The sequence below is a fragment of the Inquilinus limosus DSM 16000 genome, assembly GCF_000423185.1.
Taxonomy (GTDB): Bacteria; Pseudomonadota; Alphaproteobacteria; order DSM-16000; family Inquilinaceae; genus Inquilinus; species Inquilinus limosus.
Window position 1 is genome coordinate 1 of record NZ_AUHM01000013.1, and the last position, 209,490, is coordinate 209,490.

The following is a 209,490-nucleotide window of genomic DNA, read 5'->3' on the forward strand; positions in this document are numbered from 1 at the left end:
GGGCGGTGATCGCGCGCAGCGGCGTCGAGATCTACGACGCCGAGGATCGGTCGGTGGCCCGGCCGGTGAAGCCGATCGCCCAGACCGGCGCCCTGATCGGCAAGGGCGATTTCCGGCACCACATGCTGAAGGAGATCTACGAGCAGCCGGCGGTGGTGGGCGACACCCTGCGCACCATGCTGGACCCGGCCACCCGGGCGATCGTGCTGCCGGCGCTGCCCTTCGACGTCGCCCAGGTGCCGCGCGCCACCATCGTCGCCTGCGGCACCGCCTTCTATGCCGGCATGGTGGCGAAGTACTGGTTCGAGACCGTGGCCCGGCTGCCGGTCGAGATCGACATCGCCTCGGAGTTCCGCTACCGCGAGGCGCCGCTGCCGGCGGGGGGCCTCGCCGTCTTCGTCTCCCAGTCCGGCGAGACCGCGGACACGCTGGCGGCGCTGCGCTACGCCCGCTCCCAGGGCCAGCGCGTGCTGTCGATCGTCAACGTGCCGGACAGCTCGATCGCGCGCGAGAGCGACGCGGTGATCCAGACCCTGGCCGGGCCGGAGATCGGCGTCGCCTCGACCAAGGCCTTCACCACCCAGCTGACCGTGCTGGCCTGCCTGGCCGTGGCCGCGGCGCGGGCGCGCGGCGCCATCGACGGCCGGCGCGAGGCGGAGCTCTCCACCGCCCTGACCGAGCTGCCGAGCCGCCTGGCCGAGGTCTTGAACCACGACGCCACGATCCGCGACCTCGCCCACCAGGTGGCGCTGGCCCGCGACGTGCTGTATCTCGGCCGCGGCCTGTCCTACCCGCTGGCCCTGGAAGGCGCCCTGAAGCTGAAGGAGATCAGCTACATCCATGCCGAGGGCTATGCCGCCGGCGAGATGAAGCACGGGCCGATCGCGCTGATCGACGACAAGGTGCCGGTGATCGTGCTGGCGCCGCGCGACGCGGTGTTCGACAAGACCGTGTCGAACGTGCAGGAGGTGATGGCCCGCGGCGGCAAGGTGATCTTCCTCTCCGACCCGGAGGGGATCGAGAGGCTGGGGCCGGGACCGGTCGCGGCGATCGGCCTGCCCGGCGTCGACCCCTTCGTCGCCCCGATCCTCTACGCCGTGCCGGTCCAGCTCCTGGCCTATCACACCGCCGTGGCCAAGGGCACCGACGTCGACCAGCCCCGCAACCTCGCCAAGAGCGTCACCGTGGAGTAGGGGGCGCAACCGGTCCGCCGATCATGTCCGAAAATCGCGAGCGCGATCGGAACGAACGTGACATGGTCGGGGCATGGACCCGCTCGCGCTCGACCCCGAAGCCTGCTACCGCGCCCTGCTGACCCGCGATCCGCGGTTCGACGGACGCCTCTTCGTCGGCGTCACCTCGACCGGAATCTACTGCCGGCCGGTCTGTCCGGCCCGGCCGGCGAAGTTCGAGCATTGCCGCTTCTTCGCCTCCGCCGCCGCGGCGCAGGAGGCCGGTTTCCGGCCCTGCCTGCGCTGCCGGCCGGAAACGGCGCCGGACCTCGCCTCCTGGCGCGGCACCTCCAACACCGTGTCGCGCGCCCTGGCGCTGATCGCCGACGGCGGCCTGGATGGCGAGGCGGGGGTGGAGGCGCTGGCGGAACGGCTCGGCCTCGGCGGCCGCCAGCTGCGCCGGCTGTTCCGGCAGCATCTCGGCGCCACGCCGGTGGCCGTGGCCCAGACCCGGCGCGTGCTGTTCGCCAAGCAGCTGATCCAGGAGACGAGGATGCCGATGGCCGAGGTGGCGCTGGCCGCCGGCTTCGGCAGCGTCCGCCGCTTCAACGAGACCTTCCACGACCTGTTCCGCCGCCCGCCCAGCGCCCTGCGTCGCCGGGCCTGGGCCGGGCTGCCGGTCGATTCGGTCGCCGCCGGCGGCGTCACGCTGCGGCTGCGCTACCGGCCGCCCTATGACTGGCCGGCGATGCTGGCCTATCTGCGGGCCCGCGCCATCGACGGGGTCGAGCAGGTGGAGGGCGGCGTCTACCGCCGCAGCGTCGCCGAGGGCGACGATCTCGGCACCGTCGAGGTGCGGCACGAGCCGGCGCGCGACAATCTGGCGGTACTGGTCCGCTTCCCCTCGGTGCGCGCGCTGCCGGGCATCCTGGCCCGGGTGCGGCGGGTGTTCGACGTCGGCGCCGACATCGAGGCCATCGGCGCGCACCTGTCGCGGGACCCGTTCCTGGCGCCGCTGGTGGCGCAGCGGCCCGGCCTGCGCGCGCCCGGCGGCTGGGACGGGTTCGAGCTGGCGGTGCGCGCCGTGCTGGGCCAGCAGGTCACCGTTGTCGCGGCGCGGCAGCTCGCCGGCCGGCTGGTGTCGATCTGCGGCGCCGAGGTGCCCGAGGCGGCCCGGCTGCACCCCGCTTTGTCCCGCGCTTTCCCGTCGCCGCAGCGGGTGGCGGCGGCCGATCTCGGCGCGCTCGGCATGCCCGGATCGCGCCGGGCGACGCTGACCGCGCTGGCCGAGGCCGCGATCGCCGACCCGCATCTGTTCCGCCCCTTCGGCACGGTGGAGGAGGCGATCGCCCGGCTGCGCCGCATCCGCGGCATCGGCGACTGGACGGCGCAGTACATCGCGCTGCGCGCCCTGCGCGAGCCGGACGCCTTCCCGGCCAGCGACATCGGCCTGCTGCGCGGCGCCGCGAACGGAACCGGGGTGCGGCCGACGCCGGCCGACCTGCTGCAGCGGGCGGAGCCGTGGCGGCCGTGGCGCGCCTATGCCGCCCAGCATCTCTGGGCCGCCGATGCGGTGCCGGTGCAACGGATGTCGGGAGCGAAGCATGGCTGAAGCTCTGGTCTTCGACCGCATGCCCAGCCCGGTCGGCGAACTGCTGATCGTCGCCGACGCGGCCGGGCGGCTGCGCGCCATCGACTGGGCCGGGGAGGAGGGGCTGCGCGACCGGCTGGCCCGCAGCGTCGGCGGCGACGGCTTCACCCTGGCGCCGCAGCGGAATCCCTTCGGGCTGACCGCGGCGCTGCAGGCCTATTTCGCCGGCGACCTCGCCGCCATCGACGCACTGCCGGTCGAGACCGGCGGCACGCCGTTCCAGCGTGCGGTCTGGACGGCGCTGCGCGGCATCGCCTGCGGCACCACCGTGTCCTATGGCGAGATCGCCCGGCGGATCGGCCAGCCCGGGGCCATGCGGGCCGTCGGCCTCGCCAACAACGCCAACCCGATTCCGATCGTCGTGCCCTGCCATCGCGTCATCGGTGCGAACGGCACGCTCGTCGGCTATGGCGGCGGGCTCGACCGCAAGCGCTGGCTGCTCAACCACGAAGGCGCGGGCAGCCCGCAGCTGTCCCTGGCCATCTGACTCACCTGGGAGAGAAACGAATATGACCGCCACCCGTCAGGCCGAGGCCCTGCAGCAGTTCCGCCGCCTGCACCAGGACGGCATCCTCCTGCTCGCCAATGCCTGGGACGCCGGCAGCGCCCGGCTGATCGAGAGCCTGGGCGCCAGGGCCATCGCCACCACCAGCGCCGGCGTCGCCTGGGCGCACGGTTATCCCGACGGCGATGCGCTGCCGCTCGACCTGCTGGTCGCCACCACGGCCGACATCGCCCGCATCATCCGTGTGCCGCTGACCGTCGATGCCGAGGGCGGCTACGGCGCCGATCCGGCCGCGGTCGGCGAGGCGGTGGCCCGGCTGATCGGCGCCGGCACCGCCGGCATCAACATCGAGGACGGGGCGGGCACGCCGGACCTGCTCTGCGCCAAGATCGAGGCGATCAAGCGCGCCGCCGCCCGCAGCGGCCAGGACGTCTTCGTCAATGCCCGTACCGACGTCTATCTGCGCGGCCTGGCGCCGGAGGGCGGCAGGGTCGCGGAGGCACTGGCGCGGGCCGAGCGCTACCGCGCCGCCGGCGCCGACGGCCTGTTCGTGCCGGGCGTGACGAAGCCCGAGGAGATCCGGGCGATCGCGGCGGGGACGCCGTTGCCGCTGAACGTGATGGCCCGCCCCGGCCTGCCCGGCGCGGCCGAACTCTCTGCCCTCGGCGTCCGCCGCCTCAGCGCCGGCGCCGCCATCGCCCAAGCCGTGCTCGCCCGCACCGCGGCTCTGGCGAAGCCGTTCCTGCAGGACGGCGTCTCAGATCCGGTGGTCGCGGAGGCGATGCCCTATCCGGAGATCAATGCGCTGATGGCGGGGCGGTAAAGGGGCCGGCGTCAGACCCCGGTTTGGCCGCCGCCGAGCCGGGCCACCAGGCTGTCCAGGCTGGGCTCGAACCAGATCTCGTCGCCGCGATTGGCCTCCCGTACCCAGTCGCGCAGGGCGGCGCTGGCGGCGAGATGCTGCGAGATGTCGCCGATGACGGCCAGCTTCAGCCGGTAATTGACGGCCTTCTGGGCGAGCTCGCCGGCGACGCCGGTGCGGAGCTGGAAGAAGGCCGGCCCAAGGCGGGAAACCGGGACGGCGACCACCGAGGCACCGGCAGACAGGGCCTCGCCGATCAGGTCGCCGGCGCGCTGCGGGCTGTCGATCACCGGCCCGCCCGCGTCGCAGGACAGGATCGTCTCGTCGCCGCTGTGAAGCAATTCGGCCATCGGTCTGCCTCCTCGGTTCACCGCGTCGGGAGCATGTGTTCTGACCACAACCTGGGGTCGTTGTCCAGAACATGGACCCGCTCGGCGTCGAGCGCCTGGGCCTCGGTGACCAGTTGCTGCCGCCGCAGAGACTCCAGCACCGGGATCAGCTCCCACATCGGCGCGCCGATCCTGTCCGCGATCGCCAGCAGGTCGTGGTCTCCATCGGCGTAGGCGATCAGGTTCTTCACCATCATGGTGCTCGCCGCGGTCGGATCGCCGGCGAACAGGATCGCGAACGGCCCGCGCTTGCCGAGCTGCGGCTCGCACAGCACCGTGACCCTGGGGGCGGTGTTGCCCTCGATGCACGTCAGGCAGGCCTTCAGCACCTCGTAGGCGCCCTGCAGCCCGGCCGGGGTCACCAGCTCCAGATCGTCGAGCGAGCTGTGGTATTCGGGGTAGCAGCCGTATTTCGACCGCATGATCGAGCATACCGGCAGGTCGACCCCCGGCGCGCAGTATTGCCGCTCGTCGCTGCCGCGGTCGAGGAAGCTGTAGGGGACGTAGTCCGGCGCCAGGTGCTTCAGCACATGCAGCGCCACCCGGTCGGCCAGTGTGCCGCCCAGCCGGCTGGGCAGATAGGAGTAGCCGCGGTCGTCGCCGACGCAGGAGACGTTGAAGCCGGCGATGGTCGCCGCCTTCATCTGCGGCAGGTTGCGGGAGAGATAGGTGATCGACCCGATCGTCTCCGGGATGAAGACGATGCGGTAGGTGTATCGGCGCGGCTGCTCGGACAGCCAGCGCGCCAGCCATGTGGTGACCGCCGGCCCGGACAGCTCGTTGTTGGCCATCGAGGGGTGGCAGACATAGGTCGAGAGCAGGATCTCGCGGCCGCTGGCCCCGGGGAGGATCAGCTCGCCATAGGTCAGGTGGCCGGGGGCCAGGGTGGCGTCGATCACCGCATGGTAGCGGCCCGGCGGCAGGGCTTCGCGCTGCCGGTGCGGCAGGCAGAAGCCCCAGTGGCGCCTGTAGTAGGAAGTGACGTAAGGGATCGCGTCGGGCTGCTCCGGGATCGAGTGGAGATGCGGCTGCAACTCCTCCAGCGACAGCTCGATATCGACCGGCTCGGAGTAGCCGACGACATGCAGGTTGTGGTCGGCGAAATCCACCACCGTCTCGCCCGACGGTCCGGTCAGCCGGCCGCCGCGGATGTTCCACTCGTCCGGGATGGTCCAGTCGAACACCCGGGTGCCGGACGGCACCTCGTGCACCGTCAGTCCGGGCAGCAGGCCCTGGATATGGGCGAGGGTCCGGCGCACGCCGTCGCCGGTCAGGCTGCGGCAGATCGGGAACAGGGTCCGGATGAAGTCGTGCATCGCCCGGCCGCAATCGGCCGCGGCGAGCGGTTCGGCAATCGGGATATCGGGCATCAGCCGGCTCTCTCGCCCAGCCTTCCGAGCGATGCGGCAATCTCCTCGTCTCGAAACGGCATATCGAAATTCTCCCCCGAAATGCCGCGATCGTCGCTGAAGTACCAGGGCAAGTCGAGTCGGTGATGCCGCCTCAAACGAATGGCGACAAAAGACGAAATGGTGTGCGAATACTAATTTCCTGGGCTCCGATCGAAGATGTCGATGCTCTCGGGGCGATCATCCGCCGGACTGCGCCGCCGCCGTTGGCGTCCGATGGCCCGATGGCCGCGAGCCATGGCGGAATGCTCGACATGGAAGCGCAGAAATCGGTCTTTTTCTGAGGCGAGATGGCTGGCTGAGGACGATGAAACGGAGACCTATGTCTGCGCCATAGCCCTCCATCCCTCTCCTAGATAGGCCTACGGTAAGAGGGCTATTCGTCAAACCGACAACGCGGCGGGCAACTTCATTTTCTGAGACACGCTGTTCATACTATCGTGAAGGCCCTGGGCTGGAGGTTTTGCAGCATGGCGAAGCTCGTCTTTGGAATGAATCAATCCCTGGACGGCTACGTCGACCACCTGGAAATCCAGACAGGCCCCGCACTCTTTCGTCACTGGGTAGAGCATGTGCGCGAGCTGACCGGCAGTGTGTACGGTCGCCGCATGTACGAGACCATGCGCTATTGGGACGAAGACCGTCCTGAGTGGAGTGCGGAGCAACACGAGTTCGCGGCGGTGTGGCGGCGCCAACCGAAGTGGGTCGTGTCGCGCTCGTTGAAGTCGGTCGGCCCCAACGCGACTCTTGTCGAGGATGACGTCGAGGCGGTGATACGGAGCCTCAAGGCTCGGCTCGTCGGGGAGATTGCAGTTTCCGGACCAAGCCTGGCGCGGAGCTTAACCGACCTTGGTCTCATCGATGAGTATCGACTCTACTTCCACCCTGTCGTGTTTGGTCGCGGCAAGCCATTCTTTGCCGGCCCACGGCCGCCGCTCCGCCTTGTTTCCACCGATCTCGTTGGCGAGGACACGGTTAGGCTGACATACGTTCCTGCTTAATCGCGCGACTCGTCCGACGGACTGCGCCGGCGGGTCGGATCGCTTTGGATTGTATATCGCGCTATCGCGTGAAGCGCCGGTTCGCTGAGCGCTTGGTGGAATGCGGTGATCGGCGGCGAATGGCGGAAGGGGTGGGATTCGAACCCACGGTGACGTCGCCGCCACGCCGGTTTTCAAGACCGGTGCCTTAAACCGCTCGGCCACCCTTCCGGACCGGCCGCACCATACGGATTTGCGGCGCCGGTTTCAAACCGCTTCGCATCGGTCGCGCCGGCGCTGTCGCGCGCCGGCGGCAACATCCGGCCATTGAAATCGTGAGTTGTCGCTTTTTGCTGCGAACCGAAGCGGTTGCGGCCCTTGCTGTCAAACCGATCTGCACGCCAATACAACCTATGAGGGCATGCAGAAATGCCCAGAAATACTGGGTGCAAACTGGCGCCGCGGACCGGCCCGCCAGCACATGCTCAGATATGCCAGAGCGAGACGGGACGATTATGCTGGACCATTGACCGGATGTTGTGACATACGGGTCGACATGACTGCCGAACCGATCTCGACCCGGTCCGGACGCCGTTCTTTTTGCGTGAATTTTAGCCGCACGAAGTCGGATCGTCGCCCGGGGCTCGCCGTCGTTGCAGCCATCGGCGTGGCGCTGGCCGCCACCGGATGCGCTCCCTCCCAGCCGGGCAAGGGGAGCATCGCCGAACGGCCCATTCTCGCGCCCCCCGTCGATCCGGGTGTCGTCGCCATCAATGGTGTGCGCTACGTGGCTCGCACCGATCGCGAGTCCGTGCAGGTCGGTACCGCCACCTGGTATGGGCCGGGCTTCCATGGCCGCAAGACCGCCAATGGCGAACGCTTCGACAGCGGCCTGGTCACCGCCGCGCATCGCACCCTGCCGATGCCGAGCCTGGTCAAGGTCACCAATCTCGACAATGGCCGGACCCTGATCGTCAGGATCAATGACCGCGGCCCGTTCGTGCGCTCGAAGATCATCGACATGTCCGCCCGCGGCGCGGAGCTGCTGGGCTTCCGCGGCAACGGTTCGGCCCGGGTCAAGATCCAGGTGCTGGAGGAGGAGAAGCGCTTCCAGGCCCTCCAGCAGCAGCGCGAACAGGCACGAAAGAGCCAGGTCGCCTCGGCCGGCAAGGACGACGACCTCGTCGACACGCGCTACATCGCCGTGCCGCCGGCGCCGCCTGTGCCCGACCGCCTGCCCGAGATCGTCGGCAATGTCGAGGACGAGGCGAAGCCGAAGCCGTCCGGCCTGTTCGTCGCCGCCGCCAAGGCCACCCGGCCGCAGCAGGTGGCCACGCTGTCCGAAGCCCTGCGCCGCTTCGGTCCGGTCTCGACCGCCGCCGCTTCCGGCGCGATCGAGCTTCGCATCGGCCCCTTCATCGACCCCAAAGCCGCATCGAGCGCCTTGAAGCAGATTGCCAGCGCGGGCTATTCCGGAGCACGCATCGTCGCCGAGTGACCCTGCCGGTCCGCGGCGCGACGAGGCCGCAACCGAGGACGGATCGCTTGGGCAAACGCGGACGGTTCATCACGTTTGAAGGCGGCGAGGGCTCGGGCAAGAGCACGCAGATCAAGCGCCTTGCCGCCGATCTCGCCAAGCGCGGCCTGGAGGTCGTGGCCACGCGCGAGCCCGGCGGCTCGCCGGGGGCGGAGGCGATCCGCGATCTCCTGGTCAAGGGTGACACCGACCGCTGGGATCCGGTCACCGAGGCGCTGCTGCATTTCGCGGCCCGGCGCGATCATCTGCGCGTCACCGTGCGCCCGGCGCTGGACCGCGGCGCCTGGGTGGTGTCCGACCGCTACGCCGACAGCTCGATGGTCTATCAGGGATGGGGCATGGGCGTGGACCGCGCCAGCCTCGACGCCCTGTTCCGGATCGCCACCGACGGGCTGAAGCCCGACCTGACGCTCGTGCTCGACGTGCCGGTCGAGATCGGCCTCGCCCGTGCCGGGGCCCGCCGCGGCGGCGAGGACCGCTATGAACGGATGGGCGAGGCGCTGCACCAGCGTCTGCGCGAGGGGTTCCTGGCCGTCGCCGCGGCCGAGCCGGAGCGCTGCGTCGTGATCGACGCCGGCGGCACGGTCGACGAGGTCGCGGCCGCGATCCGCGCGGCGGTCGAGGCGAAGTTCGGGCTGGCGCCGTCGTGAGCGCCGATTTTTCCCCGCCGCGCGCCAATCCTCGGCTGCTCGGGCACGAGGCGGCGGAGGCTGCCTTCCTCGACGCGCTGCGCGCCGGCCGTCTCCCGCATGCCTGGCTGATCACCGGTCCGCCCGGCATCGGCAAGGCCACCTTCGCGCATCGGGTCGCCCGATTCCTGCTGTCCGGCGGTCCGCGCACGGCGCACAGCCTGGATCTGCCGGCCGACCACCCGACCTTCCGCCGCACCGCCGCCGGCGGCCATGCCGACCTCCTGACCATCCAGCGCAGCGGCGGCGGCGAGGAGGAGCGCAAGCGCCGCAGCCGCGAGATCCCGGTCGAGGAGATCCGGCGCATCGAGCCGTTCCTGCGCCTGACCGCGGCCGAGGGGGCCTGGCGCGTCGTCATCGTCGACGAGGCGGAGGCGATGAACCGCAACGGCGCCAACGCCCTCCTGAAGATCCTGGAGGAGCCGCCGGCCCATGCGGTCCTGCTGCTGACCTGCGGCAATCCCGGCGCGCTGCTGCCCACCATCCGGTCGCGCTGCCGCCATCTGGCGCTGGAGCCGCTGCCGGACGCGACCGTGGACCGCCTGCTGGCCGAGCATGCGCCCGACCTCGACCCCGCCGAGCGGGCGTCGCTGGTGCGCCTGGCCGAGGGCAGCATCGGCCGGGCCGCCTCGCTGCTCGAGGAGGGCGGGCTCGGCCTCTACCGTGACATGCTGGCGCTGCTGGACGACTTCCCGCGGGTCGATTTCCGCGCCGTGCACAAGATGGGCGACCGGATCGGCCCGGCGCAGGCCGATTCCAGCTGGCGGCTGTTCACCGAGCTCCTGGTCTGGTGGATGGAGCGGCTGGCCCGCGCCGCCGCCCGCGGCACCGCCCCGGCCGAGATCGTGGCCGGGGAGGGGGCGGTGATGCAGCGCGTGGTCGGCGCGCTCGATCGTGCAGCTGGACAGTCGGGGGGCGGCCCGGCTGGCGGCCTTGATCGCTGGGTGGAGCTGTGGGACAACACCCGCCGTTTGTTCGCTCAGGCGGACGGGTCCAACCTCGATCGGAAGCAGGTCCTCCTGCAGGCGTTCATCGGCATCGAGCGCGCCTGCAACACCTGACCGACGCCACGGATCGGGCCACAGCACGGGAAAGAGGCCGCGCGATGTCGGCGCCGAAGTCATTCTACATCACCACCCCGATCTACTACGTCAACGACAAGCCGCATATCGGCCACGCCTACACGACGCTGGCCTGCGACGTGCTGGCCCGGTTCAAGCGGCTGGACGGCTATGACGTGCATTTCCTGACCGGTACCGACGAGCACGGCCAGAAGGTGCAGAAGGCGGCGGAGCTGGCCGGGGTGGACCCGCAGAGCTTCACCGACCGGGTCAGTCGGAACTTCCGCGACCTGGCCGCGGCGATGAACTTCAGCAACGACGACTTCATCCGCACCACCGAGCCGCGGCACATCAAGGCGTCGCAGGCGATCTGGGAGGCGATGAAGGCCAATGGCGACATCTATCTCGGCGGCTATGCCGGCTGGTATTCGGTGCGCGACGAGGCGTTCTATGGCGAGGACGAGCTGACCGTCGTCGAAGGCAAGCGCATCGCCCCGACCGGCGCCGAATGCGAATGGGTGGAGGAGCCGAGCTACTTCTTCCGCCTGTCGGCCTGGGGCGACCGGCTGCTGGCCTTCTACGAGGCCAATCCCGACTTCATCGCGCCGGAATCCCGCCGCAACGAGGTGATCGCCTTCGTCAAGTCGGGGCTGCGCGACCTCTCGATCAGCCGCACCACCTTCAACTGGGGCGTCGAGGTGCCGGGCGACGAGGCGCACATCATGTATGTGTGGGTCGACGCGCTGACCAACTACCTCACGGCCGTCGGCTACCCCGACACGGGGGCCGAGAGCTTCAAGCGCTACTGGCCGGCCGACCTGCACATGGTCGGCAAGGACATCCTGCGCTTCCATGCCCTGTACTGGCCGGCCTTCCTGATGTCGGCCGGGCTGGAGCCGCCGAAGCGGGTCTTCGCCCATGGCTGGTGGACCAACGAGGGCCAGAAGATCTCGAAGTCGCTGGGCAACGTGATCGACCCGCTGGAGCTGGTGGAGACCTACGGGCTCGACCCGGTGCGCTACTTCCTGCTGCGCGAGGTCTCCTTCGGCCAGGACGGCGACTTCTCCCGCCGCGGCATGATCCAGCGCACCAATGGTGAGCTGGCCAACGGCTTCGGCAACCTGGCGCAGCGCGTGCTGTCGATGATCGCCAAGAACTGCGACGGCAAGGTGCCGCAGCCGGGTCCGTTGACCGACGAGGACCGCGCGCTGCTGGCCCAGGCGCCGGATCTCCTGGAGACGCTGCGGCGCGAATTCGACGTCCAGGCTTTCCATCGCGGCCTGGACGCGGTCTGGGCCTTCGTCGGCGAGGCCAACCGCTATGTCGACGAGCAGGCGCCCTGGGCCCTGCGCAAGACCGACCCGGCACGGATGGCGACGGTGCTGTGGGTGCTGGCCGAGACGGTGCGGCGCCTGTCGATCCTGATGCAGCCGGTGATGCCGCAGTCCATGGCCAAGGTGCTGGACCAGCTTGCTGTTGCTGCCGATGCGCGGACCTTCGACCGCGTCGGCGACGACCACGCGCTGGTGCCCGGCACCCCGCTACCGAAGCCGGAGGGCGTGTTCCCGCGCTATGTCGAGCCGGAGGCCGCGTCCTGATGCTCGTCGACAGCCATTGTCACCTTGATTTCCCCGATTTCGCGGCGGAGATCGACGACGTGGTCGGTCGCGCCCGGGCGGCCGGGGTCGGCTGCATGCTGACCATCTGCACCCGCCCGGACCGGCTGCCGGCGACCATCGCCCTGGTCGAGCGCTTCCCGGCGCTGTACGGCGCGGCCGGGGTGCATCCGCATGAGGCCAAGGACTTCACCGACCTGACGGTCGAGGGAATCCTGGAACTCGTGGCGCATCCGAAGATGGTCGGCATCGGCGAGACCGGGCTCGACTACCACTACGGCCTCAGCCCGGCCGAGGCGCAGCAGGAGAGCTTCCGGCGCCACATCCGCGCGGCGCGGATCGCCGACCTGCCGGTGATCGTCCACACCCGCGAAGCCGAGGCGGACACGCTGCGGATCCTCAAGGAGGAGGGGCAGGGCGGCGACCGGCCGCCGCTGCGCGGCATCATCCATTGCTTCAGCGGAACACGGCAACTCGCTGAAGAATCGGTAAAGCTCGGGCTTCACATCTCCCTGTCCGGGATCGTGACCTTCAACAGGTCCGAGGACATCCGCGCCACGGCGAAGGACCTGCCGCTCGACCGCATCCTGGTCGAGACCGACGCGCCCTACCTGGCGCCGGTGCCGAAGCGGGGCAAGCGCAACGAGCCGGCCTTCGTCGCCCACACCGCCCAGCGCGTGGCCGAGCTGCACGGGATGTCGGGTTCGGACTTTGCTCGAAGAACGACGGACAACTTCTTCAGCCTGTTCACGAAAATCCCGAAGCAAGAGGCCTGAACGATGCGCGTGACGGTGCTCGGCTGCGGCGGTTCGATGGGCGTGCCGATGGTCGGCGGCATCTGGGGCAGCTGCGATCCCGCCAACCCGCGCAACCGCCGCCGCCGCCCGTCGATCCTGGTGCAGAGCGACAGCACCACTGTGCTGGTCGACACCTCGCCGGACCTGCGCGACCAGCTGCTGGACCACGAGGTCAAGCGGGTCGACGCGCTGCTCTACACCCACGCCCATGCCGACCACATCCACGGCATCGATGACCTGCGGCCGCTGGCCTTCAAGCAGCCGATCAACGCCTATATGGACGCGGCGGTGCGGCAGGAGCTGGAGGAGCGCTTCGGCTACATCATGACCTCGGTCGAGATGGACCGCGGCTTCTACCACCCGTTCCTGGTGCCGCATCTGCTGGACGGGCCGTTCCGGGTCGGCGATATCGCCATCCTGCCCTTCGAGCAGGATCACGGCCGCGTCGTCTCGATGGGCTACCGCTTCGGCCGCTTCGCCTATTCGACCGATGTCGTCCGCCTCGACGACCACGCCTGGGCGGCGCTGGAGGGGGTGGAGATCTGGATGGTCGATGCGACGCGGGAGGAGCCGCATGTCTCGCACGCGCATCTGGCGCTGACGCTGGAGTGGATCGAGCGGCTGAAGCCGAAGCAGGCCTGGCTGACCCACATGAACCACACGATGGACTACGAGCGCCTCTGCGCCCGCCTGCCGGCCCATGTCCGGCCGGCCCATGACGGGTTGGTGATCGAAATCTGAGAGGGCGGGGCGGCGGTCGGCGCCGCCCCGCGGCAGCATCAGCGGCGCGGCGGCCGGCGCGGCTGGGTCGGGTTGGCGGCCTGGGCCGCGGCGGCGCGCTCGGCCAGCGCCAGCTCGGTCTTCAGCTCCGAGATCTTGCGGTCCATGGCGGCCCGCAGAGTCGGAGAGACATGGGAGCCCATGCGGGCGCGCTGGTGCTCCAGCTCCTGCAGCTGCTTCTGCTTTTCCTCGCGGCTCCGGCGAATCGGGACGCCGTCGGACCGCTGTCCGTCGAAAGAACGCATAACTGACCCTACGCTGGGTTTCGAAGGGATGCCGTGGGCACGGCCCGGGGCCATGCCGCATCCGCGGAAGCGCTGGCCTAACCGATCCGGGGGTGATCGTGCAAGCTGGTATGTCGTCCGCCCGCGCGCTAGGGTCGCTGCTTCACGACCTCGTGTGAACGGAGAGTGCGCCCGTGCAGCCATCGACACGCAGCTCGCGACTCCGGCGCATCGCGGCCGTCGTGCTGGCGACCGGGCTTCTCGGCACGATGCCGGCCGCCGCCGAACCGAAGGAGCACCGCTTCCGCATCGTCGACGAGCTGGGACCCGACCAGATCGAGGAGCTGATCGCGGTCGGCATCGACGGCCGGACCATCGGCGTGCTGCACGTCACCAAGGACGATCCGGTCGCCGAGCTGCAGGTCAAGGTGCCGGCCCGGCGGACCCTGCATTACGAGCTGTGCGGCTTCCTGATCGTCGAGACGCCGGAGGGTGGCCGCCAGCAGCGCCCGATCAACCACACCGGCACGATCGAGAACGCGGACGGACGCGAGCTGAAGGCCTTCAACCAGAACAACGAGGTCTTTTTCCTGCAGGACGGCGCGCCGCAGGACCCCGACGCCGCGAAGACCACGATCCTCGGCACCGGGCAATGCGCCCAGCCCGTGGCGTGAAGCCAGACCGATAGAGATAGGACGGAAACACCCATGCAGACGCCCTGGATCGCCGATACGGCGCGCTACGACACCGCCGGCTTCCGCCGCTCCGGCCGCAGCGGGCTGCAGCTGCCGGAGATCTCGCTCGGCCTGTGGCAGAACTTCGGCGGGGTCGACCATTACGAGACCGGCCGCGCCGTGCTGCGCAGGGCCTTCGACCGCGGCGTCACCCATTTCGACCTAGCCAACAACTACGGCCCGCCCTACGGCTCGGCCGAGGAGAATTTCGGCCGCATCTTCGCCGCCGACTTCCAGCCCTACCGCGACGAGCTGCTGATCTCGACCAAGGCCGGCTACGACATGTGGCCGGGACCCTACGGCAATTTCGGCTCGCGCAAATACCTGGTCGCCAGCCTGGACCAGAGCCTCAAGCGCATGGGGCTGGACTATGTCGACATCTTCTACTCGCATCGGCTCGACCCCGAGACGCCGCTGGAGGAGACGATGGGCGCGCTCGACCACGTCGTGCGCCAGGGCAAGGCGCTCTATGTCGGCATCTCCTCCTACTCACCGGAGGCGACCCGTCAGGCGGCGGCGATCCTGAAGGATCTCGGCACGCCCTGCCTGATCCACCAGCCCTCCTATTCCATGCTCAACCGCTGGATCGAGGACGGGCTGCTCGACGCGCTGCAGGAGCTCGGCATCGGCTGCATCGCCTTCTCGCCGCTGGCCCAGGGCATGCTGACCTCGAAATACCTGGACGGCGTGCCCGAGGATTCGCGGGCCAAGCGCGGCCGGTCGCTGCGGCCGGCGCTGCTGTCCGAGGGCAACATCGCCCGCATCCGGGCCCTGAACGCGATCGCGGAGCGGCGCGGCCAGACCCTGGCGCAGATGGCGCTGACCTGGGTGCTGCGCGACCCGCGCGTGACCTCGGCCCTGATCGGCGCGCGGTCGGTGGCCCAGCTCGACGACAGCCTCGACGCGCTGAAGGGCGCGCCGCTGACCGCCGAGGAGCTGGCCGAGATCGACCAGCACGCCCTCGACGGCGGCATCGACCTCTGGCGGGCCTCCTCGACGGCCAAGGCGAGCTAAGGGGGACGGCGCATAGGCTGGGCCTCCGGCGGCCGGTTGTCGTTTGCCGCGGTCAGGCAGGCGATGTCGCCGCCGCCCGCGGTGGTGAGCTGCGGATTCATCGCCAGCAGCCGCCGCAGCACGCCATTGGTCCAGCCGAAGCCGTCCTGGTTGGGATATTCCCCGCCGCCGGCGCCGCGGGCGGCGGCGGAGACGTCGTATTTCTCGGTCAGCTTGCCGGTCTCGGCATAGACGCCGACCACCCGCTGGGCCCAGCGCCGGGCGACGGTCTCGGCCAGGGCGTCGTGGCCGTGGCGCGCCAGGCCGCGGATCGCCAGCCATTGCAGCGGCGCCCAGCCGTTCGGCGCGTCCCATTGCTCCCCCGACGCGGTCTCGCTGGTCAGCAACCCGCCGGGGGCGAGCAGCCGGCGCTCCAGCGTCTGCGCGACGCGGCGGGCCTGATCCCGGCTGGCCAGGCCGAAGACCAGGGGATAGACGGTCGCCAGGGTGACCGTGCCGGTGCGCCGCCCCTCGCGCCAAAGATAATCAGTGAAGACGCCGGCCTCCGGATCCCACAAGAGGCGCCGGACCGCCTCGGCGCGCAGCCTGGCGCGGGCCTCCAGCTCCGCCGCGCGCTCCGGCCGCTGCGCCGCGGCATAGGCCCGGGCGAGCACGGTCTCCAGCTCGGCCATCAGGCTGTTGAGGTCCGGCGGCACCACCGCCGTGGTGCGGATGGTGGCGAGGCTCTTGCCGTCGGCCAGCCAGCGCGAAGAGAAGTCCCAGCCGCTCTCGGCCGCGGCACGCAGGTCGCGATAGACCTCGGCCGGGGCGCGGTTGGTGGCCCGCGCCGTCTCGACATCCTCGCGATAGGACTCGTCGCGCGGCTGGTCGCTGTCGTCCCAGTAGCGGTTCAGCAGCGTGCCGTCCGGCAGCCGCACCAGGCGGCGATGGGCGCTGCCCGGCGCCAGGCCGTCGGCGCCGTCCATCCAGAACGCGTATTCCCGGGCCAGGCTGGGCAGGAAGGCCTTGTAGGTCGCGGCGGGGTCGTCGCTGCTTTCGGCCACCAGCTCCACCATCGCGGCGAAGAAGGGCGGCTGCGATCGGCTGAGATAATAGCTGCGGTTGCCGTTCGGGATATGGCCGTAGCGGTCGATCAGGCTGGCGAAATTCGCCAGCACGTCCCGCGCCAGATCCGACCGGCCGCTTTGGATCAGGCCGAGCATGGTGAAGTAGGAGTCCCAGTAATAGACCTCGCCGAAGCGCCCGCCCGGGACGACATAGGGGTTGGGCAGCGGCAGCAGGGAGGATTGCGGATCGGGCCGGGCCGGCGGCCGCGTCAGCACCTCCCACAGCGCGTCGATATGGCTGCAGACATCCTGGCCGGGGACCGAGCGGTAGCCGCTGTCATGCGCCGCCGGCGGGGTGAAGTACCGGCGCACGAAGGCAGCCAGGTCGAAGCCGGATTTTCCCTTCTCCTCGGCGTAGCGGCGCAGGATCTCGCGCGGCTCCGCCTTCGGCTCGGAGTCGACGAAGGTCTTGCCGTCGGGGAAGACCCGCTGCAGCTGGACCTCCCGGAACAGCTCGCCATAGATCTGCGACGGGGGCTGCTGGGCCAGTCCGGGCAGGGCGACCAGCCAGAGGCCGAGCAGGAGCAGGATGGGGCGGGCGCGGGAAAGAGCCATAGGACGATTCTCCGGCCTGATGGCAGGAACATAGGGCCCGTCCGCGGCCCGGCCAGATCATCAGGCCGGCACGACCTCCCGCCGCGCCTGGACTGCTGTGATGAAGCCGGCATAGCTCCAGCCGAGATGCCTCGCCGAGGTCTGGGCGCCGGTCGTGCGGTCGAACTGCTCGGACAGGGCGCCGTCGGCCGGGGTGAAGGCCCGCACGGTCTCCAGGAAGGCATCGCCGCGAGCGAGGAAGGCGGCCGCCAGGCGCCGGCTGTCGAGCTCTCCCACCCCCGGCTCTGCTCCCAGCGCCCGGGCGATGAAGCCGCGATTCTCTTCGGTCAGCGTGAAGGCCGCGCCGCCCGTCAGCGCCGCGACCAGGCGGTAATGGAACTCCGCCGCCGCCAGGGTCGCGATGTACCAGGCGCCGCCGCCGTAGTAGCGGTCCTCGCGGTAGCGGCCGAGGGCCGGGGCAGGGCGCCCGGCATTGATCGGGAACAGGCCGGCGAACAGGTCCTCCAGCGCCGCGAGGGTCGCCTGGGCCTTCGGGTCGAGCACGCTGTGCGGCCCGGACGCGAGCCCGGCATGGAGCACGCCGAGGATCACGGCGATGTCGAGATCGCGGCCCGGCGCGCCGGAGGCGGCCGGCAGCAGGCTGGCATAGGCGCCGGCTTCAGGCCGCCAATGGGCGTCCAGCGCTGCGGACAGGACCGCCGAGGCCTCGCGGCACCGTCCGGCAATCTCGGTCTCGCCCTGCGCCTCCAGCCAGCCGGCCCCTTGCCGCAGCGCCGCGCATTGCACGACCCGCGTGTAGTAGTCGTGGCCCAGGCTGTCCTCCCAGATCTCGAAGCTCGGCTCCGGGTGGTGCGCCAGGGTGAAGGCGAGGTCGATGCGCAGCAGCTCGGCCGCCTCGCTTCTCGCGGCCGGGTCCAGGGCGTCGAGCTCCAGGCAACGCAACAGGGTCAGGGCGCGCAGCGCCGGGCCGTCATGCTGGGGGCGAGACCAGTTCAGCGTGTCCAGCGTGCCGTCCGGATTGACCCGGACCTCGCCCCAGATCCGGTCGCCGGCGACGCCGCGCAGATCGGCGTCGGACCGGACATGCTGCACGAAATCCGGATCGACGCCCTGCCGCGGGTCGCCCTTGGCCAGCACCTCGGCGCCGGTCAGGCCGCGCAGGTCCAGGCTGAAGCGGATCAAGTCGTGGATGAGGCCGGCATCGGAGGCCGGGCGGGTGCCGTCGGCCACCAGGATCCTGAGCGCATCCATCACCAGCGCCGAATCCCGGAACCAGTGGAAGAAGTAGTCCGGGTCCGGGTCGTAGGCGCCCATCACCGGCGAGGCCACGACAGATCCCGGCTTCGGCCGGATGCGCTGGCGGAAGGGTGGCCGCTCCTTCAGCAGTTGGGTGGCGGAGACGCCCAGGGTCAGGTTGCGTGCGGCGATCGCGTATTGCCGGTCGACCCAGGCGGAGAAGGCGCGCTCCGTCGCGGAAGGTGTCATGGATAACTGTCCCGGCCATGAGAACCGTCATCGCGAGGAGCGCAGCGCCCCTCGAGTCTAGAAGTGGCGATCCAGCGGCTCCCGCCTGGATGGCCACGCCCCTTCGGGGCTCGCCATCTAGCCGCGGCCCAGATGCGGGCTCTCGAAACCGAGGATGCGCAGGCCGCGCTGCACGTCCGGGTCGCTCATGAACAGCCGCCACAAGAGGCCGCTGCGGTGGTTCTCGATCATCGCCACGATCGGCCCCTGGTCAATGGCGAGGTAGGTGTCGGCCACCCAGCCGGCCTGCTCGGAGAAGGCGTCGACGAAGCCGTACCGGTCCCAGATCCGGTCGCCCAGCTTTTCGTAGAAGTGCCGCAGCGCCCGCATCGAGTGCTCCGGCGTATAGGGCATGCTGGACAGGGCCGCGGTCGGGGTGATGACGCCGAGGTCGTTGTCCGGCGCATGGGCCGAGTAGCCGCCCGGGGTGTCGCTGGCGGTCAGGCCCCAGCAGTCAGGGCCATAGCCCTTGAAGCCGTTCGGGTTGCGGACGCAGTGCTCGTAGTTGATCAGCGTGTGCCGGCGGTTCTGCTCCCAGTAGTCGGCGTACTGGTCCTTCAGGCCGCGCGGGTCGAGGCCGAGGAAGGAGTAGTGGGTGAAGAACAGCGGCCCGCCATAGGGCATGCCCAGCGGCAGCTCGATGCCGTAGTAGCTGCGCTGGCCCAGGAACCAGCGGCCGACGGCCCAGCCCCGGTGATAGACCTCGGCGTCGATGGCGTGGCGGGGCGAAGCCGCGGCCAGCACATAGGCGATCAGGCACTCGTTCCAGCCGCGGATCTCATGGCCCATGCCCCAGCCGTTGTTGGCCCCCCAGTGCCAGTACAGGACGTTCAGGCCGCCGCGCGTGTACCAATTCCACTCGGTCTCGTTCCACAGCCAGCCGATATGGTTGCGCAGCTCGGTCTCGGCGGCGGTGTCGCGGTCGAAGTAGCGGCGGGCGCAGAGCAGCCCCTGGAACAGGAAGGCGGTCTCCACCAGGTCGCCGCCGTCGTCCTTGCGGCTGAACGGCACGGTGGCGCCGGTCCGGCCGTCGAGGAAATGCGGGAACACGCCGTGATGCGAGGTGGTGCGCTCGAGATGGCGCACGATCGTCATCAGCCGCTCGACCGCCGCGCCGCGCTCGATCCAGCCGCGTTCGGCCGCGACGATGATGGCCATGATGCCGAAGCCCGAACCGCCGGTCGTCACCGTGTCGTTCGGCGCCTTGCCCGCACGGTCCGTGCGGTCCGGGATCAGGCCGCTGACCGGGTGCGCCGCCTCCCAGAAGAAGCGGAAGGTCCGGCGCTGCACGAGATCGAGCAGGTCGCCGTCCGACAGCGCCGCGGCCCCCTTCTTCGGAGCGCGGCGGGTCGCAGCAGGCCGTTTCGTCATTCCATCGGGTCTCGGTGGTGGAGCAGGGGGGCGAAGCCGGCGGAGGAGGGGATCGCCCGCCGGGGCGGCCGGCCGATCTGGATCCGGCGCTCGCCCGTGACCTCGTCGGTCAGGTGCAGCCGCAGGACGCGGGTGTAGAAGCCGTTCTTGACCTCGCGCCGGGCGATGGTGATCACCGCTGTCTCCGGCAGCTCCTGCTCGAAGATCGACATCGCGGTCTTCCGCCGCTCCTCGTCCAGCGCGTCGACCATCTCGTCGATGAACACCCATTGCGGCTTGTGCAGCAGCAGCCGGGCGAAGGTCAGGGTCTGCAGCTCGTCGCTGGTCAGCTCCTTGTCCCAGTTCCTGACCTGATCGAGCGAGATCTCGTGATGCCCCATCTCGGTGCGCCTCAGCGCGGCGCAGATCTGCTCGTCGGTGAAGCCGGCGGAGTCCTGCGGATAGGTCAGGGCGTCGCGCAGGCGGCCCGGCGGCAGGTAGGGCCGCTGCGGCAGGAACATCGTCTTCGCCTCCGGCGGCACCAGGATCCGCCCTGTGCCCCAGGGCCACAGCCCGGCGAAGGCGCGGAACAGCGTGCTCTTGCCGCCGCCGGTGCGGCCGACGATCAGGACGCGCTCGCCCGGCCGGATCTCGACCTTCTCGTCGTCCAGCACCGCGAGGCCGCCGGCGGAGAGCACGCCCAGCTTCTCGAAGCCCAGCGTGTCGGCCGGGCCTTCGGCGAACTCGATCTTGCGCGGCTCGCCGTTCAGCGTCTCGAGCCGGATCAGGGCCTCGCGGAAGGTCATCACCCGCAGCAGCGTCGCGCGCCAGTCGGCGATGCTGCTGAAATTGTCGACGAACCAGCGCAGCGCCTGCTGCACCTGGATGAAGGCGCCGACCGCCATCATCAGCTCGCCGAAGGTCAGGTCGCCGCCGAAATAACCGGGCGAGGCGACCAGGATCGGGGCGACGATGGTGAACCAGCCGTAGCCGGCGGTGACCCAGGTCAGGTTGGTGACGGCGCGGACATAGCGCCCCATCACCGCGAGGATGCGGTCGAGATCGAGGTCGAGGCGCCGCCGCTCATCGGCCTCGCCGCCGTCGAGGGTGATGCCGTCGACATGCTCGTTGACCCGGACCAGGGCCGAGCGCAGATCGGCCTCGCGGGCGTAGCGCTCGGCGTTGATGTCGATCAGCGGCCGGCCGACGCGCCAGCTGACCCAGGACGCCGCAGCGGCGTAGAGCAGGGCGCACCACACCATGTAGCCCGGGATCGACAACGCCATCCCGTCCAGCCTGAGGACGATGCCCTCCGACAGGACCCACAGCACGCCGACGAAGCTGATCAGCAGCAGGGTCGACTGCAGCAGGCCGATGCCGAGATCGGTCGACAGCTCGGTCAGGTGGCGCGTGTCCTCATGGATCCGCTGGTCCGGGTTCTCGCCGATCTCGCCCGCGCCTGCCAGGCGGAAGGCACGCTTGGGCTTCAGCCATTCGGTGAACAGGTCGCGGGTCAGGCCCTCCCGCAGCCGGACCTTGAGCGTCTGGTTGAGCCAGGCCTGGGCGACATTGAGCGCCAGCAGCACGCCGGCGATGACGGCGAAGACCATGAGCTGATGGAAGAAGCCCATCAGGCTCTTCTGCGCCAGCGCGTCGTAGAAGGGCTGGTTCCAGGCGTTGAGCCGGATCTGCGATGCCGCGGTCAGGCCGACGACGATGACGATACCGACGACGAGGACCAGGATCCGCTTCCAGCCGGGCGACGCCCGCAGCGTCCGGAACAGAGTCAGGAGCTGAGAAGGAAGAGTCTGGCTGGCGATCGATTGATCGTGTCCAGCCGTCTTGCGCGACGCCTCGGGCGCCTGTGCCATTGAACCTGTCCGTTCCCTACCGCTTCTTGCGCTCCCCTTCGGGATGCTTGCGTCAATCATACCCTTATAGGTGATGTCGGTCGTGCATCGAATCGAGAGGCCAGCATTTGTGCGGGTTTGCGCGCCCATCACGACACGGCTCCCGTGTCCGTGGCGGCGCGGCCGCGCCAGACTCGGCGAGGAAGCCCCCTGATCCCGATCGATGGCCGGCCGGTAGCGCCCCGCATCAAAACGGCAGGAAAAATCGTCCTCCACTCATTCACATCGGCAATCATCCCGCTTTCGATATTCCTTGTCTTCGAAACAAAATGACCGTTGCATTGAACAAATGACTGTAAAATCCACCGAAAGGTGGAGCCTTCAATAAAACGATAACACAGACCTCCAGCTGATCCTCCATCAATATCGGGTGAAGCCGGCGAAACGAAGGCGAGATCGCCACATTGTCGAATATTGCGGGATTCCGGCCATCGCCATGGGCGCTCCGGCGCAAACCGCAGCGCGGTTCGGCCGAGCGATGGCATAGGGATGTGAAGCACGGCATCCATGTTCTGATGGAAGCATGGGCGCCGAGCCCGCGCTGTGACGACCGTAACAGGCCGCCTCGCCGCGCTTCGGTGCCTTTCATTGCCGGCGCGTCCGAATATCGACCCGCCATTGCGGGCGCGCCTCAACCCATGCGCGCGCAGGCGCGTCCCCCGGCAGGGCGGCGGGGAGGGCGGAAGGCTGCGGCGTGGATGAAGGGCGGCAAGCGGCCGGGGCGCCGCGCTCAGCGGCCCTCCGGCGTCAGCTTTCGGACGGGCCGAGCGGCGCCTCCGCGCCGGGGGCGGCCGCCTCCCAGGCCGGCGACGAATAGCCGGGAGGGTAGCGGCGCCGCGGCTGCGGCCCGCCCTCGTCCCAGATCTCGTCCATGGTCTTGAACGGGCCGGACGGGTCGAAGCAGGGCAGGACCAGCTCCGGCCGGATGTTCATCTCGCGGCAGAGGCGGATGACGATCTCCTCGATCGGGTGCTCGGCCAAGTCCAGGGCGGCGTCGATCTCCGGGTCGTAGAGCATCCGGCCGAGGACCGCGGCCGAGACATAGACGACATCGTCGGCCTCCATGTCGCCGTCGGCGGCGGCCATGGACCAAGCGACGAGGCGCTGCACCTGCTGTCGCCTCCGGGACTTGGCTTCGCCGCGGGCGCGGGCTTCGGCGGCGGCCTTGTCGGCGGCCTCGCGGCGCTTCTGGGCGAGATGGGCCTTGATCGCCAGGGTGCGGCGGACGCCGCGGTCGAGGCGGTCGAGGGCGAGCTCGAGGGTCCTGGCGCGGTCGGTGTCGTTGGCCTTGATCGCGGCCAGCGCCTGCAACTGCATGGCCTCGGCGCGCTCCATCGCCATCTCGTCGCCGATCCTGCGCCGGACGCTCACGCCTGTAATGACGATTCTGGCTCTCCGACGTCAGAACCCGACGCGGTCGCCGCCCTTCAGCTCCAGCATCTCGCGGGCTTCGTCCGGCGAGGCGATCTCGAGGCCCAACCCTTCGATGATTTGGCGGGCGAGGCGGACCTGCTGGGCGTTCGATTCCGCCAGCTTGCCGGGGCCGGCCCAGAGCGAATCCTCCAGTCCGACGCGGACATTGCCGCCCATCGCCGCCGCCATCGCCGCGATCGGCAGCTGGTTGCGCCCGGCGCCGAGCACCGACCAGCGGTACTGGTCGCCGAACAGCCGGTCGGCGGTGCGCTTCATGTGCATCACGTCCTCCGGATGCGGGCCGATGCCGCCGAGGATGCCGAACACGGTCTGGACGAAGAGCGGCGGCTTCACCAGGCCGCGCTCCAGGAAGTGGTGCAGGTTGTAGAGATGGGCAGTGTCGTAGCATTCGAACTCGAAGCGGATGCCGTCGTCGCCCAGCGTCCGCAGGATGAACTCGATATCCTTGAAGCTGTTGCGGAACACCAGGTCGCGCGAGGCCTCCAGCGCCTCCGGCTCCCAGGCGTGCCTGAACTCCTTGAACCGGTTGAGCATGGGAAACAGGCCGAAATTCATCGACCCCATGTTCAGCGACGCCACCTCCGGCTTGAAGGTCTGGGCCGGCAGGATGCGCTCCTCCACCCGCATCCAGGGGGCGCCGCCGGTGGTCAGGTTGACCACGCAGCTGGAACGCTGCTTGATCACCTTGAGGAAGGGCTCGAAGGCCTGCGAGGTCTGGTCGGGCTTGCCGGTTTCCGGGTCGCGGGCGTGCAGATGGACGATGGCGGCCCCGGCCTCGGCCGCGCCGATCGCCGCCTCGGCGATCTCCTCGGCGGTCACCGGCAGGTGGGGCGACATCGACGGGGTGTGGATCGCCCCGGTGACGGCGCAGGTGATGACGATCTTGCGGCTCTTGGCCATCGGGCAGTCCTCTGGTTCAGGATTCGGTCGGGGCGCCGGGTTGCGCCGCCTTGTGCGCCTTCAGCGCCGCCAGGCGGCGGTCGCGCCAGGCGCTGCGGGCGGCCAGCCGGGCGGCATCCGGGGTTTCGCCCCAGGCGGCCAGCAGGCGGGCGACGGTGGGGCCGTCCCACACCTCCGGCTTCGCCGGGTCGGCGGCGAGGCGGCGGTAGAAGCCGGTGTAGCGGGCGCAGTAGTCGGGGATGCCACCCGGCGCGTTCAGCTCGATGGTGGCGAAGGGGCCGAGGAAGGACCAGCGCAGGCCCAGCCCGGCCGCGATGGTCTTATCGAGGTCCTGCGGGCTGACCACGCCGTCGCCGACCAGCCGGAAGGCCTCGGCCAGCAACGCGCCCTGCAGGCGGTTCAGCACGAAGCCGTCGACCTCGCGGTTGACCGTCACCGGCTCCTGCCCGACGGCGCTGTAGATCCGCCGCGCCCGCTCGATGGTTTCGGGCGCGGTCCAGGGCGCGCCGCACAGCTCCACCACCGGCACCAGATGCGGCGGGTTCACCGGATGGGCGACCAGGCACCGGTCGCGGCCGGCCAGGCCCTCGGTGAAGCGCGAGGCGACGATGGCCGAGGTGGAGGAGGCGAGAATCGCGTCGCGCGGCGCCAGCCGGTCCAGCTCGGCGAAGGCCGCGCGCTTGATCCCGAGCTCCTCGGGCAGGTTCTCCTGCACCAGATCGACGTCGGCGACCGCCTCGGCGAGGGACCCGGCAATGCGGACCCGCGCCGCGGCGCCGGCCGGATCGCCGACCAGGCCGTGGCCCGCGAGATCCGTCAGCCCTTCGGCGATCAGCCCCGGCGCGGCCTCCAGCGCGGCGGCGCTGGCGTCGGTCAGCCGCACCTGCCAGCCGGCGGCGGCGAAGACAATCGCCCAGGACCGGCCGATCAGCCCGGTGCCGATGATCGCGACGGTCGGCATGCGTTCCTTCCTTTCACAGCCAGAGCACCTTGCGGCGCAGGTCGAGGTCGTCGCGCAGCGCCTGCGACGGGCCGGCATGGATCACCCGGCCGCGCTCCAGCGCCACGGTACGATCGGACAGGGCGAGGGCCAGGTCCAGATTGTGGTCGACGATGACGATCGAGAGGTCGCGGCGCAGCCGGTCGAAGCTCTCGAACAGCTGCTCGACCACCGCCGGGGCCAGCCCCTCGAACGGCTCGTCCAGCAGCAGCACGCGGACGTCGCCGGACAAGGCGCGGGCCACCGCCACCATCTGCTGCTCGCCGCCGGAGAGATAGTCGGCCGGGGTGTGCAGCCGCTCCCGGATCCGCGGGAAATACTCGAAGATCCGGTCGAGGTCCCAATGCGCGCCATGGCCGTTGCGCCGCTGTGACCGGCCGAGGCCGAGATTCTCGGCCACCGTCATGCCGGCGAACAGGCCGCGCCCCTGCGGCACGTAGCCGATGCCCAGCCGCGCGATCGCGGCCGGCGGCAGACCGGCGATCTCGGCGCCGTCGAGCTTGATGCTGCCGGAGGCAGGCGGGGCGATGCCGATCAGGGTCTTCAGCAGGGTCGACTTGCCGGCGCCGTTGCGGCCCAGCAGGGCCACGATCTCGTGCCGGTGCACGGCGAAGGCGACATCGGCCAGGATGTGGCTCTTGCCGTAGAAGGTATTGATGCCCTCCAGGCCCAACAGCGTCTCGGGCTCGGCGGCACTGGGCCGCGGCTTCGCCGCCACCGCGGCGGCGCCCGAGCCGATATAGACCTCCTGCACCCGGGGGTCGCCGCGGGCGTCCTCGACCGTGCCGTCGACCAGCACCCGGCCCTCGTTCATCACCGTGACCGCGTCGGCGATCTGGAAGACGCGGTCGAGGTCGTGCTCGACCAGCAGCACCGGGATGTCGGCCGAGATGTGCTTGACGATGTCGCCGACGCGCTGCCGCTCCGCCGCTGCCAGCCCGGCCAGAGGCTCGTCGAGCAGCAGCAGGCGGGGGCGGGTGGCGAGCGCCAGCCCCATGTCGAGCAGGCGCTGCCCGCCATAGGACAGGGTGCCGGCCTCGGCCCGCTCGATCCCCGCCAGGCCGAGATAGCGCAGCAGCTCCGCGGTCTCGGCCTCGATCTCCGGGATCGCCCGGGCGGCGCGCCAGGGGGCGAAGCGCTGCGGATGCCGCGCCTGGACCGCCAGCCGCAGATTCTCCTCGATGCTCAGCGCCGGGAACAGGTTGGTGATCTGGAACGACCGGCCGATGCCGGCGGCGCAGATCCGCTCCGGCGCCAGGCCGGCGATGTCGCGGCCCTTGAGCGTGACGCCGCCGGCATCGGGCGTGAACATGCCGGAGAGCAGGTTGAACGCCGTGGTCTTGCCGGCGCCGTTCGGTCCGATCAGGGCGTGCAGCGACCGGTCGCGCACGGCGATGTCGACGCCCTCCACCGCGCGGATGCCGCCGAAATGCTTGGCGAGGCCCGAGGCGACGAGGACCGGCCCGTCGCCGTGGTCGGCCGGGCGCAGGAACTCGGGCAGCGCGCCCGCAACTCCCGCCTGCCGGCCCGCCATGGCGGCGGCTTCCGCCGGCGGCGGGCGGAGCGTCGCCAGGATGCGTCCGGCGATGCCGACCAGGCCGGTCGGCGAGAACAGGATGAAGCCGACGAAGAGCAGCCCGAACCACAGCAGCCAGTCCGGCGTCCAGATCGACAGGAACTCGCGGAACAGGATGAAGAACAGCGCCCCCAGTGCCGGCCCCAGGAAGCTGCGCATGCCGCCGATCACGACCATGGCCAGCAGCTCGCCGGAGAAGGCGATCGACAGCGGGTCGGCCGAGGCGAAGCGGTGGTTGAACACCGACATCACCCCGGCGAGGCCGGTGATGCCGGCCGACAGGACGAAGCCCAGCAGCTTGCAGCGGGTGGTCGGATAGCCGATGAAGCGCGCCCGCTGCTCGTTCTCGCGGATCGCGACCAGGACGGTGCCGGCCGGCGAGGCGTGGAAGCGCCGCAGCGCGACGACCACGGCGAAGCCGACCGCGGCGACGGCGGCGTAGTAGGCCCAGGCGTCGTCGAGGCTGAGGCCCAGAAGCGTGCCGCGCTGCAGCCCGCCGAGGCCGTTCTCGCCGCCGGTCAGGGCGGTCCAGCGGAAGGCGACGGCGTAAAGCAGGGCGGTCAGCGCCAGGGTCAGCAGCGAGAAATAGACGCCGCGCCGCCGCAGCACGAGGACGCCGGCTGCGGCCGCGGCGACCAGGACGAAGGCGACGGCGAACACGCCGGGCAGCACGATCCCGCCCGGGAACCAGTGCAGCTGCGCCAGGGCCGCGGCATAGGCGGCGAGGCCGAACCAGGCGCCATGGCCGAAGGAGACGAGGCCGGTCCGTCCCACAAGGATGTTCAGCCCCAGGCAGGCGGTGGCGAAGACCACCACGTCGATCGCCGAGGTCAGGGTGAGGCCGACCGCCAGCAGCAGCCAGGGCAGCAGCACCAGCCCGAGCGCAGCGGTGACGAGGACGAGGCTGTCCTTGCGCTTGCTCATCCCGGTCGTCCTCACTCGAAGCGCAGGATGCGCTCGCCGAACAGGCCGCGCGGGCGCAGCAGCAGGACGAGCGCCATCAGCGCATAGACCGCGGCTTCGGCGGCGGAGGGGTAGACCGTCACCATCACCCCGCGCAGCGCGCCGACGATCAGTGCGGCCAGGACGACGCCCCAGAAGGAGCCGAGCCCGCCGATGACCACGACGACGAAGGCCCCGGTCAGGATCTCGGCGCCCATGGCGGGATGGACGCCGGCGATCGGCGCCAGCATCACCCCGGCCAGGGCCGCCAGGCCGACGCCGAGGAAGACCACGGCGCCCATATAGGGGGCCAGCGAGATGCCCAGCGCCCCGACCATGTCGGGGTTCTGCACCCCGGCGCGCACCACCCGGCCGAAGGCGGTGCGCTGCAGCAGCCACCACAGCGCCGCGACGATCACCACGACGCCGGCCAGGATGGTCAGCCGGTAGCGCGACAGCACGAAATCGCCGAGGAAGAACTGGCCGCGCAGCGCCCGCGGGATGCTGTAGGGCAGGGGCGCTGCGCCGAAGGCCATGCGCAGCAGCTGCTCGATCACCATGGCCAGGCCGAAGGTCAGCAGCAGCGACAGGATCGGGTCGGCCCGGTAGAAGCGGCGGAACAGGAAGCGCTCCAGCAGCAGGCCCAAAAGCCCGACCGCCACCGGGGCCGCGACCAGCGACCCGCCATAGCCGATGCTGGGCGTCAGCGACACCGCCAGATAGGCACCGATGGCATAGAAGGCGCCATGGGCCAGGTTGACGATGCCGCCGAGGCTGAAGATCAGCGACAGGCCCAGCGCGATCAGCAGGGTGATCGCGCCGGTGAAGAGGCCGTTGACGATCTGCTCTGTGAGAAGGGCAACGAACACGGCGCGGCGGACCTTACGCCGGCATCGTGCAAGCGGCTTCTTCTTCCGTCGGCGCGATCGCCTCCAGCGGCTCCTCCGGGCCCGGGACCGGCGGCGAGGAGGTGAAGATGTCCCACTGGTTCTCCACCTCGTCCGGCGGCAGCGCCGTGATGGCGTAGAGCTCGGTCATCAGCTGGTGGTCGCGGGCGCGGAAATAGCCCTCGCGCGTCTTCATCACGTCGAACTTGGCGCCCTTCTCGAGGTATTCCACGATCGCGGGGCTGTCGGCCGACTTGGTCTCGGTAATGGCGCGGGCCAGGATCTTCAGCGCGTTGTAGTCGCCCCAGGCCTGGTTCTCCGGCGGCTTGCCGTACTTCTTGCTGAAAGCCTCGACGAAGGCCTTCGAGGCCGGCGTGTCGACCTTGTGGTGCCAGAGCGACGGCCAGGTGCCGAGGAAATTGCCCTCGCCGGCGCCCCAGGCGACCGCGGTGTCGAAGCCGAAGCCGGCCACCGGGAAGGACAGGCCGTATTCGGCGTATTGCTTGATGAAATTGGTGATCTGGTTGCCGGCCAGGTTGGAGATCACGAGGTCCGGCGCGGCCTGCCGCATCTTCAGGAGATAGGCGGAAAAGTCGGTGGCGTCGGTCGGTACCAGCTCGTCGGCCGCGAACTCCCCGCCGTTCTGCTCCATGAAGCGCTTGGCGACCTTCAGGAGGTCGTGGCCGAAGGCGTAGTCGGCGGTCAGCGAATACCAGCGCTTGCCCTTGACCAGCCCGTTCTGCAGCAGCGCCCGGCCGACCGACTTCACATACATCGAGTTGGCGCCCTCGACATGGAACATGAAGCGCTTGCAGTCGGCGCCGCGCAGCGCGTCGGAGTTGCAGCCGGTGTTGAAGAACAGGGTCCTGCTGCGCTGCGCCACCTGGGAGATGGCGAGGCCGGAGGCGGAGGAGATCTCGCCGATGATCGCCGCCACCTTGTCGCGCTCGACCAGCCGCTCGGCCTTGGCCGAGGCGGTCTGCGGGTTGACCGAATCCTCGATGATCAGCTCGATCGGCCGGCCCAGCACGCCACCGGCGGCGTTGATCTCCTCAGCCGCGAGCTGCACCGCCATCACGGCGTATTCGCCGAGCGGGCCGAGGAAGCCGGTGCGCGGCGTCAGATGGCCGATGCGCAGCGCGTCCGCCTGGGCGCGGACGATGGCCGGCATGCCGATGGCGGCGACGGCGGCGGTGGACGCGGCGCCCCGCAGCAGGGCACGGCGGGTGAAGCGCAAATCTCCAGGCATAGGATCCTCCCTCGTCAGACGCCGGCTTGGCGCGGTCTTCGTCCGTTCGAGCCACGGCCGGACGGGTCTGCGCCCTCCTTGCCGTGATCTGTGATCACAGTTAGGCTGGACGAAATCGGGAGGCTTGTCGAGTCCCGGAAGGAGTTAAGCTGAAGGATGAGCACGGGGCTGGCCGGCATGGCGCGGATCGAGCGGGTGACGCTCGGCGAGCGCGCCTATGAGGCGCTGCGTGAGCTGCTGCTCTCCGGCGCCGTGGCCCCGGGCGAGAAGCTGTCGCTGCGCAGCGTGGCGGCGACGCTCGGCGTCTCGATCATGCCGGTGCGCGAGGCGGTGACCCGGCTGGTGGCCGACGATGCCCTGGCGGTGCTGCCGAACCGGGCGGTCACCGTGCCGGTGATGACCCGCGCCAAGTTCCGCGAGCTGACCACCGTCCGCCTCGCCATCGAGGGCTTCGCCGCCGAGCAGGCGGCGGCCAACCGGTCCGAGGCCGATCTGGCCGGGATCCGCCGGCTGGACGAGGCGTTCCGGCGCGAGGTCAAGGCGCCCGAGGCGGACGCGATCGCAGCGCTGCGGCTGAACAAGGAGCTGCATTTCGCCATCTATGCCGCGACCGGCCTGCCGTCGCTGGTCGCCATCATCGAAGGGCTCTGGCTCAAGGTCGGGCCGGTGATCAACCTGGACCTCAAATCCTCGACCGAGCGACTCGTCGACGGCGGGGCGGAGGGGTTCCACGCCGATTGCGTCGCGGCGATCGCGGCGCGGGACGGGCCGGCGGCCCGGGCGGCGCTGACCGCGGATATCGAGAACGCCGCCCGCTTCATCGCGGCGACGGGAAGGCTGCCGGACTGAAACAACGAGGAGGAGAACGCCATGGATCTCGGCATCAAGGGCCTGCGCGTCCTGGTCACCGCCGGCGCGTCCGGCATCGGGCGGGAGATCACCCGCGCCTTCGTGGAGGAGGGGGCGCGGGTGCATGTGTCGGACGTCGACGCGGCGGCGCTCGACACGCTGGCGGCGGAGCGCCCGGCGATCACCGCGACCGCGGCCGACATGTCCGACCGCGCGGCGGTGGCCCGGCTGTTCGACGAGGCATTGGCGGCCCTGGGCGGGCTGGACTGCCTGGTCAACAATGTCGGCATCGCCGGCCCGACCGGCCGGGTCGACCAGATCGATCCGGAGGAATGGGACCGGACGCTGGCGGTCAACATCACCGGCCAGTTCAACTGCACCCGTCTGGCCGTGCCGCATCTGGCGAAGAGCGGCAACGCCAGCATCATCAACCTGTCGTCCTCGGCCGGGCGGCTGGGCTTCCCGCTGCGCTCACCCTATGCCGCGTCGAAATGGGCGGTGGTCGGCTTCACCAAGTCGCTGTCGATGGAGCTCGGGCCCCTCGGCATCCGGGTCAACGCGATCCAGCCCGGCATCGTCGAAGGCGACCGCATCCGCCGGGTCTTCGCGGCCAAGGCGGCGCAGCGCGGCATCACGCCGGAGGAGATGCAGGCGCAGGCCCTGGCCCAGGCCTCGATCCGGGAGCTGATCCAGCCGCGCCAGCTGGCCGACCAGATCCTGCTGCTGGCCTCGCCACGCGGCCGCACCATCTCCGGCCAGGCGATCAGCATCTGCGGCGACCTGCAGTCGCTGGCCTGACGATCGAAGTGTCTGCCCGGCCCTGATCTTCTGCCGGCAGGGGCTTTTCAGATCTCCCCCGCTCAGTTCTTTATTGATTGCGGACTCGGCCTGATTCTCAACAAATTCGTCCAATATCAGGCGGTGAGTGGGTTCGGAGGGGGAAGATGGTGGGAAGGGGATCGGAACCGTCGAGGCTGGCGCGAGCGGCAGCCGTTGCCTGCATGCTGTTCGGGCTGTTCAGTGCATCGCCCGGATACGGCCAGCATATCGTGCCGGGCCAGCGCTCCGGCGTGATCGCATCCGATCCGGCCACCCTGGAGCGGACACTGAACCTGGACGAGAAGAAGCTGGTCCAGGAGGGGCTGGCCTGGCTCGGCTTCTACAAGGGCTGGTTCGACGGGGCCTTCGGAGAGGGCACGCGCAATGCGCTCTCCAACTGGCAGCGGCAGAACGGCCTGCGCGCCAGCGGCGAGCTCGATGCCGACCAGGCGATCACGCTCGCCGGCACCGCCCTGGCCATGCGGGACAAGACCGGCTGGCAGCCCCTCTCCGACTCGCGGAGCGGGATCACCATCTCCTACCCCTCCAAGGTGCTGACCCGGCGGTCGGAATCGGAGGCGGGCGGCGTCACCCTGGACGACCCCGATGGCGGCGCGTCGCTGATGACGATGCGCTTCACCGACGTGACCGACGGCCAGATCAACGCCTTCTACGACGCCCTTTCGGGCAGCGGGGAATCCGAGATCACCTACGAATTCCGCCGGAACAACCTGTTCATCGTCACCGGCAACCGCAAGGGCGGCAAGTTCTACAGCCGTTTCGAGCAGCGCGGCCGGGAGATCCGCGGCTACGACCTGATCTGGCGGGCCGACCACGATGCGGATCTGCAGGCGCTCTCGGTGCTGATCTCGAACAGCTTCTATCCGTTCGGCTATGACACGCCGCCGGCGGAGCCGAGCTACCCGACCCTGATGGCGCTGGCCGACGCGCGCGGGCCGCAGGGCGGGTCGGCCGGTGCGACGGACACGCCCCAGGACACCGGCAGATCGCAGCAGGCCGGCACGAGCCCCGCCACGGACCGGCCGCCGCCTGCCCGGGAGTCCGCGGAGACGAACGACGCGCCCCCGCCCCATCGGGAGGACCAGGCCGGTCCGAGCGGCGGGGAAGAGGAGGTGGGGCAGTTCGTCTTCGCCTATCTCGAACCGGAGACCCCAGCCCTCAGGAACGCCTATGAGCTGACCCGGGACACCGACCTGCTGCGCCGGAATCCCGAAATCGCCTGGATGAACGGGATGTTCGAGCTGCCGCGCCAGCTGCGCTACGCGGCCGCGGAATGCGGGTCGGTGAACGCGTTCTATTCGCCGAAGAATTCCGCGATCGTCCTGTGCTACGAGCTGGTCGCGTCCCTGGAGCAGCAGGCGTTGAAGCTGGCCGAGAAGGCGGACCCGAAGTCGAACATCCTCGGCGCCTATATCGCCAGCAACATCCGTTTCATCCTGCTGCACGAGACCGGCCATGCCCTGATCGACATGCTCGAGCTGCCCTCGACCGGGCGGGAGGAAGATGCGGTCGACCAGATGGCGGCGATGATGATCCTGCTCAATCCCGGCGGGAAGGAGACGACCGACCAGATCGCCGAGGTGCTGCGGATGGCGGCCATCTGGTTCCAGAACAACGCCTCGGTGGGCGACGACACCAGCCAGAACATGCAGGTCTTCGCCGACGAGCACTCCCTCAGCGAGCAGCGCTTCTTCAACCTGCTGTGCTACATGTACGGCCACAATCCGGACGACTACGACTGGATCGTTCGGGAGAAGTTCCTGCCCGAGGCGCGCGCGGTCCGCTGCCCCGACGAGTCCCGCAAGATGTTCAGGGCCTGGGCCGCGCTGCTGGCACCGCATTTCACCCCGCGCTACAAGGCGATCGCGCGCATGCTGCAATAGCGGCGGCTTCGATCTCACGCGGCCGCGGCCAGGCCGGGCAGGACGTCGCGGACCGACTGCGCCAGGATCGCCGCCAGCCGGGCCGTGACCGGGTCCGGTTCGGCCTCCGCCCGCAGCAGGGTGAGGGGCAGGGCAGGCAGGGGCGGCGCCTCCCCGGCCCCCAGCACCCGCACCCCGGCCGGCAGGCCGACATCCGTGCGCACGGTGACGCCGAGCCCGGCCGCCACCGCCGCCCACAGCCCGGCGAGGCTGGGGCTGACGAAGGCCAGGCGCCAGGAGATGCCGGCGCGGTCCAGCGCCGTGGCGGCGGCGGTGCGCAGCAGGCACGGCGCCTCCAGCGCCGCCAGCGGCAGCGGCTCGTCCGCCCGGCCGTAGGCCGATGCGGGCCTGTCCTCGTCCTCGATGGCCGGGCCGATCCAGCGCATCGGCAGCTCCGCCACCCGCTCGGCATGGGGCAGGGCGCCGCCGTCGCCCCAGGCCAAAGCGAGGTCGAGCTGGCCGGAGCCGACCCGGTCGAGCAGATCGAAGCTGCGCGCGATCCGCGCCTCGATCCGCACCTTGGGATGGGCGCGGGCGAAGCGCCCCAGCACCGCCGGCAGCAGCGTCTCGCCGAAATCCTCGGACAGGCCGAGCCGCACCCACCCCTCGAGATCGATGCCGTGGATGGCGGCCGCCGCCTCGTCGTTCAGGGCCAGCAGCCGCCGGGCATAGGCCAGCATGGTCTCGCCGGCCTCGGTCAGGGCCAAGCCGCGCCCGGCCTTGCGGAAGATCGGCGTGCCCGCCTGCTCCTCCAGCTTGCGCAGCTGGGCGCTGACCGCGGAGGTGGAGCGGCCCAGGCGGTCGGCCGCCCGGGCGAAGCTGCCCTGCTCCATGCCGGTCGCGAAGCTGCGCAGCACGTCGAGGTCGAAGGTGATCCGGCGCATGGGAATCGTCCCAATTTCCTGAATCGATGATCCAGATATTTCCGATTTTCGGGATGAACCTGTATCGCTATCTCCAAGGCGTCAAGGTTGATCCAGGAGGATCCCGTGCCGCTCACCCGCATCTCGCTGACCAAAGGCAAGCCGCCCGAATATCTGCGCACCCTCTCGGACAGCCTGCACCAGGCGCTGGTCGAGGCCTTCGATGTCCCGCCGGACGACCGGTTCCAGATCATCCACCAGCACGAGCCGGGAGAGCTGGTGTTCGACCGGCACTATCTCGGCGGCCCGCGCTCGGACGATTTCGTGCTGTTCCAGATCACCGCCGGCCGTCCGCGCAGCTCCGAGACCAAGGCGGCGTTCTACCGGCGCCTGGTCGAGCGCCTCGCCGAGGCGCCGGGTGTGCGGCCCGAGGACGTCATGGTGGTGATCACGACCACCCAGCTCGACGAATGGTCCTTCGCCGGCGGCGTCGCCTCGATGCTCGGGAACCGATAGGAGCCGGCGATGGGCAGCAATCCGACGGAGATGACCATCTGCCGCGCCGGCAGCGCGATCGCCCGCGCCCCGGACGGCGTCGCCAGCGGCCCGTTCTGGATCGAGCGGCTGCTGGAGGGCAGCAAGGACGGCGAGATGACGGCGATGCGCGCGACGGTCGATCCCGGCATCCGCACCCGCTGGCACAGCCATCCGCTCGGGCAGATCCTCTACGTCCTCTCCGGCGTCGGCCTGGTCCAGCGCGACGGCGGCACGATGGAGGAGGTGAGGGCGGGCGACTGCGTCTGGTTCGCCTCCGGCGAGCGGCACTGGCATGGCGCCGCCGCCGACAGCGTCTTCGCCTATCTCAGCATCCAGCCGGTCCGCGACGGCACGGCGGTGCATTGGATGGAGCCGGCCTGACCCGGAGGAGCCGCCATGTATGCGATGCAGTACGAGATCACCCTGCCGGCCGATTACGACATGCGGATCATCCGCCGGCGGGTCGCGGCCCGGGGGCCGGCGCTCGACGCCTTCCCCGGCCTCGGGCTCAAGGCCTATCTGATCCGCGAGCGCGGGGTTGACGGCGCGCCGGTCAACCAGTATGCGCCGTTCTATCTCTGGGCCTCGATCGAGGGGATGGGCCGCTTCCTGTGGGGCGGTGGCGGCTTCGGCGGCATCGTCGAATCCTTCGGCCGGCCGGCGGTGCGCCACTGGACCGGCATCGCCTGCCTGGCAGGCCCGGCCCGCGGCGACAGCCCGCGCGCCGCCACCCGCCACACGGGGTGGGTTCCGGCCGATGCCGACCCCGCCGCCTTCGTCGCCGAGGCGATGGCGGAGCTCGACCGGCACGCCCGACTGCCCGGCGTCCACACCACGGCCCTGGCGATCGATCCGTCGCGCTGGGAGTGGGGGCGCTTCACCCTGTGGGCCGCGGCTCCGGCGGCAGATGGCGACCTCTACCAGGTCCTCCACCTGTCGGCGCCGGAGCTGGGCGCCATCACCCGGCCGACCTAGTGGACCGGGCGGTCGTCCCCGCGCAGCGCGTTGCGCGCCCGCGCCAGGCGGGAACGGATGGTGCCGATCGGCACATGCAGGCGCTCGGCGGCCTCCTCATAGGAGGCGCCGCCGATGGCCACCAGGCGCAGCACCTCGCGGTGGCTGCGCGACAGGGTGGGCCAGCGCGCCTCCAGCTCCCGCACCTCGATCGCCTCGGGCTGGCTGGCCGGGGCGGGAAGGTCCCAGCCTTCGATCGGGACCATCTCGGTCTGGTTGCGCTTGCCCGAGACGAATTTCGAGAGGTGGAGGCGGCGCATCATGACGATGAGCCAAGCGACGATGTTGCTTCCAGGTCGCCACAGATGAAGCTTGAGGGCTGCCCGCAGCAACGTCTCCTGGATCAGGTCGTCGGCATCGGCGCGGTTGCGGGTCAGGCTGACGGCATAGCGCCGGAGATCGGGAATGCAAGGAGCGACCGTCGCCAGAAACTGTCGCTCGGTCGCGGCTGAGATGGCCGGCATCGGAGAGCGTCCCTGTTGCGACTGACTACTGACGAAACCGACAGGTCCCCCGACTGTTCCGTAAAAAATGCGCTTCCTTCCCGATCAGACGGCAATATAGTTGCATAGAATCTGCAGATATCAGCGAAACGGCTGGCTTTGGATGTCGTTTGCCATCAAATGATAATCGACCTCGGGGATTGTGCTCTGTCCGATAAAGCGGCTGAGAACCAGAATTAACATTCATCGATTTCGATGGGCTCTGGACCAGAGATGGGGCCGGGTGCCGATCGGAGGGCACCCGGACTTTGTTGCGGCGCGGCACGGAACAATCGCTGCGGCTCGACCATTGCCTAATTGTCCTCCGCCACAACGGAGCGGAGGCGTACCCTGCCAGCCTTATGGGGAGTGTCCCGTGAAACTCGTGCTTTTCGCTGCTGCGGCGGTCCTCGCCGCCACTCCAGCCTTCGCCGACTGCCAGACGGACGCCCAGGCCCAGGCCCAGAAGGTCCGCACCGCCCACCAGCTGCTGAGCAATCAGGCGAACGCGCCGATGACGGAACAGTGCCGGACCGGCGCCACCCTGATCGCCGAAGCCAAGCGCCTCAGCGCGATCCAGCACAACTGCCAGGCGCAGCTGCAGCTCACCGCCCAGCAGCTGCAGGATGCGGATCAGAGGATCCAGGCGGCGGATCAGGAGCACGCCACCCGCTGCGGCGGCTGATCCGTCGGGCTTGAAGCCGGAAGATCTGGGGCCGGTCCGGCAGGACCGGCCCCCTCCGTTTCAGCGCTGCGGCAGCGCGTAGGCGATGATCGAATCCCCCGCGCGGGTGCCCAGCGAACCGTGCCCGCCCGCCGCCACCACCACGAACTGCCGCCCGCTCTGCTCCGACCGGTAGGTCATCGGCGTGGCCTGGGCCCCGGCCGGCAGCCGGTCCTCCCAGAGCTGGCGGCCGGTGGTCACGTCATAGGCGCGGATGTACTGGTCGAGGGTCGAGGTCAGGAAGGCGACGCCGCCCGCGGTCATGATCGGCCCGCCGAGGCTCGGCACCCCCATCTTGAAGGGCAGGGGCACCGGCGAGCTGTCGCGGATCGTCCCGTTCTTGTGCCGGTAGACGATCTTGCCGCTGCGCAGGTCGACCCCGGCGACATAGCCCCAGGGCGGCGCCTGGCAGGGCAGGCCGAGCGGCGACAGGAAGGCGTTCAGCGCGACCATGAAGGGGGCGCCGTAATTCGGGTTCACGCCGCCGGTCTCCTGCGTCCCCTCGATGTCCGAGCCGCTGGCCGGCTCCTGTGCGCTCTCCTGCTGGTCTTGCCCCTGCTGCCGCCGGATCAGCCGGTCGACGAAGGCCATGTAGTCCGGATTGGCGAAGGCCACCTGGCGCACCGGGTCGACCGCGATGCCGCCCCAGTCGAAGACGCCGAAATTGCCGGGATAGACCAGCGATCCCTGCTCCGACGGCGGCGTGAAGATGCCCTCGTAGCGCAGCGACCGGAACTGGATCCGGCACAGCAGCTGGTCGAACATCGTCATGCCCCACGCATCGCGCTCCTCGAGCGGGCGGTCTGGCGTGAAGGTGAGGGCGGAGAAGGGTTGCGTCGGCGCCGTTCGGTCGCCCTCGGCCGCGCCCTGCGGCACCGGCCGCTCCTCGACCGGGATGATCGGCTCGCCGGTGCGGCGGTCGAGGACGTAGATGTCGCCGCGCTTGGTCGGCGCTACCAGGGCCGGGACTCTGCCCGTGGGCATGTCGAGGTCGATCACGCTCGGCTGCGACCCGATATCCATGTCCCACAGGTCGTGATGCACGGTCTGGAACACCCAGCGCGGCCTGCCGGTGGCGATCTCCAGCGCCACGATCGCGCTGGAATAGCGCTCGGCCTCCGGCGTGCGCCTGCCGCCCCACTGGTCGGGCGGCTGATTGCCCATCGGGATGTAGATCAGCCCCAAAGCCTCGTCGGCGCTGGAGATGCTCCAGCTGTTCGGCGAGCTGGCGACATAGGTCTCGCCGGGGCCGAGCGGCTCGGTCCGATCCGGCCGGCCCGGATCCCAGGCCCAAACCAGCCGGCCGGTGGTCGCGTCATAGGCGCGGATCACGCCCGACGGCATCTTGACCGAAACGTTGTCGCTGACATTGCCGGCGATGATGACGAGGTCGCGGGTCACCACGGGCGGCGAGGTCGAGTAGTACATGCCGTCCTGCCGCTCCGGCATGCCGTCCCACAGGTCGATCTGCCCGTTCTGGCCGAAGCCGGGGCAGGGCTGGCCGGTACCGGCGTCGAGCGCGATCAGCCGGGCGTCGGCGGTCGGCATGAAGATGCGGCGGCTGCAGTCGCCGGACGCCGTGGCCTGGGCGCCCGCCGCCTCGTGGTAGGAGACGCCGCGGCAGGTCAGGTGCTGCAGGTTCTTCGACTGCGAGATCTTGGGATCGTAGCGCCATTTCTCGCGGCCGGTCTCGGCGTCCAGCGCGATCACGAAATTGTGCGGGGTGCAGACGTAAAGGGTGTCATGGACCTTGATCGGCGTCAGCTCGAAGGTGGTCTCCTGCGGGTCGTTCGGACCGCGGATGTCGCCGGTGCGGTAATGCCAGGCGACCTGGAGACCGGCGACGTTCTCCGGCGTGATCTGGGCCAGGGGCGACCAGCGTTCGCCGTAGGAGGAGCGGCCATAGGCCCGCCAGTCGCCGTCCGGCACGCCGCCGTAGTCCTGCGGCACCGCTCCCTGGGCCGCCGGCAGTTCGCCCGGCATGCTGTGCCGGTCGGTGAGCATGGCGGCGATGCCGATCGCGGCCCCGATCAGCAGCGCGGCGCTCAGCGGCAGCCCGGCCCCGCGCCAGGCCGCCGGCGGCGGATCCGCCGGATCGCGGCGGAAGCCGCGGTTGATCCAGGGCATCAGGAGCCACAGCCCGATCAGGAACACGACGTCGCCGCGGGCCGCCAGGGGCCACCAGTCGAGGCCGATCTCGTCCACCGCCCAGGCGATGGTGCCGAGCACGATCACGGCGTAGACCCACAGCGCCGCGCGGCTGCGGAACAGGAGAAGCAGGCCGGTGAGGACGAAGCCGAAGCCGGCGGCGAGATAGTACCAGGACCCGCCGAGCTGCAGCAGCCACACGCCGCCGGCGCCGAGGGCGAAGCCGAGCAGGATGATGACGAGCCCGGAAATCCACAGCATCGGTCGCAAGCCGCTTCGTTCCGGCATCGATGCCTCCATCCTCTATGGTCTCGGACTGCCGCGATCGGCGTCTTCGGACTAAAATCCTGAGTGGCGGGCCGCAAGCATTGAACTTGCTCGGCCATCGCCGGCGTCAAGGGTTGCCGGGGTGCGGCCGATCATCTCCATCAATGCGCCGCCGCGCCGGCCCGGCCGCGGAGCAGCAGCGCCACCGGCACCATCAGCAGGGCGACGATCGAGAGCGCCTGGAACACGTCGATGTAGGACAGGATCGACGCCTGGCTCGCGACCAGCTGGCCGATCCAGTCGAAGGCCTGCTGCCCGGCCGTGGCCCCAGCCGCGCCCTGGGCCCGGAAATGTGCGGTCGCCTGGTCCAGCCCCAGCTGGTAGGTCAGGACCGACGGCGCGACATGGCCGACGAGATGGGTCTGGTGCATCTGCGCGTTCTGGGCGAGGAGGGTGGTCGACAGCGACACGCCGATCGAGCCGCCGAGATTGCGCGCCACGTTGATCAGCGCCGCGGCCTGGCCGGTCTTCTCCGGCGGCAGGCCGGCATAGGAGGCGGTGGTGATCGGCAGGAACAGGAAGGGCAGGCCGATCATCTGGAACACCCGCGACCAGGCGAACCAGCCGAAATTCGCCTCCGGCGAGAGGGTGGTGAAATGCGCCATCGCCAGCGCCACCACCGTGAGGCCGCCGATGATCAGGTATTTCGGCGGGACCAGGTTGGTGAGGCGGGAGGAGATCGGCATCAGGATGAACATGACCAGGCCGCCGGGCATCAGCGCCAGGCCGGCCCAGGTGGCGGTGTAGCCGTACCGCTCCTGCAGCATCTGCGGCAGGATCTGGGTCGAGCTGTAGAGGATGGCGCCGACCGCCAGCATCACCAGGCAGGTGGTGCCGAACTGCCGGCGCAGCACCAGCCGGATGTCGACGATCGGGTCCTTGCGCGACAGTTCCCACGGCACCAGCAGCAGCAGCGACACCAGCGAGATGCCGGCGAAGGCGGTGATGAAGCCAGATTCGAACCAGTCCTCGCGCTGCCCCTTGTCCAGCATGACCTCGAGACAGCCGAGCCAGAGCGCGACCAGCACCAGCCCGACCCAGTCGACCCTCAGCCCTCCGGCCAGGGCCCGCCGGCGCTCCCGCTTCAGCGTCTCGGGCTCGACCAGCAGCCATTGCACCAGGACCAGCGACACGAGCCCCATCGGCACGTTGATCAGGAAGATCCAGTGCCAGGAGAAGCTGTCGGTGATCCAGCCGCCGATGGTCGGGCCGAAGGTCGGGGCGACGATCACGGCGATCGCATAGATGCCGAAGGCCTGGGCCCGCTTCTCCGGAGGGAAGCTGTCGGCCAGGATCGACTGCTCGCTCGGCGCCAGCCCGCCGCCGCCGAGGCCTTGCAGCACGCGGAAGAACACCAGCATCTCCAGGCTGGTCGCCAGGCCGCACATCAGCGACGCCAGGCTGAACAGGGCGACGCAGATCATGTAGAAGCGCTTGCGCCCGACCACGCCCTGCAGCCAGCCGCTGATCGGCAGCACCACGGCGTTGGCGACGAGATAGCTGGTCAGCACCCAGGTGCTCTCGTCCTGTCCGGCGGCGAGGCCGCCGGCGATGTGGCGCAGCGAGATGTTGGCGATCGAGGTGTCCAGCACCTCCATGAAGGTGGCGATCGAGACGACGCCGGCGATCAGCCAAGGGTTGCGGCCGCCGGCGGCCGAACGGCTGCCGGGGGCCTCCGCCGCCGCGCTCATCGCACGGTCACGGTCGGCACCACCGACATGCCGGGGCCGAGCGGCAGGTCCGGCGGCCGGTCGAACACGATCTTCACCGGCACGCGCTGCACCACCTTGACGTAGTTGCCGGTGGCGTTCTCCGCCGGCAGCAGGGCGAAGGCGGTGCCGCTGCCGAATTGCTGGCTGTCGACATGGCCCGGGAAGTCGCGGTCGGGATAGGCGTCGATCGAGATCGACACCGGCTGGCCCGGCCGCATGCGGTCGAGCTGCGTCTCCTTGAAATTGGCGGTGACCCAGACCTCGCGCGGCACCAGCATCATCAGGCTCCGGCCGGGCGAGGCATAGGCGCCCCTGGCGGCCGACAGCTCGGCCACATGGCCGGCGACCGGGGCGATGATCACGGTGCGGTCCTGGTTCGCCTGGGCCTGCTGCAGCGAGGCCCGGGCCTGCTCCAGCCCGGCCGCGGCGCTCTGCGCCTGGGCCTGCAGCACGCCGAGCTGCTTCTCGGCGGCGGTCAGCGACGCCTGGGCGCCGTCGAAATCGGCCTGCCGCTGCCGCAGGTCCGTCGAGGCCTGATCCGCGCGCTGGCGGGTGCCGGCGGCGGTCCTCGCCAGATCCTGGGCGCGCCGGTTCTCGTCCTGGGCGAACTGCAGCGCGGCCTGGGCCGAGGCCATCTGCAGCCGGGCCTGGTCGACCTTGGCCCTTTGGGCCTCGATCTGCGCCGCGGTGTCGGCGATGTCGGCCTGCGACTGATCAACCCTGGCGCGCGCCTGGGCCAGGGCGGCGGCGTAGTCCCGGTCGTCGATCCGGGCCAGCACAGCGCCGGCCTCGACCGGCTGGTTGTCGGTCACCGGCACGTCGACGATCGCGCCGCTGACCTGTGGGCTGACGGCGACGGTGCGGGCGTCGATGAAGGCGTCGTCCGTGCTCTCGTCGTTGCGGGCGTGCAGCCACCAGCCGATGGCGCCGGCCAGCAGCACCACGGCCGCGATCGTGCCGATCAGGATCGCCCGCCGGTGCCGGGCGAAGACGCGGCGGCGGTCCTCCGGCGGAGCCGAGGTCCGGTCATCGGCCGCCGCGGCATCGGCGGCGCCCTGACGGGTTGCGTCGTCTGGTGCCATTGTCGAGCCCTTGAGGCCTGTCCGACCGATGGTCCGGGCGGCCTGCGGCCGGGCGGCCGCGGGTCCTGCTGGCGACAATGTCGCGGGCGCCGGGAGGGTTCCCCTGCGATGCCGGCCGAAGCGGACGGAACCGGGACCGCCATGCGTGGATTGACCGGCCATGGAGGTCTCGCTGTTCCATAACCCGAAGGCGGGCGACGGAAGCTGGTCGCCGGACCGGCTGGTCCGACTGCTCGAGATGTCCGGCTTCGCCCCGGTGCATTGCTCCGTCCGCGGCAAGGAACTCCAGCGAGCGCTGGAGAATCCGCACAGCCTGGTCGCGGTTGCCGGCGGGGACGGAACCGTCGCCGCGATCGTCCGGGCGCTGCATGGGCGGCCGCACACGATCGCGATCATCCCGACCGGGAGCTCCAACAACATCGCGCGGGCGCTCGGCATCGTGGAGGAGCCGCGCTTCGTCGTCGCCGGCCTGCCCAATGCCAGGCGCACGCCGTTGCGGATCGGAGTCCTGCGCGGACCGGAATGGGAGCGCAACTTCGTCGAGGCGGTCGGCCTCGGCCCGATCGCCACCGCGATCAAGCGGGACGTCGGTGCGAAGGAGCACGGCTCCGATCTGGCCGAGGACAGGCGCCGGGACCTGCGGCGCATCGTCGCCAAATGCAAACCGCTCGACGCCGATATCGTCGTGGACGGGAAGCCGCTGATCGGGTCGATGCTGATGGTCGAGGTCATGAACATCCCGATGATCGGTCCCAACCTGCTGCTGGCGCCGGAGGCCGATGCGCGGCAGGCGAACCTCGTTCTGGCCTGGCTGCCGGAGGCGAAGCGCGAGGCCATGCTCGACTGGCTGGAGGATCCCGAGGCGGCGGAGGCGCCGCTGTGGCGGGTCGAGGCGAAGCAGGTCGAGCTGAATCCGCACGGCAAGGTCATCCATGTCGACGACACCGTGGTCGAGGGCGGCGAGGCCACGCTGACCATCGGCCTCGAGCCCAAGCACGTGACCGTCCTGACTCCGGGAGACCGCGAATGACCAGCGCGACGGCCGAACGCTTCGAACCAGCCGCGGCCCAGCTGCAGCAATGGGAGGAGACCGCGATCGAGTTCGCCCGGCTGGCGGGGGCCGAGATCGTCGCCTCCTTCGGCCGGACGCTCAGCATCCGGTACAAGACGGGGGCGGGGCAGGGGGAGGATCTCGTGTTCCGGGACCCGGTCTCGGAGGTCGACCAGCGGGTCGAATCCCTGATCCGGCTGCGCCTCGCCGAGCTCTACCCCGATCACGGCATCATCGGCGAGGAGATGGAGGACAGGCCGGCGGCCGCGGACAGCCCGGTCTGGGCGATCGACCCGGTCGACGGCACCGCCAATTTCATCAACGGGCTGCCGCTGTTCGCCGCCTCGATCGGCGTGCTTCACCGCGGCCGGCCGGTGATCGGCGCCGTCTGGTGCTCGACCAGCCACGCCCTGCGCTCGGGCGTCTACCACGCCTGCGGCCGCGGCCCGCTGTGCTTCGACGGGGCGGCGCTGGAGGTCGGCCCGAACCCGGCGGTGCGCCGGCGCCTGGCCGGCGAGCCGCGCCTCGACCCCGGGACGGTGCTGCCCTGGGAGACGCGCAAGACCGGCTCGGCCGCGATCGAATGCGCCTTCGTGGCGGCGGGGCTGCTGGAGGTGGCGCGCTTCGAGCGGCCGAATGTCTGGGACGTGGCCGGCGGGCTCTGCCTGGTCACGGCCGCCGGCGGCACGGCCTTCACCTGCTCGGCGCCGGAGCGGGGCTGGGAGCGCTTCACCGGCTTCGGCGCCGATCCCCGCGGCTGGCACGGGCAGCTGGTGATCGGGCCCGAGGCCGCCGCCATGCGCCGCACGGAAATACGGGGCTAGGCGAGCCCGCCGGCGACCGCCGTGGCCCCGGGAACCGATCGGCCGCCGGCCCGATTGCCCAGAGAGATCCCTGACGGAGAACGGCGATGAAGGCAGTGGTGTTTCACGGCATCGGCGACATCCGCCTGGACGACGTCCCCGAGCCGAAGATCCAGGAGCCGACGGACGCGATCGTTCGGCTGACCGCCTCGGCGATTTGCGGCACCGACCTGCATTTCGTCCGCGGCACCGTCGCCGGCATGAAGTCGGGCACGATCCTGGGCCATGAGGGCGTCGGCGTGGTCGAGGCCGTGGGCACGCTGGTGCGCAACATCGAGCCGGGCGACCGGGTGATCATCCCCTCGACCGTCGCCTGCGGCAGCTGCGTCTATTGCCGGGCCGGCTACTACGCCCAGTGCGACGTCGCCAACCCCGGCGGCAACCGCGCCGGCACCGCCTTCTTCGGCGGGCCGGAGGCGAATGGCGCGATCCCGGGCCTGCAGGCCGAGAAGGCGAGGGTGCCCTTCGCCCATGTCGGCCTGGTGAAGATCCCCGACGACGTCAGCGACGACCAGGCGATCCTGATGTCGGACATCTTCCCGACCGGCTGGTTCGGGGCCGAGCTGGCGGAGGTGACCGACGGCGACACCGTCGCGGTGTTCGGCTGCGGCCCGGTCGGCCAGTTCGCGATCGCCAGCGCCAAGCTGATGGGGGCCGGCCGCGTCTTCGCCGTCGACCGGCACGAGGACCGCCTGGCCATGGCCCGGCGGCAGGGCGCCGAGACGATCGATTTCGAGCGCGAGGATCCGGTCCAGATCATCCTCGACCTGACCCGGGGCATCGGGGTCGACCGCGTCATCGACGCGGTCGGGGTCGACGCCGTGCACGCCCATCACGGCCCGGCGGCGCGGCAAGCCGGGGAACAGAAGCAGAAATTCGAGGCGGAGGTCGCCGCGGTGGCGCCCGAGACCCATCCCAAGGGCGGCCAGTGGCAGCCGGGCGACGCGCCGAGCCAGGCGCTGGCCTGGGCAGTGACGGCGCTGGCCAAGGCCGGCACGCTCGGCATCATCGGCGTCTATCCGCCGGCTGCGGAGCATTTCCCGATCGGCGAGGCGATGAACAAGAACCTCACCATCAAGATGGGCAACTGCAACCACCGCAAATACATCCCGCATCTGATCGAGCTGACCCGCGCTGGGGTGATCGACCCCGCCGCGCTGCTGACCCAGGTCGAGCCGATCGGAACCGCGATCGAAGCCTTCGAGGCCTTCGACCGGCGCGAGCCCGGATGGCTCAAGGTGAAGTTGGAACCGCAGTCGTGATACGGTTTAATTTTCAATGAATTGCGTGGCTATCTTAAGGTGATATCATACTTCAGGATTCTGCTTTAATCCTTTTGTTGTCATTAATGGAATTGACCCGGAAATCCAGAAGATGTCGACACCCTCTGGATGCCGCTCTGGGTGGCCCCTGGATCGCCGGGTCAAGCCCGGCGATGACAATAGAGATCGAGTCCGGACTACGCGCGGATATCCGGGCGGCCGCGTCTCGTTTTGTAGCCGCCCAGCTCGGCGTGAGCTACAGCGAGGCAAGAGTGGCTGTCCGTTCGTGATCATCGAGGGCCAGGGCACGTACCGCTATGGGGACGATCAGCATCCGACTGCGCCGGCGACGTGCTCGGCGCGTCAGCCGGGGGTGCGGGACGGCACACCAGATCATCAAACACCGGCAGCGGTCCGTGCGCTATCTGGCGGTGCCGGGAAGGCCTCGGCGGATCGGACGGCGAGCCGGGCGGCCGGACCGGCGATGCTCTGATGTCGTATCTTATTTTCCATAATATATATTATCCGACTTTCAGATGCCCTCAGCCGAAAAGGTCGGCGCAGATCCCTCGGCGACCAACCTGCACCGGCCCCCGGCCTCACGACCAGCTGCGGCTCAGCGGGACAGCAGGTTCCGGACCGCCGCGACCACCTCGTCCGGCGCCTCGCGCGGCAGGAAATGCCCGATGCCGGGCAGCACCGTCCGCTCGTAACCACCGAGGAAGAACTCCTCCTTGCCGGCCGAGGTCTCCGGGAAGCGGCCCAGTCCGGATTGTCCCAGGATGCGGCGCTGGCCTGGAACTCCTCCTCGGTGAAGCGCCAGCCGGGCGACCAACTCTCCCAGAGGTAACGGCACAGGCGGCGCCGGTCCCGGTCCACGGCCTCGCGCCCCGGGCGCATGGCGACCAGCCACTCGTACCAATAGGCCTTCACCAGCTCGTAGCTCATCTCTTCGATGGGCTTGGCGGTGGCATAGCCCGCCGCCATGGCCACCAGGCCGCGCAGCCGCTGCGGCTGCAGCGCGGCGACGGCATAGCCGGCCCGCGCGCCCCAGTCGTAGCCGACGACGAGGACGTTGCGGAGGTCGAGCCCGTCCAGAAAATCCGCCAGGTCCTGGCCCAGCGCCGCGATCGCGCCGCTGCGCATCGTGTCGGCCGACAGGAACCGTGTCGGCCCGCAGCCGCGCAGATAGGGCGCGAAGATCCGGCACCCGGCTTTCGCCAGCTGCGGCGTCACCTCGTCCCAGCAGCGGACATCGTCCGGCCAGCCATGCACCAGCACCACCGGCGGACCGTCGGCCAGGCCGGCCGTCTCATAGGCGATCTCGAGATGCGGCGTCCGCAGGCGCTCGACCGTCATTCTCATGGTCTCTGTGCGGTCTGCGGCTGCGACGGCGTCACGCGCCAGACGGCGTTGCCGACATCGTCCGCCACCAGCAGCGCGCCGCGGCGGTCGATGGCGACGCCCACCGGCCGGCCCTGCGCGCGGCCGTCGGGGCTGACGAAGCCGGTCAGCACGTCGACCGACGGACCCGACGGACGGCCGCCGGAGAACGGCACGAAGATCACCTTGTAGCCGCTCAGCGGCTTGCGGTTCCACGAGCCGTGCTGGCCGACGAAGACGCCGTGGCGGAACCGCTCCGGCAGCAGCGGGCTTTCGGAAAAGGTCAGGCCGAGCGACGCCGTGTGGTTGCCGAGCGCATAGTCCGGGACGATCGCCTTCGCCACCAGATCCGGCTTCTGCGGCGACACGCGGCTGTCGACATGCTGGCCGTAATAGCTGTAGGGCCACCCGTAGAAGCCGCCCTCCTTGACCGCGGTCATGTAGTCCGGCACCAGGTCGCTGCCGAGCTCGTCGCGCTCGTTCACCACGGTCCACAGGGCGCCCGTCTCGGGCTCCCAGGCCATGCCGTTCGGATTGCGGAGGCCGGAGGCGAAAACGCGGGACTGGCCGGTGGCCAGGTCGATCTCCAGGATCGCGGCGCGCCGCTCCTCCTGGTCCAGCCCGTTCTCCCCGACATTGCTGTTCGAGCCGACGGTGGCGTAGAGCCGCCCGCCGTCGCGGCTGGCGATGATGTTCTTGGTCCAGTGGTGGTTGAGCGGTCCGGCGGGCAGGTCGGCGACCTTTGCGCCCGGCGCCGTGATCTCTGTCTCGCCCTCCTTGTACGGGAAGCGCAGCACCGCATCGGTGTTGGCGACGTAGAGGTCCTGGCCCACCAGCGCCATGCCGAAGGGCGAGTTCAGCCCCTGCAGGAACGCGGTCCGCGTCTCCGCCACCCCGTCGCCGTCGGTGTCGCGCAGCAGGGTGATGCGATTGGCGCTGTCGACCCCGGCGCCGGCCCAGCCCTGCACCGTCTGGTAGACCCAGCCCTTGACCCCCTTCCCTTCCTCCGGCCGCTTCGGCGCGTTGCTCTCGGCCACCAGCACGTCGCCGTTCGGCAGCACCAGGAGCCAGCGCGGGTGGTCGAGTCCCTGGGCGAAGGCGGTGACGGAGAGCCCGGCCGCCGGGGTCGGCTTGCCGCCTTCCGGCCAGCCTTCCGCCGGGGCGATGTTGACGGTCGGGACCAGGGATGTGGTGGGCTGAGGCAGGGTCGGGCTCGGCCCGGTCGACGCCTGCTCCGGCAGCCGGGCGTCGTCGCCGGTGGTGGCGAGGAGATAGACACCGCCAACCGCGGCGGCCGCGACCACCACGACCGCCAGGAGCGTCAGGACGACGGCCCTTCCGGTCACTCTCATCGACCTGTCCTCAGTAGCGCAGCGCGGCCGCGGCCGGGACCGAGCGCGGCAGCCGGGCCCGCGGCAGGCTGAACGCGGCGCCGCCGGTCGCCAGCGTCATCACCGCCGCGAGGTTGAGCAGATCCTCCTCGCCGCCCTCCGTGCCGCTCGCCGCGGTGGTGCCGCGCGCCTCGTCGAAGCGGCCCCAGATCGTCTCGTCCTCGGCGATCAGCACGGAATCGACGCGGCCGTCGCGGGCGGCGGTCAGGATCTCCTCGAGCTTGAGCGCGGCGGTCGGCTCGCCCCGGCCGAGGCGGCCGTTGATCCGGTCGAGCACCGGCTCCGCCCTCTCCTCCTCGGTCGGCAGCAGGGCCAGGGCAGCGGCGTGCAGGTCCTCGTCGCGCATCCGCGCCGGATGGCGGTTGACGAAATCCGGCAGCAGCTCCGGCCAGGAGTTCAGGGTCCGGACCTGGCCGGCCAGCTCCGGCTCGGCCACCAGGACGACCGGGGCCGGATCGCCCGCCAAGTGCCGGCGCACCGCCTTGACGGTGTGGCGGATGTAGTCGATCAGCTGGGTCTTGTGCAGCTCCGCCGGGCTTTCATAAGCGTGCCGCGTCGATCCGGCCGCCTCGCCGGCGCTGCCGCGGCCCGGTTGATTGGCCTGGCGCGTGACCTCGGCCTCGGTCTCCGCCACCACTTCGCTCAGCGAATGCGGCAGGCCGGGCGGCGTGATGTCGCGCCAGGCTTCGCGCGTCGCCGCCAGCAGCCGCGTCCCGCCCGCGCTCATCGCCAGGATGTGGAAGCGCTCGCCGGGGCCGAGCCGATCGAGGATCGGGCGCAGCAGGAAACGGTGGCCGATCGCGCTCATATCCTGCGGCGGCGCCTCGCCGAGCGGCAGGGTCAGGGCCCGGTCCTCCGCCACGAACAGCGCGAAGCCGGGGTCGAGCGCGGCGAAATCGGCGTCGGACAGGGACTGCGCGCCGGCCGCCAGCAGCGCCTGCCGGCGCTCCGGCTTCAGGTCGCGGCTCTGCAGCCGTTGCTCCAGCGCCTCTCGCAGATGCTGGGCCTTGGCGCCGCTGCCGCCAATGGCGCGCTTCACCGGCTCGGTGGCGACGTAGAGGGTGACTGCGGGATCATGCGCGGCCAGGAGCCATTCGCGATCCCCGGGGGTGATGGCGGCTGTCATCTGCGGCATGTCGGGCGTCCTCTGAGGATGGGCGTCGGTTCAATCGGAACGGTCGCCCTTCCGTTTCGGGTAGTCCGGGCGCTCCGCCTGGTCGGCCCGTCCGCGCCCCGGCAGGTCGCCCAGGCTCTCCACCGCCTCGATCGGCTCGACCGGCTCGTCGCGGACAGCCTCCTCGCCTTCCGTCGCCACGGGGTTGGGCCGGGTGGCGTCACGCTGGCTGTCCTCGATGGCGATCAGCTCCCGCGCCATCTCCCAATGCGCCTCCTCCCGACCGGAGGGGCAGCCTTCCTCGAGCCAGATGCGGTGGGCGCGTTCGCGGATGCGCCGTTCCAGATCGTCCATGGCGGGTCTCCCGGGCAAAGCCCTTCTGCCAAGGCGAACGGGCGCCGGAGAGAGGAGGTTCCGGCCTCCGGGGTGCGGCGTCACCCGGTCAGGCGATCCAGCGGCAGGTCCATCCGGACGGTCAGACCCTCGCCGCCCCAGCGCCGCGTGATCCGGCCCTGAAGCTGGCCGTCGACGGTGCCGTCGATCAGCCAGGCGCCGAACCCCCCGCCACTGCCGGGAGCGCCGGAGACCGGCGGCCCGCCGCGTTCCGCCCAGGACAGCGACAGCGTGGCGTCCTCGACCGTCCAGTCGACGGCGATGCTGCCCGAGGCGGTGGACAAGGCGCCATATTTGGCCGCATTGGTCGCCAGCTCGTGCAGCAGCAGGGCCAGGCTGGTCACGGCATGGCCGCCGATGGCCACCTCCGGCCCCGCGATCTCGACGCGTCCGTCGCCGTGCTCCTCATAGGGCAGGACGATGGTGCGTATCAGCGCCTCCAGCGTGGTCGGCGTCGCCACCTGTTCCCGCTTCAGGTCCGGCAGGGTCAGCTCATGGGCGCGGGCCAGGGCGCCGAGCCGGTTCCGCACCTGTTCGGCCAGATCCTCCGGCGACCGCGCGTTCCGGGTGCTCAGGGTGATGACGGCGCCGGCCAGGGCGAACAGGTTCTTCACCCTGTGGTTCATCTCCCGCAGCAGCAGGATCTGGCGTTCCTGCGCCCGCTTCCGCTCAGTGATGTCGCGGGCGATCTTCGAGGCGCCGACGATCTGGCCCTTCCGGTTGCGGACCGGCGAGATCGTCAGCGAGATCTCGACCAGGCTGCCGTCCTTGCGGCGGCGGATGGTCTCGAAAGGCTCGATCCGTTCACCCCGCCGGATGCGGGCCAGGATCTCGGTCTCCTCGTCCAGCCGGTCCTCCGGGATCACCATCGTGATCGGCCGGCCGATCGCCTCCCCGGCGGTGTAGCCGAACAGCCGCTCGGCACCCCGGTTCCAGCTCGCGATGACGCCGTTCAGATCCTTCGCCACGATCGCGTCCTCGGAGGATTCCACGATCGCGGCCAGCCGCTGCGCCGCCTGCTCGCCGCGGGTGCGCTCCTCGGCCTCGACCCGCGCCGCCTGCAGCAGCCGCGCATTGTCGATGGCGACGGCGGCGTGGCTGGCGATGGCGGCGACGAGCCCCTCGGCCTCGGCCGTGAAGACGCCCGGCCGGTCATGGCCGAAGAACAGCCCGCCATGCACCGCGCCGGTGCGCGAGACCACGGGCACCGCCAGGTAGCTGACCACCGGCAGGTGGCCCTTCGGTGCGCCGAAGTGAGGGACGTTCCAGCCGTAGCGCGGATCGGTCCGGATATCGTCCGACCGGACGATGCCGGCGCCGCGGAAGGTCGGCTCGAACAGCGCCGTGTTGCGCGGCAGGCCGAGCGTCTCGAACGCCTCCCGCGACGCGCCCGAGAGGGTGTAAAGCTGGTAGCGCTCCCCCTGCTCGTCGGTGACATTGTGGAAGAAGGCGCCGAACCTGGCGCCGCTCAGCTCGGTCGCCGCATCGGTCACGGTCTGGACGATGCGCTCCAGATCGAGATCGCGCGCGATGCTGTGCGCGACGCGGTTCAGGGTCTCGAGACGGCGGGTCTGGGCACGCTGGGCTTCCTGCCGCTCCGAGATGTCGACCAGCATGTTCACCGCACCGACCAGGCGGCCGGACGCGTCGAACAGCGGTGTCGGATACGGAATGAAGGGGACGCGGGTGCCGTCGGGGCGCTCGGCCACCGCTTCCATGCCCCGGATCGCCCGCCCCTGCTGCAGCGCCAGGGCCATCGGGCACTGGTCGTGCGGCAGCGGCGTGCCGTCGGGCCAATAGAGCTTCCAGGAGCCGCAGAACTCGCTCTTGCCCAGCTCCGGGCGGCAGCCCCACAGCTCCGCCGCGGCCTCGTTGTAGAAGGTGATGCGCCCCGCGGCGTCGGTCATGTAGATCGCGGCCGGCAGCGCCTGCAGGATCTCCTGCGCTGTCCTTTCCTCGGGCGAAGGTGGCGGCACGGTCCGCCGTTGTGCCGCAGGCGATCCGCCCCGGATGCTGCCGTTCATCAGGTGCCCCTTCTAAGAATGTTAATCCGCCAGCGCCGGAGCCGAAGGCAGGACAAGGGGCCGCATGAGACCAGCCGGCCGCAGAACCTGAACTCTAGCCGCCTGTTACGGAACCCTCAACATTGAAGCGAGGTGACGTCCGCAGAAAGTCGGCCCGTCCTTTCCCACGAGCTGCCGATGAACTCGATCCAGAAATATCATTTGATTATTTTCCTCGATCGATCTGTCCATTTCGGAATCCGCTGCTCGCCGACGATCTCCGGGAACCACAGACGGCGGGGAACTTGCGTGGCTTGAGCACGTTTTAAAATGGACGACGACAGATCAGAGCGGAGCTGCACGATGCCATTCCGAGTGGCCGCATCCCCTGATCGGCCCGGTTCGTTGCGGCCTTTGGACCTGCGGTCGGGCCGGCGGCAGGACGAGCGCATGTCCGCGCGCCCGCAACTCGATCTTCTCGACCCGGAGATCAAGGGCCGCTTCGCCGGCGCCGAGCAGCGCCGCCTGGCGAAGGGCGACCGGACGGACTGGGGCGAGCGTGATTGCCTTCATCTCGTCAGGTCCGGCTGGCTGGCCCAGTTCCGCACGCTGACCGATGGCCGGCGGCACATCCTCCGTTTCCTGATGCCCGGCGATCTGGTCGGCGTCTCGTCGCAATTCTCCGGATCGGCGCCCGCCCCGGCCGTCGCCCTGACCGACACGCGGGTCGCGACGGCCCCAGTCGCGGATCTGATCGACCAGTCGGATGCCGGCCTTCGCCAGTTCTGCGTCATCCTGGCGCTGGAGAATGCCCAGGCGCACGAGACCCTGCTGTCGTTCGGATGCCTCGACGCCGACGAGCGGCTCGCCTCGATGCTGCTGGGGCTGTTCGAGCGGGCCGCGGCCAGGGATCTCGTCAGCGACCGCGGCCTGCGGCTGCCGCTGACCCAGCAGGATCTGGCCGACGCCCTGGGGATCTCCCCGGTCCACACCAACCGGATGGTGATGAAGCTGCAGCGCGCCGGCCTGATCCGCCTGAAGAACGAATGGCTGCAGATCCTCGACGGCCCGGGGCTGGAGGCGATCGCGAAATGGCCACGGCCGATGGCCTGGACAGGCAGGCCCGACAAGGCGGCCGAACCGCTGTCCCGGGACATCCACCTGCCGGCCCGGCGTGGCGCTGCCCCCAAGCCCGCACGCACGACCAAGCGCATCCTGGTCGTCGAAGACGACCAGTTCCTGGCCCTGCATCTTCAGGCCATCATCCGCTCGCTCGGCTTCGAGGTCATCGGCCCGGCCGACTCTCTCGAGAGGGGCCTGCGGCTGGCCGAGGCCGACGATCTCGACGCCGCCGTCCTGGATGTGCGGCTCGACCGGGGCCAGCGGGTCTTCCCGGTGGTGCGGACCCTGCAGCGGCGCAGCATCCCCTTCTCCTTCGTCACCGGCTACAGCGACCCCGAGGTCGAGCGGTTCCACGCGCCGGTCATCCGCAAGCCGGTCGAGACCGGCAGCGTGGCCGCGGTGATCGAGCGGCTGATCCATTAGCCCGGGCCTGCCGCGCCGCTGCGGCAGGCCCTCTGCGCTCAGCGCAAGCCGGACAGGATGGTCCGCGCCTCGTCGAGATGGCGCTGGACGATCGGCGTCAGCTCCATCGCCACCGCCTTCAGATTGGGGTCGCCGCCGGAGTCGCCATAGCTCTGCTGCAGCTTCAGCGCCTCCTCGTGGCCCTCGACCTGCCCTTCCATGTACAGGCGGTCGAAATCGGCGCGCGACGCCGAGCTCAGGGCGGCCAGCTTCTCCTGATGCTGGGGATCGAGCTCGGTCGGCAGCCGGATCGACAGGTTCGATGCGGCGACGGCGTTGCGGATCTTGCCGGTGGATTCGGTGTGGGCCCGCACCATCATCCGGGCGAAGTCGCGGACCTCGCTGCTGCGGGCCCGCCGGGTCGCGACCTTGCCGGCCTCGACCTCGAACAGGTCGCTCATCCCGGCGGTCTGCACGTAATTGGCCGGATCGATCTGCGGCGTCGGCGCCAGCGACGCGAGCATCTGCGCCGGCTCGCTGTCGCGACTGCAGCCCCCGAGCGCGAGCGAACATGCGATCGCCGCCGCGGAGAACGCAAGGACGGCCCTCATGGCAAATCTCCCTGTCTGGGACGGGAAAGTACGATTGCAACAGGAGGACGGCGTCAGGCGTTCCGAGCGGAACCGGCCGGCGCGGCGGTCCGTTCCCGTTGCAGGCAGCCACAACCGTGGAGGCAGATCATGCCGGCGAAATCGAAGGCGCAGCAGAAGGCGGCCGGCGCGGCCCTGGCCGCCAAGCGCGGCGAGCAGAAGGTCAGTGACCTGAAAGGCCCGGCGAAGTCGATGTACAAGTCGATGAGCGAGAAGCAGCTCGACGACATGGCTTCGACCAAGCGCAAGGGCAAGCCCGAGCACGCCGACAAGAGCTGACGGGCGGCGCCCTACTGATATCGCATCGTCGCGGCGGCGGCGCCGGCGGCCAAGCCGAGCGCCGCGGCGGCGCTGCCGCGATCCGGGTCGCTGCCGAGATCGGCATCGATCCTCAGATCGGCCGCCATCGGCGCGTCGACGAGGGGCGGCGCGGCCGGTCCATCGGCCTGGGCGGGCCTGTCCTCAGCGGTGGGCCACAGGATGAAACCGGGCGAAGCGATCAGGGCGGTTCCCGCAGCGAAGGCTAGCACGGCTGATCTGATCATCACCGGACTCCGTTGCTGACGGATGGCGGACCCATCGTGTCTGAACAACGGCGCCATGCGGCCGGAGTTCCGCTAGACCAGCCGCCCGACCGCGTTCGCCTGATCGGAATTGTCCAGGATCTCCATCAGCTCCGACGGGGCGAGGTCGAGCCCCTCCTCGCTCAGCAGCGCCACCGCCAGGGTGCAGGCCATGGCGCTCTTCTCGTTGTCGGAGAGCGGGTCATGCTTGTGCATCATCAGCTGCCGCAGCCAGATCGCGAACTCGATCGGGGTCATCCGGCCGTCCCGCACCTGGCCGAGCAGCGTCAGCGTCAGATGGGCGGCGCTTTCGAACTCCAGCGCGGCGAAGGGATCGATCGGAGGTTTCATACCCGGCGTGCCGCGTCGTTCATTGTTCTTGCCATCGGTCCGACGGCCATCATTGAAATCCAGTCCAGAGCACGGTCTGCCCAGAATATCGCCGCCGCCCGTAGATGGCCATCCGTTATCGAATGAAATTCGAAAGCTCGAATGCCTTTGGTCGGCTGCAGTTCATTTCAATCAACATCGATCGCCGCGATTATCGACGGGCATCCGACAGAAATACGAAGCGAGGCGAAGAGAGACTTCTTCTTCCTCTTCCGCCAGAGGAAGCGGTGCTGTCGGAAAGTCCTCGCGACAGTGGGTCCACCGCTGCCCGACGGGCTATGGACGGCCGGACGCGGAGGTCGGGCGCCCCGGCTCCGGACCGACGGGCTGCAGTCCCGCCGGCGGGCCCATTCCCGGGCCGGCTGGCAGCGGGATCGTCTCGCCTGCCGGCCTGGCCGGGCCGTCGACGGGTTTGGCGGCCGGCATCCGGCGACCGCGGCGGCGCCAGCTGATGGCATGACGGACCGAAGGCGGCGCCGGCCCCTGATGCAGCCGGCCGACCCGGTCGATCAGCTCGCGGTCGGCCGCGGTCAGCCGGGCCAAGAGCCGCAGATGCTGGTACCAGCTGTCGACGAAATAGACCTCGCTCCATTTCAGCCGGTCGGCGGCGTCGCGGAACAGCGACCAGCGGCTGGCCCCGTTGCGCAGCCGCACCTCGCGCAGCCGGGCGGCGGCGCGGACGAAGTCGCGCTCCTGCTCCGGCCCGACGCGGTACTCGACCACCACCATCACCGTATCGCGGCGCGGGTCGATCGGCAGCGCCGGCAGCTCCAGCTTGCGAGCCGGCGCGGCGCGCAGGTCGACCAGCGCGATGTCCGGGATCTTCAGCCGCAGCGCCCACAGCACGCCGGCCAGCAGGGCGGCGCCGCTGGCCGCCAGCGTGGCGGCGACGCCGAGGCTTTCCGCCACCGCACCCCAGGCGACCGAGCCGAGCGCCAGCCCGCCATACAGCGCCATCTGGTAGATCGCCATCGCGCGGGCCTTGACCCAGTCCGGCACCAGCAGTTGCACCGCGGTGTTGTAGGTCGACACCACGGCGATCCAGGCGACGCCGCCGAGGAACAGCACCGGCACCAGCACGGCGGTGATGTGCACGGTGCCGAGCACCACCAGAACCGCAGCGAAGACGAATGCGGAAGCCGAGATCAGCCGGCTGGTGCCCAGCTTGTCCCGCGCCGGCTGGACGACGAAGCCGCCGCAGACCGCGCCAATGCCGAGCGCGCCGAGCAGGATGCCGTAGCCGACCGCGTCCTCGCCCAGCTGCTCCAGCGCCAGGAGCGGCAGCAGCGCCCAGACCGAGCTGGCGCAGAAGCCGAAGATGAAGGACCGCGTCGCCACCCGCCGGGTCACCAGCGAATGCCGGGCGAAGCGGAGCCCCGCGGTCACCGCCTCGCGCAGCGTCTCCGGCGGCAGGGCGGAGCGCGCCGGCCGCCATTTCCACGACCAGACGGCCGCCATCAGCCCGGCGAAGCTGGCGGTGGCGATCAGGAACACCCAGGAGGCGCCGAGCCAGGCCAGCAGCAGGCCGCCGATCGCCGGCCCCAGGGCGCGGGCGACGTTGTAGTTGATCGAGTTCAGCAGCACGGCGCTGGCCACCGCCGGCTTCGGCACCATGTCGCCGACCGCCGCCTGCCAGGCCGGCCCCTCCAGCGCATAGCCGATGGCGATCAGGAAGGTCAGCCCGATCAGCCCGATCGGCTCCAGCAGGTCGAGGACGCCGAGCAGGGTGAGGCCGAGGCCGCCCAGGACGCAGCACCCCTCCCCCGCCAGGATCATCTTGCGCCGGTCGTGGACGTCGGCGAGCGCCCCCGTCGGCAGCGACAGCAGCACCAGCGGCACCGCCGTCGCCACCTGGATCAGGGCGATCAGCAGCGGGCCGGCCTGGGTCACCGTCAGCACCCAGGCGGCGGCGACCGACTGCGCCCAGTCGCCGAGATTGGCGAACAGGCCGGTGAACCAGACCAGGCGGAAGACCGGATGGGCCAGCGCTTCGACGAAAGGCTGGAGCAGCCGGTAGGGCGCGGGCTCCCCGCCCCGCTCCACCCGCAGATCGTCCTTGGCGCCGACCGCCTGCTGCATCTGGCTCCGCCCCGCTGGCCGAGGTCTCGGCAAGTCTAGGCATGCCGGCCGGATTTGCGCAAAGGCTCGCAACGGCCGCGGAGTGCTCCTGGCCGGACCGCGTTCTCGATTTTTAGAAGATCAAAATACATTTGGCCTTGCGGCGCCCGCGGGCCGTCCTAAGATGCCCGGGCCGGCCGGTCGAGCCGGCGCAGGGGAGGCAGAACAATGCGCGACCGTCCGGGCCATGGCGTGAAGCTGTCCTATTACGATTTCGGCCAGACGCCGTTCTTCGCGCTGCAGACGGACCAGCGCGTCTCCTACTGCCTCTACGTGCCGAAGGACTATGAGGAGGACGGCGACAAGACCTACAGCCTCGCCGTGCTGATGCACGGCACCGGCCGCACCGCCACCGCCTATCGCGACGGCTTCATGGATTTCGCCGAGGCGAACGACTGCATCCTGCTGGCGCCGCTGTTCCCGGCCGGGCTGATCAAGCCGGGCGAGCTCTCGAACTACAAGCGCCTGGCCTTCCACGACATGCGTTTCGACCTGCTGCTGCTGGCCATGGTCGACGAGGTCGCGGCGAAGTACCGGGTCCGGGCCGACCGCTTCCTGATGTTCGGCTTCTCCGGCGGCGGCCATTTCGTCCACCGCTTCCTCTATGTCCACCCCGAGCGGGTGCTGGGCGTGTCGATCGGCGCGCCGGGCTCGGTCACGCTGCTGGACTGGGATCACGACTGGTGGGTGGGCCTGCGCGACTTCGAGATGCGCTTCGGCCGGCCGATCGACCTCGCGGCGATGCGCCGGGTGGCGGTGCAGATGGTGATCGGCGGCGACGACACCGAGACCTGGGAGATCGTCACCAAACCGACCGATCCGGGGTGGATGGAAGGGGCCGACCTGGCCGGCGGCAACCGGCAGGAGCGGATGCTGTCGCTGCGCACCAGCTTCGAGCGCCACGGCATCGCGGTGCGCCACGACATCGTCCCCGGCGTCGGCCATGAAGGCACCCGGGTGCTGGAGCCGGTCAAAGACTTCTTCGCCGATACCCTGGCGAAGCTCCGGGCCGAGGCGGCGTGACGGCCATGAGGCTCCTCGCCATCGCCGCCCTGCTCCTCGCCGCCGCCCCTGCCGCCGCGGCGGAGCCGACGCCGCTGCTGTCGATCGCGCTGAACGCCGACATCCGCAGCAGCAATCCCGGGGTGCAGCGCGATTTCAATTCCGACGTCGTGCTGAGCCATGTGACGGAAGGGCTGGTCGCGCTGCGCGAGGACCAGACCCCAGTGCCGATGCTGGCCGAGGCCATCGAGGTCTCGCCCGACGGCACCGCCTACACCTTCCGCCTGCGCGACGGCGTCACCTTCCACGACGGCCGGCCGCTGACCTCGGCCGAGGTGGCGTGGAGCTGGAAGCGCTATCTCGACCCGGCGACGCAGTGGCAGTGCCTGGAGCGCTTCGACGGCCGCAGCGGTCCGAAGGTGCTGGCGGTGGAGACGCCGGACCCGCGCACCGTCGTCTTCCGGCTCGACCGGCGCAGCGCCCTGTTCCTGGTCAACATGGCGACGATCCAGTGCGGGGCCGTGGTGCTGAGCCCGTCCTCGCTCGGCCCGGACGGCGCCTGGATCAAGCCGGTCGGCACCGGGCCCTATGTCTTCGCCGACTGGCAGAAGAACCGCCATGTCGAGCTGACGCGGTTCGACGGCTACAAGCCCGTGCCGGGTGAGCGCGACGGCTTGGCCGGGGGCAAGCAGGCGCTGGCCGAGAAGCTGCGTTTTGTCGTCATTCCCGACCGCTCGGTGATGAACGCCGCCCTCCTCTCCGGCCAGGTCGACATCGTCCCCGATGTCGGCGCGACCGAGATCGAGACGATGAAGGCGGCCGGCGCCCAGGTCACGGTGACGCCGACCCTGTCCTGGGCGGTGCTGCTGCTGCAGACCCGCGACCCGCTGCTGTCCGACGCCCGGGTGCGCCAGGCGCTGGCCCGGGCGATCGACGGCAAGCAGGTGGCCGAGGCCGCCAGCTTCGGCCTAGCGACGCCGAACCCCTCCGCCATCGCCACCGCCAGCGCCTATCACCGCGACGCCGATGCCGTCTGGCCGGCCTACGACCCGGCCGAAGCGACGAAGCTGCTGCAGGAGGCGGGCCGCGCCGGCGCCTCGATCCGGATCCAGACCAACAACCGCCCGACCGGCCAGCACGAAGCGGCGCTGATGATCCAGGGGCTGCTCGCCGGCGCCGGCCTCGACGCGCAGATCGAGACGCTGGACTGGGCGACGCAGCTGCAGAACTACCGCGAGGGCAAGTTCCAGGCCTCGGTCTTCACCTATTCCGGCCGGCCGGACCCGGCGCTGGCCTTCGACTCGATCATCGGCAGCAAGGACGAGGATCCTACCAGCCAGTGGGAGGACCCTGAAGCGATCGCCTGGCTGGCGGAGGCCAAGACGGTGGAGGACAAGGCGGCGCGGCAGGCGATCTTCGACCGGCTGCACGCCCGCATGGCCGAGCAGGTGCCGGTGATCGGCCTGTTCAACCCGGTGCAGGTGACGGCGGTCGGGCCGAAAGTCCGTGGCTATGCCGACTGGGCGCCGGGCACCGCCCGCCTGTGGGGCGTGTGGAAGGAGCAATAGTCTCCGATGTGCTAGGCTGCGGCGTCCGGTCAGCGGAGGCTGCGATGAGCGACACCGTCGATTCCCTGCTGCTCGACCTGCTGGAATGGATCGCCGAGAAGGACCGGCCTTACGCCGAGGTGATGGACGCCTGGCGCACCTCCTGCCCTCGCCTGCCGGTGTGGGAGGAGGCGAACGACCGCGGCCTGGTCAGCCGGGAGCGCAGCGCCGGTGACGGCCCGGTGGTGCGGCTGACCGCGTCCGGCCGGGCCTTCCTGGAGCAGCGAGGGCGGCTTTAGGTCCCGGCATTCCCCCGGATCACGCTGCGCAGGGCGAAGGCGGACTGGATGCGCAGCACGCCGGGCATGCGCGACAGCTGCTCCTTGTGGATGCGCTCGTAATCGGCGGTGTCGCGGGCGACGACGCGCAGCAGATAGTCCGAGGTCCCGGTCATCAGATAGCACTGGTCGACCTCCGGGCATTTCCGCACCGCGGCCTCGAAACGGGCGAGATACTCCTCGGTCTGGCGCTCCAGCGTGATCTGGACGATGGCGATGGTCGGGTTGGCCACGTCCGGCTCGTCGATCAGCGCGGTGTAGCCGCGGATGATTCCGGCATGCTCCAGCAGCTGGCGCCGGCGCAGGCAGGCCGACGGCGACAGCCCGACGGCCTCGGCCAGGTCGGCGTTGCTGATGCGCCCGTCGGCGCGCAGCGCCTGGATGATCTTGCGGTCGATGGCGTCGAGCGTCGTCATGCGTGGTTTCTGCGAAAACCGGTGAATTTCCTGCGGACACCAGAGCACCGGACCGCAGAAGGATCAACGGAAATCAAGGATCGCCGAAGGCCCGCCGCCTTATTCTGAAGCCGTTGCGATCCCTTGCGGTCCGGCCTGATGACAACCACCCTCCCCGACGCCTCCGGCGCCACGCTGACCGTCGATCTCGGCGCGATCCGAGAGAATTATCGTGCGCTGCGCCGCCGCCTGGGCAGAACGATCTGCGCCGGGGTGGTCAAGGCCGACGCCTACGGGCTGGGCGCCGACCGGGTGGCCCCGGCGCTGGCCGCCGAAGGCTGCCGGCACTTCTTCGTCGCCCATCTCGAGGAGGGCGTCGCCCTGCGGCCGCATGTGCCGGAGGCGGCGGAGGTCTTCGTGCTGCACGGGCCGATGCCCGGCTGCGAGGAGACCGCCCTCGCCCACAACCTGATCCCGGTGCTGAACAGCCTGGAGCAGGTCGAGGGCTGGACCGCCCTGGCGCGCCGCCGCGGGCGGGCGCTGCCGGCGGTGCTGCAGCTCGACACCGCCATGTCGCGCATGGGGCTGTCGCCGGCCGAGCTGGACCGGATCGCGGCCGAGCCGCAGCGGCTGGACGGCATCGAGCTGCGCCTGGTGATGAGCCATCTGGCCTGCGCCGAGCGGCAGGACCATCCCGCCAACGGCACGCAGCGCCTGCGCTTCGACGTCGCCCGCCGCCGCCTGCCGAAAGCCCCGGCGGCGCTGGCCAATTCCTCGGGCATCTTCCTCGGCCCCGACTATCATTACGATCTCGCCCGGCCCGGCGCCGCGCTGTACGGGCTGGCCCCGGTCGCCGGCGCGCCGAACCCGCTGCGCCCGGTGGTGCGGCTGCGGGCCCGGGTGGTGCAGATCCGCGACATCGAAGCCGGCGACGGAGTCGGCTACGGCCTGACCTTCCGCGCCGACGGCCCGCGCCGCATCGCCACCGTCGCGGCCGGCTATGCCGACGGCTTCCCGCGCAGCCTGAGCAATGCCGGGACCGCGCATCTCGGCGACACCGCCCTGCCGATCGTGGGTGCCGTGTCGATGGACTCGCTCGGCATCGATATCTCGGCCCTGCCGGAGGGCGCGCTGCGCCCCGGCGCCGTGGTCGACCTGATCGGCCCGCGCCGCAGCGTCGACGAGGTCGCCGCCGATGCCGGCACGATCGGCTACGAGATCCTGACCCGCCTCGGCCGCCGCTACCGCCGCGAGTACCGCGACGCCCTGCCGGCCGCCCCCCAGCCCAACACCCTGGTCCTCGAAGGAGTCCCGTCGTGAAGGTCATCGTCCTCGGCGCCGGCGTCATCGGCGTGACCACCGCCTATTACCTCGCCCGCGCCGGCCATGAGGTGACCGTGGTCGACCGCCAGGCCGGGCCGGCGAACGAGACCAGCTTCGCCAATGCCGGCCAGGTGTCGCCCGGCTATTCCGCCCCCTGGGCGGCGCCGGGCGTGCCGCTGAAGGCAATCAAGTGGATGCTGATGGAGCACAGCCCCTTCGTGCTGCGCCCGCGGCTCGACACCCGGCAGTGGCTGTGGCTGGCGCAGATGCTGCGCAACTGCACCGCCACCCGCTATGCGGTGAACAAGGAGCGGATGGTCCGCCTGGCCGAATACAGCCGCGACTGCCTGCGTCAGCTGCGCGCGGACACCGGTATCGCCTATGACGACCGGGCCCAGGGCACGCTGCAGCTGTTCCGGACCCAGAAGCAGGTCGACGCCGCGGCCAAGGACATCGCCGTGCTGCAGGAGGCCGGGGTGCCCTACGAGGTGCTGGACCCGGCCGGCTGCGCCGCCGCCGAGCCGGCGCTGGCCACGGTGCGCGAGAAGATCGCGGGCGGGCTGCGCCTGCCGGGAGACGAGACCGGCGACTGCTTCAAGTTCACCAACAACCTGGCGACGCTGGCGGCCGGCCTGGGCGTGACCTTCCGCTGGGGCGCCCGGATCGCCGGCCTCGTGGCCGAGGGCGACCGGATCGGCGGCGTGGCGCTGGAGGGCGGCGAGACCCTGCGCGCCGACGGCTATGTGCTGGCGCTGGGCAGCTGGTCGCCCGTGCTGCTGAAGCCGCTGGGGATCCAGATCCCGGTCTATCCGGTGAAGGGCTATTCGCTGACCATCCCGATCACCGAGGCCGAGGGCGCCCCGGTCTCGACCGTGATGGACGAGACCTACAAGATCGCCATCACCCGGCTGGGCGACCGCATCCGCGTCGGCGGCACGGCCGAACTGGCGGGCTACGACAGCAGGCTGTGGGACGCCCGGCGGCGGACGCTGGAGCATTCGGTCACCGACCTGTTCCCGAACGGGGGCGACGTGGCCCGCGCCAGCTTCTGGACCGGGATGCGGCCGAACACGCCGGACGGCACGCCGGTGGTCGGCCGCACGCCCTACGGCAACCTGTTCCTCAACACCGGCCACGGCACGCTGGGCTGGACCATGGCCTGCGGCTCCGGCCGGGTGATGTCGGATATCATCTCCGGCCGCCGCGCCGAGATCGACCTGGAAGGGCTGGCGATGGATCGCTACCGCTGGGCCGACCTGACCGGCATCCGCGCCGGCAAGGGCCGCCCGGCCGGCGCGCCGGTTCCGCAGGCAGGCTGAACCGCCGGCCGCACGGTCAGAGCACGAAGTCGCCGGCGACCAGCGTGATGTGCCCGGACAGCACGATGTGGAAGTCCGAGGTCCCATTGCCATTGAGGTCGCCGGCCACGATGGTGGTGCCGACGCTGGTCTGGGCGTAGCGCAGCTGCCCCGCGACCCCGGTATAGGCGCCGCTGCCGATGAAGGTGAAGGCCTGGTCGCCGGCGACGGTCGTGTTGGCGTCGATCGCCGAGAGATCGATTTTGTCGCCCTGGGCGTGGCTGAAATCGGTGATCAGATCCGCCCCGGCGCCGACCGGGCTCTGTGCCGTGCTGCCGTAGACGAAGCGATCGGCCCCGAGACCGCCCGTGAGCGTGTCTCTGCCGCCCGCCCCGGTAAGGACGTCGTTGCCGTTCCAGCCCTGCAGCGTGTTGGCGGCGCTGTTCCCGACAAGGTTGTCATTGCCCTGGCTGCCGGAGAGGTTCTCGATCCCGTTCAGGTAATCGCTCTGGGCGTCGCCGCCGCTGCCGGCCCCGGTCTCCAGGCTGACCACAACCCCGACCGAGCTGGTGTAATAGCTGGCGGTGTCGTTGCCGTTGCCGCCGTAGAGGGTGTCCGCGTCGGCGCCACCGCGCAGCACATCGTTGCCGTCATCCCCGGAAAGATAGTCGTTTCCGGCGTCCCCCGACTGGGTGTCGTTGCCGGAGCCGCCAGTGAGAGAATTGCTGCCGGCGTTTCCGGTCAGCGTATCGTTGTGCCGGCTGCCGTAGACATTCTCGAAGTTCGAGAAGGAGTCGCCCTGCGCGTCGCCGCCGCTCGCGGTCCCCGACGCCAGGTTCACCACCACCGCGGCGGTGGAGGAATAGTAGTTCAAGGAATCAGTGCCGGCACCGCCGTCGAGTAGATCGCCGCCGGCGCCGCCGTCCATATAGTCATAGCCCTCGCCGCCGAAGAGGGAGTCGATGCCGGCGCCGCCATAGAGGGAATCGCCGCCGCTGTTGCCGTGAAGCGTGTCGTTCCCCTCGTCGCCGGTCAGGTAGTCGCCGCCGCTGCCCCCGGTCATCAGGTCGTTGCCCAGGCCGCCATAGCCGTTGTCCCGGCCGCTGCCGCCGTTGAAGGTGTCGCTTCCGGCATTGCCGGAGAAGGAATCGTCCCCATTCCCACCGGTCACGACGTCGTCGCCGGAGCCGAGATAGAAGGACAGCCTCTCGAAATTGGTGAACTGCACGCCGGTGGAGGTGGTCGTGGTCCCTCCCGGCGTCGTGTTGGTCGTGACGGTGAACGCCGTCGTGCTGTTATAATAATAGAAATTGAGGACGTCTTGTCCGGCGCCGCCGTTGATGGTGTCGGCACCGGCATAGGTGTAGATGTAATCATCGCCGTCGCCGCCGCTGATGGTGTCTGCCGCGCCGGCCGACGAATCACCGTCAGAGATCGTGTCGTCGCCCCCGGCGCCGGTAATCTGATCGCTGGCGGATGTGCCGTAGAGATTGTCGTCGCCCGCAGTTCCCGGAATGATGGCCATTGTCCTATCCTTTGGAATGGATTGAGAAATAAGTCGCGGAATCCTCGGTCGAGAATGATAGTTACGCGTAAAACTATGGCTTAATTCGGGATATATCGCGCAGGCGAGCCGGCGCCGGACATCTCGCGTCAACTGCACTTACGGAGAGGAGGGCTATGGCCGCTTCTTCGCCCGCAGCGCCCGGACCTGGTCCTGCAGGCAGCGGATCAGGGCCTTCAGCGCCGGGTCGGCGATCGGCTCCGCCAGCTCGAGCGTGCGGCTGCGGCCGTCCTCGTCGATCGTCACGGTGAAGCGGCGGGCATCGGGCACCGGCGCCCCCTCCGGTGCCGCCGGGCGGTCGAGGACATGCGCATCGCGGACCAGCGCCTCGATCCGGGCCGCCTCGGCCGGCGGCAGCGCCGAGAGGTCCAGCACCACCGGCTGTGCCAGCCCCGGCGAATAGAAGATGCCCGTGCTCGACATCGCGAAGGTGATCCGCATCGTCCGCTCCTGCCCGGGCGCCGGCCGCCGCCGGGCCCGGATGTCAGCCGGTCGGGACGCCGACCTGCTTCCAGGCCTCGGTCACGGCCTTGACCTCGGCCTTCTTCGCACCGGGCAGCCGCCCCGCCAGATCCACCGTCACCGCGGCGAAATCGGCGAATTTGGTGGTCTCGGTCACCCGCGGGTCGCGCAGGGCATCGTACCAGATCCGGCCCGCCCGTTCCCAGGCGTGGCCGCCGATGCCGGTGGCGGCGAGATAGAAGGCCCGGTTCGGGATGCCGGAATTGATGTGGACACCGCCATTGTCCTGGATCGTGTCGACATAGTCCCGCATATGGCCGGGCTGCGGGTCCTTCCCGAGCACCGGGTCGTCATAGGCGGTGCCCGGTTCCTTCATCGACCGCAGGCCGACGCCCTGGACCTTGTCGGTGAACAGGCCCTCGCCGACAATCCAGTCCGCCTCCTCCGCGGTCTGCTGCCGCACCCATTGCTTGACCAGCGATCCCCAGACGTCGGAGAGGGATTCGTTCAGCGCCCCCGGCTGCTGCATGTAGACGAGGCCGGCCTCGTCCTCGGTGACGCCGTGGCCGAGCTCGTGGCCGATGACGTCGAGCGAGGCGGTGAAGCGGTTGAACAGGTCGCCGTCGCCATCGCCGAACACCATGCGCTGGCCGTTCCAGAAGGCGTTGCTGTAGTCCTCGCCGTAATGGACCGTGGCCTCCAGCGCCATGCCATCATCGTTGATCGAGTTGCGGCGATAGGTCTCGAAGAAGAAGTCGAAGGTGTGGCCAAGACCGTCATAGGCCTCGTCCACCGCGACATCGCCCGAAGGCCCCTGCCCTTCGGCGCGCACCAGCGTGCCGGGCAGGGCTTCGGTGTTCCCGGCGGTGTAGATGCTGCCCTGCCGCGGCGTCGGCAGGGCCAGCCTGCGCCGCCGGCGTTCGGTCACGGTCTGGGTGACGGCCAGCCGCTGCCGCATCGACCGGAAGGTGGTGTCGATGCCGAGCGCCCGGCCGGCGGCGGCCTTCTGGGCCCTGGTGCCGTTGGCGAGCACGGCGCGCAGCAGATAGGGCGGCAGGATGCAGAAGATCGAATGGCGGTGGTGTCGGGTGCACATGCGGATTTCCTTCCCAGCCGGTCACCGATAGAAACCACGATGCGAATGTTCGTTCCCGTCCGCGCGGATGTGGAGCGATCCCGGTCCGGTATCGGCGCGTCCGCTGGTCGTTCCCGGGCGCGGCGGGCAACGCACATTCGCGTGCAGGCCCCCTCCCCTTGCGGGAGCGCTGGTGGCGGCATTGATCATCCCTGAATCAGAACAAAACAGGAACATTAAATCAAGCGGAACCGTGCCGACGACGGCCTTAGCCGACCAAACCTCCTCTGCCTTCAGGCCTGGAAGCGTTCCGGCCGGAAGGTGGCGAGCATCGGGTGCCGCTCGCCGGTGGCGATCTCGAAGGCCAGAAGCTCGCCGGCGATCAGCCCGAGCGTCGCGCCGCTGTGGCTGAAGGCCACGAAATAGCCCGGGATCGCCTGCAGCTCGCCGAAGACCGGCTCGCCATCGCCGGGGATCGGCTTGCGGCCCACCCCGAAGCCGGCGAGTTCGAGCTTCGGATAGCCTTCGAGGACCTTCGAGGCTTCGGCCAGGAGACCGTCCAGGGTCTCCCTCTTCACCCCGTAGCTGCCGTCCGGGCGGATCTCCACCTCCTCCTCCGACCACGCCGAGTCGAGCGCGAAGGCGCCGCCTGGCGCGGGTCGGATCGCCACGCGCGGCGTGTTCAGCACGGCCTTCAGCCGCGCATCGACCGGTTTGGTCGTGACCAGGAGCGAGACCGGCGTGGCGTCGTCGATCCTCTGCCCGGCCTCGGCGACCATCTTCGGCACCGACGGGCCGGTGGCGACCAGCACGGCGTCGGCCCTGACCTCCTCCCCTTTCGCCGTCGCCGCTCCCACGGCACGGCCGCCCTCGATGACCACGCGCGCCGGTCCGGCATCGGTGACCAGCTTGCCGCCTCGTTCCTCGAACTCGTCCGCCAGGACGCGGATCAGGCTGGGAAGGTCGACCCACCCCTCGCCCGGGTTGAAGATCGCGCCCTGCGGCGTGATCGCGGCAACGGCGACGCCGGGCGTCACCGCGGGCACCTGCGCGGCCGTGAGATGCCGGGCGTCGTAGGCGAGCGACACCTCGTGGCGATAGGCGGCCTCGATCTGGTTGCCGTCGTCGTCGGCGTCCCAGGTCAGCCCCCCGTCGAACCGCAGCCAGCCCGCATCGGGATAGCGATGGGCCAGGGTGCGGTAGCGATCGATGCCGGCCATGCGCAGCCGGTGATAGGCCTCCGAACGCCAGCGGGAGGAGTTGAGCCAGGAGAGCGAGCGGCCGGAGGCGCCGTTCGCCACCGGACCGTCGTTCACCAGCACGGTCTGCACGCCGCGCCGGGCGAGATGGACGGCGGTGGAGACGCCGAAGATGCCGGCGCCGATGACGACGGCTTTCGAGACCTGGTCCTTGATCATGGTTCTTTCGAGATGGCTTGAGGGAGTTCAGAGGACTTCCGCCAGGAAGCGCTTGAGGCGGTCGCTTTGCGGCCGGTCGAAGACCGCGTCGGGCGGGCCGGCTTCGACCACCCGGCCTTCATCCATGAAGACGACCTGGTCGGCCACGCGCCGGGCGAAGCCCATCTCGTGGGTGACGACCACCATGGTCATGCCGCGGCGGCCGAGATCGGCCATCAAAGTGAGGACGCCCTTCACCAGCTCCGGATCGAGGGCGCTGGTGACCTCGTCGAACAGGATGACCTCGGGCTCCATCGCCAGCGCCCGGGCGATCGCGACCCGCTGCTGCTGGCCGCCCGACAGGCGGGACGGACGGTGATGCTGCCGGCCGGCGAGCCCGACCTCGGCCAGGCGCGCCCTGGCGATCCGGTCCGCGGCGGTCCTCGGCATGCGCTTGATCCGGGTCAGCGACAGCGCCACGTTCTCCAGCGCCGTGTGGTCCGGGAACAGGTTGAACTGCTGGAACACCATGCCGATCCGGCGGCGCAGCTTCTCCGGCTTCATGCCGCGGATGCTTTCACCGTCGAGCAGGACGTCCCCGCCCCTGAACTCCACCAGCCGGTTCAGGCACCGCAGCAGGGTCGACTTGCCGGAGCCGGAGGGGCCGATGATGCAGGTGACGGAGCCGGGCTTCACAGTGAGGCTGACGTTCTTCAGCACCTCATGGTCGCCATAGGCCATGCTGAGGTCGCGCACGGCCAGGCTGCCGCCGCTGAAGCGGGCCTCCGTCTCACCGCTCCCGACGGTTGCCCCTTCGAGCTCGCCGACCTCGACCAGACCGCTGGCCCCGGCGCCGGTCGTGCTTCGGCCGACCCGCAGCCGGGTGTCGATCCAGTTGACGAGATGGGTCAGGGGCACGGTGACCAGCAGGTAGAAGACGCCGGCGAGCAGCAGCGGCGACAGGTTGCCGGTGACCACCGCCTGGTCCTGGCCGATGCGGAAGATCTCACGCTCGGACGCCAGCAGGCCCAGGAAGTAGACGAGGCTGGAGTCCTTCACATTGCCGATGAACTGGTTGACGAGGGCGGGAAGCACCCGCCGGATGCCCTGCGGCACGATGATCAGCCGCATCGCCTGGCCATAGCTCATGCTCAGCGCCCGGCAGGCGTCCATCTGGCCGCGGTCGACGCTCTGGATGCCGGAGCGGAAGATCTCGCCGATATAGGCGCCGGCGATCAGCCCGAGGGCCAGGATGCCGAGCGGATAGGGCGACGGCCCGAACAGCTCCCGCCCCGCCCGGGCCAGCCCCTGCCCGATCAGCAGGATCGTGACGATGGCCGGAAGCCCGCGGAAGATGTCGGTGTAGATCCGCGCCGGGATGCGCAGCCAGGGCGACCGCGAGATGCCCATGATGGCGAGCGCCATGCCGATGACGACGCCGAGCACCGTCGAGGCGAAGGCCAGGATCAGCGTGTTCTTCAGCCCGACGGCGATCATGGTGGGCAGCACTTCGCCCATCGCGTCCCAGTCGAGGAAGCTGCGACGCAGGTTCTCGATCCAATCCATGCGGAGCCAACCCTTCCCGGGCGAGGACGGCGGATCGGCCCGGCCACGGCGGCCGGGCCGGATTCGGCTTACTTCTTGGGCAGGTACTCGTCAGGCATCGGCGAGCCCGGGAACCATTTCTGGTAGAGCGCCTTCCAGGTGCCGTCCTGCATCGCCGCGTGCAGCCCCTGGTTCAGCGCCGCGCGCAGCGCATCATTGCCCTTGCGGATGACGAAGCCGGCCGGGGCGTCGAAGCTGGGGATGTTGACGGCGACCCTCAGCGACGGATAGCGGTTCGTGTAGTCCTTGGCCGCCTCGTAATCGAGGAAATGCGCGTCGACCGTGCCGTTGTTGAGCGCCGCGACGGCGGAGTTGTTGTCGGGGAACTTCACCAGATCGGTCGCGGTGAAGGTCTTGGCCGCGTAGATCTCCTGCAGCGTGCCCTGGACCACGCCGAGGCGCTTGCCGCCGAGCTGGCCGGCATCGGTGATCTTCGGGTCGGCGGTGAGGACCGACAGGTAGCCCGCCAGGTAGCCGTCGGAGAAGTCGACCGTCTTCCTGCGCGCGTCGGTGGTGCCGATCGCCGCCACCGCCACGTCGAAACGGCCGTTGGCGACGGATGGCATCAGGGCCGAGAATTCCTGGCCGGTGAAGACGACCTGGTCCTTCTTGAAGCCGATCCGCTGGGCCACGTCGAGGAACAGCTCGATATCGAAGCCGGTGAACTGCCCGTCCGCCGTCATGAAGGTGTAGGGCTTGGCGTCGCCCATGGTGCCGACGCTGATCGTCTTCGGATCGATCAGGCCAAAGGGGTTCGGCTCGGCCAGGGCCGGGCCCGCGATCGAGCCGCCCAAGGCCAGCGCGAGGGCCAGCGCCCGCAGCCCCTTCGCCATCGTCAGCATCGCCGCAATCGTCTTCATCGTCTCCGCTCCGTTGCGTGTTTCCATCAGCCTGCCCGAATGCCCGGCCTCTATGCCGGACGCCTCTGTCGGCAATTGAGACCGATCTCTTTTTATAAGAGACCGATCTCTTTATGATTGAGACCGGTCTCTTTCTGAAATTGATAAAGCCGCATTGACCGTCCGTCAACGCCTCCTGTAGAGCAGCCGCATGGAACAGTCCCCGCCTGTGAAGCCGTCCGTCACCGTCGCCGACGTCGCGCGGGCGGCGGGTGTGTCGAAGGCCACGGCGGCCCGGGTCCTCGGCGGCTACGGCACCGTCAGCGACAAGGTGCGCGAGAAGGTGCTCGCGGTGGCGGAGGCCCTCGACTATCGCCCCAACGAGCTGGCCCGCAGCATGACGACCGGCCGGTCGGGCGCGATCGGCGTGGTGGTCGGCGACATCGAGAACCCGTTCTTCAGCGCCGCCGTCCGCGGCATCACCGATGTGGCGCGCGGCGCCGGCTTCACCGTGATCCTGGCCAATTCCGGCGAGGACATCGCGGCCGAGCGGGACGCCATCCGCACGCTGATCGGCAAGCGGGTCGACGGGCTGATCGTCACGCCCGCGCGGTCGCGCGAGATCGACCATCTGAGGGACGTCCAGCGCTCCGGAAGGCCGCTGGCCCTGCTCGACCGCGCCATCCCGGAGCTCGCCGTCGACACGGTGACGGTCGACGACCGCGAGGCGGCCGAGGCGGCGACCCGCCTGCTGATCGAGCACGGCCACCGCCGTCTGACCTATGTCACCGCCTGCGACACGCCGGAGCACACCTATCGCGACCTCGCCGATATTCCCACCGTCTCCGTCCGGCACCGCATCGAAGGCTTCCTGAGCGCCTGCGAGGCGGCACGGGTCCCCTCGCCCGCACGATCCGTCCGGCTCGGGGCGAATGGCCGCCAGGAGACGCGGCGGCTGGCGATGGAGCTGCTGAGGTCGCCGGAGCCGCCGACCGCCGTCCTGGCCTCGGACAGCCTGATCGCGCTCGAGATCTTCAAGGTGGCCCGCGAGCTCGGCCTCTCGATCCCCGACGACCTGTCGCTGATCACCTTCCACGACGCCGACTGGACCGGCGTGACCAGCCCGCCGGTCACCGTGATCGATCAGCCGGTCCATCAGCTCGGCACGACGGTGGCCGAGCTGCTCGTGTCGCGGCTGAAGGGCTATGACGGACCCGCGCGCCACATGGTCATTCCGACCCGGCTGGTGACACGCGCATCGGTCGCGCCGCATCGTTCGGCAGGGTAGCGGCCGCCGGAAAACGGCCACCGCCGTCCGCTCAGGTCAGTTCACGGCTGACTTCTCGGGGCTTGAGATCAGCGATCGTCCGGCGCCAGCGGCTCGAGCGCGGGTGCGTTGAGCACCTGGCCGTCCGGCGAGAACTGCGAGCCGTGGCAGGGGCAGTCCCAGCATTTCTCGAACCGGTTCCAATGGACGAGGCAGCCCATATGCGTGCAGACGGCGGAGCAGCGGATCACCGTCCCGTCCTCCGCCTTGTAGACCGCGATCTTTCTGAGCCCCTCTCGGATCACCGCGCCTTCGCCCGGGGCGAGCTCGTCCGCCGAACGCACCTCCCCCGGGCGGATGTATTCGGCGAAGTTCTTGACCGCGCCCGCCTGCCCCCTGACGAATTCGGCCAATGCGGCGAGCGCGGCCGGCTTGCGGGCGGGGTCGAGCACCGGCGCGTAGCGGCTGTCCTCCCCGAGGATCAGCGGCAGGATCGTGAGGCTGCCGGCGACGCCGTTGGTGATGCCCTGCCCGGAATCGCCGCTGTGGATGTAGATGTTCGGGTTGCCTGGATTGCGCCCCGAGAAGGGCATGAAATCGACCGGCTCGAGCACCTGGCCCGACCAGCGATAGTCGCTGTCACGAAAGCCGGGGTAGTGCTCGCGCGCCCATGCTTCGAGCCGGGCGAAGCGCTCCTCCATATCGTTCGCCTCGCCCGATCGATGATCCTCTCCGCCGACGATCAGCAGATCCTCCGCATCGCCGAGCGGCTGGATGCGGACATAGTGATAGGGATCGAGCGTGTCCCAGAGCAGCACGTCGGGGACTGTTCCCTTCGCCACGCGACCGGCGATCACATAGGTGCGGTTCGGAAGCTGCTTGGTGTGGATCGCGACCTTGTCGTTGACTGGCGAGTTCGTCGCGAAGACCGCGGCCGCCGCCCGGATTCTGGGCCCCGCCTCGGTCTCGATCTCGACGCCGCCGTCGATCTCCTTCTGGCCGAGATAGGCGGTATCGGAATGAAGGCGGCCGCCGCAGGCGGTGATGGCGCGAGCGAGGCCGGCGAGATATTTGCCCGGATGGAAACGCCCCTGGTCCGGAAAGCGAAGCACCGGTCCGGAGCCGAAGCCGGGCATCGGCGCCCGATCGGCCCATTCGAGATCGACCCCGATCGACCGACAGGCCTCGTATTCCTGCTCGAGATTCTCGCGGTGGCTGTCCTCGGCGGGCACGAGATAGCCGTCGACGCGGGCGAAATCGGCGTCGATCCCTTCCTCGCGGCAGATCGCCTCGATCCGGTTCACGGCGGCGACCTGGCTGTCGTAGTAGAGCCGCGCCTCCTCCTCGCCGCGGACGCGGATCAGCTCGGAATAGAGATCGTCGAGCTCGGTCGCCAGATGGGCGGTGGTGCGCGCGGTCATTCCGCGGCCGATGCGCCCGCGGTCGACCACGATCACGTGCCGGCCGAAGCGGGCCAGTTCGTAGGCGGTCGAAAGCCCGGCGATCCCCGACCCGACCACCACCACATCGCATTCGGCGTCGGCGGCGAGCGGCGGCGCCTCGATCGTCGGTGCCGTTTCCATCCAGAAGGACCGGCTCGCCTCGTCGCCGACATTCATCGCGTCTCTCCGCCTGCCGCAAGAGGCGAACATCAAGTCGGCCGCGTCGGTTCCTCGGGATCCCGGGAGCTGCCCGGCAGAAGCGGCACGAGGCGACCGGCACCCCGGACGTCCTATGCATGAGCGGCAAATTGCGCCTGCGCCGGCGACGGCTTAGACGTTGCGGGTCCTCCTTCGGAATCCGCCCACGATGTCCACCGCCGATCGCCTCCTCGCCCTCCCGACGCCGAGCCTCATCCTCGACGAGCGGCGCATGCTGCGCAACATCGAGCGCCTGCGCAGCCGTCTGCAGCCGCTGAACGTGACGCTGCGCCCGCATCTCAAGACGGCGAAGTCGGTCGACGTCGCCCGGCGCCTGCTGACGGACGGCCCCGGCCCGGCAACGGTCTCGACGCTGAAGGAGGCGGAGGTCTTCGCCGCGGCGGGCGTCGGAGACATCCTCTACGCGGTCGGGATCGCGCCGCAGAAGCTCGACCGGGTCCTCGCCATCCGCGCCAAGGGCTGCGACCTGTCGATCATCCTCGATTCGGCCGAGCAGGCCTCGGCCGTGGCCGAGGCGTCGCGGCGGGCCGGCGACCGGATCCCGGCCCTGATCGAAATCGACAGCGACGGTCATCGCGGCGGGATCAGCCCGGCCGATCCGGCACTCACGACCATCGGCCGCATCCTGCACGACGGCGGCGCCGAGCTGCGCGGGGTGGCGACCCACGCCGGGGAGAGCTACGGCGTGTCCGGCGCCGAGGCGCACGCTGCCTTCGCCGAGCGCGAACGATCCGCCGCCGTGGCGGCGGCGGAGGCCCTGCGGTCGGCCGGCCTCCCCTGCCCGGTCGTCAGCGTCGGCTCGACGCCGACCGCGCATGCCGCCCGCGACCTCTCCGGCGTGACCGAGGTGCGCGCGGGCGTCTATGTCTTCTTCGACCTTGTGATGGCCGGCATCGGCGTCTGCTCGACCGACGACATCGCGCTGTCGGTGCTGACCAGCGTCATCGGGCACAACCGGGAGCGCGGCTGCCTCTTCATCGACGCCGGCTGGATGGCGCTGTCCCGCGACCGGGGCACGGCGGGCCAGGCGGTCGACCAAGGCTACGGCCTCGTCTGCGACATCGACGGCAAGGTCCTCGGCGACCTCGTCGTCGTCGCGGCCAACCAGGAGCACGGCATCGTCGCGGTCCGCCCCGGGAGCGCAGCCGCCCTGCCCGAGCTGCCGGTCGGCACCCGCCTGCGCATCCTGCCCAACCACGCCTGCGCGACCGCCGCCCAGCATGACGGCTACGAGGTGCTGCCCGCCGACCCGACGGCGGGGCCGGTGCGCTGGCCGCGCTTCGGCGGCTGGTAGCGCCCCTCCACGGGCCTCCGGCCGGCGGATCCTTGGCCAACTCTGGCTCATGTCTCCGCGGATTATTCCTCGTTTGGCTCGGGGCGCGGCTTCCGTCTATCCAGAGGGCGCCGGCAGCCACCCGAACGATGGAGACAGGATTGACGATCTCGCTATCGCGCCGGCGGGCGCTTGCCGGCTCCGTGCTCGCGGTCCCCGCGCTCGCGCTTTTCTCGACCGCCCTCTCCGGCGCCCGCGCCGCCGACGGCGAGCCGAGCGCGCTCGGCCGCGTCGTCGACGAGGCGATCCGGCCGATGATGGCGGAGAACGATGTTCCGGGCATGGCCGTCGCGGTCACGGCCGGGGGCAAGCGCCATGTCTTCAGCTACGGCGTCGCGTCCAGGGAGAGCGGGCAGACGGTCACCGAGGACACGCTGTTCGAGATCGGCTCGGTCAGCAAGACCTTCACCGCCACCCTCGCGACCTATGCCGAGGCGCGCGGCGCCCTGTCCTTCTCCGACCCGGCGAGCCGGTACCTGCCGGAGCTCGCCGGCAGCAGCTTCGACCGGATCAGCCTGCTCGATCTCGGCACCTATACGGCGGGCGGCCTGCCCCTGCAGTTCCCGGACGAGATCAAGGATCCGGACGGGATGATCGCCTTCTACCGGGGCTGGCGCCCGGCCTATCCTCCCGGCACCCGCCGGCTCTACTCGAACCCGAGCATCGGGCTGTTCGGCCATCTCGCCGCCAGGGCCATGGGGCAGCCCTTCGACGCGCTGATGGAGCGGACGACCTTCCCGGCGCTGGGCCTGACCCGGACCTTCATCCGGGTGCCGCCGGACCGGATGGACCGCTACGCCTGGGGCTACAAGGCCGGCAAGCCAGTCCGGGTGACGCCGGGCGTGCTGGACGCGGAAGCCTATGGCGTGAAGACGACCGCGGCCGACCTGATCCGCTTCGTCGAGGCCAACATGGACGGCTCGGCGTTGGACGAAACGCTGCGGCGCGCCATCGCCGCGACCCATGCCGGGTACTACAGGATCGGCGACATGACGCAGGGCCTGGGCTGGGAGACGTATGCCTGGCCCACGGATCTCGGCCGGCTGCTGGCGGGGAATTCCCGCGAGATGAGCGGCAAGGCCAACGCCGCCGTCCGGCTGGACCCGCCGGTGCCGCCGCAGGGCGAGGTGCTGATCAACAAGACCGGCTCCACCAACGGCTTCGGCGCCTATGCCGCCTTCGTTCCCGCCAGGCGGATCGGCGTGGTGATCCTGGCGAACAAGGCCTATCCGATCCCGGCGCGGGTGACGGCCGCCCACCGGATCCTGACGTCGCTCGATGGCGAGGCCGGCTGACGGGAGCGTCGCCGAGAAGGGCCGTCACGCCGCTTCCCGGTCGCGGCGCAGGCCGTCCTTGCGCATCTGGTCGGGGGTCGTGCCGGTCAGGCGGTGCAACATGGCGATGAAGGCCGAGGCGTTGCCGTAGCCCAGCGACCGCGCCACCGTGCCGACCGAGGCCCCCTCCTCCAGCCGGGACAGCGCGGCCACCAGCTTCATCCGCTGCCGCCATTCGGCGAAGGACATGCCGAGGTCGCGCTGGCAGTGGCGCGACAGGGTCCGCTCGGTGGTGCCGGTCTGCCGCGCCCATTCGGCCAGCGACCGGCGGTCGCCGGGATGGCGCTGCAGAGCCTCCAGCACGGTGCGCAGCGCCGGGTCGTCCGACAACGGCAGGTAGGAGGCGTGACGCGGGGCGAGGCGGATCTGGTCGACCAGCACCTGCGCCAGCCGCAGGTCGGCGTCGCTGCGCGGCACCCGCACCCCGCGCGCGTCGAAATCGGCCAGGATCGCCTTGATCAGCGGGCTGAGCGCCAGGGTGCAGGGCTCGGCCGGCAGTTCGGCGCAGAGATCGCGCACGACATAGACCGACACGTAGCGGACCGCGTCGCGATTGTGGCACGCATGCCGCACGTCGGGCGGGGTCCAGATCGCATAATGCGGCGGCGACAGGTAGCGCACGCCGCCGACCGTCGCCTCCATCAGGCCCCGCACGGCGTAGTTCAGCTTGCCCCAGGGCAGCGACGCCTCCGGCCACACCATGCCGGCCGGGTAATCCTCGGTGCGGAAGGACAGCGGATCGGGCGGGTCACCGCGCAGCGCCGGCCTGGTCATGTCCTGTCCTCCCGATCGGTTGTCCGATCATCGTTATATATCTCGAACCGGCCAGGCGCTAGGGTCGCCCCATGTCCGCCTCGAACATCCCTCTGCGCTGGTTCGCCCTGCCGGTCGTCACCGTCGCGATCTGGTCCGGCAACGTGGTCGTCACCAAGCTGGCGGCCACCGCGATCCATCCCAGCGTCATCGCCTTCGAGCGCTGGGCCCTGGCCCTGCTGCTGCTGACGCCCTTCCTGCTGCGCCCCGTCTGGCGGCTGCGGCGGGAGATCCGGCCGCATCTGCCGAAGCTGGCGGTGCTGGGGCTGCTCGGCATGGCGGCCTATCAGGGGCTGGCCTATTACGCGGCGGAGACGACTTCGGCGACCAAGATGGGCTTCGTGGTGTCGCTGGTGCCGCTCCTGACCATGGCTCTGTCGAGCCTGCTGCTGGCCGAGGCGCCGACCCTGGGCATGCTGGCGGGCGGGATCCTGTCCCTGCTGGGCCTGACGCTGCTGATCGGCCAGGGCGATCCGCTGGCGCCGTTCAGCGGCGGGCTGGCGCCGGGCGACGGGTTGATGCTGATCGCCTGCGTCACCTATGCCGGCTACGGCGTGCTGCTGCGGCGCTGGCCGATGCCGCTGCCGGCCTGGCCCTCGCTGTACCTGCAGATCGCCTTCGCCACGCTGTTCCTGCTGCCCGGCTGGCTGCTGGCGCCGGCGGCGCCGCACAGCCCGACGGCGATCGGGCTGATCCTCTATGCCGGGATCCCGACCTCGATCCTGGCGCCGTTCCTGTGGATGCAGGCGATCCGCCTGCTCGGCCCCAGCCGCACCAGCCTGTTCATCAACCTGTCGCCGGTGATGACGGCGGCGATCGCGATGGCCGTGCTGGGCGAGAGCCTGCACCCGTACCACCTCGCCGGCGGCGCCCTGGTGCTGCTGGGCGTCGTCCTGGCCCAGCGCGCCGGCCGCCGCCCGGCGCGGGTGGCGGCGGAGGCGGCGGAGTGAGGCGGCGCCGCCCGAACCCGGGCGGCGCCGGCTTCTGCTACTTCCAGCCGTATGTCTGCCCGGCGGTGCGCAGCATCCGATCGTGCTCGCGGCGCAGCTGGGTCAGCTTGCGGGTCAGGTCGCGGCCGAGGATCTTGGCGTAGTCCTGGCCGGTCTTGGACTTGTCCCAGTCGTTCTCGACGAAGCGGGCGTCGACCCGGCCGGAGCGGGTGACCGAGACCGGCGTCCCGGTGAAGGTCTCGGCCGCCTTGGTCAGCTCGGCCACGAAGGTGGCGTCGTCCAGCCCGCTATAGGCCTTGCCGGTGGAATCCGCGATGTTCAGGAAGAACAGGTCGCGGCCGAAGGCGGTGTAGCCGCCGCCGAGGCCCTTGTTCACCGAGGCGGCATGCTGGAAGAAGGCCTGCGCCTCCTCGCCGCTCGGCGCATGGTCCTTGAAGGTGACCACGGCATAGCCGGTGTTGCCCTGCCCTTCCGGCGTGAAGTCGGTGACCAGCACGCTCCATTGCCGGAAGGTGTAGCCGACCGCGGCGGCGAACAGGTCGGCGGTCTTCGGGTCGGTCTCGAAGGCCGATTGCAGCGAGGCGTTGGTCTCGAGCTGGTAGCCGCCCGGCGTCACCTCGGTCTGCACCTGGTCGGCCGGGACGTTGAGCAGCGCCAGGATCTTCGGCAGCTCGGTGTCCTTCACCTGCGTGGTGACGGCGGCGCGGTCGGCGTAGCTCGCCTTCGCGGCGTCGAGGCCGAGCGGCTTGAAGGTCAGCGCCTCGTAGGAGAACAGCAGGGTCGGACCGACCGGCGCGGCCGGCGCCGGCTCGGCCCGCTGGCCGCAGGCGGCGAGCGCGATCGTGGAGGCCAGGCCGGCCGCCAGCGTGATGGATTTGAAGGATCGCAGGAAGCTCATGTCGTGATTGTCCCCTCCGGAACGGAGCGAAGCGCCCCGGCCGGCGAGTATAGGAAGGATCGCCCGCGCCGCAGCCCCCATTTGTCGGGGAGGAGAGCGATTTGCGGCCGCCGCCGTGATGCGATACCAGAGGGGGACCGCCGCCCGGAGACCCGATGATGACCGACCGTCCCGACGCCGCCCCCGATGCCGCAGAGGCCACGCGCCGCCTGATCGAGGTGATGGCGCGGCTGCGCCATCCCGAGACCGGCTGCCCGTGGGACGTGGAACAGAGCTTCCGCACCATCGCGCCCTACACGATCGAGGAGGCCTATGAGGTGGCCGACGCGATCGAGCGCGACGCCATGGACGAGCTGAAGGACGAGCTGGGCGACCTCCTGTTCCAAGTCGCCTTCCATTCGCGCATGGCGGAGGAGCGCGGCGCCTTCGACTTCGCCGACGTGGCCGCCGGCATCGTCGAGAAGATGATCCGCCGCCATCCGCACGTGTTCGGCGACGCCCCGGTCGACGCCGACGGCATGCCGGCGCAGTGGGAGCGGCAGAAGGCGGAGGAACGGGCCGCCAAGGCGAAGGCCGAGGGCCGGCCGGCCGGGGCGCTGGACGGCATCGCCGCCGGCCTGCCCAGCCTGACCCGGGCGCTGAAGCTGCAGAGGCGGGCGGCGCGGGTCGGCTTCGACTGGACCGACCCGGCCGACATCCTCGACAAGATCGAGGAGGAGGCGGCCGAGATCCGGGCGGAGGTCCGCGAAGGCGCGCCGCGGGAGCGGATCGAGGACGAGATCGGCGACCTGCTGTTCTGCGCTGTCAACCTCGCCCGGCGCTACGAGGTCGACCCCGATTCCGCCCTGCGCCGCACCAACGCCAAATTCGAGCGCCGCTTCCGCCACCTGGAGGCGGCGCTGCGGGCCGAAGGCCGCGAACCGGCCGAGGCCAGCCTGGACGAGATGGAGGCGCTGTGGGTCGCCGCCAAGAAGGCGGAGACGGCGGCTTGAGGCGTCAGACCGCCAGCAGCTCGACGTCGAAGATCAGGGTCGCGTTCGGCGGGATCACTCCGCCGGCGCCGCGGGAGCCGTAGCCCAGGGCGGCCGGGATGACCAGGCGGCGCTTACCGCCGATCTTCATGCCCTGCACGCCCTCGTCCCAGCCGCGGATCACCCGACCGCCGCCGAGCGGGAAGCGGAACGGCTCGTTGCGGTCGCGGCTGGAATCGAACTTGCGGCCGGCGCTGCCGTCGGCGTTCTGCAGCCAGCCGGTGTAGTGCACGGTCACGGTGATGCCGTGCGTCGCCTCGGCGCCGGTGCCGACCTCCAGATCCTCGATCTCCAGCCCGGAGGCGGTGACGGTGCGGGACATGATGCTTCCTTCTCGGGTTGGTATGGTTCAGGCTGCGGCCGCGATCTCGCCCATGGCGATGCGGGCGGCGCGCCAGCTCGGCTCGTCCGGCGCCACCAGGATCGGGCCCTGGCGCAGCGTCGGGCGGTAGCGGGTGCCGTCGAGCACCGCGGCCCAGCCGCCCGCCTCGGCGTGCAGCAGCGTGCCGGCGGCGTGGTCCCAGGGGAACAGCTTGCGATAGGCCAGGATGTCGATGCGGCCCTCGACGGCGTCGATGTAGTCGGCGCCGGCGCAGTTGACGTGGATGTGCGACGCCACCGCGTCGCGCAGGCGCAGCACCGCCGTGGCGTATTCGGGCGGGCGCTTGGCCAGGTTGAAGCCGCCGCGCAGCGTCGCCAGCGGCCCCGGCGCGGACAGCGTCAGGCGCCGCCCGTCGATGAAGGCGCCCTCGCCGCGGACCGCCCAGGCGGTGCGGTTCTCGACCGGCAGGTGGATCCAGCCCATCAGCGTCTCGCCCCGGTGCACCAGGGCGACGATGGTGCCGAAGCGCGGGGTGCCGGCGACGAAATTGGCGGTGCCGTCGACCGGGTCGACGATCCAGACCGGGTCGTCGCCATCCAGCAGGTCGAGCACGGCCGGATCCTTGGCATGGGCCTCCTCGCCGAGGACGAGGGAGCCGGGCAGCAGGTCGGGCAGTCGCGCGGCCAGGCGGATCTCGCTCTCCTGATCGGCGATGGTGACGAGGTCGCCGGGCGCCTTCTCCATCACCGCCCCGTCCTCCAGCCGGCCGAAGCGCGGCAGGATCAGCTCCTGCGCCGTCTCCGCGATCAGGGCGGCGACCTGGTCGATCTCGGGCAGACGCATCGGGGGCGGATCCTCAGTGGCGGGTGGCGATGCCGAGCTGGCGGTGCAGCCGCGCGGCGTCGTTGGGATGAAGGCGGACGCGGACGAAGAGGTGGGCGCCGTCGTCGCGCGCCTCCAGCACCTCGCCGTGGCGGTGCAGCCAGGCCAGGGTGCGGCCGTCGGCGATGTCGAGCTTCACCGTCATGGTCTCGCGATCGGCGTTGATGCGGCGGGCGATGAGATCCATCAGCGCGTCGCAGCCCTCGCCGGTCAGGGCCGAGATCACCGCCGCGTCGTGGCCGCGCCGGCGCACCGCGGTCGACAGCGTCTCGCGCTCGTGCTCCGGCAGCAGGTCGGCCTTGTTCAGCACCTCGATCACGCGGCCGTCGGAATCGATGTCGATGTCCAGGTCGCGCAGCACCGCCTCGACATCCTCGCGCTGGGCCTCGGTGTCGGGATGGGCGACGTCGCGGACATGCAGGATCAGGTCGGCGGCCTGCACCTCCTCCAGCGTCGCCCGGAAGGCGGCGACCAGATGGGTCGGCAGGTCGGAGATGAAGCCGACCGTGTCGGACAGGATGATCCGCCGCCCCTGCCCCGCCTCGATCGCCCGCATGGTCGGGTCGAGCGTCGCGAACAGCATGTCCTTGGCCAGCACCGTGGCCCGGGTCAGGCGGTTGAACAGGGTCGACTTGCCGGCATTGGTGTAGCCGACCAGCGCCACCACCGGATAGGGCACGCGGGCACGCGCCTCGCGGTGCAGCGACCGGGTGCGGCGCACCTCCTCAAGCTGGCGCTTGATCTGGATGATGCGGTCGTCGATCTGGCGGCGGTCCAGCTCGATCTGGGTTTCGCCGGGGCCGCCGAGGAAGCCGGCGCCGCCGCGCTGGCGCTCCAGGTGGGTCCAGGACCGGACCAGGCGCGAGCGCTGGTAGCTGAGATGCGCCAGCTCGACCTGCAGCTGGCCCTCGCGGGTGCGGGCGCGCTCACCGAAGATCTCGAGGATCAGGCCGGTGCGGTCGATCACCTTGGTCTTCCAGCGGCGCTCCAGGTTGCGCTGCTGCACCGGGCTGAGGGTGGCGTCGACCACCACCAGGCCGGCCTCGGTGGCGGCGACGACGCTCGACAGATCCTCCAGCGCGCCCTCGCCGATCAGGGTCGAGGGCTGAGGCCGCGACACGCGGACGCAGCGCGCCTCGGCGATGTCGAGCGAGATCGCGCGCGACAGCCCGACCGCCTCCTCCAGCGAGGCCTCGGCGGTCCGGCCGCTGTCGCCGCGGGTGCCGGGAAGGACCGGATGAATGACGATGGCGCGCCCCGAGGACGCGCCATCCGCACCGTGATTTGGCCCCGAAGTCTGGCCCAAAGGGATCAGGCCTCTTCCTTCTGCGGCTCGAACAGCTGGATCGGATGCGCCGGCATCACGGTCGAGATCGCATGCTTGTACACCAGCTGCGAATGGGCATCGCGGCGGAGCAGGACCGAAAAGTTGTCAAACCAAGTGATGATACCCTGCAGCTTCACCCCGTTGACGAGGAAGATGGTCACCGGGATCTTGTTCTTCCGGACGTTGTTGAGGAACACGTCCTGAACGTTTTGCGCCTTTTCTGACATAGTTGGGATCCTGCTGCTTGATTTTATTGGAGCCCCGAGGGGCCCGAGCCACACGATGTGGCACGTTTCGACAATATGGGAAGCGCACGCCCGGAGAAAAGGGAGCAATGGCGCATGGTCACGATGCGCCGGCGCCGGATGCGTGTGCCAGATAGGCGTCGAACAGCTTGCGGCTCAAGGCCCCGGGAGCGCCGTCGCCGATGGTCCGGTCGTCGATTCTCAGCACCGGCGTGACGAAGCTTGTGGCGCTGCTGAGGAAGGCCTCGCGCGCGGCATAGGCCTCCTCGACCCGGAACGGCCGCTCCTCGAAGCGCAGCCCCTCCGCCGCCGCGACTCGCAGGATCGACTGGCGGGTGATGCCGTTGAGGATGTCGCGGCTGGCCGGGCGGGTGACCAGCGCCCCGTCGGCGGTCACGATCCAGGCGTTGGACGAGGTGCCTTCGGTGACGAAGCCGTCCTCGTCCACCTGCCAGGCCTCGAAGGCGCCGCGCTCCGCCGCCTCCTGCTTGCCCAGCACCTGGGGCAACAGGCCCACGGTCTTGATGTCGCGGCGCTTCCAGCGGATGTCGGGGATGGTGACGACCCGGACCCCGGTGCGGGCGTGCGGGGCCAGCGTGGCGCGCCGCGTGGTGATCACCAGGGTCGGCCGCGCCGCGGCGGGGAAGCGGAAATCGCGCGGGGCCGCCCCGCGGGTGACCTGAAGATAGACCAGCCCGTCGCGCACGCCGTTCCGCTCCAGCAGCCGCCGCATGACCAGCCGCAGCACCCGCCGGTCGCACGGCCAGGCGATGCGCAGCTCGTGCAGGGAACGGTCGAGCCGGTCGAGATGCCCCTCCTCGTCGATCAGCCGGCCGCGGCGGACCGACACCACCTCGTAGACGCCGTCGGCGAACTGGAAGCCGCGATCCTCGACATGCACCGCCGCCCGGGCATGCGGCACATAGCGCCCGTTGACATAGGCGTCGCGCGCCATTCCTCGGTTTCTCCCCGCCTTCAGTCGACGAGCTTGCGGTCGCCGGCGCCGTGCACGCCCAGGCTCTTCATCTTGCGATGCAGGGCCGAACGCTCCATGCCGATGAACTCGGCGGTGCGGCTGATGTTGCCGCCGAAACGGGTGACCTGGGCGATCAGGTACTCGCGCTCGAAAAGCTCGCGCGCGTCGCGCAGCGGCAGCCCCATGATCTCGCTGCCGCGGTCGCCGCGCAGCACCGCCGGCGCGATCGCGCCGATCTCCGGCGGCAGCATGTCGGCATGGATCGGCGTCGCGGTGTCGCCGGCGGCCATGATCAGCAGCCACTCGATCACGTTGCGCAGCTGCCGGACGTTGCCGGGCCAGCTGTAGGCCTGCAGCGCCGCCATCGCGTCCTCGCCGATCTGCCGTGGCGCCAGGCCCTGGCTGTCGGCCGCACGCTGCATGAAGTGGCGGGCCAGGAGCGGGATGTCCTCGCGCCGGGCGGCGAGCGGCGGCACCGCGATCGGCACGACGTTGAGACGGTAGTAGAGGTCCTCGCGGAACCGGCCTTCGGCGATCTCGCTCGGCAGGTCCTTGTTCGAGGAGGCGATCACGCGGACGTCGACCTCGACCTTGGTGGCGCCGCCGACCCGGACGAAGGTCTGCTCCTGCAGCACCCGGACGATCTTGCCCTGGGTGGCGAGCGGCATGTCCGCCACCTCGTCCAGCAGCAGCGTGCCGCCATGCGCCTGTTCGAAGGTGCCGACCTTGCGGGTGGCGATGGTGCCGTCGACCATGGCCTCGACGCCGAACAGCTCCTCCTCCAGCCGGTCCGGATGCATCGCGGCGCAGTTCAGCGCGATGAACGGACCTTCGGCGCGCTTGGACAGGGCGTGCAGCCGGCGGGCCACCACCTCCTTGCCGACGCCGGCGGGGCCGGTGATCAGCACCCGGCTGCCGGTCGGCGCCACGCGCTCGATCTGCTGGGTCAGCTGCGCGATCATCGGCGACTGGCCGATCAGCTCGGCCTCGGTGCCGGCGCGGAGCCGCAGCTCGGCATTCTCGCGTCGCAGGCGGGCCGCCTCGATGGCGCGCTCGACCATCAGCAGCAGCCGGTCCGACTTGAACGGCTTCTCGATGAAGTCGTAGGCGCCGTTCTTGATCGCGGTGACCGCGGTCTCGATGTTGCCGTGGCCGCTGATCATCAGCACCGGCACGCCGGGATGGTCGCGCCGGATGATCTCGAGCAGCTCCAGCCCGTCGATCGGGCTGCCCTGCAGCCAGACGTCGAGAATCACCAGGCTGGGCTGGCGCGCGGCGAGCTCCTGCTGCGCCTGCGTCGTGTCGCCCGCTTCCCGCGTCGTATACCCTTCGTCACCCAGGATGCCCGAGATGAGCATCCGAATATCCGCCTCGTCGTCGACGACGAGAATGTCATGCGCCATGGCCCACCGCGTCCTTGGAGCCCGCAGCCGTCACCCGATCGGTCGATGCACCCGGCTCGTCGCCGGTTGGAACGGCCGGCACGCCCGCCTGTTCCAACGGAAAGACGAGGCTGACCCGCGCGCCGCCGCCCGGACGGTCCTCGAGGACCAGCCGGCCGCCGTGATCCTCCATGATTTTCTTGACGATGGCGAGCCCCAATCCGGTGCCTTTGGTGCGGGTCGTGACATAGGGTTCGGTCAGCCGGTCGCGGTCGTCGGCGGGCAGCCCCTTGCCGTTGTCCTCGACCGTGATCCACGCCTCGCCATCGGCGTAGTCCAGGATCATCCGCACCTGCCCCTTCGGCAGGTCGCGCCCCTCCGCGATGCGGCCCTCGATCGCGTCCGCGGCGTTCTGCAGCAGGTTGGTGACGGCCTGCGACAGCTGCCGGGAATCGCACGGCACCAGCGGGCGGTCGTCGGGCTGGCTGAAGGCGAAGCCGATCTTCGGATGGGCGTTGCGCTGCAGGAACAGCGCCTGCTGGCAGATCTCGGACAGGTCGATCGCCTTCATCACCGGCGACGGCATGCGGGCGAAGGCGGAGAATTCATCGACCATCCGGCCGATGTCGCCGACCTGCCGCACGATCGTCTCGGTGCAGGTGATGAAGGTCTGGGGATCGTCCGATATCTGCTTGAGATATTTGCGCTTCAGCCGCTCCGCCGAGAGCTGGATGGGGGTCAGCGGGTTCTTGATCTCATGCGCGATCCGGCGGGCCACGTCGGCCCAGGCCGCCTTGCGCTGGGCCGAGAGCAGCTCGGTGACGTCGTCGAAGGTGACGACGAAGCCGCGGACCTCGCCGTCCAGCCGCTCCGCCGCGATGCGGGCCAGCAGCACCCGCATCTCGCCGCCGCGGCGGATCTTCACCTGGCCCTCGACCACCCGCCCCTGCCGGCTGCGGGCATTCTCCAGCAGCTCCGCCATCTCCGGCACCACGGCTTCGAGCGGCTGGCCGACCAGCTCGTCGACCGTGCGGCCCAGCAGGTCGGTGGCGGAGCGGTTCGGCAGATGGACCCGGCCGTCATGGTCGAGGCCGAGCACGCCGGCCGAGACGCCGGACAGCACCGTCTCGGTGAACTGCCGGCGCTGGTCGAGCTGGCGGTTGGCCTCGATCAGCTCGCGGCGCTGGCTTTCCAGCTGGTTGGTCATGCGGTTGAAGGAGCGGGCCAGGCTGCCGAGTTCGTCGGTGCTGTCGACGCCCTGGACCCGGATCGACAGGTCGCCCGCCCGCACGCGCTCCGACGCCATGATCAGCTCGCGCAGCGGCCGCACCAGCGTGTCGGCGAAGACCAGGCCGATCCAGACCGCGGCCATCAGCAGCAGCACCGCGACGGTGACGTAGATCGCGGTGAAGATCAGCTGCAGCTGCGAGCGCCGCCCTTCCAGCGTCCGGTAGTCGGCGACCGCGCCCTTGGTCTGCTCGACATAGGCCAGCGCCTCCGGATCGACCTGCTTGCCGATCAGGAGGAAGGCATCGAAGGGGAAGCCGTTCAGCCGCACCAGCGCGCGCACCCGGTCGCCCTGGCCGTCGATCATCAGCTCGACCGGCCCGTATCCGCTGTCGCCGGCCATCGCCCGGTCGAAGTATTTCGGGGCCACCATGTCCAGCTTCAGGCCCTTGGCGTAGGGCGATTCGGCGATGACCTGGCCCCTGCGGTCGATGATCCGGATGTCGGGGATGTTGTAGGTCTGGGTCATGCTGCCCAGGATCCCGACCAGGGCAGATCTGTTGCCGGCGATGAACTCCGGATACTGGGCGTAGGCCCGCTCGACCGTGGTGGCGATGCTCTGCGCGGCGTAGCGGATGCTCTTCTGGTTCTCCTCGAGATAGACCTGCGCGACCGAGAGCGATTCATTGACCGCGGTCGAGACGCGTTCGGAGAACCAGGTCTGCAGGCCGATATTGAAGATGACGGCCGAGAAGATCGCGACCAGGATCGCCGGCGCGACCGCCACCACCGCGAACAGCGCCACCAGGCGGACATGCAGGCGTGAGCCGGCGGAGCCGCGGCGGCGCGCCGCCCAGATCCGCACCAGCCGCCGCGCCACGATCGCCCCGAGCATCAGGAGGATGGTCAGGTCGAGCACCAGCAGCAGCGACACCCGGTCGGCGTCCTTGCCGAACAGCGAGTTGCTGCTGAGCGCGGTGTAGGTCGCGATGCCGGAGGCGACGGCGGCGAAGATCAGCACCACCGCCAGCTTGTTCTCCAGCCCGATCCGGGTCGCCCATTGGTAAAGCTGCCGCCAGAGGGTCGAAGGGCTTGCGGCGTTGGTGGTCATCGACGGTTTTCTGCAGGCGGTACGGTCAAGCCTCTTAACTTAGGCCACGGACCACCGGAATGTCTAACTCGCGGATCTTCTTGCGCAGCGTGTTGCGGTTGAGGCCGAGCAGCTCGGCCGCGCGGATCTGGTTGCCGCGGGTCGCCGCCAGGCTCAGCGTGATCAGCGGCCGCTCCACCTCGCGCAGCACCCGGTCGTAGAGGCCGCTGGCCGGCAGGCTGCCGCCATGGGCGGCGAAATAGTCGCGCAGATGGCGTTCGACCGCGGCGGACAGGCCCTCCCCCGCCGGCGGCTCGCCCCCCGGCTCGGCGATCCCGGCCTGCGGCAGGGCGTCGCTCAGCTCCGCCTCGATCACGTCGATGCCGATCGTCTCCTGCGAGTAGAGGGCGCAGAGGCGCCGCGCCAGATTCTCCAGCTCGCGGACGTTGCCGGGCCAGCGGTGCCGCGTCAGCCGCTCCATCGCCCGCTTGTCCAGCGCCTTCTCGCTCATCCCTTCGGCCGCGGCGCGGCGCATGAAATGGCTGACCAGGGCCGGGATGTCCTCCGACCGCTCGCGCAGCGGCGGCAGGCGGATCGGCACGACGTTGAGGCGGTAGAACAGGTCCTCGCGGAACAGCCCCTGCCGCACCATGGTGCGCAGGTCGCGATGGGTGGCGGCAACGATGCGGACATCGGCCCGGATCGGGGTGCGGCCGCCGACCGTGGTGTACTCGCCCTCCTGCAGCACGCGCAGCAGCCGGGTCTGCGCCTCCATCGGCATGTCGCCGATCTCGTCCAGGAACAGGGTGCCGCCCTGGGCCTGCTCGAACCGGCCGGTGGAGCGCGACAGCGCCCCGGTGAAGGCGCCCTTCTCGTGGCCGAACAGCTCGGATTCGATCAGGTCGCGCGGGATCGCCGCCATGTTGATGGCGACGAAGGGGCCGGAACGGCGGCGGCCGTAATCGTGAAGCGCCCGCGCCACCAGCTCCTTGCCGGTGCCGCTCTCGCCGGTGATCATCACGGTCAGGTCGGTCGCCATCAGCCGGGCCATCACCCGGTAGATCTCCTGCATCGCCGGCGACCGGCCGATCAGCGGCATCGCCTCCTCGCCGTCCTCGGCGCCCGGCGCTTCCGCCTCCTCCTGCCGCGGCAGGGTCAGGCCGCGCTCGACCACCCCGACCAGCTCCTTCAGGTCGAAGGGCTTGGGCAAATATTCGAAGGCGCCGCGCTCGGTCGCCTTGACCGCGGTCAGGAGAGTGTTCTGCGCGCTCATGACGATGACGCGCAGGTCCGGCCGCAGCTTCTTGATCCGCGGCAGCAGATCCAGCCCGTTCTCGTCCGGCATCATCACGTCGGTGATGATCAGGTCGCCGACGCCGTCCTGGACCCATTTGTACAAGGTCGAGGCGGTGCCGGTGCTGCGCACCTCGTGGCCGAGCCGCGACAGCGCCTGAGTCAGCACCATGCGGATGGCGCGATCGTCATCCGCGACCAGAATGGTCCCGCTGGTCATGCTTCGCTTCCGTTGTCGTCATGGTCGCCGTTCGCCACCGGTTCGGCGTGGATCGGCAGGGAAATCTTGAACACCGTGCGGCGCGGCTCGCTCTCGAAGCCGATCAGCCCGCCATGGTCGCCGATGATCTTGGCCACCAGCGACAGGCCGAGGCCGGAGCCTTCCGCCTTGGTGGTCACGAAAGGATCGAAGAGGTGGTCCTTCAGATCCTCCGGGATGCCCGGGCCGTTGTCCTGGATCGACACCATCAGCGGCAGGTTCATGCGCTGGCTGGTGCCCGGCACCGCGATCGCCACGCCGCGCTGATAGGCGGTGGTCAGGATGATCTCGCCGTCCTCCGCCACCGCCTCGACCGCGTTCTTGATCAGGTTGAGGAACACCTGCACCAGCTGGTCGAAATGCCCCGGCACCGGCGGCAGCGACGGGTCGTAGCGCTCGATGAAGCGGACATGGCGGCCGAATCCGGTCTGGGCCACCTGGCGCGCCCGCTCCAGCACCTCGTGGATGTTCACCGGCTCGCGGGTCAGCGGGCTGGGGTCGGAGAAGGCGTCCATGCGGTCGACCAGCCGGACGATGCGATCGGTCTCCTCGCAGATCAGCCGGGTCAGCGCCCGGTCGTCATCGCCGACCGTCTGCTCCAGCAGCTGGGCGGCGCCGCGGATGCCGGACAGCGGGTTCTTGATCTCATGCGCCAGCATCGCCGCCATCGCGGTCATCGAGCGGGCGGCGTGGCGGCGGTTGAGCTGGGTGTCGATCCGCCGCGCCACCGATTCCTCGAACAGGCTGACCACGGCGAGGTCCGGCGGGTCGACCAGCGGCGCGACCGTCACGGTGACCGTGCGCCGGCCGATCCGCGGGCTTTCCAGTAGCATGCCGTAATCGGCGACGCTGCGGTCCTGCTGGATCGCCTGGTCGACCAGGGTGAAGAGCGGGCTGTCGCCGGGGACGAAGCCGGTCAGGTCCTGGCCCACAAGGGCGGATTCGCTGGCGTCGAGCAGCTGCTGCGCCGCCAGGTTGACGAAGCGGATCACCCGGTCCTGGCCGACGGCCAGGACCGCCACCGGCAGCGAGGCCAGGAGCGCGAAGGGATCCGGTTGCGGCGCGGCCGCGGCGGCGGGGATCGGTTTCAGATTCGGCATCGCGGCAAAAGGAGCTGACGGGAGCCAGATCAGCGTATCGCCTAAATTTTGTCCAATGAAAGTTTTGCCTAACCAATGAGCAAAAATGCCATCCAACCCCCTATTCTGAGGGGGAAGAAGTTCCTTGCAGCCGGCGCTACATGAGACGGCGTCAAGCACGCCGCGCCACCGGGCCGGTGGCGACCATGGAGCAGAATCCTATGAGATCGACGATCGGGACGATTGGCCGCATCACCGCCCTGGCCTTCGCGCTGGCAGCCGGCGCGATGACGCCGGCTGCCGCGGCCGACATCGCCGGGGCGAAGGACCATCCGGGCATCAAGCGCTTCGACGGCTCGTCGATCGTGACCTACAGCACCCAGGACTTCGCCCGCTACACCCTGCCGCTCGGCCCGGCCGACGAGTACGACCAGGCCAAGGAGAAGCCGGTCTTCGCCGCCGCGAAGGAGGTCAGCGGCGCGCTGACCCGCATCAGCTACACGGCGTCGGCCGGCGTCTCCGCCGACGACGTGTTCGAGAACTACGAGAACGAGCTGGCGGCCAAGGGCTATCAGGTGCTGTTCAAGGCCGAAGGCGCCGACATCGGCAAGCACCAGGGCTCGTCTTCGCCGGCGTCGGGACGCAGCTCTTCGAATACAGCGCGACCGCCGCGCATTTCCTGACCGCGGAGCTGGCGAAGGACGGCGCGACGATCGACATCGCCCTCTACGTCACCGAATACGAGGATGGCTACACCCGGGACATCGCGGTGACGGAAGGCCAGGCCATCATCCAGCTCGACATCGTCGAATCCGGCACGCTGCGGGACAGGATGGTGACCGTCTCGGCCGCCGAGATCGAGAAGGGCCTGGCCCAGCAGGGCCATATCGCCCTCTACGGCATCCATTTCGACTTCAACAAATCCGAGCTGAAGCCGGAATCGAAACCGGCGCTGGACCAGATCGCGCAGGTGCTGAAGGACGATCCGGCGGTCAAGCTGCACGTCGTCGGCCACACCGACAATGTCGGCGGCCTGGAGACCAACATGACGCTGTCGCGCGCCCGTGCCGCAGCGGTGGTGGCGGCGCTGGTGAAGCAGCACGGCGTGCCGGCCGGGCGGCTGAACCCGGCGGGGGTTGGCCCCCTGGCGCCGGTCGCGCCGAACACCAAGGATGAAGGCCGGGCCCGGAACCGCCGGGTCGAGCTGATTGCGCAATAGCCCGCAGCGGCCTCTTCGCTTGTCTCTGCCAAGGCGCCGCCCTATCGTGCGGCGCCTTTCGTCCAGGAGACCGAGCGGATCATGCCACGCCACGCCGCCGTCATCGTCGCCGCCGGAACCGGCGAGCGGTTCGGCGGCTCCCTGCCCAAGCAATACCGCCCGCTGGCCGGCAGCACCGTGCTGCGCCGGTCGGTCGAGGCCTTCCGCGGCAGCGGCCGTTTCGACGACGTCGTCGTGGTGATCCGCGACGAGCACCGCGACCTCTACGAGGCGGCGACCGCCGGGCTGGACCTGCCCGGCCCGGTGACCGGCGGCGCCACCCGGCAGGACAGCGTACGCGCGGCGCTGGAATGGCTGGCGCCGCGGGCGCCGGAGCTGGTGCTGGTGCACGACGCGGCCCGGCCGCTGGTGGACCGGGAAACGATCGAGCGCGTGCTCGACGCCCTCGCCTCCGCCGAGGCCGCGATCGCCGCCGTGCCGGTGGTCGACACCATCAAGCGGGCCGAGGGCGGCATCGCCGCCGGCACGGTCGACCGCAGCGGCCTGTGGCAGGCGCAGACGCCGCAGGGCTTCCGCTTCGCCCCCCTGCTCGCCGCCCACCGCGCCGCCGCCGGCGAGGCCCTGACCGACGACGCCGCGGTGGCGGAGCGCCAGGGCATCGCCGTGCGCCTGGTCGAAGGCCATGTCGACAACTTCAAGATCACCACGGAGGCGGACCTGACCCGCGCGGAACGACTGCTCGGCGGCGTCGCCGATATCCGGACCGGCACCGGTTTCGACGTGCACCGCCTGATCCCGGGCGACGCCGTGATCCTGTGCGGCATCCGCATTCCCCATGCAGCCAAGCTGGAGGGCCATTCCGACGCCGATGTCGGGCTGCACGCCCTGACCGACGCGCTGCTCGGCGCCATCGGCGCCGGCGACATCGGCCAGCATTTCCCGCCCTCGGACGAGCGCTGGCGCGGCGCCGATTCCGCCGCCTTCCTGGCCCATGCGGCCGAGCTGGTGCGGGCCCGCGGCAGCATCCTCAACGTCGACGTCACGCTGCTGTGCGAGCGGCCGAAGATCGGCCCGCACCGCGCCGCCATGGTGGCGCGGATCGCCGAAATCCTGCGGCTCGAGCCCGAGCGGGTCAGCGTGAAGGCGACCACGACCGAGCGGCTGGGCTTCACCGGCCGCGAGGAGGGCATCGCCGCCCAGGCCGCGGCGAGCGTGCGGATCGAGCGCTGATGCCGTTCCGGCCGCTGCCGCCCGGCTGCACCTTCTGGCAGCCGACCACGCTGCTGGCGACGATGGGCGGGATCGGGCTGATCCGGGTGGCTTCCGGCACCTGGGGGTCGCTCGCCGCCCTGCCCCTGGCCTGGCTGCTGTGGCGGCTCGGCGGGCCGGCCGCGGTGGTCGCGGCGGGGATCGCCCTCGGCCTGGCCGGGGTCTGGGCGGCCGGAGCGGTCTGCCGCGGCGGCGAGGCGGATTCGAGCGCGATCGTGGTCGACGAGGTGGCCGGCCAGCTGCTGGCCCTGGCGCCCGTCGCCGGGGTGCTGTGGCTGTACCCCCTCGCCTTCGCCCTGTTCCGGCTGCTCGACATCGCCAAGCCCTGGCCGATCTCCTGGCTCGACCGCGAGCTCGCCGGCGGCTGGGGCGTGATGATGGACGACATCGTGGCCGGGATTGCCACCGCCGCAGTCGGGGCGGCGGTCCTGGCGGGAGGGCTGGCATGACCGACGGCGCGGACCTCGCCCTGGCCGAGCAGGTGCTGGCCGCCTGCCGGGCCCGCGGACTGACGCTGGCGACGGCGGAGAGCTGCACCGGCGGGCTGGTGGCGGCGGCGCTGACCGCGATCGCCGGCTCGTCCGACGTGGTCGAGCGCGGCTTCGTCACCTATTCCAACGCGGCGAAGTCCGAGCTGCTCGGCGTACCGACCCGGCTGATCGCCGACAAGGGCGCGGTCAGCGCCGAGGTTGCGTCGGCCATGGCCGACGGGGCGCTGATCCGCGCCCGGGTCGGCCTCGCCGTGGCCGTCACCGGCATCGCCGGCCCCGGCGGCGCCACCCCGGGCAAGCCGGTCGGGCTGGTCCATTTCGGCCTGGCCCGGCAGGGCGCCGCGACCCTGACCGAAAGGCGTATCTTCGCCGGCGACCGGGCCGCCGTCCGGGCCCAGGCGATGCGGCGGGCGCTGGAACTGCTGCTGGCCGGCGCGCAAGCTGCGAAAACCGCATCCCCTCCCGCCGGCTGACGCGGGTTGCCGCCTGCGGTGCCGCACCGCATGATGCCCGGCGAGACTCACCCGAAAGTATCGTGCCTGTGCGTCTGATCTCGGCCGCCTCGGGCCTCTGGCCCTTGCCCCTCCTTGCCTTCGGCGCCCTGATCCTATTCGCCTTTCCGGCCTCGGCGGCCGCCAGCTTCGAGAGCGCCCGCTGCGTCTTCGCCGTGCCGCGCGGGGAACGGGCGACCTGCGGCTTCGTCGCCGTGCCGGCCCATCGCGAAGGCACGCGCGGCCGCAGCCTCCGCCTCTACGTCGCCGTGCTGCACAGCCGCGCCGCGTCGCCGCTGCCCGACCCGGTGATCTTCCTCAACGGTGGCCCGGGGGACGCGGCCTTCGGCGACGACGCGGACACCTGGTGGCAGATCAGCCGGCCGATCCGCGAGACGCGGGACTTCATCGTCTTCGACCAGCGGGGCGTCGGGCAGTCCCGGCCCAGCCTGGACTGCCCGGAGCTGGACCGCGTCGCCGACCGGAACTGGACGCCCGGGCTGACCCGGGCCGAGGTGCTGGCGCTGGAGCGGCCGGCGGCGGTGCGCTGCCACGACCGGCTGACACGGTCCGGCATCGACCTGTCGGCCTTCACCACCGCCGAGGCCGCGGCCGATGTCGACGACGTCGCCGCCGCGCTGAACTACGAGGGCTACAACCTGATCGGCGTCTCCTACGGCAGCCGGGTGGCGCTGGCGGTGATGCGGGATTTCCCCGACCGGGTACGCAGCACGGTTCTCGACAGCGTCTATCCGCCCGGGATCTTCGACCTCGACACCCAGCCGGCGCTGATCGCCCGCGTGTTCCGCCGGCTGTTCGGGGAATGCAGGACCAGCTCCGATTGCGACGCCCGGTACCCGCTGCTGGAAGCCCGCTTCGACGGCATGCTGGCGCAGCTCCGGACCCAGCCGGAGACGGTCCGCCAAGGTCGGAAGACCATCCGGGTCGACGACGGCATCGTGCTCGATGCCCTCTACGCCGCCTTCTACGATCCGACCGTCGTGCCCGAGCTGCCGGACCTGATCGACAAGGTCGCGCGCGGCGACCTGACCGCCGTTGCACCCTGGATCGGGCCGGTGTTCAGCGGCGGGCCGAACCGCTCGGACGGGCTGGCGCTCAGTGTCGCCTGCAGCGAGAGCTGGCCCTTCGCCACCCGCGACGCGCTGGCGGCGTCGGTCGCCGCCTCCGAGCCCTATGGCGGCAACGCCGCCTATGCGCTGGAGTGGCAGGTCTGCGATTCCTGGCACGTGCCGCCGATCTCGGCGGTCGATGCCGTGGCGGTGTCGAGCGCCACGCCGACCCTGCTGCTGGCCGGCAGCTTCGACCCGATCACGCCGCCCGAATACGCCTATATCGCGGCCAGGACCCTGACCAACGGCCGGGTCGTCGAGTTCCGGGCCGGCAGCCATTCCATCCTGAGCACCGAGGCCTGCGCGCCGGAGCTGGTGGCCCGCTTCATCGACTCCCCGGCAGCGCCGCTGGACGCGCTCTGCACCGACCGCACGCTGGCGCCGCGCTTCACCAGCGCCGGCCTGGCGGATCAGCCGCCCTCGGCCACCGAGGCGCGGTCGCCGTAGATTGGGCGCATGGGGCAGCTTGCCCCACGTCGCGCCAGCGGGTCGATCACCCCATTTTCCACGGAGATGAGGGCGTCCAACGCATTGCGACTTGATTATTTGCTTAGCGCAAGCAATTATCGGCCATGCATTCAGACGATCGAACGAACAACCTCCTGGGTGCACTCGTTGTCGCGCTTGGCGACGCCATGCGAGCGAGCGTTGAGAAGGCCTCGGGTCACGGGGTGACGGCCTCGGCCGCGCTGGCAACCGCATTCTTCTATCCGGGCAAGTCGGTGGACGCCTTACGCCGGATTCTCGGGCTTTCCGCGGCAGGCGCGACCCGACTTATCGACAGGTTGCAGGCCGACGGCCTCGTTGAACGGCGCACGAGTCTTGATGACGGCCGCTCGCGCGCCGTCCTGCTGACCGAAGCCGGCAGCAAGTGCGCGGATGAGGTGCTGGAGGCACGCCGCGCGGTCTACTCACGCGCCTTGGCAGTGCTGTCGACGGACGAGCGAAACCAGCTCGCGCGCATGCTTGACACGATGCTGACCGCTTTGACGCCCGATCGTGCGACCTGCGACCGGACCTGCCGCCTGTGCGACATCGCGGCATGTCCCCAGGACATCTGCCCCGTCGAACTCGCGGCCCTCCGCGTGGAAGGGGCCGAATGAGCTCCGTGATCCGCCGGACGATGGTCCTCTCACTCGCGCTGTGACACGGGGCGATACTCTTCGCAACCGGAGAAACCGCGATGACCCGACGCAATGAACCAAGAGGCGGCAACGTCGCAGCCGGCGTTGCCCATGCACTTCCGGCTCGCGTGACGTCGGCCGGCAGACTGATTGCGCTTATGGGCGTGATCCTGGTGCTTCTGATGATCGGTGGTCTCAAGTTCACGCAGATCGAGATCGACGGCTTGAAGCCGCTCATCAGCGGAACGCCCTGGCTGGCGTGGATGTATCCGGTGTTTGGTGAAGCCGGCGCGTCCTATCTGCTCGGCGTGGTCGAAATCGCGACGGCGTTGCTGTTGTGCGCCTCGCCCTGGTCCGCCCGCGCCGGAGTGGCTGGTGGCGCGCTCGGCGCGCTCACCTTCTTCGTCACGACGAGCCTGCTCGTGCCGTTGCCGGTGTGGGAGGAGGCTTCGGGTGGATTCCCGGCGCTGAATGAGCTCGGATACTTCCTGATCAAGGACATCGCCTTGCTCGGCGTGTCGCTCGTTGTCCTCGGTGAGAGCCTCGCGCGCGACGCAGCACGGCCAATTTAGCATGCCATGGCGGCAAATTGAGGTGCCCACCCTGATGGATCAGCCGCCCTCGGCCGCCGCCGCGGCCACCGAGGCGCGGTCGCCGTAGAGCGCCCGGGCCCGGGTCTCGAAGGCGGCGACCATGCGGCGGAAGGCCTCGTGGAACACGGCGCCGATCAGCGTCTGCAGCACCCGCGACCGGAACTCGAAATCGACGTGGAAGTCGATCTCGCAGCCGGCGGGATGCGGCAGGAAGCGCCAGCAATTGGTCAGCCGCTTCATCGGCCCGTCGACATAGGAGACGTCGATCTGCCGGCCCGGCGTCAAGGTGACCCGGCTGGTGTAGCGCTCTCGGATCATCTTGAAGCCGATGACGAGATCGGCGATCAGCACGTTGCCCTCGCGCTTGCGGATGCGCGCGGCGAGGCACCAGGGCAGGAAGCTCGGGTAGCTCTCGATATCCGCCACCAGCTCGTAGAGCTGCTGGGGCGTGTAGGGCAGGACGCGCTGTTCGGTGTGTGACGGCATGATGAACCCGCGGGACGCTCGACAATCCTAAATAAGACCGTCGGCAGCGTCCCGCCAGTGCGACCTTCAGGCGCCCTGGGCCAGGGCGACTAGGTCAATCGATCCCGAGGTGACACCCAGCCGGGCCAAGCGGGCGGCCTTCAGCTTCTCGAAATCGGCGCCGGCATGATAGGACGACCGGGTCAGCGGCGACGCCGAGATCATCAGGAAGCCCTTGGCCCGGCCGATCCGCTCGTGGCTCTGGAACTCCTCCGGCGTCACGAAGCGGTCCAGCTTCGCGTGCTTCGGCGTCGGCTGCAGATACTGGCCGATGGTCATGAAGTCGACATCGGCGGCGCGCAGGTCGTCCATCACCTGCCCCACCTCCTCCGCCGTCTCGCCGAGGCCGACCATGATCCCCGATTTGGTGAAGATGGTCGGGTCCAGCTCCTTCACCCGCGACAGCAGCTGCAGCGAGGTGAAGTAGCGGGCGCCGGGCCGGATCGACGGGTAGAGCCGCGGCACGGTCTCGAGGTTGTGGTTGAAGACGTCCGGCCGCGCTTCGACAACGATTTCAACAGCTCCCGGCTTGTTCTTGAAGTCGGGAGTGAGAATTTCGATGGTCGTGTCCGGCGAGGCGGCGCGGACGGCGCGGATGGTCTCGGCGAAATGCCGGGCGCCGCCGTCCTCCAGGTCGTCGCGGTCGACCGAGGTGATGACGATGTGGCTCAGCCCCAGCCTTCCGCAGGCCTCGGCCACGTGCTGCGGCTCATGCGGATCGAGCTGGTCCGGCCGGCCGGTGGCGATGTTGCAAAAGGCGCAGGCCCGGGTGCAGACCGAGCCCAAGATCATCACCGTGGCGTGGCCCTTGGCCCAGCATTCGCCGATGTTGGGGCAGGCCGCCTCCTCGCACACCGTGTTCAGCTTGAGGTCCCGCATCAGCCTGCGGGTCTCGTGATACTCGGCCGAGACCGGCGCCTTGACCCGGATCCAGGCCGGCTTGCGCGGCACCGGGTTGTCCGGACGGTGCGCCTTCTCGGGATGGCGAAGATGGGGCTCTACAGCGGACATGGTCGTCCTTGCGGGTTGCGGCCTCGGCTCGGCGGCGCCTCACCCAAAGATGGGCAAACGCCGCCGGAAGCCAAGCACGCTTTGCTCAATAGTGGATTGCGCGCCCGTAGGCGTCGAGCACGCTTTCATGCATCATCTCGCTCAAGGTCGGATGCGGGAAGATGGTGTGCATCAGCTCCGCCTCCGTCGTCTCCAGCGTCTTGGCGACGCCGTAGCCCTGGATCAGCTCGGTGACCTCGGCGCCGACCATATGGGCACCCAGCAGCTCGCCGGTCTTGGCATCGAACACGGTCTTGACCATGCCTTCGGGCTCGCCGAGCGCGATCGCCTTGCCGTTGCCGATATAGGGGAAGCGGCCGACCCGGACCTCGTAGCCGGCCTCCTTGGCCTTGGCCTCGGTCAGGCCGACCGAGGCGACCTGCGGCATGCAGTAGGTGCAGCCCGGGATGTTGGTCACATCCATCGGGTGCGGATGCTGGCCGGCGATCTTCTCGACGCAGATCACGCCCTCATGGCTGGCCTTGTGCGCCAGCCAGGGCGGGCCGGCGACGTCGCCGATGGCGTAGACGCCCGGCTCGTCGGTCTCGAGATAGGGGCCGACCACGATGTGGCCGCGCTCGACCTTCACCTTGGTGTTCTCGAGCCCGATGTTCTCGACGTTGCCGTCGATGCCGATCGCCAGGATCACGCGGTCGACGGTGATCTTCTCGGTCTTGCCGCCGACCTCGACCGTGGCGGTGACGTTGTCGGCGCCCTTCTCCAGCTTCTGGGTCTTGGCGCCGACCAGGATGCGCATGCCCTGCTTCTCGAACTGCTTCTTGGCGAAGGCCGAGATCTCCTCGTCCTCCACCGGCAGGATGCGGTCGAGCATCTCGACCACCGTCACCTCGGCGCCGAGGTTGCGGTAGAAGCTGGCGAATTCGATGCCGATGGCGCCGGAGCCGATGACCAGCAGCGACTTCGGCATGGTCGGCGGAACCATCGCTTCCTTGTAGGTCCAGACCAGCTTGCCGTCCGGCTCCAGCCCCGGCAGCACGCGCGCCCGGGCGCCGGTGGCGATGATGATGTGCTTCGAGGTCAGGGTCTCCTGGCCGCCGGCCTTCAGCGACACCGCGACCTTGCCGCCGCCGAGCAGCTTGGCCGTGCCGTCGAACACCGTCACCTTGTTCTTCTTCAGCAGGTGCTTGACCCCGCCGGCCAGCTGGGCCGCGACCTTGCGCGACCGCTCGACCACCTTCTTAAGATCGAAGCTGATGTCCTTGGCAGAAAAGCCGTATTCGCCGAGATGCTTCAGCAGATGCGAGATCTCGGAGGAGCGCAGCAGCGCCTTGGTCGGGATGCAGCCCCAGTTCAGGCAGATGCCGCCGAGATGCTCGCGCTCGACCACCGCGGTCTTGAGCCCCAGCTGGGCGGCGCGGATGGCGGCGACATAGCCGCCCGGGCCGGCGCCGACCACCAGGACGTCGAAGCTCGTATCAGCCACAGTCGTGTCTCCTTGCTGCCTCCCGCACCCCGGCGGAGGCTGTCACGGGGTCGCCGGCCAGGGGCCGGGACCGCAGCCCCGGCCCGGACCGGTCAGAGCATCATGCTGAGCGGCGCCTCGACGAGCGCCTTGAAGGCGGCCAGGTACTCGGCCCCGACCGCGCCGTCGACGGCGCGGTGGTCGACCGAGAGGGTGCAGCTCATCACCGTGGCGATGGCGAGGGCGCCGTCCTTGACCACCGCCCGCTGGGTGCCGGCACCGACCGCCAGGATGCAGGACTGGGGCGGGTTGATGATCGCCGCGAAGTCCTTGACCCCGAACATGCCGAGATTGGAGATCGAGAAGGTGCCGCCCTGGTACTCCTCGGGCTTCAGCTTGCCCTCGCGGGCACGGGCGGCGAGATCCTTCATCTCGGCCGAGATCGTGCCCAGACCCTTGCGGTCGGCGTCCTTGATGATCGGGGTGATCAGGCCGCCCTCGGTCGCCACCGCCACCGAGACGTCGACCCGCTCGTACTGGATCATCGCCTCGTCGGTCCAGGAGGCGTTGGCCGCCGGCACCTTGCGCAGCGCCAGCGCCGCCGCCTTGATGATCAGGTCGTTGACCGACAGCTTGACGTCGCCGCGGTCGTTCAGCTCCTTGCGAAGCTTCAGCAGCGCGTCGAGCTCGATGTCGACCGTCAGGTAGAAATGCGGGACGGTCTGCTTCGACTCCAGGAGCCGGCGCGCCACCGTCTTGCGCATGTTGCTGTGCTTGACCTCGCTGTAGGGGATGCCGAAGGCGTCCGCCAGCTGCTTGGCGTTCGGGCCGGCGGCCGCCGGCTTCGCGGCCGGGGCGGCGGCAGGCGCCGGCGCGGCCTTCGCAGCCTCGGGCGCCGCGGCCGGCTTGGCCGCGGGAACGCCGCCGGCCAGCGCCGCGTCGATGTCGGCCTTGACGACGCGGCCATGCGGGCCGCTGCCCTTCAGCGCGGCCAGGTCGATGCCGGCCTGCTGCGCCATGCGGCGCGCCAGCGGGCTGGCGAAGACGCGGCTCTCGTCATGGCCGTTCGCCGCCGGCTTCGCGGCAGCCGGGGCGGGCTGCGGCGCCGGAGCCGGGGCTTCTGCCTTCGCTTCCGGCTTCGGCTCGGCCGGGGCCTCAGCCTTCGGCGCGGGCGCTCCGCCCTTCAGCGCGCCGGCGTCCTCGCCCTCCTCCAGCAGGATGGCGATGACCTCGTTGACCGGCACGTTCTCGGTGCCCTCGGGCACCAGGATCTTGCCGATGGTGCCTTCGTCGACCGCCTCGACCTCCATGGTCGCCTTGTCGGTCTCGATCTCGGCGATCACGTCGCCCGACTTGACCTTGTCGCCCTCCTTCTTGTGCCAGGTGGCGAGCGTGCCCTCGGTCATCGTGGGCGACAGCGCGGGCATCAGAATGTTGATCGTCATCGATCCCTCCCCTGTCCGGCGCCGGGCCTAGCGGTAGCAGGCGGCCTTGGCCGCCTCGACGATGTGCGACGCCTGGGGCAGCGCGAGGTGCTCCAGGTTCGCGGCATAGGGCAGCGGCACGTCGACCGCGCAGACGCGCCCGACCGGGGCGTCGAGATAGTCGAAGGCGTGCTCCATCATCAGCGCCGCCAGCTCGGCGCCGATGCCGGCGAAGGGCCAGCTCTCCTCGGCCGAGACCAGGCGGTTGGTCTTCTTCACCGAGGCGACGATGGTCTCGATATCGAGCGGCCGGATGGTGCGGAGGTCGATGACCTCGGCGTCGATGCCCTCGGCGGCCAGGGTCTCCGCCGCCTCCAGCGCCTTGCCGACCATGATCGAATAGGCGGTGATGGTGACGTCCTTGCCCGGGCGCACGATCTTGGCGCGGCCGATCGGGACGATGAATTCGGGATCCTCCGGCACGTCGAAGCTCTGGCCGTAGAGGATCTCGTTCTCCAGGAAGATCACCGGGTTCGGGTCGCGGATCGCGGACTTCAGCAGGCCCTTGGCGTCCGCCGCCGACCAGGGCGAGACCACCTTCAGGCCCGGGCAGTGCGCGTACCAGCTGGCGTAGTCCTGGCTGTGCTGGGCGCCGACGCGGGCGGCGGCACCGTTCGGGCCGCGGAACACGATCGGGCTGCCCATCTGGCCGCCGGACATGTAGAGGGTCTTGGCCGCCGAGTTGATGATCTGGTCGATCGCCTGCATGGCGAAGTTGAAGGTCATGAACTCGACGATCGGCCGCAGCCCCGCATAGGCGGCGCCGACGCCGAGGCCGGCGAAGCCGTGCTCGGTGATCGGGGTGTCGATCACGCGCTTGGCCCCGAACTCCTCGAGCATGCCCTGGCTGACCTTGTAGGCGCCCTGGTACTCCGCGACCTCCTCACCCATCAGGAACACGGTCGGGTCGCGCCGCATCTCCTCGGCCATGGCGTCGCGCAGCGCCTCGCGCACGGTGATGCGCTTGGTCTTGGCGAAATACTTGTCCTCGTCGGTCGCGGGCGGCGCCTTGGTCGCCGGCGGCGCGGCCGGGGCGGCGGCCGGCGCCCGGGCCTCGGCCTTCGGCGCCTCGGGGGCGGCCGGCTCCTCGCGCGGCGTCTCCGCCACCGGGGCCTTGCCGTTCGCGGCGGCGATGTCGCCCGCGCTCTCGCCGTCGCCGAGCAGGATGGCGATCGGGGTGTTCACGGCCACGGCCTCGGTGCCCTCGGGCACCAGGATCTTGCCGATGGTGCCTTCGTCGACCGCCTCGACCTCCATGGTCGCCTTGTCGGTCTCGATCTCGGCGATCACGTCGCCCGACTTCACCGCGTCACCCTCGCGCTTCAGCCATTTCGCGAGCGTGCCCTCGGTCATGGTCGGCGACAGGGCCGGCATCAGGATTTCGGTGGGCATTGGGGAATTCTCCGGCAGCCGGCGGCGCCCGTCGCGGCGCCCGCCGGGTCGTGATGACTCAGGCTTCGATCAGGACGTCGGTGTAGAGCTCCGACGGATCGGGCTCCGGGCTCTGCTGCGCGAATTCCGCCGCATCGTTGACGATGCCCCGGATCTCCTTGTCGATCGCCTTGAAGTCGTCCTCGCTGATGCCGCCGATCGCGTCGATCTTCTTGCGCACGAGGTCGATCGGGTCGTGCGTCTCGCGCATCTTCGCCACCTCCTCCTTGCTCCGGTACTTGGCCGGATCGGACATGGAGTGGCCGCGGTAGCGGTAGGTCATCATCTCGAGGATGGTCGGGCCGCCGCCGGAACGGGCGCGCTCCAGCGCCTCCTCGGCCGCGGCCTTGACCGACAGCACGTCCATGCCGTCGACCTGGACGCCGGGGATGCCGTAGGCCTGGCCGCGCAGATGCAGGTCGGCACTGGCCGAGGCGCGCTGCACCGAGGTGCCCATGCCGTATTTGTTGTTCTCGATCACATAGACGACCGGCAGCTTCCAGAGGGCCGCCATGTTGAAGCTCTCGTAGACCTGGCCCTGGTTGGTCGCGCCGTCGCCCATATAGGCCAGGGTGGCGCCGCCATCCTCCTTGTAGCGATGGGCGAAGCCGAGGCCGGTGCCGAGCGACACCTGGGCGCCGACGATGCCGTGGCCGCCGAAGAACTTCTTCTCGCGGCTGAACATGTGCATCGAGCCGCCCTTGCCCTTGGAGTAGCCGCCGCGGCGCCCGGTCAGCTCCGCCATCACGCCGCGCGGGTCCATGCCGCAGGCCAGCATGTGGCCGTGGTCGCGATAGCCGGTGATCACGTCATCGGCCGGGATCTGCGCCGCCTGGACGCCGACCACCACGGCCTCCTGGCCGATATAGAGATGGCAGAAGCCGCCGATCAGCCCCATGCCGTAGAGCTGGCCCGCCTTCTCCTCGAAGCGGCGGATCAAAAGCATATCCCTGTAGTACCGCAGCAACTCATCTTTGCCGGCGGCGGCGGGAGCCACGGCTCCCGACGTCTTCTCCTGCGCGGGACGACGTTTCGTGGCGGCCAATGGATCCTCCCTCAGACGGATGGCATCGGATTAGTAGGCGCGCATAGCAGTTTCGCCTGGCCCAGTGCTACCCCGCACGGCCGGAATTTGCAAGGCACAGGTCATGATATGTCCCAGGCCGGCGCCGAGCGCGCCGCAGCGGCTACTGGGCCTGAGCCGGAGCGGCTTTCGGGTAGAAGATGACGACTTCGTCCGGCCGGGCGACGTTCAGCATCGCCCGGGCCCGTTCGTCCAGCATGTCGAGATCGACCTGCTTCGGGTCGATCAGCGCGGCGCGCTTCTCCATCTCCACGCGCTGCGCGGTCAGCGCGTCCAGCGTCACCTTGGCCTGGTCGACCTCGCCCTGCAGGGCGTCGCGGGCGAAGATGCCGTGGTCGCCCTGGATCGCGTGGTAGGTGAAATAGGCGATCAGGCAGACGCCGACCACCGGCCCGATGACGGGCCGCAGTTTCCGCCGGAGATAGCGAAACATGCTCATGCCCTCAGATCACCATAGGTCGGGGTCGGCGTCAATCGACGGTACTAGCGCTGGCGCAGCACCGACCGGCCGGCATAGCTGGCGGCGCGGCCCAGTTGCTCCTCGATCCGGATCAGCTGGTTGTACTTGGCGAGCCGGTCGGAGCGGCTGAGCGAGCCGGTCTTGATCTGCCCGCAATTGGTGGCGACGGCGAGGTCGGCGATGGTCGCGTCCTCGGTCTCGCCCGAACGATGCGACATCACCGCGGTGTAGCCGGCCTTGTGCGCCATCTCGACGGCCTGCAGCGTCTCGGTCAGGGTGCCGATCTGGTTGACCTTGACCAGGATCGAGTTGCCGATGCCGCGGGCGATGCCCTGGGACAGGCGCTCCGGATTGGTCACGAACAGGTCGTCGCCGACCAGCTGGATGCGCTGGCCGAGGGTGCTGGTGATCGCGGCCCAGCCCTCCCAGTCGTCCTCGGCCATGCCGTCCTCGATCGACACGATCGGGTAGCGCTTCACCAGATCCTCGTAATAGGCGGCGAGGCCGGCGCTATCGAGGGTCTTGCCCTCGCCTTCCAGATGGTAGCGGCCGTCCTTGTAGAACTCCGTCGAGGCGGCATCGAGCGCCAGCACCACATCATCGCCCGGCTTGTAGCCGGCCGCCTCGATCGCCTGGACGATGAAGCTCAGCGCCTCGTCGGCGGAGGCGAGATTGGGGGCGAAGCCGCCCTCGTCGCCGACATTGGTGCCGTGACCGGCATCCTTCAGCTTCTTGCGCAGGGCGTGGAACACCTCCGACCCGGTGCGCACCGCCTCGGCCAGGGTCGGCGCGCCGACCGGCATGATCATGAATTCCTGGATGTCGATCGGGTTGTCGGCATGGGCGCCGCCATTGATGATGTTCATCAGCGGCACCGGCAGGGTGCTGGCATAGGCGCCGCCGACATAGCGGTACAGCGGCAGGCCGGCATCCTCGGCCGCGGCGCGGGCCACGGCGAGGCTGACGCCGAGGATGGCGTTGGCGCCGAGGCGGCCCTTGTTCGGGGTGCCGTCCAGCTCGACCATGGTGCGGTCCAGCGCGATCTGGTCCTCGGCGTCGAGGCCGGTCAGCGCGTCGAACAGCTCGCCGTTCACGGCGTCGACCGCCTTGGTCACGCCCTTGCCGCCATAGACCGACTTGTCGCCGTCGCGCAGCTCGACCGCCTCATGGGCGCCGGTCGAGGCGCCGGAGGGCACGGCGGCGCGGCCGAAGGCGCCGGATTCGAGGGTGACGTCGACCTCGACGGTCGGGTTGCCCCGGCTGTCGAGGATCTGGCGGGCATGGATGTCGACGATCGCGGTCATAGCTGCCTCTCGCTTGGCGCAGGAGTGGTAAGGCGGGAATCGGCGGGGCCAGACTGTGCCGCGGACCGGAAAATGCAAGGACTTTTGCCTCTGCGCCGGTGGCAGATCTCACATCCGGCGATTGTGGCGCCCCCGTGTTGAAACTGCGTCAATTTGGGGAGTAGCCTCCCGACAAAACTACGCAACTCAAGGTGCCGAGATGCGGCTTCTCTCTCACATGCTGTCGCGCTTCGTGCAGGCCGGGCGCCTGCGCGTCACCGACGCGGGCGGCGTGGTCCACGATTTCGCGGGCAAACAGCCCGGCCCCTTCGCCTCGGTCCGGCTGCACGACCCCGCCCTGCCGCGGAAGCTGTTCGCGGCCCCGGCGCTGGTGGCCGGCGAGGCCTATATGGACGGCACGCTGACGCTGGAGGACGGGACCACGCTGCGCGACCTGTTCGCGCTGTACGGCCATAACTTCCAGGCGCTGGACGGCTATCCGCTGCAGGCGTTCCTGAACTCGCTCGGCCGCCGGCTGCGCCGGCTGCAGCAGTACAACCCGATCGGCAAGGCGCAGGAGCACGTCGCCCATCACTACGACCTGTCGCGCGAGCTGTTCGAGCTCTTCCTCGACGAGGACATGCAGTATTCCTGCGCCTATTTCGGCGAGGGAGTGCGCACGCTCGAGCAGGCGCAGGAGGCCAAGAAGCGGCACATCGCCGCCAAGCTGATGCTCGACGGCGCCAGAAGCGTGCTCGACATCGGCAGCGGCTGGGGCGGCATGGCGATGACCCTGGCCGAGCTGGCGCCGGTCGAGGTCACCGGCGTGACCCTGTCAGTCGAGCAGCAGAAGCTGGCCCAGGAGCGCGCCGCCAAGCGCGGCCTGGGCAACCGGGTGAAGTTCGAGCTGCGCGACTACCGCCAGCTCGATCGGCGGTTCGACCGGATCGTGTCGGTCGGCATGTTCGAGCATGTCGGCGCCGCCTATTACGACGAGTTCTTCGCCAAGGTACGCAACCTGCTGGCCGATGACGGGGTGATGCTGCTGCATTCGATCGGCCGCATGGCCCCTCCGGGCAACACCGGCGCTTGGCTGCGCAAATACATCTTCCCGGGCGGCTACGTGCCGGCGCTGTCGGAGGTGATGGCCGCGGTCGAGCGCCAGGGGCTGTGGGTGACCGACATCGAGATCCTGCGGGTCCACTACGCCGACACGCTGGCGGCCTGGAACGAGCGGTTCCAGGCGCAGCGGGAGCGCATCGCCAAGCTCTACGACGAGCGCTTCTGCCGGATGTGGGAGTTCTACCTGCTGGGCTGCGAGAACGAGTTCCGGCTGGGAACCTGCATGGTGTTCCAGATGCAGCTGGCCCGGAAGCGCGACGCAGCACCTTTCACCCGCGACTACATCACCGACACCGAGCGCCGCTACGCCACCCTGGCCGCGGCGGCGGAGTAGCCAGGCCGGCCCGGGTCGTCGATGCGAACCCGGGCTCTGACTAGTCCTCTTCTGTCATGCCCGGGCTTGACCCGGGCATCCAGGAATGTCGATGCCGCTCTGGGTGGCCCTGGATCGCCGGGTCAAGCCCGGCGATGACAATGGAGAAGACGGCCAGAGACGCAGGTTTTTGTCTCTCAGATCCGGACCGGATTGGCCTTGGCGACGCGGTCGAGCGCGACCAGGGTGGTCAGCAGCGTCTCGAGCTTGTGCAGCGGCACCATGTTGGGGCCGTCGCTCGGGGCGTGGTCCGGGTCCTGGTGGGTCTCGATGAAGACGGCGGCGACGCCGATCGAGACCGCGGCCCGGGCCAGCACCGGCACGAATTCGCGCTGGCCGCCCGAGCTGGTGCCCTGCCCGCCCGGTTGCTGCACCGAATGGGTGGCGTCGAACACCACCGGATAGCCGGTCTGGGCCAGGATCGGCAGCGCGCGCATGTCGCTGACCAGCGTGTTGTAGCCGAAGCTGACGCCGCGCTCGGTTAACAGGATCTTGTCGTTGCCGGTCGCCGCGATCTTGGCGGCGACGTTCTTCATGTCCCAGGGCGCGAGGAACTGGCCCTTCTTGACGTTGATCGCCCGGCCGGTGGCGCCGGCGGCCAGCAGCAGGTCGGTCTGCCGGCACAGGAAGGCCGGGATCTGCAGGATGTCCACCGCCTCCGCCACCGGCGCGCATTGCGACGCGTCGTGGATGTCGGTCAGCACCGGGCAGCCGAACTTTTCCCGGATCTCGGCCATGATCGGCAGGCTCTTCTCCATCCCCAGGCCGCGGGCGGCCGAGGCGGAGGTGCGGTTGGCCTTGTCGAAGGAGGTCTTGTAGACGAGGCCGAGGCCGAGCTTGCGGGTGATCTCGACCAGCGCCTGGCTCATCTCCAGCGCGTGCTCGCGGCTCTCGAGCTGGCACGGGCCGGCGATCACCGTCAGCGGGCGGTCGTTGGCGAAGGTGAGATTGCCGACGGTGACGGCGCGGGCAGCGGTCATGGTCCTGGTCCTCAGACGAGCCGGCTCTGCTCGATTGCGGCGCGGATGAAGTCGGTGAACAGCGGGTGCGGGTCGAACGGCTTCGACTTCAGCTCGGGGTGGAACTGCACGCCGATGAACCAGGGATGGTCCGGCAGCTCCACGATCTCCGGCAGCACGCCGTCCGGCGACAGGCCGGAGAAGACCAGCCCCGCCGCCTCCAGCCGCTCGCGGTAGTTGATGTTGACCTCGTAGCGGTGGCGGTGCCGTTCGCTGATCTCGGTCGCGCCGTAGATCCCCTGCACCCGGCTGCCCGGCTGCAGCACGGCCGGATAGGCGCCGAGGCGCATGGTGCCGCCGAGGTCGCCGTCGGATTTGCGGACCTCCAGCTCGTTGCCGCGGACCCATTCGGTCATCAGGCCGACCACCGGCTCGTTGGTCGGTCCGAACTCGGTCGAATTCGCCGCCGGCAGCCCGGCCAGATGGCGCGCCGCCTCGATCACCGCCATCTGCATGCCGAAGCAGATGCCGAAATACGGCACCTTGCGCTCGCGCGCGAACTGGGCGGCGCGGATCTTGCCCTCGGCCCCGCGCTCGCCGAAGCCGCCGGGCACCAGGATGCCGTGGACGTGCTCGAGATGGGAAACCGCATCCTCCGACTCGAAGATCTGCGAATCCATCCAGTCGAGCTTGACCTTGATGTTGTTGGCGATGCCGCCATGGGTCAGCGCCTCGGCCAGGCTCTTGTAGCTGTCGATCAGCGAGGTGTACTTGCCGACTACGCCGATCGTGACCTCGCCCTCCGGCGCGCGGACGCGCTGGACGATGTTGGACCAGCGCGACAGGTCCGGCGTCTTCGGCTGCTCGATGCCGAAATAGGCCAGGACCTGATCGTCGAAGCCTTCCTCGTGATAGGAGATCGGCACGTTGTAGATCGTGTCGACGTCGAGGGCGGCGATCACCCGCTCCGGCCGGATGTTGCAGAACAGGGCGATCTTGCGCCGCTCATTCTCCGGAATCGGGCGGTCGGCGCGGCACAGCAGCATCGCCGGCTGGATCCCGACCGACAGCAGCTCCTTCACCGAATGCTGGGTCGGCTTGGTCTTCAGCTCGCCCGCCGCCGGGATGTAGGGCAGGAGCGTGACGTGCAGGAACAGCACGTTCTCCGATCCGACCTCGTTGCCGAACTGGCGGATGGCCTCGAGGAACGGCAGGCTCTCGATGTCGCCGACCGTGCCGCCGATCTCGCAGAGGACGAAATCCTCGTCGGCGACGTCCGAGCGGATGAACTCCTTGATCGCGTCGGTGACGTGCGGGATCACCTGCACCGTGGCGCCGAGATAATCGCCGCGGCGCTCGCGCGCGATCACGGTCGAGTAGATCTTGCCGGTGGTGACGTTGTCGCTCTTGCGGGCCGAGACGCCGGTGAAGCGCTCGTAGTGGCCGAGGTCGAGGTCGGTCTCGGCGCCGTCGTCGGTGACGAAGACCTCGCCGTGCTGGGTCGGGCTCATCGTGCCCGGGTCGACGTTGAGATAGGGGTCGAGCTTCCGGAGCCGGACCTTGAATCCCCGCGCCTGGAGAAGCGCCCCGAGTGCCGCTGCGCCCAGTCCCTTGCCAAGCGAGGAGACCACGCCGCCGGTAATGAAGATGTACCGCGTCATGGAATCTTACCCTACCCCAGATTCGTTCACCCAAAAACAGCGAGGCGGCCCCACCTGGACAACGGGGGCCGCCTCGTCGGCAATCCTGTGAGAACCGGTTATTCCGTCGTCGGGACCGACGGTGTCCCCGGAGTGGTGGTGGCGGGCGCGGTCGGAGCCGGCGCCGCCGGCACCTCGTTGACGATCGCGGAGCCGCCGCGATGAGCGCCGGCCAGGATCGCCAGCACGATGCTCGTCACCATGAAGGCTGCCGCCAGGCCGGCGGTGAGCCGGGTCAGCAGATTGGCCTGGCCGCGGATCGACACCAGGCCGCCGCCGCCCCCGCCGCCGATGCCCAGGCCGCCGCCCTCGCTGCGCTGGATCAGGATCACCCCGATCAGGGCCACGGCGATCAGAACGTGGATGACGAGCAAGACCTGCTGCAAGGGACACCTGTCGACAAACGAAAACGGCCGGCTGCGCCAGGCAGCCGGCGATGGCGCTTATGTAGCGAAGACCTGCCCCCAATACCAGCCCCGTCGCTCGGCCCGCGCGCGATTCCGCCGCGTCTTTTGTCGCGGCTATTGTCCGACATGGCATTGACGCCCGAAGCGCCACGGTCGATCCTAAACCGATTCATGCATCGGGAGGAGCAGATCGTGGCGACGAAGTTCGGCATCGGCCAGCCTATGCGCCGCAGCGAGGATCCCCGCCTGCTGAAGGGCGGCGGCCGCTACACCGATGACGTCTCAGCCCAGGGCCAGGCGCAGGGCTATTTCCTGCGCTCTCCCTTCGCGCATGCGGAGATCCGCAGCATCGACACCGCCGCCGCCGCGGCGATGCCGGGCGTGATCGGCATCGTCACCGTCGCCGACCTCGACGCCGACGGCATCGGCGAGCTGAAATGCTACGCCCCGGTGAAGAACAGCGATGGCTCCGACCAGGTGCTGCCACCGCGGCCGATCCTGGCGCGTGGCCGCGTCCGCCATGTCGGCGAGCCGGTGGCGCTGGTCGTGGCCGAGACCATCGAGCAGGCCAAGGACGCCGCCGAGGCGATCGAGATCGACTACGAGTCGCTGCCGGCGGCGGTCGACCCCGCCGCGACGCTGAACGGCCCGGCGATCTGGGACCAAGCGCCGAACAACCTGTGCTTCGACTGGGAGTTCGGCCAGAAGGACCAGGTCGAGTCCCTGTTCGCGCAGGCCGACCGGGTGATCAGGATCGACCTGGTCAACAACCGGGTCGTCGCCTCGCCGATGGAGGCGCGCTGCTGCAACGCCGAGTGGAATGCGGCCGAGGAGCGCTTCGTCTTCTACGTCTCCTGCCAGGGCGTGCACATGCTGCGCGACATGCTGGCGAACGACATCTTCAAGCTGCCGCCGGAAAAGTTCCTGGTCCGCAGCACCGATGTCGGCGGCGGCTTCGGCATGAAGCTGTTCATGTATCCGGAATACCCGGCGACGCTGTACGCCGCGCGCAAGTTCGGCCGGCCGGTGAAGTGGACGTCGGAGCGGACCGAGGCCTTCATCAGCGACGACCACGGCCGCGACAACGTCACCACGGTCGAGCTGGCGGTCGACAAGGACGCCCGCTTCCTGGCGCTGCGCGTCGACATGATCGCCAATATGGGCGCCTACCTGTCCAATTTCGGGCCCTTCATCCCGACCATGGCCGGCGGCGCGCAGATGCTGAACGGCCTCTACACCCTGCAGGGCGTCTACGAGCGGGTGCGCGGCGTGTTCACCAACACGCAGCCGGTCGACGCCTATCGCGGCGCCGGGCGGCCGGAAGCCGCCTTCAACGTCGAGCGCATCGTCGACCACGCTTCCCGGGTGCTGGGCATCGATCCGGTCGAGCTGCGGCGGCGCAACTACATCCCGCCCTCGGCGATGCCCTACGAGACCGTCACCGGCGTGACCTATGACAGCGGCGAGTTCACCCGCAACCTCGAGGAGGCGGCCCAGATCGCCGATGTCGCCGGCTTCGAGGCGCGCCGGCGCGAGTCGGCTGCCAAGGGCAAGTACCGCGGGCTCGGCATCGCCACCTATGTCGAGGCCTGCGCCGGCGGCGAGGACGAGAACGCCGATGTGCGGGTCGGCCGCGACGGCAAGGTCACGGTCTATGTCGGCACCCAGACCAACGGCCAGGGCCACGAGACCGCCTACAAGCAGATCATCGCCGAGCATCTCGGCGTCGAGCCCGACCAGGTCACCATCGTCCAGGGCGACACCGACCTGGTGCGCACCGGCAACGGCACCGGCGGCTCGCGCTCCGTGCCCGTCGGCGGCGCCGCGATTCGCGACGGGTCGCTGAAGATCCAGGAGAAGGCGAAGCTGCGGGCCGCGGATCTGATGGAGACGGCGGCGGTCGACATCGCCTTCGCCGACGGCCGCTTCACCGTGGTCGGCACCGACCGGTCGATGACGCTGTCCGAGATCGCCGCCAAGGGCGAGGCGGAGATCGCCTTCGAGGAGCGCGGCAGCTTCACCCCGCCGTCGGCGACCTTCCCCAACGGCGCCCATATCATCGAGCTGGAGGTCGACGGCGACACCGGCGAGGTCGAGATTCTGCGCTACACCGTGGTCGACGATTTCGGCCGGGTGCTGAACCCGCTGATGGTGGCCGGCCAGGTGCATGGCGGCATCGCCCAGGGCCTTGGCCAGGCGCTGCTGGAGCATGCGGTGTTCGACCCCGAGAGCGGCCAGCTGCTGTCCGGCTCGTTCATGGACTACGCCATGCCGCGGGCGATCGACCTGCCCTTCGTCAATTTCAAGTACAACGAGATCCCCTGCACGACGAACCCGCTCGGCGTGAAGGGCGCCGGCGAGGCCGGGGCGATCGGGGCGCCGCCGGCGATCATCAACGCCATCGTCGACGCGCTGTCGCCGCTGGGGGTCGAGCATGTCGACATGCCGGCGACGCCGCAGAAGCTGTGGCAGATCATCCACACCCGCCAGCAGCGCCAGGCGGCGGAGTAGGCCGGCACGCGTCGAGAGAGGCCGTTGCCGATTTCATAACCGTCATGGCGAGGCGCGAAGAGCCGTGGCCATCCAGGAGGCCGGTGCCGCTGGATGGCCGCGCCCCTGCGGGGCTCGCCATGACGATGAGGAGCGTGAGCTTACGCTCCCATAGGCTCTTCTCAGCCGCGCCGCGTGCCTTCGAGCACTCGGCGCTGCTGCCGGAACAGGGCGGCCAGGGCCTCGGCCACGGCGCGGACGGCGGCGTCGCGGCGCAGGTCGCCGTGCAGCATCAGGTAGATCTCCTCGGCCAGCTCCGGCACCGGATCGCCGAGGCGCAGCAGCCAATCGTCGGCATCGCCCAGGAAGCAGGGCAGCAGCGCCACCCCGAGGCCGTCGACGGCCGCCCGGTGGCGCAGATAGACCTCGCCCAGCCGGCAGCGCAGGGTGCCCTGGGCGGCGACGGCGTCGAACCAGGCGGATTGCGACGGCACCCGCTCCGGCTCCGGCAGGCCGATGAAGTCCAGCCCGGCCAGGCTGCCGTCGCCGGCCAGCCCGCGCTGCTCGGCATAGCCGCGCGAGACGTAGAGGGCGAAGCCGATGCGGCCGATCCGGCGCGCCGCCAGATCGCCCTCCTCCGGCACCCGGCGCATGCGCAGCGCGATGTCGGCCTCGCGCCAGGCGAGATTGGCCCGGGCGCGCGAATTGCCGATCGCGATCGCCTGTCCGCTTTCGGCCAGCAGCGTCTGCAGATGGTTGGTCAGGAACAACGAGACCGAGCTGGTGGCCGTCACCCGCACTGGTTCTTGCCGCGCCTCGCCGGCCTGGCGCAGTTCGCGGAGCAGGACGTCCGCCCCCTCCTCCATGCCGCCGGCGGCCTGCAGCAGTGCCTGTCCCCGCGCGGTCAGCTCGAGCCGGTTCGGCAACCGGTCGAACAGCCGGGCGCCGGCCAGATCCTCCAGCGACCTCAGGTGCCGGCCGACGGTCGGCTGGCTCAGCCCCAGGCGCCGCGCGGCCTCGGTCAGGCTGCCGGTGCGGGCGACGGCGAGAAAGATGCGGATGTCGTCCCAGTTCGGCTCGCCGGTGGTCACGCTCGGTACTTTGCTGAAGCCTTGCTCAGCCTGATCTTAAGATCGTCATCGCGAGGAGCGAAGCGACCCCTTGAGTTTAGCAGGGGCGATCCAGGGGCCGGTGCCGCTGGATGGCCACGCCCCTTCGGGGCTCGCCATGACGAATCGGGATGGCGGCGCCCTGACCTCAGCCCAGAAGTCGGTGCAGCTGGGCGTATTGCAGCAGGAGAATGGTCTTGCCGTCCATGATCTCGCCGCGTCCGACCATCGCCAGCGCCTCGGCCAGGGTCGGCTCCAGGATCTCGATGTCCTCGCCCTCCGCCGCCACCCCGCCGCCATCCGACGTCCGGTCCGCCGGGCTGTATTCGGCGACGAAGAAGACCAGCCGCTCGGTCACCGAGCCCGGGCTCATGAAGGCCTCGAACACCCGGCGCGGCGCCGCCACCCGGTATCCCGTCTCCTCTTCCGCCTCCCGGCGGATGCAGGTCTCGGGATCGCGGTCGTCGAGCAGGCCGGCGCAGGCCTCGATCAGCGGCTCCGGATGGCCGTTGACATAGGCCGGGAAGCGGAACTGCCGGGTCAGCAGCACCCGACCACGCCCGGGGTCGTAGAGCAGGATCGCGGCGCCGTTGCCGCGGTCGTAGGTCTCGCGGCTGAGGGTCTGCCACGTGCCGTCCTTGCGCCGGTAATCGAAGGTGGTCTTCTTCAGCACGTACCAGTCGTCGGAGAGGGTCTGGACGGATTGGATCCGGATCCGGTCCTGCATCAGCGACATCCCGGCACCTCCGCCAGGCTGCGATACACCGGCCGCCCGGCCTGCTCGAAGATTGCCACCATGGCATCGGCGCCGCCGGACGGGCCGCCGATGCGCAGGCAGGCGTCGCAGCGCCGCGCCACACGCTCGCCGATCGGATGGAAGATCTCGTCGAAGACGGCATCGCCGAGACCGGTCGAGCCGGCGGTCTCGATCAGCGGCAGGGCCAGCGCCTCGCCGGTGATCGGCAGATGGCCCGCCCGGAACAGGAGCAACGCGGCCTCGTTCATGGCCCGCATATTCGCCGCGATCCGCCCGAGGTCGTCGCCGGTGCCCGAGCGGTACGGGCCGGCGACCAGGATCATGAGGGGAGAAGTTGCCAAGATGCCTCCGCGCGTTGGTGATGCGGCGGCATGATCGGGGCGCAGCGCGGGAACGGCAGCCCGACAGGGCTGAATGCCGCTCATTCAGAAATGATCGGCTGCAGCTACTAACCTAGAGGGTTTTCTACTCGCGGTGGCGTGACATCGCCTTGTAGTCCTCGAATTCCCAGCAGAGATATCGGTTCAGCCGTTCGGCGAACTGATCCCAATCGCTCGATTCCGAAAACTGCTCCACAAGCGCCCGGAGCACGGCCGTCACATGCTCCAGGTCCAGCCGTGGGACGATCAGATGGCCTCTCGGCCAAAGAACCGTCTCGGCGTCCACGCGCTCCTTGATCCAGGCTGGAGTGCAGACATAGGCGTGGAAGATGTCCGTGCCGTCCTCGCCGCGAAACCCGACTTCGACCGTCACTGTCGCGCGGACGGCGCCCTCGGTCATCACAGGTGGCTCGGGAAACCAATGAACCCCTTTGATCTCGGTTATGGGCATCGATGACCTCGGTGCGTCAGGAGCGCGAGACGAGAACGATGACAGGAACCTCTACGCGAGCTTCTCCCACAGGAAGGCGTGGATCAGCGCCTGGTTGAAGGCGGTCTGGGCGTTGTTGGCGGCGGCGCCGTGGCCGCCTTCGATGTTCTCGTAGTAGAGCACGTCCTTGCCCATCGCGATCATCCTCGCCGCCATCTTGCGGGCGTGGCCGGGATGGACCCGGTCGTCGCGGGTCGAGGTCAGCAACAGCACCGGCGGATAGGCCGCGTCCTGCCGCAGATTCTGATAGGGCGAGAAGGTGCGGAGGAATGCCCAGTCCTCCGGCTTGTCGGGGTCGCCGTATTCCGCGGCCCAGGAGGCGCCGGCCAAGAGCTTGGTGTAGCGCTTCATGTCGAGCAGCGGCACGACGCAGACGATGGCGCCGAACAGATCCGGATACTGCGTCAGCATGTTGCCGACCAGGAGCCCGCCATTGCTGCCGCCCTCGATGCCGAGATGCGGCACCGAGGTGATGCCGCGGGCGACCAGGTCGCGCGCCACCGCGGCGAAATCCTCATAGGCGCGCGGCCGCTTCTCGCGCAGCGCCGCCTGGTGCCAGCGCGGGCCGTATTCACCGCCGCCGCGGATATTGGCGACGGCATAGACGCCGCCGCGGTCGAGCCAGAGCCGCCCCTCGCCCGGGATGTAGTGCGGCAGCAGCGAGACCTCGAAGCCGCCATAGCCGGTCAGCAGTGTCGGAGCCCGGCCGTCGCGCGGCAGGTCCTTCCGCGCCACCACGAAATACGGCACGCGCGTGCCGTCGGCCGAGGCGACGAAGTGCTGCTCCACCGCATAGGGCGAGGCGTCGAAGAAGGCCGGCGCCTGCTTCAGCGATTCGAAGTCGGGCTCGCCGGCCGTGCCGCGATACAGCGTGTCCGGGGCGAGGAAGCCGGAAGCGAGGACCAGGATCTCGTCGTCCTCATGCGGCGCCGTGCCGACATAGGCGATGGTCGCGGCGTCGGGCAGGCCGTCCAGCACCTGCCGCCGCCAGCCGGCCTCGACCGGCGTCAGCACCTCCACCCGGCTCTTCACGTCGTCGAGGATCTGCAGCACCAGGTGGTTGCGGGTGCCGGAGGTGCCTGACAGCGCGGTGGTCTCGCTCGGCTCGAACAGCACCGCGAGATCGCGTTTGCCGGCGAGCCAGTCGTCGAAACGCGCGGCCAGGAGGGAACCGCCGGGATAGGTGCGGCCGCCGACCGTCCATTCCGTCCGCGGCGTCACCAGCAGCCACGGGCCGTGGGTGCTGGCCTCGGCGTCGCGAGGGACGTCGACCAGGGTCAGAGCGCCGTCCCGCAGCAGGTACAGCTCGCTGGTGTAGAAATCGATGCGCCGGGCGACGAAGTCGCGCTCGAAGCCGGGGAAGCGGTCGTGGAAGGCGTCGACGGCGAGGTCGTCTTCCTGCCCCTCATAGACGGTCTTCGCTTCCTCCAGCTTCTGGCCGCGCCGCCACAGCTTAGAGATCCGCGGATAGCCGGAGCGGGTCAGCGACCCCGGACCGAAATCGGTGCCGACATAGATCGAGTCGGCGTCCCTCCAGCCGAAGCGACTCTTCGCCTCGGGCAGGAAGAAGCCGTCGGGGACGAAGCTGCGGCTCTCCAGGTCGAACTCGCGCACGACATGGGCGTCGGCGCCGCCGCGCGACAGGGCGATCAGGCAGCGTCTGAAATCCGGCTCCAGGACGTCGGCGCCGTGCCAGACCCAGTTCTCGCCCTCGGCCTCGGCGAGCGCATCGAGATCCAGCAGCACCTCCCACACCGGCTCCGCGGTGCGGAAGGAGGCGAGCGTCGTGCGCCGCCACAGGCCGCGCGGATGGGCCGCGTCACGCCAGAAATTGTAGTAGCGGTCGCCGCGGCGGACGACATGCGGCAGCTTCTCCTCGGAATCGAGGATCTCCAGCATCTGCCGGCGCATCCGCTCGCACTCGGTCGTCTCGGCGAGGCGGCCGGTGCTCTCGGCGTTGCGCGCCCGGACCCAGTCGAGGGCCTGCTCGCCCTCGATGTCCTCGAGCCACAGGAAGGGATCGTCGGAAGCCTGGCTGTCCATGTCGACCGTGCCGGTTGAACGTGGCCGGTCAGCATAGGGGGACGTACCGGACGGGGCTAGCCGCAGGACGACACGATGCTCGCACAGCTATTCCGTCGTCATTGCGAGCAGGCGAAGCCGACGAAGCAATCCAGGGGCCACGCCAAACGGCCCTGGATTGCTTCGCTGCGCTCGCAATGACGGTCAGGGGGAGTAAGGGCCCCCTTACAGCCCCGGACGGTAGTTCGGCGCCTCGTGCGTCACCGTGATGTCGTGCACATGGCTCTCGCGCAGGCCGGCATTGGTGATGCGCACGAACTCCGCCCGCTTGTGCAGGTCGGCGATGGTGCGGCTGCCGGTGTAGCCCATCGCCGCCTTCAGCCCGCCCACCAGCTGGTGGATGACGTTGGCGATCGGTCCCTTGTACGGCACCCGACCCTCGACGCCCTCCGGCACCAGCTTCAGCGTGTCCGACACCTCCTGCTGGAAGTAGCGGTCGGCCGAGCCGCGCGCCATGGCGCCGAGCGAGCCCATGCCGCGATAGCTCTTGTAGGAGCGGCCCTGGTACAGGATCACCTCGCCCGGCGCCTCGTCGGTGCCGGCGAAGAGCGAGCCGAGCATGACCACGTCGGCGCCGGCGGCGATCGCCTTGGCCAGGTCGCCCGAATACTTGATGCCGCCGTCGGCGATCACCGGGATGCCCTGCGCCCGGCAGGCCTCGACCACGTCCATGATCGCGGTCAGCTGCGGCACGCCGACGCCGGCGACCATGCGGGTGGTGCAGATCGAGCCCGGGCCGATGCCGACCTTGACCGCGTCCGCGCCGGCGTCGATCAGCGCCTTGGCGGCATCGCCGGTGGCGACGTTGCCGGCGACGATCTGGGTGGAGTTCGACAGACGCCGCGCCCGCTCCACGCTCTTCAGCACGCCCTCGGAATGGCCGTGCGCCGTGTCCAGCACCAGCACGTCGACCCCGGCGTCGAACAGCGCCTCGGCGCGCGAGATGCCCTTGTCGCCGGTGCCGGTGGCGGCGGCGACGCGCAGGCGGCCCTGCTCGTCCTTGCAGGCGTTGGGGTGCAGCTGGGCGCGGACGATGTCCTTGACCGTGATCAGGCCGATGCAGCGGAAGGCGTCGTCGACGACCAGCAGCTTCTCGATCCGGTTCTGGTGCAGGAGGCGCTTGGCCTCGTCCTTGCCGACGCCCTCGCGCACGGTGACCAGCCGGTCCTTCGTCATCAACTCGCGCACCGGCTGGGCCGGGTTGGTGGCGAAGCGGACGTCGCGGTTGGTCAGGATGCCGACCAGCTTGCCGCTGTCCTCCAGCACCGGGATGCCGGAGATGCCGTGCCGGTCCATCAGCGCCAGCGCCTCGGCCAGGGTAGCGTCGGGCCCGATGGTGATCGGGTTCACCACCATGCCGCTCTCGAAGCGCTTCACCTTCCGGACTTCCTCGGCCTGGCGCTCGATGTCGAGGTTGCGGTGGATCACGCCGATGCCGCCGGCCTGGGCCATGGCGATCGCCAGCGGCGCCTCGGTCACCGTGTCCATGGCGGCGGAGAGCAGCGGGATGCCGAGCTCGATGCGCTTGGTCAGGCGGGTCCGCGTGTCCGCTTCGGCAGGCAGGATCGACGAGGCCTGCGGGACCAGCAGGACGTCATCGAAGGTCAGAGCATCGCGGAAGGAGGACATGTCGGGGCTCCCAGAGCTTGGAAGCGCCGCAATATAACCCCGCTCCGGCCGTTGTGAAGCGCAGATCTAGGGGGCCTGCGTTGCGTCCCGCGGATTTCGGCCTGCGTGCCGTCCACGCCGTCCTGTCATCCCAGACCCGTCATGGCGAGCCCCAAAGGGGCGTGGCCATCCAGCGGCACCGGCCCTCCTGGATGGCCGCGTCGCTGCGCTCCTCGCCATGACGAAAAAGCCGGGATCAGCCCGCACCGACGCTTTTATCCGCCGGACTCCCGGCCCTTGAAGTCCGTGGCCACGACATAGACCTCGGAGCTGTCCTGGCGGCTGGCCGGCGGCTTGACGTGGCGGACCTTGGCGAAGTTGCGCTTCAGGACGTCGAGCAGATCCTTCTCCGCCCCGCCCTGGAACAGCTTGGCGACGAAGGCGCCGCCCGGCACCAGCACGTCGAGGGCGAAATCGGCGGCGGTCTCGGCCAGCGCCATGATCCGCAGATGGTCGGTCGCCTGGTGGCCGACGGTCGGCGCCGCCATGTCGCTGAGCACGATGTCGGCCGGGCCGGCCAGCGCCTCCTTCAGCCGGGCCGGCGCCGCGGGGTCGAGGAAGTCCATCTCCAGGATGGTCGCGCCCGGCACCGGGTCCATGCCGAGATAGTCGATGCCGACCACCTTGCCGCTTGGCCCCACCCGCTCCAGCGCCACCTGGATCCAGCCGCCCGGCGCGCAGCCGAGGTCGACCACGCGCATGCCGCGGCGCAGCAGATGCAGCTTGTCGTCGAGCTGCAGCAGCTTGAACGCGGCGCGCGAGCGGTAGCCCAGCCGCTTGGCCTCGGCGACATAGGGGTCGTTGAGCTGGCGTTCGAGCCATCGGGTCGAGGACGGGGTCCGCTGCTTGGCGGTCTTGACCCGCACGGTCAGACCGCGGCTGCCGCGGCCGCTCGGCCCCCCTGCCCTCGCGGCGCCCGGTTTCTTTGGAGTCTTCATCTCACCCGGATTTTATCAGGCGTGGCGCTTCTGCGCCTCGGCCAGCAGGTCGAACAGGATGCCCTCGCGCACGCCGCGGTCGCCGACCCTGAGCTTGCCGACCGGCCAGGTGTCGCAGATCGCCTCGAGGATGGCGCAGCCGGCCAGCACCAGGTCGGCCCGGTCGCGCCCGATGCAGGGATAGGACGCCCGCGCCGCGTAGTCGAGGCCGAGCAGCATGCGGCTGGCGCGGCGCGCCTCCTCGAAGGTCAGGATGCAGCCGTCGACCTCGGAGCGGACATAGCGCGGCAGGCCGAGATGCACCCCGGCCAGGGTGGTGACGGTGCCGGAGGAGCCGATCATCTGCACCCGGCCCTCGGCGATCAGCCCACGCAGATTGTTGCGGGCCTCGAACGCCGCCAGGGCGGCGGCGGTCGCGGCACTCATCGCGGCATAGGTCCCGGCCGACACCTCGTGGCCGCCATGCTGCTCGGCCAGGGAGACGACGCCGAGCGGGATGCTGAGCGCGTCGAGCGTCACCGCCTGGCCGTCGGAATCGATCTCCAGCCAGGTCAGCTCGGTCGAGCCGCCGCCGATGTCGAAGATGATCGCGTGCGGGATCGCGGGGTCGAGCAGCGGCGCGCAGCCGGCCGCGGCCAGGCGCGCCTCCTCCGCCGCCGGGATCATCTCCAGCGTCAGTCCGGTCTCGCGGCGCACCCGGTCTCGGAAGGCCGGAAAGTTGCGGGCCTGGCGGCAGGCCTCGGTCGCCACGGCGCGCGACAGGATCACGTTCTGACGCCGGATCTTGGCGGCGCAGATGCGCAGCGCCGACAGCGTTCGCTGCATCGCCTCGGGCTGCAGCCGCCCGGTCGCGCCGACGCCCTCGCCCAGCCGGACGATGCGGCTGAAGGCGTCGACCACCTGGAATCCGCCCGCGGCCGCGCGCGCGATCAGCAGCCGGCAGTTGTTGGTGCCGAGATCCACCGCGGCATAGAGGGGTTCGGGCCGGGGCGCCCGACGTCGATCGCCGGCCGCGGTGGCCTCCGAGATCGCGATCGACTCCACCACTGACATTCCTTCCATGGCCGTCCGTCTGGTTTTTCGAACGGCGCCTCCGTCCCTTCACCGAACTGTAGCGCAGCCATCACCAAAGAGGAAATGGCCGCAGGGTCGCATCCGCTTTCGGCATGGCTGCCGTTCCTTCACACGGGCCTTTACACGGGCGGATCACTGGGGTAGACACCCTCCCGCCGGCCGCTGGGGGATCGTCTAGTGGTAGGACAGCGGACTCTGACTCCGCCAGCCTAGGTTCGAATCCTAGTCCCCCAGCCAATTCCGGCCTCTCCAGACAATTCGACGACATCGGCCGGCCGGCGCTGGTTCGTTTTGCCTGCACGCGTCGCGTCCAGGCCTCTCGGTCTGGCCATTGCCCGCCATCGGCGTGTAGCCTCGGACATTCCCGAAACCCGACGGACGAGGCCGAGCATGCGATCGGTGGTGATGATCTTGGCCGTGGCGATCCTGGCCCGCATCGCCATCACGCCGGTCTATTACCTGATCGAGGAGGCCGATGACGACGCGGCCCCGCCGTCGGCCGCCATTCTCGCCGGCAGCCGGGAGAGCTGCGAGCAGGCACTCGCCGCATCACCCGCTCCACGCGCGCGCTGCGAGAGCATCTCGGGCTTCCGGCATCTTCTGGGCTCGGCCGGCGCGGCCTTCGGCTCCCTGCAGAGAATCGCCGACGAGACCCTGCAGCCCGCCGGAGATGTCCAGGATGCGGCGATCGAGGCCGTGCAGGACGCCGCGGCCGACGCCGTGCAGGACCTCGCCGTCGACGCGGTCCAGGATGCGATCGGCGGGGACGACGAGTCTCCGCTGGACTGAGGCGACAACGGCCGTCGCCACAGCCGGAGATTGCGGATCGACATGGACGTCACAATTTTGTAACACTCCGGCCAAGGGGCATCGGTTCTTGGAGTTCCGGTTCATTGGTTGCATTCAGCCCGTCCGGCGTGCGGGCGGCCGATGACTTGCCTCTTGGCTTCACCATCGCGCTGCCGCTCGTCCTCTTCTTTTCCTTCAGCCTCGCTCTCTATCTGCGGCCCGATCTGCGCCTGACAGTGATCGAAGGGGAGCTCGGTCTCCTGGAGAACGCCCAGGCGGCCATCCTCCTGGTCGCCCTGGCCGCATCGCTGATTCTCGTTGCCCGAGCCCGGGCCGCGCAGGAGCGTGGCCTCGTGCTCTGGGCCGCCCTGCTGGCGCTCGGCTCGCTCTACATGCTCGGCGAGGAGATCAGCTGGGGTCAGCACTATGTCGGCTGGACCGCCGAAGGGTGGTTCGCCCAAGTCAACGACCAGCAGGAGACCAACCTGCACAACACCTCCGCCTGGTTCGACCAGAAGCCGCGCGCGCTGATGGAGGTCGCGATCTATGTCGGCGGCATCCTCTACCCGCTGGTCACGGCTGCGACCGGCCGGCTGCGCGTCGGCCGGCCATGGTGGCTGATGCCGACCTTCGCCGGATTCACCGCGGCCCTGCTGACGTTGGTGACGATCCTGCCGGAATGGCTGCACCTGTTCGGCTTCGGCCAAAGACCGAAGCCCTACCGCGCGTCCGAGCAGCAGGAGCTGTTCATCTATCTGTTCGTCCTGCTCTACGCCCTGTCGCTGCTGCGGCGGCTGAAGGCCCGGCCTTCGTGACGAATCGCCGGCCCGGAGCGCACGAGCCCCGGGGCCGGCACCCGTTCACCCGTCGGCTTCAGCCTCCGATTCGCCACGCAGCACCGCGGCGACCTCAGGATGGCCGAAATGCTCGGCCCAGCCGAGCGGCGTGCTCCCGTAGGTCCGGTCGCGAATCGCCGGGTCCGCCCCGTGCCGCAGCAGCAGGCGGGCGCCGCGCGGGTCGTTGGCCCAGCCGGCCACCATGTGCAGCGGGGTGACGTCCGCGGTGTCGCCCCAGGCGACGCGGCGGTTCACATCCGCCCCCTGTCCGATCAGCCAGTCCACCGCCTCGGCCCGATGGGCCAGCAGCGCCCAGTGCAGCGCGGCACCGTTGTGCGGCGCCCCGTCGATATCGGCGCCGCTGGCGAGCAGCGCCGCCATCGCCTCGATCCGGCCGCTGCGCGCGGCCCAGGTCAGCGCCTCGTCCAGGACCTCCTGCGGCGCGCCGGTCATGTGCCATTTCGGGAAGCCGCTGTGCGGGCGGTAGAAGCCGCGATGATGCCCCGCTTCCGGCCGCAGCCGGCCGTCGGCATCGAAGAACAGCGCGATCAGGTCGAGCCGGCCGAGCCCGGCGGCGATGCGCAGGTTGAGCGGCACCACCACCTCCGACGCCAGCCTTTCGGCAACCGTGATGTGCCCCCAGAACAGGGCGACGGCCAGCGGCGTGCCGCCGTCGCCATAGGCCTCGGCCTCGACCGGCGCGCCGGCCGCGATCAGCCGCTCGAGAAGGGTCAGCCGCGCCTCGAGGTCGCCGCGGCCGCCGCCATAGGCAATGTCGTGCAGCGGCCCCCAGCCCTTGTCGTTGGTCAGGGCCGGATCGGCGCCGGCGTCGAGCAGGTCGCCGGCCAGGACCAGCCGGTTCATCGAGACCGCCAGCATCAGCAGGCGGTTGCCGTTGGTGCCCTTGGCGTTGACCAGGCCGGGATTCGCCGCCAGCACCGCGGCCAGGGCGGCGCGATCGTCGCCGCGGATCGCCTCGAAGGCGATGCGGAACGGCTCCGCGGCCCGACCGGCCTTCATCGCCCTGATGCGTTCGGCGAAGGCCGCCCAGTCGTCGAAGCCGTGGCTGCGGGCGACGATCAGCTCGGCGTCGGCCTGGCTCAGCTCGGCGGCGCGGATCTCGGTCTCCGACGCCGCGGCGAAGCGCGGGTGGAAGCGCTGCACCAGGCGGATGGACCCCGCCTCGCCGGTGCGGTGGTTGCTGCGGATCCCGGCGGCGCGGTCCCGGTAATACTGCAGCTCGACCTCGAAGGGCCGGGCGATCTCCGGCGGCTCGCCCGCCAGATGCGCCTGCAGCTTCGGCCAGCTGGCGAAGCCGTATTCGCGGGCGACGACCCATTGCGCGTCGCTCAGCTTCGCCATGGCGACCAGCTCGGCATCGGGGCGATGGGCCAGCCGGGGATGGCTGTAGCGGAGTCGGGCCAACGCCTCGGCATCGCCGGCGCGCAGCGCCTTCAGCAGGTCCTTGGCGCGCTTCTTCTGCTGCTCCGGATCGGGCGACGCGGGCAGGTCCTGGGCATAGGGATGGGGCAAGACGCTCCTCCTTTCACTCGCCCGGCATCCGCATCAACGGGCAGAAAGAAGGATCGACGCAGGAAGCGCAGCTCTCTCGCAAGTGGGCGCTGCCCTTCCCGCGGACCGGATGCGTCTTGCACGCGGCCTGGAGGCTAGCGGGCGGCCCGACGCGCGGCAAGGGCCTCCGACGCCGGCAACGCCCCCGGCCTCGACCGAGCGCCATCCGTTGCTTGCGGTTTCCGATGATCGCTGAGCCGCGAGACATTGCTCCCGGCCGGATCGGGCGGCGGGCCTGGCTGAGATATTCGCCATTGCTTATGCGACAGAAACTCAAGACCAAAATAAATCCAGTCTTTGCGGAAAAAGCCTCCAATTCCGAAATACCCCTCCCAAACCCTGAGAATTGCTGCGATCACCTTGATATTTCGGATGGATATCATGGGCTCGTCCCTCCTTTCGAAGGGGATTCACTAGTCCATCTCTATGTCATACAAATGACAATTCTCGCGAAATCTGCCGCGCAAGCGAAGAAAACATGAGAAGGCGCTGGCTTCGCCATTGCGAGTCCAGCGCCTTCATTCGAGATTTCGCCCTCGATGCCGGTTTGCCGGCCGCCCGGCTTACCCGTTCCCGACGAAGCTCGAGATCAACCGATTCACCTCGGCCGCGGCCTCCATATGGACCATGTGGCCCTTGCCGTTGAAGCGGTGCACCGGGATCGCGGCCGGCAGCCCCTCGGCATGGACGGCGGGCAGGATGGCGTCGGCCGTGCCCCAGATCACCTGGACCGGAACCCGGGCCTGGCCGAGCCGGTCGCGCAGCGACACCGCCTGGCGGCCGCCGGGGAAGAAGGACCCGGCGATCGTCTTCAGCGCCGCCTCGACCCCGTCCAGCCGCTTGTACTTCAGCACATCCTCGACCAGGTCGCGGGTCACCAGCTCCGGATCGGCGAACAGCGCCTCGAGATGCGGCTTCAGATCCTTCCGCTTCTGTGCCGCGATGAAGCCCTCGATGTAGCCGCTGTTGATCTCGGCCCCCAGCCCGGCCGGGGCGATCAGCGTCGCCGAGGCCACCCGGTCTGGCGCGTCGAGCGCCAGGGACAGCGCCACCGCCCCGCCCATGGAATGGCCCACCAGATGCGCCTTGGCGATGCCGGCGGCGTCGAGATAGGCCAGCACCGCCCCGGACAGGGCGGCGAGGTCGCCGGCCCCGACCTCCTTGCCCGAGCCGCCATGGCCCGGCAGGTCGATGGCATGGACCGTGCGGCCTGTCAGCGCCGGCTGGGTGAACAGCCAGTTGTTGAGGTCGCCGCCGAAGCCATGGATCAGCACGATCGGCGTGCCGTCCCCCTCGCCCGTCACCAGGGCCCGGATCGCCCGGCCGCCGGCCTGGACGATCTTGGGTTCCGGCGGCGGCGCGGCGCTCTCGGCCGCGGCCGCCGCCTCGGCCTGGAAGGCCTCGATGAAGCGGTCGAGCTCGGCCTCGTCGACCTCGCCCTCGACCACGACGCCGAGCAGGGCGCCGACCGGCAGGGTCTGGCCCTCCGCCGCCACCCGCCGGCGCAGCGTGCCGGCGACCGGCGATTCCAGCGCATTGGTGATCTTGCTGGTCTCGATGTCGACGATCTCGGTGCCCGGTTCGATCCGCGCCCCCTCCTCCGCCGTCCAAGCGGCGAGCAGGCCTTCGGTCATCGCCAGGCCCCATTTCGGCATGGTGATCGGGTGGATGGTCCCGGTCATTCGGCGGCCTCCCGCCGGTCCGGCGCGCCCATCACCGTGCGCACCGCTGCCGCCACCTTGCCGGCGTCGGGGATATACAGATCCTCCAGCGCCGCCGAGAACGGCACCGGCACATGCGGCGGCGACACCATCTTGATCGGCGCCTTCAGGCTGGCGAAGGCCTGGTCCGCCACCTGGGCCGAGATGTCGGTGGCCATGTTGCAGCGCGGGCTGGCCTCGTCCACCACCACCAGCCGGCCGGTCTCCTCCACGCTCTCCAGGATCGTGTCGAGGTCGAGCGGCGAGGTCGTGCGCGGGTCGATGATGGTGCAGTCGATCCCTTCCTTGGCCAGGGTCTCGGCCGCCGCCTTCGCCATCTGCACCATCCGGCCGATGGCGACGATGGTGACGTCCTCGCCCTCGCGCACCAGGTTCGCCTCGCCGAAGGGGATGGTGTAGGGCTCGTCCGGCACCTCCTCCTCCATGTCGTACAGCACCTTGTGCTCGAAGAAGATCACCGGGTCGTCGTCGCGGATCGCCTGGATCAGCAGGCCCTTCGCCTCATAGGGCGAGGACGGGATGACGCATTTCAGGCCGGGGATGTGGGTGAACACCGGGTACAGGCACTGGCTGTGCTGGGCCGCGGCGCGGAAGCCGGCGCCGTACATCGTGCGGATGGTCAGGGGCGTCACCGCCTTGCCGCCGAACATGTAGCGGAACTTGGCGGCCTGGTTGAAGATCTGGTCGAAGCAGACGCCCATGAAGTCGACGAACATCAGCTCGGCGACGGGGCGAAGCCCGCTGGCCGCGGCGCCGGCGGCGGCGCCGATGAAGGCGCTCTCGGTGATCGGCGTGTCCAGCACGCGGGTCGGCCCGAACTCCTTGTACAGGCCCTTGGTGACGCCGAGCGGCCCGCCCCAGGCGTCCTGCTCGCCCGGCGAGCCGGAGCCGCCGGAGATGTCCTCGCCCATCAGGATCACGCGCGGGTCGCGCCGCATCTCCTGCGCCAGCGCCTCGTTGACCGCCTGGCGGAAGCTCTTCCTGCTCATGCCCTGCCTCCCTCAGTACGAGACGTAGACGTCGGTCAGGAGATCGGCCGGCCCCGGCACCGGGGCGGCCTTGGCCTCGACCACGGCCCGGTCGATCTCCTGCCTGATCTCGGCGTCTATGGCGTCGAGCTGCGCGGCCTCCAGCAGGCCGGCCTCGGTGACCCGGTTGCGGAACAGGTCCAGGCTGTCGCGCTGGGCCCGGATGGCGTCGACCTCGCCGGGGGCGCGGTAGGTCTGGGCATCGCCCTCGAAATGGCCGTAGTAGCGGTTCAGCTTCACCTCGATCAGGGTCGGGCCGTTGCCCGACCGGGCCCGGTCGATCGCCTCCCGCGCGGCCTCCCACACCGCGAAGAAGTCGTGGCCGTCGACCTGGACGCCGGGCATGCCGAAGGCCTGGGCGCGCTCGACGATGTCCTTGCAGCTGACCGAGTATTTGCTCGAGGTCGCCTCGGCATAGCCGTTGTTCTCGAACACGAAGATCGCCGGCAGCTTCCAGACGGTGGCCAGGTTCATCGCCTCGAAGGTGGTGCCCTGGTTCGACCCGCCGTCGCCGACGAAGGCCACGGCGACGCCGCCGGTGCCGAGCGTCTTGGCCGCCAGCGCGGCGCCGCAGATCAGGGGCGGGCCGCCGCCGACGATGCCGTTGGCGCCCATCATGCCCTTGGAGAGGTCGGCGATGTGCATCGATCCGCCCTTGCCGCCGCACAGCCCGTCGCGGCGGCCGTAGATCTCCTTCATCATCGCCGCCGGATCGCAGTCCTTGGCGATGCAGTGGCCGTGGCCGCGATGGGTGCTGGCGATCGAATCCCGGTCGGTCAGGTGCAGGCAGACGCCGACGGCGCTGGCCTCCTCACCGGCATAGAGATGGACGAAGCCCGGAATCTCCCCGGTCGCGAATTCAAGATGGACCCGATCCTCGAACTCCCGGATCAGGCGCATCTGGCGATAGGCACGCAAAAGGTCGTCGCGACTCAACTGCATGGCCGTTCCTCCCGTTGCGGATCTTTATGTCCGGCAAAGAGCCTAACGCGCGCCCGTTCGGGTTGTGAACCCGTCACGTATCGCCTTCTCCTTTGGTCGAAGGAATCGCGGATGCGTCCTGGCCCGATCACGCCGCAGTCCGACCCATCCGCAACCGGCCTTAATCGATAGGGAGGAGCCGTCGGAGAATGTACAAATGACTTGTGGCTATTTAAGGCATCGGCAATAATGCCCTAAGAAAACAAATAAGATTTTATGGAGGCGAGGCCTGGCTAATGATGACCATGAAGTCAGTGATTCCTCGCCTGTTGTTGCAACAGGAATACGCCCCCAACCGGAAATGATTTGGATTGCCGGCCGGTGGTGTGACGGCATCCAGGCTGCCGCAGCCGTCACCGAACAGTGCAGGGAGCCTGGATCGGCATCGGACAATACGGAGGAGCATTTCAGATGATGGGTTACGCATTTCGACCCGGGAGCGGCTTCGGCATCTCGATTCGATCGGTCGCGACGGCGGCGATCCTGGCGCTCGCGGCTTGCTCCCAGCAGCAAAGCAGCGGGACGAATTCGGTTTCGGTGCAGAACCAGACTCCGTCCGGCACGGTCACGATGCATCAGGTGCAGGCGGCCTTCATCGGCAGCGGCAACACCGGGGACGGCACGCTCCACTTCCAGGGCAGGACCCATCGGTTCAAGGTCTCGGGTCTTGGCGTCGGCGGCATCGGCGTGTCGACGATCGATGCCACCGGCGAGGTCTACGACCTGAGGAGGGTCAGCGACTTCGAGGGGGCCTATGCCCAGGGGCGCTACGGATTTGCGGTCGGCGAGGAAAGCGGCGGAGATCTGTGGCTGCAGAACGACAAGGGCGTGGTCATGCATCTCAAGGCCAGGCGAACGGGCTTGATGCTGAGTCTGGGCGGCGATGCGGTCGTCGTCACGCTGGAGGATTAGGCCACGCCAGCCGAACAGACAGGCCTCTTGGGGTTCCATCGGTCTCAGGCACGGCTGATGGAATGCCATGAATGCGGGCTGCGGCATGCCGTGCCGGCGCTGCCGGACGGCACCGCGGCCCGCTGCATCCGCTGCGGCGCGACCCTGCACCGGTTCCGCGCCAGCTCGCTCGACCATGCCCTCGCCTACACCTGCGCCGGGCTGGTGCTGTTCCTGATGGCGAACTTTCTGCCCTTTCTCTCAATGGAGATCTCAGGCCGGGTGCAGAGCGCCAGCCTGGTCACAGGGATCTTCGCACTGTACCGGCAGGGGCTATGGGAACTGGCCGGGGTGGTGGCGCTGACCATGTTCGTCGCGCCGCTTCTGCGGTTGGGCACCCTGTTCCTGGTGCTGGGTGGCCTGCGGCTGAGGCGGCCGCCGCGCTGGCTGCCGCGGCTCTACCGCTGGGCCGACCTGCTCGGCCCCTGGGCGATGGTCGAGGTCTACATGCTCGGCGTGTTCGTCGCCTATGTGAAGCTGATCGACCTCGCCACCATCGTCGTTGGACCTGGCCTCTATTCCGTCGGCGGGTTGATGCTGGCGATCATCGCCGCCGGCACCAGCCTCGACACCGAGACGGTGTGGCGGGAGTTCGAGCGGCGCGGCCTGGTACCACCGCCGCCACCCGCCGATCCCCGCCGCCCGACCTGCCTGTGCCACGCCTGCGGCCTGGTCTCCAACCTGCCGCCCGGCGGCCATGGCGACTGCCCGCGCTGCGACGCCGCGCTGCATCGCCGGCGGCCGGAGAGCCTGACCCGCACCTGGGCGCTCGTCGTCACCGCGATCATCCTCTACATCCCGGCCAACCTCTTCCCGGTGATGACGGTGATCTCGCTGGGCAGCGGCGCGCCGGACACGATCATGAGCGGGGTGATCGAGCTGGCCGATGCCGGCATGTGGCCGCTGGCGGCACTGGTGTTCTTCGCCTCGATCACCGTGCCGGTGCTGAAGCTGGCCGGGCTGATCTACCTCCTGGTCACCACCCAGCGCGGGGCCAGGGAACAGCTGCGCAATCGCACCGTGATCTACCGCATCGTCGAGGCGGTCGGCCGCTGGTCGATGATCGACATCTTCATGCTCTCGATCCTGGTGGCGCTGGTCCAGCTCGGCCAGCTGGCGACGATCGAGCCCGGGATCGGAGCCGTGTCCTTCGCCGCGGTGGTGATCATCACCATGATCGCCGCCATGACCTTCGATCCGCGCCTGATGTGGGACGCGGCGGGAGAGAACCATGACCGAGGCTGAGATCCTGCGCGACACGGCCGTGCCGACACCGCCCGCGCCGAACCCGCCCGCGCCGCGCCTCGACCGCCGGCGCCGGCTGTCGCCGATCTGGCTGGTGCCGATCGTGGCGGCGCTGGTCGGGGTCTATCTCGCCTGGATCACCTTCTCCGAGAAGGGCCCGACGATCACCATCAGCTTCCAGACCGCGGACGGGCTGGAGGCCGGCAAGACCCTGATCAAGCACAAGGAGGTGGTGTTCGGCACGGTCAAGAGCATCGCCCTGTCGGAGGATCTGAGCCATGTCGAGCTGACCGCCGAGATGACCCGGGAGGCGGCGCCGCATCTGCGCCAGGGCACCCGCTTCTGGGTGGTGCGGCCGCGGCTGTCCGCGACCGGTGGCGTCTCCGGCCTGAGCACGATCCTGTCGGGCGCCTATATCGAGCTGGACCCGGGTCCGGGCGACAGCGAACGGCACTTCACCGGGCTGGAGGAGCCGCCGGTGGTGCGGGCCGGGGTGCCGGGTACGGCCTATGTGCTGAAGGCCGACCGGATCGGTTCGGTCGGTCCCGGCTCGCCGATCTATTTCCGCGGCGTGCAGGTCGGCGAGGTCACGGGCTACGAGTCCGCCGACCTCGAAGCCGGGGTCACCATCCACGCCTTCGTCCGGGCGCCCTATGACCGGTACATCTATGACGGCACCCGGTTCTGGAACGCCGCCGGCATCTCGCTGACCACCGGGCCGCAGGGCTTTAAGCTCGAGCTGGAATCCCTCGCGGCGGTGCTGGCCGGCGGCATCGCCTTCGACACCCCGGCCACCGCCCGCACCGGCGAGCCGGCCAAGGCGGACACCGTCTTCACCCTCTACAAGGACGCCACCAGCAGCCGGGAGGCGGACTACACCGTCCGCCTGCCCTATCTGGTCTACTTCGACGGCTCGGTCGGCGGCCTGGCGCCGGGCGCTCCGGTCGAATGGCACGGCCTCAAGATCGGCCAGGTCACCGATGTCCGGCTGCAATACGACGTCGCCGCGGGCATGGCGCGGATCCCGGTGACGATCGAGGTGGAGCCGCAGCGGATCGAGCTGGTCGGCACCGACCCGAGTTTCGGCAGCGGCGCCAATGTGGCGGCGCTGGTCCGGCGCGGGCTGCGGGCCCAGCTGAAGACCGGCAATCTGCTGACCGGGCAGATGGTGGTCACCTTCGACATGGTCCCCGACGCGCCGCCGGCGGAGCTGGGCACGGGCGACCGCTACCCGGTGATCCCGAGCGTGCCGGGGCAGTTCGACAGCGCCATGCGCTCGATCAACGGCATCCTCGACAAGGTCTCGGCCCTGCCGCTCGACCAGCTGATCGAACAGGCCGACGCCACGCTGAAATCCTTCGAGAGCCTGGCCGCGGCGCCGGAGATCACGGAGTCGCTGCGGTCGCTCGCCGGCGCTTTGGCCTCGACCCAGCAGCTGCTGGGCCAGGCCAACACCGATCTCCGACCGGTGATGGAGAGGCTGCCGCCGCTCCTCGCCACCGCGCAGCAGGCGGTGCAGCGGCTGTCCGGCACGCTCGGCTCGATCAACCAGGGCTATGGCGCGGACTCGACCTTCAAGCGCGACCTGACCCGGCTGATGAGCCAGGTCGACGACACGTTGCGCTCGGTCCGCGTCCTCACCGACTATCTCGAGCAGCACCCCGAGGCGCTGATCCGGGGCAAGACACAAGGGCTGAACTGATGATGCTGTCCCGCCGCGCCGCCCTCTCCGTCCTGCTGGCCGGGACGGCCCTCGCCGGCTGCTCCTCTCCGCCGCCCAAGGTCTACACTCTGACGGTGGTGCCGGGCGCGGCGGTCGGCGGCCGGCCGGTGACGGCCTCGGTGGCGATGGTCGACATCCCGAAATATCTCGACCGGCCGCAGATCGTCCGCCGCTCGGGCGCGGTCGAGCTCGGCGTCGAGGAGTTCGAGCGCTGGGGCGAGCCGCTGGCCAATATGGTGCAGCGGGTGCTGGCCGACGACCTGGCTGCACGCCTTCCGGCCGGCTCGGTCGTCACCACCAGCCGGACGCTGTCGGGCGATGAGGCTCTGACGGTCGAACTCGCGCTCGGCCGCTTCGATCCCGATCCCGACGGCACCATCGTGCTGGAGGCGCAGTGGCGCGTGCTGCGCAAGGCCGGCGGCCGGCCCAAGACCGAGACCGCCCGCATCACCCGCCGCCCCGCCGACGACAGCACCGCCGCCGAGGTCCGGGCCATGAGCGATGCGTTGGGCGAGCTCGCCGACCGCATCGCCCGCGGGATGCGATGAGCCGGCTATGGCGTGACGAGCGGCTGCCTCTGGTCCAGGATCACTGCCCGAAGGGCCGGATCGTCAGCGCCACCCGCCGGTTCTCCTGCCGCCCCGCGGCCGTGGCGTTGCTGGCGATCGGCTGGGTCTCTCCGGCACCGCCGATGTTGATCCGCGGCGGATAGACCCCGCGCGAGGAGATGTAGTCGGCGACCGAGCGCGCCCGCGCCTCCGACAGCCGCTGGTTGTACTCGGCCGACCCGGTGTTGTCAGTGTGGCCGATCACGTCGATATAGGTGTCGGTGTACTGGTTCAGCGTCGCCGCGACGCTGTCGAGCGGGCCGTAGAATTGCGGCTTGATGGTCGCGGAATCGGTGGCGAAGGTGACGTCGCCCGGGATGTCCAGGATCAGGTTGTCGCCGCGGCGGGTGACATCGATGCCGGTACCGGCGAGGTTGCGCCGCAGATCGGCCTGCTGCCGGTCCATATAGGCGCCGAGGGCGCCGCCCGCGAGCGCGCCGATGCCGGCGCCGATCAGGGCTCCTTCACCGCGGTTGCCGCCGCTGACCAGCGCGCCGATGCCCGCACCGGCCAGACCGCCGGCGGCCGCCCCGCCGATCGTGTTCCGCGAGCTGTCGAACTGGCAGGACGCGACCGCCGCGGCCAGACCGACCACGACCAGGCATTTATGGATACGCATGGCACCCTCCCTCGACAGCATCAGATTGAGGATCGGTGCGAGGCGGCGTTCGTCAAGCGCAATCAGTTCCGCAGCACGATACAGGCGCCGCCGGCGCGGCGCAGGCGGCTGCAGAACTGGTTGCCCTCGGCCCGGCTCTGCGCCGGCACGCTGACCCGGTAGAAGCGTCGCGTGCCCATGCTGAGCATGCGGGTGCCGACGATCATCGGCTGGATGCCCGCCATCAGCTGCGGAAAGCGCCGGCGGACGCGGTTGTAGGACGCCAGCGCCCGGCCCTTGGAGAAGTTGCCGGCGATCTGCACGTGCCAGGGCGCGGTCGGCGAGACCAGCTCGTCCCGGTCCGCCTCGGTCTTCAGCGACGCCAGCAGCTCCAGGCAGGATTTCGAGCTGCCGTCGAAGCTGGGGATGCTGCCGTCGGCCTTCGGCATCCAGTCGTCGGCCGGGCGCTTGGTGATGAAGAGGACATAGTCCTCGGTCTCCAGGGGCAGGAAGCCGCGGCCGCCGATCCAGCTCGCGACCCGGTTGGGGCCGGCGTTGTAGCCGGCGGCGGCGAGGCCGAGATTGCCGAACTGGTCGCGCAGCTCGGCCAGGAAGGCGGCGGAGGCCGGCAGTGCCGTCTCCGGGTCGAACGGGTCGGCCAGGTCGCGCAGCTTGGCGGTACCGGGCATGAACTGGGCGACGCCCTGCGCCCCCTTCGGGCTGACCGCGCGCGGCCGGAACCGGCTCTCCTTCCAGATCAGCCGGGTGAAGAACTCCAGCGGCAGGTCCTCGGCGGCGGCGGACTGCTCGATCAGCCGGCACACCGCCTGCTCGACCGTCTCGTCCTTGCCCTGCGCCGCACCGGCTGCCGACGACAGCAGGGCGCAGGCGATCGCGATCCAGCCAAACGAACGCATGCGCAGCCACACCACCGTCGAATCGAGCACCGGCAATTCCGCAAGGATATTGCGATTTGATGCCGCCGTCGCCTCCACCTTAACCGGTATTGACGGCATTCGATGCATTCGCCCAAAGTGGTCGGGATGTCAGACCAATTTTGCCGTTCCACTGCATAGACAACCGCCACCGCGATGTCCGCCCGCCCCCGCCCCGCCCTGCTGCCGGTCCGCACGCCGACGCGTGACGAAGCGGCCCTGGCGGCGATCGCGGAGCATGTCGAGCGCGCCGGCATCAAGCCCGGTGAGCGGCTGCCGCCGGAACGCGAATTGGCCGAGCAGTTGCAGGTCAGCCGCTCCACCATCCGCGAGGCGCTGAAGCGCTGGGAGGGCCTCGGCATCGTCGAGATGCGCAAGGGCAGCGGCACCTATCTCAAGGTGCCGGTCTCGACCGCCAGCATCCACATGCCGCTGACCATCGACCGTGCCTCCGACGTCGCCACGCTCTTGCACACGCTGGAGGTGCGGCGGGCGCTGGAGGGCGAGGCCGCGGCGATCTGCGCCCGCCGGGCGACGGCCGAGCAGATCGCCGAGATCGGCCGCCGCCTCGACATCATGGAGGCGCACCACACCAAATACGGCGACGCGCCGGAGCAGGACTGGGAGTTCCACCAGTCGATCTTCCGCGCCACCGAGAACCCGATCTTCGGGCAGATCCTGGCCAGCATGCGCGATGCCTTCCACCGCTTCTGGGAGAACCCGCTGGACATGCCGGATTTCGCCGGACGCACCTTCCCCTATCACCGCGTGATGTACGACGCGATCGTCCGGCGCGACCCGGACGGCGCGCGCAACGCCGCCCTGACCATCATCGACATGGTCGATGAGGACATCCGAGACGCCGATCGCAGACGGACCCGATGACCGACGATTTTCCCGTCCCCGGGGAGTACGGGGTCGCCACCACGCTGGCGCATGACGACAGCTTCCCCGCCGGCGCGGTGGTGCCGCCGATCTATCAGACCTCGCTGTTCACCTTCGCCAGCTATGCGGAGATGGAGGCGACCTTCTCCGGCCAAGTGCGGCGCCCGGTCTACTCCCGCGGCGACAACCCGACGGTGCAGGAGTTCGAGCGCAAGGTGGCGGCGCTGGAGGGGGCCGAGGCGGCCCGCGGCACCGCCAGCGGCATGGCGGCGGTCAGCGCCGCCGTGCTCAGCATCGCCGGATCCGGCGACCGCATCCTCTGCACCCGCCACGTCTATGGCGACGCCTACCGCCTGTTCGAGAAGCTGCTGCCGCGGCTCGGCATCGCCGTCGAGTATGTCGACGCGAGCGACCCGGCCGCGGTCGAGGCCCGGCTGCCGGGGGCGAAGCTGCTCTATCTCGAGAACCCGACCTCGATGATGTTCGAGCTGCAGGAGATCGGGCGGCTCGCGGCCCTGGCCAAGGCGCACGGCGCGGCCACCATCATCGACAATTCCTGGGCGACGCCGCTGTTCCAGCAGCCGATCCGGCACGGCGTCGACCTGGTCGTGCACTCGGCCTCGAAATACCTGTCGGGCCACAGCGACACGGTGGCCGGGGTGATCGCCGGCTCGGCCGAGCGCATCGCCCGGATCAACGACCTGACCCACCCCTATCTTGGCGGCAAGCTGTCGCCCTTCGAGGCCTGGCTGCTGGTCCGCGGCATGCGCACCCTGCCGCTGCGGATGCGCCAGCACCAGGAGAGCGGCCTGACCATCGCCCGCCGCCTGGCCGAGCACTCGCTCGTTACCCGGGTGCTGCACCCGGCCTTCTCCAACCACCCCGGCGGCGCCACGCTGACCGGCCACAGCGGCCTGTTTTCCTTCGAAGTGGAGGAGAAGGTCGACGTGGTGCGGCTGGTCGACGGGCTGAAGCTGTTCAAGCTCGGCGTCAGCTGGGGCGGGCATGAGAGCCTGGTGGTCCCGGCCCGGGCCACGCTGCGCCAGGCCCAGGGCCCGAACTCCTTCGCCGCCTTCGGGGTCTCGCCGCGCCTCGTCCGGCTCGCGGTCGGACTCGAGGACACCGAAGATCTGTGGGCCGATCTCGACCGTGCCCTCGCAGGGTCCGTGAGTTGACGGGAGGGTCATCGCCGTGCCCATCCGAATCATCCGTCATGGCGAGGCGCGAAGCGACGCGGCCATCCAGGGGCCGATGCGAGCGGCCCTGGATGGCCACGCCCCTCCGGGGCTCGCCATGACGGTTCAAGATTTCGTACCGCCGATCTGACTTTCGACACCGCAAACAAGGGAGGCAAAAAAGTGAAACGTCTGATGCTCCTGGCCGGCCTGGCCGCGATCGCCTTCACCGGCCCGGCGCTGGCCGACACCAACCTGAAGCTGGTCGAGGTCATCACCAGCCCGCAGCGCACCGAGTTCCTGAAGGGCCAGATCGCCAAGTTCGAGGCCGCCAATCCGGGCGTGAAGGTCGAGATCGTCTCGCTGCCCTGGGGCGAGGCCTTCGAGAAGTTCCTGACCATGGTGCAGGCCGGCGAGACCCCGGACATCGCCGAGATGCCGGAGCGCTGGATGTCGCTCTACGCCAACAACGGGCAGCTCGAGGATCTCGGCCCCTACATTGCCAAGTGGGACGAGGCCTCGACCCTGAGCGACCGGACGGTGCAGTTCTCGAAGACCGTGAACGACACCCCCTACATGGTGCCGTACGGCTTCTATCTGCGCGGCCTGTACTGGAACAAGAAGATGTTCCAGGAGGCGGGGATCCAGGAGCCGCCGAAGACCCTCGACGAGTTCATGGAGGTATCGAAGAAGATCGCGGCGCTGGGCGGCGGCAAGACCGGCTACTGCCTGCGTGGCGGCAAGGGCGGCACTGGCGGCACCGCCTTCTTCATGCTGACCATGGACGGCAAGGGCACGTTCTTCAACGAGGACGGCACCTCGACCCTGGGCGACGAAGGCGCGGTCAAGGGCATGCAGTTCCTGGTCGACCTGTACAAGGCCGGCGGCGCCCCGAAGGACAGCCTGAACTGGGGATTCAACGAGACCGTCACCGGCTTCTACTCCGGCACCTGCGCGATGCTGGACAACGACCCGGACGCGATGATCGGCATCCTCGACCACATGAAGCCCGAGGACTTCGCAGTGGCGCCGATGCCGCTCGGCCCCGGCGGCCACGCCTATCCCTCGATCGGCTATGCCGGCTGGTCGATGTTCGCCAACAGCGAGCACAAGGAGGAGAGCTGGAAGCTGATGTCCTTCCTGCTCGACGCCGACCAGAACATCGAATGGGCCAAGTTCGTCGGCGTGCTGCCGATCCACAAGGGCGCCGAGAAGAACGAGCATTTCGCCGGCGAGCGCTATGCCGGCTGGTTCCAGGAGATGAACGACCCGCGCTGGCAGCCGATCCCCTGGCCGGCCCATCTCGAGGAGTTCGGCTACTTCTTCGACGTGATGTCGGTGCAGAGCTTCCAGGAGGCCCTGCTGGGCCAGAAGCCGGCCGCCGACGTGGCCAAGGAATGGGCCGACTACCTCACCGCCGCGCAACAGAAGTTCCTGGCCAGCAAGAAGTGATGCGTGTGGCCGGACGCTTCGACCTGCGGCCATTCCCAAGCCGTCATGGCGAGGCGCGCCGCGCCGTGGCCATCCAGGGGCCGGTGCGAGCGGCCCTGGATGGCCACGCCCCCCATTTGGACTCTGGGGCGGGGCTCGCCATGACGGGTTCAAAGATGCGATGGCGAGTATGACCATGACCCATGCGATCCCGGGCGCCCGCCCGGGATCTTTCCGCCGCGCGCTGGGCCATGCGCTGGAGCCCTGGCTCTATCTCAGCCCGGCCATCATCCTGCTGACGCTCAGCATGCTGGTGCCGCTGATCGTCGGGCTGTCCTATGCCTTCCAGAATTTCGGACCGTTCGGGAAGAGCACCTGGATCGGGCTGAAGAACTTCGAGACGCTGCTCGGTGACGCGAATTTCTGGCGGGCGCTGAAGAACACGGTCTGGTGGACCGTCGGCAGCCTGGTGTTCCAGTTCTTCGGCGGCCTCGGCCTCGCTTTGCTGCTGAACCGGGACTTCCCGGGGAAGCGGCTGACGCAGGCGCTGGTCTTCCTGCCCTGGGCGGTGCCGACCTTCCTGTCCGGCCTGGTCTTCGCCTGGCTGTTCAACCCGGTGGTCGGCCCCCTGCCCTACTGGCTGGCCGGCCTCGGCCTGCTGCCGGAGCCGTCCAACATCCTGTCCGATCCGGACCTGGCCATGTGGGGGCCGATCCTGGCCAATATCTGGTTCGGCATTCCGTTCTTCGCCATCACCCTGCTCGCCGCACTGCAGGCGATCCCGTCCGACTACTACGAGGCGGCGGCGATCGACGGCGCCACGGCTTGGCAGCGCTTCACCAGGATCACCATCCCGTTCCTGGCGCCGACCATCGCCATCACCGTGCTGTTGCGCACGATCTGGATCGCCACCTTCGCCGACCTGATCTGGGTGATGACCAATGGCGGCCCGGCCAACGCCACCAACATCCTGTCGACCTACATCTTCGCCCAGGCCTTCTCGCGGCTGAACTTCGGCTACGCCTCGGCCGTGGCGACGGTGCTGCTGCTCCTCCTCCTGCTCTATGCCGCGATCCTGATCCGGATGCGCAAGAGCCTGCTCGCGGAGCAATGAGATGACGCCAAGACCATGACCATCGTCGGACGTTCCCGCCTCGGCCGCCTCGCCAGCGGCACCGGCTTCTATCTCGGCATCGGCGCCTATCTGCTGTTCGCCCTGTTCCCGCTGTACTGGCTGGTCAAGATCTCGGTCACGCCGACCCAGCTCCTGTTCTCCGAAGGCATCACCTTCTGGCCGTCGGAGTGGACGCTGGGGAACTTCGGTTCGGTCCTGACCGCCAGCAACTTCCCGCGCTACTTCCTGAACAGCGTCATCGTCTCGATCGCCACCGCGGCGGTGGTCACGCTCTGCGCCTCGGCCTCCGGCTACGCCTTCTCGCGCTTCCGCTTCAAGGCCAAGCCGGCGGTGATGTTCGTGCTGCTGCTGACCCAGACCTTCCCGCTGGTGATGATCATCCCGCCGGTCTACCGGCTGATGGCGCCGCTGGGCCTGACCAACAACCTGATGGGGCTGATCGTCATCTACAGCGCCTTCAACGTCGCCTTCGCCACCTTCCTGATGCAGTCCTTCTTCGACGCCATCCCGAAGGACCTGGAGGAGGCGGCGATGATCGACGGCTGCAGCCGTTTCCAGGCGCTGCGCCGCGTGGTGCTGCCGCTGACTCTGCCGGGCATGGGCGCGACGCTGGGCTTCGTCTTCACCGCGGCCTGGAGCGAGCTCCTGTTCGCGCTGATGCTGATCAACTCCGACAGCCAGAAGACCTTCGCCGTCGGCCTGCTGACCTTCGTCGCCAAGTTCGGCGTCGACTGGGGGCAGATGACCGCGGCCTCGGTGCTGGCGCTGATCCCGGTCTGCATCTTCTTCGCCGTGATCCAGCGCTATCTGGTGCAGGGGCTGACGGCCGGTGCCGTCAAAGGATGAGCTGTTCCCTGCGGGCTTGAACGCGGCGCCGAAACGTCCGAGCGTGTCGGCGCCACCGGAGGGAACCGATCATGCCGCAGCATCATCTGCCTGCCTCGGCCGCGACCTGCGCCTGGGGTTATTTCGACGCCGCGCGCGAGCCGGTGCTGACGGTCGACAGCGGCGACACGGTCGTGATCGACACCGTGACGGGCGGGCCCGAGGTGCTGCCGACCGGCGGCTTCCACATCCCGCCGGAATTGTATGAGATCCATGAGCGCTGCGACCGGTCTACGCCCGGCCACATCCTGACCGGTCCGGTCGCGGTCCGCGGCGCCAGGCCCGGCCAGGTGCTGGAGGTGCGGATTCTCGACGTCTCGCTGCGCCAGGACTGGGGCTACAACGTGATCCGGCCGCTGGCCGGCACCCTGCCGTACGATTTCGAGGAAACGCGGCTGCTGCACATCCCGCTGGATGCGGAGCGCGGCACCGGGCGACTGCCTTGGGGCCTGGACCTGCCGCTGGCGCCCTTCTTCGGCGTCATGGGCGTGGCGCCGCCGAAGAGCTGGGGCCGGATCGGCTCGATCCAGCCGCGCGCCCATGCCGGCAACATCGACAACAAGGAACTTGTCGCCGGCACCACCCTCTACCTGCCGGTGTTCAACGACGACGCCCTGTTCTCCTGCGGCGACGGTCACGGCGCCCAGGGCGACGGTGAGGTCTGCGTCACCGCGATCGAGACCGCGCTGCAGGGCACATTCCAGCTGATCGTCCGCGACGACCTCGGCTTCGCCTACCCCCGCGCCGAGACCCCGACCCACCACATCACCATGGGGATGGATCCGGACCTCGACCGCTGCGCGGAGATGGCGCTGCGCGACATGATCGTGCTGCTCGGCGAGACCGCCGGGCTGTCGCGCGAGGACGCCTACACCCTATGCAGCCTGGCCGGCGACCTGCGCATCACCCAGACGGTGAACGGCTGCAAGGGCGTGCACATGATGATGACGAAGGATTTGCTGCGGCGATGACGGTGACTCGATCGACATCCTGCGGCCGCCGCGAGGCGGTACGGCTCGCCGGCTCCGTCCTGCTGGCCCTCTCGGCAGGCCCGGCCGCCGCAGCGTCGCTTGGTGACTGGCTCGGTGGCGCCGGCATGGCCGCCCGTTTCACTGCGGCCGGAATCCCGGCCAAGGCTTATGCGATGGGCAGCACATCGATGATGCCGACGTTGGGAGAGAAGGACGTCCTTCTGGCCGACCTGCGCGCGGCAGGGACCGTGCCCGGCCGCGGCGAGATCATCGTCTTCCGGCCGCCAGGGCCCGAAACGGTCTTCGCCAAACGGGTTATCGGGGTGCCAGGCGATCGGATCGCCCTGCAGGCCGGGCGGCTGGTCCTGAACGGCAAGGCCGTGGAGCGGCGTTCGAAGGGGCAGGTGGAACTGGACCTGCCGATGGGGCCGACACAGGTCTCGATCTATGAGGAGGCGCTGAGCGGCGTCCGGCCGTATGAGATCGCCGAGATGTCCGACAACGGCCTACTGGACGACGTTCCCGAGCGCGTGGTTCCGCCGGACGCCGCCTTCGTGCTCGGCGACAATCGGGACAACTCAATGGACAGCCGCATTGCCGATGTGGGCCCGATCCCGGCCAGGGCCATCATTGGCCGGGTGGTCTATCGGCTGCGGCCCGATTCCGGCTGGCTGGTACCGCCGGAGAGCGTCCCCGGGCTGGGCTGAGCCCGGGGGGCTCGGATAATCAGTCACGCGGCTGGGCGACGGTGCGCAGATACGGCTTCAGCGTCTTGAAGCCCTCCGGGAACTTCTGCTTCGCCTCCTCGTCAGAGACCGAGGTGACGATGATCACATCCTCGCCGTTCTTCCAGTCCGCCGGGGTCGCCACCTTGTGCTTCGCGGTCAGCTGCAGCGAGTCGATCACCCGAAGGATCTCGTCGAAGTTGCGGCCGGTGGTCATCGGATAGGAGATCACCAGCTTGATCTTCTTGTCCGGGCCGATGACGTAGACGTTGCGCACCGTCTGGTTGTTGACCGCGGTGCGGCCCTGCGAGGTGGTTCCGGACTCCGCCGGCAGCATGCCGTAGAGCTTCGACACCACCAGCTCGGAATCGCCGATCACCGGGAAGTTCGGGGCGGCGCCCTGGGTCTCCTCGATGTCCCGGGCCCAGCGTTCGTGATCGCCGACCGGGTCGACGCTGAGGCCGATCACCTTGACGTTGCGCTTGTCGAATTCCGGCTTGAGCTTGGCCACGGCGCCGAGCTCGGTGGTGCACACCGGGGTGAAATCCTTGGGATGCGAGAACAGCACGCCCCAGGACGAGCCGAGCCAGTCGTGGAAGCGGATCCGCCCCGCGGTGGTCTCGACTTCGAAATCGGGCGCGTCCTCACCAATCGCGAGCGGGCCGGCCATATTTACCTCCACTGTGTGTTAATTTCGCAATTTTACCGCGCCGCGGGTCCAGTGTCATCAGGAGCGTAGCCCTCGGCCGCGTCCGGCACGGGATCGCTGACCTCCGGAAAGTCTTCGCCCAAGGGCCTCATCGTCTTGAGCAGCGCCACCAGTCCGCGCCTGCGCACGGGCTCGATCACCAGGCGGGCGCCGTCGCGGTGCATGATCGCCTCAGTTCCGGGGAGTTCGAATTCCACAGGGATTCGGACCGCCTGGTTGGGGCCATTGCGGAACAGCTTCACTCGTTTCGGCTCAGCCATAGGCCACCTCGAATATAGGCCTCGGAGACATGTGCCGCCGCGAGTCTTACGACAAGATCGCGGATGGCACCTTCCATGCCTGTCGTCTCGTTGACAGGCGTAAGGCGCGACCCGATGATGCGCGCGTCTTGCCGGGGTGCCCGAGCGGGGGCTGAGAGGCGCGCCAGCGCCAACCCGACGAACCTGATCCGGGTCATGCCGGCGGAGGGAGGACGAGACGACGCCTCAGGCATCGACAGTTTCCCTTTCCGCCCGACATTGCCCCGCGGAGGAAACGAGATGCGCCTGATTGCCGCCGTCCTGCTGACGGCCCTGAGCTCCGCCGTCGCCGGGCCGGCTGCGGCCGAGCCCCCGGTGCTCAAGGTCTACACCTACGAATCCTTCACCGCCGAGTGGGGGCCGGGCCCGCAGGTGAAGAAGGCGTTCGAGGCCGAATGTGGCTGCACGCTGGAGTTCACCTCGGTCGAGGACGGCGTCGCCCTGCTGTCGCGGCTGAAGCTGGAGGGCAAGTCCAGCCAGGCGGACGTGGTGCTGGGCTTCGACACCAACCTGACCGCCGAGGCGACGGCGACCGGGCTGTTCGCGCCGCACGGCATGAAGCTGGAAGGCCTGTCGCTGCCCGTCGCCTGGACCGACCCGGTCTTCGTTCCCTATGACTGGAGCTACTTCGCCTTTGTCTACGACAAGACCAAGGTGCCGAACCCGCCGCAGAGCCTGCACGACCTGGTCGAGAACAGCGACCTCGAGCTGACCATCCAGGACCCGCGCACCAGCACGCCGGGCCTCGGCCTGCTGCTCTGGGTGAAGCAGGTGTACGGCGACAAGGCGCCGGAGGCCTGGGCCAGGCTGAAGCCGCGCATCCTGACCGTCACCCCGGGCTGGAGCGAGAGCTACGGCCTGTTCCGCAAGGGCGAGGTGCCGATGACCTTCAGCTACCTGACCTCGCCGCCCTACCACGTGATCGCGGAGAACGACAGCAATGTCGGCGCCGCGGTGTTCAGCGAGGGCAACTACCTGCAGGTGGAGGTCGCGGCCAAGCTGGCGTCGTCCAGGCATCCCGAGCTTGCCGACAGGTTCCTGGCTTTCATGCTGAGCCCGGCCTTCCAGGATCTGCTGCCGACGACGCAGTGGATGTTTCCGGCGGTGACGCCGAAAGCCGGCCTGCCCGATGCCTACAAGGCGCTGCCGACCCCGGTAAAGGCGCTGCTCTATGCACCTGAGGAGGTCGCCGCCAACCGCGCCGCCTGGATCGCCGAATGGCTGCAGGCGACCAGTCGTTGAGCGATCGTCGATTGGGTTCGTCACGGCGAACCCAATCGACGGCGCACCGGATCGCCTCCCTCCCCGGCCTCCTGGCCCTCCTCGGCATCGCGGCGCTGATCGGCACCGCGGCGACGGGTCTTGTCCGCGCCGCGTCGGAGTTTGATCTGCTGGCGGTCTGGGCCGATCCGTATCTCTGGTCGGTGCTGCGCTTCACCGCGCTGCAGGCCGGGCTGTCGGCGCTGATCAGCGTCGCCGTCGCCATCCCGGTCGCCCGCGCCCTGTCGCGTCGCCGCTTCCGCGGCCGGACGCTGCTGCTGCGCCTGTTCGGCCTGCCGATGATCGTGCCCGCGGTGGCCGGCGCCTTCGGCATCCTCACCGTGTTCGGCCGTTCCGGCTTGCTGGCCGATCTGTTCGCGACGCTGGGGCTGACCATCCGGCCGAACATCTACGGCCTGACCGGCATTCTGCTGGCCCATGTCTTCTTCAACATGCCCTTCGCCGTGCGCGTGCTGCTCTCGGCCTGGGGCACGATCCCGGCCGAGAGCTGGCGCCTGGCGTCGATGCTGGGGCTGCACGGCGCCGACCTGTTCCGGCTGGTCGAATGGCCGATGCTGCGGCGCCAGCTTCCCGGCTTGGCGGCACTCGTCTTCCTGCTCTGCTTCACCAGCTTCGCCGTGGTGCTGACGCTCGGCGGCGGCCCGGCCTCGGCGACGATCGAGATCGCGATCTACCAGGCGCTGCGCTTCGACTTCGACCCCGGCCGCGCCGTCGCCCTGTCGCTGCTGCAGATCGGCCTCTGCGCGCTGCTGGTGCTGGCGGCGATGCGTCTGACCGGCCGGGTTGCCGACGAAGGCGGCGTCGGGCGCCCGGTGCTGCGCGGCGACGGCCAGACCCCTGTCGCCCGCGCGATCGACGCCGCCGTGCTGATCCTGGCCGCCGGCTTCGTGCTGCTGCCGCTGGCCGCCATCCTGGTCGAAGGGCTGGCCGGGATCGGCAAGCCGATCCTGTCCAGCGCCGCCCTGTGGCGCGCCGCCGGGCGCAGCCTGGCCGTCGCCCTCGGCGCCGCCACGCTGGCCCTGGTGCTGGGCTGGGCGTTGGCGCACAGCATCGCCGCGCTGCGCATCGGCCGGCGTCGCCGCCGGCTGGCGCGGATCTTCGAGCTGAGCGGGACGGTGGTGCTGGTGGTGCCGCCGCTGGCGCTCGGCGCCGGCCTGTTCGTCATGCTGCTCGGCACCGCCGATCTGCGGCGCTGGGCGCTGCCGGTCATCGCCGCGACCAACGCGCTGATGGCCCTGCCCTTCGTGCTGCGCCTGCTGGTCGGCGCCGCCGAACTGGCGCAGCACCGGCATGGAAGGCTGGCCGACAGCCTGGGCCTGTCCGGCTGGGCCCGGCTCAAGCTGGTGGAATGGCCGCTGCTGCGCCGGCCGGCCGGCTTCGCTATGGCGATCGCCGCGGGCCTCGCCTTCGGCGATCTCGGCGCCGCCGCGCTGTTCGGCGGCGACGGCAACGAGACCCTGCCTGTGCTGGTGGCGCAGTTGCTCGGCGCCTACCGGCTGCAGGAGGCGTCGACCGTGGTGCTGCTGCTGGTGCTGATGGGCCTGGCCCTGTTCGGCCTGATCGAGAGGATCTTCGGTGGCCAGGAACGCAATTGAAATCGAGGGTCTGACCTATCGCTACGAGGCGATGGAGATGCGCTTCGACCTGGCGGTCGAGGCCGGCACCTTCGTCGTGCTGTTCGGGCCGAGCGGCGCCGGCAAGAGCACGCTGCTGAACCTGATCGCCGGGTTCGAGGCGCCACTGTCCGGCACCTTGCGCCTGCTCGGCCGCGACGTGCTGGGCCTGCCGCCGGCGGCCCGGCCGGTCACCACCTTGTTCCAGGACCATAATCTGTTCCCGCACCTCTCTGCGGCGAAGAATGTGGCTCTGGGCTTGCATCCGGGCAGGCTGACCTCGGCCGAGGCGGCGCAGGTGGCGGAGGCGCTGGCCCATGTCGATCTGGAAGGGCTGGAATCGCGCCGCCCGGCGGAGCTGTCCGGCGGCGAGCGCCAGCGCGTCGCCTTGGCCCGCAGCCTGGTACGCGACCGCCCGATCCTGCTGCTGGACGAGCCTTTCGCCGCGCTGGGCCCGGCGCAGCGGCGCGAGATGGTGGGGCTGGTCGACCGGCTGCGGCGCGAGCGCGGCCTGACCGTGCTGATGGTCAGCCACCAGCTCGACGCCCTGCCCGGCATCGAGGCGCAGGCCGCCTTCGTCGAGGACGGCCGCATCGCCGCCACCGGCCCGGCGACCGAGCTGCTGACCCGCCCCCCGCTGCCGGAGATCGCCGACTATCTCGGCTACGTGGGGCCGGCGGGCGATTGACTCACGGCCCCGCGTAGAACACCAGCGACACCAGCACGAACAGCGGCAGCAGGATGCCGCAGGACCAAGCCATGTAGCCGAAGAAGCTGGGCATCTGCACGCCGCGCTCCTGCGCGATCGAGCGAACCATGAAGTTCGGCGCGTTGCCGATATAGGTGTTGGCGCCCATGAACACGGCGCCGGCGGAGATGGCGCCGAGCGTTGCCGCCCACGGCCCCATCAGGTGCTGCGGATCGGCCCCGGCCATGTTGAAGAAGACGAGATAGGTCGGCGCGTTGTCGAGGAAGCTGGACAGGGCGCCGGTCAGCCAGAAATAGGCTAGGTTGTTCGGGTCGCCGGTGCCGCCGACGAGGTCGACCAGGTCGGCCAGCGCCCCGTCGCGGCCGGCGCGCAGGATCGCGATCGCCGGGACGATGGTAACGAAGATCGCGGCGAATAGCTTGCCGACCTCGATGATCGGAAACCAGTTGAAGTCGTTGAGCCGCCGGCTCTCCTTCGAGGTCAGCACCCAGGACAGGCCGATGATGGCGAGCAGCAGCAGGTCGCGGACCAGGTTCTGCAGCTCCACCGGCACGTGATAGACGGTCAGCGCCACGCCCGGCCGCCACACGCCGCTCAGCAGAACGGCACCGACGACGCCGACCAGGAGCAGCAGATTGATCCCGCCCTCGAGGGCGAGCGGCACCCGCGGCTCCGGCGGCACCTCGCGCAGCTGTCCCTCGCGCCGGAACAGCACGGTGTCGATGGCGAAGTAGAGCGCCAGCAGGATCACCGAGCAGAACAGCATCGGCGCCAGCAGATGCGCGGTCGGCCAGAAGAACGACACGCCCTGCAGGAAGCCGAGGAACAGCGGCGGGTCGCCCAGCGGCGTCAGGGCGCCGCCGATATTGCCGACCAGGAAGATGAAGAACACCACGGTGTGGACGCGGAAGCGCCGGTTCTCGTTGGCGCGCAGCAGCGGCCGGATCAGCAGCATGCAGGCGCCGGTCGTGCCCATCCAGCTGGCGATCGCGGTGCCGATGAAAAGGATGCCGAGATTGACAACGGGCGTGCCGACCAGCGTGCCCTTGATCCGCACCCCGCCGGCGACGACGAACAGCGCCGCCAGCAGGATGATGAAGGGCAGATATTCGGTCAGGGCGACGGCCACCACCTCGAACAGCGCCAGATCCGCGCCGTGGACGGCGGCGAAGGGCAGCAGGAAGGCCAGGCCCCAGAAGGCGGCGATCTTGCCGAAATGCCGGTGCCAGAAATGTGGCCGGATCAGCGGGAACAGCGCGATCGACAGCAGGATGCCGATGAAGGGGATGATCCAGGCGAGGCCGAGCTCCGACCCGTCCAGATGCGGCGCCCCGTCGGAGGCCGCCCGGGCCGGTGCGATCGACATGAGCATCGCGGTCCCCGCCGCGATGCTTCCCAGGCAGCGGCGGGCATGTCGGAGCACCGGCATGAACATCCCTTCTTGCTTCGTGATTTCGGCGGCCGGAGTATGGCGGCGAAGGCCGGTGCAGCCAACCTTTTCCGGCCGCGATCGAGACGCTTCGGCCGGCACGCCCAAGGTAGGGTTGTCGCGCCCGGTGGCCCGCACTAGCTTCGACAGGACGGAGCCGACCGGCTCGAGACGAGGGAATCACGCCATGGAAATGACGGGCGAGCATCGGATCGCGGCGCCGCGGTCGGTGGTCTGGGAAGGACTGAACGACCCCGAGGTGCTGCGCCGGTCGATTCCCGGCTGCGACAGCCTGGAGAAGACCTCGCCGACCGAGATGGCGGCGACCGTCACCGCCAAGGTCGGGCCGGTCAAGGCCACCTTCGCCGGCCAGGTCACCCTGTCCAACCTGAACCCGCCCGAGAGCTACACCATCTCCGGCGAGGGCAAAGGCGGCGCCGCCGGCTTCGCCAAGGGCGGCGCCGACGTGAAGCTGGTCGAGGACGGCGACGGCACCCTGCTGCAATACACGGTGAAGGCCAATATCGGCGGCAAGCTGGCCCAGCTCGGCGCCCGGCTGATCGACGGCACCGCCAAGAAGATGGCCGACGACTTCTTCACCCGTTTCGCCGCCGAGATGGCGCAGCGCGCCGGAACCCCGACGCCCGCCCCCGCCGCGGAACCCCCGCCGGCCGAGCCGGCGCCCGAGATCCCGGTGCCGATCCCGGTCCCGACCGAGGAGACCATGACCCCGCCGAGTCCGGCCGAGGCGCCGAGCTTCGGCACCGCCGAGCCGGTGCCTGCGCCGCAGCCGGTGCCCGCCGCAGAGCCGACGCCGAAACCCGAGCCTGCCGCTGCCCAGCCGCCCCGCCCGGCGACGCCTTCCCCGCCCGCCGAGGAGCGGCGTGGCGGGCTGCCTCCGGCGGTCTGGATCACCGCCCTGGTCGTGATCGTGCTGGTGCTGCTGTATCTCTATTTGTAACGCAGGCGGAACCGACCTTCGGCCCGCTTGACCGATCGTCGGACGAAACCTTAGCCTTCCTTCCGGGTGGCCCGATCGGGCACCGCAAGCGGCGTGCAACAGCCGCAGCCGGTGCCCGGCGGCCTGACGCCAGCTTGGGAGGAATGAATGACCACCACCGTGACCCTGACGGTGAACGGGAGGTCGGTGACGCGGCAGGTCGAACCGCGGACACTGCTTGTCCAGCTTCTGCGCGAACACCTGCAGCTCACCGGAACGCATGTCGGCTGCGACACCAGCCAGTGCGGCGCCTGCGTCGTCCATGTCGACGGCCGGTCGGTCAAGTCCTGTACCATGCTGGCCGTCCAGGCCGAAGGCAGTTCGGTGACCACGATCGAGGGCCTGGCGGCGCCCGACGGCACGCTGCACCCGATGCAGGAGGCCTTCCGCGAGAATCACGCCCTGCAATGCGGCTTCTGCACGCCCGGCATGGTGATGAGCGCCGTCGACCTGCTGCAGAACAACCCCAACCCGACCGAGCACGAGGTGCGTGAGTGGCTGGAGGGCAACATCTGCCGTTGCACCGGCTACCACAACATCGTCAAGGCCGTCCTCGACTGCGCCGCCAAGTCCGGCGGCCAGCGCATCGCGGCCGAATGAGGGGGGCACGGTCATGGCACCCGACGGCATCGGCGCCCCGCTGCGCCGCAAGGAGGACTATCGCTTCCTGACCGGCAACGGTCACTACACCGACGACATCAACCGCCCCGGCCAGGCCTACGCCTATTTCCTGCGCTCGCCGGTGGCGCATGCCCGGATCCGCGGCATCGACAAGAGCGCGGCCGAGGCCTCGCCCGGCGTCATCGCCGTCTTCACCGGCGACGACCTGGCGAAGGACAAGGTCGGCGGTCTGATCTGCGGCTGGCTGGTCAAGTCGAAGAACGGCGAGCCGATGAAGGCCGGGCCGCATCCGGCCCTGGCCCAGGGCAAGGTGCGCTATGTCGGCGATCATGTCGCCGTGGTGATCGCCGAGACCAAGGACCAGGCCAAGGACGCGGCCGAGAAGATCGAGGTCAGCTACGAGGAGCTGGCGGCCGTCGTGCTGCCCGAACGGGCCCGCGACGCCGGCGCGGCCCTGGTGCATGACGACATCCCGGCCAACACGGTCTATGAGTGGGAACTGGGCAACAAGGCCGATGTCGAGGCCGCCTTCGCCCGCGCCGCCCACGTCACCAGGCTGGACCTGCAGAACAACCGTCTGATTCCGAACGCGATGGAGCCGCGGGCGGCGATCGGCGAGTACGACCGCGGCTCGGACAGCTTCACCCTCTACACTACCAGCCAGAACCCGCATGTGGCGCGGCTGGTGCTGTCCGCCTTCGTCGGCATCGCGCCGGAGCACAAGCTGCGGGTGATCGCGCCCGATGTCGGCGGTGGCTTCGGCTCGAAGATCTTCATCTATGCCGAGGAGACGGTCTGCGTCTGGGCGGCGAAAAAGGTCGGCCGGCCGGTGAAGTGGACCGGCGAGCGCAGCGAGAGCTTCCTGGCCGACGCGCATGGCCGCGACCACGTCACCCACGCCGAGCTGGCGATGGACCAGGACGGCAGGTTCTTGGCGCTGCGCGTGCACACCACGGCCAATCTCGGCGCCTATCTCTCCACCTTCGCCAGCTGCGTGCCGACCTTCCTCTACGCGCCGCTGCTGTCCGGCCAGTACGCCATCCCGGCGATCTATTGCGAGGTCGACGGCGTCTACACCAACACCGCGCCGGTCGACGCCTATCGCGGCGCCGGGCGGCCGGAGGCGACATACGTCATCGAGCATATCGTCGAGCTGGCGGCGCGCGAGCTGAAGCTGGACCCTGCGGAGATCCGCCGCCGCAACTTCATCCAGCCGAACCAGTACCCGTACCAGACGCCGGTGATCATGACCTATGATTGCGGCGACTACCCGAAGGCGCTGGAGGAGGCGCTGAAGCTGGCCGACTATGCCGGCTTCCCGGCCCGCAAGGCGGAGAGCGCCAGCCGCGGCAAGCTGCGCGGCATCGGCTTCTCCAGCTACATCGAGGCCTGCGGCATCGCGCCGTCGGCGGCGGTGGGCTCGCTCGGCGCTGGCGTCGGGCTGTGGGAATCGGCGAAGATCCGGTTCAACCCGACCGGCAACGTCACCATCCACACCGGCAGCCACAGCCACGGCCAGGGCCACGAGACGACCTTCGCCCAGCTGCTGTCGAGCTATCTCGGCGTGCCGGCGGACCAGGTCGAGGTGGTGCACGGCGACACCGACAAGACGCCCTTCGGCATGGGCACCTACGGCTCGCGCTCGCTGGCCGTCGGCGGCTCCGCCATCGTCAAGGCGGCGGAGAAGATCATCGCCAAGGGCAAGAAGATCGCGGCGCACCAGCTCGAGGCGGCCGAGGCCGACATCGAGTTCAAGGACGGCAAGTTCACCGTCGCCGGCACCGACCGGGCCAAAACGATCCAGGAGGTCGCCTTCGCCGCCTATGTGCCGCACAACTACCCGCCGGGAGTCGAGCCGGGGCTGGAGGAGAGCGCCTTCTACGACCCGATCAACTTCACCTTCCCGGCCGGCACCCAGATCTGCGAGGTCGAGGTCGATCCGGACACCGGCGTTGTCACCGTCGCCAACTACACGGCGGTCGACGATTTCGGCCGGGTGATCAACCCGATGATCGTCGAGGGCCAGGTGCATGGCGGGGTGGCCCAGGGCATCGGCCAGGCGCTGCTGGAGAACTGCGCCTACGACCCTGAGACCGGGCAGCTGCTGACCGGCTCCTACATGGATTACTGCATGCCGCGGGCGGACGACCTGCCGAGCTTCAAGGTCGGCATGATCGAGACCGTCAACCCCTCCAACCCGCTCGGGGTGAAGGGCTGCGGCGAGGCCGGGGCGATCGCGGCACCGGCGGCGCTGATGAATGCGATCACCGACGCGATCGGCCGCGACATGAACATGCCGGCGACGCCGGAGCGGGTGTGGCGGGCGATCCACGCCGACCGCCCGGCCATGGCCGCCGAGTGAGGAGACCACGATGTACGCGTTCAACTATCACAAGGCGTCCTCCGCGGCCGACGCGGTGGCCAAGCTGACCGCCGCCGCGGACGGCAAGTTCCTGGCCGGCGGCATGACCCTGATCCCGACGCTGAAGCAGCGCCTGGCCTCGCCCTCCGACGTCGTCGACCTCGGCGGCGCGGCGGAGCTGAAGGGGATCAAGGAGGAGAGTGGCGGCCTGACCATCGGCGCGATGACCACCCACGCCGATGTCGCCGCCTCCGACGTCGTGAAGCGGGTGATCCCCGCCCTCGCCGCCCTGGCCGGCGACATCGGCGACGCCCAGGTGCGCAATCGCGGCACCCTCGGCGGCTCGGTCGCCAACAACGATCCCAGCGCCGACTACCCGGCGGCGGTGCTGGCGCTCGGGGCGACGGTGCGCACGACCAAGCGCGAGATCGCGGCCGACGACTTCTTCCAGGGCCTGTTCACCACGGCGCTGGAGGAGGACGAGCTGATCACCGCGGTCCACTTCCCGAAGCCGGAAAAGGCGACCTACGTCAAGTTCGACAACCCAGCCAGCCGCTACGCCATGGTCGGGGTGTTCGTGACCAGGACCGCCGGCGGCATCCGCCTCGCCGTCACCGGCGCCGGGTCGGACGGCGTGTTCCGCTGGGCCGAGGCCGAGCAGGCGCTGGCCGGCAATTTCTCGGCCGCAGCGCTGGACGGGCTGTCGGTCGATCCCGCCGGCATGAATGGCGACATCCATGGCTCGGCCGAATATCGGGCTCATCTGGTCAAGGTGATGGCCAAGCGCGCGGTCCAGGCCGCCGGCTGAGTCCTCTTTGAGCCATCGAACGGCCCTCCGGGACCATCCCGGCGGGCCGTTTCGCTAGCTGGCGCTGGGGCAGCGACACATCGTCGGATCGGCGCCGCAGGCCGCTTCCGTGGTCGGGCAGGCGACGCCGCCCGGGCAGATGTCGCCGAGCTGCGGGTTGCAGAAGGTTGCCGGCTGGCGCTGCGGCGGCAGCTCCGGACCCGTGCCCGAGGGGCAGAACACCATCTCGTACTGCACCGTCGCCGCGCAGTTCACCGCACCGACGCCATCGTCATAGGCGTAGGCGTAGGAATTGCAGACCTCGTGGACGGTGTTCACGTAGTTGGTCTTCGGCGCCACCGCCGGGATCGGCGTGCCACCGATGGTCTTGCCGGTCGAGCTGCATTGCTGTGGCGACACCGACCAGGGCTCGCCGGCCGCGGTGGGGCAGCAATAGAGCTGGGCCTGGTCGGACTCCGGCGTCAGGTTCCCGAACTGCTCGCTGCGGCCCAGCCACTGACCACTGGTCAACAGCGTGCACGGGCTGAAGCAGCCGACCACCTTGGACGTGTCGGTGTAGGCGCCATAGGCGAGCGACAGGTCGGATACGGCGATGCCGTTGATCTCCGGATAGGTGCCCGCCGAGGACAGGTCTTCGCCCGTCGGGCATTGCCCAACATCGAGGCCGCTGCAGTCGATCTTCGTCACCGGCTTGCCGCCCTGGTCGGTGCAGCTGCCGTTCGGATCGTTCTTGACCAGGACCGTGTAGGCGAAGGTGTAGCCGTCGACCGCCGAGGCGTCCCAGGAGGTCGTGGCCGGCAGCGGCTGCTGGTTCGACGGGTTCAGCGCGCACTGGCTAGAATCATCCAGCTGGCACCCCCATGTGGCCTCGAACTTGCTGTCGATCGGCGAGTCGTAGACCGTCTGCGTGGTCTGGTCGCCGCCGCTGACCGCGTTCGACACCCCCACGCTCTCGCCGATGCCGCAGTTCCACCCCTTGCTGTCGCAGGCCGCCTTGGCCCAGAACCGGGTGGAGGCCAGCCCGGCCTCGGGAATCGAGTAATCGTAGGATGCTCCTTGAGCGATCGGCACCACCACCGGGTCGTTCGTCCGATGGGCGTCATCCTGCTGGATCCAGATCGGATAGGGGCACTGGTTGGTCACTCGTAGGAGGCTCGTCTGCGTCTGCGCCAAGGCGCCGTCGGCGACCAGCAGCAAGGTCGCGAGGATCGCGGTCCCGCGGCGGATGCGCGCTGCGGGGAAGGCCGGGAATTCGGTCGTCATGGTCCATGCCCCTGCTGTTCTCTGGCCACAGGCTCACCGGACAGGGACGTGCGCCGAGACCAGGTGTGAACCCGGCCGGACGGCCTCTTCCCGAAACGGCGATGACGCTTCATCCTACCAGGATGCTCGATTCCGCCGAGATCATCTGCTGGCTGCTCGGGCCCGCACGCGCCCTGCCCTCGCCGGCCCCGCTGCTGCAGGAGCTGGCCCAGCGCCTCGTCCAGGCCGGCTATCCGCTGTGGCGGCTGACCTTCCACCTGCCGCAGTTCCACCCGCTGATCAGCGCCGCCACCTATGAGTGGCGGGCCTCGGCCCCTGAGGCGCGCGAGATCCGGTTCGAGCGCGAGCGGGCCGACGGCGAGATGTATCACAACAGCCCGATCGGGGAGATGCACCGGACGGGCGCGATGGTCCGACGGCGGCTGACCGGCCCCGAGGCCAATATCGAGTTCCCGCTGCTGGCGGAACTGCACGCCGAGGGAGCGGCGGACTATGTGCTGATGCCGATGCGTTTCGGCACCGACCAGCGGACCACCGGCTTCGGCATGGTCTCCGACATTCCGGATGGATTTTCGGACGATCAGATCGCTCTGGTGCAGCACATCCTGCCCGCGCTCGGCGCCGTCTGCGAGATCATGGTCGACCGGCAGAAGATGGCGCATCTGCTCGACACCTATGTCGGGCGCGAGGCCAGCCGGCGGATCCTGGAGGGCGAGGTGGTGCGCGGCGGCGCCCGGTCGCTGGAGGCGGTGATCCTGTTCTGCGACATGCGCGGCTTCACCGCCCGGGCCGAGGCGACGCCGCGCGATGCCCTGCTGCAGCTGATGAACGAGTACTTCACCATCGTCGTCGGCGCGGTGCACGGCGCCGGCGGCGAGGTGCTGAAGTTCATGGGCGACGGCGTCCTCGCCATCTTCCGCCTCGGCGACGGCGAGGCGGCGGAGGAAGCCTGCGCCCGCGGCCTGATCGGCGCTCTGGACGCCTTCGCCGGCCTCGACGCCCTGAACGACCGCCGCCGGGCCGAGGGGCTGGACGCGATCGAGGCGGGAATCGCGCTGCATGTCGGCGAGGTGATCTTCGGCAATATCGGCGCGCCGGACCGGCTCGACTTCACCGTGGTCGGGCCGGAGGTGAACCGGGCGGCGCGTATCGAGCAAATGACCAAGCTGATCGGCCGGCGCATCCTGACCTCGTCCCGCTTCGCCGAGCTGTGCCCGGTGCGCCTGATCTCCTGCGGCACCCGCCGCCTGCGCGGCGTGCCGCAGCCGCAGGAGCTGTTCACGCCGGCCGCCGAGCTGCGCGGCGAGACGATTCCCAACGCGGCGTAGCTCCGCTAAGACGACCTCAGGAAAACAGCGAGCCGCCGTTGACCGCGATCGTCTGGCCGGTCATGTAGCCGTTGCCCGCGAGCAGCAGGACCGCCTGCGCGATCTCGTCACCCGTTCCGGTTCGCCCGACCGGAATGCGGGCGGCAGCACCGGCCTCGATCAGCGGCCTCCCCATCTCCGTGTCGATCAGGCCCGGCGCCACGGCGTTGACCGTCACGCCCTCCGGCGCGAGCCGCAGGGCATAGCCGCGCGTCAGGCCTTCGAGCCCGGCCTTGGATGCGGCATAGGCAATGCTGACCGAGCCGGAGCCGATGCGGGCTCCGATCGAGGAGATATTGACGATCCGGCCCCAGCGCCGCGCCCGCATGCCCGGCAGGACGGCCTGGGTGCAGAGAAAGGCGGATTTCAGATTGACCGCGATGGCGCGGTCGAAATCCTCTTCCGTGATGTCGTCGAGGCCGCGGACAGCCGCCATGCCGGCATTGTTGACCAGGATGTCGACCGGGCCGAGCTGTTCCTCCACGTCACGGACCATGTTCTGCACCGCGGTTCGAAGCGAAACGTCGGCGCCGAAAGCGGCGGCGCGGCCACCGCCTTTGCGAATGGCTTCGACGACGACCTCCGCCTCCTCGGCACGGCTGCGATAGTTCACGGCGACCGCAGACCCCGCCTCGGCCAAGGCCAGGGCGACCGCCTTGCCGATGCCGCGCGAGCCGCCGGTGACCAGGGCCACCCGGTTCTTCAGGTCAGTCATGCCCTGCAGTCTAACACCCGAACCTACCCGGCGGTCGAGCCGGTGACGGCGGCCAGCGCCTGCACCAGACGATCGAGATCGGCCTCCTGCGTGTAGAGGGCCGGCGTCACCCGGATGCACTGGCCGGCCGCGACGCCGGCGCGCCGCACCGTCAGGACGCCATGCGTGTCGCGCAGCGTCGCCACGATCGCGTCGTTCGCCGCCTTGTCGGACCGCCCCGCCAGGCGGAACGAGGTGATCGCGCCATAGCTGCCGGGCTCGTCCGGGGTCAGGATCTGCAGGTCCTTGAACCCTTTGGCCCGCGACACCCAATAGTCGCGCAGATGGCGCAGCCGCGCCTGCTTCCGAGCCGCGCCGATCTCCTGGTGCAGGGCGATCGCCTGCGGCACGGCCAGCACCGCGGCGAAGTTCACCGTGCCGGTGTGGACACGGGAGCGGATATCGGCCTCCGGCCAGTCCTCGTCGGCCATGTCGCGATCGATGTCGGGCAGCCGGTCCTTGCGGATATAAAGGAAGCCCACGCCCAGCGGCGCGCCGATCCATTTGTGCAGGTTGAAGCCGACGAAATCGGCGCCGAGATCGGTCACTGCGAAGTCGATCTGGCCCCAGGAATGGGCGGCATCGACGATCACATCCACGCCGCGCGCCTTGGCCATGGCCGCGATCTCGGCGACCGGGATCACGAGTCCGGTGCGGTGGCTGAGCTGGGTCAGCAGCAGCAGGCGCGCCTTGGGGTTGGCGGCGAGGACCTGCTCATAGGCGTCCAGCACGGCCTGGCGCGTCGCCGGCTCCGGCAGCGCGAACTTCACCACCTCGACGCCGCGTCGGGCCTTCAGCGCGTTCATCGCGTACTGCATCGAATCATAGTCGAGATCGGAATAGATCACCGCGTCGCCTGGCTGCAGCCGGTTGTAGTTGCCGATCAGCAGTTGCAGCGCCTCGGTCGCGCCGCGGGTCAGGGCGATCTCCTCCGGCGCCGCGCCGACCGCCATGGCTACGGCCTGCCGAACCTTCTCCAGATCCGCGCCCGACTTGGCCCGCGCGTAGAAGGAGTTGTCGCGGTTGACCATGTCGGTCAGGCGCAGGTACTCGCGCCGCACCGGCTCGGCCATGATGCCCCAGTAGCCGTTCTCCAGATTGGTGATCTCGCCGGTCACCGCATAGAGCTTGCGCACCTCGTCCCAATAGGCGCCTTTCCGGGCGAGATCGGCTGCGGTTCCCTCGGGCGCGGCCGGAAGCACGGCCGCGTCGGCGGTCCCGGTGCGCGTCAGCGCCGCAGCGGCGACCAGGCTGCCGACCAGGGTCCGCCGGCGGATCGCGAAGGCAGTGTCGATCATCGGTCTCTCCCTTTTCGAAGTCGCCGGAAGGAACCATGTCGGTGGCGAAGGATTGACGACGGGCCAATGACAGCTCGGTGACGGCCCGCGGCAGTGGTGAGACTGGCCCCTGCCCGTCCATGCCCGTATTCTGCCGGAAAACTGGGATTCGTCCGATGAACGCTGCCGCCCTGCCCGCCTCCGTCGAGGAGACCCTCGCCCTGCTGTCGCGCGGCGACTATGTCGCCGACCGGCCGCTGGCGACCGCGCTGTTCCTCGCCCTCAGGCTGAAGCGGCCGCTGTTCCTGGAGGGCGAGGCCGGCGTCGGCAAGACCGAGATCGCCAAGGTGCTGGCCACGACGCTGGGCCGGCGCCTGGTCCGGCTGCAGTGCTATGAAGGCCTCGACATCGCCGCTGCGGTCTATGAGTGGAACTACCAGCGCCAGATGCTGGAGATCCGCCTGGCCGAGGCCGGCGGCATGCAAGACCGCGACCAGCTGTCCAGCGACATCTTCGCCGAGCGTTTCCTGATCCGCCGTCCGCTCTTACAGGCGCTGGAGCCGGATGTCGCCGGCCCGGCCGTGCTGCTGATCGACGAGTTGGACCGCACCGACGAACCCTTCGAGGCCTTCCTCCTGGAGGTGCTGTCCGATTTCCAGGTGACGATCCCGGAGCTCGGCACCATCAAGGCGGCCGAGCCGCCGATCGTCATCGTCACCTCGAACCGCACCCGCGAGATCCACGACGCGCTGAAGCGCCGCTGCTTCTACCACTGGGTCGACTATCCGACGGCGGAGCGCGAGCGCGCCATCCTGCACGCCAAGGCGCCGAACACGCCGGAGGCGCTGAGCGCCCAGATTGTCGCCTTCGTGCAGAAGCTGCGCCGGATGGACCTGTTCAAGCAGCCGGGCGTGGCCGAGACTCTGGACTGGGCCCAGGCGCTGACCGAGCTGGACGTGCTGGAGCTGGACCCCGACGTGGTGCGCGACACGCTCGGCACCATCCTGAAATACCAGGACGACATCGAGCGCATCCAGGGCGCCGAGGCGGCGCGGCTCCTGTCCGAGATGCGGGCGGAGATCAACGCCGCGGCCGCCGCGGTGTCGATGCCGGTATGAGCGACGGCGGATTCGCCCCGATCCCGACCGACCGCCTGCTCCTGCGGCGTTTCGCGGCGCGGGATGCCGAGACGTTCCGCGCCTATCGAGACGATCCCGAGATCGCGCGCTGGCAGGGCTGGGACGGCTGCAGCCGGGAGGAGGCCGGGGCCTTCGTCGCCGAGATGGAAGCCGCCCCTTACGGCCGGCCGGGCCGATGGTTTCAGATCGCCGTAGCCGACCGGGCGGACGACCGGCTGCTGGGCGACATCGGCGTTCATGTCCTCGCCGCGGAGCCGCGGCTGTCGGAGCTCGGCGTCACCTTCGCCCGCGGCGCCCAGGGACGCGGCCATGCGACCGAGGCGCTACGGGCCCTGATCCGCCGTCTGTTCACGGAGGAGACCCGGCACCGGCTGCACGCGTCGATCGATCCGCGCAACGCCCGCTCCGTCGCCCTGTTCGAGCGGCTGGGCTTCCGACGCGAGTCGCATTTCCGGCGCTCGGTCTGGGCCAAGGGCGAGTGGTGCGACGACGTCGTTTACGCGCTGCTGGCCGAGGAGTGGAGCGGCCGACATGCCGGCTGAGCCCGCCGCGGCCGAGAAGGGCCGCCTCGCCCTCAACGTCATGCAGTTCTGCCGCGCCCTGCGCGCCGCCGGCCTGCCGGTCGGGCCCGGCCGCACCTTGGCGGCGCTGGAAGCGCTGGAGATCGTTGGCGTGGGAAGCCGGCAGGACGTCTACTGGGCGCTGCACGCGACGCTGGTGAACCGGCGCGACCAGCGCGAGATCTTCGACCAGGCGTTCCACCTGTTCTGGCGCAACCCGGACATGTTGAAGCGCGCCATGACGCTGATGCTGCCGCAGATCCAAACCGGCAAGGAAGAGGAGCGCGCGGTCAACCGGCGGGTCGCCGAGGCCTTCGCCGACCGGCGCCAGCCCGGCCGCGGCGAGGCGTCCGAGGACGCGAAGGAGCCGCCGGAGCTGGAGGTCGATGCCAGCCTGACCTTCTCCGAACGCGAGAAGCTGCAGCACAAGGATTTCGAGCAGATGAGCGCCGAGGAGCTGGCCCGCGCCCGGGCGGCCATTGCGCGCTTTCGCCTGCCGGTGCGCGACGTGCCGACCCGGCGGTACAACCCCCATCACACCGCGGCGCTGATCGACATGCGCCGGACGCTGCGGCAGTCGCTGCGCGCAGGCGGCCATTCCATCGACCTGGCCCGGCGCATCCGCCGGACCCGGCCGCCGCCGCTGGTGGTGCTGTGCGACATCTCCGGTTCGATGAGCCAGTATTCGCGCATGCTGCTGCATTTCCTGCACGCGGTGACGACCGAGCGCGACCGCGTGCACAGCTTCGTCTTCGGCACAAGGCTGACCAACATCACCCGGCAGCTGCGCCGCCGCGACGTCGACGACGCGCTCGACCGCGTCGGCCGGGCGGCGCAGGACTGGGGCGGCGGCACCCGCATCGGCGCCTGCCTGGCCGAGTTCAACCGGGTCTGGGGCCGCCGCGTGCTGGCCCAGGGCGCCGTGGTGCTGCTGATCACCGATGGGCTCGACCGCGACGCCGGCGACCGGTTGGAGGCCGAGATCGATCGGCTGCACCGGAGCTGCCGTCGCCTGATCTGGCTCAACCCCCTGTTGCGCTGGGACGGTTATGCGCCAAAATCTATGGGAGCCCGTGCCTTGATGCCGCATGTCGACGAGTTCCGCCCGGTGCACAGCCTGGCCAGCCTGGCCGCGCTGATCGACGTGCTGGCCGAGGCCCCGGTCCACGGTGACAGGCGCATGGCCAAGTGGCGAAGCCTCGCCAGCGGATCAAACCATGCGCTGGGAGACCAAGCGCATGGGTAATTTGATCCGCAACTTATAGAGTAGCGATCTGGTCCTCGGACCAGATCGCGGCCAGCAGGAGGTGGTTCGATGACCGATCGTGACGACGTTCTGGCCCAGGCCGCGTCCTGGGCCGCCGAGGGGCGCCGGGTGGCGCTGGCCACCGTGGTCTCGACCTGGGGCTCCTCGCCGCGCCCCGCCGGCAGCCAGCTGGTGATCGACGGCGACGGCCGGATGGAGGGTTCGGTCTCCGGCGGCTGCATCGAAGGCGCCGTGGTGCGCGAGGCGCTGGAGGTGATGGATGACGGCAAGCCGCGCCTGCTCGATTTCGGTGTGACCGACGAGCAGGCCTGGGAGGTTGGCCTGGCCTGCGGCGGCAAGGTCCAGGTCTTCGTCGAGCGGCTTTCATGAAGCTCGCCCTTCTTCAGGCGCTGCAGGCGGCACGGGCGGAGCATCGCGCCGCCGCGCTCGTCACCGACCTGATGACCGGCGCCCAGGCGCTGTGGGTCGACGGCACGGCGACGGACGATGTCGCGGTCGACGACGCCGTTCGCGCCGCCGTGCAGGAGGCGATCCGGCACAACCGCAGCCGCATCACGCCGGACGGAAGGCTGTTCATCCACGCCTTCGTGCCGCCGCTGCGGCTGGCGATCATCGGCGCCGTCCACATCGCCCAGGCGCTGGCGCCGATCGCGGCGATCGCCGGTTATGACGTCACCGTGATCGATCCACGCCGCGCCTTCGCCTCGGACGAGCGCTTCCCGGGCGTGAAGGTCAGCACGGAATGGCCGGATGATGGGCTCGCGGCGCTGAAGCCGGATGCCCGCACCGCGGTCGTCACCCTGACCCATGACCCGAAGCTGGACGACCCCGCGCTGGACGTGGCGCTGCGGTCCCCGGCCTTCTACATCGCCGCGCTCGGAAGCCGGAAGACGCATGCCGGGCGGGTCGAGCGGCTGACGGCCCGCGGCCACGGGGCGGAGGCGCTGGCCCGGATCCATGGGCCGGCCGGCCTCGCCATTGGCGCGGTGTCGCCGGCCGAGATCGCGATCGCCGTGATGGCGCAGATGACCGCCGTGCTGCACGGGGCCGAGCCTCACGGAAAGGTGCCCGCGTGATCTTCGGCTCCCTGCCCACGGCCGAGGCCGCCGGCGCCATCCTGGCCCACGCCGTCGCCGCCGGCGACACGGTGTTCCGCAAGGGACGGCGGCTGAGCGAGGCCGATATCGCGGCCCTGCAGGCCGCCGGCGTGCCGGAGGTGCAGGCGGCGCGGCTGGAACGCGGCGACATCCACGAGGACCAGGCGGCCGAGCGGGTGGCCGCGGCCGTGCAGGGGCCGGGGCTGACCGCCAGCGCCGCGTTCACCGGCCGGGTCAATCTCTATGCCGAGGCGGCCGGCGTGGTGGTGATCGACCGCGAGCGGATCGACCGGCTGAACCGGCTCGACGAATCCATCACCATCGCCACCCTGCCGGAATGGGCCGAGGTCGCGCCCAAGCAAATGGTGGCCACGATCAAGATCATCCCCTTCGCCGCGCCGGGCGATGCGGTGTCGCTGGTCGAGGCCATGGCGGCCCTGCCGGCGCGGGGCCCGGCGGTGCGCCTGGCCCGCTACCGGCCGCTCAAGGTCGGGCTGATCCAGACGAAGCTGCCGACGACCAAGCCGACGGTGCTGGACAAGACCGCCCAGGTGACGGCGGAGCGGCTGGCCCGGCTGGGCGGCACGCTGGTGCGCGAACGCCGGTCGGATCACCGGGCCCCGGCGCTGACCAGCGAGATCCGCATGGTGCAGAATCTCGGCCTCGACCTGCTGCTGATCGCCGGCGCCTCGGCCATCACCGACCGGCGCGACGTGCTGCCGGCGGCGATCGAGGCCTCCGGCGGCATCGTCGAGCATTTCGGCATGCCGGTCGACCCCGGCAACCTGATCCTGATGGGCCGGATCGGCGCCATGCCGGTGCTGGGCCTGCCCGGCTGCGCCCGTTCGCCCAAGCTGAACGGCTTCGATTGGGTGCTGCAGCGCATCGCCGCCGGCCTCACCGTCACCCGGCTCGACGTCATGGCCATGGGCGTCGGCGGCCTCCTGGCCGAGATCCCGACCCGCCCCCTGCCCCGTGACCGCGCCGCCGAGGGCAACGGCATGCCGCGCGCGCCGGCCATCGGCGTGGTGGTGCTGGCGGCCGGCCAGTCGCGGCGCATGGGCGAGGTGAACAAGCTGCTGGCCCCGGTCGAGGGCAAGCCGATGGTGGCGCATGCGGTCGATGCCGTCTTGGAAGCGAAGGGCATCGGCCCGGTCGTCGTCGTCACCGGCCATGAGCACCAGCAGGTCGAGGCGGCGCTGGCCGACCGGGCGGTCATCTTCGCCGCCAATCCGCGCTATGCCGAAGGGCTCAGCACCTCGCTCGCCGCTGGCCTCGCGGCGTTGCCGCATGAGGTCGACGCCGTCATCGTCTGCCTCGGCGACATGCCGCGGATCAGCCCGCGGCTGATCGAGCGGCTGGTCGCCGCCTATGCGCCCGCGGAGGGCCGCTCGATCGTGGTGCCGACCCACAACGGCAAGCGCGGCAACCCGGTGCTGTGGGACCGCCGCTTCTTCCCGGCCATGGCCGCGGTCGCCGGGGATGTCGGCGCCCGCCACCTGATCGGCGAGCATGCCGACGAGGTGGCCGAGATCGAGGCCGGCGACACGACGGTGCTGTTCGACGTCGACACGCCCGAGATCCTGGCGACCCTGACCGAGAGCAAGGCGCGGACGCGATGATGGATGCGCTCTACGACCAGGCGATCCTGCAGCGGGCGCGGGCGGCGACCGGCGCCGGGCGGCTGCCGCAGCCGGACGGGTCGGCGATGATCGACAACCCGCTCTGCGGCGACCGCGTCACCATCGATTTGACCCTTGCGGACGGCAGGGTATCGGCGGTCGGCCATCTGGTGCGCGGCTGCGTGCTGTGCGAGGCGGCGGCGGCGCTGATCGCGGAGAAGGCGATCGGCCAGGCACCGGCGGCGCTGCGTGCGGTGGCCGCCGGGATCAAGCCGATGCTGCGCGAAGGGGCGCCGCCGCCCTGGCCGGAGCTGGAGATCTTCACCCCGGTCCGAACCGTGCGCAGCCGGCACGACTGCGTCGAACTGCCGTTCCGGGCGCTGACGGCGGCGTTGGACGAGGCCGGCGCTTGATCCAGCGCCGAGGCGGGCACATTTAGAGGCACTTCTTGCCCCGACACCGCATCGGCTCTCATGAAATCCTCCGACGCTCAGATCCTGATGGTCCCGGGCCTGGCCTCGCCGGACGAAGGCCACTGGCAATCGCGCTGGCAGTCGCGGCTCAAGACCGCGCGCTGGGTCGGCGACGCTGATGATCCGGCGGACCGGGACAGCCGGGTCGCGGCCCTGGTCGCGGCGGTCGAGGCGGACGACAAGCCGGCGGTGCTGATCGCCCATGGCGTGGGCGTGCTGGCAGTGGCCTTCGCCGCGCCGCGCTTGAACGGCCGTGTCGCCGGGGCGCTGCTGGTGGCGCCAGCGGATCCGGCGTCTGCCGGAGCGCCCGGTTACGAGAACGTGCCGCGCGATCCCCTGCCCTTCCCGTCCATGCTGGTCGCCAGCGCCAGCGATCCCCATTGCGCCCAGGCCGTGGCCGACGATCTGGCGGCGGCCTGGGGCAGCCATTTCATCGACGCCGGCGACGCCGGCCATCTCGACAGCGCCAGCGGCCATGGCCCCTGGCCGGAAGGCCTGACCCGCTTCGCCATGCTGATGGCGCGGCTGTAACAGCGCCCCATCAGCCTTTCGCCGCCTCGAACTCCTGGACCAGCCGTTTCGGCGCCACTGCGCGCCAGCGGCGCAGCAGCAGAGCCTCGACCGCACGCGGATCGGCCTGCGGCAGGCGCATCAGCACGATCGGCAAGTCGCGGTAGTGCGGGGTGAGGTGGAACACCTCGGGCTCGGCCTCCATCAGCATCTCGCGCTCGTCGAAGCCAATGCCGAGCACGACCAGCGTCTCGCCATCCTCGCGCAGCCGGGTCAGCAGCTTGCCCTTCACCTTCAAAGCCGGCGTGCCGTAGGAGGTCCCCCGTTCGACGCCGGGCCAAGCCAGGGCGATGGCGCAGACATCGTCGAAGGTCATCGCCGCCCTCCCTCGTCGTCAGGCGGCCTGCTGGCTCCGCGCCCGGGCCGCGCTGACCATCTCCATCCAGCGCCGCCCGACCTCGCGAGCGAAGCGGATCGAAGCCGGGACATGCTCCGCCAGCTGGTCGCGGTGGCTGGCGAAGAAGGCCGGGAACTGCTGTTGCGTCCACTCCGGAGAGACGTCGATCCAACCCTGGACGATGTCGGCCGTGATCTCGAGGTGGAACTGCAGCCCGTAGACGCCCGGGCCCGCGGTGAAGGCCTGGTTCGGGCAGGCAGCGTTGGTCGCCAGCAGAGTCGCGCCCTCCGGCAGATCGAAGGTGTCGAAGTGCCAGTGCATCAGACGCGGCAGCGCCAACCCCTGCAACAGCGGATCGGTTTCCGCCGCGATGGTCGCCTCGATCGCGGTGAAGCCGATCTCGGGCGTGTGATGGCGGCGCACCGCGCCTCCCAGCGCCCGCGCCAGCAGCTGGCTGCCGAGGCAGATGCCCAGCACCGGCTTGCCGGCCACGGCGAAGGCGCGGATCGCCGCCAGCTCGGCCGGCAGATATGGGTGCGCGGCATCGTCGGCCGCATGCTGCGTGCCGCCGAGCACCAGCAGCCCGTCATGGCCGGAGACGTCCGCCGGCAGCGTATCGCCGTGCTCCGGGAACCGCACATCCTCGACTCCGCCGGCTTCAGCGATGGCGTCGCCGATCACGCCCGAGGGGGTCAGGTCCGCGTTCTGGATGGTCAGGATCTTCACGGGCTCGCTCTCTCCGGCAATGGGTCGGGAAAGGCTAAGGGCCATGCCGCTCCGGAACCAAATGCCGAGAATGCGGGGCGGTCCCGGCGTCAGAGGGCGTCCTGGATCATGAACTTCAGATAGGCCGCCTTCAGCAGCCACCGCCGCCAGGGGCCGAGCGGGAAGCGGGTCGGCGGCGTCGCCATCAGCGCCGGGATGCCGACGCCGGGCACCGGGCTGCCGGTCATGGCATGGGCAACGGCGCGGCCGGCCCAACCGGCGCTGGCGACGCCGTTGCCATGATAGGCCAGCGCGTACCAGACGCCGGGATCGTCCGGCACCTGACCCAGCATCGGCGTCAGATTGGCCGACAGGCAGACCAGGCCCGACCAGAAATGCGTGGTCTCGACGCCACGCCAGGCCGGATAGGCAATGCCGATCCGGCCTTCCAGCCAGCGCCGATAGCGCGCCGACGCCTCCGGGCTGCCCCAGGTGCCGCCGCGAGCGCCGAGCAGCAGCCGCCCGTCCTTCAGCAGCCGGAAGTAGAACAGCAGGTTGCGGGTGTCGGACAGCGGCGTCTCTGTGGTCCAGCCCTGCACTGCGCGCTCCGCCTCGGTCAGCGGCCGGGTGACGACGATGTTGGACAGGGCCGGCAGGAAGGTGCCGGCCAGATAGGGGTGCAGCCCGTCGGTGGTGTAGCCGTTGGTGGCGATCAGCACCCGCTTCACCCGCAGCGAACCTCCCGGCGTGACCAGCCGGTGCATGCCGCCCTCCCGCTGCCAGCCGGTGACGCGGCTGCGGTCGTGGATCCTGGCGCCGCGGCCCAAAGCGGCCCGGGTCAGGCCGCGATGATACTTCAAGGGATGCAGGCCGAAACCGGCGGCATGGTGCAGCGCGCCATGCGCCTCCGGCCCCGCATGGCCGCGCTCGCGCAGCTCCTCCCGGCTCCACAGCGTCGAGACCAGGCCGGAGACCTCGCGGTCCCAGCGCGCATCCTCCTCCAGCTCGCGCATCCGGCTCGGCTTGTGCGCGACGCTGATGACGCCGTCGCCCTGGCGGTCGAGATCGATGCCCTCGTCCCGGGCCAGCGCCGCCACCAGCTCGGTCGCCTCGACCTGGGCGGCGTAGTAGCGGCGCACCTCGTCGCGGCCGACCCGCCGCAGCATCGCCGGACCGGACAGCTTGGCCGCGCCGACACAGTTGAAGCCGCCATTGCGGCCGGAGGCGCCCCAGCCGATCGGCCCCGCCTCCAGCACCCGGACGTCGACGCCGAGGTCGCGGGCCAGGTACAGCGCCGCCGACAGGCCGGTGTAACCGCCGCCGATCACGGCGACGTCGCAGGCCTCGTCGCCCGCGAGCGGCCCGCAACCCTCGGGCGGCGGGCCGGCGGTGTCTTCCCAGTAGCTCGGAACGGTGCGGGCGGTGTCGGCGGTGGCCGGGTGGTAAAGACTGTCCTGGCTCATCCGATCCGCTCACTTGTCACCGGTTCGAAACGCGGCGGAGGATGACACCGGGCGGCGGGCCGGTCCATTCTGGCGCCACCATCCGGAGGGAGATCCAGCCATGCAGGGGGGCCCGTCGCGCCGTCAGGTCATGCTCGCCACCGTCTTCGCCGCAGCCCCGCTGCCCGGATGGGCGGCGGCGGCGCCGCTGCGCCTGACCTTCCTGCACGTCAACGACGTCTACGAGATCGGGCCGGTGCGCGGCCAGGGCGGCTTCGGCCAGCTCGCGACGCTGCTGAAGCAGGCCCGCGCCGAGAACCCGAACAGCATCACCACCTTCGGCGGCGACACGCTGTCGCCCTCGGTCATGTCGGGCCTGACCAAGGGCTCGCAGATGATCGACCTGTTCAACGCCGTCGGCGTCGACTACGCGGTCTGGGGCAACCATGAATTCGACTACGGGCCGGAGCTGGCGTCGCAGCGGATCGGCGAATCGAAGTTCCCCTGGCTCGGCACCAATGTCCTGGGCAAGGACGGCAAGCCCTTCGGCGGCGGCGTCGCCACCGCGACCCGCAAGGTCGGCGACTACACGGTGGGATTCCTCGGCATCCTGACGCCGGACACGGCGACGCTGTCGAGCCCCGGGCCGGACATCAGCTTCCCCGACATCATCACCACGGCGAAGCAGGCGGTCGAGGCGCTGAAGGGCGAAGGCGCCAACATCCTGGTGGCCCTGACCCATCTCGGCATCGCCCAGGACCGGCAGCTGGCGCAGTCGGTGAAGGGGCTTCACCTGATCCTGGGCGGGCACGACCACGACCCGATCATGTTCTACGAGAACAACGTCCTGATCTTCAAAGCCGGCTACGATTCGCACTATCTCGGCGTGGTCGAGCTGGAGGTCTCGACCCGCGAGACCAAGGATGGGCCGGTCATCGCCGTGCTGCCGAGCTGGGAGGTGCGCCCGACCGCGGGGGTCGAGCCGGACCCGGAGATCCAGGGCAAGGTCGACGCCTTCAACAAGGCGCTGGACGATGCGCTGGGCGTCGTCATCGGCACCACCTCGGTCGAGCTCGACAGCCAGCGCGGCGCCGTCCGCACCCAGGAGACGACGATGGGCAACCTGATCGCCGACGGGCTGCGCTGGGGCGTATCCGGCGCGCAGATCGCGATCGTCAACGGCGGCGGCATCCGCGGCGACCGGCTGATCGCCGCCGGCACCCAGCTGACGCGCAAGGACATCCTGACCGAGCTGCCCTTCGGCAATGTCGCGGTGCTGCTGGAGCTGACCGGCGCCGAGATCCGTGCGGCGCTGGAGAACGGCGTGTCCCAGGTCGAAGGCGTCGCCGGCCGGTTCCCGCAGGTCTCCGGCCTCGCCTTCGTCTGGGACCCCGCCAAGCCGGCCGGCAGCCGCGTGGTCTCGGTCACGGTCGACGGCAAACCGCTGGACGACGCCGCGGTCTACCGCGTCGCCACCAACGACTACATGGCCGGCGGCGGCGACGGCTACGCCGCCTTCACCGAAGGCAAGATGCTGATCGACGCCTCGGCCGCGCGGCTGATGGCGACGGTGGTGATGGACTACGTCACCGCAATGAAGACCGTGGCGCCGAAGGTCGACGGCCGCATCCGGCGGGTCTCGGCATGATGATCGATACCGGCGGTACGGCTCCGCCGATCCTCGGTCTGGCTCTCGGCGGCGGCATCGCCCGCGGCTGGGCCCATATCGGCGTGCTGCGGGCGCTGGATGCCGCCGGCATCCGGCCGCAGGTCGTGTGCGGCACCTCGGTCGGGGCCCTGGCCGGCGTCGCCCATCTCTCCGGCCGGCTCGACATGCTCGAATCCTGGGCGCGCGGGCTGAACCGGGAGCGGATGGTCTCCTATCTCGATTTCGGCCTCGGCCTGCCGGCCCTGATCAGCGGCCGGCGGCTTGGCCGCCTCCTGGACCAGAGCTTCGGGGACCTCAGGGTCGAGGATCTCGGCGTGCCCTTCGGCGCGGTCTGCGTCGACCTGTTCACCGGGCACGAGGTCTGCCTGCGCGAGGGCCGCGTCTCGGAGGTGATCCAGGCCTCCTACGCCCTGCCCGGCGTCTTCCCGCCGCGGCGCATCGGCCGCCACATGCTGGTCGACGGCGCCCTGGTCAACCCGGTCCCGGTCTCGGTCTGCCGCGCCCTCGGGGCCGAGGTGGTGATCGCCGTCAACCTCAACGGCGACATCATGGGTCGCACCCGCGTGCCCGAGGGCGGCTATGCCCGCATCGCCGGCTTCGACATCCTCGAGCTGATGCCGGGCGGTACCCTGCTGGGCGGCATCAACGGCGTCGCCCGCAAGCTGTTCCGGCGCGATCCGGAGATGCCCAGCCTGTTCGGGGTGATGATGGCCTCGCTCAACATCATCCTCGACCGCATGGGCCGGACCCGGCTGGCCGCGGAGCCGCCGGACGTGGCGATCGACCCGAAGCTCGGCCATATCGGCGCCGCCGAGTTCGACCGGGCGGCGGAGCTGATCGAACTCGGCTACGAGGCCGCGGAGGCGGCGATCCCCGACATCCGCGAAGCGCTGCGCGTCACCTCCTACGGGCTGGAGCCGGAGATGCCATCCTCGCCCGCCGCGAAGTAACGGCTGGGCGGCGCGCCAAGCAGGCGCTTGAACATGGTGGTGAAGGCGGCGGCGCTGTCGTAGCCGAGGTCGAGGGCGACGGTCGTCACCGGCTCGCCCGCCGCCAGCCGCGGCAGGGCCGCGAACAGGCAGGCCTGCTGCCGCCAGGCGGAGAGGCTGAGGCCGGTCTCCTGCCGGAATAGCCGGGTGAAGGCGCGGCGGCTCATGCCGAGCGCGCCGCACCAGTCGTCGATCGTGTCGTGCGGCGTCGGCCCTTCCAGGAACCGCCGGCAGCGCGCCGCCAGGGCCCTATGGCCCGGCAGCGGCAGGCTGAGCGGCAGCACCGGCATCCGCGCGATCTCCTGCAGGATCAGCGCCATGACCATCCCGTCGCGGCTGTCGGGATCGTATTCCAGCGGCAGGTCCACCGCCTCCATCAGCAGGCTGCGCATCAGCGGCGAGACGCCGACGACGCGGCATTCCGACGGCAGGTCGGGCACAGCGTCCGCCTCGACATAGACGCTGCGCATGCTGACCGCACCGATCAGTTGCACGTCGTGGGTGATGCCGCCCGGGATCCAGACCCCGCGCTCCGGCGGCACCACCCAGCGCCCCTGCTCGGTCCGGACCAGCAGCACGCCGTTGCTGCCGTGCAGCAGCTGCGACCGCCGGTGCCGGTGCGGCAGGATCGCATAGTTCGCCGGGTAGTCGTTGCCGATGGCGACGACGGGGCGCGGCGTCGCCTCGAAATCGGCTGGGATGACGTTGCGAACCATGGCCCACTCTCGAAGGTAATAGACCAGACCACGAAAGCAGGGCACAGCGAAAGGCGTATCCTTGCGCCGACCGGAGGCATTCCCGCCTCCGGGCGCCTCTGTGGTGGCCGCTCAGTGGCCACCGGGACGATCGGGAATGACGAGTGAAACACTGACCACGGGCCGCAGGCCCGAAGCCGACGGAACCGTCTTCACCATCCTGGCCGCGATCAGCTTCAGCCATCTGCTGAACGACATGATGCAGTCGCTGCTGCCGGCGCTCTATCCGATGCTGGCCAGCGATTTCGGCCTCGATTTCGGCCAGGTCGGCCTCATCACCTTCGTGTTCCAGCTCACCGCCTCGATCCTCCAGCCGGCGATCGGCCTCTACACCGACCGCAAGCCGCAGCCCTATTCGCTGCCGCTCGGCATGGGCTTCACCTTGGTCGGCCTCGTCATCCTCTCGGTCGCCCCGACCTTCCCGATCCTGCTGCTCGGCGCGGCGCTGGTCGGCATGGGCTCCGCCGTCTTCCATCCGGAATCCTCGCGCATCGCCCGGCTGGCCTCGGGCGGGCGGCACGGCCTCGCCCAGTCGCTGTTCCAGGTCGGCGGCAATATCGGGTCGGCGATCGGGCCGCTGCTCGCCGCCTTCATCGTGCTGCCGCGCGGCCAGGGCAGCATCGGCTGGTTCTCGGCCGCCGCCCTGCTCGCCATCCTGGTGCTGACCGGCGTCGGCGCCTGGTACCAGCGGCACCGGCGCAGCATGGCGGCCAAGCCGCGCCGCCCGGTGGTTCCGGTCGCCCTGTCGCGCGGCAAGGTCGGGATGTCGCTGGGCATCCTCGGCATGCTGGTGTTCTCCAAGTACATCTACCTGGCCAGCCTGACCAGCTACTTCACCTTCTACCTGATCCAGACCTTCGGCGTGTCGGTGCAGGAGGCGCAGATCCACCTGTTCATCTTCCTCGGCGCCGTCGCCGTGGGGACGGTGGCGGGCGGCCCGATCGGCGACCGCTTCGGGCGGAAGGTGGTGATCTGGGGGTCGATCCTGGGCGTGCTGCCCTTCACCCTGGCCATGCCCTATGTCGGGCTGACCGGCACGGTGGTCCTCAGCATCATCATCGGCCTGATCCTGGCATCGGCCTTCTCCGCCATCGTCGTCTATGCGCAGGAGCTGGTGCCGGGCAAGACGGGCACGATCGCCGGGCTGTTCTTCGGCTTCGCCTTCGGCATGGGCGGCATCGGCGCCGCGGTGCTCGGCGAGATCGCGGACCTGACCAGCATCGGCTTCGTCTACCGGATCTGCGCCTTCCTGCCGCTGATCGGGCTGCTCACGGTGTTCCTGCCCGACCTGGAACGGCCGCGGCCGGTGGCCGCCGCGCCGGCCTAGCAGCCGCCCCGACCGTCGTAGTCGTCCTGCCGGGCGGCTGTGACGGTCAACCCCGGCGGACGCCGCAGGGCCCATCTCACGAGCCGAACATCCCGTACCACGGCGCCGCCCCGGGCAATCGGGCTGCCGTTTGAAACGACAGGACCGTGCTGGCCTGGTCGAGCTTTCTCTCCTGGGACAGGTGTTCGTGCAGCACATAGCCGTTGACCCAGAGGCAGCCCAGCTTCGCGGGATCGTCGTTCCCCGGCAGCATGGAGTTGTAGAAGACATAGGCCGGCTTGCTGTCGATGCCCTGACCGGTCGACAGCGCCTGCGCGGCACTGACCAGCGTCTTCAGCTGGCCGATGTCGATGAGATAGGAGAACACGCCGCTGCGCGGCACCACGTCCAGGCGTTTGGCCTGGACCAGATAGGCCGATTGGCCCAGCTGCCACATCCAATCCGCGCCGAACTCCTTCTCCAGCCTCGCACCCTGGAAGCTGGTGATCGACAGCCCGATGCCCTGCTGCGCAGCCACGCCGGCGATCGTCGCCAGGTTGACCGAGGTGATCGCGTCCTCCCGGATCATCTCCCCCAGCTGGGCCGAGGCCTGCATGATCCCCCAGGTCCAGGCCGACTGCCCCGCGAGAATTTCCCCGATGCTCATGCTGCCTCCCGTCGCGACAGGCCGGCGGGATTGCCGGCCTGTCGGCTAGGACGCGGCAGGACGCAGTTTGTGAGAGGGTCCTCTTCGTCTCTGGCGCAGCGTCCGCTTCTTTGATAGAGCGGCGCGGCGACAATTCTTTTTTGGTGTTCTATGTCGATCGACTACCGGAAAGACATCGATGGATTGCGTGCTGTCGCAGTCGTTCCGGTGGTCCTCTATCACGCAGGGATTTCCCTGCTGGGCGGCGGCTTCGTCGGCGTCGATGTCTTTTTCGTCATATCCGGATATTTGATCACATCCATCCTGGCGGATGACATCCGGCGAAGAGAATTCTCGATCCTCTCCTTTTACGAGCGCCGCGCGAGACGGATCTTCCCGGCGCTGTTCTTCATGCTGCTGGTTTCGATCGTCGCGTTCACCGCGATATTGCTGCCGTTCGACCTGAAGGCCTTCTCGCGGGCCGTGCTCGCCACGGTCTCCTTCACCTCGAACATCCTGTTCTATCTGGAGTCGGGCTACTTCGCGGCGCCGTCGGAGCTGAAGCCGCTTCTCCACACCTGGTCCCTGGCCGTGGAGGAGCAGTTCTACATCGTCTTCCCGCCTCTGCTGTACGTCCTGTCCAGAGCGGGGCGACGGACGCGGAACGTGACACTGGCGGCGATCGTCGGCCTGTCCTTCGCCGCCAGCGTCTGGGGCGTCGGTCCCTACCCCAGCGCCACCTTCTATTTCCTCCCGGCGCGGGCCTGGGAGCTTCTTCTGGGATCCATGCTGGCCCTGAGCGTCGTCCCCGCCCCCGCGGGACGCGCCATGCGCGAGGTCGCCTCGGCGCTGGGGCTGGGCCTGATCGGCACCAGCGTCCTCACCTTGTCGTCGAGCGATCCGTTCCCTGGATGGAATGCCGTCCCACCCTGCATCGGGGCGGCCCTCGTGATCTGGGCCGGGCTTGGCGGTCAGAGCCTCGGCGGCCGCCTGCTGAGCCTCGGCCCGGTGGTCTTCATCGGCAAGATCTCCTATTCGCTGTATCTCTGGCACTGGCCGATCATCGTCTTCGTCAAATACTCGACCAATCGCGAGCTTTCGCTGGCCGAGACTGGTCTCGTCGTCGCCGCGTCGGTCGCCGCCGCCACCCTGTCCTGGCGCGTCATCGAGCAGCCGTTCCGCGGCAAGGGCAACCGGTTCACGCGCCGCTGGATCTTCTCGGCGTCGGCCGTCGCCGCCGCTCTGTTCCTCACCGTCGGCATGACCGGCTACCTGGCTAAGGGCTGGCCGCAGCGGTTCCCCGAGGCGATCCCGATCATCGAGAAATACGCGGACTACGACCGTGTCGACCTGTACCGCCTCGGCACCTGCTTCATGCGGGCGGATCAGCGCCCCGCGGATTATCCGCTCGAGACATGCTACGGCGCGACGGCGCCGGACGCCCTGATCTGGGGCGACAGCTTCGGCGCGCATCTCTATGGCGGCCTGTCCAACCATGCCACGGCGGCGCACCTGCGGATCGGCCAGGCGACCTCCCAGGCCTGCGCACCGATCCTGAGCCTGCCGCTCCATCGCCACGCCGGCTGCGGGCAGTTCAACGCTCACATCCTCGGCCTGATCCGGAAGAACCCGCCGAAGACCGTGATCCTCTCCGCGCGGTGGGAGCTCCTGGACCCGCAGGACATTCCCCGGCTGGACAGCACGATCACGGCGTTGCAGGAGGTCGGGGCCGAGGTGATCGTCATCGGGCAGTCGCCGACCTTCCATGCCCCAGCCTATGCTCTCTACATCAAGGGCATGCAGACCAATACGCTCTCCGCGCCGGTCGAGGGCATCGATCACGCGGCCCTCAACCGCCTCGTCGCGCAGGTGGCGGAGCAGAACGGCGTGGTCTTCTTCGCGCCGGAGGAACTCTTCTGCACCGGCACGCGCTGCCGCATCCAGCAGGACGGCACGCTGCTGTTCTGGGACGACGGCCATCTGACGGCGGAAGGATCGGATTATGTCGGCGAGAAGTTCTTCGACCGGCACGGCGCGGCGTTGACCTCGGCGGCACGAGCGAAGCTCTAGCCGAGAGCCGGGCGACACCGCTCGAGGCCATCGGGCCCGAGAGCCGGCTCGATCGGCGGGCGGCCGCAACGCCGTCTGCAAGCCCCGACAGGTTTCGCTGCCTAGCCCCTGGCGACCGCGCCATAGGCGATATAGATTGGGCATTCATCTCTCGAGCCGCAATCGTGAGACGAATTTGGATACGCCGACCGTCGACCGCCTGACCGGCCACGTCATCGGCCCGGGGCAACCTCGAGGCCTGAAGGCGACGCTGAGGCGCCTGATGGCGGTGAACTCGTCTCGCCAACGGCTCTGGCTCGAGAACAAGGCCTTCGCCGAGAGCATCCCGGCCGGTGCCTTGGTGCTCGACGCCGGCGCCGGCGACGCGCCCTACAAATCGCTCCTGGCGCACACCCGCTATGAGTCCGCCGACTTCGAGAAGGTCGACAAGCCTTACGCGAAATCGACCTATGTCTGCGATCTCTCCGCCATACCGGTCGAGGATGGGCGGTTTGACGCGATCATTTTCAACCAGGTGATGGAGCACCTGCCCGAGCCCAAGCTGGTGATCCGCGAATTGTTCCGCGTGCTCAAGCCGGGCGGACGGATGATCTTCACTGCGCCGCTGTTCTACGAGGAGCACGAGCAGCCGTACGACTTCTACCGCTACACGCAATTCGCAGTGCGATATCTGTTCGAAGGAGCCGGCTTTCGCATCGATCGGCTCGACTGGATGGAAGGCTACTACGGGACCGTCGCCCACCAGGCGAACCGGATGGCCCGGCACCTGCCGTCACGGCCGGCCGGGGTGGCGCCGGGCCTCCTCGGCTACGCCCTGGCGCCGCTCATGCTCTTGTTCCGCATGCAGATGGCGGCGACGGGACTTGCCTTCCATTGGCTTGAGATGAAGCAGAAGGTGACCGATCGCGGCCAGCCGAAGAACTACGTCGCGATCCTGTCGAAGCCGTCGGCCGATCAGATCACCCCATCGAGCCCGGCCATGTAGCGCGCGAGCATCGGCCGGGAGCACGAAGCCGAAAGACTGAAGGGAGTAGGTGCGAAAGTCACCCGATGCCATTCACCGAGTGAATGGGAAATGGTGCCCAGGGACAGAATCGAACTGCCGACACGGGGATTTTCAGTCCCCTGCTCTACCAACTGAGCTACCTGGGCGCCGTTGGTCTCCGCGGTGCGGAGGCCGTGCTTATAGGAAACCGAGAGCCGCCTGTCTAGCGCTGATCTTCATCCGGCTGCAATGTTTCCTCGGCCTCGTCGTCGGGCTTCGCCGGGATCGCGTAAGCCTCTGAAAACCAATGGCCGAGATCGATATCGGCGCAGCGGCGCGAGCAGAAGGGACGGTACTGATGCACCGTCGGCTTGCGGCAGATCGGGCAGCGCCCGCGGGTTTCGGTGGTGGTCGTGGTCATGGTCACCAGAATCGGGTCAGAGGGGCGCGGCTTCAAGCCCGTCCGCGTTCAGCCGTGCACGACATCGGCCAGGGCCTGGCCGCGCCGCTCGCGCGCCAGCTCGGCCAGGCCGAGCGGCGACAGGGATTCGCCGAGCTGGACCCGCAGCGGGTCCTCGGCCAGGGCGGCGCGGAAGGCGTTCAGCAGCGCCGCCCGATCGGCGCCGCGGCGCATCGAGATGAAGTCGACCACCACCGTGCCGCCGATGTTGCGCAGGCGCAGCTGCCGGGCGATCTCCGCCGCCGCCTCGCGGTTGGCGCGGAGATGGTCGGGCGCACGGCCGCCGTCGACATCGATCACGGTCAGGGCGCGGGTCGCCTCGATGGTGATGCTGCCGCCGGAAGGCAGCGGCACGGTCGGCGTCAGCAGCGCGTCCAGCGCGTCGCCCAGCGGTGCCGCGCCGGCGGCGATCCGGGGGGCCAGATCGGGCACCGCCGCCGCGGCCCAGCGCTGCAGCGGCGCCAGCAGGGCGGCGCCATCCACGACGATTCGGGCGGCATCCGGGTGATCCAGGATCAGCCGGCGGGCGGCGCCCGGCGCGGGCTCCAGCAGCGCCGGGGCGCGCGTCGCCTCGGCACGGTCGGCGATCGCCTCCCAGCGCCGTTCCAGCCGTGCCGCCTCGGCCAGCACCTCGTCGACCGCCATCCCTGCGGCTGCGGCGCGGACGATCCAGCCGCGTTCCAGACGCTGCTGCCATTCCCGCTTCGCCGCCGGCCCGAGCCGATTCGACACGGCCACGCCGGCCGAGAACGGCAGGTGGATCAGGCCGGCGCCGGGCAGAGCCACGTCGCGGGTCGCCTCCGCCCCCTTCTCCGCCCTGGGATCGGCGACGATCTGGACGATCACCGGCCCGCCGGCCCGCAGCTCTCCCGCCTCCGGCCCGCGCAGCGGCAGGAAGGCGCTGCGGCCGGTGCCGATGTCGAGGAAGGCGGCGGCTGCGACGCGGTCGACCCGCTCCACCCGCGCCAGCACCACCGCGCCCGACAGGCTCGGCCGCGACAGGCGCTCGGCGGTAAGGTCGGTCAGGCGGCCGTCGATCACCACGCCGGCCAGCAGCAGGCCGTCCGTAGCGGTGATCTCGACCGTCTTCACCAGCGGTAGCCTGCGCCGCGCAGGAGCTGTGAGGTCTCGAACAGCGGCAGGCCGACGATGTTGGAATAGGAGCCTTCGATCGCCCGGATCAGCGCCGCCGCCCGCCCCTGGATGGCGTAGCCGCCGGCCTTGCCGCGACCCTCGCCCGAGGCGACATAGGCATCGATCTCCTCCGCCGTCAGCCGCTTGAACACGACGACGCTCTGCACCAGCCGCAGCCGCATGGTGCCGTCCGGCGTGATCAGGCAGACGCCGCCATAGACACGGTGCCGGCGGCCGGACAGCAGCTCCAGGCACTGCCGCAGTTCGGCGTCGCTCTCCGCCTTGGGCAGGATGCGGCGACCGCAGCCGACCACGGTGTCGGCGGCCAGGATGAACACGTCGGGCGCCCCGGCGCGAATCGCCTCCGCCTTGGCCTGGGCCAGGCGTTTGGCGTGCGGGCCGGGCAGCTCGCGCTTCAGCGGAGTCTCGTCGAGATCGGCCGGCAGGACCCGGTCCGGCACGATGCCGATCTGGCGCAACAAATCGAGACGCCTCGGCGAGGCCGAGGCGAGAATCAACGAGTCGGTCGCACCCGTCCGATCCGGACCGGGCACGGCTGTTACTTGAAGCGGAAGGTGATGCGACCCTTGGTCAGGTCGTACGGGGTCATCTCGACATTGACCCGGTCCCCCGCCAGCACCCGGATGCGGTTCTTCCGCATCTTGCCCGAGGTGTGCGCCAGGACCTCGTGGTCGTTGTCCAGCTTCACCCGGAACATCGCGTTCGGGAGCAGCTCGGTCACCGTGCCCGAGAACTCGATCAAATCTTCCTTGGCCATCCATGCTCGCCATGTTGGGAATCCGCCCAAGAAGTGGGCGACCGTCCTTGTCGGGTCAAGATGTTTGTGCGGCTCCGTGCCGCGGTCCGGCCATGCCCGCGGCGCCGCTTCAGGGCGCGGACGGTCTATCGGTCCACGGATCGAACACCGGAACGCCCGCCCGCCGGAAATCGCCGACGTTCCGGGTGGTGACGCCAAGATCGTGCGCCTTCGCCGTCGCGGCGATCAGCGCATCGGGTTGCGCGTAGGTGTAGCCTGCCTTCTGCCCGTCATGCACCAGACGGCGCCAGATCAGGAGGATCTCCTCGTCGACATCGAGGATGCGGTTGCCGAACCACAACCTGACGCCATCTTCCAACCACGTCTCCAACTCGGCCCGGAAGCCTGGGTCGATGACCCGCTCGATGCCCAATCGGATCTCGGCGACTGTCACTCGACTGAGATAGCAGGCCACCGGCGGAACGCTTTCCGCCCAACTCTTGACCGCACGATCGCACCGAATCCCTTTGCGCAACTCGGAGACTACATTGGTGTCGAGCAACCAGCCGCGCGCCATGATCAGAAGGACGGCAGGTCGCGCACCGGCGCGGGCTCACGAAGCGCCTCGAATTCGTCGAGCACCGCGAAGGGCCCTTCCCCGAACAGAGCTGCCAAGCTCACGGTTGCCGTCGGCGCCAGGCGCGCATAGTCCGCCGCCGACAGAACGACGACGGCGTCCTGCCCATGCACGGTGACTCGCTGCGGCCCCGCCTCCCGGGCGCGCCGTACGAGCTCGCTGAATCGAGCCTTGGCGTCCTCGAGCTTCCAGGCCGGCAAGGCGGATGATGAAAGGTGCTTGTTGCGAGCCGCCACAAACGGCCTCCTGACCAGATTAGTCAGAATATCGGTCGAGTTGACGCGGACGGCAAGAGGTCGGCCGTCACGCCCGTTCCTTCTCAAGGTCGCCGAAGCGCTCGCGGATGCGGGCCAGGAGCATGTCGCGGACCTGGCGGAACGCGGCCATCCGGGTCTCGCGGTTGCCCTCGATCGCGGTCGGGTCGAAGGTGTTCCAGAACTCCAGGTCGCACGCCGTGGTGCGGGTCATCTCCACCGCCCGGTGCTGGGCCTCGGGCGACAGCGAGATCACCAGGTCGAAATTGTCGTCCTCGAGATCGTCGAAGCTCTTGGGCCGATGACGGCTGAGATCGATGCCGATCTCCTGCATCACCGCCACGGTGAAGGGGTCGAGCTCGCCCGGCCTCACCCCGACGCTGTCGACGAAGATCCGCGATCCGGCCACGTGCTTCAGGATCGCCTCGGCCATCGGCGAACGGATCGCGTTGTGGGTGCAGGTGAAGAGGACGCTGGTCGGCCCCGCCATCGCTCACCCACGGATCTGCAGGACGCAGAGCAGCGTGAACAGCCGCCGCGCCGTCGCGTGGTCCATGGCGATCCGGTCGGCCAGCCTTTCGCCGAGCAGCGTCGAGCCCTCGTCGTGCAGCCCGCGCCGGCCCATGTCGATCGCCTCGATCCGCGACGGCGGCGCCGTCTTGATCGCGGCGTAATAGCTTTCACAGACCAGGAAGTAGTCCTTGATGATCCGGCGGAAGGGCTGGGTCGGCAGGGCGATCCGCTCGATCTCCTCCCCGGAATCGACCGCAATCTCGAAGATCAGCCGGTTCTCCTCCATGCGCAGGCGCAGGCGGTAGGGTCCGGGCGGGCCCTCGACCAGGCGGAAGCTGTTCTGCTCGATCAGGTCGTGGATCGCGACCCGACGCTCATGCGCCACCTCCGGCGACCGGCGGACGGCCGCGCTCTCGTCGATCACGACCTCGACGAGGCGCCCCTGCTCCCCATCGCCGGCCGCGCGGTTCATCCGGCCGCCTTCAGCCGCTGGGCGATCGACAGCGCGTGCGCCTCCAGCCCCTCGGCCCGGGCCAGGCGCACCGCCGCCGGCCCGACCTTGGCAAGGCCGGCGGCGTCGCAGCGCACCAGCGTGGTGCGCTTGACGAAGTCGAAGACGCTGAGGCCGCTGGCGAAGCGAGCGCTGCGCGCCGTCGGCAGCACGTGGTTCGGCCCGGCGACATAGTCGCCCACCGCCTCCGGCGCGTGGCGGCCGAGGAAGATCGCCCCGGCATGGCGGATCCGGTCGGCCAGCCGGTCAGGATCGGCCACAGCGAGCTCGAGATGCTCGGGCGCCAGACGGTCGACCAGCGGCGCCGCGTCGTCGAGCGATTCGACAACGATAACCCCGCCTTGGTCGCGCCAGCTGGTGCCGGCGATCTCCGCCTTGGGCAGCCGGGCCAGCACGCGGTCGACCGCCGCGGTGACCGCATCGGCGAAGGCGGCGTCGTCGGTGATCAGCACCGACTGGGCATGGGTGTCGTGCTCGGCCTGGGACAGCAGGTCGACCGCGATCCATTCCGGGTCGTTGCCGGCATCGGCCACCACCAGGATCTCGGACGGGCCGGCGATCATGTCGATGCCGACGGCGCCGAAGACCTGGCGCTTGGCCTCGGCGACATAGGCGTTGCCGGGGCCGGTGATCTTGTCGACGGGACGGATGCGGGCTGTGCCGTAAGCCAGGGCCGCCACCGCCTGGGCGCCGCCGATACGCCAGATCTCGGTCACCCCGGCGCGCTCCGCCGCGGCCAGGACCAGCGGGTTCAGCACCCCGTCCGGCGCCGGCACCGCCATGGCGATGCGGCCAACCCCCGCCACCTTGGCCGGGATCGCATTCATCAGAACGGAGCTCGGATAGCTGGCGAGGCCGCCCGGGACATAGATGCCGACCGCGTCGATCGGGGTCCAGCGGGCGCCGAGGCCGATCCCGTCCTCGTCGACATAGGACAGGGCTGGCAGCTCGGTCCGGGCATGAAACGCCTCGATCCGGCGCGCGGCCAGGTCCAGCGCCGCAAGGGTCTCGGCATCGACCTGGGCCCGGGCCGCGGCGATCTCCTCCGCGCTGATCCGCAGCGTCTCGGGGGTCAGCCTGACCCGGTCGAAGCGCTCGGTGTAGTCGATCAGCGCCGCGTCACCGCGCGCCCTGGTGTCGGCCACGATGGCGGCGACGGCGTCGGCGACATCGGCATGGGCGCCACGGCGGGCGGAGACGAAGGCGTCGAAGGCCTCGGCGAAGCCGGGCGAACGGGCATCAAGACGCAGCGGCATGGACGGCATTCCGGAAACGGTCGATCCAGCCGGCGATCTCCTCCGGCCGGGTCTTGAAAGCGGCGCGGTTGACGATCAGCCGCGAGGTGACGTCGGCGATGTGCTCGATCTCGCGCAGCCCGTTCGCCTCCAGCGTCCTGCCGGAGGAGACGAGGTCGACGATGCGGCGGCACAGGCCCAGCGAGGGCGCCAGCTCCATCGCCCCGTTCAGCTTGATGCACTCCGCCTGCACCCCGCGGGCGGCGAAGTGGCGGCGGGTCACCGCGGGGTATTTGGTGGCGACGCGGATATGGCTCCAGCGCCGCGGATCGTCGGTCTCGGCCAGGTCCACCGGCTCGGCCACCGCCAGGCGGCAGGCGCCGATGCCGAGGTCGAGCGGGGCGTAGAGCTCGGGGTAGTCGAACTCCATCAGCACGTCGTTCCCGGCGACGCCCAGCTGCGCCGCGCCGAAGGCGACGAAGGTGGCGACGTCGAAGGAGCGCACCCGGATCAGCCGGATATGCGAATGGTTGGTGGCGAAGGACAGGCCGCGATGGCGCGGATCGTCGAAGGCCGGCTCCGGCTCCAGCCCGGCCTGCGCCATCAGCGGGCGCAGCTCGTCCAGGATGCGGCCCTTGGGCAGGGCGATGGTCAAGGGATCGGGTACGGTCGAGGACATGGCGCCGGCTTCCGCGGGAACGGCCGGCACCATAGCCGAAAGCGGCGCCGCGAGACCAGAAGAGGCCGCGACTCGCCCATGCGCGAAGATCAGCCTCTGAAATCGACTCCCATACCTTCCCCGTCACGGCGAGGCGCGCCCCTCGGACTTGATCCGGGGGCCGTGGCCATCCAGGAGTCTGTGCCGCTGGCATGGCCACGCCCCTTCGGGGCTCGCCATGACGGGTTCATCATTCGGCCGCCGGCATCAAGTCGCCAGCCCCTACCCCTGCCCCGCCGCCGCGAAGGCCCGGCCGATCAGGGCCTTGGCGTCGTCCTGGACCTGCCGCAGGTGGTCCTCGCTGCGGAAGCTCTCGGCATAGATCTTGTAGACCTCCTCGGTGCCGGAGGGCCGGGCCGCGAACCAGCCGTTCGCGGTCGCCACCTTGATGCCGCCGAAGGGCTGGCCGTTGCCGGGGGCCTTGGTCAGGGTCTGCGTCACCGGATCGCCGCCGAGCTGCGTGGCGCCGAGGCCCTCCGGCGTCAGGGTCTTGAACACCCGCTTCTGCTCGCTGGTCGCCGGCGCGTCGGTGCGGGCGTACCAGGCGGTGCCCAGCTCCTGCGTCAGCCCGTTGTAGAGCTCGCTCGGGTCGCGGCCGGTGACGGCGGTGATCTCCGCCGCCAGCAGGCCGAGGATGATGCCGTCCTTGTCGGTGGTCCACACCGTGCCGTCCTTGCGCAGAAACGAGGCGCCGGCGCTCTCCTCGCCGCCGAAGCCGACCGACCCGTCGCTCAGCCCCTCGACGAACCATTTGAAGCCGACCGGCACCTCCAGCAGCCGGCGGCCCAGCTTGGCGGCGACGCGGTCGATCATGCTGCTGCTGACCAGCGTCTTGCCGATCGCGCTGTCGGCCCGCCAGCCCTTGCGGTGCTGGAACAGATAGGCGATCGACGCGGCCAGGAAGTGGTTCGGGTTCATCAGCCCGGCGGTGCGGGTGACGACGCCGTGGCGGTCGGCGTCGGTGTCGTTGGCGAAGGCGACGTCGAACTTTTCGCGCAGCCCCAGCAGCCGGGTCATGGCGTAGGGCGAGGAGCAGTCCATGCGGATCTTGCCGTCCCAATCCGCCGTCATGAAGCGGAAGGTCGGGTCGACGAGGTCGCTGACCACGGTCGCGGCGATGCCGGTGCGGTCGATCAGCGGCGCCCAGTAGCGCACCGCAGCGCCGCCGAGCGGGTCGATGCCGATCTTGACGCCCGCGGACCGGATCGCCTCGAGGTCGATCACGCTGCCGAGATCGCCGACATAGAAGTCGATGTAGTTGTGCCTGTGCGTGGTCGCGGCCTTCAGGGCGCGCTGCAGCGGCACCCGCTGCACGCCGTCGAGGCCCTTCTCGATCAGCTCGTTCGCGGTGCGCTCGATCCAGCCCGTCACCTCGGTGTCGGCCGGGCCGCCGTTGGGCGGGTTGTACTTGAAGCCGCCATCCTCCGGCGGGTTGTGCGACGGGGTGACCACGATGCCGTCGGCCATGCCGGAGGTCCGGCCGCGGTTGTAGGTCAGGATGGCGTGCGAGATGACGGGCGTCGGGGTGTATCCGCCGTCCCGGTCGATCATGGTCTCGACGCCGTTCGCCGCCAGCACTTCGAGGGCGCTGGCCAGCGCCGGCTCGGACAGCGCGTGGCTGTCGATGCCGATGAACAGCGGCCCGTCGATCCCGGCGCGCTTGCGGTAGAGGCAGATCGCCTGGGTGATGGCGAGGATATGGGTCTCGTTGAAGCTGCCGGCGAAGGCCGAGCCGCGATGGCCGGAAGTGCCGAAGGCCACGCGCTGCGCCGTGTTCGCTGGATCGGGCCCGGTGGTGAAATAGGCCGTGACCAGCCGCGGCAGGTTGACGAGGTCGGCCGGGTCGACGGGCTTCCCTGCGAGCGGACTCACCATCTGCATCTCCCTGGGCTGACTGGTCCGACGGGCAAATTGCGCCAGCCGGCAGCTCCTGTCGAGACGGCGGCGGCTGCGGTTTTCCTCTTTCGCCCGCCCGGCGGGTGGAGGCAAATGGACGAAGGCAGCAGGGGCGAGGCCTTGGACCGGATCGAGAGCGCCGAAGGCAAGACGCGGGCGCGCTGGCAGCGCGACCCGGAAGGCATGCGCCAGCGCATCCTGGATGCGGCGCTGGCGGAGTTCACCCGGCACGGCTTCGGCGGCGCCCGGATCGACCGCATCGCCGCGGCCGCCGGCGCCAACAAGCGCATGCTCTACTACCATGTCGGCAACAAGGAGATGCTGTACCTGGCGGTGCTGGAGGCGACCTACGCCCGCATCCGCACCGCCGAGCGCGCCCTGAACCTGGAGAGCCTGGCGCCGGATGCCGCGATCGCCCGGCTGGTGGAGTTCACCTGGAGCTATTTCCTGGAGAACCCGGAATTCATCATCATGCTGAACCAGGAAAACCTGTACCAGGCCCGGCACTTGCGGAAATCGCCCAATGTCCGCCCCCTGCACTCGCCCTTCGTCGAGATGATCGGCGAGGTGCTGGACCGCGGCGTCGCCGCCGGCGTGTTCCGTCACGGCATCGACCCGGTGCAGCTCTACATCTCGATCGCCGGCCTCGCCTATTTCTACGTCTCGAACCGCTGGACACTCGGCGTCATCTTCGACCGCGACCTGTTCGAGGCGAAGGCCCGGGCCGACCGCCTCGCCCACATGACCGATCTGGTGCTGTCCGCGCTGCGGCCCTGATGCCGTGCGCCACGCTGCGAATACCCGCGGCAGATGGAAGAATCGGCATTCCGTACCGCGAATGGCGTATGACTATCCGGAAAATTGGGGAAGCTGAACCACCGTATCGGGCACGCAGCCAAGGCAGGAGGCTGCACCATTGGGGCAGTCGCGATCGCCTGAGCAATGAGTCATCGTCCAGCAGTCCGCCGGTGAATTTCCCGGCCAAGGACGCCGTCGGAAGAGTGGCGAGGTAAGAAGACATCGTCGACGCTCGGACGATGCATGGATGTCCGTCATCTCGAAGAGAATGATCCGAGTCGTCGTGTCGCCGCTCTGGATCAGGACAGCACGTCGCCGCCGTTGAGTGAAGTCAGCCAGAGCTGATGAATTCGTCTCGCGGCAAAACCTGGAAACGGGCGAGGAGGTCAGGTGAAATCTCCGGCCGACGATGTCACCCGGCTCGAGCACGAGCCGAACAATGCCCAGGGGACCGCAGTCCGCCGCGTGGGAGCGGTCCTGCTCACATTCACCGTGGTCGGCTGCGCCACTCTGGACGAGCTGGGACTCGGCTGGGGCGAAGCCGCTCCCGTCGAAGCTCCGCAGGCAGCCGATTCTACAGCCCGCTCCACGGCCCTGGTTCCGCAGCCCGCGCCCGCAGCTTCGGCGCCCACCCTCATGGCGGCCGCCGTATCGCCGGACGAAACCGGCACCGCCCCGCTCCCGGCCGACAATCCGGCAGCCGAATTGCCGCTGCCGGACAGCGCCTCCGCCGAGCTGCGCGATTTGGCGCGCAAGGCCATCGCCGGCGACGCGAATGCCGAGTACGAGATCGGCACCCTCTTTGCACGCGGCGCCGAAGTGCCGCAGAGCCATGAGCGCGCCACCTATTGGTGGCGCCGCGCCGCCGACCAGGGCAGCGCCGACGCGCGCTATGCTCTGGGCCTCGCCTATCTCAACGGCTCCGGCGTGCCTCGCGATGCCAGAGAGGCGATGAACTGGTTCCGCCGGGCCAGCGTCTCCGGTAATCCGCGCGGTGCGTACGAGATCGGCCGCCTCTATGAAGCCGGCGAGCTCGGGCCGTCCAACCCGCGTATCGCCGCCGGTTGGTACCGGATCGCAGCCGAGGCCGGCGACGCGCAGGGCAAGGAGGCGCTGGCGAGACTGCAAGCCTCATCAGGCACCGGCGCGTCGGCGATGCCCGGCACTGCAACCGCCCGCACGGTGCCGAGGCCGCCCAGCCCCACCGAAACGGCCGTCGTCTCTCCATCGGCCGTGCCTGCCACGCAACCGACGGTCGCGCCCGAGCGGCCGGCGACCGGCGCCGAGATCAGGGAAATCCAGCAATTGCTGACCAGGCTGGACCTGGATGCGGGTCAGGCCAATGGCCGATTGGGGAGCAGGACCCGGGCCGCCATCGCCACCTTCCAGCAGAGCCAGGGTATGCCGGTCACGGGCCAGCCCTCGGCGGCGTTGCTGGAAGCGCTTCGCACCGCTGCCGCGCCGCCCCGCTTCGATTGACGAACGCGGCCGGGCGCTGCCGTGCCGGGCGCCCCCCACCTTTGAAACCGTCATTGCGCGCCCGAGAACAGCGCCTCGCCGTTCCCCTCTTGACCCCCGCCCCGCTCCACAGCAGGATTTTAACCAACGAGTTAATTTCTGCCGGGCCGTCCAGAAGCCCGAGACCGGGAGACGCCGATGGGAACGCGAAGCGCCCGTGACCGCGCCCCAGGCCGCGCGTTCAACCTGCTGCAGGCAGGCTGGGTCAGGCCCGTCATCCTGCTCCTGATCATCATCGTGCTGTGGGACCTGGCGATCCGCGTCTTCCGGCTGCCGCCCTACCAGGTGCCCGCGCCCTGGGACGTGATCGTCACGCTGTGGCGCGACGGGCCGGAGCTGCTGTCGCAATCGGTGCCGACCACCGTGGCGACGGTGCTGGGCTTCCTGCTGTCGGCCGTGATCGGCATCCCGATGGCGATGCTGATCGCCGGGTCGCGCACGGTCGAGGCCTATGTCTATCCGCTGCTGGTGTTCTCGCAGTCGATCCCGAAGGTGGCGGTCGCGCCGCTCTTCGTCGTCTGGTTCGGCTTTGGGCTCGAACCCAAGGTGATCTCGGCCTTCCTGCTGGGCTTCTTCCCGGTGGTGGTGTCGGCGGTGCAGGGCTTCAAGTCGCTGGATCCCGACACGCTCGACCTGGCCCGGGCGATGGCCGCCAGCCGCTGGCAGATCTTCCGCATGGTCGGGCTGCCGCAGGCGATGCCGGCGATCTTCTCCGGCCTCAAGGTCTCGGTGACGCTGGCGGTGGTCGGCGCCGTGGTCGGCGAGTTCGTCGGCGCCAATTCCGGCATCGGCTTCGTGCTGCAGCGCTCGATCGGCAATTTCGAGCTGCCGACCATGTTCGCGGCGCTGGTGATCCTGGCGCTGCTGGGCGTGGTGCTGTTCTGGCTGATCGACCTCGTCGAACGGCTGGTCATCCCATGGCACGCCAGCCGGCGGCGCGAGCTGATCGTCGCCGCCTGAGGCGGCGCAACCAAACATGAGGGGGAGGAAACAACCATGGTCCGCAGCCTGCTGATCGCCCTCGGCGTCCTGCTCGCGGCCGGTTCGGCTCAGGCGGCCGACAAGGTCGTGCTGATGCTGAACTGGTACGTCTATGGCGAGCACACGCCGTTCTTCTACGGCAAGGCCAAGGGGTTTTACGCCGACCAGGGCATCGACCTGGAGATCCAGGAGGGCCGCGGCTCGGCCATGACCGCCCAGGCCGTCGCCGCCGGCACCGTCGGCTTCGGCTATTTCGACGTGCCGACCATGATCAAGGCGGCGGCCAAGGGCGCGCCGCTGGTCTCGGTCGGCGTGCTGCTGCAGAAGAGCCCGATGTCGGTGATGGGCTTCACCGACAAGAACATCCGCAAGCCGGAAGACATCAAGGGCAAGACCGTGGCCACCACGCCCGGCGACTCGCTGTCGCAGATCTGGCCCTTCTTCCTGCAGAAGACCGGCCTCTCGGAGAGCGATTTCCGCACCGTCTCCGGCGACGCCCAGACCAAGCTGAACGCCGTGATCAACGGCCAGGCCGACCTGCTGCTGGGCTACGCCATGGACCAGAGCATGAAGATCAAGGACGCCACCGGGAAGGACGTCACCCCGATCCTGTTCGCCGACTACGGGGTGAACATGGTGTCCTCCGGCATCGTCGTGCAGAAGGAACTGCTGACCGAGAACCCCGACCTGATCCGCCGCTTCATGGCGGCGACGACGCAGGCGGTCGAGGCGGCGGAGAAGGCGCCGGCCGAGGCCACCGCCGCGACCCTGGCGGCGCTGCCGAAGGCCGGCAAGCCGGAGACGCTGCAGGAGGGCTTCGAGCGCACCATCCCGCTGTACCGGACCGAGGAGACCCAGGGCCAGCGGCCGTTCCGCGTCACCGACGCGAACATGGCGGAGACGGTGAAGCTGCTGATCGAGTATGGCGGGGTCGACGCGTCCGCCGCGGCCGATCCGAAGGCCTTCTACACCAACGAATTCCTGCCGAAGTGAGCGGGGGCGGAGCGCGATGAGCAGGCCGAGGCTGCAGCTCGTGGAGACGGCGGAGTCGGCGCCGCAGCCCGCCGTCATCGCCGTCGAGGGCGTGTCGAAGACCTACCGCAGCCGCGACGGCGAGACGCCGTCGCTGGCGCCGCTCGACTTCACCATCGGCGAGGGCGAGTTCCTGGTGCTGGTCGGCCCGTCCGGCTGCGGCAAGTCCACCCTGCTGCGGATGATCGCCGGCCTGCTGCCGCCCAGCACCGGCCGGATCCGTCTCGGCGGGCGCGAGGTCGACCGGCCGCACGGCGACGCCGGCATCGTGTTCCAGAACCCGCTGCTGCTGCCGTGGCGCAGCGTGCTGGCCAATGTGATGATGCCGGTCGAGGTCAAGCGCCTCCCCCGCGCCCCGCATCTGGACCGCGCGCACCAGCTGCTGCGCATGGTCGGGCTGGACGGATTCGCCGACAAGCTGCCCTGGCAGCTCTCCGGCGGCATGCAGCAGCGGGTGTCGCTGTGCCGGGCCCTGGTGACCGACCCGTCGATCATCCTGATGGACGAGCCCTTCGGCGCGCTCGACGCCATGACGCGGGAGCGGATGAATGTCGAGCTGCAGCGGATCCAGCGCGAGACGCGCAAGACCATCCTCCTGATCACCCATTCGATCCCGGAGGCGGTCTTCCTGGCCGACCGGGTGCTGGTGATGACGGAGCGGCCGGGGTCGATCGCGGCGATCTACGACGTGCCGCTGCCGAAGCCGCGCTCGCTCGACATCATGGGCGATCCGCGATTCGTCGAGCTGACCCAGCGCATCCGCGGCCATTTCCGGGCCCAGGGCGGGCTGGACTGACCGATCGTTCGGTCAATCCTCTGGATGCTGCGGCCGCTGCGGCGTCGGCCAGGGTTCGCCGCGGTCTTCCAGGAGGACGTCGATGCCCTCGCCGACCAGGCGCAGGGCGACGTCGTCGGCGAAGCTGAGAAGGATGCCGCCCTCCTCCGCCGTGATCGCCAGCAGGTCCAGCATCCGCGACCGGTCATGGAGGTCGAGCTTCCGGCACTGGACCGAATCGATGCCCTGGAAGCGCACTCCGCACAGGGTCCGATGCCAGTACTCCTGCCCTTCGACCAGCTGCGCCGGCTGCTCCCAGCAGAACCGGTTCACCGCCATGACGAAGCAGCGCTCTGGGCGCAGGAAGGTCATGTCGTGCACCGGCACGATCGCGTCCTGCAGCGCCGCCGAGAGGACGGCGAGATCCTCCGCATCGCGGGCGCGCAGGCGCAGGCGGACGGGCGCGTCGGACGGCATCTCAGTCGCTCTTGAGGCGGGCGATGTCGGCGCCGCAGGCGGCCAGCTTCTCTTCCAGCCGCTCGTAGCCGCGGTCGAGGTGATAGACCCGGTTCAGCACCGTCTCGCCCTGGGCCACCAGGCCGGCGATGACCAGCGACACGCTGGCGCGCAGATCGGTCGCCATCACCGGGGCGCCGGTCAGCCTGGGCACGCCGCGCACCAGCGCCGAGGCGCCGTGGATGGTGACGTTGGCGCCCATGCGCATCAGCTCCGGCACATGCATGAAGCGGTTCTCGAAGATCGTCTCGGTGATCATCGAAGCCCCTTTGGCCACGGTCATCAACCCCATCATCTGGGCCTGAAGGTCCGTCGGGAAACCCGGATAGGGCTCGGTCATCACGTCGACGCCGATCAGATCGCCGCTGCGGCGGACCTTGAAGCCGTCGACGGTCGGCTCGAACTCGACCCCGGCGCCGCGCAGCGCGTCGGCCGCCGCCTCGATCAGGTGCAGGCTGGTGCCGACCAGCTCGACCTCGCCGCCGGTCGCGGCCGTGGCCATGACATAGGTGCCGGTCTCGATCCGGTCGGCGACGATGCGGTGCGTCGCCCGGCCCAGCCGGTCGCGGCCCTGGATCCGGATGGTGTCGGTTCCCGCCCCCTCGATCTGGGCCCCCATGGCGGTGAGGCAGGCGGCGAGGTCGACGATCTCCGGCTCGCGCGCGGCATTGACCAGCACGGTCTCGCCGCGGGCCAGGGCCGCCGCCATCATCAGGTTCTCGGTGGCGCCGACCGAGACCTTCGGGAACACGATTCGGCCGCCCTGCAGCCCGTTCGGGGCGCGGGCGTTGATGTAGCCCTCGCTGACCTCGATCTCGGCGCCCAGTTGCTCCAGTCCCACGATGTGCAGGTCGACCGGGCGGGTGCCGATGGCGCAGCCGCCGGGCAGCGACACCTTGGCGTGGCCCTCGCGCGCCACCAGCGGGCCCAGCACCAGCACGCTGGCGCGCATCTTCCGCACCAGGTCGTAAGGGGCGGTGGTGCTGCGGATGCGCCGGGCCGTCAGCTCCATCACCCGGCCCTGGGCCCCGTCCGAAGCGACGCCGTTCAGCGCGACCTCGACGCCGTGCTGGGCCAGGAGGGTCGCCAGGGTGGAGATGTCGACCAGATGCGGCAGGTTGGTCAGGGTCAGGGGCTCGTCCGACAGCAGCGCCGCCGCCATCAGCGGCAGGGCCGCGTTCTTCGCCCCGCTGATCGGAAGCCGGCCCTGCAGGGGGCGCCCGCCCCGGATACGAATCTTGTCCATGATGGCTCCCCCGGACCCTGGTATGAGGTGACGCTAAAGCTTCGGCAGGGTGACGCCGCGCTGGCCCATGTATTTGCCGGCCCGGTCGGCGTAGGACACCTCGCAGGGCTGGTCGCCCTTGAGGAACAGGAATTGGCAGGCGCCTTCATTGGCGTAGATCTTGGCCGGCAGCGGCGTGGTGTTGGAGAATTCCAGCGTCACATGCCCCTCCCATTCCGGCTCCAGCGGCGTGACGTTGACGATGATGCCGCAGCGGGCATAGGTCGACTTGCCGAGGCAGATCACCAGCACGTCGCGCGGGATGCGGAAATACTCGACCGTGCGGGCCAGGGCGAAGCTGTTGGGCGGGATGATGCAGACCGGCCCCTTGCGCTCGACGAAGCTCTTGGTGTCGAAGTTCTTCGGGTCGACCAGCGCGCTGTCGACATTGGTGAAGACCAGGAACTCGTCCGAGACGCGGGCGTCGTAGCCGTAGCTCGACAGGCCGTAGGAGATCGTGCCCTCGCGCTTCTGCTGCTCGACGAAGGGCTCGATCATTTTGTCCTGGAGCGCCCGCTCCCGGATCCAGATGTCGGACATGATCGCCACGGTCTAACCCCTCGCCTGATCCTCGTCGCGGCCGGGCTCCCGGCCCTCCGCGCTCGCCTTCTCCTCGACCGCCGCGCGCCCCCGGCTCTGCGCCTTGCGCCGCGCCAGGTTGGCGCGCAGCGCAGCCGCCTCGCGCTCCTGGCGCGACACGGATGCGGGCTTGGCGGTCGGGGGACGACGCTGATCGGTCATTTCGGCTTTGGTATGGCCGATGCGGCGGCGTTACGCAACCGGAGCAGAAACGGGGGCGGGGCGGAACGACGGATGAACGCCGCTTGCGCGAGTAATCGACAACCCCCTCGGAAAAGCGCTTGCACCACCCCCGACGCTATGGCAGGTTCCGCGCCGCCTTGAAGGCGGGCTGCCGTAGCTCAGTGGTAGAGCACTCCCTTGGTAAGGGAGAGGTCGTGAGTTCAATCCTCACCGGCAGCACCAGCGATCCACACAACCTCCGACGTTCGGCCGGCACGGTCGGGATCGCAGCTTCGGCTCACTCTGGCATGGTCTCGATGAATTCGGCCTTCACCCGATTGACGGCTTCGGCTTGAACAAGCCATGCCCGGCCTGTAGGGCAGTGCTATATGCCGATCAGCCCGCAATCAGGTGAATAGCATGCAAGACGCCGACCGTAGCGACGCCAGCCGCATCGGATGCCTGGACGGGCTGAGGGGCTTGGCCTCGCTTTGGGTCCTGGTCGGGCACGGCCTGCTGCTCTCTGGCTGGCACGTCCCGATCGTAGCGTCGCCGGATTTCGGGGTGGATCTGTTCATCATGATCTCCGGCTTCCTGATGGCGTTCCATTACATGCAGCGGCGGCAGAGGGAGCCGTGGGAGGCGCCGTCGACCTGGATCACCTTCTGGATCAGGCGATTCTTCCGGATCGCGCCGCTCTACTACGCGACGCTGGCGGTGGCGGTGGCTACCGGTCCCTGGCTCGGGGAGGCGCGGGTGGAGATCGCCTCCGTCGTCCCCGCCTCGATGACGAGCATGATGCGGTACACGGATCAGAGCCTGCAGAACATCCTGCTGCACCTCTCCTTCCTGTTCGGCCTGCTGCCGGACTATGGCTTCCGCACGGCGCTGCCGGATTGGAGCATCGGCCTGGAGATGCAGTACTATCTGGCGCTGCCGTTCCTGATGCTGGTCATCAGCCGCATCGGATGGCTGGCCGGTGCCGTCGCGATTGCCGCCGCCGGCATCCTTCTGTTCAGCATCAGCCCGTCCTTTTTCGACAGCTACGAGATGCCGTCCGTCCTGGTGCTGAAGCTCCACGTCTTCCTGGCCGGGATGCTGTGCGCCGGCGCCATGGGACGGTCGCGGCGGGCCGTGCTTCTCTGTGCCCTGCTGGCGGTCGTGCTCGCCGCCGTTCCGATCGGTGGCCGCGTCACCCCCCTCCCCTTGCTGGCGCGGGCGATGATCGCGCTCGGGCTGTTCGGCCTGATCCACCACGCGGCGCTCGGCGGCCTGGTGGGGCGGGTCCTGTCCCGGTCGGCGGCCCTGCTGGGCAGCCGCCCGTTCCATCTGCTGGGGGAGGCCTCCTACGGCCTCTATCTGATCCATCTGTTGGTCATGCTGCCGGCCGTCGCCTATGTCGCGACGACGCTGGGCACATCGACACCGGCACCGGCCCGCTTCGCCTTCGCCATGGCGCTCACGGTTCCGATCGTCTTCGCCGCCACCTGGCTGGTCTACAACACCATCGAGATGCCGGGGCGGGCCCTCGGCCGCCGCATTCTCGCATCCCCGGTCATGCGGCGTTCATTGGTCAGTCCGGTCCGTTGACCCGCGGCAGGCCGGACCTGCAAGCCGGTCCGTCGGGCGGGGGAACCGGGTTCACCCCGCCATGCCGACGGCCGGCCGCAGGGGCGGCAGCGTGCGGCCGAGATCGCGGGCGGCGCGTTCGGCATCGGCGACGGAGCGGAAGTTCTGTCCTTCGAGGTGCTGGAAGCGGGAATCGGACGCATAGAAGCGGAAGCCGCGTTTCTGGGCGACGACAATGCCGACCGCCTCGCCCGCGACCTCGATCGTGAACGCTTCGGAACGAACCATGGATGGACCTCTGTGACAGCGGCGCGCGGCGCCGGGCAGGACGGGGCGAAGGGGGAACGCGGTGCTTGTTCCGTCAGTTCCGCCAGCGCCCGGCCGAATGGTCGGAGGTCAGAGAGTTCGGTCTGAGGTCGTTCGCCAACATGTCATCCTTCCGTGTCCTGCCGCGTCCTTTGAAGAAAGCGCACGGCTCCTCGCCCTCTCCGGGGCGCGACTCGTCTGCTGGCATCAAGTGCTCGGCGGCCTTGATCGGGGGCCGCTCTTGCCGCCGACCCTCGCTCACCGGGCCATGACTGTCAACGCCTAATACGCGCCGGCGATGAATAAAATTTCTTGTCAAATGAAAATCATATTAAACCGATGTATTACTCCACGATCATTCGTTCAAGTGTCTCCAGCCGATCGGCTTCCGCGGCCGGCTTGTCCCAGCGGATGCGATGGATCCGGGGGAATCGCATCGCGACCCCCGATTTGTGGCGGGTGGAGCGGTGGACGCTGTCGAAGGCGACCTCCAGCACCAGTCGGGGCTCGACCTCGCGCACCGGGCCGAAGCGCTTGACCGTATGGTTGCGCACCCAGCGGTCGAGCTGCATCAGCTCCTCGTCGGTGAAACCGAAATAGGCCTTGCCCACCGGCACCAGCCGGTCGCCCTCCGGCTCGCCGCGCCAGCAGCCGAAGGTGTAATCGGAATAGTAGGAGGAGCGCTTGCCGTGGCCGCGCTGCGCGTACATCAGCACGGCGTCGAGCGTCAGGGCGCCGCGCTTCCATTTGAACCAGGGCCCCTTCGGACGGCCGGCGACATAGTCGCTGTCGCCGCGCTTCAGCATCAGCCCCTCGATCGCCTGGGCCCGGGCATTGTCGCGCAGCGCCGCCAGCTCGTCCCAGCTCTCGAACGGGACCATCGGCGACAGGTCCATGCGCGGCGGCCGTTCCCGCGCGATCCAGGATTCGAGGCGGATCCGGCGGGCGTCGAAGGGCAGCGGGCGCAGATCCTCCTCGCCCTCGAACAGGATGTCGTAGAGCCGCACCCAGGCCGGGTACTCCTCCATCATCCGGGCCGTGATCACCTTCCGGTTCAGCCGCTGCTGCAGGTCGTTGAACGGCGCCACCACCCCATCCCGCGCCACCAGCAGCTCGCCGTCCAGCACGGCATGGAAGCGGATGGTGTCGGCCAGGTCCGGAAAGGCGCCGGTGACGTCGTCGCCGCTGCGCGAATAGATCCGCGGCGGCCGGTCGCCGCGGCCGACCACCTGCACCCGGATGCCGTCCCACTTCCATTCCGCGCGATAGGCGGCGGGGTCCAGCCCGGCGATGTCCCCGGCCTCCAGCGGATGCGCCAGCATCAGCGGCCGGAAGGTGGCGCGGTCGCCGATCTCCGGCTTCGGCCCCTGCCCCGACAGCCAGACGAACAGCTCCTCATAGGGCGGCTCCAGCGCGTGCCACAGCTCCTCGATCTCGTCGACCGGCTGACCGCCCCATTCCGCCAGCGCCACCTTGGTCAGCCGCGCCGACACGCCGATCCGGAGATTGCCGGTGATCAGCTTCAGCAGGGCGAAGCGCTCCGACGCGCCCATCGAATCGAGCCAGCGCTCGATCAGCAGCGGCGCCGCAGCGCGCGAAGTGGCGCGCAGCTCCTCCACCACCTCGGTGATGCTCGGCTCCCGGTTGGCGCCGGGTTTCGGCGGCCAGATCAGGGCCACGGTCTCGGCCAGGTCGCCGACGAAGTCGTAGGACCAGCCGAACAGCGCCTCGTCGACCCGCTCGACCGCGAGGTTGCGGATGGTCGAGGCCTTGGCCGCGGCGAAGGTCAGCGTCCCGGTCAGCGCCGCCAGCGCCCAGCCGCGGTCGGGATCCGGCGTGTGCTCGAAATAGTCGGTCAGGAGCCGGATCTTGCCGTTGCGCGAGGGCATGTAGACCAGCCCCTCGATCAGCGCGGCGAAGCCCTTCATACGCTGTCGTCCTCCTCGAAGCCGATCAGCGCCAGCGCCCGGGCGGCGCGGCCGGACTTCCGGACCTGATGGATCAGCGCCTCCTCGCGGCCATGGGTGACCCAGACCTCGCCGGCCTCGACCTCCTCGATGGTGGCGCAGAGCTCGTCCCAATCGGCGTGGTCGGAGATCACCAGCGGCAGCTCGACCCCGCCCTGCCGGGCGCGCTGGCGCACCCGCATCCAGCCGGAGGCGGCCGCCACCACCGGGTCCGGCAGGCGGCGCGACCAGCGGTCCGCGCCGGCCGAGGGCGGCGCCAGCACGATCTGCCCGGCGAGCTCGGCCTTGGACGCCGTCGTCGCCGGCAGCAGCGGCCCGAGCGGCACGCCGAGCGATTCGTACAGCTCGCACAACGCCTCCAGCGCGCCGTGGATGTAGATCGGCCGGTCCCAGCCGGCCTGGCGCAGCAGGCGGATCACCCGCTGGCATTTGCCGAGGGCGTAGACGCCCACGAGATGCGCCCGCTCCGGGAACAGGGCGATGGAGTGCAGCAGCCTGCCGATCTCATGCCCGTCGGGCGGGTGACGGAACACCGGCAGGCCGAAGGTCGCCTCGGTGACGAAGACGTCGCAGACCACCGGCTGGAAGCCGCGGCAGGTCGGGTCCGGTCGGCGCTTGTAGTCGCCGGACACCACCACCCGGCTGCCGGCATGCTCCAGCACGATCTGGGCCGAGCCCAGAACATGGCCTGCGGGCACGAAGGTGACGTCGACCTCGCCGATCCGCATGGTCTCGCCCAGCACCGCCGGCTGCAGGCTGCGGCCGGCATCGATGCCGTAGCGGGCGCGCATGATCGCCAGCGTCTCGGCCGTCGCCAGCACCGCGCCATTGTGCGGCCGGGCGTGGTCGGAATGGCCATGGGTGACCAGCGCCCGCTCGACCGGCCGCACCGGGTCGACATGGAAGCCGCCGGGCACCACCAGCAGGCCCTCGGGCTGGACTCGGATCCACTGGTCGGGGCGCAGGGTCGGCATGGCCTCAAGCATATGGGACGGATCGAGGCGGCGCCAAACGCGGAGCTAGTTCAACGACGCCACCGGGATCGGCTTGCACTTCATGTCCTCGCCCTCGGCCCGCTTGGCCAGCCAGACGCCGGCGAACTGGTCGGCGAAGTACCATTTGCCGCTGAACTCGGACCCGCCGTCGCGGAAGGCGAAGGTCACGGTGCCGATGCCGAACTTGTCGCTCCAGGTGAAGCGATAGAGGCCGCCGCCGAGGGATTCGCCGTCGCTGAGCTGGCCGTCATAGGGCCCGGCGGTGGAGTCGACCACGTGATAGCAGCCGCCGCGCCGCTCCGGCATGAAGGTCAGCAGCGACGGGGACAGCACGCCGCCCGAGGTCACCTGCCCGCGATAGGTGCCGGACGGCACCGGCGGATCCTCGGCCAGAGCCGGACCGGCCAGGGCGAACAGCAGCACGATCAGGGTGGCGACGCGTCGCATGGCCGGGATGCTGCCGTCTGCGGCCGCGCTGCGCAACCCTGGATCTTGCCTTTCGAGGATGGCGGACGCAGGGTGCGGCCCGATCGACGAGAGACCGCATGACCCCGCCCGTCTGGTGCTTCGGCGCCGCTCACATCGACCGCCAAGCCCGCGCCCACCGCGCCGTGCGCCTGGGCACCTCGAACCCGGTGACGATCCGCACCAGCCTGGGCGGCGTCGCCCGCAACGTGGCCGAGACCCTGGCCCGGCTGGGCCTGCCGGTCGGTCTGGTCAGCCGCATGGGCCACGATCCTTCGGCCGAGCGGATCTTGGCGGAGATGGCGCGGCTCGGCCTCGACCTGTCCCAGGTCACGCGGTCGGAGACCAGCGGCACCGCCAGCTACACCGCGGTGCTGGAGCCGGGCGGTGAGATGGCGGTCGCGATCGCCGATATGGGCATCTATGACGAGATCGGGCCGGACATCCTGGCCCCGGCCCTGGCGGCGGCACAGCCGGCCGCGGCCTGGTTCGTCGACGCCAATCTGCCGGCCGGGGGGCTGGCGGCGATCCTGTCCCATCCCGGCCGTCCGGCGCTGGTGGCGGTCGATGCGGTGTCCTCGCCGAAATCGGAGAAGCTGCGTGGCCTGCTGGCCCGCATCGACCTGCTCTGCCTCAACCGCGACGAGGCGGAAGCGATCACCGGACAGCCGGTGACCGACGAGGCCACGGCCTGGGCGGCGCTGCGCCGGCTGCGCGCCGAAGGCGTCGGCCGTGTCGTGCTGAACCGCGGCGAAGCGGGCGCCCTGATCGCCGACGCGGCCGGCGAGGCCGCTGTTCCCGCCTGCCCGGCCGGGATCGTCGACGTCACCGGCGCCGGCGATGCCGCCGTGGCCGGCACCCTCTACGGCCTGGTCACCGGCCTGGCGCTGGCCGAAGCCGCCCGGCTGGGCCGCGCCGCCGCGGCCCTGGCGCTAGAGGCGCCGACCGCCGTGCCCGAAACCCTGACCGCCGACGCGTTGCGCCGGCGCGCCCTGATTGTCGCGTGAGGACCATGATGAACCGCTTCCTTGCCATCGCCCCCGAGGTCTCTGCCGCCCTGGTCGCCGGCCACCCGGTGGTGGCGCTGGAGAGCACGATTATCTCGCACGGCATGCCCTATCCGCAGAATCTGGAGATGGCGCGCCGGGTCGAGGCGATCATCCGCGAGGAAGGCGCGGTGCCTGCGACGATCGCGGTGGCCGACGGCCGCATCCATGTCGGCCTGGACGACGCGCTGCTGCAGCGACTCGCTACGGCGAAGGATGTCGCCAAGCTGTCGCGCCGCGATATGGGCGCGATCCTGGCCGCGGGCGGGCTCGGCGCCACCACCGTGGCGGCGACCATGATCGGCGCCCATCTCGCCGGCATCCGGGTGTTCGCCACCGGCGGCATCGGCGGCGTGCATCGCGGCGCCGAGACCAGCTTCGACATCTCCGCCGATCTCGAGGAGCTGGCGCGCACCCCGGTCGCGGTGGTCTGCGCCGGCGCCAAGTCGATCCTCGACCTGCCGAAGACGCTGGAATATCTGGAGACCCGCGGCGTGCCGGTGATCGGCTACGGCACCGACACCCTGCCCGCCTTCTTTTGCCGGTCGAGCGGCCTGCCCCTGGCGCTCCGCCGCGACACGCCGGAAGAGGTGGCGGCCCTGCTCGCAGCCCAGGCGGCACTGGGCTTCCCGGCCGGGGCCGTGATCGCCAATCCGATCCCGGAGGCGCACGCCCTGCCCGAGGCGGAGATCGACGCCGCCATCGCCAGCGCCCTGGCCGATGCCGGGCGCGAGGGCATCGCCGGCAAGGCGGTCACGCCCTATCTGCTGGCCCGGATCGTCGCCCTGACCGAAGGCCGCAGCCTGGCCGCCAACATCGCGCTGGTGGAGCACAACGCCCGGATCGCGGCGCGGATCGCCAAGGCCTGGGCCGCGATCGGCTGATCGGCGTCAGAACCGCCAGGACAGGGTGAACGCCCCGTACTGGGTGAAGCGGTTCTTCTGCTCCTCGAACTCCTGCGTCCGGTAGACATGGGTGTAGGCGATCCGGATGTCGTCGATCTGGACCGCGAGGCCGATCTGCAGGTCGCCGACCAGCGGGTTCTTGGTGACGTGCGGGCTGTCCTCGAAGGTGTTGCCGTCGAGGAAGATGTTGCGCGCCACGGCCCGCCCCTCGACGCTGGCGAAGAGATACCAGCTGAAGCCGCTGGTCGGGATGAAGAAGTCCGAACCCGGCACGCTCGGCCGGATCCGCGGTGGCCCGTAATCGGCCGGCAGATCGAGGCCGAGCCGCGCCGTGGCGCCCACCGAGGCCTGGGTCAGCACGTTGCCGAGGCTGGCGCCGACATAGGGCGAGATGTCGAAGCCGAAGCCGAGCGGTGCGGCAACATAGGCGCTGCGCCAGGTGCGCTCGTAGCTCAGGATCACGCCCGGCTCGTTGTTCAGCTGGTGCTTCCAGCCCCGCGCCTTCTCCGAGCCGATGATGCTGTGCACGGTGTTCTGCACCTGCTCGCCGAGGGCATAGGGGCCGACGACGCCGATCTGCAGCTCCAGCCGGTCCAGCCGGTCGCCCGAATCGGCGAGGACCGCGGCGCTGCCGTAGAGCCAGGCGGCGTAGGGCCGGTCGTTCGGGTCGGGGTCGCGCAGTGAGATGTCCTTCGGCGTGTACAGGCTCTGGCCGAAGGAGAGGGTCGACCGGATCGGCGCGGCGTCGGGGAACAGCGGAAAGGCGCGCGCAGCGCCGGCGAGCCAGTCCGGCGTCCAGGTCTCCGAGCTGGTGAAGGCGAAGCGGAAGCCGTTGGTGTAGCCGCGGTCGGTGTTGGCGAAGACGTCGTTCTCCAGGCTGAAGCCGATGAAAGCGCCCGGATCCTCGGTCAGCGGCCGCGGCGCCTGCGGCGTAGAGGTGATGATCGCCGGCCGCTTCGGCTCGGCCGGAACCTCCTGCGCCTGCCCTCCGGCCGGGAGCAGCGCGATGCCGAGCACGGCCGAAGCCGAACACCACCAGAAGCCGATGCGCAGACCCATGCTGTCCCCTTCCCTTTCGGCCCGCCGCGCTCCGGCGGGCGTCCCGGCAAACGGAACGACACGACGGCGCGATGGGTTCCCGAATTCCGAAGGTAGCACGGATGCCGGGTCGGAAGCGTTCAGCGTGGCCGCTGCATGCTGAAGACCGTGTCCAGCACGCCGTAATCCATATAGCCGAGACGCGAGATCGCACGGCGGGACGACAGGTCGATGCGGCCGTCGACGATCACCTCGTCGTCGATATGGATCGACACCACCTCGCCGATCACGACGGCGCCCGGCACGGCCTCTCCCGCCGCGGTGGTCAGGGGCACCGACCGGACCCAGCGGCATTCCAGCGCCGCGGCCGCCGCCGCGACCCGCGGCGGCTTCACCAGCCGGGACGGTGCCATCTCCAGCCCGGCCAGCTCGGGCTCGCTGACCTCCGGCCCGACCGAGGCGGAGGTGGCGTTCATCTGCTCGCGCAGGTCCCAGGTGGCGAGATTGGCCACGAACTCGCCGGTCGCCTCGGCGTTGCGCTGCGAATCCTTCGGCCCGCTCGGCGCGAACATCACCATCGGCGGCCGGTCGGCCACCGCGTTGAAGAAGCTGTAGGGCGCCAGGTTGACCACGCCGTCCGGGCTGATCGTGCTGATCCAGCCGATCGGCCGCGGCACCACTAGCGCCTTGAACGGGTCGTGCGGCAGGCCGTGGTTGCGCAGCCGGGGTTCGTAGTCCATGGGCGGTCTCGCAGCTTCGGGAACTCGATAGAAGCGGATCGGGTGGCCGTGATTCAAGACGATCCAGGTGCCGCGCGCAGGCGCAGCAGCCTGGCCACCGGCAGGGCCACGGCGGCGAGGCCGAGCAGGATCAGCGCCATGCCGAGCAGACGCGCCGGCCCGAAGCGTTCGCCCAGCACCAGGGCGGCGGAGGCGGCGCCGAAGATCGGCACCAGCAGCGAGAACGGCGCCACCGTCGCCGCGGGATACAGCTTCAGCAGATGCCCCCAGATGCCGAAGCCGAGCAGCGTGGTCGGCACGGCGAGGTAGAGCACCGTGCCGATGCCGGTCCAGCTGACCGAGGCCAGGGCGTGTCCGATCGCCGCCGGCCCCTCGATCGCGGCGGACAGGGCCAGCAGCGGCAGCGGTGGCACCAGGCTGAGCCAGACGATCATCGGCAGCATGTCGACCTTGCCGGCACCGCGCAGCAGCACGTTGCCGCAGGCCCAGCTCAGCGCCGCGGCCAGGGTCAGGGCCAGGCCGATCGCGGTGACGTCGCCCCCATCCGCGGTCGACGCGATCACGGTGAGCCCGACGAAGGCGATGGCGCCGCCGCCGATCTGCCGGCCGGTCGGCCGTTCGCGCAGCGCCAGGGCGGCCACCAGCATGGTGAAGAAGGCCTGCGACTGCAGCATGATCGAGGCCAGCCCGGCCGGCATGCCCAGCAGCATGCCGGGGAACAGGAAGGCGAACTGGCCGACGAACAGGGTCAGGCCGATCGCGATCATGCGCGGCCACGGCACCTGCGGGCGCGGCAGCAGAACCGCCGGCAGCGCCGCCAGGATGAAGCGCAGGGCGGCCAGCAGCAGCGGCGGGAAATTGCCGAGGCCGATGCGGATGACCACGAAGTTGAAGCCCCAGATGGCGGCCACCAGCAGGGCGAGCAGGATGTGGCGGGGTGTCATGGCGCTCCGGTCCGGCGCGTCGATCGCTTGCCGTCATCCTCGGCCCCGGCCGCCGGCTTGGCAAAGCCGGATCGCCCCCGATCCATGAGCCCGGCCGGGCCCTGCCATGCGCCTCTGCCGGTCAGAATCCCATCTTGGACGATCCTGTCTTCGCGTCGCGGAACCGGATGGCGACGATCTCCGACCGCAGGATGACGGTCTCGCCGGCGTCATGGGTCAGGTAGACGAGATCGCGCGCGGTCCGGACATCGCGGGCGGGGTGCTCGTGCCCGCCGCGGGTGAACAGCACCAGCGACGCCCCGGCGCCGGCGGTCCTGAGCTTCTGCGCATATTCCTCGATGAGCGCTGCGTCCATGGCCTCCTCCGTTCCTGCCCATCTCCGGGCTTCGACGGTTTCCGCCATGATGTCATCCTCGTCGCGCCTGTCGAGACCGTGCCGCACCGAACCGGATTCTTCGCTGCTCAGAGCACGACGCTGATCGCGAGCGCCACGAAGCCGATCGCCGCCAGGCCGGCGCGGATGACGTGCGAGCGCTCCCACTGGTCGCGATAGGCCATCCAGTTCGCCTCGTCCGGATCGGCCGCCCCCTCGCGCCGCAGCGGATCGCTGGCGAAGAAGCCGGCGCCGGCCCGGCCCAATGTCTCGTGCCGCAGCCAGACCTGGTTCACCGGATGGGTCACCAGCCAGTAGACGGCGTGCATCGCGACCAGGGCCAGCAGGGCGGCCGCCACCCACCAGAAGGCGGCGCCGTCCACCGGCGTCATCACCAGCAGGATCAGGACGGCGATGATGCAGGCGATCTCGCCGACGCCGCCGACCCAGGTGAAGCCGGGATAATAGATCGGCTGGACGGCCAGATACGCCTCGCGGCCGAGGCGCATCTTGCCCGGCCACTCGAGCGCATGCGCCAGGGCGGGCGTCAGGGCCAGCGCGACTAGGCACAGGCTGACCACCTGCAGGATCGGGAGCATGCTCCGTTTCCTCCGGCAATGGCGGCGCTCGTCGGCGGCGCCGCTCCCGAAGGAAAACAGGCCGACTCCGCCGGAAGTTCAGGTTGCCGGCGCCCGCCGGAGGCTCCAGCCGCCGGCTACAGCACCGTCGAGATCCGCCCGACCACGCGGGCGGCGATGCGCGCGGCGGCGTCGAGAAAGGCGCGGAAATCCATGTGGCTCTCGGTGCCCGCGAGGTCGCTGAGCGCCCGCACCACCACCGCCGGCACGCCGAAGCGCTCGGCCACCGCCGCCACCGCCGCGCCTTCCATCTCCACCGCCACGCCGCCGAATTCGCGCTGCAGCCGCTCGCGCTCCTGCGCGTCGTTGAGGAAGATGTCGCCGGTCAGGATGGTGCCGAAGATCAGCCGGGACCGGTGCGGCTCGCCACCGGTCGCCGCAGCGCCAAATCCACCGATATCAAGACCTTCGAGAGCGTCCCTGATCTTCTCTCGGAGGTCTTGGTCCAGGCTGTAGCCGGTCTCCTCCGGAAAGCCGGGCAGCGGCGGCACGCCAGGCTGGTACGGCTTCAGCCGGCCGCCGACGCGGGCGCCGTAGTCGTGCATCACCAGACGGTCGGCCACCACCACGTCGCCGATGGCGAGGTCGGGGTCGAGGCCGCCGGCGACGCCGGAGAACAGCAGCGAGCTGCAGCCGAACTCCTGCAGCAGCAGGGTCGCGACCATGGCGGCATGGCTCTTGCCGATGCCGGCCTCGACCGCGACCAGATCACGGGTGCCGAGGCGGCCGAGGCGGAAGCGGCAGCCGGCGATCTCGCGCTCGGTGCGCACCACCAGGTCGTCATGGGCCGCCAGCTCCTGCGGGATCGCCGCCATGAGCCCGATCGGTCCGTCCGCGCGCATCGCTGTCCTCCGCTCTCCGTCCCGCCCCTTATGCGCCGGTCCGGCAGCCGGCGCAAAGGGTTAGGACAGGCGTCACGACAGGCCGAGCGCGGGCTGCCGGCGGCGGCCGATCAGGAGATATCCGGCGATCAGCAGCGCGAACCACACCGGCGCGACATAGAGCGCGACCCGGGTCGACGGGTCGAAGCCGAGGAACACCGCGACCAGCACCAGGAACGCCACCACCAGCCAGTTGGCGACCGGCGCGCCCGGCATGCGGAAGGCGACCGGCGCGGCCTGGCCCCGGGCCACGGCGCGGCGATAGCCGAGATGGGCGATCATGATGATGCCCCAGGTCCACAGGCTGCCGACCAGCGAGATGCTGGTGACCCAGACGAAGGCCTCCTCCGGCACCAGGTAGTTCAGGACGACGCCGATCAGCATCACCGCGGAGGATGCGGCGATGCCGGCCACCGGCACATGGTTGCGGCTGACCCGGGCGAAGGCGCGCGGCGCCTGGCCGGACCGGGCCAGGGTGAACAGCATGCGGCCGTTGCTGAACAGGCCGCTGTTGCAGGAGGAGGCGGCGGCGGTGATGACCACGAGGTTGATCACGTCGGCCGCGGCGCTGAGCCCCAGCTTGTCGAACACGAAGACGAAGGGGCTGGCGTTCGGGTCCAGCTGGGTCCAGGGCAGCAGCGACATGATCACCGCCAGCGCGCCCAGGTAGAAGATCAGGATGCGCCAGATGATGCCGTTGGTGGCGCGCGGCAGCACCCGGGCCGGGTCCTCGGCTTCGCCGGCGGTGACGCCGATCAGTTCCACCCCCTGATAGGCGAACATCACCATCTGCAGCGCCAGCACGGCGCCGAGCACGCCGAAGGGCAGGAAGCCGCCATGCGACCACAGGTTGGACACGCCGGCCCCCTGCCCCAGGTCGCCGATGCCGAAGACGATCACGGCCAGGCCGCCGAGGATCAGCGCGACGATGGTCACCACCTTGATCAGCGCGAACCAGAACTCGAGCTCGCCGAACAGCCGCACCGCGACGATGTTGACCAGGGTCAGGACCGCCAGCGTCACCAGCGCCGGCACCCATTGCGGCACATCCGGCAGCCAGTAGTGGACATAGACGCCGACCGCGGTGATCTCGGCCATGCCGATCACCACCCACATGAACCAATAGGACCAGCCGGTGGCGAAGCCGGCGAAGGGGCCGACGAACTCCTCGGCATATGTGGCGAAGGAACCGGCCACCGGCTTGTGCAGCAGCAGCTCGCCCAGCGCCCGCATGATGAAGAAGATGGCGAGGCCGCCGATGGCGTAGCTCAGCAGCAGCCCCGGCCCGGCCTTGGCGATCGCCTTGCCGGAGCCGAGGAACAGCCCGACGCCGATGGCGCCGCCGATCGCGATCATGTGGATGTGGCGGCTCTTCAGCCGGCGGGCGAGATCGCCGCCCTCGGCCCCGGACGATTGGCTCGACAGGCCCATCGCGCTTCCTCCTGATGTGCTTCTTCGGGCCTGCGGCCCGCAGGCCGGCATCTTAGGAGGGAAGAGAAAAAACGCATCCGGAGAGTCATATAATTTCGTATCGAATTGCGCACGATCCTCGGAACAATAATGTGACGATGATCCATAAAAGTGCTTCTATATTCGTCCGACAAACAAGAACTCTCGACTGGGCGCCGCGGAAACCCGGGTTGGATTGTCTCGATTCATTCGGCGGTTTTCAGCGCTGGCGCCAGACGATCGATGCGGTCCGTTTCGATTCCGCCGGCATAGCCAGCGGCGATCAGATCGGCGACCTGCGCCGGATCGTCGATCCCTTCGGAGAAGCCGCCGCTCCAGGGGCCGATCAGGAAGACCGGCGTGCCCGCGGCCTGCATCCGGTCGACGAAGCGGTGCGGCCAGCCCCACAGCCAGGGCGCGATGTTGGCCGGCACCAGCAGGACGCTCCGCCGGCACGCCTCCGGCACATGGCCGGTCCAGCCCAGCGCGATGTAGCCGACGAAGCAGTCCTTGATCGAGGCGCGGGACATCGAGCGGAACCCGGGCAGCCGCTCGCGCAGCACCGCCATCGGCCGGTCCCCGCCATAGGCGGCCAGCCGGTCGCGACGATCCGGCGGCAGGGCGGCGAGGTATTCGGCCAGCAACTCTCCCTCCGCCGGGTCGTTGCTCTTGACGTTCAGCAGGAAGCGGCGGTCGGGGAACGCCGCCAGCACCTGGTCCAGCGACGGCATCAGCCCGACGCCCTTGCCGCGGAACGGGTAGGTCCTGCCGCCATCCGCGGTGTAGCCTTGGCCGATGTCCAGCGCCTGCAGCTCGGCCAGGCTGTGCTCGCGCGTGACGCCGCGGCCGTCGGTGCGGCAGTCGAGCGTCCAGTCGTGGAAGACGGCGAACCGCCTGTCCGTGGTCGGCTGGATGTCGATCTCGACCATCTCGGCCCCGAGGCCGAAGGCGGCGCGCATCGAGGCGATGGTGTTCTCGAGATAGGGATGCTCGGGCGGCAGCATGCGGGCGGCGGTGCAGGTGTCGCCGGTCAGCCCGGCGCGGTCGAAGCCCTGGGCCAGGCCGCGATGGGCCAGCAGCGCCGGCTTCCCGCCCGGCGGGCCGTAGAGCCGGGAGCTGTTGGCGACGAAGACTCCGGCGGCGAACGCGCCCAGGAGGACGAGAACAAACACTAAACGCTTGCGTGTCCGGCGGGTCATGGGCTGATCTGTTCCGGTGACGGGGCGGGCGCAGGCTGGCCCCGGATCATGGCCGAAACGGCGCCCCGCCGTGACGGTTGCATGTCGGGACCGGGAGACCATGCTGGCGGAGACCGCCGAACCGTTGCTGCCGCCCGCCTTCGCCGGCTGGTTCCGGCACAAGGGCTGGACGCCGCATCCGCACCAGCTGGAGATGGTGGCGGCGGCGCGCGACGGCGCCCATGCCCTGCTGATCGCCCCGACCGGCGGCGGCAAGACCCTGGCCGGCTTCCTGCCGACGCTGATCGAGCTGGCGGAGCGGCCGCGCGAGGGGCTGCACACGCTCTACATCTCGCCGCTCAAGGCCCTGGCGGTCGACATCCACCGCAACCTCGAACGGCCGATCGCCGAGATGCGGCTGGCGATCCGGGCCGAGACTCGCACGGGCGACACGCCGCAGATCAAGCGCGAGCGTCAGCGCCGGCACGCGCCGCAGCTGCTGATGACGACGCCGGAGAGCCTGGCGCTGATGCTGTCCTATCCGGATGCGGGCCGGATCTTCGGCAGCCTGCGCTGCATCATCATCGACGAGCTGCACGCTTTGGCCGGCACCAAGCGCGGCGACCTGCTGGCGCTCGGCCTCGCCCGCCTCGCCGCCCATGCGCCGGAGGCCCGCCGGGTCGGGCTGTCGGCCACGGTGGCGCATCCGGACGCGCTGGTGGCCTGGCTGTCGCCGAGCGGCCGGGCCGACCCCGCCCTGGTGCGCACCGTGCGCGGCCCGCCCGGGATCAAGCCGGTGGTCGAGATCATGGTGGCCGAAGGCCGGCTGCCCTGGGCCGGCCATATGGGCACCTACGCCGCCGCCGAGCTGTACGAGCGGATCCGCAAGGCCGGCACCACCATCCTCTTCGTCAACACGAGGGCGCAGGCGGAGCTGGTGTTCCAGGCGCTGTGGCGGATCAACGAGGAGGTGCTGCCGATCGCGCTGCACCACGGCAGCCTGGCGGCGGAGCAGCGCCGCAAGGTCGAGGCGGCGATGGCGCGGGGCGAGCTGCGCGCCGTGGTCGCCACCTCCTCGCTCGACCTCGGCATCGACTGGGCGGCGGTCGACCTAGTGGTCCAGATCGGCGCGCCGAAGGGCGCCAGCCGCCTGCTGCAGCGCATCGGCCGGTCGAACCACCGCTTCGACGCGCCCTCGGTCGCGGTGCTGGTCCCCGCCAACCGCTTCGAGGTGCTGGAGTGCCGCGCCGCCTCCGACGCCATCGAGGCGATGACCCTGGACGGCGACCCGCCCGCCCCGGGCACGCTGGACACGCTGGCGCAGCACCTCCTGGGCTGCGCCTGCTCCGCCCCTTTCGACGCCGATGCGATGTACGCCGAGGTCCGCCGCGCCGCGCCCTATGCCGGCCTGCCGCGCCGCGATTTCGACGACGTGCTGGAGTTCGTGGCCCATGGCGGCTACGCGCTCCGCACCTATGACCGCTTCCACCGGCTGAAGCAGGACGCCCAGGGCCGCTGGAAGGTGGCCAGCGCCGTGGTGGCCCGGCAGTACCGGATGAATGTCGGCACCATCGTCCAGGAGGAGATGCTGAAGGTCCGGCTCTCCGGCGGCTTCGGCAAGGTCCTGGGCGAGGTCGAGGAGTATTTCGCCCAGGGGCTGGTGCCGGGCGACACCTTCATGTTCGCGGGCCAGCTGCTGCGCTTCGAGGGCATCCGCGAGATGACGGTGATCTGCAGCCGCGCCGCCCGCGGCGAGCCGAAGGTGCCGGCCTATGCCGGCGGCCGCATGCCGCTGACCACCCATCTGGCCGACCGGGTGCGGCGCCTGCTCTCCACCCCCGCCCATTGGCCCGGGCTGCCGGACGACGCGCGCGAGTGGCTGGAGTTGCAGCGGTACCGCTCTGGCCTGCCCGGCCCGGGCGAGCTGATGATCGAGACCTTCCCGCGCGGCGGCCGGCATTACATGGTCGCCTATTGCTTCGAGGGCCGGCAGGCGCACCAGACGCTGGGCATGCTGGTGACCAAGCGGATGGAGCGCGCCGGGCTGGGGCCGATCGGCTTCGTCGCCACCGACTATGTGCTGGCGACCTGGAGCCTCGAGCCGGTGACCGACCCGGCGCCGCTGTTCGACGAGGACATGCTGGGCGACGACCTGGAGGCCTGGATGGGCGACTCCAGCCTGCTGCGCCGCACCTTCCGCAACGTCGCCGTGATCGCCGGGCTGATCGACCGCCGCTCTCCCGGCGAGCGCAAGACCGGCCGCCAGGTCACGGTCAGCGCCGACCTGATCTACGACGTTCTGCGCCGGCACCAGCCGGACCATGTGCTGCTGCGCGCCACCCGCGCCGACGCGGCCCGCGGCCTGGTCGACCTCGGCCGTGTCGCCCTGCTGCTGAAGCGCGCCCGGCGCCGGCTGACGCTGCGCGCGCTCGACCGCATCTCGCCGCTCGCAGTGCCGGTGCTGCTGGAGATCGGCCGTGAGAGCGTCGCCGCCGGCGCCATCGACGCGATGCTGGAGGAGGCCGCCGCCGAGATGATCGCCGAGGCGGCGCCGAAGCGGGGGGAGCGCGGGCGGCGGCGGGCGTAACTTCTTTTGTGACCCGAGCCCGTTTTTGCTAAAATTGCATCCTTCGGGGCGAGGACGGGTCCATGGAACGGCCGGAGGTCCAGCGCAGGCTGGCGGCGATCCTGGCGGCGGACATGGCGGGCTACAGCCGGCTGATGGAAGCCGACGAGACCGGCACCCTCGCGCGGCTGAAGACCCACCGGCTCGAGCTGATCGACCCGGCCATCGCCAAGACCCGCGGCAGCATCGTCAAGACCACCGGCGACGGCCTCCTGGTCGAGTTCGCCAGCGTCGTCGACGCCCTGGCCTGCGCCACGGAGATCCAGCGCCGCATGGCCCGGCGCAACGCCGACGTCTCGCCGGCGCGCTGGATCCAGTTCCGCATCGGCATCAATCTCGGCGACGTGATCGTCGAGGACGACGACCTGTTCGGCGACGGCGTCAACGTCGCGGCGCGGCTGCAGACTCTGGCGGAGCCGGGTGGGATCTGCGTCTCCGGCGCGGTGCGCGACCAGGTCGGCGACCGGCTCGACATCGGCTTCGAGGATCTCGGCGAGCAGTCGGTCAAGAACATCTCCCGGCCGATCCGGGTCTACCGGGTCCGGCTCGACCCGACGGCGGCGGAGGTCCCGCCCAGCGCCGCCGCCAGCGTTCCGGCCGCGACCAAGCCCTCCCTGGTCGTGCTGCCCTTCGTCAACATGAGCGGCGACCCGGAGCAGGAGTTCTTCGCCGACGGGCTGACCGAGGACATCATCACCGAGCTGTCGCGCTTCCACGACCTGCTCGTGATCTCCCGCAACTCCGCCTTCGTGCACAAGGGCAAGGCGGTGAAGGTGCAGGACGTCGCCCGCGAGTTCGGCGTCCATTACGTGATCGAGGGCAGCGTCCGGAAAGCGGGCGGCCGGGTGCGGGTGACGGTGCAGCTGATCGACGCCGAGACCGACCGGCACATCTGGGCCGAGCGCTACGACCGCGACCTGGCCGACATCTTCGCGATCCAGGACGAGGTCACGTCGGCGATCGCCGCCACCCTGCCCGGCCGGGTCGAGGCCGCGGCGCGCGACCGGGCGAAGCGCAAGACCACGGACAATCTGGAAGCCTATGAGTGCCTTTTGGCCGGCAAGGTGCTGCACCACCGGTCGACGCGCGACGACAACGCCCAGGCCCTGGCGATGCTGGACCGCGCCATCGCCCTCGACCCGAAATACGCCCATGCCCATGCCTGGCGGGCCTGCGTGCTGGGCCAGGGCTGGGTCAACGGCTGGTGCGCCGACCGCGACGCCACCTGGGATGCCGTGGTCGGCGCGCTGGAGACCGCCGTCGCCCTCGACGACAACGACGCCGATGTCCACCGCATCCTGGCGGCCGTCGCCCTGACGCGGGACGAGTTCGACCGATCCGTCTATCACCAGGAGCGGGCGCTGGGCCTGAACCCGAACTACGACCTGATCGTGGTGCAGCAGGGCGAGATCCTGACCTGGCTCGGCCGGCCGGAGGAAGGCATCGACTGGATCCGCAAGGCGATGCGGCTCAACCCCTATCACCCGGAGCGGTTCTGGAGCCATCTCGGCCGGGCCTGTTACACCGCCCGGCGCTATGCCGAGGCGGTGGAGGCCTACAGCCACATCACCCGCCAGGACCACACCCACCACGCCTTCCTCGCCGCCGCGCTGGCGCAGATGGGCGACGCCACGGCCGCCGGCGCCCATGCGCAGGCGGTGCTGCGGATCGAGCCAGGGTTCACGGCGGACGGCTTCCTCGCGACCCTGCACTACAAATACGACGAGGACCGCGCGCATTGCCGCGACGGCCTGCTCGCGGCCGGGCTGCCGGCCTGACCGGGTTCACGAGAAGTGCCCTGCCCCGGCGCACCGGATTCGATAGGATCGGTCCGTGCGGCGGAATCGGGGAGAGGCGATGGCGGAGGATGCGGAGAGGCGGGAGCGCCTGGCCAGGGCCAAGGCGGCGCTGGCGATCGACGCCACGCCGGCCAGCCGGGCGCGGATCGAATCCGGCTATGAGGCGCTGTGCGTCGATCTCGTCAGCGAATGGGTGCTCGGCGAACGCCGCTACGAGAGCCCGGGGCAGCAGGCCGAGGCCTGGATCGCCCGCTTCTACGATTCGCTGCACAGCGACGAGCAGCCGGACGCCAACCGGATCTACGCCCGGTTCCAGCTCGGCCTGCCGCGGGCGCAGTACCTGGCGCGGCTGCTGCGGGCCCGCCGCACCGCGCAGTGGCGGGCTGCTGCCCGGGCCGAGCTGCGCCAGGCCCTGGAGCAGGCCGAGGCCGACGCCCGCGCCGCGGCCGCAGCCGGCCGGGCCCAGGTGCAGCGTTTCGAGCTCAGCCTGTCGCGCGGCGGCTATGATGAGCTCGTCACCCTCTACGATTCGGTCGCGGCGGTGGTGACCAACGGCAGCCGGCCCGCGCCGCCGGCGAAGAAGCCCTCCTCGCCCACCCTCACCTGGTTCTCGATCACGGCGGAGACGATCCTGGCCCTGCTCGACACCCTGCGCCGGGAGGACCGGCCGTGACCCCGGCCAACCCGCTGTCGCTGCTCAGCCCGCTGCTGACCCTGGCCGGCCTGGTCGGCAGCTTCTTCTATATCCAGCTCAGCCAGTGGCTGCGCGACCTGCTGGCGCTGCGCCAGAAGATCGAGCTGAACCGCTTCGCCGGCGACGAGGCGCAAAAGCGCGCGATCGTGGAGTGCCGGATCGAGTACCGCCGCCTGGCCACCTGGCACACCACCGCGGTCAATCTCAGCGTCATCGGCTTCGTGCTGTTCGTCCTGGTGCTCGGCCTCCTGATGATCCGCGAGGCCGAGAGCGATCCGATGCACGGCTACATGGCCACCGCGCTCTGGGTCTTCCTGGTCCTGTTCGTCGGCCTCGCCTCCGGCCTGCTCTGGCTCGGCCGCCACAAGGCGAAGGAGATCGGCGAGATCCTGGACGCGATCGCGCCGCAGCCGAAGGGCTGATCGGGACACGGCGGACCGTGCCGCCGAGCTCATACCAGCGGCCGAAACATTAGAGCGGGATGAGTCCAGTCCAGATCGGGTCATCCAACCGGACCAAGGCGGTGAGGTGTTGCCTCTCCCGCTTGCGGGAGAGGTCGGAGACGCGGAGCGGCTCCGGGTGAGGGGAGTTTGCCGAGGCCTGGGCCAGCCCTTGTCTGATGAGGTTTGTGAGAAGCTGAGCCCAGGCTGGGGATCCGGATCCCCAGCCTGGGCCGCCGAGACCGTACACAGCCCTAGGGATTGCCGCCCGAGGGTGAGCTGGGTCCGGCGGCCTCCCGCTGTGCAGCCCGAACGGTTGCAAGGTCTCCAGACCGCAGACAAGGGAGGTCTCTCAGCATGGCGCGGAAGACATCGCCGGTCCATATCGGGATCGATACATCCAAGCGCGAGCTCGTGGTCGCCAGCCGTCCCGCAGGCACGGCCTTCACCGTGAGCAACACGATGGCCGGCATCACCGTT

The 209,490-nt window shown here is 69.8% G+C and carries 200 protein-coding genes, 4 tRNA genes and 1 riboswitch; of the genes, 93 read left to right on the forward strand and 111 right to left on the reverse strand.

All coding sequences use genetic code 11. The annotated features are described in order from the left end of the window. The 4 genes from glmS to G537_RS0113360 all read left to right on the forward strand — a co-directional run. The coding region (glmS, locus tag G537_RS0113345) for a glutamine--fructose-6-phosphate transaminase (isomerizing) (RefSeq protein ID WP_026870551.1) at positions 1-1,193 on the forward strand (1,193 nt) is incomplete at its 5' end. 73 nt (positions 1,194-1,266) lie between these two features. Next, entirely contained in the window at positions 1,267-2,784 is a 1,518-nt protein-coding gene (locus G537_RS0113350) for an AlkA N-terminal domain-containing protein (RefSeq protein WP_026870552.1), read from the forward strand. Continuing rightward, entirely contained in the window at positions 2,777-3,310 is a 534-nt protein-coding gene (locus G537_RS0113355; protein WP_026870553.1) for a methylated-DNA--[protein]-cysteine S-methyltransferase, read from the forward strand. Before G537_RS0113350 ends, G537_RS0113355 begins: the two co-directional genes overlap by 8 nt. Positions 3,311-3,332: 22 nt before the next feature. After that, a complete protein-coding gene (locus G537_RS0113360) occupies positions 3,333-4,151 on the forward strand; it encodes an isocitrate lyase/PEP mutase family protein (RefSeq protein WP_026870554.1) in 819 nt (272 codons plus the stop codon). 11 nt (positions 4,152-4,162) lie between these two features. Here G537_RS0113360 and G537_RS0113365 read toward each other — a convergent pair whose 3' ends face one another. Both G537_RS0113365 and G537_RS37795 read right to left on the reverse strand, forming a co-directional pair. Continuing rightward, positions 4,163-4,540, reverse strand: a complete 378-nt coding sequence (locus tag G537_RS0113365; RefSeq protein ID WP_026870555.1) for a DUF4180 domain-containing protein — start codon at positions 4,538-4,540, stop codon at positions 4,163-4,165. A gap of 17 nt (positions 4,541-4,557) precedes the next feature. After that, the gene (locus tag G537_RS37795) at positions 4,558-5,949 is read right to left on the reverse strand and encodes a DUF4910 domain-containing protein (RefSeq protein WP_064742129.1); all 1,392 of its coding nucleotides are present in this window, start codon (positions 5,947-5,949) and stop codon (positions 4,558-4,560) included. 509 nt (positions 5,950-6,458) lie between these two features. Here G537_RS37795 and G537_RS0113375 point away from each other — a divergent pair. Continuing rightward, positions 6,459-6,989, forward strand: coding sequence for a dihydrofolate reductase family protein (locus G537_RS0113375; protein ID WP_026870556.1), 531 nt, complete (start codon positions 6,459-6,461; stop codon positions 6,987-6,989). Positions 6,990-7,109: 120 nt separating this feature from the next. On the opposite strand, the gene G537_RS0113380 is transcribed toward G537_RS0113375, so the two are convergent. After that, a tRNA-Ser gene (locus G537_RS0113380) sits at positions 7,110-7,199 on the reverse strand. Between the two features lie 325 nt (positions 7,200-7,524). Between G537_RS0113380 and G537_RS44665 the strand changes: the two genes are divergently transcribed. The 6 genes from G537_RS44665 to G537_RS0113410 are packed head-to-tail and all read left to right on the forward strand — an operon-like array spanning position 7,525 to position 13,409. Continuing rightward, positions 7,525-8,466, forward strand: a complete 942-nt coding sequence (locus G537_RS44665; protein WP_211230373.1) for a septal ring lytic transglycosylase RlpA family protein — start codon at positions 7,525-7,527, stop codon at positions 8,464-8,466. 47 nt (positions 8,467-8,513) lie between these two features. Further along, the gene (gene tmk / locus G537_RS0113390; RefSeq protein WP_026870557.1) at positions 8,514-9,155 is read left to right on the forward strand and encodes a dTMP kinase; all 642 of its coding nucleotides are present in this window, start codon (positions 8,514-8,516) and stop codon (positions 9,153-9,155) included. Continuing rightward, entirely contained in the window at positions 9,152-10,255 is a 1,104-nt protein-coding gene (locus tag G537_RS0113395) for a DNA polymerase III subunit delta' (protein ID WP_026870558.1), read from the forward strand. Before tmk ends, G537_RS0113395 begins: the two co-directional genes overlap by 4 nt. A gap of 44 nt (positions 10,256-10,299) precedes the next feature. Next, positions 10,300-11,853, forward strand: a complete 1,554-nt coding sequence (metG, locus tag G537_RS0113400) for a methionine--tRNA ligase (RefSeq protein WP_026870559.1) — start codon at positions 10,300-10,302, stop codon at positions 11,851-11,853. Further along, complete coding sequence (locus tag G537_RS0113405; RefSeq protein ID WP_026870560.1) at positions 11,853-12,647, forward strand: TatD family hydrolase; 795 nt, start codon at positions 11,853-11,855, stop codon at positions 12,645-12,647. Before metG ends, G537_RS0113405 begins: the two co-directional genes overlap by 1 nt. 3 nt (positions 12,648-12,650) lie before the next feature. Then, positions 12,651-13,409: an MBL fold metallo-hydrolase gene (locus tag G537_RS0113410; protein ID WP_026870561.1), complete on the forward strand. Its 759-nt coding sequence runs from the start codon at positions 12,651-12,653 to the stop codon at positions 13,407-13,409. A 38-nt stretch (positions 13,410-13,447) separates the two neighbouring features. Here the strand turns inward: G537_RS0113410 and G537_RS0113415 are convergent, their stop codons facing one another. Then, positions 13,448-13,693, reverse strand: coding sequence for a hypothetical protein (locus G537_RS0113415; protein ID WP_026870562.1), 246 nt, complete (start codon positions 13,691-13,693; stop codon positions 13,448-13,450). Between the two features lie 173 nt (positions 13,694-13,866). On the opposite strand from G537_RS0113415, the gene G537_RS0113420 reads away from it, so the two are divergent. Then, the gene (locus G537_RS0113420; RefSeq protein ID WP_026870563.1) at positions 13,867-14,346 is read left to right on the forward strand and encodes a hypothetical protein; all 480 of its coding nucleotides are present in this window, start codon (positions 13,867-13,869) and stop codon (positions 14,344-14,346) included. A gap of 33 nt (positions 14,347-14,379) precedes the next feature. Further along, positions 14,380-15,420 (forward strand): L-glyceraldehyde 3-phosphate reductase, encoded by a 1,041-nt coding sequence (gene mgrA / locus G537_RS0113425; protein ID WP_026870564.1) that lies wholly within the window; start codon positions 14,380-14,382, stop codon positions 15,418-15,420. Here the strand turns inward: mgrA and treF are convergent. From treF to G537_RS0113475, 10 genes are all read right to left on the reverse strand, one after another. Then, complete coding sequence (gene treF / locus G537_RS37805; RefSeq protein WP_051248384.1) at positions 15,417-17,081, reverse strand: alpha,alpha-trehalase TreF; 1,665 nt, start codon at positions 17,079-17,081, stop codon at positions 15,417-15,419. The genes mgrA and treF overlap by 4 nt on opposite strands. Positions 17,082-17,141: 60 nt before the next feature. Then, the gene (locus G537_RS0113435) at positions 17,142-18,566 is read right to left on the reverse strand and encodes a glycoside hydrolase family 15 protein (RefSeq protein WP_026870565.1); all 1,425 of its coding nucleotides are present in this window, start codon (positions 18,564-18,566) and stop codon (positions 17,142-17,144) included. A gap of 117 nt (positions 18,567-18,683) precedes the next feature. Beyond that, the gene (locus tag G537_RS0113440; RefSeq protein ID WP_026870566.1) at positions 18,684-19,976 is read right to left on the reverse strand and encodes a glucoamylase family protein; all 1,293 of its coding nucleotides are present in this window, start codon (positions 19,974-19,976) and stop codon (positions 18,684-18,686) included. After that, entirely contained in the window at positions 19,973-21,826 is a 1,854-nt protein-coding gene (locus G537_RS0113445) for an ABC transporter ATP-binding protein/permease (protein ID WP_026870567.1), read from the reverse strand. Before G537_RS0113445 ends, G537_RS0113440 begins: the two co-directional genes overlap by 4 nt. 786 nt (positions 21,827-22,612) lie before the next feature. Further along, positions 22,613-23,206 carry a hypothetical protein gene (locus G537_RS0113450; protein ID WP_155888608.1) on the reverse strand — a complete coding sequence of 198 codons (594 nt, stop codon included), beginning with the start codon at positions 23,204-23,206 and terminating at the stop codon, positions 22,613-22,615. Between the two features lie 60 nt (positions 23,207-23,266). After that, a complete protein-coding gene (gene kce, locus G537_RS0113455; RefSeq protein WP_026870569.1) occupies positions 23,267-24,199 on the reverse strand; it encodes a 3,5-dioxohexanoate:acetyl-CoA acetone transferase in 933 nt (310 codons plus the stop codon). A gap of 16 nt (positions 24,200-24,215) precedes the next feature. After that, positions 24,216-25,160 (reverse strand): 3-hydroxyacyl-CoA dehydrogenase, encoded by a 945-nt coding sequence (locus tag G537_RS0113460; RefSeq protein ID WP_026870570.1) that lies wholly within the window; start codon positions 25,158-25,160, stop codon positions 24,216-24,218. A 13-nt stretch (positions 25,161-25,173) separates the two neighbouring features. Continuing rightward, entirely contained in the window at positions 25,174-27,699 is a 2,526-nt protein-coding gene (locus G537_RS0113465; protein ID WP_034851648.1) for a branched-chain amino acid ABC transporter ATP-binding protein/permease, read from the reverse strand. A gap of 11 nt (positions 27,700-27,710) precedes the next feature. Beyond that, positions 27,711-28,586, reverse strand: a complete 876-nt coding sequence (locus tag G537_RS0113470; protein WP_026870572.1) for a branched-chain amino acid ABC transporter permease — start codon at positions 28,584-28,586, stop codon at positions 27,711-27,713. A 13-nt stretch (positions 28,587-28,599) separates the two neighbouring features. Further along, entirely contained in the window at positions 28,600-29,853 is a 1,254-nt protein-coding gene (locus tag G537_RS0113475) for an ABC transporter substrate-binding protein (RefSeq protein ID WP_026870573.1), read from the reverse strand. Positions 29,854-30,009: 156 nt separating this feature from the next. Between G537_RS0113475 and G537_RS0113480 the strand changes: the two genes are divergently transcribed. From G537_RS0113480 to G537_RS42060, 3 genes are all read left to right on the forward strand, one after another. Next, entirely contained in the window at positions 30,010-30,702 is a 693-nt protein-coding gene (locus tag G537_RS0113480) for a GntR family transcriptional regulator (RefSeq protein WP_026870574.1), read from the forward strand. A 21-nt stretch (positions 30,703-30,723) separates the two neighbouring features. Continuing rightward, a complete protein-coding gene (locus G537_RS0113485) occupies positions 30,724-31,500 on the forward strand; it encodes an SDR family oxidoreductase (protein ID WP_026870575.1) in 777 nt (258 codons plus the stop codon). A gap of 203 nt (positions 31,501-31,703) precedes the next feature. Beyond that, entirely contained in the window at positions 31,704-33,425 is a 1,722-nt protein-coding gene (locus tag G537_RS42060) for a DUF4344 domain-containing metallopeptidase (protein WP_051248385.1), read from the forward strand. 14 nt (positions 33,426-33,439) lie between these two features. Here G537_RS42060 and G537_RS0113495 read toward each other — a convergent pair whose 3' ends face one another. After that, a complete protein-coding gene (locus G537_RS0113495; RefSeq protein ID WP_026870576.1) occupies positions 33,440-34,348 on the reverse strand; it encodes a LysR substrate-binding domain-containing protein in 909 nt (302 codons plus the stop codon). A 105-nt stretch (positions 34,349-34,453) separates the two neighbouring features. Between G537_RS0113495 and G537_RS0113500 the strand changes: the two genes are divergently transcribed. From G537_RS0113500 to G537_RS0113510, 3 genes are read left to right on the forward strand one after another with little or no spacing between them, the layout of a single operon-like run. Continuing rightward, on the forward strand, positions 34,454-34,843 hold the full coding sequence (locus tag G537_RS0113500; RefSeq protein ID WP_026870577.1) for a tautomerase family protein: 390 nt from the start codon (positions 34,454-34,456) through the stop codon (positions 34,841-34,843). Between the two features lie 9 nt (positions 34,844-34,852). Then, complete coding sequence (locus G537_RS0113505) at positions 34,853-35,245, forward strand: cupin domain-containing protein (RefSeq protein ID WP_026870578.1); 393 nt, start codon at positions 34,853-34,855, stop codon at positions 35,243-35,245. Positions 35,246-35,260: 15 nt separating this feature from the next. Next, positions 35,261-35,839 carry a DUF4865 family protein gene (locus G537_RS0113510; protein ID WP_026870579.1) on the forward strand — a complete coding sequence of 193 codons (579 nt, stop codon included), beginning with the start codon at positions 35,261-35,263 and terminating at the stop codon, positions 35,837-35,839. On the opposite strand, the gene G537_RS37815 is transcribed toward G537_RS0113510, so the two are convergent. Then, the gene (locus tag G537_RS37815) at positions 35,836-36,342 is read right to left on the reverse strand and encodes an RNA polymerase sigma factor (protein ID WP_064742130.1); all 507 of its coding nucleotides are present in this window, start codon (positions 36,340-36,342) and stop codon (positions 35,836-35,838) included. The genes G537_RS0113510 and G537_RS37815 overlap by 4 nt on opposite strands. Positions 36,343-36,736: 394 nt before the next feature. On the opposite strand from G537_RS37815, the gene G537_RS0113520 reads away from it, so the two are divergent. Beyond that, positions 36,737-37,045, forward strand: coding sequence for a hypothetical protein (locus G537_RS0113520; protein ID WP_026870580.1), 309 nt, complete (start codon positions 36,737-36,739; stop codon positions 37,043-37,045). A 60-nt stretch (positions 37,046-37,105) separates the two neighbouring features. Here G537_RS0113520 and G537_RS0113525 read toward each other — a convergent pair whose 3' ends face one another. The 3 genes from G537_RS0113525 to G537_RS0113535 form a co-directional block, all read right to left on the reverse strand. After that, the gene (locus G537_RS0113525) at positions 37,106-39,520 is read right to left on the reverse strand and encodes a glucose/quinate/shikimate family membrane-bound PQQ-dependent dehydrogenase (RefSeq protein WP_026870581.1); all 2,415 of its coding nucleotides are present in this window, start codon (positions 39,518-39,520) and stop codon (positions 37,106-37,108) included. Between the two features lie 140 nt (positions 39,521-39,660). Continuing rightward, positions 39,661-41,250, reverse strand: coding sequence for a DHA2 family efflux MFS transporter permease subunit (locus G537_RS0113530; RefSeq protein ID WP_026870582.1), 1,590 nt, complete (start codon positions 41,248-41,250; stop codon positions 39,661-39,663). Beyond that, positions 41,247-42,353 carry an HlyD family secretion protein gene (locus G537_RS0113535; protein WP_155888609.1) on the reverse strand — a complete coding sequence of 369 codons (1,107 nt, stop codon included), beginning with the start codon at positions 42,351-42,353 and terminating at the stop codon, positions 41,247-41,249. Before G537_RS0113535 ends, G537_RS0113530 begins: the two co-directional genes overlap by 4 nt. A 160-nt stretch (positions 42,354-42,513) precedes the next feature. Between G537_RS0113535 and G537_RS42065 the strand changes: the two genes are divergently transcribed. The 3 genes from G537_RS42065 (at position 42,514) to G537_RS0113550 (ending at position 45,529) form a co-directional block, all read left to right on the forward strand. Further along, positions 42,514-43,383, forward strand: a complete 870-nt coding sequence (locus G537_RS42065; RefSeq protein WP_051248386.1) for a diacylglycerol/lipid kinase family protein — start codon at positions 42,514-42,516, stop codon at positions 43,381-43,383. Further along, positions 43,380-44,228 carry an inositol monophosphatase family protein gene (locus G537_RS37825; protein ID WP_034851652.1) on the forward strand — a complete coding sequence of 283 codons (849 nt, stop codon included), beginning with the start codon at positions 43,380-43,382 and terminating at the stop codon, positions 44,226-44,228. Before G537_RS42065 ends, G537_RS37825 begins: the two co-directional genes overlap by 4 nt. An 86-nt stretch (positions 44,229-44,314) precedes the next feature. Then, on the forward strand, positions 44,315-45,529 hold the full coding sequence (locus tag G537_RS0113550) for a zinc-dependent alcohol dehydrogenase (RefSeq protein ID WP_026870584.1): 1,215 nt from the start codon (positions 44,315-44,317) through the stop codon (positions 45,527-45,529). Positions 45,530-45,925: 396 nt separating this feature from the next. On the opposite strand, the gene G537_RS37830 is transcribed toward G537_RS0113550, so the two are convergent. From G537_RS37830 to G537_RS37835, 5 genes are all read right to left on the reverse strand, one after another. Continuing rightward, a complete protein-coding gene (locus G537_RS37830) occupies positions 45,926-46,888 on the reverse strand; it encodes an alpha/beta fold hydrolase (protein ID WP_211230374.1) in 963 nt (320 codons plus the stop codon). A gap of 2 nt (positions 46,889-46,890) precedes the next feature. After that, the gene (locus G537_RS0113560) at positions 46,891-48,264 is read right to left on the reverse strand and encodes a PQQ-dependent sugar dehydrogenase (RefSeq protein ID WP_051248387.1); all 1,374 of its coding nucleotides are present in this window, start codon (positions 48,262-48,264) and stop codon (positions 46,891-46,893) included. A 10-nt stretch (positions 48,265-48,274) separates the two neighbouring features. Next, positions 48,275-49,438: a baeRF3 domain-containing protein gene (locus G537_RS0113565; RefSeq protein WP_026870586.1), complete on the reverse strand. Its 1,164-nt coding sequence runs from the start codon at positions 49,436-49,438 to the stop codon at positions 48,275-48,277. Positions 49,439-49,468: 30 nt separating this feature from the next. Continuing rightward, on the reverse strand, positions 49,469-49,771 hold the full coding sequence (locus tag G537_RS0113570) for a DUF2934 domain-containing protein (RefSeq protein ID WP_026870587.1): 303 nt from the start codon (positions 49,769-49,771) through the stop codon (positions 49,469-49,471). 80 nt (positions 49,772-49,851) lie between these two features. Beyond that, on the reverse strand, positions 49,852-51,834 hold the full coding sequence (locus G537_RS37835; RefSeq protein WP_162146105.1) for a PAS domain S-box protein: 1,983 nt from the start codon (positions 51,832-51,834) through the stop codon (positions 49,852-49,854). Positions 51,835-52,263: 429 nt separating this feature from the next. Between G537_RS37835 and G537_RS0113580 the strand changes: the two genes are divergently transcribed. Further along, positions 52,264-53,358, forward strand: a complete 1,095-nt coding sequence (locus G537_RS0113580; protein WP_026870588.1) for a helix-turn-helix domain-containing protein — start codon at positions 52,264-52,266, stop codon at positions 53,356-53,358. Between the two features lie 38 nt (positions 53,359-53,396). On the opposite strand, the gene G537_RS37840 is transcribed toward G537_RS0113580, so the two are convergent. Further along, a complete protein-coding gene (locus G537_RS37840; protein WP_051248388.1) occupies positions 53,397-53,948 on the reverse strand; it encodes a DUF4142 domain-containing protein in 552 nt (183 codons plus the stop codon). Positions 53,949-54,077: 129 nt separating this feature from the next. Here G537_RS37840 and G537_RS0113590 point away from each other — a divergent pair, with 129 nt between their 5' ends. Beyond that, the gene (locus G537_RS0113590) at positions 54,078-54,266 is read left to right on the forward strand and encodes a DUF3008 family protein (protein ID WP_026870589.1); all 189 of its coding nucleotides are present in this window, start codon (positions 54,078-54,080) and stop codon (positions 54,264-54,266) included. Positions 54,267-54,277: 11 nt separating this feature from the next. Here G537_RS0113590 and G537_RS0113595 read toward each other — a convergent pair whose 3' ends face one another. From G537_RS0113595 to G537_RS37845, 3 genes are all read right to left on the reverse strand, one after another. Further along, complete coding sequence (locus tag G537_RS0113595; RefSeq protein WP_026870590.1) at positions 54,278-54,532, reverse strand: hypothetical protein; 255 nt, start codon at positions 54,530-54,532, stop codon at positions 54,278-54,280. Positions 54,533-54,604: 72 nt separating this feature from the next. Next, entirely contained in the window at positions 54,605-54,901 is a 297-nt protein-coding gene (locus G537_RS0113600) for a hypothetical protein (RefSeq protein ID WP_026870591.1), read from the reverse strand. Positions 54,902-55,216: 315 nt separating this feature from the next. Continuing rightward, positions 55,217-57,019, reverse strand: coding sequence for an MFS transporter (locus tag G537_RS37845; RefSeq protein WP_064742131.1), 1,803 nt, complete (start codon positions 57,017-57,019; stop codon positions 55,217-55,219). Between the two features lie 207 nt (positions 57,020-57,226). Between G537_RS37845 and G537_RS0113610 the strand changes: the two genes are divergently transcribed. The 3 genes from G537_RS0113610 to G537_RS0113620 are packed head-to-tail and all read left to right on the forward strand — an operon-like array spanning position 57,227 to position 59,906. Then, complete coding sequence (locus tag G537_RS0113610; protein ID WP_026870592.1) at positions 57,227-58,081, forward strand: hydrolase; 855 nt, start codon at positions 57,227-57,229, stop codon at positions 58,079-58,081. Between the two features lie 5 nt (positions 58,082-58,086). Beyond that, positions 58,087-59,628, forward strand: a complete 1,542-nt coding sequence (locus G537_RS37850) for an ABC transporter substrate-binding protein (protein WP_034851656.1) — start codon at positions 58,087-58,089, stop codon at positions 59,626-59,628. 44 nt (positions 59,629-59,672) lie between these two features. Beyond that, positions 59,673-59,906 carry a hypothetical protein gene (locus tag G537_RS0113620; RefSeq protein WP_026870593.1) on the forward strand — a complete coding sequence of 78 codons (234 nt, stop codon included), beginning with the start codon at positions 59,673-59,675 and terminating at the stop codon, positions 59,904-59,906. Here G537_RS0113620 and G537_RS0113625 read toward each other — a convergent pair. After that, the gene (locus tag G537_RS0113625; protein ID WP_026870594.1) at positions 59,903-60,361 is read right to left on the reverse strand and encodes an Lrp/AsnC family transcriptional regulator; all 459 of its coding nucleotides are present in this window, start codon (positions 60,359-60,361) and stop codon (positions 59,903-59,905) included. The two genes, G537_RS0113620 and G537_RS0113625, sit on opposite strands and share 4 nt — an antisense overlap. 138 nt (positions 60,362-60,499) lie before the next feature. Between G537_RS0113625 and alr the strand changes: the two genes are divergently transcribed. Together alr and G537_RS37860 are read left to right on the forward strand one after the other, a co-directional pair. Then, positions 60,500-61,660, forward strand: coding sequence for an alanine racemase (gene alr, locus G537_RS37855; protein ID WP_051248420.1), 1,161 nt, complete (start codon positions 60,500-60,502; stop codon positions 61,658-61,660). Further along, a complete protein-coding gene (locus tag G537_RS37860; RefSeq protein WP_081688795.1) occupies positions 61,657-62,982 on the forward strand; it encodes a D-amino acid dehydrogenase in 1,326 nt (441 codons plus the stop codon). The genes alr and G537_RS37860 overlap by 4 nt, the downstream gene beginning before the upstream one ends. A 16-nt stretch (positions 62,983-62,998) precedes the next feature. Here G537_RS37860 and G537_RS37865 read toward each other — a convergent pair whose 3' ends face one another. The 6 genes from G537_RS37865 to G537_RS0113665 all read right to left on the reverse strand — a co-directional run bounded on the left by G537_RS37865 (position 62,999) and on the right by G537_RS0113665 (position 69,924). After that, positions 62,999-64,486, reverse strand: a complete 1,488-nt coding sequence (locus G537_RS37865; RefSeq protein ID WP_051248389.1) for a calcium-binding protein — start codon at positions 64,484-64,486, stop codon at positions 62,999-63,001. A gap of 153 nt (positions 64,487-64,639) precedes the next feature. After that, a complete protein-coding gene (locus G537_RS37870; protein WP_051248390.1) occupies positions 64,640-64,966 on the reverse strand; it encodes a protealysin inhibitor emfourin in 327 nt (108 codons plus the stop codon). A 43-nt stretch (positions 64,967-65,009) separates the two neighbouring features. Next, a complete protein-coding gene (locus G537_RS0113650; protein ID WP_026870595.1) occupies positions 65,010-66,083 on the reverse strand; it encodes a M4 family metallopeptidase in 1,074 nt (357 codons plus the stop codon). A gap of 272 nt (positions 66,084-66,355) precedes the next feature. Then, on the reverse strand, positions 66,356-67,480 hold the full coding sequence (locus tag G537_RS0113655) for an NAD(P)/FAD-dependent oxidoreductase (protein WP_026870596.1): 1,125 nt from the start codon (positions 67,478-67,480) through the stop codon (positions 66,356-66,358). 27 nt (positions 67,481-67,507) lie between these two features. Further along, positions 67,508-69,025 carry an amino acid ABC transporter permease/ATP-binding protein gene (locus tag G537_RS45595; RefSeq protein WP_026870597.1) on the reverse strand — a complete coding sequence of 506 codons (1,518 nt, stop codon included), beginning with the start codon at positions 69,023-69,025 and terminating at the stop codon, positions 67,508-67,510. A 68-nt stretch (positions 69,026-69,093) separates the two neighbouring features. Continuing rightward, on the reverse strand, positions 69,094-69,924 hold the full coding sequence (locus G537_RS0113665; protein WP_026870598.1) for an ABC transporter substrate-binding protein: 831 nt from the start codon (positions 69,922-69,924) through the stop codon (positions 69,094-69,096). Between the two features lie 190 nt (positions 69,925-70,114). Here G537_RS0113665 and G537_RS0113670 point away from each other — a divergent pair, with 190 nt between their 5' ends. Continuing rightward, entirely contained in the window at positions 70,115-71,191 is a 1,077-nt protein-coding gene (locus tag G537_RS0113670) for a LacI family DNA-binding transcriptional regulator (RefSeq protein WP_026870599.1), read from the forward strand. A gap of 68 nt (positions 71,192-71,259) precedes the next feature. On the opposite strand, the gene G537_RS0113675 is transcribed toward G537_RS0113670, so the two are convergent. Beyond that, positions 71,260-72,789 carry an FAD-dependent oxidoreductase gene (locus G537_RS0113675; protein WP_026870600.1) on the reverse strand — a complete coding sequence of 510 codons (1,530 nt, stop codon included), beginning with the start codon at positions 72,787-72,789 and terminating at the stop codon, positions 71,260-71,262. Positions 72,790-72,979: 190 nt separating this feature from the next. Here G537_RS0113675 and G537_RS0113680 point away from each other — a divergent pair, with 190 nt between their 5' ends. Beyond that, entirely contained in the window at positions 72,980-74,125 is a 1,146-nt protein-coding gene (locus tag G537_RS0113680) for a DSD1 family PLP-dependent enzyme (protein ID WP_026870601.1), read from the forward strand. 146 nt (positions 74,126-74,271) lie between these two features. Continuing rightward, positions 74,272-75,459: a class C beta-lactamase gene (gene ampC, locus G537_RS0113685; RefSeq protein ID WP_026870602.1), complete on the forward strand. Its 1,188-nt coding sequence runs from the start codon at positions 74,272-74,274 to the stop codon at positions 75,457-75,459. A gap of 24 nt (positions 75,460-75,483) precedes the next feature. Here ampC and G537_RS0113690 read toward each other — a convergent pair whose 3' ends face one another. Next, on the reverse strand, positions 75,484-76,272 hold the full coding sequence (locus G537_RS0113690) for an AraC family transcriptional regulator (RefSeq protein ID WP_026870603.1): 789 nt from the start codon (positions 76,270-76,272) through the stop codon (positions 75,484-75,486). A 71-nt stretch (positions 76,273-76,343) separates the two neighbouring features. On the opposite strand from G537_RS0113690, the gene G537_RS37875 reads away from it, so the two are divergent. After that, a complete protein-coding gene (locus G537_RS37875; protein WP_051248391.1) occupies positions 76,344-77,261 on the forward strand; it encodes a DMT family transporter in 918 nt (305 codons plus the stop codon). Positions 77,262-77,298: 37 nt separating this feature from the next. Here G537_RS37875 and G537_RS37880 read toward each other — a convergent pair whose 3' ends face one another. Further along, positions 77,299-78,159: a hypothetical protein gene (locus tag G537_RS37880; RefSeq protein ID WP_051248392.1), complete on the reverse strand. Its 861-nt coding sequence runs from the start codon at positions 78,157-78,159 to the stop codon at positions 77,299-77,301. A 158-nt stretch (positions 78,160-78,317) separates the two neighbouring features. Here G537_RS37880 and mazG point away from each other — a divergent pair, with 158 nt between their 5' ends. Then, positions 78,318-79,151 carry a nucleoside triphosphate pyrophosphohydrolase gene (mazG, locus tag G537_RS0113705; protein WP_026870604.1) on the forward strand — a complete coding sequence of 278 codons (834 nt, stop codon included), beginning with the start codon at positions 78,318-78,320 and terminating at the stop codon, positions 79,149-79,151. A gap of 4 nt (positions 79,152-79,155) precedes the next feature. On the opposite strand, the gene G537_RS0113710 is transcribed toward mazG, so the two are convergent. The 9 genes from G537_RS0113710 to G537_RS0113750 form a co-directional block, all read right to left on the reverse strand. Beyond that, a complete protein-coding gene (locus tag G537_RS0113710) occupies positions 79,156-79,512 on the reverse strand; it encodes an FKBP-type peptidyl-prolyl cis-trans isomerase (RefSeq protein ID WP_026870605.1) in 357 nt (118 codons plus the stop codon). A gap of 27 nt (positions 79,513-79,539) precedes the next feature. Continuing rightward, on the reverse strand, positions 79,540-80,355 hold the full coding sequence (locus G537_RS0113715; protein ID WP_026870606.1) for an inositol monophosphatase family protein: 816 nt from the start codon (positions 80,353-80,355) through the stop codon (positions 79,540-79,542). Positions 80,356-80,368: 13 nt separating this feature from the next. Further along, positions 80,369-81,700: a GTPase HflX gene (gene hflX, locus G537_RS0113720; protein WP_026870607.1), complete on the reverse strand. Its 1,332-nt coding sequence runs from the start codon at positions 81,698-81,700 to the stop codon at positions 80,369-80,371. A gap of 5 nt (positions 81,701-81,705) precedes the next feature. Continuing rightward, positions 81,706-81,948, reverse strand: coding sequence for an RNA chaperone Hfq (hfq, locus tag G537_RS0113725; protein WP_026870608.1), 243 nt, complete (start codon positions 81,946-81,948; stop codon positions 81,706-81,708). A gap of 118 nt (positions 81,949-82,066) precedes the next feature. Then, positions 82,067-82,921: a D-amino-acid transaminase gene (locus G537_RS0113730; protein ID WP_034851659.1), complete on the reverse strand. Its 855-nt coding sequence runs from the start codon at positions 82,919-82,921 to the stop codon at positions 82,067-82,069. Between the two features lie 20 nt (positions 82,922-82,941). Next, positions 82,942-84,345: a nitrogen assimilation response regulator NtrX gene (gene ntrX, locus G537_RS0113735; protein WP_026870610.1), complete on the reverse strand. Its 1,404-nt coding sequence runs from the start codon at positions 84,343-84,345 to the stop codon at positions 82,942-82,944. Then, on the reverse strand, positions 84,335-86,662 hold the full coding sequence (locus G537_RS37885) for a sensor histidine kinase NtrY-like (protein ID WP_064742133.1): 2,328 nt from the start codon (positions 86,660-86,662) through the stop codon (positions 84,335-84,337). Before G537_RS37885 ends, ntrX begins: the two co-directional genes overlap by 11 nt. A 34-nt stretch (positions 86,663-86,696) precedes the next feature. Then, complete coding sequence (gene ntrC, locus G537_RS0113745; protein ID WP_026870611.1) at positions 86,697-88,154, reverse strand: nitrogen regulation protein NR(I); 1,458 nt, start codon at positions 88,152-88,154, stop codon at positions 86,697-86,699. Further along, a complete protein-coding gene (locus tag G537_RS0113750; protein WP_026870612.1) occupies positions 88,151-89,293 on the reverse strand; it encodes a two-component system sensor histidine kinase NtrB in 1,143 nt (380 codons plus the stop codon). Before G537_RS0113750 ends, ntrC begins: the two co-directional genes overlap by 4 nt. Positions 89,294-89,493: 200 nt before the next feature. Here G537_RS0113750 and G537_RS37890 point away from each other — a divergent pair, with 200 nt between their 5' ends. The 8 genes from G537_RS37890 to G537_RS37905 all read left to right on the forward strand — a co-directional run bounded on the left by G537_RS37890 (position 89,494) and on the right by G537_RS37905 (position 95,568). Further along, complete coding sequence (locus G537_RS37890; RefSeq protein ID WP_034851661.1) at positions 89,494-89,955, forward strand: DUF4892 domain-containing protein; 462 nt, start codon at positions 89,494-89,496, stop codon at positions 89,953-89,955. Between the two features lie 86 nt (positions 89,956-90,041). After that, positions 90,042-90,491 (forward strand): OmpA family protein, encoded by a 450-nt coding sequence (locus G537_RS37895; RefSeq protein WP_051248393.1) that lies wholly within the window; start codon positions 90,042-90,044, stop codon positions 90,489-90,491. Between the two features lie 81 nt (positions 90,492-90,572). After that, entirely contained in the window at positions 90,573-91,721 is a 1,149-nt protein-coding gene (locus G537_RS0113760) for a bifunctional 2-C-methyl-D-erythritol 4-phosphate cytidylyltransferase/2-C-methyl-D-erythritol 2,4-cyclodiphosphate synthase (RefSeq protein ID WP_026870613.1), read from the forward strand. After that, entirely contained in the window at positions 91,721-92,209 is a 489-nt protein-coding gene (locus G537_RS0113765; RefSeq protein ID WP_051248394.1) for a phosphatidylglycerophosphatase A family protein, read from the forward strand. Before G537_RS0113760 ends, G537_RS0113765 begins: the two co-directional genes overlap by 1 nt. Next, complete coding sequence (locus tag G537_RS44275) at positions 92,206-92,724, forward strand: CinA family protein (protein WP_026870615.1); 519 nt, start codon at positions 92,206-92,208, stop codon at positions 92,722-92,724. The genes G537_RS0113765 and G537_RS44275 overlap by 4 nt, the downstream gene beginning before the upstream one ends. Before the next feature lie 62 nt (positions 92,725-92,786). Continuing rightward, a complete protein-coding gene (locus G537_RS37900) occupies positions 92,787-94,319 on the forward strand; it encodes an alpha/beta fold hydrolase (RefSeq protein ID WP_162146106.1) in 1,533 nt (510 codons plus the stop codon). 125 nt (positions 94,320-94,444) lie between these two features. Next, entirely contained in the window at positions 94,445-94,975 is a 531-nt protein-coding gene (locus G537_RS0113780) for a MarR family winged helix-turn-helix transcriptional regulator (RefSeq protein ID WP_026870616.1), read from the forward strand. Between the two features lie 80 nt (positions 94,976-95,055). Beyond that, positions 95,056-95,568, forward strand: a complete 513-nt coding sequence (locus G537_RS37905; RefSeq protein WP_051248397.1) for a YkgB family protein — start codon at positions 95,056-95,058, stop codon at positions 95,566-95,568. A 39-nt stretch (positions 95,569-95,607) separates the two neighbouring features. Here the strand turns inward: G537_RS37905 and G537_RS0113790 are convergent, their stop codons facing one another. The 8 genes from G537_RS0113790 to eno form a co-directional block, all read right to left on the reverse strand. After that, complete coding sequence (locus G537_RS0113790) at positions 95,608-96,075, reverse strand: type II toxin-antitoxin system RatA family toxin (RefSeq protein WP_026870617.1); 468 nt, start codon at positions 96,073-96,075, stop codon at positions 95,608-95,610. Between the two features lie 66 nt (positions 96,076-96,141). After that, positions 96,142-97,125 (reverse strand): lipoyl synthase, encoded by a 984-nt coding sequence (gene lipA, locus G537_RS0113795; RefSeq protein ID WP_026870618.1) that lies wholly within the window; start codon positions 97,123-97,125, stop codon positions 96,142-96,144. Between the two features lie 85 nt (positions 97,126-97,210). Next, positions 97,211-98,608 carry a dihydrolipoyl dehydrogenase gene (gene lpdA / locus G537_RS0113800; protein WP_026870619.1) on the reverse strand — a complete coding sequence of 466 codons (1,398 nt, stop codon included), beginning with the start codon at positions 98,606-98,608 and terminating at the stop codon, positions 97,211-97,213. Between the two features lie 92 nt (positions 98,609-98,700). Continuing rightward, positions 98,701-100,032: a pyruvate dehydrogenase complex dihydrolipoamide acetyltransferase gene (locus G537_RS0113805; RefSeq protein WP_026870620.1), complete on the reverse strand. Its 1,332-nt coding sequence runs from the start codon at positions 100,030-100,032 to the stop codon at positions 98,701-98,703. Between the two features lie 27 nt (positions 100,033-100,059). Then, positions 100,060-101,463, reverse strand: a complete 1,404-nt coding sequence (locus G537_RS0113810; RefSeq protein WP_026870621.1) for a pyruvate dehydrogenase complex E1 component subunit beta — start codon at positions 101,461-101,463, stop codon at positions 100,060-100,062. 58 nt (positions 101,464-101,521) lie between these two features. Continuing rightward, the gene (pdhA, locus tag G537_RS0113815; RefSeq protein WP_026870622.1) at positions 101,522-102,547 is read right to left on the reverse strand and encodes a pyruvate dehydrogenase (acetyl-transferring) E1 component subunit alpha; all 1,026 of its coding nucleotides are present in this window, start codon (positions 102,545-102,547) and stop codon (positions 101,522-101,524) included. Between the two features lie 142 nt (positions 102,548-102,689). Beyond that, entirely contained in the window at positions 102,690-103,019 is a 330-nt protein-coding gene (locus G537_RS0113820) for an FtsB family cell division protein (RefSeq protein WP_051248398.1), read from the reverse strand. Between the two features lie 50 nt (positions 103,020-103,069). Next, positions 103,070-104,350, reverse strand: a complete 1,281-nt coding sequence (eno, locus tag G537_RS0113825; RefSeq protein WP_026870624.1) for a phosphopyruvate hydratase — start codon at positions 104,348-104,350, stop codon at positions 103,070-103,072. Between the two features lie 199 nt (positions 104,351-104,549). Between eno and G537_RS0113830 the strand changes: the two genes are divergently transcribed. Next, positions 104,550-105,785 (forward strand): SAM-dependent methyltransferase, encoded by a 1,236-nt coding sequence (locus tag G537_RS0113830; RefSeq protein ID WP_026870625.1) that lies wholly within the window; start codon positions 104,550-104,552, stop codon positions 105,783-105,785. Between the two features lie 176 nt (positions 105,786-105,961). Here the strand turns inward: G537_RS0113830 and kdsA are convergent, their stop codons facing one another. From kdsA to secG, 3 genes are all read right to left on the reverse strand, one after another. Then, positions 105,962-106,804, reverse strand: a complete 843-nt coding sequence (gene kdsA / locus G537_RS0113835; RefSeq protein ID WP_026870626.1) for a 3-deoxy-8-phosphooctulonate synthase — start codon at positions 106,802-106,804, stop codon at positions 105,962-105,964. 11 nt (positions 106,805-106,815) lie between these two features. After that, positions 106,816-108,444, reverse strand: coding sequence for a CTP synthase (locus G537_RS0113840; RefSeq protein ID WP_026870627.1), 1,629 nt, complete (start codon positions 108,442-108,444; stop codon positions 106,816-106,818). Positions 108,445-108,542: 98 nt separating this feature from the next. Beyond that, on the reverse strand, positions 108,543-108,869 hold the full coding sequence (secG, locus tag G537_RS0113845) for a preprotein translocase subunit SecG (RefSeq protein WP_026870628.1): 327 nt from the start codon (positions 108,867-108,869) through the stop codon (positions 108,543-108,545). Positions 108,870-109,082: 213 nt separating this feature from the next. Here secG and G537_RS0113850 point away from each other — a divergent pair, with 213 nt between their 5' ends. Continuing rightward, positions 109,083-111,401: a xanthine dehydrogenase family protein molybdopterin-binding subunit gene (locus tag G537_RS0113850; protein WP_342665205.1), complete on the forward strand. Its 2,319-nt coding sequence runs from the start codon at positions 109,083-109,085 to the stop codon at positions 111,399-111,401. A 161-nt stretch (positions 111,402-111,562) separates the two neighbouring features. On the opposite strand, the gene G537_RS0113855 is transcribed toward G537_RS0113850, so the two are convergent. From G537_RS0113855 to G537_RS0113890, 8 genes are all read right to left on the reverse strand, one after another. Next, positions 111,563-112,471, reverse strand: a complete 909-nt coding sequence (locus tag G537_RS0113855; RefSeq protein WP_026870630.1) for a LysR family transcriptional regulator — start codon at positions 112,469-112,471, stop codon at positions 111,563-111,565. A gap of 166 nt (positions 112,472-112,637) precedes the next feature. After that, on the reverse strand, positions 112,638-113,225 hold the full coding sequence (locus G537_RS0113860) for an NUDIX domain-containing protein (protein WP_026870631.1): 588 nt from the start codon (positions 113,223-113,225) through the stop codon (positions 112,638-112,640). Beyond that, complete coding sequence (locus G537_RS0113865) at positions 113,216-113,587, reverse strand: hypothetical protein (protein ID WP_211230376.1); 372 nt, start codon at positions 113,585-113,587, stop codon at positions 113,216-113,218. Before G537_RS0113865 ends, G537_RS0113860 begins: the two co-directional genes overlap by 10 nt. 124 nt (positions 113,588-113,711) lie before the next feature. After that, entirely contained in the window at positions 113,712-114,026 is a 315-nt protein-coding gene (locus G537_RS37910; RefSeq protein WP_051248399.1) for an Imm8 family immunity protein, read from the reverse strand. Positions 114,027-114,128: 102 nt separating this feature from the next. Then, positions 114,129-116,159 (reverse strand): prolyl oligopeptidase family serine peptidase, encoded by a 2,031-nt coding sequence (locus G537_RS0113875; protein WP_026870633.1) that lies wholly within the window; start codon positions 116,157-116,159, stop codon positions 114,129-114,131. Between the two features lie 204 nt (positions 116,160-116,363). Beyond that, the gene (gene guaB, locus G537_RS0113880; protein ID WP_026870634.1) at positions 116,364-117,827 is read right to left on the reverse strand and encodes an IMP dehydrogenase; all 1,464 of its coding nucleotides are present in this window, start codon (positions 117,825-117,827) and stop codon (positions 116,364-116,366) included. 254 nt (positions 117,828-118,081) lie between these two features. Continuing rightward, a complete protein-coding gene (locus G537_RS0113885) occupies positions 118,082-118,804 on the reverse strand; it encodes an RlmE family RNA methyltransferase (protein WP_026870635.1) in 723 nt (240 codons plus the stop codon). Positions 118,805-118,819: 15 nt separating this feature from the next. Then, a complete protein-coding gene (locus G537_RS0113890) occupies positions 118,820-119,857 on the reverse strand; it encodes a Ppx/GppA phosphatase family protein (protein WP_081688798.1) in 1,038 nt (345 codons plus the stop codon). A gap of 184 nt (positions 119,858-120,041) precedes the next feature. Here G537_RS0113890 and G537_RS0113895 point away from each other — a divergent pair. The 3 genes from G537_RS0113895 to G537_RS37915 all read left to right on the forward strand — a co-directional run bounded on the left by G537_RS0113895 (position 120,042) and on the right by G537_RS37915 (position 121,482). After that, positions 120,042-120,115, forward strand: a tRNA-Gln gene (locus G537_RS0113895). A 153-nt stretch (positions 120,116-120,268) separates the two neighbouring features. Then, positions 120,269-120,667, forward strand: a complete 399-nt coding sequence (locus G537_RS0113900) for a hypothetical protein (RefSeq protein ID WP_026870637.1) — start codon at positions 120,269-120,271, stop codon at positions 120,665-120,667. Positions 120,668-120,813: 146 nt separating this feature from the next. Continuing rightward, entirely contained in the window at positions 120,814-121,482 is a 669-nt protein-coding gene (locus tag G537_RS37915) for a hypothetical protein (protein ID WP_051248400.1), read from the forward strand. Positions 121,483-121,527: 45 nt separating this feature from the next. On the opposite strand, the gene G537_RS37920 is transcribed toward G537_RS37915, so the two are convergent. From G537_RS37920 to G537_RS0113925, 4 genes are all read right to left on the reverse strand, one after another. Further along, positions 121,528-123,036, reverse strand: coding sequence for an ankyrin repeat domain-containing protein (locus tag G537_RS37920; protein ID WP_051248401.1), 1,509 nt, complete (start codon positions 123,034-123,036; stop codon positions 121,528-121,530). 602 nt (positions 123,037-123,638) lie between these two features. Continuing rightward, entirely contained in the window at positions 123,639-124,757 is a 1,119-nt protein-coding gene (locus G537_RS0113915) for an acetoin dehydrogenase dihydrolipoyllysine-residue acetyltransferase subunit (protein WP_026870639.1), read from the reverse strand. Continuing rightward, on the reverse strand, positions 124,754-125,785 hold the full coding sequence (locus G537_RS0113920; RefSeq protein ID WP_026870640.1) for an alpha-ketoacid dehydrogenase subunit beta: 1,032 nt from the start codon (positions 125,783-125,785) through the stop codon (positions 124,754-124,756). Before G537_RS0113920 ends, G537_RS0113915 begins: the two co-directional genes overlap by 4 nt. A gap of 12 nt (positions 125,786-125,797) precedes the next feature. After that, entirely contained in the window at positions 125,798-126,766 is a 969-nt protein-coding gene (locus G537_RS0113925; RefSeq protein ID WP_026870641.1) for a thiamine pyrophosphate-dependent dehydrogenase E1 component subunit alpha, read from the reverse strand. A 450-nt stretch (positions 126,767-127,216) separates the two neighbouring features. Between G537_RS0113925 and G537_RS37925 the strand changes: the two genes are divergently transcribed. The 4 genes from G537_RS37925 to G537_RS37930 are packed head-to-tail and all read left to right on the forward strand — an operon-like array spanning position 127,217 to position 131,272. Further along, complete coding sequence (locus tag G537_RS37925) at positions 127,217-127,717, forward strand: hypothetical protein (protein ID WP_051248402.1); 501 nt, start codon at positions 127,217-127,219, stop codon at positions 127,715-127,717. A gap of 27 nt (positions 127,718-127,744) precedes the next feature. After that, entirely contained in the window at positions 127,745-129,001 is a 1,257-nt protein-coding gene (locus G537_RS0113935) for a paraquat-inducible protein A (protein ID WP_281171474.1), read from the forward strand. After that, entirely contained in the window at positions 128,988-130,703 is a 1,716-nt protein-coding gene (locus G537_RS0113940; protein ID WP_026870643.1) for a PqiB family protein, read from the forward strand. The genes G537_RS0113935 and G537_RS0113940 overlap by 14 nt, the downstream gene beginning before the upstream one ends. Beyond that, positions 130,703-131,272, forward strand: a complete 570-nt coding sequence (locus G537_RS37930; RefSeq protein WP_034851663.1) for a PqiC family protein — start codon at positions 130,703-130,705, stop codon at positions 131,270-131,272. The genes G537_RS0113940 and G537_RS37930 overlap by 1 nt, the downstream gene beginning before the upstream one ends. A gap of 40 nt (positions 131,273-131,312) precedes the next feature. On the opposite strand, the gene G537_RS0113950 is transcribed toward G537_RS37930, so the two are convergent. Together G537_RS0113950 and G537_RS0113955 are read right to left on the reverse strand one after the other, a co-directional pair. After that, entirely contained in the window at positions 131,313-131,951 is a 639-nt protein-coding gene (locus G537_RS0113950; RefSeq protein WP_081688799.1) for a YiaD family glycine zipper/OmpA-like lipoprotein, read from the reverse strand. A gap of 62 nt (positions 131,952-132,013) precedes the next feature. Beyond that, the gene (locus tag G537_RS0113955) at positions 132,014-132,877 is read right to left on the reverse strand and encodes a lytic transglycosylase domain-containing protein (RefSeq protein ID WP_211230377.1); all 864 of its coding nucleotides are present in this window, start codon (positions 132,875-132,877) and stop codon (positions 132,014-132,016) included. Between the two features lie 144 nt (positions 132,878-133,021). Between G537_RS0113955 and G537_RS0113960 the strand changes: the two genes are divergently transcribed. The 7 genes from G537_RS0113960 (at position 133,022) to lepB (ending at position 140,054) form a co-directional block, all read left to right on the forward strand. Then, entirely contained in the window at positions 133,022-133,750 is a 729-nt protein-coding gene (locus tag G537_RS0113960; RefSeq protein ID WP_026870646.1) for a FadR/GntR family transcriptional regulator, read from the forward strand. Then, entirely contained in the window at positions 133,747-134,925 is a 1,179-nt protein-coding gene (locus tag G537_RS0113965) for a PLP-dependent transferase (protein ID WP_026870647.1), read from the forward strand. Before G537_RS0113960 ends, G537_RS0113965 begins: the two co-directional genes overlap by 4 nt. Before the next feature lie 183 nt (positions 134,926-135,108). Next, positions 135,109-136,377: an ABC transporter substrate-binding protein gene (locus G537_RS0113970; RefSeq protein ID WP_026870648.1), complete on the forward strand. Its 1,269-nt coding sequence runs from the start codon at positions 135,109-135,111 to the stop codon at positions 136,375-136,377. Between the two features lie 169 nt (positions 136,378-136,546). Beyond that, the gene (locus G537_RS0113975; protein WP_245579023.1) at positions 136,547-137,470 is read left to right on the forward strand and encodes a carbohydrate ABC transporter permease; all 924 of its coding nucleotides are present in this window, start codon (positions 136,547-136,549) and stop codon (positions 137,468-137,470) included. A gap of 15 nt (positions 137,471-137,485) precedes the next feature. Beyond that, positions 137,486-138,337: a carbohydrate ABC transporter permease gene (locus tag G537_RS0113980; RefSeq protein WP_026870650.1), complete on the forward strand. Its 852-nt coding sequence runs from the start codon at positions 137,486-137,488 to the stop codon at positions 138,335-138,337. A gap of 71 nt (positions 138,338-138,408) precedes the next feature. Then, complete coding sequence (locus G537_RS0113985) at positions 138,409-139,347, forward strand: acetamidase/formamidase family protein (RefSeq protein WP_026870651.1); 939 nt, start codon at positions 138,409-138,411, stop codon at positions 139,345-139,347. Next, positions 139,344-140,054 carry a signal peptidase I gene (gene lepB, locus G537_RS37935; protein ID WP_162146108.1) on the forward strand — a complete coding sequence of 237 codons (711 nt, stop codon included), beginning with the start codon at positions 139,344-139,346 and terminating at the stop codon, positions 140,052-140,054. Before G537_RS0113985 ends, lepB begins: the two co-directional genes overlap by 4 nt. A gap of 19 nt (positions 140,055-140,073) precedes the next feature. On the opposite strand, the gene G537_RS0113995 is transcribed toward lepB, so the two are convergent. Together G537_RS0113995 and G537_RS37940 are read right to left on the reverse strand one after the other, a co-directional pair. Next, positions 140,074-140,742, reverse strand: a complete 669-nt coding sequence (locus G537_RS0113995; RefSeq protein ID WP_026870652.1) for a peroxiredoxin — start codon at positions 140,740-140,742, stop codon at positions 140,074-140,076. A gap of 32 nt (positions 140,743-140,774) precedes the next feature. After that, the gene (locus tag G537_RS37940) at positions 140,775-141,041 is read right to left on the reverse strand and encodes an antitoxin (protein WP_051248404.1); all 267 of its coding nucleotides are present in this window, start codon (positions 141,039-141,041) and stop codon (positions 140,775-140,777) included. Positions 141,042-141,163: 122 nt separating this feature from the next. After that, positions 141,164-141,268, forward strand: a riboswitch (TPP riboswitch). A gap of 52 nt (positions 141,269-141,320) precedes the next feature. Here G537_RS37940 and thiB point away from each other — a divergent pair. From thiB to thiQ, 3 genes are read left to right on the forward strand one after another with little or no spacing between them, the layout of a single operon-like run. Beyond that, on the forward strand, positions 141,321-142,322 hold the full coding sequence (gene thiB, locus G537_RS0114005; RefSeq protein WP_026870653.1) for a thiamine ABC transporter substrate binding subunit: 1,002 nt from the start codon (positions 141,321-141,323) through the stop codon (positions 142,320-142,322). Continuing rightward, positions 142,298-143,956 (forward strand): thiamine/thiamine pyrophosphate ABC transporter permease, encoded by a 1,659-nt coding sequence (gene thiP / locus G537_RS0114010; protein ID WP_081688801.1) that lies wholly within the window; start codon positions 142,298-142,300, stop codon positions 143,954-143,956. Before thiB ends, thiP begins: the two co-directional genes overlap by 25 nt. Continuing rightward, a complete protein-coding gene (gene thiQ, locus G537_RS0114015) occupies positions 143,937-144,662 on the forward strand; it encodes a thiamine ABC transporter ATP-binding protein (RefSeq protein ID WP_211230378.1) in 726 nt (241 codons plus the stop codon). The genes thiP and thiQ overlap by 20 nt, the downstream gene beginning before the upstream one ends. A 1-nt stretch (position 144,663) precedes the next feature. On the opposite strand, the gene G537_RS0114020 is transcribed toward thiQ, so the two are convergent. Next, positions 144,664-146,049, reverse strand: a complete 1,386-nt coding sequence (locus G537_RS0114020; RefSeq protein WP_245579024.1) for a sodium:proton antiporter — start codon at positions 146,047-146,049, stop codon at positions 144,664-144,666. Between the two features lie 250 nt (positions 146,050-146,299). Here G537_RS0114020 and G537_RS0114025 point away from each other — a divergent pair, with 250 nt between their 5' ends. The 4 genes from G537_RS0114025 (at position 146,300) to G537_RS0114040 (ending at position 150,903) form a co-directional block, all read left to right on the forward strand. Beyond that, positions 146,300-147,073: an SRPBCC family protein gene (locus tag G537_RS0114025; RefSeq protein WP_026870657.1), complete on the forward strand. Its 774-nt coding sequence runs from the start codon at positions 146,300-146,302 to the stop codon at positions 147,071-147,073. Between the two features lie 147 nt (positions 147,074-147,220). After that, positions 147,221-147,712, forward strand: coding sequence for a (2Fe-2S)-binding protein (locus G537_RS0114030; protein WP_026870658.1), 492 nt, complete (start codon positions 147,221-147,223; stop codon positions 147,710-147,712). A 13-nt stretch (positions 147,713-147,725) separates the two neighbouring features. Next, entirely contained in the window at positions 147,726-150,095 is a 2,370-nt protein-coding gene (locus G537_RS0114035) for a xanthine dehydrogenase family protein molybdopterin-binding subunit (RefSeq protein ID WP_026870659.1), read from the forward strand. A 10-nt stretch (positions 150,096-150,105) separates the two neighbouring features. Then, complete coding sequence (locus G537_RS0114040; RefSeq protein ID WP_026870660.1) at positions 150,106-150,903, forward strand: FAD binding domain-containing protein; 798 nt, start codon at positions 150,106-150,108, stop codon at positions 150,901-150,903. Between the two features lie 54 nt (positions 150,904-150,957). Here the strand turns inward: G537_RS0114040 and G537_RS0114045 are convergent, their stop codons facing one another. Next, positions 150,958-152,166, reverse strand: coding sequence for a glycoside hydrolase 64/thaumatin family protein (locus G537_RS0114045; protein ID WP_026870661.1), 1,209 nt, complete (start codon positions 152,164-152,166; stop codon positions 150,958-150,960). A gap of 101 nt (positions 152,167-152,267) precedes the next feature. Between G537_RS0114045 and G537_RS37945 the strand changes: the two genes are divergently transcribed. Beyond that, positions 152,268-153,494 (forward strand): adenylate/guanylate cyclase domain-containing protein, encoded by a 1,227-nt coding sequence (locus G537_RS37945; RefSeq protein ID WP_162146109.1) that lies wholly within the window; start codon positions 152,268-152,270, stop codon positions 153,492-153,494. 16 nt (positions 153,495-153,510) lie between these two features. Here G537_RS37945 and G537_RS0114055 read toward each other — a convergent pair whose 3' ends face one another. Together G537_RS0114055 and G537_RS0114060 are read right to left on the reverse strand one after the other, a co-directional pair. Next, on the reverse strand, positions 153,511-154,248 hold the full coding sequence (locus G537_RS0114055) for an SDR family NAD(P)-dependent oxidoreductase (RefSeq protein ID WP_026870662.1): 738 nt from the start codon (positions 154,246-154,248) through the stop codon (positions 153,511-153,513). 23 nt (positions 154,249-154,271) lie between these two features. Further along, a complete protein-coding gene (locus tag G537_RS0114060; protein WP_026870663.1) occupies positions 154,272-155,585 on the reverse strand; it encodes an aminotransferase class V-fold PLP-dependent enzyme in 1,314 nt (437 codons plus the stop codon). A gap of 155 nt (positions 155,586-155,740) precedes the next feature. On the opposite strand from G537_RS0114060, the gene G537_RS0114065 reads away from it, so the two are divergent. The 8 genes from G537_RS0114065 to G537_RS0114100 all read left to right on the forward strand — a co-directional run bounded on the left by G537_RS0114065 (position 155,741) and on the right by G537_RS0114100 (position 162,253). Further along, positions 155,741-156,682, forward strand: coding sequence for an AAA family ATPase (locus G537_RS0114065; protein WP_026870664.1), 942 nt, complete (start codon positions 155,741-155,743; stop codon positions 156,680-156,682). Then, on the forward strand, positions 156,679-157,245 hold the full coding sequence (locus G537_RS0114070; protein ID WP_026870665.1) for a GNAT family N-acetyltransferase: 567 nt from the start codon (positions 156,679-156,681) through the stop codon (positions 157,243-157,245). Before G537_RS0114065 ends, G537_RS0114070 begins: the two co-directional genes overlap by 4 nt. After that, positions 157,235-158,509: a vWA domain-containing protein gene (locus tag G537_RS37950; protein WP_051248406.1), complete on the forward strand. Its 1,275-nt coding sequence runs from the start codon at positions 157,235-157,237 to the stop codon at positions 158,507-158,509. The genes G537_RS0114070 and G537_RS37950 overlap by 11 nt, the downstream gene beginning before the upstream one ends. 69 nt (positions 158,510-158,578) lie before the next feature. Beyond that, positions 158,579-158,899: an XdhC family protein gene (locus G537_RS0114080; protein ID WP_026870666.1), complete on the forward strand. Its 321-nt coding sequence runs from the start codon at positions 158,579-158,581 to the stop codon at positions 158,897-158,899. After that, positions 158,896-159,606 (forward strand): XdhC family protein, encoded by a 711-nt coding sequence (locus G537_RS0114085; protein ID WP_026870667.1) that lies wholly within the window; start codon positions 158,896-158,898, stop codon positions 159,604-159,606. The genes G537_RS0114080 and G537_RS0114085 overlap by 4 nt, the downstream gene beginning before the upstream one ends. Then, positions 159,603-161,249, forward strand: coding sequence for an NTP transferase domain-containing protein (locus G537_RS0114090; protein ID WP_026870668.1), 1,647 nt, complete (start codon positions 159,603-159,605; stop codon positions 161,247-161,249). Before G537_RS0114085 ends, G537_RS0114090 begins: the two co-directional genes overlap by 4 nt. Beyond that, the gene (locus G537_RS0114095) at positions 161,246-161,662 is read left to right on the forward strand and encodes an iron-sulfur cluster assembly scaffold protein (RefSeq protein WP_026870669.1); all 417 of its coding nucleotides are present in this window, start codon (positions 161,246-161,248) and stop codon (positions 161,660-161,662) included. The genes G537_RS0114090 and G537_RS0114095 overlap by 4 nt, the downstream gene beginning before the upstream one ends. A 60-nt stretch (positions 161,663-161,722) precedes the next feature. Next, entirely contained in the window at positions 161,723-162,253 is a 531-nt protein-coding gene (locus G537_RS0114100) for an RBBP9/YdeN family alpha/beta hydrolase (RefSeq protein ID WP_026870670.1), read from the forward strand. Positions 162,254-162,263: 10 nt separating this feature from the next. Here G537_RS0114100 and G537_RS0114105 read toward each other — a convergent pair whose 3' ends face one another. The 3 genes from G537_RS0114105 to G537_RS0114115 form a co-directional block, all read right to left on the reverse strand. Next, complete coding sequence (locus tag G537_RS0114105) at positions 162,264-162,608, reverse strand: MmcQ/YjbR family DNA-binding protein (protein WP_026870671.1); 345 nt, start codon at positions 162,606-162,608, stop codon at positions 162,264-162,266. A gap of 18 nt (positions 162,609-162,626) precedes the next feature. Continuing rightward, entirely contained in the window at positions 162,627-163,355 is a 729-nt protein-coding gene (locus G537_RS37955) for a type 1 glutamine amidotransferase (RefSeq protein ID WP_051248407.1), read from the reverse strand. Between the two features lie 89 nt (positions 163,356-163,444). Then, positions 163,445-164,797: an NAD(P)/FAD-dependent oxidoreductase gene (locus tag G537_RS0114115; RefSeq protein WP_026870672.1), complete on the reverse strand. Its 1,353-nt coding sequence runs from the start codon at positions 164,795-164,797 to the stop codon at positions 163,445-163,447. 100 nt (positions 164,798-164,897) lie between these two features. On the opposite strand from G537_RS0114115, the gene G537_RS0114120 reads away from it, so the two are divergent. Further along, positions 164,898-166,424 (forward strand): bifunctional metallophosphatase/5'-nucleotidase, encoded by a 1,527-nt coding sequence (locus tag G537_RS0114120; protein ID WP_051248408.1) that lies wholly within the window; start codon positions 164,898-164,900, stop codon positions 166,422-166,424. After that, on the forward strand, positions 166,421-167,395 hold the full coding sequence (locus G537_RS37960) for a patatin-like phospholipase family protein (protein WP_034851668.1): 975 nt from the start codon (positions 166,421-166,423) through the stop codon (positions 167,393-167,395). Before G537_RS0114120 ends, G537_RS37960 begins: the two co-directional genes overlap by 4 nt. Here the strand turns inward: G537_RS37960 and G537_RS0114130 are convergent. Beyond that, positions 167,350-168,150: an AraC family transcriptional regulator gene (locus G537_RS0114130; protein WP_051248409.1), complete on the reverse strand. Its 801-nt coding sequence runs from the start codon at positions 168,148-168,150 to the stop codon at positions 167,350-167,352. The genes G537_RS37960 and G537_RS0114130 overlap by 46 nt on opposite strands. Before the next feature lie 136 nt (positions 168,151-168,286). Between G537_RS0114130 and G537_RS0114135 the strand changes: the two genes are divergently transcribed. Continuing rightward, positions 168,287-169,516, forward strand: coding sequence for an MFS transporter (locus G537_RS0114135; protein WP_034851670.1), 1,230 nt, complete (start codon positions 168,287-168,289; stop codon positions 169,514-169,516). A 76-nt stretch (positions 169,517-169,592) separates the two neighbouring features. Here G537_RS0114135 and G537_RS37965 read toward each other — a convergent pair whose 3' ends face one another. Beyond that, positions 169,593-170,162 (reverse strand): hypothetical protein, encoded by a 570-nt coding sequence (locus tag G537_RS37965; RefSeq protein WP_051248410.1) that lies wholly within the window; start codon positions 170,160-170,162, stop codon positions 169,593-169,595. Positions 170,163-170,312: 150 nt separating this feature from the next. On the opposite strand from G537_RS37965, the gene G537_RS37970 reads away from it, so the two are divergent. Both G537_RS37970 and G537_RS37975 read left to right on the forward strand, forming a co-directional pair. Next, the gene (locus G537_RS37970; RefSeq protein WP_051248411.1) at positions 170,313-172,211 is read left to right on the forward strand and encodes an acyltransferase family protein; all 1,899 of its coding nucleotides are present in this window, start codon (positions 170,313-170,315) and stop codon (positions 172,209-172,211) included. A 136-nt stretch (positions 172,212-172,347) separates the two neighbouring features. Beyond that, positions 172,348-173,196, forward strand: coding sequence for a class I SAM-dependent methyltransferase (locus tag G537_RS37975; RefSeq protein ID WP_211230380.1), 849 nt, complete (start codon positions 172,348-172,350; stop codon positions 173,194-173,196). Between the two features lie 91 nt (positions 173,197-173,287). Here the strand turns inward: G537_RS37975 and G537_RS0114155 are convergent. The 12 genes from G537_RS0114155 to pgm all read right to left on the reverse strand — a co-directional run bounded on the left by G537_RS0114155 (position 173,288) and on the right by pgm (position 181,290). Further along, positions 173,288-173,363, reverse strand: a tRNA-Phe gene (locus G537_RS0114155). Between the two features lie 56 nt (positions 173,364-173,419). Continuing rightward, positions 173,420-173,617, reverse strand: coding sequence for a DNA gyrase inhibitor YacG (locus G537_RS0114160; RefSeq protein ID WP_026870676.1), 198 nt, complete (start codon positions 173,615-173,617; stop codon positions 173,420-173,422). Positions 173,618-173,665: 48 nt separating this feature from the next. Then, on the reverse strand, positions 173,666-174,748 hold the full coding sequence (locus G537_RS0114165) for a ribonuclease E/G (protein WP_051248412.1): 1,083 nt from the start codon (positions 174,746-174,748) through the stop codon (positions 173,666-173,668). Next, positions 174,745-175,344, reverse strand: coding sequence for a Maf family protein (locus G537_RS0114170; RefSeq protein ID WP_211230381.1), 600 nt, complete (start codon positions 175,342-175,344; stop codon positions 174,745-174,747). The genes G537_RS0114165 and G537_RS0114170 overlap by 4 nt, the downstream gene beginning before the upstream one ends. Before the next feature lie 5 nt (positions 175,345-175,349). Next, the gene (infA, locus tag G537_RS0114175; RefSeq protein ID WP_026870679.1) at positions 175,350-175,568 is read right to left on the reverse strand and encodes a translation initiation factor IF-1; all 219 of its coding nucleotides are present in this window, start codon (positions 175,566-175,568) and stop codon (positions 175,350-175,352) included. Positions 175,569-175,677: 109 nt separating this feature from the next. Beyond that, positions 175,678-176,124 carry a type II toxin-antitoxin system VapC family toxin gene (locus G537_RS0114180; protein ID WP_034851671.1) on the reverse strand — a complete coding sequence of 149 codons (447 nt, stop codon included), beginning with the start codon at positions 176,122-176,124 and terminating at the stop codon, positions 175,678-175,680. 2 nt (positions 176,125-176,126) lie between these two features. Continuing rightward, positions 176,127-176,420, reverse strand: a complete 294-nt coding sequence (locus G537_RS0114185; RefSeq protein ID WP_026870681.1) for a type II toxin-antitoxin system Phd/YefM family antitoxin — start codon at positions 176,418-176,420, stop codon at positions 176,127-176,129. A gap of 67 nt (positions 176,421-176,487) precedes the next feature. Further along, positions 176,488-176,928 (reverse strand): arsenate reductase ArsC, encoded by a 441-nt coding sequence (locus G537_RS0114190; RefSeq protein ID WP_026870682.1) that lies wholly within the window; start codon positions 176,926-176,928, stop codon positions 176,488-176,490. 3 nt (positions 176,929-176,931) lie between these two features. Continuing rightward, positions 176,932-177,423: a UPF0262 family protein gene (locus G537_RS0114195; protein ID WP_026870683.1), complete on the reverse strand. Its 492-nt coding sequence runs from the start codon at positions 177,421-177,423 to the stop codon at positions 176,932-176,934. Further along, the gene (gene hisD / locus G537_RS0114200) at positions 177,420-178,718 is read right to left on the reverse strand and encodes a histidinol dehydrogenase (RefSeq protein WP_026870684.1); all 1,299 of its coding nucleotides are present in this window, start codon (positions 178,716-178,718) and stop codon (positions 177,420-177,422) included. Before hisD ends, G537_RS0114195 begins: the two co-directional genes overlap by 4 nt. Continuing rightward, on the reverse strand, positions 178,702-179,376 hold the full coding sequence (gene hisG / locus G537_RS0114205; protein WP_026870685.1) for an ATP phosphoribosyltransferase: 675 nt from the start codon (positions 179,374-179,376) through the stop codon (positions 178,702-178,704). Before hisG ends, hisD begins: the two co-directional genes overlap by 17 nt. Positions 179,377-179,637: 261 nt before the next feature. Next, positions 179,638-181,290 (reverse strand): phosphoglucomutase (alpha-D-glucose-1,6-bisphosphate-dependent), encoded by a 1,653-nt coding sequence (gene pgm, locus G537_RS0114210; RefSeq protein WP_425402293.1) that lies wholly within the window; start codon positions 181,288-181,290, stop codon positions 179,638-179,640. A 114-nt stretch (positions 181,291-181,404) separates the two neighbouring features. On the opposite strand from pgm, the gene G537_RS37980 reads away from it, so the two are divergent. From G537_RS37980 to G537_RS0114235, 5 genes are all read left to right on the forward strand, one after another. Next, positions 181,405-182,088, forward strand: a complete 684-nt coding sequence (locus G537_RS37980; protein ID WP_051248413.1) for a TetR/AcrR family transcriptional regulator — start codon at positions 181,405-181,407, stop codon at positions 182,086-182,088. A 411-nt stretch (positions 182,089-182,499) separates the two neighbouring features. Beyond that, positions 182,500-183,588, forward strand: a complete 1,089-nt coding sequence (locus tag G537_RS37985; protein WP_026870687.1) for an SEL1-like repeat protein — start codon at positions 182,500-182,502, stop codon at positions 183,586-183,588. 177 nt (positions 183,589-183,765) lie between these two features. Continuing rightward, positions 183,766-184,587 carry an ABC transporter permease gene (locus tag G537_RS0114225; RefSeq protein WP_051248414.1) on the forward strand — a complete coding sequence of 274 codons (822 nt, stop codon included), beginning with the start codon at positions 183,766-183,768 and terminating at the stop codon, positions 184,585-184,587. 36 nt (positions 184,588-184,623) lie between these two features. Then, a complete protein-coding gene (locus G537_RS0114230) occupies positions 184,624-185,601 on the forward strand; it encodes an ABC transporter substrate-binding protein (protein ID WP_026870689.1) in 978 nt (325 codons plus the stop codon). A 16-nt stretch (positions 185,602-185,617) separates the two neighbouring features. Further along, positions 185,618-186,436: an ABC transporter ATP-binding protein gene (locus tag G537_RS0114235; protein WP_026870690.1), complete on the forward strand. Its 819-nt coding sequence runs from the start codon at positions 185,618-185,620 to the stop codon at positions 186,434-186,436. A 12-nt stretch (positions 186,437-186,448) separates the two neighbouring features. Here G537_RS0114235 and G537_RS0114240 read toward each other — a convergent pair whose 3' ends face one another. From G537_RS0114240 to G537_RS43645, 4 genes are read right to left on the reverse strand one after another with little or no spacing between them, the layout of a single operon-like run. Next, positions 186,449-186,892, reverse strand: coding sequence for a DUF2948 family protein (locus tag G537_RS0114240; protein WP_026870691.1), 444 nt, complete (start codon positions 186,890-186,892; stop codon positions 186,449-186,451). 1 nt (position 186,893) lies between these two features. Continuing rightward, positions 186,894-188,177, reverse strand: coding sequence for a UDP-N-acetylglucosamine 1-carboxyvinyltransferase (gene murA / locus G537_RS0114245; protein ID WP_026870692.1), 1,284 nt, complete (start codon positions 188,175-188,177; stop codon positions 186,894-186,896). 33 nt (positions 188,178-188,210) lie between these two features. Further along, complete coding sequence (dcd, locus tag G537_RS0114250; RefSeq protein ID WP_425402295.1) at positions 188,211-188,756, reverse strand: dCTP deaminase; 546 nt, start codon at positions 188,754-188,756, stop codon at positions 188,211-188,213. Positions 188,757-188,768: 12 nt separating this feature from the next. Then, a complete protein-coding gene (locus G537_RS43645) occupies positions 188,769-188,957 on the reverse strand; it encodes a hypothetical protein (RefSeq protein ID WP_155888611.1) in 189 nt (62 codons plus the stop codon). A gap of 168 nt (positions 188,958-189,125) precedes the next feature. On the opposite strand from G537_RS43645, the gene G537_RS0114260 reads away from it, so the two are divergent. After that, positions 189,126-189,200 (forward strand) — tRNA-Thr (locus G537_RS0114260). 177 nt (positions 189,201-189,377) lie between these two features. After that, complete coding sequence (locus G537_RS37990) at positions 189,378-190,547, forward strand: acyltransferase family protein (RefSeq protein WP_051248415.1); 1,170 nt, start codon at positions 189,378-189,380, stop codon at positions 190,545-190,547. Positions 190,548-190,598: 51 nt separating this feature from the next. Here the strand turns inward: G537_RS37990 and G537_RS0114270 are convergent, their stop codons facing one another. The 4 genes from G537_RS0114270 to G537_RS37995 all read right to left on the reverse strand — a co-directional run bounded on the left by G537_RS0114270 (position 190,599) and on the right by G537_RS37995 (position 194,241). Next, positions 190,599-190,814, reverse strand: coding sequence for a hypothetical protein (locus G537_RS0114270; protein ID WP_026870694.1), 216 nt, complete (start codon positions 190,812-190,814; stop codon positions 190,599-190,601). 362 nt (positions 190,815-191,176) lie between these two features. Continuing rightward, a complete protein-coding gene (locus G537_RS0114275; RefSeq protein WP_026870695.1) occupies positions 191,177-192,760 on the reverse strand; it encodes a cisplatin damage response ATP-dependent DNA ligase in 1,584 nt (527 codons plus the stop codon). Further along, the gene (locus tag G537_RS0114280; RefSeq protein WP_155888612.1) at positions 192,757-193,773 is read right to left on the reverse strand and encodes a ligase-associated DNA damage response exonuclease; all 1,017 of its coding nucleotides are present in this window, start codon (positions 193,771-193,773) and stop codon (positions 192,757-192,759) included. The genes G537_RS0114275 and G537_RS0114280 overlap by 4 nt, the downstream gene beginning before the upstream one ends. A 45-nt stretch (positions 193,774-193,818) precedes the next feature. Further along, positions 193,819-194,241 carry a hypothetical protein gene (locus G537_RS37995; protein ID WP_155888613.1) on the reverse strand — a complete coding sequence of 141 codons (423 nt, stop codon included), beginning with the start codon at positions 194,239-194,241 and terminating at the stop codon, positions 193,819-193,821. A gap of 98 nt (positions 194,242-194,339) precedes the next feature. Here G537_RS37995 and G537_RS38000 point away from each other — a divergent pair, with 98 nt between their 5' ends. Together G537_RS38000 and G537_RS0114295 are read left to right on the forward strand one after the other, a co-directional pair. Next, positions 194,340-195,266, forward strand: a complete 927-nt coding sequence (locus tag G537_RS38000; protein ID WP_051248416.1) for a carbohydrate kinase family protein — start codon at positions 194,340-194,342, stop codon at positions 195,264-195,266. A gap of 8 nt (positions 195,267-195,274) precedes the next feature. Continuing rightward, complete coding sequence (locus G537_RS0114295) at positions 195,275-196,189, forward strand: pseudouridine-5'-phosphate glycosidase (RefSeq protein WP_155888614.1); 915 nt, start codon at positions 195,275-195,277, stop codon at positions 196,187-196,189. Positions 196,190-196,195: 6 nt separating this feature from the next. Here G537_RS0114295 and G537_RS0114300 read toward each other — a convergent pair whose 3' ends face one another. The 8 genes from G537_RS0114300 to G537_RS0114335 all read right to left on the reverse strand — a co-directional run bounded on the left by G537_RS0114300 (position 196,196) and on the right by G537_RS0114335 (position 203,472). After that, positions 196,196-197,269 (reverse strand): lipid A deacylase LpxR family protein, encoded by a 1,074-nt coding sequence (locus G537_RS0114300; RefSeq protein ID WP_064742134.1) that lies wholly within the window; start codon positions 197,267-197,269, stop codon positions 196,196-196,198. 119 nt (positions 197,270-197,388) lie between these two features. After that, on the reverse strand, positions 197,389-197,988 hold the full coding sequence (locus tag G537_RS0114305) for a flavin reductase family protein (RefSeq protein ID WP_026870700.1): 600 nt from the start codon (positions 197,986-197,988) through the stop codon (positions 197,389-197,391). Positions 197,989-198,041: 53 nt separating this feature from the next. After that, positions 198,042-198,932 (reverse strand): EamA family transporter, encoded by an 891-nt coding sequence (locus G537_RS0114310; protein ID WP_026870701.1) that lies wholly within the window; start codon positions 198,930-198,932, stop codon positions 198,042-198,044. A gap of 121 nt (positions 198,933-199,053) precedes the next feature. Beyond that, positions 199,054-199,287, reverse strand: coding sequence for a hypothetical protein (locus tag G537_RS0114315; protein WP_026870702.1), 234 nt, complete (start codon positions 199,285-199,287; stop codon positions 199,054-199,056). Between the two features lie 107 nt (positions 199,288-199,394). Next, positions 199,395-199,904, reverse strand: coding sequence for an anthrone oxygenase family protein (locus G537_RS0114320; protein WP_026870703.1), 510 nt, complete (start codon positions 199,902-199,904; stop codon positions 199,395-199,397). 116 nt (positions 199,905-200,020) lie between these two features. Beyond that, complete coding sequence (locus G537_RS0114325) at positions 200,021-200,785, reverse strand: 5'-methylthioadenosine/adenosylhomocysteine nucleosidase (RefSeq protein WP_026870704.1); 765 nt, start codon at positions 200,783-200,785, stop codon at positions 200,021-200,023. Positions 200,786-200,857: 72 nt separating this feature from the next. After that, positions 200,858-202,255 (reverse strand): amino acid permease, encoded by a 1,398-nt coding sequence (locus tag G537_RS0114330; RefSeq protein WP_051248417.1) that lies wholly within the window; start codon positions 202,253-202,255, stop codon positions 200,858-200,860. A 224-nt stretch (positions 202,256-202,479) separates the two neighbouring features. Beyond that, positions 202,480-203,472, reverse strand: coding sequence for a glycerophosphodiester phosphodiesterase family protein (locus G537_RS0114335; protein WP_051248418.1), 993 nt, complete (start codon positions 203,470-203,472; stop codon positions 202,480-202,482). Positions 203,473-203,572: 100 nt separating this feature from the next. Between G537_RS0114335 and G537_RS38005 the strand changes: the two genes are divergently transcribed. The 4 genes from G537_RS38005 (at position 203,573) to G537_RS0114355 (ending at position 208,992) form a co-directional block, all read left to right on the forward strand. Then, a complete protein-coding gene (locus tag G537_RS38005) occupies positions 203,573-206,038 on the forward strand; it encodes a ligase-associated DNA damage response DEXH box helicase (protein WP_034851674.1) in 2,466 nt (821 codons plus the stop codon). 62 nt (positions 206,039-206,100) lie between these two features. Continuing rightward, entirely contained in the window at positions 206,101-207,855 is a 1,755-nt protein-coding gene (locus G537_RS0114345) for an adenylate/guanylate cyclase domain-containing protein (protein WP_026870707.1), read from the forward strand. Between the two features lie 79 nt (positions 207,856-207,934). Then, positions 207,935-208,549, forward strand: coding sequence for a hypothetical protein (locus tag G537_RS0114350; protein ID WP_026870708.1), 615 nt, complete (start codon positions 207,935-207,937; stop codon positions 208,547-208,549). Continuing rightward, a complete protein-coding gene (locus G537_RS0114355; protein ID WP_026870709.1) occupies positions 208,546-208,992 on the forward strand; it encodes a hypothetical protein in 447 nt (148 codons plus the stop codon). The genes G537_RS0114350 and G537_RS0114355 overlap by 4 nt, the downstream gene beginning before the upstream one ends. Positions 208,993-209,490 lie beyond the last annotated feature (498 nt).

Excerpts from the sequence above, each read along its gene's own strand:
- G537_RS0114085 (WP_026870667.1), top strand. The coding sequence starts at position 158,896 with ATGAAGCTCGCCCTTCTTCAGGCGCTGCAGGCGGCACGGGCGGAGCAT.
- G537_RS0113355 (WP_026870553.1), top strand. The coding sequence starts at position 2,777 with ATGGCTGAAGCTCTGGTCTTCGACCGCATGCCCAGCCCGGTCGGCGAA.
- G537_RS0114080 (WP_026870666.1), top strand. The coding sequence starts at position 158,579 with ATGACCGATCGTGACGACGTTCTGGCCCAGGCCGCGTCCTGGGCCGCC.
- G537_RS37825 (WP_034851652.1), top strand. The coding sequence starts at position 43,380 with ATGACCAGCGCGACGGCCGAACGCTTCGAACCAGCCGCGGCCCAGCTG.
- G537_RS0113460 (WP_026870570.1), bottom strand. The coding sequence starts at position 25,160 with ATGCCGACCGTCGCGATCATCGGCACCGGGCTGATCGGCCGGTCCTGG.
- G537_RS0114345 (WP_026870707.1), top strand. The coding sequence starts at position 206,101 with ATGGAACGGCCGGAGGTCCAGCGCAGGCTGGCGGCGATCCTGGCGGCG.
- G537_RS37925 (WP_051248402.1), top strand. The coding sequence starts at position 127,217 with ATGATGGGTTACGCATTTCGACCCGGGAGCGGCTTCGGCATCTCGATT.
- G537_RS0113675 (WP_026870600.1), bottom strand. The coding sequence starts at position 72,789 with ATGAATGTCGGCGACGAGGCGAGCCGGTCCTTCTGGATGGAAACGGCA.
- G537_RS0113960 (WP_026870646.1), top strand. The coding sequence starts at position 133,022 with ATGTCCGCCCGCCCCCGCCCCGCCCTGCTGCCGGTCCGCACGCCGACG.
- G537_RS0113465 (WP_034851648.1), bottom strand. The coding sequence starts at position 27,699 with ATGAGCAAGCGCAAGGACAGCCTCGTCCTCGTCACCGCTGCGCTCGGG.
- G537_RS0114030 (WP_026870658.1), top strand. The coding sequence starts at position 147,221 with ATGACCACCACCGTGACCCTGACGGTGAACGGGAGGTCGGTGACGCGG.
- guaB (WP_026870634.1), bottom strand. The coding sequence starts at position 117,827 with ATGTCCTCCTTCCGCGATGCTCTGACCTTCGATGACGTCCTGCTGGTC.
- G537_RS0113595 (WP_026870590.1), bottom strand. The coding sequence starts at position 54,532 with ATGATCAGATCAGCCGTGCTAGCCTTCGCTGCGGGAACCGCCCTGATC.
- G537_RS0113950 (WP_081688799.1), bottom strand. The coding sequence starts at position 131,951 with ATGCGTATCCATAAATGCCTGGTCGTGGTCGGTCTGGCCGCGGCGGTC.
- G537_RS0113715 (WP_026870606.1), bottom strand. The coding sequence starts at position 80,355 with ATGCGTCTGCCCGAGATCGACCAGGTCGCCGCCCTGATCGCGGAGACG.
- G537_RS0114335 (WP_051248418.1), bottom strand. The coding sequence starts at position 203,472 with ATGACCCGCCGGACACGCAAGCGTTTAGTGTTTGTTCTCGTCCTCCTG.
- G537_RS37950 (WP_051248406.1), top strand. The coding sequence starts at position 157,235 with ATGCCGGCTGAGCCCGCCGCGGCCGAGAAGGGCCGCCTCGCCCTCAAC.
- G537_RS0114190 (WP_026870682.1), bottom strand. The coding sequence starts at position 176,928 with ATGGCGGGGCCGACCAGCGTCCTCTTCACCTGCACCCACAACGCGATC.
- G537_RS37945 (WP_162146109.1), top strand. The coding sequence starts at position 152,268 with ATGACGCTTCATCCTACCAGGATGCTCGATTCCGCCGAGATCATCTGC.
- alr (WP_051248420.1), top strand. The coding sequence starts at position 60,500 with ATGACAACCACCCTCCCCGACGCCTCCGGCGCCACGCTGACCGTCGAT.
- G537_RS0113915 (WP_026870639.1), bottom strand. The coding sequence starts at position 124,757 with ATGACCGGGACCATCCACCCGATCACCATGCCGAAATGGGGCCTGGCG.
- G537_RS0113840 (WP_026870627.1), bottom strand. The coding sequence starts at position 108,444 with ATGACGCGGTACATCTTCATTACCGGCGGCGTGGTCTCCTCGCTTGGC.
- ntrC (WP_026870611.1), bottom strand. The coding sequence starts at position 88,154 with ATGACCAGCGGGACCATTCTGGTCGCGGATGACGATCGCGCCATCCGC.
- G537_RS0113730 (WP_034851659.1), bottom strand. The coding sequence starts at position 82,921 with ATGGCGCGCGACGCCTATGTCAACGGGCGCTATGTGCCGCATGCCCGG.
- G537_RS37910 (WP_051248399.1), bottom strand. The coding sequence starts at position 114,026 with ATGACCGAGGGCGCCGTCCGCGCGACAGTGACGGTCGAAGTCGGGTTT.
- G537_RS0114025 (WP_026870657.1), top strand. The coding sequence starts at position 146,300 with ATGGAAATGACGGGCGAGCATCGGATCGCGGCGCCGCGGTCGGTGGTC.
- G537_RS0113690 (WP_026870603.1), bottom strand. The coding sequence starts at position 76,272 with ATGACCAGGCCGGCGCTGCGCGGTGACCCGCCCGATCCGCTGTCCTTC.
- G537_RS0113765 (WP_051248394.1), top strand. The coding sequence starts at position 91,721 with ATGCCGTTCCGGCCGCTGCCGCCCGGCTGCACCTTCTGGCAGCCGACC.
- G537_RS0113510 (WP_026870579.1), top strand. The coding sequence starts at position 35,261 with ATGTATGCGATGCAGTACGAGATCACCCTGCCGGCCGATTACGACATG.
- G537_RS0114040 (WP_026870660.1), top strand. The coding sequence starts at position 150,106 with ATGTACGCGTTCAACTATCACAAGGCGTCCTCCGCGGCCGACGCGGTG.
- kdsA (WP_026870626.1), bottom strand. The coding sequence starts at position 106,804 with ATGACCGCTGCCCGCGCCGTCACCGTCGGCAATCTCACCTTCGCCAAC.
- G537_RS0113625 (WP_026870594.1), bottom strand. The coding sequence starts at position 60,361 with ATGACGACGCTCGACGCCATCGACCGCAAGATCATCCAGGCGCTGCGC.
- G537_RS0113590 (WP_026870589.1), top strand. The coding sequence starts at position 54,078 with ATGCCGGCGAAATCGAAGGCGCAGCAGAAGGCGGCCGGCGCGGCCCTG.
- G537_RS44665 (WP_211230373.1), top strand. The coding sequence starts at position 7,525 with ATGACTGCCGAACCGATCTCGACCCGGTCCGGACGCCGTTCTTTTTGC.
- G537_RS0113985 (WP_026870651.1), top strand. The coding sequence starts at position 138,409 with ATGCCGCAGCATCATCTGCCTGCCTCGGCCGCGACCTGCGCCTGGGGT.
- G537_RS0113900 (WP_026870637.1), top strand. The coding sequence starts at position 120,269 with ATGCGATCGGTGGTGATGATCTTGGCCGTGGCGATCCTGGCCCGCATC.
- G537_RS0113365 (WP_026870555.1), bottom strand. The coding sequence starts at position 4,540 with ATGGCCGAATTGCTTCACAGCGGCGACGAGACGATCCTGTCCTGCGAC.
- G537_RS0113360 (WP_026870554.1), top strand. The coding sequence starts at position 3,333 with ATGACCGCCACCCGTCAGGCCGAGGCCCTGCAGCAGTTCCGCCGCCTG.
- G537_RS37875 (WP_051248391.1), top strand. The coding sequence starts at position 76,344 with ATGTCCGCCTCGAACATCCCTCTGCGCTGGTTCGCCCTGCCGGTCGTC.
- G537_RS0113435 (WP_026870565.1), bottom strand. The coding sequence starts at position 18,566 with ATGACACCTTCCGCGACGGAGCGCGCCTTCTCCGCCTGGGTCGACCGG.
- G537_RS0113580 (WP_026870588.1), top strand. The coding sequence starts at position 52,264 with ATGTCCGCGCGCCCGCAACTCGATCTTCTCGACCCGGAGATCAAGGGC.
- G537_RS0113565 (WP_026870586.1), bottom strand. The coding sequence starts at position 49,438 with ATGCCGCAGATGACAGCCGCCATCACCCCCGGGGATCGCGAATGGCTC.
- G537_RS37990 (WP_051248415.1), top strand. The coding sequence starts at position 189,378 with ATGCAAGACGCCGACCGTAGCGACGCCAGCCGCATCGGATGCCTGGAC.
- G537_RS0113505 (WP_026870578.1), top strand. The coding sequence starts at position 34,853 with ATGGGCAGCAATCCGACGGAGATGACCATCTGCCGCGCCGGCAGCGCG.
- dcd (WP_425402295.1), bottom strand. The coding sequence starts at position 188,756 with ATGTCCGACATCTGGATCCGGGAGCGGGCGCTCCAGGACAAAATGATC.
- G537_RS0113440 (WP_026870566.1), bottom strand. The coding sequence starts at position 19,976 with ATGACGAAACGGCCTGCTGCGACCCGCCGCGCTCCGAAGAAGGGGGCC.
- G537_RS0114240 (WP_026870691.1), bottom strand. The coding sequence starts at position 186,892 with ATGCCGTCCGACGCGCCCGTCCGCCTGCGCCTGCGCGCCCGCGATGCG.
- G537_RS0113890 (WP_081688798.1), bottom strand. The coding sequence starts at position 119,857 with ATGTCAGTGGTGGAGTCGATCGCGATCTCGGAGGCCACCGCGGCCGGC.
- G537_RS0114195 (WP_026870683.1), bottom strand. The coding sequence starts at position 177,423 with ATGAACCGCGCGGCCGGCGATGGGGAGCAGGGGCGCCTCGTCGAGGTC.
- G537_RS0114235 (WP_026870690.1), top strand. The coding sequence starts at position 185,618 with ATGAGCAGGCCGAGGCTGCAGCTCGTGGAGACGGCGGAGTCGGCGCCG.
- G537_RS42065 (WP_051248386.1), top strand. The coding sequence starts at position 42,514 with ATGGAGGTCTCGCTGTTCCATAACCCGAAGGCGGGCGACGGAAGCTGG.
- G537_RS0114275 (WP_026870695.1), bottom strand. The coding sequence starts at position 192,760 with ATGAAGGGCTTCGCCGCGCTGATCGAGGGGCTGGTCTACATGCCCTCG.
- G537_RS0114305 (WP_026870700.1), bottom strand. The coding sequence starts at position 197,988 with ATGGACTACGAACCCCGGCTGCGCAACCACGGCCTGCCGCACGACCCG.
- G537_RS0113830 (WP_026870625.1), top strand. The coding sequence starts at position 104,550 with ATGCGGCTTCTCTCTCACATGCTGTCGCGCTTCGTGCAGGCCGGGCGC.
- G537_RS0113680 (WP_026870601.1), top strand. The coding sequence starts at position 72,980 with ATGTCCACCGCCGATCGCCTCCTCGCCCTCCCGACGCCGAGCCTCATC.
- G537_RS45595 (WP_026870597.1), bottom strand. The coding sequence starts at position 69,025 with ATGGATTGGATCGAGAACCTGCGTCGCAGCTTCCTCGACTGGGACGCG.
- G537_RS0114135 (WP_034851670.1), top strand. The coding sequence starts at position 168,287 with ATGACGAGTGAAACACTGACCACGGGCCGCAGGCCCGAAGCCGACGGA.
- G537_RS0113940 (WP_026870643.1), top strand. The coding sequence starts at position 128,988 with ATGACCGAGGCTGAGATCCTGCGCGACACGGCCGTGCCGACACCGCCC.
- G537_RS0114230 (WP_026870689.1), top strand. The coding sequence starts at position 184,624 with ATGGTCCGCAGCCTGCTGATCGCCCTCGGCGTCCTGCTCGCGGCCGGT.
- G537_RS0113570 (WP_026870587.1), bottom strand. The coding sequence starts at position 49,771 with ATGGACGATCTGGAACGGCGCATCCGCGAACGCGCCCACCGCATCTGG.
- G537_RS0113600 (WP_026870591.1), bottom strand. The coding sequence starts at position 54,901 with ATGAAACCTCCGATCGATCCCTTCGCCGCGCTGGAGTTCGAAAGCGCC.
- lipA (WP_026870618.1), bottom strand. The coding sequence starts at position 97,125 with ATGTCCGCTGTAGAGCCCCATCTTCGCCATCCCGAGAAGGCGCACCGT.
- metG (WP_026870559.1), top strand. The coding sequence starts at position 10,300 with ATGTCGGCGCCGAAGTCATTCTACATCACCACCCCGATCTACTACGTC.
- mazG (WP_026870604.1), top strand. The coding sequence starts at position 78,318 with ATGACCGACCGTCCCGACGCCGCCCCCGATGCCGCAGAGGCCACGCGC.
- G537_RS0113535 (WP_155888609.1), bottom strand. The coding sequence starts at position 42,353 with ATGGCACCAGACGACGCAACCCGTCAGGGCGCCGCCGATGCCGCGGCG.
- G537_RS37940 (WP_051248404.1), bottom strand. The coding sequence starts at position 141,041 with ATGGCTGAGCCGAAACGAGTGAAGCTGTTCCGCAATGGCCCCAACCAG.
- G537_RS0113805 (WP_026870620.1), bottom strand. The coding sequence starts at position 100,032 with ATGACGATCAACATTCTGATGCCCGCGCTGTCGCCCACGATGACCGAG.
- G537_RS0114120 (WP_051248408.1), top strand. The coding sequence starts at position 164,898 with ATGCAGGGGGGCCCGTCGCGCCGTCAGGTCATGCTCGCCACCGTCTTC.
- G537_RS0113620 (WP_026870593.1), top strand. The coding sequence starts at position 59,673 with ATGAGCGACACCGTCGATTCCCTGCTGCTCGACCTGCTGGAATGGATC.
- G537_RS37795 (WP_064742129.1), bottom strand. The coding sequence starts at position 5,949 with ATGCCCGATATCCCGATTGCCGAACCGCTCGCCGCGGCCGATTGCGGC.
- G537_RS37970 (WP_051248411.1), top strand. The coding sequence starts at position 170,313 with ATGTCGATCGACTACCGGAAAGACATCGATGGATTGCGTGCTGTCGCA.
- G537_RS0114020 (WP_245579024.1), bottom strand. The coding sequence starts at position 146,049 with ATGTCGATCGCACCGGCCCGGGCGGCCTCCGACGGGGCGCCGCATCTG.
- G537_RS0114295 (WP_155888614.1), top strand. The coding sequence starts at position 195,275 with ATGAACCGCTTCCTTGCCATCGCCCCCGAGGTCTCTGCCGCCCTGGTC.
- G537_RS0113350 (WP_026870552.1), top strand. The coding sequence starts at position 1,267 with ATGGACCCGCTCGCGCTCGACCCCGAAGCCTGCTACCGCGCCCTGCTG.
- G537_RS0114035 (WP_026870659.1), top strand. The coding sequence starts at position 147,726 with ATGGCACCCGACGGCATCGGCGCCCCGCTGCGCCGCAAGGAGGACTAT.
- G537_RS0113610 (WP_026870592.1), top strand. The coding sequence starts at position 57,227 with ATGCGCGACCGTCCGGGCCATGGCGTGAAGCTGTCCTATTACGATTTC.
- G537_RS0114095 (WP_026870669.1), top strand. The coding sequence starts at position 161,246 with ATGATGGATGCGCTCTACGACCAGGCGATCCTGCAGCGGGCGCGGGCG.
- G537_RS0113980 (WP_026870650.1), top strand. The coding sequence starts at position 137,486 with ATGACCATCGTCGGACGTTCCCGCCTCGGCCGCCTCGCCAGCGGCACC.
- G537_RS0114310 (WP_026870701.1), bottom strand. The coding sequence starts at position 198,932 with ATGACACCCCGCCACATCCTGCTCGCCCTGCTGGTGGCCGCCATCTGG.
- G537_RS0113820 (WP_051248398.1), bottom strand. The coding sequence starts at position 103,019 with ATGTTTCGCTATCTCCGGCGGAAACTGCGGCCCGTCATCGGGCCGGTG.
- G537_RS0113875 (WP_026870633.1), bottom strand. The coding sequence starts at position 116,159 with ATGGACAGCCAGGCTTCCGACGATCCCTTCCTGTGGCTCGAGGACATC.
- G537_RS0113550 (WP_026870584.1), top strand. The coding sequence starts at position 44,315 with ATGAAGGCAGTGGTGTTTCACGGCATCGGCGACATCCGCCTGGACGAC.
- G537_RS37845 (WP_064742131.1), bottom strand. The coding sequence starts at position 57,019 with ATGCAGCAGGCGGTCGGCGCCAAGGACGATCTGCGGGTGGAGCGGGGC.
- G537_RS0113560 (WP_051248387.1), bottom strand. The coding sequence starts at position 48,264 with ATGAGAGTGACCGGAAGGGCCGTCGTCCTGACGCTCCTGGCGGTCGTG.
- G537_RS0113710 (WP_026870605.1), bottom strand. The coding sequence starts at position 79,512 with ATGTCCCGCACCGTCACCGCCTCCGGGCTGGAGATCGAGGATCTGGAG.
- eno (WP_026870624.1), bottom strand. The coding sequence starts at position 104,350 with ATGACCGCGATCGTCGACATCCATGCCCGCCAGATCCTCGACAGCCGG.
- treF (WP_051248384.1), bottom strand. The coding sequence starts at position 17,081 with ATGGCTCTTTCCCGCGCCCGCCCCATCCTGCTCCTGCTCGGCCTCTGG.
- G537_RS0114300 (WP_064742134.1), bottom strand. The coding sequence starts at position 197,269 with ATGGGTCTGCGCATCGGCTTCTGGTGGTGTTCGGCTTCGGCCGTGCTC.
- G537_RS37960 (WP_034851668.1), top strand. The coding sequence starts at position 166,421 with ATGATGATCGATACCGGCGGTACGGCTCCGCCGATCCTCGGTCTGGCT.
- G537_RS0114060 (WP_026870663.1), bottom strand. The coding sequence starts at position 155,585 with ATGATCGACACTGCCTTCGCGATCCGCCGGCGGACCCTGGTCGGCAGC.
- G537_RS0113450 (WP_155888608.1), bottom strand. The coding sequence starts at position 23,206 with ATGGCGATGGAGCGCGCCGAGGCCATGCAGTTGCAGGCGCTGGCCGCG.
- G537_RS0113975 (WP_245579023.1), top strand. The coding sequence starts at position 136,547 with ATGACCATGACCCATGCGATCCCGGGCGCCCGCCCGGGATCTTTCCGC.
- G537_RS0114315 (WP_026870702.1), bottom strand. The coding sequence starts at position 199,287 with ATGGACGCAGCGCTCATCGAGGAATATGCGCAGAAGCTCAGGACCGCC.
- G537_RS38005 (WP_034851674.1), top strand. The coding sequence starts at position 203,573 with ATGCTGGCGGAGACCGCCGAACCGTTGCTGCCGCCCGCCTTCGCCGGC.
- G537_RS44275 (WP_026870615.1), top strand. The coding sequence starts at position 92,206 with ATGACCGACGGCGCGGACCTCGCCCTGGCCGAGCAGGTGCTGGCCGCC.
- murA (WP_026870692.1), bottom strand. The coding sequence starts at position 188,177 with ATGGACAAGATTCGTATCCGGGGCGGGCGCCCCCTGCAGGGCCGGCTT.
- G537_RS37885 (WP_064742133.1), bottom strand. The coding sequence starts at position 86,662 with ATGACCACCAACGCCGCAAGCCCTTCGACCCTCTGGCGGCAGCTTTAC.
- G537_RS0113925 (WP_026870641.1), bottom strand. The coding sequence starts at position 126,766 with ATGCAGTTGAGTCGCGACGACCTTTTGCGTGCCTATCGCCAGATGCGC.
- G537_RS0113670 (WP_026870599.1), top strand. The coding sequence starts at position 70,115 with ATGGAACAGTCCCCGCCTGTGAAGCCGTCCGTCACCGTCGCCGACGTC.
- G537_RS0113415 (WP_026870562.1), bottom strand. The coding sequence starts at position 13,693 with ATGCGTTCTTTCGACGGACAGCGGTCCGACGGCGTCCCGATTCGCCGG.
- G537_RS0114065 (WP_026870664.1), top strand. The coding sequence starts at position 155,741 with ATGAACGCTGCCGCCCTGCCCGCCTCCGTCGAGGAGACCCTCGCCCTG.
- G537_RS0113655 (WP_026870596.1), bottom strand. The coding sequence starts at position 67,480 with ATGATCAAGGACCAGGTCTCGAAAGCCGTCGTCATCGGCGCCGGCATC.
- G537_RS0113810 (WP_026870621.1), bottom strand. The coding sequence starts at position 101,463 with ATGCCCACCGAAATCCTGATGCCGGCCCTGTCGCCGACCATGACCGAG.
- G537_RS43645 (WP_155888611.1), bottom strand. The coding sequence starts at position 188,957 with ATGACCGATCAGCGTCGTCCCCCGACCGCCAAGCCCGCATCCGTGTCG.
- pgm (WP_425402293.1), bottom strand. The coding sequence starts at position 181,290 with ATGGTGAGTCCGCTCGCAGGGAAGCCCGTCGACCCGGCCGACCTCGTC.
- G537_RS0113965 (WP_026870647.1), top strand. The coding sequence starts at position 133,747 with ATGACCGACGATTTTCCCGTCCCCGGGGAGTACGGGGTCGCCACCACG.
- G537_RS0113480 (WP_026870574.1), top strand. The coding sequence starts at position 30,010 with ATGAGCACGGGGCTGGCCGGCATGGCGCGGATCGAGCGGGTGACGCTC.
- G537_RS0113530 (WP_026870582.1), bottom strand. The coding sequence starts at position 41,250 with ATGAGCGCGGCGGCGGAGGCCCCCGGCAGCCGTTCGGCCGCCGGCGGC.
- G537_RS0114055 (WP_026870662.1), bottom strand. The coding sequence starts at position 154,248 with ATGACTGACCTGAAGAACCGGGTGGCCCTGGTCACCGGCGGCTCGCGC.
- G537_RS0114350 (WP_026870708.1), top strand. The coding sequence starts at position 207,935 with ATGGCGGAGGATGCGGAGAGGCGGGAGCGCCTGGCCAGGGCCAAGGCG.
- G537_RS0114320 (WP_026870703.1), bottom strand. The coding sequence starts at position 199,904 with ATGCTCCCGATCCTGCAGGTGGTCAGCCTGTGCCTAGTCGCGCTGGCC.
- G537_RS0113920 (WP_026870640.1), bottom strand. The coding sequence starts at position 125,785 with ATGAGCAGGAAGAGCTTCCGCCAGGCGGTCAACGAGGCGCTGGCGCAG.
- G537_RS0114045 (WP_026870661.1), bottom strand. The coding sequence starts at position 152,166 with ATGACGACCGAATTCCCGGCCTTCCCCGCAGCGCGCATCCGCCGCGGG.
- kce (WP_026870569.1), bottom strand. The coding sequence starts at position 24,199 with ATGGCCAAGAGCCGCAAGATCGTCATCACCTGCGCCGTCACCGGGGCG.
- G537_RS0114115 (WP_026870672.1), bottom strand. The coding sequence starts at position 164,797 with ATGAGCCAGGACAGTCTTTACCACCCGGCCACCGCCGACACCGCCCGC.
- G537_RS37880 (WP_051248392.1), bottom strand. The coding sequence starts at position 78,159 with ATGAGCTTCCTGCGATCCTTCAAATCCATCACGCTGGCGGCCGGCCTG.
- G537_RS0113780 (WP_026870616.1), top strand. The coding sequence starts at position 94,445 with ATGCATTCAGACGATCGAACGAACAACCTCCTGGGTGCACTCGTTGTC.
- G537_RS0113445 (WP_026870567.1), bottom strand. The coding sequence starts at position 21,826 with ATGGCACAGGCGCCCGAGGCGTCGCGCAAGACGGCTGGACACGATCAA.
- G537_RS0114325 (WP_026870704.1), bottom strand. The coding sequence starts at position 200,785 with ATGCGCGCGGACGGACCGATCGGGCTCATGGCGGCGATCCCGCAGGAG.
- G537_RS37980 (WP_051248413.1), top strand. The coding sequence starts at position 181,405 with ATGGACGAAGGCAGCAGGGGCGAGGCCTTGGACCGGATCGAGAGCGCC.
- hisG (WP_026870685.1), bottom strand. The coding sequence starts at position 179,376 with ATGTCCTCGACCGTACCCGATCCCTTGACCATCGCCCTGCCCAAGGGC.
- G537_RS38000 (WP_051248416.1), top strand. The coding sequence starts at position 194,340 with ATGACCCCGCCCGTCTGGTGCTTCGGCGCCGCTCACATCGACCGCCAA.
- G537_RS0114280 (WP_155888612.1), bottom strand. The coding sequence starts at position 193,773 with ATGCCGACCCTGCGCCCCGACCAGTGGATCCGAGTCCAGCCCGAGGGC.
- G537_RS0113790 (WP_026870617.1), bottom strand. The coding sequence starts at position 96,075 with ATGCCGTCACACACCGAACAGCGCGTCCTGCCCTACACGCCCCAGCAG.
- G537_RS0113525 (WP_026870581.1), bottom strand. The coding sequence starts at position 39,520 with ATGCCGGAACGAAGCGGCTTGCGACCGATGCTGTGGATTTCCGGGCTC.
- G537_RS0113860 (WP_026870631.1), bottom strand. The coding sequence starts at position 113,225 with ATGTCGCTGATGCAGGACCGGATCCGGATCCAATCCGTCCAGACCCTC.
- thiB (WP_026870653.1), top strand. The coding sequence starts at position 141,321 with ATGCGCCTGATTGCCGCCGTCCTGCTGACGGCCCTGAGCTCCGCCGTC.
- hisD (WP_026870684.1), bottom strand. The coding sequence starts at position 178,718 with ATGCCGCTGCGTCTTGATGCCCGTTCGCCCGGCTTCGCCGAGGCCTTC.
- G537_RS0113485 (WP_026870575.1), top strand. The coding sequence starts at position 30,724 with ATGGATCTCGGCATCAAGGGCCTGCGCGTCCTGGTCACCGCCGGCGCG.
- G537_RS37870 (WP_051248390.1), bottom strand. The coding sequence starts at position 64,966 with ATGCGGATCACCTTCGCGATGTCGAGCACGGGCATCTTCTATTCGCCG.
- infA (WP_026870679.1), bottom strand. The coding sequence starts at position 175,568 with ATGGCCAAGGAAGATTTGATCGAGTTCTCGGGCACGGTGACCGAGCTG.
- G537_RS0114225 (WP_051248414.1), top strand. The coding sequence starts at position 183,766 with ATGGGAACGCGAAGCGCCCGTGACCGCGCCCCAGGCCGCGCGTTCAAC.
- mgrA (WP_026870564.1), top strand. The coding sequence starts at position 14,380 with ATGCAGACGCCCTGGATCGCCGATACGGCGCGCTACGACACCGCCGGC.
- lepB (WP_162146108.1), top strand. The coding sequence starts at position 139,344 with ATGACGGTGACTCGATCGACATCCTGCGGCCGCCGCGAGGCGGTACGG.
- thiP (WP_081688801.1), top strand. The coding sequence starts at position 142,298 with ATGGCTGCAGGCGACCAGTCGTTGAGCGATCGTCGATTGGGTTCGTCA.
- G537_RS37850 (WP_034851656.1), top strand. The coding sequence starts at position 58,087 with ATGAGGCTCCTCGCCATCGCCGCCCTGCTCCTCGCCGCCGCCCCTGCC.
- G537_RS37815 (WP_064742130.1), bottom strand. The coding sequence starts at position 36,342 with ATGCCGGCCATCTCAGCCGCGACCGAGCGACAGTTTCTGGCGACGGTC.
- G537_RS0114100 (WP_026870670.1), top strand. The coding sequence starts at position 161,723 with ATGAAATCCTCCGACGCTCAGATCCTGATGGTCCCGGGCCTGGCCTCG.
- G537_RS37995 (WP_155888613.1), bottom strand. The coding sequence starts at position 194,241 with ATGCGACGCGTCGCCACCCTGATCGTGCTGCTGTTCGCCCTGGCCGGT.
- G537_RS37865 (WP_051248389.1), bottom strand. The coding sequence starts at position 64,486 with ATGGCCATCATTCCGGGAACTGCGGGCGACGACAATCTCTACGGCACA.
- G537_RS0113405 (WP_026870560.1), top strand. The coding sequence starts at position 11,853 with ATGCTCGTCGACAGCCATTGTCACCTTGATTTCCCCGATTTCGCGGCG.
- hfq (WP_026870608.1), bottom strand. The coding sequence starts at position 81,948 with ATGTCAGAAAAGGCGCAAAACGTTCAGGACGTGTTCCTCAACAACGTC.
- G537_RS0113665 (WP_026870598.1), bottom strand. The coding sequence starts at position 69,924 with ATGAAGACGATTGCGGCGATGCTGACGATGGCGAAGGGGCTGCGGGCG.
- G537_RS37905 (WP_051248397.1), top strand. The coding sequence starts at position 95,056 with ATGACCCGACGCAATGAACCAAGAGGCGGCAACGTCGCAGCCGGCGTT.
- G537_RS0114330 (WP_051248417.1), bottom strand. The coding sequence starts at position 202,255 with ATGGGCCTGTCGAGCCAATCGTCCGGGGCCGAGGGCGGCGATCTCGCC.
- G537_RS0113760 (WP_026870613.1), top strand. The coding sequence starts at position 90,573 with ATGCCACGCCACGCCGCCGTCATCGTCGCCGCCGGAACCGGCGAGCGG.
- G537_RS37840 (WP_051248388.1), bottom strand. The coding sequence starts at position 53,948 with ATGAGGGCCGTCCTTGCGTTCTCCGCGGCGGCGATCGCATGTTCGCTC.
- G537_RS0113410 (WP_026870561.1), top strand. The coding sequence starts at position 12,651 with ATGCGCGTGACGGTGCTCGGCTGCGGCGGTTCGATGGGCGTGCCGATG.
- G537_RS0113995 (WP_026870652.1), bottom strand. The coding sequence starts at position 140,742 with ATGGCCGGCCCGCTCGCGATTGGTGAGGACGCGCCCGATTTCGAAGTC.
- G537_RS0113375 (WP_026870556.1), top strand. The coding sequence starts at position 6,459 with ATGGCGAAGCTCGTCTTTGGAATGAATCAATCCCTGGACGGCTACGTC.
- G537_RS0113750 (WP_026870612.1), bottom strand. The coding sequence starts at position 89,293 with ATGCCGAATCTGAAACCGATCCCCGCCGCCGCGGCCGCGCCGCAACCG.
- G537_RS0114105 (WP_026870671.1), bottom strand. The coding sequence starts at position 162,608 with ATGACCTTCGACGATGTCTGCGCCATCGCCCTGGCTTGGCCCGGCGTC.
- G537_RS37890 (WP_034851661.1), top strand. The coding sequence starts at position 89,494 with ATGAGATCGACGATCGGGACGATTGGCCGCATCACCGCCCTGGCCTTC.
- G537_RS0114180 (WP_034851671.1), bottom strand. The coding sequence starts at position 176,124 with ATGGCGCGCGGCTGGTTGCTCGACACCAATGTAGTCTCCGAGTTGCGC.
- G537_RS0113650 (WP_026870595.1), bottom strand. The coding sequence starts at position 66,083 with ATGTGCACCCGACACCACCGCCATTCGATCTTCTGCATCCTGCCGCCC.
- G537_RS37830 (WP_211230374.1), bottom strand. The coding sequence starts at position 46,888 with ATGACGGTCGAGCGCCTGCGGACGCCGCATCTCGAGATCGCCTATGAG.
- G537_RS0114270 (WP_026870694.1), bottom strand. The coding sequence starts at position 190,814 with ATGGTTCGTTCCGAAGCGTTCACGATCGAGGTCGCGGGCGAGGCGGTC.
- ntrX (WP_026870610.1), bottom strand. The coding sequence starts at position 84,345 with ATGGCGCATGACATTCTCGTCGTCGACGACGAGGCGGATATTCGGATG.
- G537_RS0114130 (WP_051248409.1), bottom strand. The coding sequence starts at position 168,150 with ATGGTTCGCAACGTCATCCCAGCCGATTTCGAGGCGACGCCGCGCCCC.
- G537_RS37930 (WP_034851663.1), top strand. The coding sequence starts at position 130,703 with ATGATGCTGTCCCGCCGCGCCGCCCTCTCCGTCCTGCTGGCCGGGACG.
- G537_RS0113885 (WP_026870635.1), bottom strand. The coding sequence starts at position 118,804 with ATGAAGACTCCAAAGAAACCGGGCGCCGCGAGGGCAGGGGGGCCGAGC.
- G537_RS0114160 (WP_026870676.1), bottom strand. The coding sequence starts at position 173,617 with ATGACCACGACCACCACCGAAACCCGCGGGCGCTGCCCGATCTGCCGC.
- G537_RS0114070 (WP_026870665.1), top strand. The coding sequence starts at position 156,679 with ATGAGCGACGGCGGATTCGCCCCGATCCCGACCGACCGCCTGCTCCTG.
- G537_RS37965 (WP_051248410.1), bottom strand. The coding sequence starts at position 170,162 with ATGAGCATCGGGGAAATTCTCGCGGGGCAGTCGGCCTGGACCTGGGGG.
- G537_RS0113495 (WP_026870576.1), bottom strand. The coding sequence starts at position 34,348 with ATGCGCCGGATCACCTTCGACCTCGACGTGCTGCGCAGCTTCGCGACC.
- G537_RS42060 (WP_051248385.1), top strand. The coding sequence starts at position 31,704 with ATGCTGTTCGGGCTGTTCAGTGCATCGCCCGGATACGGCCAGCATATC.
- G537_RS0113475 (WP_026870573.1), bottom strand. The coding sequence starts at position 29,853 with ATGCCTGGAGATTTGCGCTTCACCCGCCGTGCCCTGCTGCGGGGCGCC.
- G537_RS37835 (WP_162146105.1), bottom strand. The coding sequence starts at position 51,834 with ATGAACGGCAGCATCCGGGGCGGATCGCCTGCGGCACAACGGCGGACC.